General features: G+C 43.7%; 249 protein-coding genes and 4 pseudogenes (1 of these 253 cut by a window edge). 220 read left to right on the forward strand and 33 right to left on the reverse strand.

Translation table 11 applies throughout. The features are described from left to right. Positions 1–395: 395 nt before the first annotated feature. Both J2X75_RS00005 and J2X75_RS00010 read right to left on the reverse strand, forming a co-directional pair. Positions 396–920, reverse strand: coding sequence for a DUF5412 family protein (locus J2X75_RS00005; protein WP_310333508.1), 525 nt, complete (start codon positions 918–920; stop codon positions 396–398). A 24-nt stretch (positions 921–944) separates the two neighbouring features. Beyond that, positions 945–1838 carry an AraC family transcriptional regulator gene (locus J2X75_RS00010; RefSeq protein ID WP_310333511.1) on the reverse strand — a complete coding sequence of 298 codons (894 nt, stop codon included), beginning with the start codon at positions 1836–1838 and terminating at the stop codon, positions 945–947. A gap of 114 nt (positions 1839–1952) precedes the next feature. Between J2X75_RS00010 and J2X75_RS00015 the strand changes: the two genes are divergently transcribed. The 26 genes and pseudogenes from J2X75_RS00015 (at position 1953) to J2X75_RS00140 (ending at position 29193) form a co-directional block, all read left to right on the forward strand. Then, entirely contained in the window at positions 1953–3773 is a 1821-nt protein-coding gene (locus tag J2X75_RS00015; protein WP_310333513.1) for an ABC transporter ATP-binding protein, read from the forward strand. A 203-nt stretch (positions 3774–3976) separates the two neighbouring features. Further along, positions 3977–5728 (forward strand): ABC transporter ATP-binding protein, encoded by a 1752-nt coding sequence (locus J2X75_RS00020; RefSeq protein ID WP_440433474.1) that lies wholly within the window; start codon positions 3977–3979, stop codon positions 5726–5728. After that, positions 5725–6023: pseudogene (locus J2X75_RS00025) on the forward strand (Rpn family recombination-promoting nuclease/putative transposase); the annotation flags it as partial. The gene J2X75_RS00020 and the pseudogene J2X75_RS00025, both read left to right, overlap by 4 nt. Positions 6024–6370: 347 nt before the next feature. Next, the gene (recQ, locus tag J2X75_RS00030) at positions 6371–8251 is read left to right on the forward strand and encodes a DNA helicase RecQ (protein WP_310333516.1); all 1881 of its coding nucleotides are present in this window, start codon (positions 6371–6373) and stop codon (positions 8249–8251) included. Between the two features lie 385 nt (positions 8252–8636). Next, positions 8637–10679, forward strand: a complete 2043-nt coding sequence (locus J2X75_RS00035) for a DUF4080 domain-containing protein (protein ID WP_310333518.1) — start codon at positions 8637–8639, stop codon at positions 10677–10679. Positions 10680–10910: 231 nt separating this feature from the next. Beyond that, positions 10911–11063 (forward strand): annotated as a pseudogene (locus J2X75_RS30410) (IS3 family transposase); the annotation flags it as partial. A 142-nt stretch (positions 11064–11205) separates the two neighbouring features. Then, on the forward strand, positions 11206–12315 hold the full coding sequence (locus J2X75_RS00045) for a matrixin family metalloprotease (RefSeq protein WP_310333521.1): 1110 nt from the start codon (positions 11206–11208) through the stop codon (positions 12313–12315). Positions 12316–12375: 60 nt separating this feature from the next. Then, a complete protein-coding gene (locus tag J2X75_RS00050) occupies positions 12376–12732 on the forward strand; it encodes a hypothetical protein (RefSeq protein ID WP_307538739.1) in 357 nt (118 codons plus the stop codon). A gap of 616 nt (positions 12733–13348) precedes the next feature. Then, positions 13349–14464 carry a site-specific tyrosine recombinase/integron integrase gene (gene xerA / locus J2X75_RS00055; protein WP_310333524.1) on the forward strand — a complete coding sequence of 372 codons (1116 nt, stop codon included), beginning with the start codon at positions 13349–13351 and terminating at the stop codon, positions 14462–14464. Between the two features lie 172 nt (positions 14465–14636). Further along, positions 14637–15338 (forward strand): hypothetical protein, encoded by a 702-nt coding sequence (locus J2X75_RS00060; protein WP_310333526.1) that lies wholly within the window; start codon positions 14637–14639, stop codon positions 15336–15338. Between the two features lie 203 nt (positions 15339–15541). Beyond that, the gene (locus J2X75_RS00065) at positions 15542–16111 is read left to right on the forward strand and encodes a hypothetical protein (RefSeq protein ID WP_145320183.1); all 570 of its coding nucleotides are present in this window, start codon (positions 15542–15544) and stop codon (positions 16109–16111) included. Between the two features lie 175 nt (positions 16112–16286). Next, on the forward strand, positions 16287–16718 hold the full coding sequence (locus J2X75_RS00070) for an NUDIX domain-containing protein (RefSeq protein WP_091017157.1): 432 nt from the start codon (positions 16287–16289) through the stop codon (positions 16716–16718). A gap of 246 nt (positions 16719–16964) precedes the next feature. Further along, the gene (locus tag J2X75_RS00075) at positions 16965–17777 is read left to right on the forward strand and encodes a DUF6602 domain-containing protein (protein ID WP_310333530.1); all 813 of its coding nucleotides are present in this window, start codon (positions 16965–16967) and stop codon (positions 17775–17777) included. 159 nt (positions 17778–17936) lie between these two features. Then, on the forward strand, positions 17937–18941 hold the full coding sequence (locus J2X75_RS00080; protein WP_310333532.1) for a hypothetical protein: 1005 nt from the start codon (positions 17937–17939) through the stop codon (positions 18939–18941). Between the two features lie 260 nt (positions 18942–19201). Next, positions 19202–19690, forward strand: coding sequence for a hypothetical protein (locus J2X75_RS00085; RefSeq protein ID WP_310333533.1), 489 nt, complete (start codon positions 19202–19204; stop codon positions 19688–19690). A 197-nt stretch (positions 19691–19887) separates the two neighbouring features. Then, positions 19888–20637 (forward strand): metallophosphoesterase family protein, encoded by a 750-nt coding sequence (locus J2X75_RS00090; RefSeq protein WP_310333534.1) that lies wholly within the window; start codon positions 19888–19890, stop codon positions 20635–20637. A 153-nt stretch (positions 20638–20790) separates the two neighbouring features. Further along, entirely contained in the window at positions 20791–21189 is a 399-nt protein-coding gene (locus J2X75_RS00095; protein ID WP_310333535.1) for a hypothetical protein, read from the forward strand. A gap of 235 nt (positions 21190–21424) precedes the next feature. Then, positions 21425–21666: pseudogene (locus J2X75_RS00100) on the forward strand (hypothetical protein). Further along, positions 21667–22044: a retropepsin-like aspartic protease gene (locus tag J2X75_RS00105; protein ID WP_310333536.1), complete on the forward strand. Its 378-nt coding sequence runs from the start codon at positions 21667–21669 to the stop codon at positions 22042–22044. It begins immediately after the preceding pseudogene. A 259-nt stretch (positions 22045–22303) separates the two neighbouring features. Beyond that, complete coding sequence (locus J2X75_RS00110) at positions 22304–23428, forward strand: GntR family transcriptional regulator (RefSeq protein WP_310333537.1); 1125 nt, start codon at positions 22304–22306, stop codon at positions 23426–23428. 371 nt (positions 23429–23799) lie between these two features. Then, positions 23800–25101: an ABC transporter substrate-binding protein gene (locus tag J2X75_RS00115; RefSeq protein ID WP_307538723.1), complete on the forward strand. Its 1302-nt coding sequence runs from the start codon at positions 23800–23802 to the stop codon at positions 25099–25101. 70 nt (positions 25102–25171) lie between these two features. Then, a complete protein-coding gene (locus tag J2X75_RS00120) occupies positions 25172–26107 on the forward strand; it encodes a carbohydrate ABC transporter permease (protein ID WP_310333539.1) in 936 nt (311 codons plus the stop codon). 14 nt (positions 26108–26121) lie between these two features. After that, entirely contained in the window at positions 26122–26958 is an 837-nt protein-coding gene (locus J2X75_RS00125; protein ID WP_091015157.1) for a carbohydrate ABC transporter permease, read from the forward strand. An 862-nt stretch (positions 26959–27820) separates the two neighbouring features. After that, positions 27821–27982: a DUF3024 domain-containing protein gene (locus tag J2X75_RS00130; protein ID WP_261313685.1), complete on the forward strand. Its 162-nt coding sequence runs from the start codon at positions 27821–27823 to the stop codon at positions 27980–27982. A gap of 48 nt (positions 27983–28030) precedes the next feature. After that, a complete protein-coding gene (locus tag J2X75_RS00135; protein WP_310333541.1) occupies positions 28031–28675 on the forward strand; it encodes a DUF3885 domain-containing protein in 645 nt (214 codons plus the stop codon). A 38-nt stretch (positions 28676–28713) separates the two neighbouring features. Further along, positions 28714–29193, forward strand: coding sequence for a hypothetical protein (locus tag J2X75_RS00140; RefSeq protein WP_310333542.1), 480 nt, complete (start codon positions 28714–28716; stop codon positions 29191–29193). A gap of 53 nt (positions 29194–29246) precedes the next feature. On the opposite strand, the gene J2X75_RS00145 is transcribed toward J2X75_RS00140, so the two are convergent. Beyond that, complete coding sequence (locus J2X75_RS00145; protein ID WP_310333543.1) at positions 29247–29852, reverse strand: hypothetical protein; 606 nt, start codon at positions 29850–29852, stop codon at positions 29247–29249. 141 nt (positions 29853–29993) lie between these two features. Between J2X75_RS00145 and J2X75_RS00150 the strand changes: the two genes are divergently transcribed. From J2X75_RS00150 to J2X75_RS00165, 4 genes are all read left to right on the forward strand, one after another. Beyond that, positions 29994–30719, forward strand: a complete 726-nt coding sequence (locus tag J2X75_RS00150) for a hypothetical protein (RefSeq protein WP_223869002.1) — start codon at positions 29994–29996, stop codon at positions 30717–30719. Positions 30720–30774: 55 nt separating this feature from the next. After that, entirely contained in the window at positions 30775–31128 is a 354-nt protein-coding gene (locus tag J2X75_RS00155) for a hypothetical protein (RefSeq protein ID WP_310333545.1), read from the forward strand. Further along, positions 31125–31436, forward strand: a complete 312-nt coding sequence (locus tag J2X75_RS00160; RefSeq protein WP_310333546.1) for a HEAT repeat domain-containing protein — start codon at positions 31125–31127, stop codon at positions 31434–31436. Before J2X75_RS00155 ends, J2X75_RS00160 begins: the two co-directional genes overlap by 4 nt. Before the next feature lie 82 nt (positions 31437–31518). Further along, positions 31519–32103, forward strand: coding sequence for a chloramphenicol phosphotransferase CPT family protein (locus J2X75_RS00165; RefSeq protein ID WP_310333548.1), 585 nt, complete (start codon positions 31519–31521; stop codon positions 32101–32103). A gap of 42 nt (positions 32104–32145) precedes the next feature. Here the strand turns inward: J2X75_RS00165 and J2X75_RS00170 are convergent, their stop codons facing one another. Further along, positions 32146–32511, reverse strand: coding sequence for a hypothetical protein (locus J2X75_RS00170; RefSeq protein WP_310333549.1), 366 nt, complete (start codon positions 32509–32511; stop codon positions 32146–32148). 168 nt (positions 32512–32679) lie between these two features. Between J2X75_RS00170 and J2X75_RS00175 the strand changes: the two genes are divergently transcribed. From J2X75_RS00175 to J2X75_RS00285, 23 genes and pseudogenes are all read left to right on the forward strand, one after another. Next, positions 32680–32973: a hypothetical protein gene (locus J2X75_RS00175; protein ID WP_310333551.1), complete on the forward strand. Its 294-nt coding sequence runs from the start codon at positions 32680–32682 to the stop codon at positions 32971–32973. Positions 32974–33108: 135 nt separating this feature from the next. After that, a complete protein-coding gene (locus J2X75_RS00180; RefSeq protein ID WP_310333553.1) occupies positions 33109–34149 on the forward strand; it encodes an ABC transporter substrate-binding protein in 1041 nt (346 codons plus the stop codon). A 1-nt stretch (position 34150) separates the two neighbouring features. Then, positions 34151–34927, forward strand: a complete 777-nt coding sequence (locus J2X75_RS00185; protein ID WP_310333555.1) for an IucA/IucC family C-terminal-domain containing protein — start codon at positions 34151–34153, stop codon at positions 34925–34927. 44 nt (positions 34928–34971) lie between these two features. After that, positions 34972–36693, forward strand: a complete 1722-nt coding sequence (locus J2X75_RS00190) for a helix-turn-helix domain-containing protein (RefSeq protein WP_310333557.1) — start codon at positions 34972–34974, stop codon at positions 36691–36693. Positions 36694–36930: 237 nt separating this feature from the next. After that, entirely contained in the window at positions 36931–37185 is a 255-nt protein-coding gene (locus J2X75_RS00195; RefSeq protein WP_310333558.1) for a hypothetical protein, read from the forward strand. After that, positions 37175–37546 carry a retroviral-like aspartic protease family protein gene (locus J2X75_RS00200; protein ID WP_310333560.1) on the forward strand — a complete coding sequence of 124 codons (372 nt, stop codon included), beginning with the start codon at positions 37175–37177 and terminating at the stop codon, positions 37544–37546. Before J2X75_RS00195 ends, J2X75_RS00200 begins: the two co-directional genes overlap by 11 nt. 62 nt (positions 37547–37608) lie before the next feature. Then, positions 37609–37917: a hypothetical protein gene (locus J2X75_RS00205; protein WP_310333561.1), complete on the forward strand. Its 309-nt coding sequence runs from the start codon at positions 37609–37611 to the stop codon at positions 37915–37917. 17 nt (positions 37918–37934) lie between these two features. Next, positions 37935–38417, forward strand: coding sequence for an SRPBCC family protein (locus J2X75_RS00210; RefSeq protein WP_310333562.1), 483 nt, complete (start codon positions 37935–37937; stop codon positions 38415–38417). 148 nt (positions 38418–38565) lie between these two features. Next, positions 38566–38847 (forward strand): annotated as a pseudogene (locus tag J2X75_RS00215) (amidase); the annotation flags it as partial. A gap of 209 nt (positions 38848–39056) precedes the next feature. Beyond that, complete coding sequence (locus tag J2X75_RS00220; protein ID WP_310333563.1) at positions 39057–39605, forward strand: SMI1/KNR4 family protein; 549 nt, start codon at positions 39057–39059, stop codon at positions 39603–39605. A 424-nt stretch (positions 39606–40029) separates the two neighbouring features. Then, positions 40030–40491: a DUF4279 domain-containing protein gene (locus J2X75_RS00225; RefSeq protein WP_261313686.1), complete on the forward strand. Its 462-nt coding sequence runs from the start codon at positions 40030–40032 to the stop codon at positions 40489–40491. 175 nt (positions 40492–40666) lie between these two features. Next, positions 40667–40897: a hypothetical protein gene (locus J2X75_RS00230; RefSeq protein ID WP_310333564.1), complete on the forward strand. Its 231-nt coding sequence runs from the start codon at positions 40667–40669 to the stop codon at positions 40895–40897. Positions 40898–40985: 88 nt separating this feature from the next. Continuing rightward, positions 40986–41621: an AAA family ATPase gene (locus J2X75_RS00235; protein WP_310333565.1), complete on the forward strand. Its 636-nt coding sequence runs from the start codon at positions 40986–40988 to the stop codon at positions 41619–41621. 105 nt (positions 41622–41726) lie between these two features. Beyond that, positions 41727–42101: a hypothetical protein gene (locus tag J2X75_RS00240; RefSeq protein ID WP_310333566.1), complete on the forward strand. Its 375-nt coding sequence runs from the start codon at positions 41727–41729 to the stop codon at positions 42099–42101. 116 nt (positions 42102–42217) lie between these two features. Beyond that, positions 42218–44017: a serine hydrolase domain-containing protein gene (locus tag J2X75_RS00245; protein WP_310333568.1), complete on the forward strand. Its 1800-nt coding sequence runs from the start codon at positions 42218–42220 to the stop codon at positions 44015–44017. A 48-nt stretch (positions 44018–44065) separates the two neighbouring features. Further along, on the forward strand, positions 44066–44209 hold the full coding sequence (locus tag J2X75_RS00250; RefSeq protein ID WP_310333570.1) for a hypothetical protein: 144 nt from the start codon (positions 44066–44068) through the stop codon (positions 44207–44209). Between the two features lie 125 nt (positions 44210–44334). Next, positions 44335–46131, forward strand: a complete 1797-nt coding sequence (locus J2X75_RS00255; RefSeq protein ID WP_310333571.1) for a serine hydrolase domain-containing protein — start codon at positions 44335–44337, stop codon at positions 46129–46131. A gap of 878 nt (positions 46132–47009) precedes the next feature. Continuing rightward, on the forward strand, positions 47010–47345 hold the full coding sequence (locus tag J2X75_RS00260; RefSeq protein ID WP_310333573.1) for a tyrosine-type recombinase/integrase: 336 nt from the start codon (positions 47010–47012) through the stop codon (positions 47343–47345). Between the two features lie 71 nt (positions 47346–47416). After that, positions 47417–48214 (forward strand): TIGR02391 family protein, encoded by a 798-nt coding sequence (locus J2X75_RS00265; RefSeq protein WP_310333574.1) that lies wholly within the window; start codon positions 47417–47419, stop codon positions 48212–48214. Positions 48215–48531: 317 nt separating this feature from the next. Continuing rightward, positions 48532–49185: a YEATS-associated helix-containing protein gene (locus J2X75_RS00270; protein WP_310333575.1), complete on the forward strand. Its 654-nt coding sequence runs from the start codon at positions 48532–48534 to the stop codon at positions 49183–49185. A 173-nt stretch (positions 49186–49358) separates the two neighbouring features. Next, positions 49359–50258 (forward strand): GIY-YIG nuclease family protein, encoded by a 900-nt coding sequence (locus J2X75_RS00275; RefSeq protein WP_090998996.1) that lies wholly within the window; start codon positions 49359–49361, stop codon positions 50256–50258. A gap of 1757 nt (positions 50259–52015) precedes the next feature. Continuing rightward, positions 52016–52201 carry a hypothetical protein gene (locus J2X75_RS00280; protein ID WP_076330117.1) on the forward strand — a complete coding sequence of 62 codons (186 nt, stop codon included), beginning with the start codon at positions 52016–52018 and terminating at the stop codon, positions 52199–52201. A gap of 36 nt (positions 52202–52237) precedes the next feature. Continuing rightward, a complete protein-coding gene (locus J2X75_RS00285) occupies positions 52238–52561 on the forward strand; it encodes a hypothetical protein (protein WP_310333579.1) in 324 nt (107 codons plus the stop codon). A gap of 104 nt (positions 52562–52665) precedes the next feature. Here J2X75_RS00285 and J2X75_RS00290 read toward each other — a convergent pair whose 3' ends face one another. The 3 genes from J2X75_RS00290 to J2X75_RS00300 all read right to left on the reverse strand — a co-directional run bounded on the left by J2X75_RS00290 (position 52666) and on the right by J2X75_RS00300 (position 58123). Further along, the gene (locus tag J2X75_RS00290) at positions 52666–54345 is read right to left on the reverse strand and encodes a type 2 periplasmic-binding domain-containing protein (RefSeq protein ID WP_289391634.1); all 1680 of its coding nucleotides are present in this window, start codon (positions 54343–54345) and stop codon (positions 52666–52668) included. A 145-nt stretch (positions 54346–54490) separates the two neighbouring features. Beyond that, positions 54491–56101 carry a response regulator transcription factor gene (locus tag J2X75_RS00295; protein WP_310333581.1) on the reverse strand — a complete coding sequence of 537 codons (1611 nt, stop codon included), beginning with the start codon at positions 56099–56101 and terminating at the stop codon, positions 54491–54493. Positions 56102–56308: 207 nt separating this feature from the next. Further along, positions 56309–58123, reverse strand: a complete 1815-nt coding sequence (locus tag J2X75_RS00300) for a sensor histidine kinase (RefSeq protein WP_310333582.1) — start codon at positions 58121–58123, stop codon at positions 56309–56311. A 274-nt stretch (positions 58124–58397) separates the two neighbouring features. Here J2X75_RS00300 and J2X75_RS00305 point away from each other — a divergent pair, with 274 nt between their 5' ends. The 5 genes from J2X75_RS00305 to J2X75_RS00325 all read left to right on the forward strand — a co-directional run bounded on the left by J2X75_RS00305 (position 58398) and on the right by J2X75_RS00325 (position 62513). Continuing rightward, positions 58398–59255 carry an ABC transporter permease gene (locus tag J2X75_RS00305; RefSeq protein ID WP_179086446.1) on the forward strand — a complete coding sequence of 286 codons (858 nt, stop codon included), beginning with the start codon at positions 58398–58400 and terminating at the stop codon, positions 59253–59255. Positions 59256–59271: 16 nt separating this feature from the next. Further along, positions 59272–60144, forward strand: a complete 873-nt coding sequence (locus J2X75_RS00310) for a carbohydrate ABC transporter permease (RefSeq protein ID WP_264930476.1) — start codon at positions 59272–59274, stop codon at positions 60142–60144. Positions 60145–60322: 178 nt separating this feature from the next. Further along, positions 60323–60874, forward strand: coding sequence for a copper amine oxidase N-terminal domain-containing protein (locus J2X75_RS00315; RefSeq protein WP_310333584.1), 552 nt, complete (start codon positions 60323–60325; stop codon positions 60872–60874). Positions 60875–60967: 93 nt separating this feature from the next. After that, positions 60968–61588: a zinc dependent phospholipase C family protein gene (locus J2X75_RS00320; protein ID WP_310333586.1), complete on the forward strand. Its 621-nt coding sequence runs from the start codon at positions 60968–60970 to the stop codon at positions 61586–61588. A gap of 283 nt (positions 61589–61871) precedes the next feature. Continuing rightward, positions 61872–62513, forward strand: coding sequence for a FusB/FusC family EF-G-binding protein (locus J2X75_RS00325; RefSeq protein ID WP_310333587.1), 642 nt, complete (start codon positions 61872–61874; stop codon positions 62511–62513). A gap of 96 nt (positions 62514–62609) precedes the next feature. Here J2X75_RS00325 and J2X75_RS00330 read toward each other — a convergent pair whose 3' ends face one another. Further along, the gene (locus J2X75_RS00330; protein ID WP_310336610.1) at positions 62610–63197 is read right to left on the reverse strand and encodes an NAD(P)H oxidoreductase; all 588 of its coding nucleotides are present in this window, start codon (positions 63195–63197) and stop codon (positions 62610–62612) included. Between the two features lie 245 nt (positions 63198–63442). Between J2X75_RS00330 and J2X75_RS00335 the strand changes: the two genes are divergently transcribed. The 14 genes from J2X75_RS00335 to J2X75_RS00400 all read left to right on the forward strand — a co-directional run bounded on the left by J2X75_RS00335 (position 63443) and on the right by J2X75_RS00400 (position 72968). Further along, the gene (locus J2X75_RS00335) at positions 63443–63841 is read left to right on the forward strand and encodes a winged helix-turn-helix transcriptional regulator (RefSeq protein ID WP_310333588.1); all 399 of its coding nucleotides are present in this window, start codon (positions 63443–63445) and stop codon (positions 63839–63841) included. Then, the gene (locus J2X75_RS00340) at positions 63838–64332 is read left to right on the forward strand and encodes an NUDIX hydrolase (protein WP_310333589.1); all 495 of its coding nucleotides are present in this window, start codon (positions 63838–63840) and stop codon (positions 64330–64332) included. Before J2X75_RS00335 ends, J2X75_RS00340 begins: the two co-directional genes overlap by 4 nt. 60 nt (positions 64333–64392) lie before the next feature. Beyond that, complete coding sequence (locus J2X75_RS00345; protein ID WP_310333590.1) at positions 64393–64782, forward strand: hypothetical protein; 390 nt, start codon at positions 64393–64395, stop codon at positions 64780–64782. A gap of 145 nt (positions 64783–64927) precedes the next feature. Next, entirely contained in the window at positions 64928–65791 is an 864-nt protein-coding gene (locus tag J2X75_RS00350; protein ID WP_310333592.1) for a DUF4085 family protein, read from the forward strand. Positions 65792–66121: 330 nt separating this feature from the next. Continuing rightward, on the forward strand, positions 66122–66337 hold the full coding sequence (locus J2X75_RS00355; protein ID WP_310333594.1) for a hypothetical protein: 216 nt from the start codon (positions 66122–66124) through the stop codon (positions 66335–66337). A 67-nt stretch (positions 66338–66404) separates the two neighbouring features. Continuing rightward, on the forward strand, positions 66405–66953 hold the full coding sequence (locus tag J2X75_RS00360) for an HAD-IIIA family hydrolase (RefSeq protein WP_310333595.1): 549 nt from the start codon (positions 66405–66407) through the stop codon (positions 66951–66953). 20 nt (positions 66954–66973) lie between these two features. Next, positions 66974–67447 carry an NUDIX domain-containing protein gene (locus J2X75_RS00365; RefSeq protein WP_310333596.1) on the forward strand — a complete coding sequence of 158 codons (474 nt, stop codon included), beginning with the start codon at positions 66974–66976 and terminating at the stop codon, positions 67445–67447. 78 nt (positions 67448–67525) lie between these two features. Beyond that, the gene (locus tag J2X75_RS00370) at positions 67526–68389 is read left to right on the forward strand and encodes a phosphotransferase (protein ID WP_310333597.1); all 864 of its coding nucleotides are present in this window, start codon (positions 67526–67528) and stop codon (positions 68387–68389) included. A gap of 363 nt (positions 68390–68752) precedes the next feature. Further along, positions 68753–69169 (forward strand): MerR family transcriptional regulator, encoded by a 417-nt coding sequence (locus J2X75_RS00375; protein WP_310333598.1) that lies wholly within the window; start codon positions 68753–68755, stop codon positions 69167–69169. Positions 69170–69194: 25 nt separating this feature from the next. Next, positions 69195–70166, forward strand: coding sequence for an aldo/keto reductase (locus J2X75_RS00380; RefSeq protein WP_310333600.1), 972 nt, complete (start codon positions 69195–69197; stop codon positions 70164–70166). Between the two features lie 407 nt (positions 70167–70573). After that, positions 70574–70957 (forward strand): hypothetical protein, encoded by a 384-nt coding sequence (locus J2X75_RS00385; RefSeq protein ID WP_310333601.1) that lies wholly within the window; start codon positions 70574–70576, stop codon positions 70955–70957. A 142-nt stretch (positions 70958–71099) separates the two neighbouring features. Continuing rightward, entirely contained in the window at positions 71100–72140 is a 1041-nt protein-coding gene (locus J2X75_RS00390) for a glycine-rich domain-containing protein (RefSeq protein ID WP_310333602.1), read from the forward strand. 88 nt (positions 72141–72228) lie between these two features. Continuing rightward, a complete protein-coding gene (locus tag J2X75_RS00395) occupies positions 72229–72612 on the forward strand; it encodes a hypothetical protein (RefSeq protein ID WP_105597824.1) in 384 nt (127 codons plus the stop codon). Positions 72613–72671: 59 nt separating this feature from the next. Beyond that, positions 72672–72968 (forward strand): SHOCT domain-containing protein, encoded by a 297-nt coding sequence (locus tag J2X75_RS00400; RefSeq protein WP_310333605.1) that lies wholly within the window; start codon positions 72672–72674, stop codon positions 72966–72968. A gap of 146 nt (positions 72969–73114) precedes the next feature. Here J2X75_RS00400 and J2X75_RS00405 read toward each other — a convergent pair whose 3' ends face one another. Beyond that, positions 73115–74098 (reverse strand): cation diffusion facilitator family transporter, encoded by a 984-nt coding sequence (locus J2X75_RS00405; RefSeq protein ID WP_310333606.1) that lies wholly within the window; start codon positions 74096–74098, stop codon positions 73115–73117. A gap of 288 nt (positions 74099–74386) precedes the next feature. On the opposite strand from J2X75_RS00405, the gene J2X75_RS00410 reads away from it, so the two are divergent. The 9 genes from J2X75_RS00410 to J2X75_RS00450 all read left to right on the forward strand — a co-directional run bounded on the left by J2X75_RS00410 (position 74387) and on the right by J2X75_RS00450 (position 81556). Then, on the forward strand, positions 74387–75064 hold the full coding sequence (locus tag J2X75_RS00410) for a response regulator transcription factor (protein ID WP_310333608.1): 678 nt from the start codon (positions 74387–74389) through the stop codon (positions 75062–75064). After that, positions 75061–76437 carry a sensor histidine kinase gene (locus J2X75_RS00415; protein WP_310333610.1) on the forward strand — a complete coding sequence of 459 codons (1377 nt, stop codon included), beginning with the start codon at positions 75061–75063 and terminating at the stop codon, positions 76435–76437. Before J2X75_RS00410 ends, J2X75_RS00415 begins: the two co-directional genes overlap by 4 nt. 67 nt (positions 76438–76504) lie before the next feature. After that, positions 76505–77635, forward strand: coding sequence for an ABC transporter permease (locus J2X75_RS00420; RefSeq protein WP_310333612.1), 1131 nt, complete (start codon positions 76505–76507; stop codon positions 77633–77635). After that, positions 77632–78309: an ABC transporter ATP-binding protein gene (locus J2X75_RS00425; protein ID WP_124113568.1), complete on the forward strand. Its 678-nt coding sequence runs from the start codon at positions 77632–77634 to the stop codon at positions 78307–78309. The genes J2X75_RS00420 and J2X75_RS00425 overlap by 4 nt, the downstream gene beginning before the upstream one ends. Positions 78310–78437: 128 nt before the next feature. Continuing rightward, positions 78438–79037, forward strand: coding sequence for an NUDIX domain-containing protein (locus tag J2X75_RS00430; RefSeq protein ID WP_310333616.1), 600 nt, complete (start codon positions 78438–78440; stop codon positions 79035–79037). 21 nt (positions 79038–79058) lie between these two features. After that, entirely contained in the window at positions 79059–79571 is a 513-nt protein-coding gene (locus J2X75_RS00435; protein WP_310333618.1) for a DUF4275 family protein, read from the forward strand. A 27-nt stretch (positions 79572–79598) separates the two neighbouring features. Further along, positions 79599–80192, forward strand: coding sequence for a DUF4304 domain-containing protein (locus J2X75_RS00440; RefSeq protein ID WP_310333620.1), 594 nt, complete (start codon positions 79599–79601; stop codon positions 80190–80192). Between the two features lie 41 nt (positions 80193–80233). Next, a complete protein-coding gene (locus J2X75_RS00445; protein WP_310333621.1) occupies positions 80234–81241 on the forward strand; it encodes a phosphotransferase in 1008 nt (335 codons plus the stop codon). A 21-nt stretch (positions 81242–81262) separates the two neighbouring features. After that, the gene (locus J2X75_RS00450; RefSeq protein ID WP_310333622.1) at positions 81263–81556 is read left to right on the forward strand and encodes an RNA polymerase alpha subunit C-terminal domain-containing protein; all 294 of its coding nucleotides are present in this window, start codon (positions 81263–81265) and stop codon (positions 81554–81556) included. A gap of 19 nt (positions 81557–81575) precedes the next feature. Here J2X75_RS00450 and J2X75_RS00455 read toward each other — a convergent pair whose 3' ends face one another. Beyond that, a complete protein-coding gene (locus J2X75_RS00455; RefSeq protein WP_310333623.1) occupies positions 81576–82520 on the reverse strand; it encodes a hypothetical protein in 945 nt (314 codons plus the stop codon). 348 nt (positions 82521–82868) lie between these two features. Between J2X75_RS00455 and J2X75_RS00460 the strand changes: the two genes are divergently transcribed. The 7 genes from J2X75_RS00460 (at position 82869) to J2X75_RS00490 (ending at position 89146) form a co-directional block, all read left to right on the forward strand. After that, entirely contained in the window at positions 82869–83375 is a 507-nt protein-coding gene (locus tag J2X75_RS00460) for a DUF2569 domain-containing protein (RefSeq protein ID WP_167483513.1), read from the forward strand. A gap of 119 nt (positions 83376–83494) precedes the next feature. After that, positions 83495–84109: a histidine phosphatase family protein gene (locus J2X75_RS00465; protein WP_310333625.1), complete on the forward strand. Its 615-nt coding sequence runs from the start codon at positions 83495–83497 to the stop codon at positions 84107–84109. A gap of 24 nt (positions 84110–84133) precedes the next feature. Further along, on the forward strand, positions 84134–84790 hold the full coding sequence (locus J2X75_RS00470) for a pyridoxine/pyridoxamine 5'-phosphate oxidase (RefSeq protein ID WP_310333626.1): 657 nt from the start codon (positions 84134–84136) through the stop codon (positions 84788–84790). 81 nt (positions 84791–84871) lie between these two features. After that, a complete protein-coding gene (locus J2X75_RS00475; RefSeq protein WP_310333627.1) occupies positions 84872–85441 on the forward strand; it encodes a GNAT family N-acetyltransferase in 570 nt (189 codons plus the stop codon). Positions 85442–85780: 339 nt separating this feature from the next. Beyond that, positions 85781–86737, forward strand: coding sequence for a radical SAM protein (locus tag J2X75_RS00480; protein WP_310333629.1), 957 nt, complete (start codon positions 85781–85783; stop codon positions 86735–86737). Positions 86738–87128: 391 nt separating this feature from the next. Continuing rightward, on the forward strand, positions 87129–88136 hold the full coding sequence (locus J2X75_RS00485) for a phosphodiester glycosidase family protein (RefSeq protein ID WP_310333630.1): 1008 nt from the start codon (positions 87129–87131) through the stop codon (positions 88134–88136). Then, a complete protein-coding gene (locus J2X75_RS00490) occupies positions 88133–89146 on the forward strand; it encodes a bifunctional glycosyltransferase family 2/GtrA family protein (protein ID WP_310333631.1) in 1014 nt (337 codons plus the stop codon). The genes J2X75_RS00485 and J2X75_RS00490 overlap by 4 nt, the downstream gene beginning before the upstream one ends. A 152-nt stretch (positions 89147–89298) precedes the next feature. On the opposite strand, the gene J2X75_RS00495 is transcribed toward J2X75_RS00490, so the two are convergent. The 3 genes from J2X75_RS00495 to J2X75_RS00505 are packed head-to-tail and all read right to left on the reverse strand — an operon-like array spanning position 89299 to position 92174. Then, entirely contained in the window at positions 89299–90756 is a 1458-nt protein-coding gene (locus J2X75_RS00495) for a PTS transporter subunit EIIC (RefSeq protein WP_222215490.1), read from the reverse strand. A 30-nt stretch (positions 90757–90786) separates the two neighbouring features. Further along, complete coding sequence (locus J2X75_RS00500; protein WP_221822677.1) at positions 90787–91293, reverse strand: PTS sugar transporter subunit IIA; 507 nt, start codon at positions 91291–91293, stop codon at positions 90787–90789. Then, on the reverse strand, positions 91290–92174 hold the full coding sequence (locus J2X75_RS00505) for a PRD domain-containing protein (protein WP_310333633.1): 885 nt from the start codon (positions 92172–92174) through the stop codon (positions 91290–91292). Before J2X75_RS00505 ends, J2X75_RS00500 begins: the two co-directional genes overlap by 4 nt. Before the next feature lie 296 nt (positions 92175–92470). Between J2X75_RS00505 and J2X75_RS00510 the strand changes: the two genes are divergently transcribed. From J2X75_RS00510 to J2X75_RS00730, 45 genes are all read left to right on the forward strand, one after another. Continuing rightward, positions 92471–93181 carry an AAA family ATPase gene (locus J2X75_RS00510; protein WP_124113581.1) on the forward strand — a complete coding sequence of 237 codons (711 nt, stop codon included), beginning with the start codon at positions 92471–92473 and terminating at the stop codon, positions 93179–93181. Between the two features lie 49 nt (positions 93182–93230). Beyond that, positions 93231–93725: a cysteine hydrolase family protein gene (locus J2X75_RS00515; RefSeq protein WP_310333635.1), complete on the forward strand. Its 495-nt coding sequence runs from the start codon at positions 93231–93233 to the stop codon at positions 93723–93725. A gap of 449 nt (positions 93726–94174) precedes the next feature. Continuing rightward, the gene (locus J2X75_RS00520) at positions 94175–94699 is read left to right on the forward strand and encodes a GNAT family N-acetyltransferase (RefSeq protein WP_310333636.1); all 525 of its coding nucleotides are present in this window, start codon (positions 94175–94177) and stop codon (positions 94697–94699) included. 17 nt (positions 94700–94716) lie between these two features. Next, a complete protein-coding gene (locus J2X75_RS00525) occupies positions 94717–95127 on the forward strand; it encodes a hypothetical protein (RefSeq protein WP_310333638.1) in 411 nt (136 codons plus the stop codon). 155 nt (positions 95128–95282) lie between these two features. Further along, the gene (locus J2X75_RS00530) at positions 95283–95765 is read left to right on the forward strand and encodes a hypothetical protein (protein WP_310333640.1); all 483 of its coding nucleotides are present in this window, start codon (positions 95283–95285) and stop codon (positions 95763–95765) included. Positions 95766–95836: 71 nt separating this feature from the next. Continuing rightward, on the forward strand, positions 95837–96301 hold the full coding sequence (locus J2X75_RS00535; RefSeq protein WP_310333641.1) for an NUDIX domain-containing protein: 465 nt from the start codon (positions 95837–95839) through the stop codon (positions 96299–96301). 43 nt (positions 96302–96344) lie between these two features. Beyond that, on the forward strand, positions 96345–96989 hold the full coding sequence (locus J2X75_RS00540; RefSeq protein WP_310333642.1) for a hypothetical protein: 645 nt from the start codon (positions 96345–96347) through the stop codon (positions 96987–96989). A 171-nt stretch (positions 96990–97160) separates the two neighbouring features. Then, on the forward strand, positions 97161–97613 hold the full coding sequence (locus J2X75_RS00545; RefSeq protein ID WP_310333643.1) for a hypothetical protein: 453 nt from the start codon (positions 97161–97163) through the stop codon (positions 97611–97613). Between the two features lie 33 nt (positions 97614–97646). Next, entirely contained in the window at positions 97647–98150 is a 504-nt protein-coding gene (locus tag J2X75_RS00550; protein WP_261313416.1) for a DUF4188 domain-containing protein, read from the forward strand. Between the two features lie 25 nt (positions 98151–98175). Further along, positions 98176–98676 carry a hypothetical protein gene (locus J2X75_RS00555; RefSeq protein ID WP_310333645.1) on the forward strand — a complete coding sequence of 167 codons (501 nt, stop codon included), beginning with the start codon at positions 98176–98178 and terminating at the stop codon, positions 98674–98676. A 209-nt stretch (positions 98677–98885) separates the two neighbouring features. Continuing rightward, positions 98886–99332 (forward strand): LytTR family DNA-binding domain-containing protein, encoded by a 447-nt coding sequence (locus J2X75_RS00560; protein ID WP_310333646.1) that lies wholly within the window; start codon positions 98886–98888, stop codon positions 99330–99332. After that, complete coding sequence (locus tag J2X75_RS00565; RefSeq protein WP_310333648.1) at positions 99329–99739, forward strand: hypothetical protein; 411 nt, start codon at positions 99329–99331, stop codon at positions 99737–99739. The genes J2X75_RS00560 and J2X75_RS00565 overlap by 4 nt, the downstream gene beginning before the upstream one ends. Before the next feature lie 15 nt (positions 99740–99754). Further along, positions 99755–100153 (forward strand): hypothetical protein, encoded by a 399-nt coding sequence (locus tag J2X75_RS00570; RefSeq protein WP_310333649.1) that lies wholly within the window; start codon positions 99755–99757, stop codon positions 100151–100153. A 40-nt stretch (positions 100154–100193) separates the two neighbouring features. After that, positions 100194–100601: a hypothetical protein gene (locus J2X75_RS00575; protein ID WP_310333650.1), complete on the forward strand. Its 408-nt coding sequence runs from the start codon at positions 100194–100196 to the stop codon at positions 100599–100601. Beyond that, on the forward strand, positions 100591–100938 hold the full coding sequence (locus J2X75_RS00580) for a hypothetical protein (protein ID WP_310333651.1): 348 nt from the start codon (positions 100591–100593) through the stop codon (positions 100936–100938). Before J2X75_RS00575 ends, J2X75_RS00580 begins: the two co-directional genes overlap by 11 nt. 280 nt (positions 100939–101218) lie before the next feature. Continuing rightward, the gene (locus J2X75_RS00585) at positions 101219–101731 is read left to right on the forward strand and encodes a hypothetical protein (RefSeq protein WP_310333652.1); all 513 of its coding nucleotides are present in this window, start codon (positions 101219–101221) and stop codon (positions 101729–101731) included. Positions 101732–101790: 59 nt separating this feature from the next. Beyond that, positions 101791–102633: an adenylyl-sulfate kinase gene (locus J2X75_RS00590; RefSeq protein WP_310333653.1), complete on the forward strand. Its 843-nt coding sequence runs from the start codon at positions 101791–101793 to the stop codon at positions 102631–102633. A gap of 39 nt (positions 102634–102672) precedes the next feature. Next, positions 102673–102858, forward strand: coding sequence for a hypothetical protein (locus tag J2X75_RS00595; protein ID WP_036610391.1), 186 nt, complete (start codon positions 102673–102675; stop codon positions 102856–102858). Next, entirely contained in the window at positions 102855–103346 is a 492-nt protein-coding gene (locus tag J2X75_RS00600) for an NUDIX hydrolase (protein ID WP_310333657.1), read from the forward strand. Before J2X75_RS00595 ends, J2X75_RS00600 begins: the two co-directional genes overlap by 4 nt. A gap of 14 nt (positions 103347–103360) precedes the next feature. Continuing rightward, entirely contained in the window at positions 103361–103930 is a 570-nt protein-coding gene (locus J2X75_RS00605) for a phosphoglycerate mutase family protein (protein ID WP_310333658.1), read from the forward strand. Positions 103931–103950: 20 nt separating this feature from the next. Beyond that, complete coding sequence (locus J2X75_RS00610) at positions 103951–104457, forward strand: GNAT family N-acetyltransferase (protein ID WP_307538516.1); 507 nt, start codon at positions 103951–103953, stop codon at positions 104455–104457. A 31-nt stretch (positions 104458–104488) separates the two neighbouring features. After that, positions 104489–105004 (forward strand): nucleoside deaminase, encoded by a 516-nt coding sequence (locus J2X75_RS00615; RefSeq protein ID WP_307538514.1) that lies wholly within the window; start codon positions 104489–104491, stop codon positions 105002–105004. 26 nt (positions 105005–105030) lie between these two features. Then, positions 105031–105573, forward strand: a complete 543-nt coding sequence (locus J2X75_RS00620) for a GNAT family N-acetyltransferase (protein WP_307538512.1) — start codon at positions 105031–105033, stop codon at positions 105571–105573. Between the two features lie 20 nt (positions 105574–105593). Further along, on the forward strand, positions 105594–106259 hold the full coding sequence (locus tag J2X75_RS00625; RefSeq protein ID WP_310333660.1) for a Type 1 glutamine amidotransferase-like domain-containing protein: 666 nt from the start codon (positions 105594–105596) through the stop codon (positions 106257–106259). Next, on the forward strand, positions 106252–107145 hold the full coding sequence (locus J2X75_RS00630) for a PhzF family phenazine biosynthesis protein (RefSeq protein WP_310333662.1): 894 nt from the start codon (positions 106252–106254) through the stop codon (positions 107143–107145). Before J2X75_RS00625 ends, J2X75_RS00630 begins: the two co-directional genes overlap by 8 nt. Positions 107146–107185: 40 nt before the next feature. Further along, positions 107186–107638, forward strand: coding sequence for a GNAT family N-acetyltransferase (locus J2X75_RS00635; RefSeq protein ID WP_310333663.1), 453 nt, complete (start codon positions 107186–107188; stop codon positions 107636–107638). Then, positions 107601–108620 carry a phosphotransferase gene (locus J2X75_RS00640; RefSeq protein ID WP_310333664.1) on the forward strand — a complete coding sequence of 340 codons (1020 nt, stop codon included), beginning with the start codon at positions 107601–107603 and terminating at the stop codon, positions 108618–108620. The genes J2X75_RS00635 and J2X75_RS00640 overlap by 38 nt, the downstream gene beginning before the upstream one ends. A 52-nt stretch (positions 108621–108672) precedes the next feature. Beyond that, on the forward strand, positions 108673–109512 hold the full coding sequence (locus tag J2X75_RS00645) for a GNAT family N-acetyltransferase (RefSeq protein ID WP_310333665.1): 840 nt from the start codon (positions 108673–108675) through the stop codon (positions 109510–109512). Between the two features lie 23 nt (positions 109513–109535). Further along, the gene (locus J2X75_RS00650) at positions 109536–110126 is read left to right on the forward strand and encodes an HD domain-containing protein (protein ID WP_310333666.1); all 591 of its coding nucleotides are present in this window, start codon (positions 109536–109538) and stop codon (positions 110124–110126) included. A 42-nt stretch (positions 110127–110168) separates the two neighbouring features. Then, positions 110169–110498, forward strand: a complete 330-nt coding sequence (locus tag J2X75_RS00655; RefSeq protein ID WP_310333667.1) for an HIT domain-containing protein — start codon at positions 110169–110171, stop codon at positions 110496–110498. A gap of 147 nt (positions 110499–110645) precedes the next feature. Then, a complete protein-coding gene (locus J2X75_RS00660; RefSeq protein WP_310333668.1) occupies positions 110646–111425 on the forward strand; it encodes a hypothetical protein in 780 nt (259 codons plus the stop codon). A gap of 137 nt (positions 111426–111562) precedes the next feature. After that, on the forward strand, positions 111563–112243 hold the full coding sequence (locus J2X75_RS00665; RefSeq protein WP_310333669.1) for a zinc dependent phospholipase C family protein: 681 nt from the start codon (positions 111563–111565) through the stop codon (positions 112241–112243). A 102-nt stretch (positions 112244–112345) separates the two neighbouring features. Further along, positions 112346–112768, forward strand: coding sequence for a YhfM domain-containing protein (locus tag J2X75_RS00670; protein WP_310333670.1), 423 nt, complete (start codon positions 112346–112348; stop codon positions 112766–112768). A gap of 27 nt (positions 112769–112795) precedes the next feature. Continuing rightward, positions 112796–113356: a GNAT family N-acetyltransferase gene (locus tag J2X75_RS00675; RefSeq protein WP_310333671.1), complete on the forward strand. Its 561-nt coding sequence runs from the start codon at positions 112796–112798 to the stop codon at positions 113354–113356. Between the two features lie 132 nt (positions 113357–113488). Continuing rightward, positions 113489–113986, forward strand: a complete 498-nt coding sequence (locus J2X75_RS00680; RefSeq protein WP_310333672.1) for a PH domain-containing protein — start codon at positions 113489–113491, stop codon at positions 113984–113986. Next, the gene (locus J2X75_RS00685) at positions 113983–115545 is read left to right on the forward strand and encodes a PH domain-containing protein (RefSeq protein ID WP_310333673.1); all 1563 of its coding nucleotides are present in this window, start codon (positions 113983–113985) and stop codon (positions 115543–115545) included. The genes J2X75_RS00680 and J2X75_RS00685 overlap by 4 nt, the downstream gene beginning before the upstream one ends. Before the next feature lie 90 nt (positions 115546–115635). Then, positions 115636–115875, forward strand: coding sequence for a DUF3139 domain-containing protein (locus tag J2X75_RS00690; RefSeq protein ID WP_310333674.1), 240 nt, complete (start codon positions 115636–115638; stop codon positions 115873–115875). Positions 115876–116206: 331 nt separating this feature from the next. Continuing rightward, a complete protein-coding gene (locus J2X75_RS00695) occupies positions 116207–117394 on the forward strand; it encodes an SIR2 family NAD-dependent protein deacylase (protein WP_310333676.1) in 1188 nt (395 codons plus the stop codon). Beyond that, positions 117384–119180: an ATP-binding protein gene (locus J2X75_RS00700; protein ID WP_310333677.1), complete on the forward strand. Its 1797-nt coding sequence runs from the start codon at positions 117384–117386 to the stop codon at positions 119178–119180. The genes J2X75_RS00695 and J2X75_RS00700 overlap by 11 nt, the downstream gene beginning before the upstream one ends. 89 nt (positions 119181–119269) lie before the next feature. Next, positions 119270–119485: a KTSC domain-containing protein gene (locus J2X75_RS00705; protein ID WP_310333679.1), complete on the forward strand. Its 216-nt coding sequence runs from the start codon at positions 119270–119272 to the stop codon at positions 119483–119485. Positions 119486–119606: 121 nt separating this feature from the next. Then, the gene (locus J2X75_RS00710) at positions 119607–119762 is read left to right on the forward strand and encodes a YHYH domain-containing protein (protein ID WP_310336611.1); all 156 of its coding nucleotides are present in this window, start codon (positions 119607–119609) and stop codon (positions 119760–119762) included. Positions 119763–119856: 94 nt separating this feature from the next. Then, positions 119857–120318: a GNAT family N-acetyltransferase gene (locus J2X75_RS00715; protein ID WP_310333680.1), complete on the forward strand. Its 462-nt coding sequence runs from the start codon at positions 119857–119859 to the stop codon at positions 120316–120318. Then, entirely contained in the window at positions 120305–120967 is a 663-nt protein-coding gene (locus J2X75_RS00720; RefSeq protein WP_310333681.1) for an HAD family hydrolase, read from the forward strand. Before J2X75_RS00715 ends, J2X75_RS00720 begins: the two co-directional genes overlap by 14 nt. A gap of 77 nt (positions 120968–121044) precedes the next feature. Beyond that, positions 121045–121569: an NUDIX domain-containing protein gene (locus J2X75_RS00725; protein WP_310333682.1), complete on the forward strand. Its 525-nt coding sequence runs from the start codon at positions 121045–121047 to the stop codon at positions 121567–121569. 169 nt (positions 121570–121738) lie between these two features. Beyond that, on the forward strand, positions 121739–122227 hold the full coding sequence (locus J2X75_RS00730; RefSeq protein WP_310333684.1) for a DUF3298 and DUF4163 domain-containing protein: 489 nt from the start codon (positions 121739–121741) through the stop codon (positions 122225–122227). Between the two features lie 281 nt (positions 122228–122508). On the opposite strand, the gene J2X75_RS00735 is transcribed toward J2X75_RS00730, so the two are convergent. After that, the gene (locus J2X75_RS00735) at positions 122509–123669 is read right to left on the reverse strand and encodes a glycosyltransferase family 4 protein (RefSeq protein WP_310333685.1); all 1161 of its coding nucleotides are present in this window, start codon (positions 123667–123669) and stop codon (positions 122509–122511) included. 387 nt (positions 123670–124056) lie between these two features. On the opposite strand from J2X75_RS00735, the gene J2X75_RS00740 reads away from it, so the two are divergent. After that, positions 124057–124626, forward strand: coding sequence for a DMP19 family protein (locus J2X75_RS00740; protein ID WP_310333687.1), 570 nt, complete (start codon positions 124057–124059; stop codon positions 124624–124626). A gap of 64 nt (positions 124627–124690) precedes the next feature. Then, a complete protein-coding gene (locus J2X75_RS00745; protein WP_310333688.1) occupies positions 124691–124975 on the forward strand; it encodes a hypothetical protein in 285 nt (94 codons plus the stop codon). A gap of 98 nt (positions 124976–125073) precedes the next feature. Here the strand turns inward: J2X75_RS00745 and J2X75_RS00750 are convergent, their stop codons facing one another. Then, positions 125074–125847 carry a sporulation protein gene (locus J2X75_RS00750; protein WP_124113621.1) on the reverse strand — a complete coding sequence of 258 codons (774 nt, stop codon included), beginning with the start codon at positions 125845–125847 and terminating at the stop codon, positions 125074–125076. Between the two features lie 185 nt (positions 125848–126032). On the opposite strand from J2X75_RS00750, the gene J2X75_RS00755 reads away from it, so the two are divergent. The 21 genes from J2X75_RS00755 (at position 126033) to J2X75_RS00855 (ending at position 146357) form a co-directional block, all read left to right on the forward strand. Further along, positions 126033–126473 (forward strand): hypothetical protein, encoded by a 441-nt coding sequence (locus J2X75_RS00755; RefSeq protein ID WP_310333691.1) that lies wholly within the window; start codon positions 126033–126035, stop codon positions 126471–126473. Positions 126474–126494: 21 nt separating this feature from the next. Beyond that, positions 126495–127034: a hypothetical protein gene (locus tag J2X75_RS00760; RefSeq protein WP_310333692.1), complete on the forward strand. Its 540-nt coding sequence runs from the start codon at positions 126495–126497 to the stop codon at positions 127032–127034. Positions 127035–127039: 5 nt separating this feature from the next. Then, on the forward strand, positions 127040–127582 hold the full coding sequence (locus J2X75_RS00765) for a GNAT family N-acetyltransferase (protein WP_310333694.1): 543 nt from the start codon (positions 127040–127042) through the stop codon (positions 127580–127582). Between the two features lie 45 nt (positions 127583–127627). Beyond that, positions 127628–128152 (forward strand): YfiT family bacillithiol transferase, encoded by a 525-nt coding sequence (locus J2X75_RS00770; RefSeq protein WP_310333696.1) that lies wholly within the window; start codon positions 127628–127630, stop codon positions 128150–128152. A gap of 34 nt (positions 128153–128186) precedes the next feature. Beyond that, positions 128187–128702 (forward strand): GNAT family N-acetyltransferase, encoded by a 516-nt coding sequence (locus tag J2X75_RS00775; protein ID WP_310333697.1) that lies wholly within the window; start codon positions 128187–128189, stop codon positions 128700–128702. A 131-nt stretch (positions 128703–128833) separates the two neighbouring features. Continuing rightward, positions 128834–129217: a VOC family protein gene (locus tag J2X75_RS00780; protein WP_310333700.1), complete on the forward strand. Its 384-nt coding sequence runs from the start codon at positions 128834–128836 to the stop codon at positions 129215–129217. Positions 129218–129410: 193 nt separating this feature from the next. Next, complete coding sequence (locus J2X75_RS00785; RefSeq protein ID WP_310333701.1) at positions 129411–130157, forward strand: class I SAM-dependent methyltransferase; 747 nt, start codon at positions 129411–129413, stop codon at positions 130155–130157. 47 nt (positions 130158–130204) lie between these two features. After that, entirely contained in the window at positions 130205–130969 is a 765-nt protein-coding gene (locus J2X75_RS00790) for an SDR family NAD(P)-dependent oxidoreductase (RefSeq protein WP_310333704.1), read from the forward strand. Between the two features lie 186 nt (positions 130970–131155). Next, a complete protein-coding gene (locus J2X75_RS00795; protein ID WP_310333706.1) occupies positions 131156–131845 on the forward strand; it encodes a response regulator transcription factor in 690 nt (229 codons plus the stop codon). Then, positions 131842–132846 (forward strand): sensor histidine kinase, encoded by a 1005-nt coding sequence (locus J2X75_RS00800; protein WP_124113629.1) that lies wholly within the window; start codon positions 131842–131844, stop codon positions 132844–132846. The genes J2X75_RS00795 and J2X75_RS00800 overlap by 4 nt, the downstream gene beginning before the upstream one ends. A gap of 116 nt (positions 132847–132962) precedes the next feature. Beyond that, positions 132963–133718 carry an ABC transporter ATP-binding protein gene (locus tag J2X75_RS00805; protein WP_310333708.1) on the forward strand — a complete coding sequence of 252 codons (756 nt, stop codon included), beginning with the start codon at positions 132963–132965 and terminating at the stop codon, positions 133716–133718. Continuing rightward, positions 133715–135640: an FtsX-like permease family protein gene (locus tag J2X75_RS00810; RefSeq protein ID WP_310333710.1), complete on the forward strand. Its 1926-nt coding sequence runs from the start codon at positions 133715–133717 to the stop codon at positions 135638–135640. The genes J2X75_RS00805 and J2X75_RS00810 overlap by 4 nt, the downstream gene beginning before the upstream one ends. Before the next feature lie 199 nt (positions 135641–135839). Further along, positions 135840–136385 carry a ClbS/DfsB family four-helix bundle protein gene (locus J2X75_RS00815; protein WP_310333712.1) on the forward strand — a complete coding sequence of 182 codons (546 nt, stop codon included), beginning with the start codon at positions 135840–135842 and terminating at the stop codon, positions 136383–136385. After that, positions 136385–136924, forward strand: a complete 540-nt coding sequence (gene pgsA, locus J2X75_RS00820; RefSeq protein ID WP_310333713.1) for a CDP-diacylglycerol--glycerol-3-phosphate 3-phosphatidyltransferase — start codon at positions 136385–136387, stop codon at positions 136922–136924. The genes J2X75_RS00815 and pgsA overlap by 1 nt, the downstream gene beginning before the upstream one ends. 197 nt (positions 136925–137121) lie before the next feature. Next, on the forward strand, positions 137122–139791 hold the full coding sequence (locus tag J2X75_RS00825) for a winged helix-turn-helix domain-containing protein (RefSeq protein WP_310333715.1): 2670 nt from the start codon (positions 137122–137124) through the stop codon (positions 139789–139791). A 136-nt stretch (positions 139792–139927) separates the two neighbouring features. Continuing rightward, entirely contained in the window at positions 139928–141943 is a 2016-nt protein-coding gene (locus tag J2X75_RS00830) for an S-layer homology domain-containing protein (protein WP_310333717.1), read from the forward strand. A gap of 157 nt (positions 141944–142100) precedes the next feature. Then, positions 142101–142526 carry a GNAT family N-acetyltransferase gene (locus J2X75_RS00835; RefSeq protein ID WP_310333720.1) on the forward strand — a complete coding sequence of 142 codons (426 nt, stop codon included), beginning with the start codon at positions 142101–142103 and terminating at the stop codon, positions 142524–142526. 40 nt (positions 142527–142566) lie between these two features. Then, complete coding sequence (locus J2X75_RS00840) at positions 142567–143001, forward strand: GNAT family N-acetyltransferase (protein ID WP_310333722.1); 435 nt, start codon at positions 142567–142569, stop codon at positions 142999–143001. Between the two features lie 108 nt (positions 143002–143109). Next, entirely contained in the window at positions 143110–143532 is a 423-nt protein-coding gene (locus J2X75_RS00845) for a hypothetical protein (protein WP_076252533.1), read from the forward strand. Positions 143533–143709: 177 nt separating this feature from the next. Beyond that, on the forward strand, positions 143710–144930 hold the full coding sequence (locus tag J2X75_RS00850; RefSeq protein WP_310333728.1) for an RtcB family protein: 1221 nt from the start codon (positions 143710–143712) through the stop codon (positions 144928–144930). A 248-nt stretch (positions 144931–145178) separates the two neighbouring features. Further along, on the forward strand, positions 145179–146357 hold the full coding sequence (locus J2X75_RS00855; RefSeq protein ID WP_310333730.1) for a DUF4272 domain-containing protein: 1179 nt from the start codon (positions 145179–145181) through the stop codon (positions 146355–146357). A 148-nt stretch (positions 146358–146505) separates the two neighbouring features. Here J2X75_RS00855 and J2X75_RS00860 read toward each other — a convergent pair whose 3' ends face one another. Then, complete coding sequence (locus J2X75_RS00860; protein ID WP_310333732.1) at positions 146506–147546, reverse strand: LacI family DNA-binding transcriptional regulator; 1041 nt, start codon at positions 147544–147546, stop codon at positions 146506–146508. Between the two features lie 528 nt (positions 147547–148074). Here J2X75_RS00860 and J2X75_RS00865 point away from each other — a divergent pair. The 10 genes from J2X75_RS00865 to J2X75_RS00910 all read left to right on the forward strand — a co-directional run bounded on the left by J2X75_RS00865 (position 148075) and on the right by J2X75_RS00910 (position 162047). Beyond that, positions 148075–149454 carry an ABC transporter substrate-binding protein gene (locus J2X75_RS00865; protein ID WP_310336612.1) on the forward strand — a complete coding sequence of 460 codons (1380 nt, stop codon included), beginning with the start codon at positions 148075–148077 and terminating at the stop codon, positions 149452–149454. A gap of 122 nt (positions 149455–149576) precedes the next feature. Continuing rightward, complete coding sequence (locus J2X75_RS00870; RefSeq protein ID WP_310333734.1) at positions 149577–152504, forward strand: extracellular solute-binding protein; 2928 nt, start codon at positions 149577–149579, stop codon at positions 152502–152504. 75 nt (positions 152505–152579) lie between these two features. Beyond that, entirely contained in the window at positions 152580–153491 is a 912-nt protein-coding gene (locus J2X75_RS00875; RefSeq protein WP_047842211.1) for a carbohydrate ABC transporter permease, read from the forward strand. A gap of 2 nt (positions 153492–153493) precedes the next feature. Further along, a complete protein-coding gene (locus J2X75_RS00880) occupies positions 153494–154357 on the forward strand; it encodes a carbohydrate ABC transporter permease (RefSeq protein ID WP_310333736.1) in 864 nt (287 codons plus the stop codon). Positions 154358–154368: 11 nt separating this feature from the next. Continuing rightward, positions 154369–155835, forward strand: a complete 1467-nt coding sequence (locus tag J2X75_RS00885) for an NHL repeat-containing protein (protein WP_310333739.1) — start codon at positions 154369–154371, stop codon at positions 155833–155835. Continuing rightward, positions 155816–156436, forward strand: coding sequence for a YIP1 family protein (locus J2X75_RS00890; RefSeq protein WP_310333741.1), 621 nt, complete (start codon positions 155816–155818; stop codon positions 156434–156436). The genes J2X75_RS00885 and J2X75_RS00890 overlap by 20 nt, the downstream gene beginning before the upstream one ends. A 14-nt stretch (positions 156437–156450) precedes the next feature. After that, positions 156451–159036 carry a DUF5696 domain-containing protein gene (locus J2X75_RS00895; RefSeq protein ID WP_310333743.1) on the forward strand — a complete coding sequence of 862 codons (2586 nt, stop codon included), beginning with the start codon at positions 156451–156453 and terminating at the stop codon, positions 159034–159036. After that, a complete protein-coding gene (locus J2X75_RS00900; RefSeq protein WP_310333745.1) occupies positions 159033–159932 on the forward strand; it encodes a carbohydrate ABC transporter permease in 900 nt (299 codons plus the stop codon). The genes J2X75_RS00895 and J2X75_RS00900 overlap by 4 nt, the downstream gene beginning before the upstream one ends. A 28-nt stretch (positions 159933–159960) precedes the next feature. Then, positions 159961–160971: a carbohydrate ABC transporter permease gene (locus tag J2X75_RS00905; RefSeq protein ID WP_310333748.1), complete on the forward strand. Its 1011-nt coding sequence runs from the start codon at positions 159961–159963 to the stop codon at positions 160969–160971. Between the two features lie 113 nt (positions 160972–161084). Continuing rightward, positions 161085–162047 (forward strand): glycosyl hydrolase, encoded by a 963-nt coding sequence (locus J2X75_RS00910; RefSeq protein ID WP_310333749.1) that lies wholly within the window; start codon positions 161085–161087, stop codon positions 162045–162047. A 153-nt stretch (positions 162048–162200) separates the two neighbouring features. Here J2X75_RS00910 and J2X75_RS00915 read toward each other — a convergent pair whose 3' ends face one another. After that, complete coding sequence (locus J2X75_RS00915; RefSeq protein ID WP_310333752.1) at positions 162201–162467, reverse strand: SunI/YnzG family protein; 267 nt, start codon at positions 162465–162467, stop codon at positions 162201–162203. A 226-nt stretch (positions 162468–162693) separates the two neighbouring features. Here J2X75_RS00915 and J2X75_RS00920 point away from each other — a divergent pair, with 226 nt between their 5' ends. Further along, positions 162694–163302, forward strand: a complete 609-nt coding sequence (locus J2X75_RS00920) for a DUF1349 domain-containing protein (protein ID WP_310333755.1) — start codon at positions 162694–162696, stop codon at positions 163300–163302. A gap of 27 nt (positions 163303–163329) precedes the next feature. Here J2X75_RS00920 and J2X75_RS00925 read toward each other — a convergent pair whose 3' ends face one another. Together J2X75_RS00925 and J2X75_RS00930 are read right to left on the reverse strand one after the other, a co-directional pair. Next, positions 163330–164436 (reverse strand): MFS transporter, encoded by a 1107-nt coding sequence (locus J2X75_RS00925; RefSeq protein ID WP_310333757.1) that lies wholly within the window; start codon positions 164434–164436, stop codon positions 163330–163332. An 88-nt stretch (positions 164437–164524) separates the two neighbouring features. Next, positions 164525–165055: a TetR/AcrR family transcriptional regulator gene (locus J2X75_RS00930; protein ID WP_310333759.1), complete on the reverse strand. Its 531-nt coding sequence runs from the start codon at positions 165053–165055 to the stop codon at positions 164525–164527. Between the two features lie 235 nt (positions 165056–165290). Between J2X75_RS00930 and J2X75_RS00935 the strand changes: the two genes are divergently transcribed. The 3 genes from J2X75_RS00935 (at position 165291) to J2X75_RS00945 (ending at position 167687) form a co-directional block, all read left to right on the forward strand. Next, entirely contained in the window at positions 165291–166136 is an 846-nt protein-coding gene (locus J2X75_RS00935; protein ID WP_310333761.1) for an AraC family transcriptional regulator, read from the forward strand. A 214-nt stretch (positions 166137–166350) separates the two neighbouring features. Continuing rightward, positions 166351–166902, forward strand: coding sequence for a nucleotidyltransferase family protein (locus J2X75_RS00940; RefSeq protein ID WP_310333763.1), 552 nt, complete (start codon positions 166351–166353; stop codon positions 166900–166902). 53 nt (positions 166903–166955) lie between these two features. Next, positions 166956–167687, forward strand: coding sequence for a YdcF family protein (locus J2X75_RS00945; RefSeq protein ID WP_310336613.1), 732 nt, complete (start codon positions 166956–166958; stop codon positions 167685–167687). A gap of 93 nt (positions 167688–167780) precedes the next feature. Here the strand turns inward: J2X75_RS00945 and J2X75_RS00950 are convergent, their stop codons facing one another. Then, a complete protein-coding gene (locus J2X75_RS00950; protein WP_310333765.1) occupies positions 167781–169100 on the reverse strand; it encodes a M56 family metallopeptidase in 1320 nt (439 codons plus the stop codon). Positions 169101–169106: 6 nt separating this feature from the next. Further along, a complete protein-coding gene (locus J2X75_RS00955) occupies positions 169107–169481 on the reverse strand; it encodes a BlaI/MecI/CopY family transcriptional regulator (protein ID WP_017689706.1) in 375 nt (124 codons plus the stop codon). A gap of 167 nt (positions 169482–169648) precedes the next feature. Here J2X75_RS00955 and J2X75_RS00960 point away from each other — a divergent pair, with 167 nt between their 5' ends. From J2X75_RS00960 to J2X75_RS01040, 17 genes are all read left to right on the forward strand, one after another. Then, a complete protein-coding gene (locus J2X75_RS00960; protein ID WP_310333767.1) occupies positions 169649–170170 on the forward strand; it encodes a hypothetical protein in 522 nt (173 codons plus the stop codon). Positions 170171–170285: 115 nt separating this feature from the next. Next, positions 170286–171176, forward strand: a complete 891-nt coding sequence (locus J2X75_RS00965; protein ID WP_310333769.1) for a TIGR01777 family oxidoreductase — start codon at positions 170286–170288, stop codon at positions 171174–171176. 145 nt (positions 171177–171321) lie between these two features. Beyond that, positions 171322–172323 carry a beta-ketoacyl-ACP synthase III gene (locus J2X75_RS00970; protein ID WP_310333771.1) on the forward strand — a complete coding sequence of 334 codons (1002 nt, stop codon included), beginning with the start codon at positions 171322–171324 and terminating at the stop codon, positions 172321–172323. Then, positions 172313–173605 carry an ATP-grasp domain-containing protein gene (locus tag J2X75_RS00975; RefSeq protein WP_310333773.1) on the forward strand — a complete coding sequence of 431 codons (1293 nt, stop codon included), beginning with the start codon at positions 172313–172315 and terminating at the stop codon, positions 173603–173605. Before J2X75_RS00970 ends, J2X75_RS00975 begins: the two co-directional genes overlap by 11 nt. Continuing rightward, complete coding sequence (locus J2X75_RS00980) at positions 173602–174597, forward strand: NAD-dependent epimerase/dehydratase family protein (RefSeq protein WP_310333776.1); 996 nt, start codon at positions 173602–173604, stop codon at positions 174595–174597. Before J2X75_RS00975 ends, J2X75_RS00980 begins: the two co-directional genes overlap by 4 nt. Beyond that, positions 174591–175451 (forward strand): MBL fold metallo-hydrolase, encoded by an 861-nt coding sequence (locus tag J2X75_RS00985; protein ID WP_310333778.1) that lies wholly within the window; start codon positions 174591–174593, stop codon positions 175449–175451. Before J2X75_RS00980 ends, J2X75_RS00985 begins: the two co-directional genes overlap by 7 nt. Further along, complete coding sequence (locus J2X75_RS00990; RefSeq protein ID WP_310333780.1) at positions 175448–176764, forward strand: F390 synthetase-related protein; 1317 nt, start codon at positions 175448–175450, stop codon at positions 176762–176764. The genes J2X75_RS00985 and J2X75_RS00990 overlap by 4 nt, the downstream gene beginning before the upstream one ends. 79 nt (positions 176765–176843) lie before the next feature. Further along, positions 176844–177740: an SDR family oxidoreductase gene (locus tag J2X75_RS00995; RefSeq protein WP_397383470.1), complete on the forward strand. Its 897-nt coding sequence runs from the start codon at positions 176844–176846 to the stop codon at positions 177738–177740. Between the two features lie 214 nt (positions 177741–177954). Then, positions 177955–178536: a DJ-1/PfpI family protein gene (locus J2X75_RS01000; RefSeq protein ID WP_124113662.1), complete on the forward strand. Its 582-nt coding sequence runs from the start codon at positions 177955–177957 to the stop codon at positions 178534–178536. Then, entirely contained in the window at positions 178533–179111 is a 579-nt protein-coding gene (locus J2X75_RS01005) for a GNAT family N-acetyltransferase (RefSeq protein WP_310333785.1), read from the forward strand. The genes J2X75_RS01000 and J2X75_RS01005 overlap by 4 nt, the downstream gene beginning before the upstream one ends. Further along, positions 179108–179989, forward strand: a complete 882-nt coding sequence (locus tag J2X75_RS01010; RefSeq protein WP_310333787.1) for a serine/threonine-protein kinase — start codon at positions 179108–179110, stop codon at positions 179987–179989. The genes J2X75_RS01005 and J2X75_RS01010 overlap by 4 nt, the downstream gene beginning before the upstream one ends. Positions 179990–180084: 95 nt before the next feature. Beyond that, the gene (locus J2X75_RS01015; protein ID WP_310333789.1) at positions 180085–180453 is read left to right on the forward strand and encodes a hypothetical protein; all 369 of its coding nucleotides are present in this window, start codon (positions 180085–180087) and stop codon (positions 180451–180453) included. A 59-nt stretch (positions 180454–180512) separates the two neighbouring features. Further along, the gene (locus tag J2X75_RS01020; RefSeq protein ID WP_310333790.1) at positions 180513–181172 is read left to right on the forward strand and encodes a GNAT family N-acetyltransferase; all 660 of its coding nucleotides are present in this window, start codon (positions 180513–180515) and stop codon (positions 181170–181172) included. Then, positions 181172–181642, forward strand: coding sequence for a GNAT family N-acetyltransferase (locus J2X75_RS01025; protein WP_310333791.1), 471 nt, complete (start codon positions 181172–181174; stop codon positions 181640–181642). Before J2X75_RS01020 ends, J2X75_RS01025 begins: the two co-directional genes overlap by 1 nt. A gap of 67 nt (positions 181643–181709) precedes the next feature. Further along, positions 181710–182096, forward strand: coding sequence for a hypothetical protein (locus J2X75_RS01030; RefSeq protein ID WP_310333792.1), 387 nt, complete (start codon positions 181710–181712; stop codon positions 182094–182096). A gap of 295 nt (positions 182097–182391) precedes the next feature. Then, entirely contained in the window at positions 182392–183174 is a 783-nt protein-coding gene (gene murI, locus J2X75_RS01035; protein ID WP_310333793.1) for a glutamate racemase, read from the forward strand. Positions 183175–183198: 24 nt separating this feature from the next. Further along, entirely contained in the window at positions 183199–183750 is a 552-nt protein-coding gene (locus J2X75_RS01040; protein ID WP_310333794.1) for a histidine phosphatase family protein, read from the forward strand. A gap of 80 nt (positions 183751–183830) precedes the next feature. Here the strand turns inward: J2X75_RS01040 and J2X75_RS01045 are convergent, their stop codons facing one another. Together J2X75_RS01045 and coaA are read right to left on the reverse strand one after the other, a co-directional pair. Then, the gene (locus tag J2X75_RS01045) at positions 183831–184193 is read right to left on the reverse strand and encodes a DUF423 domain-containing protein (protein ID WP_047842233.1); all 363 of its coding nucleotides are present in this window, start codon (positions 184191–184193) and stop codon (positions 183831–183833) included. 64 nt (positions 184194–184257) lie between these two features. Continuing rightward, positions 184258–185187 (reverse strand): type I pantothenate kinase, encoded by a 930-nt coding sequence (coaA, locus tag J2X75_RS01050; RefSeq protein ID WP_062833405.1) that lies wholly within the window; start codon positions 185185–185187, stop codon positions 184258–184260. A gap of 194 nt (positions 185188–185381) precedes the next feature. On the opposite strand from coaA, the gene J2X75_RS01055 reads away from it, so the two are divergent. The 8 genes from J2X75_RS01055 (at position 185382) to odhB (ending at position 193308) form a co-directional block, all read left to right on the forward strand. Next, a complete protein-coding gene (locus tag J2X75_RS01055; RefSeq protein WP_253506943.1) occupies positions 185382–186170 on the forward strand; it encodes a DUF3891 family protein in 789 nt (262 codons plus the stop codon). A gap of 237 nt (positions 186171–186407) precedes the next feature. Next, complete coding sequence (locus J2X75_RS01060) at positions 186408–186917, forward strand: 8-oxo-dGTP diphosphatase (RefSeq protein ID WP_310333797.1); 510 nt, start codon at positions 186408–186410, stop codon at positions 186915–186917. 243 nt (positions 186918–187160) lie between these two features. Continuing rightward, positions 187161–187475 carry a GNAT family N-acetyltransferase gene (locus J2X75_RS01065; RefSeq protein WP_310333798.1) on the forward strand — a complete coding sequence of 105 codons (315 nt, stop codon included), beginning with the start codon at positions 187161–187163 and terminating at the stop codon, positions 187473–187475. Positions 187476–187592: 117 nt separating this feature from the next. After that, positions 187593–188090 carry a GNAT family N-acetyltransferase gene (locus J2X75_RS01070; RefSeq protein WP_091014876.1) on the forward strand — a complete coding sequence of 166 codons (498 nt, stop codon included), beginning with the start codon at positions 187593–187595 and terminating at the stop codon, positions 188088–188090. Then, positions 188091–188345, forward strand: coding sequence for an NUDIX domain-containing protein (locus tag J2X75_RS01075; RefSeq protein ID WP_310333800.1), 255 nt, complete (start codon positions 188091–188093; stop codon positions 188343–188345). 33 nt (positions 188346–188378) lie between these two features. Then, entirely contained in the window at positions 188379–188525 is a 147-nt protein-coding gene (locus J2X75_RS01080; protein WP_310333801.1) for a hypothetical protein, read from the forward strand. Positions 188526–189157: 632 nt separating this feature from the next. Continuing rightward, positions 189158–192031: a 2-oxoglutarate dehydrogenase E1 component gene (locus J2X75_RS01085; RefSeq protein WP_310333803.1), complete on the forward strand. Its 2874-nt coding sequence runs from the start codon at positions 189158–189160 to the stop codon at positions 192029–192031. A gap of 5 nt (positions 192032–192036) precedes the next feature. After that, complete coding sequence (gene odhB, locus J2X75_RS01090; protein ID WP_307538336.1) at positions 192037–193308, forward strand: 2-oxoglutarate dehydrogenase complex dihydrolipoyllysine-residue succinyltransferase; 1272 nt, start codon at positions 192037–192039, stop codon at positions 193306–193308. A gap of 134 nt (positions 193309–193442) precedes the next feature. On the opposite strand, the gene J2X75_RS01095 is transcribed toward odhB, so the two are convergent. From J2X75_RS01095 to mnmL, 4 genes are all read right to left on the reverse strand, one after another. Beyond that, the gene (locus J2X75_RS01095) at positions 193443–194423 is read right to left on the reverse strand and encodes an alpha/beta fold hydrolase (protein WP_310333805.1); all 981 of its coding nucleotides are present in this window, start codon (positions 194421–194423) and stop codon (positions 193443–193445) included. A gap of 41 nt (positions 194424–194464) precedes the next feature. Continuing rightward, a complete protein-coding gene (locus tag J2X75_RS01100; protein ID WP_307538333.1) occupies positions 194465–195442 on the reverse strand; it encodes a type I phosphomannose isomerase catalytic subunit in 978 nt (325 codons plus the stop codon). Positions 195443–195631: 189 nt separating this feature from the next. After that, positions 195632–196216, reverse strand: coding sequence for a tRNA 5-(aminomethyl)-2-thiouridylate-methyltransferase MnmM (gene mnmM, locus J2X75_RS01105; RefSeq protein ID WP_310333806.1), 585 nt, complete (start codon positions 196214–196216; stop codon positions 195632–195634). Continuing rightward, entirely contained in the window at positions 196217–197170 is a 954-nt protein-coding gene (mnmL, locus tag J2X75_RS01110; protein ID WP_310333809.1) for a tRNA modification radical SAM protein MnmL/YtqA, read from the reverse strand. It abuts the gene before it with no gap. Positions 197171–197608: 438 nt separating this feature from the next. On the opposite strand from mnmL, the gene J2X75_RS01115 reads away from it, so the two are divergent. After that, entirely contained in the window at positions 197609–197809 is a 201-nt protein-coding gene (locus J2X75_RS01115) for a hypothetical protein (protein ID WP_105597935.1), read from the forward strand. Between the two features lie 152 nt (positions 197810–197961). After that, positions 197962–198717: a tRNA (guanosine(46)-N7)-methyltransferase TrmB gene (gene trmB / locus J2X75_RS01120; RefSeq protein ID WP_310333811.1), complete on the forward strand. Its 756-nt coding sequence runs from the start codon at positions 197962–197964 to the stop codon at positions 198715–198717. 128 nt (positions 198718–198845) lie between these two features. Here trmB and J2X75_RS01125 read toward each other — a convergent pair whose 3' ends face one another. Next, positions 198846–201098, reverse strand: a complete 2253-nt coding sequence (locus J2X75_RS01125) for an AraC family transcriptional regulator (protein WP_310333812.1) — start codon at positions 201096–201098, stop codon at positions 198846–198848. Between the two features lie 408 nt (positions 201099–201506). Between J2X75_RS01125 and J2X75_RS01130 the strand changes: the two genes are divergently transcribed. The 3 genes from J2X75_RS01130 to J2X75_RS01140 all read left to right on the forward strand — a co-directional run bounded on the left by J2X75_RS01130 (position 201507) and on the right by J2X75_RS01140 (position 205026). Continuing rightward, on the forward strand, positions 201507–202412 hold the full coding sequence (locus tag J2X75_RS01130; protein WP_017689672.1) for an ABC transporter permease: 906 nt from the start codon (positions 201507–201509) through the stop codon (positions 202410–202412). Positions 202413–202508: 96 nt separating this feature from the next. After that, positions 202509–203372 (forward strand): carbohydrate ABC transporter permease, encoded by an 864-nt coding sequence (locus J2X75_RS01135; protein WP_370511436.1) that lies wholly within the window; start codon positions 202509–202511, stop codon positions 203370–203372. A gap of 100 nt (positions 203373–203472) precedes the next feature. Continuing rightward, positions 203473–205026, forward strand: a complete 1554-nt coding sequence (locus J2X75_RS01140; RefSeq protein ID WP_397382906.1) for an ABC transporter substrate-binding protein — start codon at positions 203473–203475, stop codon at positions 205024–205026. Positions 205027–205166: 140 nt separating this feature from the next. On the opposite strand, the gene J2X75_RS01145 is transcribed toward J2X75_RS01140, so the two are convergent. The 3 genes from J2X75_RS01145 to J2X75_RS01155 all read right to left on the reverse strand — a co-directional run bounded on the left by J2X75_RS01145 (position 205167) and on the right by J2X75_RS01155 (position 208107). Continuing rightward, positions 205167–206318, reverse strand: a complete 1152-nt coding sequence (locus J2X75_RS01145) for an MGDG synthase family glycosyltransferase (RefSeq protein WP_091032863.1) — start codon at positions 206316–206318, stop codon at positions 205167–205169. A gap of 50 nt (positions 206319–206368) precedes the next feature. Next, positions 206369–206896 carry a phosphatase PAP2 family protein gene (locus J2X75_RS01150; RefSeq protein WP_017689668.1) on the reverse strand — a complete coding sequence of 176 codons (528 nt, stop codon included), beginning with the start codon at positions 206894–206896 and terminating at the stop codon, positions 206369–206371. Positions 206897–207309: 413 nt separating this feature from the next. Continuing rightward, entirely contained in the window at positions 207310–208107 is a 798-nt protein-coding gene (locus tag J2X75_RS01155) for a LytR/AlgR family response regulator transcription factor (protein WP_310333820.1), read from the reverse strand. Between the two features lie 721 nt (positions 208108–208828). Here J2X75_RS01155 and J2X75_RS01160 point away from each other — a divergent pair. From J2X75_RS01160 to J2X75_RS01230, 15 genes are all read left to right on the forward strand, one after another. After that, positions 208829–209317, forward strand: a complete 489-nt coding sequence (locus J2X75_RS01160) for a hypothetical protein (protein ID WP_310333822.1) — start codon at positions 208829–208831, stop codon at positions 209315–209317. Beyond that, complete coding sequence (locus J2X75_RS01165; protein ID WP_310333825.1) at positions 209301–211094, forward strand: ATP-binding cassette domain-containing protein; 1794 nt, start codon at positions 209301–209303, stop codon at positions 211092–211094. The genes J2X75_RS01160 and J2X75_RS01165 overlap by 17 nt, the downstream gene beginning before the upstream one ends. Further along, positions 211088–211492, forward strand: coding sequence for a TlpA family protein disulfide reductase (locus tag J2X75_RS01170; protein ID WP_310333828.1), 405 nt, complete (start codon positions 211088–211090; stop codon positions 211490–211492). The genes J2X75_RS01165 and J2X75_RS01170 overlap by 7 nt, the downstream gene beginning before the upstream one ends. Then, positions 211489–212007, forward strand: a complete 519-nt coding sequence (locus J2X75_RS01175; protein ID WP_310333829.1) for a MauE/DoxX family redox-associated membrane protein — start codon at positions 211489–211491, stop codon at positions 212005–212007. Before J2X75_RS01170 ends, J2X75_RS01175 begins: the two co-directional genes overlap by 4 nt. A gap of 94 nt (positions 212008–212101) precedes the next feature. Beyond that, positions 212102–212419, forward strand: coding sequence for a hypothetical protein (locus tag J2X75_RS01180; RefSeq protein WP_310333831.1), 318 nt, complete (start codon positions 212102–212104; stop codon positions 212417–212419). Further along, complete coding sequence (locus J2X75_RS01185; RefSeq protein ID WP_310333832.1) at positions 212419–212853, forward strand: hypothetical protein; 435 nt, start codon at positions 212419–212421, stop codon at positions 212851–212853. Before J2X75_RS01180 ends, J2X75_RS01185 begins: the two co-directional genes overlap by 1 nt. Positions 212854–213204: 351 nt before the next feature. Then, positions 213205–214443 carry a glycosyltransferase family 2 protein gene (locus J2X75_RS01190; RefSeq protein ID WP_310333834.1) on the forward strand — a complete coding sequence of 413 codons (1239 nt, stop codon included), beginning with the start codon at positions 213205–213207 and terminating at the stop codon, positions 214441–214443. 299 nt (positions 214444–214742) lie between these two features. Then, positions 214743–215237 (forward strand): translation initiation factor IF-3, encoded by a 495-nt coding sequence (infC, locus tag J2X75_RS01195; RefSeq protein ID WP_017689666.1) that lies wholly within the window; start codon positions 214743–214745, stop codon positions 215235–215237. A gap of 24 nt (positions 215238–215261) precedes the next feature. Then, positions 215262–215465, forward strand: a complete 204-nt coding sequence (gene rpmI / locus J2X75_RS01200) for a 50S ribosomal protein L35 (RefSeq protein WP_017689665.1) — start codon at positions 215262–215264, stop codon at positions 215463–215465. An 88-nt stretch (positions 215466–215553) separates the two neighbouring features. Next, positions 215554–215913, forward strand: a complete 360-nt coding sequence (gene rplT, locus J2X75_RS01205; RefSeq protein ID WP_017689664.1) for a 50S ribosomal protein L20 — start codon at positions 215554–215556, stop codon at positions 215911–215913. Between the two features lie 580 nt (positions 215914–216493). Then, positions 216494–217534, forward strand: coding sequence for a BMP family lipoprotein (locus tag J2X75_RS01210; protein ID WP_091014850.1), 1041 nt, complete (start codon positions 216494–216496; stop codon positions 217532–217534). A 299-nt stretch (positions 217535–217833) separates the two neighbouring features. After that, positions 217834–219372, forward strand: coding sequence for an ABC transporter ATP-binding protein (locus tag J2X75_RS01215; RefSeq protein WP_036610171.1), 1539 nt, complete (start codon positions 217834–217836; stop codon positions 219370–219372). Continuing rightward, the gene (locus J2X75_RS01220; protein WP_074094292.1) at positions 219365–220444 is read left to right on the forward strand and encodes an ABC transporter permease; all 1080 of its coding nucleotides are present in this window, start codon (positions 219365–219367) and stop codon (positions 220442–220444) included. Before J2X75_RS01215 ends, J2X75_RS01220 begins: the two co-directional genes overlap by 8 nt. Then, complete coding sequence (locus J2X75_RS01225) at positions 220445–221407, forward strand: ABC transporter permease (protein ID WP_091014847.1); 963 nt, start codon at positions 220445–220447, stop codon at positions 221405–221407. Positions 221408–221620: 213 nt separating this feature from the next. Beyond that, positions 221621–222010 (forward strand): hypothetical protein, encoded by a 390-nt coding sequence (locus tag J2X75_RS01230; RefSeq protein ID WP_310333837.1) that lies wholly within the window; start codon positions 221621–221623, stop codon positions 222008–222010. 6 nt (positions 222011–222016) lie between these two features. Here the strand turns inward: J2X75_RS01230 and J2X75_RS01235 are convergent, their stop codons facing one another. Beyond that, positions 222017–222460, reverse strand: a complete 444-nt coding sequence (locus J2X75_RS01235; protein ID WP_237176231.1) for a GNAT family N-acetyltransferase — start codon at positions 222458–222460, stop codon at positions 222017–222019. A 603-nt stretch (positions 222461–223063) separates the two neighbouring features. On the opposite strand from J2X75_RS01235, the gene ilvB reads away from it, so the two are divergent. The 4 genes from ilvB to J2X75_RS01255 all read left to right on the forward strand — a co-directional run bounded on the left by ilvB (position 223064) and on the right by J2X75_RS01255 (position 228229). Next, positions 223064–224815: a biosynthetic-type acetolactate synthase large subunit gene (gene ilvB / locus J2X75_RS01240; protein WP_091032851.1), complete on the forward strand. Its 1752-nt coding sequence runs from the start codon at positions 223064–223066 to the stop codon at positions 224813–224815. Continuing rightward, complete coding sequence (gene ilvN, locus J2X75_RS01245; protein ID WP_024628317.1) at positions 224812–225294, forward strand: acetolactate synthase small subunit; 483 nt, start codon at positions 224812–224814, stop codon at positions 225292–225294. Before ilvB ends, ilvN begins: the two co-directional genes overlap by 4 nt. A 261-nt stretch (positions 225295–225555) precedes the next feature. Beyond that, complete coding sequence (gene ilvC, locus J2X75_RS01250) at positions 225556–226548, forward strand: ketol-acid reductoisomerase (protein WP_036669754.1); 993 nt, start codon at positions 225556–225558, stop codon at positions 226546–226548. Between the two features lie 139 nt (positions 226549–226687). After that, positions 226688–228229 carry a 2-isopropylmalate synthase gene (locus J2X75_RS01255; protein ID WP_062833430.1) on the forward strand — a complete coding sequence of 514 codons (1542 nt, stop codon included), beginning with the start codon at positions 226688–226690 and terminating at the stop codon, positions 228227–228229. 260 nt (positions 228230–228489) lie between these two features. Here J2X75_RS01255 and J2X75_RS01260 read toward each other — a convergent pair whose 3' ends face one another. Beyond that, the gene (locus tag J2X75_RS01260) at positions 228490–229470 is read right to left on the reverse strand and encodes an aldo/keto reductase (RefSeq protein WP_307538311.1); all 981 of its coding nucleotides are present in this window, start codon (positions 229468–229470) and stop codon (positions 228490–228492) included. 233 nt (positions 229471–229703) lie between these two features. On the opposite strand from J2X75_RS01260, the gene leuB reads away from it, so the two are divergent. Beyond that, positions 229704–230686, forward strand: partial view of a 3-isopropylmalate dehydrogenase gene (leuB, locus tag J2X75_RS01265; RefSeq protein WP_017689651.1) — the 5' portion only. It continues 103 nt past the right edge of the window; only the first 983 of its 1086 coding nucleotides appear in the window; it begins with the start codon at positions 229704–229706; the stop codon falls past the right edge of the window.

A 230686-nucleotide genomic window follows, 5' to 3' on the forward strand; every position in this document is an offset into this window, starting at 1 on the left:
CAGAAGCAGAAGCAGAAGCAGAAGCAGAAGCAGAAGCAGAAGCAGAAGCAGAAGCAGAAGCAGAAGCAGAAGCAGAAGCAGAAGCAGAAGCAGAAACAGAACTAGATTAGATATGATAGATAAATTATAATGCTGCCATATGTTTTAAGTCCGATAGATACGAAGTTGTTAGTGAACAAAAGAAGCCCCGCTTGACCGAAAGAGTCGGTGAGCGGGGCTTTTAATGCTTCTCGTGCTGCGTGTATCTCCTGCCATGGTGTAATGAAAGTAGCATTTGGTGAGATTTCTCACAAGGCATATGCATCGTGGAACTTCTGATGTGAGATGCAGTGAGTATTACGCGTCAAGATGAGACCTTCATTGCTTAGGGTCGTCATTTTAGCTGCTAACTTGTTTTACTTTTCGGGTGCTAGGCATCGCACAGACTGGTCTTTCATACGTAAGCTTTGGCACGCCCAGCCCCATCCATCATATATTTCGTCATCGATATTGAGGGTAATGGTCTCATCCGTGTATTCAGTCCAGTTTTCAATCCGGAGTGTGTTTTCATTTTCCCATTCAAGATGGTTATTTCCGTGGTGCTCGGCACGATAGATCGTTTGTACTGTGGCGTCCTCAGGGGCATTTGTCTTCTTCACATCGACCCAGATCGTAACGCCGCCTGCCGCACCACCGTAAGGTACGCCGTAAATCTCGGCGGTAAATTCACCGTTCCGTGAAGGCATGGAATAGCTCAAATCTCCTTTCTCAGAACGTTCAAATGTGGAGAAGTATGGGCGGAGCCAGAAATACAGGAATAAGACAACGAACAGTACAAGAATCAACAATGTAAATGTAGTAAGAATAGGGTGTCTACGTATCCAGGGTTTGCGAGAATCTGTATGGGATGAACTTGAATTAGCTTGAGTATTTTGATCCATAAACATTGGACCTCCATTTGCAGCTTACAGTGAAATTTGCTTTGCAGGAATATAAATGTCCAACTCTCCGTAGTGGTCCTGAGCCAGACTGCCGTCAATTCTTTCAAAATAGTATGGATCACTCTTCTCGTACCCCGAATGGCTCTGCCAATATTCATCTATAAATGTCCAGACACTGTCCAGATGATCAATGTTGATCAGACTTGGATGGAAATCACAGACGAATTTGAATACGGCATACTGGTTGGCCGGGACCTCAATTCCGTCGAGTTCTTCAGGAATATGATCCAGACTGGTTACTTCTACAGACGGCTGATATGTACTGTAATCCTCGTTAATTTCATTGGTAAATCCGATATATACGTTGGGTTGCAGCACGTTAGGAATCGAATGAAAGTGTTTTTCAAAAAAGTCGTTGCCTGCTGAATTGGCTTCATAATGCTCTTCGTTATCTGCATACCGAATATGGGAACGTTGTCCGATGAGTTTCATGGCCGGTTTTCGTACATACGTTGGTTTGAAAATATATCCATACGGAAGTATTGTGATCATGGATGAAGTCATACGAGCTGTGAATTCAAGGTCTCCAGCTCCCTGTTTGCGATACTGCAGGGGTGTAATGCCGAAGGCTTGTTTGAAAGCACGTATGTAGGATTGTTCATGTTCAAAAGCGTAATGTCCGCTGATATCGATAATCTTCCAGTTCAGATTCACCAATTGCTCCAGGCTGCGTGCCAATTTGCGTGAGCGAATGTATTCTCCAGGCAATTGTCCGCTTACATGTTTGAACATGCGATGCAGGTGGAATTTGGATATATGAGTCACAGATGCCAGATGATCCAGCGTTAATTTGTCTTGAATATGGTCTTCTATGTAGTCGAATAGCTTATCCAATGTGTCTAGCAAATCATGTTGCATATCAATCTCCCTACTTCGAATAGTACTTCCAGCAATAAATGTTCATTTTTCCCTTATCACCGATGATATCATAACCAAGTACATAATTTAATGAGAAGATTGGAGAAACCATCCATGTTAGCTGACAAAAGAACTTATTCAACGTTAGGCATGTTAACTCGATTATGGACATTAACGGGCAAGTACCGTATGTTCATCATTCTGTTGCTTTTCGCCGCATGTATGGTCTCCCTGATTGAGGTCGGTTATTTGGAATCGATCCGAAGACTGGTCAAAGGTGCTACCGAAGCACAGTTTTCGCTACTCTACTCAGGTTTAATCATAGGCGTTAGCATTGTAGTATTACGATTGGTTGTAACCGCATTCATGACGAGGGTCGAGACGTTATTCCAGCAAAAGACATTATTGTCTGTGCAGTCTCTACTGCTCTCATCCTTTGGCAACACAGAGACACGCGATCTGGCACATTATCATACGGGTGACCTGACGTCTAGGGTCTGGACTTCAGCCAAGGAAGCACAGAAGGGGATAAACCAACATGGCATTGAACTGACAAAAAATATCATTCAACTGATTCTTGCCTTTGCTTACTTCAGTTGGGTGAACTTGCCGCTGTCGTTGGCTATCATTGCATTTACGTTAATCTATCCTCTTGTAACAGTGGGACTTGGTAAACGTCTACAAAGACAGCATGATCAGTTGAATGCCAGCGCAGCTTCAAGAGATGAGATACTAACTGAGATCATCCAAGCCCCAGTTGAGATCCGAAGTTACGGACTCGCGGGTTATGTACACCATCATTTTAAAGATCGAATGGATCAAGTGTTCAGACATACGATGTCCGTATCTGTGTTACAACGTCTTTCGGAAGCAGCCGGACGGGTCTCGACGTATGGTGGCATGATTCTGATTCTCTATCTAGGCGGCATGCAGGTCCTGAATGGACATATGGATGTAGGAGGACTGGCAGCTTTTCTGGTAGCAAGCAGTCAATTAACTCGTCCGATTGAATCGTTATCTGGGTTGTGGAATGATTTTATTGGTTCGGCTTCCCATGCGTCCAGAATCTTTGAGGTGCTGGATTTGGAGAAAAAGAACACGGTTGCTAATACCAGTACAAATACATATGTACAGTCCGATACGCATTTGGGGCAGCTTGAAAAGCAATCTAAACTGGCTGGCATCAACGTACAGCATGTGTCTTATAAGTATGCAAAGCAAGAAGAAGTGTTAAGGGATATTACTTTTGAAGCCAAGAAAGGAAAGCTTACTGTAATTACAGGACCAAGTGGATGCGGGAAAACCACGTTATTGAAATTAATAGCCGGATTAGATACACCTGTTACTGGTTCGATTCAGGTCATTAATCAGAAGAATTCACTGAATGGTGTGAACGAAGTTCAGACAGCACATGTCAATCAGGTATATGTTCCGCAACAAGCCTTTATTTTCACAGGTACAGTGGAAGAGAATATTGTTTTTGGACAAGAGGAGATATCTGCCGAACAAGTAGAGGTTGTGGCCCACATGACTTATGCACATGACGCCATTATGCGTCAATCGCTCGGTTATGGGACAGAGCTTCAACCGCAAGGCGGGACAATGTCGGGTGGTGAGCTTCAGCGTATTAGTCTAGCAAGAGCGCTGCTGAGGAACCCGGATATTCTATTGTTGGATGAACCGACGTCATCTCAAGACCCGTGGCATGAGCAACGATTGAATGATCTCTTTGCCCGAATCACTGCTGACAAAGGCACAACGGTTATTGCAGTTACTCATCGATTATCGCTGATAGAACGGGCAGATCAGGTCATCTATATTCAGAAGGGACGCGTCGAAGATACGGGGACTCATCGAGAATTGCTGGATCGTCCAAACGGATATCGAAGTTATATTGCGGAGCAGGATACGGAAGTGGAGGAACAGCATGAGTAACAAGACCGAAGATGCAGCATATGCCGATGACGTTGAAATGAAAAGCAGTCATGAGAAAAGTGGAGCATATGAGATAAATGAAAATAATGAAATAGAAAATATCGAAAATGAAGCTCATCATCAGATGAACGAAAGTGATGTTCCAGATGACCCAAAACAAGCTGTATCATTGGCAGCGGTATGGCCCGTTTTTTTATCGCTGGATGAAGCCTTATGGATTAGCTGTAGCGATTTTGCTCATTTTTATTGCAGCAGATGCGGTCTTCGATTGGGGACTTGCCTTTGTACAGGGATTCTTTGTGGATGCCATTCATGATGGGGGACAGGAGCAGCTTAATGCTACGGCGTTGATCTTTATTGCCATTCTGGCAGGGTTTATCGTATTGCTCGCGATGCATCGTTATGTGTTGATATGGCTCAAGGAATCAATACAACGGGACATGTCCATGGATCTGTTGAAACTGTTAAACCGGATGCCCTATTCCTGGGTGCGCAGACAGAAGTCCGGGGATGTGATGCTTCGCATCAAGGAAGACACCAAGCATGGTGCAGAAGTTGTGGAGGCAATTGCAGAAGGGGTAACGGTTGTATTCATCATTGCTCTATCGCTGGGATACTTGTACAAAGCAGATGCATGGGTTGCGGTTATCGCCTTGGTAAGTGCAGGGGCAATCTGGTTCACGGCGAGGTTGTATGATCAGCGGATTGTACATCTGTCCGATGAGGTCGAATCCAGAGAAGGCGAGTCCCAAGAACAGATCCAACAGTATGTTGAAGGGATACCTGTGATTCAGATGTATAATGCTTCACCGTGGTTTCTCGCTCGTTTTCGAACACAACAGCAATCACTGAATCGTGTTCAGGCTAAGTTGCAGATGACCCTGAGCATGTCGGATAACGTGGCGATGGCGGTGTTTGGTCTGGCTCAATTGGCAGCGTTGTTCCTTATTGCTTTGTCAGCGGCTAGGGGAACTTTGTCTCCGGGCATGGTTGTTGCAAGTAGTCTGCTGTTTGAATTGGTGGTGTGGCCAGTACTCGGCTTGTCCAGCCAGTGGAGTCAGATGCAAGCCAGCGTGGGTGCATTTGGACGTATCTCTGCATGGTTGAAATTGGCGGAGAACAAGAAGACAGACGCATCTAATACTAAGCACGAGGAGCTTGCACAGGGAATTTGTAACCAAGATCAAGAGAGTACACAAAAAGGGGCACATGAAAAGAACGAAATGGCTATGCTACGTCTTCAACAGGTTACGGTAACCGATGAAGACAGTGGTCGAAAAATTCTGGATCAGATTTCGCTTAATCTGGTTCCTGGTGAATTGGTTGCGGTAGTTGGCGCCAGTGGTGCTGGCAAATCTACACTGTGCCAAGTGTGTGCAGGGCTGATCGAGCCAACAAACGGAAGCATATTACTAGGTAATAAACATGTTGCAGATTATATAGAGATGGATGACCAATCCAGACTGACGTATATGCCGCAGACACCAACCTTCTTTTCAGGAACGATTGAGGACAATATCCGTCTGAATATAGACGCTACGTTGGAAAAGATAAAGCTTGCGGCAGAGCATGCAGGTTTGCATGAATATATTGAGGCACAGGAAGGACAATACGCAGCAATGTTGCATGAGAAAGGGGCCAATCTATCTGGAGGCCAACAACAGCGACTGTCGCTGGCCAGGCTCTTTATGAGGTCATCCGATCTGTATATTCTGGACGAACCGACGTCATCCCTGGATATTCAGACAGAACAGAACGTGATGAATCACTTGCTGAACTTTATGAAAGGCAGGATAGGATTGCTTGTCACACATCGCATGGAGGTTGCTCGTCAGTGTTCTCGCATCCTTGTGATGGAACATGGCCGAATTGCCGAAGATGGAACGCATGAACAACTGATGCAGAGGAAAGGATTGTATTATCGTATGAATGCAAGAGGCGGTGATACAACATGAATGAATCTGGGGTTAAGAAAGTAATGGATACGCTGGAGTTCTTGAGTCAGGATCGTGAAGCACGTCGTTTGTATGAAGAGCGGCAGAAGTATTTGCATGATGAAGTTTCCATGATTGAATGGGCTACGGAAAAGGGAATAGCTCACGGAATAGCCAAGGGCATAGAAAAGGGATTAGTAGAAGGGAAAATACGATTGAAATAGCAAGAAACATGCTTTCTCTAGGCATTGAAGTTTCTGTTATTGCAAAGGCAAGTGGCTTGCCGGAGTCTGAGGTAGAGTCGTTAAAAGGTTAAAGTGAAGTTATAAGGTGCAGTAGGTTCACCAGATGAATGGCTACGGGTACACTAGCGTGATATGAGTGTGTCGGTTGTGAACAAAAGTATAAAGCAATCGTTTGTCCAAACATGGATGAACGGTTGTTTTTATTTTAATGAAGAAGCTTCAAACGATTTACAGTAAAACGCGGTTGCTCATTCGGGGCTGGGCCGTTAAACTAAAGGGAGCGGCGTTTGCTTGACGGACAAGTCATGAGAACGCCATTTTGTTGTCAAGGATGCGGCATATGAGCCGCTTTCGGATGTCAGAATCGGATCGGACCAAGCTGGTGGAAGAACACCGGTGATAAGTAAGGAGTCTTTACATGAGTGTGCAAACACCAACATTAGAAGAAGCGCAGGGTCTCCTGCAAAAATATTATGGCTACCCCGACTTCCGTGAGGGACAGAAAAAGATTGTAGCCAGCCTGCTCGAACGTGAAGATACGCTCGGAATTATGCCAACCGGGGGCGGTAAGTCGATCTGTTATCAGATCCCCGCCCTGTTATATTCGGGTCTGACACTTGTTGTCTCCCCGTTGATCTCATTGATGAAGGACCAGGTCGATGCGTTGACGACCGCCGGAATTGCTGCCGCGTATATTAATAGTACACTTAGCGGCAAAGAAGTGAATGATCGTATCCGCGCGGCGCAGCGCGGTGAGCTGAAATTGCTCTATGTCGCGCCTGAGCGACTGGAGCTGGATTGGTTCCGCGAGGAGATGGGCTATTTGCCGATCTCGTGCGTTGCTGTGGATGAGGCCCACTGTGTGTCACAGTGGGGGCATGATTTTCGGACAAGCTACCTTGCGGTAGCGCCGTTTGTGGACAGTTTGCCGGAGCGGCCGGTGGTTGCGGCCTTTACGGCTACAGCGACGCCCGAGGTCATGGGTGATATTCTGCGGCTGCTGCGTTTGCAGGACCCGCAGACGTATGTGACCGGACTTGGGCGGGATAATCTGGCGTTTAGCGTGCTGCGTGGCGAAAGCAAGAAGGACTTTGTCCTGAATTATGCGCGCGAGCATGCCAGCGAGCCAGGCATTGTGTATGCCGCGACCCGTAAGGACGTGGACGATCTGCATCAGCGTTTGTTGCAGGCGGGATTGCCCGCTGGGCGCTACCATGCCGGCATGACGGACGATGAACGGTCCCAGAGCCAGGAAGCTTTTTTGTACGATGATATCCGAGTGATGGTGGCGACCAATGCGTTCGGGATGGGGATTGATAAATCGAACGTGCGTTACGTTATTCATAACAGCATGCCGAAGAACATGGAGGCATATGTACAGGAAGCCGGACGTGCAGGCCGGGACGGCGAGCCCAGTCAGTGTATTCTGCTATTCGGGGCACAGGACATTATCACCCAGAAGTTTCTGATTGAACAGAATCCGATGGAGGGTGACCGCAAACAGAATGATTACCGGAAGTTGCAACAGATGGTGGATTACTGTTACACGACGCGTTGTCTGCGTAGTGCGCAGCTGGATTATTTCGGTGAGGTACATGACGACACGCCTTGCGGTATTTGCAGTTCCTGTACGGACGACCGTGAGCTGGTAGACATGACGATTGATGCTCAGAAAATATTCAGCTGCATTCACCGGATGCGTGAACGGTATGGTGTATCGCTGGTCGCTTCGGTGCTCAAAGGCTCCCGTGCCAAAAAAGTGCTCGATTACGGCTTCGATTCCCTGCCAACCTACGGCGTGATGGGAAATCGCACAGAGCGCGAGATATCGGAGATCATCAACGTGATGGTATCGGAAGGATATCTGATGCTGTCCGAGGGACAGTATCCGGTCGTGCGTTTACAGCCGCTCGCGGTGGAAGTGCTGAAGGGTCAACGTGAAGTGATGCAGCGTGTTGTCCGCAAGACAGTTGCGGCGGCTTCGGGTACAAACTATGGTGGACGTCGTGGACGCGATGCGATGCCATCTGCGGTTAACGAGACGGTATTTGAACAACTTCGTCTGATCCGGCGTGATCTGGCAGCGAAAGAGCATGTGCCATCGTACATTATTTTCAATGATGCGACCCTGCGTGAGATGAGTGTGGTATGTCCACAGACAGAACGTGACATGCTGGATATCAAAGGGGTCGGTGAGGTCAAGTACCGCAAGTACGGACTGCCGTTCCTGGAGTTTTTCCAGAAGCAATCGGGCGAAGAAGTCGATACAGATGATGATGCGTTTTACGAGTATGAGTAAGTGTGAAATGAGTATGAATTGTTAATTTTCACTTTCGAATCTTTGAAGTTGGTTGTTGTGTCTCTGTAGAGTGGACAAATGGTGGCGAATTGTCTTTCACAGGGTGGACATTGGCGTTAGGAATGACTGACCTTATCGTATACAACATGTAGTTTTATTATGTGTTTTTCATACTGTATGTTGTGGTTTGGGTTTGGCGATGTGTATATGTCTTTTTGAAAAGAGTGTCCACTCTTTGAAAGACAAACGTTGGATATGTCCATGAGAGATGGAATGGCTAGTTCAAAAGAGGTTTAGATGAACAGCGTCCGGGGCAGGATGGCTGTGGAGCTTTACTTTTCCCAAAAAATATATGGTCTGGGTGTCCAGGCAAAGGTTGTGAACCATGAAGGTTATTCTTTCTACATTAAATGCAAAGTACATCCATACCTCCTTGGCCTTGCGTTGTCTGAAGGCGTACAGTGAGAAGGATTTTGATATTGACCTGGCGGAGTATACGATCAAGGATCCGGTGATGAACATTGTGTCTGATCTGTACCAGCGCGGGGCGGACGTGATTGGTTTCTCGTGTTACATCTGGAACATTGAAGAGACGATCAAGGTCATTGATAATCTGAAAAAGGTTATGCCTGACGTGAAAATTTTGCTGGGCGGGCCGGAGGTGTCCTACGACACGGAATATTGGATGAACCGGATTCCCAATGTCGATTTTATCGTGATGGGTGAAGGGGAAGAGACGCTGCATCAGTTGTTGACGGAGCTGGAAGGAAGCAAGAAGTTCCACTTTGTCTATGGACTGGCGTATCGCAAAGGGGAAGAGGTCATTCTCATGCCAGGTCGGCCAAAAGCAGATCTGAACGATCTGCCGTCACCGCACCGTTTTGAAGAGGATATCCCGGAGCTTGGGAAACGGGTTGTTTATTTTGAGACCAGCCGTGGCTGTCCGTTCAGTTGTCAGTTCTGTTTGTCCAGTATTGAGGTCGGTGTGCGGTATTACGATATTGAGCGGACGAAGTCGGACATTCTGTACCTGATTGAGAAGGGCGCGAAGCTGATCAAGTTCGTGGACCGGACGTTTAACATCAAGCGGGATTATGCACTCGAAATGTTCAAATTCCTGATCGAGAACCATCAGGGGACGGTGTTCCAGTTTGAAATTACGGCGGACATTATGCGTCCCGAGGTACTGGATTATCTGGCAGAGAATGCGCCGCCGGGGACATTCCGCTTCGAGATCGGGGTTCAATCCACGAACGATCCGACAAATGAACTGGTGAAACGCCGCCAGAACTTTAGCAAGCTGAGCCGTACCGTCAACAAGGTGAAAGCCAGTGGCAAAATCGATCAGCATCTGGATCTCATCGCCGGACTGCCGGAGGAAGATTACAATACGTTCCGCAAAACGTTTAACGATGTATTTGCACTGGGACCAGAAGAGCTTCAACTCGGATTCCTCAAAATGCTGCGTGGTACGGGTCTGCGCCTGGATGCGGAAAAGTACAACTATACGTACATGGATCATGCACCGTATGAGATTCTGGGCAGTGATGTGCTGCCGTTCAGTGACATCGTACGCCTGAAGCGGCTGGAAGATGTGCTTGAAAAATACTGGAACGCACACCGGATGGACCATACGTTGAAGTATCTGATGGAGCAGGAGTTCAATTCGCCATTTGATTTCTTCCAGGCGTTCGGGGATTATTGGGAAGGTCAGGGGTGGCAGAAGATTGGTCACCAACTGGAGGATCTGTTCACTCGTCTGCACAGCTTCCTGGAATCACGGAACACGCCGCATATGGATATCGTGCTCGGTCTGATGAAGCTGGACTATTTCCTCGGTCACAAATACAAGCCGCGTAAAATCTGGTGGGAAGATCCGCTCCAGAAAGACCAGTGGGCGGGTTATATGAAGAAGCTGGCTGAACGTCCGGAAGACGTTCGTCTGCCACGCGTTGCCGGCGCCGCAGGCACGGCATGGCTCGAAAGCAGCGGCACGGGCCCGAGTGCCGCTGGGGGAAGTTCGGTTGCTGCCGGGGAGAACTCTGCCGCAGATGCGGCGAGTGTGATCGGCAGCGATGCCGGGGGTGAGGCGTCGCTCACTTCGGGCGACGCAACAGGGTCCGCCGCGGATGGAGCGGCGGACGGGGAAGACGGCAACGCTTCGCGTGCGTTGCCGATGACCTCGGCCATGACCGCTCAGACGGTCATGGGTGCCCGTGCTTTCGCCGACCTTGGTCTCGGCGAAAAGGAACTGCAGAAGCACACCGTACTGGATGTGCTTCCGTTCCGGCTTGAGCGTGTGCTAGCTGGCGCCAGCCCGCTTGCCGCGAAAGGCCGGACGCTGCTGGTCGTTGTGTACCAGCAGCATGAAGGGCAGCAGGCGCAGTATTACACGCTGCCGCTGGGAGAAGAAGCCGCTGCCATGTAGGTGCAGCGGCATTTGAAAGAGCACCGCGATCATTGACGCGGTGCAACCCAGGGAAGTGCTACACCCAATGGACGCAGCACCTCACACCCTTAACGCGGCTTGCCATTGTACAAGCCGCGTTAAGTTCCACCTTTTACAACGTCAGATATGTCCGAAAGCATCGGAAGGTCCTCTGATTCCCTATTTGGGATGAAGAAGGGCCTTCCATTTTTGTTTTTCAAAGTCACGCCAGAAGAACTGGAAGAAGTCAAACGAGAAATTAAGGCTCAGATGACCTACTACAACCACCAATGGAACTTAAAAAGGATGACCCCTGTAGAGTACAGGGCACTGAAAAAGTCCCCAGTTCAATTAAGCGATCCCTACCTCGATAAATTAAGGTAGGGATCGCTGTTTTTATTTTATGATAATTGTGGGGGGTTATATCAAAAAACATTCTTTTTTTACATAGAGCATTGACATTTCGATATGACTATCATTATATTTAATTTATGGTAATAAAATCCACTTTTTAAGAGGTGTTTACATGAAACATGTTAAGAAAGCATTATTACTATGCGGTCTAGCAGGAATGTTGTTTAGTAACTTACAAGCTTATGCGACTCCAGTAACGGGTTACTCTTGGGGAAGCAGAAACATAACTTATCAAAACAATGGAACCAATAATGTCTACACCAATATATGGACACATGCTAGAGATGAGTGGAATCTATCTACTGATGTCTTTCTAAAAGCTGGTACCAATTCTAAATTTACTGCAGGCAATAAATCTGACAGTAGTGTTACTTGGGACGGATTTGCACAGTGGACCACTAGTATTATAACCGGAAATTATTCCACCATGAAGACATGGGTTAATACATACTATACAGCACAAAGTCATTACACTACAGATCATGTAAAGGGCATCGCAACTCATGAATTTGGCCATGCTCTTGGGCTCGATCACGCTCCATTTGGTAACCCTACCGTTATGACTCCCAATACATTTGAACGTAATTCTTCTGGAACTTTAATTGACGGACGTCCAAACAAGTCGCCAACTTCATGGGACATTAATACCATTAATGCTATCTATAACTATAACTTTGCTAGCGTTCAGAGTGATGAACCTGTGTTAGATGTTCCCGATAATATTTTGGAAAAGGCTCAAACCACACAAAAAGACTTGAAAATAAATCATTATTCCTGGGCTATCGGCTATAGCACCCTTGAAGCTCGTGCACATGATGCCGATGTTATTGTGAGTGGAATTGTTAAAAACAAACTTAGTCCTCTCATCAAAAATGATGGTGAAACAGAAGAAGCATTTTACCAATCGGAGGTAGTTATAGAAAATGTCATCAAAGGAGAAGTTTTAGAGGGAGATCTAATTAATTTACGACAAATTGGCGGAGAAACGGATACGTCTATTATTTATCATGAGCATTCTACCGAACTCGAAGAAGGTACAGAAGTATTATTGTATCTAAAAAAGATTGATGATAATGTATTCATTCCTATTAACGAGGATGAAAGTATCTTTATTAAACAGGATGAAAAATCGTTTAGAGTGGATGAAAGCTCGTATAAAAACCTTTACGATAATCGTTTAGTTACTCTTGACGACGTTTCAACTTCAGCCTTAGGTAAATAAAAGTTCAAGGTCAAGGCCCTATTGGAACAGGGGCCTTAGTCTATCTTCTATGGAGGTAATATGAAAAGGAAATTGCTATTTATACCTGTCATTTCTTTGATTTTACTTTTGTTCGGGTGTTCATCGTCCTCTGGAAGTTTTGCTTCAGATAAAATGATAAAATTAAAGGAAGAAGTCTATATTACAAGCAATGACACTATTACAGAGGATGAATTAGATGAACAAATAGGTGAGATAGAAATATCCTCAACGAATGAGAGTGATCATGATGATGAGAACATTATAAGTTCCAACACATACAAAGTAGGTACAAAACTATTTAAAATTAAACACGAAAACAGTACTGATATGATTGCTGTAGAAGATTCTTCAACGAGATATCTCATCGCCTATAATAACAAGTATACAAAAAAATAGTATATTTGATGAACTGAAGGGCCCTGTAGTCTGAGATAAATAACACCTCCGAGAGAGTGCAACCCTATCGTAAGATGTGGAGCCCAATTTTGGAGGTGTTTTTACTTGTTAGAGGGTGAAGTAGGAAGAGTTTATCACAGGGGGAGCTATGGTTAATTTACGGATGATTTGTGCGGTATATGAGAACGGCGGAGTTAGTGAAGTAACTTCCGTCGCTTGAAATCACGATCAAAACATTTGCTATCGTCGCTTAGTTACACGATGCTTTATGGGGTTTATACTGAGCGCTCTTGTAATCGGAAATTAGCCCCTGTTCTTTCATAATTTTCCCAATGCGACGTCTGGAGCGGCGTCTCCTTGTTTGTGGATTGATCTTTACGTGGGCAATAGGCTTTACGATTATTGTAGAAAATTCGATAACCGCTAATACGGTTAGTTCATCCGATTTCGTTTGATTCTTACCCTCATAGGAGTAGGGTACTTTTTACAACAGCATATATGTTCCGAAAGCATCGGAAGGTCATCTGATTCCCTAGGGGATGAAGAAGGGCCTTCCTTTTTATTTTTCCGAATTTGGTTCAACAACATAATCTATCCAAACGAAGGAGAGTTTCCTATGAATAAATATGCTACTACTGAAAAGGCGATTACCATAACTAAAGGTTCCGCTGAGTTACTACACCTCCATATCCCATATAACCCAGCATATATTGAACGGATTCGTCGGATTAAGGGCAGAACGTGGGAAGCCAAACAAAAAGTGTGGATCATCCCTTACACCATAGCTGCTCTTCAGGAATTCATGAATCAATTTGATCCTGCTGACGTTCTGATTACCCCAGAGTTGTGGGTGGAAAATGAGCATTTACAGCAATGGAATGCTAGTAAGGGAAACCATCCATGGAGCAAAGAGCCGTTACAGAAGGCACTAAAGTTACGAGGATACAGCCGCAAAACGATTAAAGCGTATTGTAATCAGGTGGAACGTTTTCTGAGTAGCTTTCCCCTTAAAGATAATGAGGTGACTACTTCCAAAGTTCAGACGTATTGTTTGGGCTTACTTGAGCGGGGGATTTCCCATTCAAGCGTGAATCAGACCATTAGTGCTATCCGTTTCTATTGCAAACATGTACTCCATCACCCTACGGAAATCCAGTATATTCGTCCAAAGAAGCAAACTAAGCTGCCGCAAGTATTGTCCGAAAAGGAAGTCACTCAATTGCTCAAATCCGTAACCAACTCTAAACATAAGGCCATTTTGTTTCTAACCTATTCTTCTGGACTTCGTGTAAGTGAAGTTGTGCGTCTGCTGTGCAGCGATCTGGATATTGAAAGGCAAACACTCATCGTGAGACAGGGGAAGGGGCAAAAGGATCGGAGAACGATTCTATCGAGCCTAGCGTGGGATATGGTGCAAAAATACATCACTGAATATAGGCCAAGTCGTTGGCTCTTTCCAGGGCAATCCTCTGATCGGCATCTTACGGAGCGGAGTGTGCAGAAGGTTTTCGAAGAAGCTAGACAACGGGCAGGCATTGTGAAGAAGGTGAGTATTCATGTATTGAGACACTCTTTTGCTACTCATTTGTTGGAAAACGGAACAGACCTGCGCTATATTCAGGAGCTCCTTGGTCATACGAGTGCACGAACAACTCAGCGATATACGCATGTTAGTACGAAAAATATTCAGCGTATTCAGAGCCCGCTGGATCGTTTGGATCTTGGAGATTGAGTACTCCTATAAATCTACCTTTTTAACCAAATTCTTCTTCGCAAATACCACAGCATCGGTTATCATATACGTAGTTCACATATCAGAGAGGATCTGTGGTATTTACGAAGTACATAAATAAGATGTTAACTGAAATCCTATAAATGAAATAATGGCATGGAGTGGTATTTTAATGGATGATAAAAATAAAGAGATTATTACAAGTATAGTTAAAGCAAGTATATCTACGTTTCCATATATCGGCGGGGCTTTGAATGAAGTATTGTTTGATTATAGAAGTAGAATTGAACAGAAACGTATAAACAATTTTGTGGAACAATTTCTAAACTATTTGAGTACGTTAGAGATTGAGATTGATGAAAATATTATTAATTCTGAAGAGTTTAATGATATATTTTTTGCAGTAATCAAGCGTGTAATAGATACCAAGAGTGAGTATAAACTTAAGATATTCCGCAATATATTAGTTTCAGGAATGACCACAGAATATCAGTCTGATTTTAAAGAGACATTTTTAGACCTTGTAACTAGGCTAGATTATATAGAACTAGAAATATTGTCTTTATACGAAAATACGGGAAGAGAAGGAAGTATGGATATCGAAGAAGGTTCTGACGGTGCGGTAAGTACATTAAAGAGTGCATCATATAAAGATAAAATTTTAGAAATAATCAAGAGAGAAGCAGGGCACCTAACTACTATTGAAGTTCACGGTAGATATGAATTTTATATTTGTGATTTAATATCCAAATCACTACTTGTGGATACTAAAATAGTTGGTAATACGTATAGAGATGCTAGTCGAGAAGGGTTTAGTGTGCTTTATATAACTGATTTTGGGAAAGAGTTTATGAAGTTTATTCGATATAGTTAGAAAAGCGAGAAGGTGAGAATTGAAGTACCTCAAAAAGAACAGGACTTCAGTTAACATAATATTCAAGCAGCGGCTCCTTTGGAGCCTTGGCCTGCTGGATGGATTTCGAAGAAGTATTTCAGCAGACACATCCGACTTTGTCGGACGTCATGAATACAGAAACGTTAGCTGAAATAACCGAAACATTAAAAAGGTGAGATAAAATGAAGTTCACTTATACTTTAAATAATATTGGTTGGGCAGATGTTTATCTACAAATTGGAGATTCAGAAATATATATTTTTCCAAGCTATCTCTCAGAACCATTAGTTGACTTAGTAAGGTCAGTTGAATTATTACTACCTGAATGTACCCCTCAAGATGAAATTAAAAATATAGTTTACTTTGATTGGGATTCGGAGCCCGCTATTCATAACTGGAAAATTGAAATGAAATCACAAGAAAAGATACAAATTAATATTATGGTATATGATGGTGGGATAAAGACACTGCCAGGGAAATTAGAGTTCAGTGAGGAATGTAATCTAAATGAATTCATATCAGAAGTTGTACAATTTATGGAGGCATTACTGAGGGATCATGGGATATTGGGATATAGAAAACAATGGTATGCCCAAGACTTCCCGATTAGTAGTTATCTTCAATTGAAGTATTATCTTTTGAATAAAAGAAGCTTTCCAATACAGATTAGAAATCCAAATAATGAATGGATTGAAAAAATAGAAACAAGTCTAAAAGATGAACTAGATATTTTAAAGGAATTCATAATATAAGTAATTCAAGGAGTCAGTTACATCAGCTAACATAATATTCAAGCAGCATCTCCTTCGGAGCCTTGGTCTGCGGGAAGGATTTCGGAGGGGAATTTCAGCAGACAACCCCTTCGGGGTTCGTGAATACAGGAACGTTAGGCGAAACCCTTGCAAATACTTGTAAAAAGGAGTGCCAATGATGAAAGGTCAAGATGCTTCAGGAATCATTATAATAGATGGTCAAGAAAGAGTTTTATTAGTTCATCATACGTATGGAAAGAAGCAATGGTCTTTACCCGGCGGGATGGTCGAAGATGGTGAATCAGCATGGGATGCAGCAGAGAGAGAACTTAAGGAAGAGATAAATATAACAGCAAAAGACATTGAGGTCTCAGGAATGTATTTTCAACCCCACAAGAATAGATACATTTATACATTCCGATCACATGCTTACGAAGGTGAGTTGGAAGTAGATAATCAAGAGATTGATTCTTATGGTTTTTTTGGAATGGATGAATTACCAAGGCCAATTTCAAGTTTTACAGTCGAGAGACTTAAAGACGCTGTTAGTAATACAAAGACTGTATTTAGAGAAGAACAAGTAGCGAAGTATGAAATATTAGAATAGAACCCATGTAGTAATACAGGATGGCAAGGGCATCGCCTAACACAATATTCACGCTTCGGGACATTCGTCCCTCGGTCCGGCAGAAGAAATTCGATGTAGCTCTAAGTAGCCGGACACATCCATTCCCCTAAGATAAGAGCTATCTAAGGGGAATGGACGTCGTGAACACAACACGTTAGGCGAAATTCTTAAAATCAAATATGTTTAAATCATCAAAACACAAACTTGGAGGTGCAAGTAAGAAAAATGCCTAATTACTTAGAATATCAAAAGTCAATTGCCAAGGAATTTAAAGCGCACGAGTTACGTGTTCGGCACCTTATCGACGATGCTAATTGGGCAGAAGAAGGACGATATAAAGAAATCATATTAATGAATTATTTAAAAAGGATTCTTCCCAAAAACCTCTCCGTAGGAACTGGATTCGTAAGGAACAAAAATCGCATAACCAAGCAGATAGATCTCATAATTTATGAGAATAATATACCACCTATTTTTTCAGAGGGAGATTTTATTGTTACAACTCCAGAAAATGTGATAGGTATCATCGAGGTTAAGAGTTCAATAGAACCTTCCAAATTATTAGAAATAGTTGATAAAGCTAACGAGAACGGTCTTATTATTTCTAATGGACGTGACATTTCAATATTTAATGGGGTTTTTGCATATAGCGAAGTTAAAAGAAAAGACCAAGCTTATCAAAGTTACATGAAAAAGTTTTTTGATAATAAAATTGTACAACGTGATCACTTTAATGAAATTTTACCGAAAAATTTAAAAGTTTGTGTTAATAATATTTGCTTAGGAGATAGAAGGTTTATTAAATTGTGGCCGTTTAAAGAAGAATATGATGAGTTCTTTGCAGAATATAGTTTTTATAAATTACCAAGTGGATTAGGTATATCTTATTTTTTATCTAATTTACAAGAGTTTATTTTACGTAGACAACTCGGGAATTATAGTGATCCTTTAGAATCGCATTATAAAGATGTTTATTATCCTCTCCCAGAAGGCAAAGAAGTTCATAAGATGTATTTTGAAAAGTTTAAAGTATTATAAAAATAACTACGAAAATCGCCTAACAATATATTCACGCTGTGGGCATACGCCCTTGATCCGGCATTCGCCGGACACTCGACATGTGTCGAGTCGTGAATACGGGAACGTTATCCGAAACCCCTTGGAAATACAAATAAATTATTACGAGGTGTATTTTAGATGTCAATTTCTTTAAGTTCGGAAATAATTCAAACAGTAAGGGAATTTCTAGATATCGATTATGAGATTACTCCAAGTGATTTATATGAAAAATTATATCAATACAGATCTAAAACTCATCCTGATTTATTTATTGACAAAGATGAAAAATCAGATGCTGAGAATAGGTTTAAGGATTGTTATAAATACTTAGATGAACTATCAGATTATATAAACAAAGATAGGATGATTAACCCAAAGGAACTAACTGTATATGACAAAGAATTTGAAATGCTTCAGAGACGGCAAGAAATGATAAAAAATGAAAAAGAATTGGAAAGATATAAGAATGAGATTCTGTTTCTTCAATCATCAAGCAGTAATTTATCAAATAAAGTAAAATCACTGGAAAGCGAAATGAAAACTTTACGAACAAGTAAAATTTCGGAGAAATCTGATGAATTAATATCAACATATAGACCAACCTCAAAAAACTTTAAAGTATTAGGAATAACTATTATACTTTCGACGTTAATTGCAGTGTTGACACAAATTGAGCAAATTACGGGCAAAATTTTCAAATATTCTCCTTTAGACAAATCAATTTTAAATATTATTGTTTTTACTGTCTTTGTTTTCGTGATTGTATTCTATTTAAAGAAGTTCATAGAACATAAAAGAGTTGAGGGATTTATAAAGGTTATACAATCTCAAAGAAGTATAAATGGATTCTATGAATATTTAATGGAAACTGCGAAAGAAAAGGAGTTTAGTGATTATGATGTTTACCAGTATATTGAATTAAGACTCGAACCACAGAAGTTCATTTCGAAGCATATTCTTTCTAATATGAGTAAAGTAAATAAAGAAGAAACTTATGAAGTGTTAAAGGAGATTTTTATCTATAATCTCTTGATAAAAAGTTTAGTAGTGCATGTTGGGGCTGAAAATCTAAATCAAAAGTTTAAAATGAAAAAATCTAACTCATATAGTTTTGATGACATTAATTTAGACTTTGAATTCTAAAAAACTTGCAAATAAAAGTAGGGAAAAATAGAGGTAGTATATCCTAGAAGAAGGGGCATCGGATAACAATGCTTCTACGCTGCGGAGCTGATGCTCCTTGGTCTGCAAGATGAATTTCGAGGAAGCATATTCAGCAGACAACCCTCACAGCCTAACCGCATCGCGGCCAGTCGCTACGCTCCTTTAAGGCAGTGAGGGCTCGTAGATACCAGAACGTTATCGGAAATCGGAAAAACAAAAAAAATGATATAGGAGAACTGATGAAGAAATATTACATTTCAATATCTATTCTACTTGTAATGATTATTGTTGCAATTAGTATTCTGTATTATCAAGATGAAAAAATGAATGAAGTTAAATCCGATATGGGATCTAGAATGATAGCTAGTAATATCATTCAACTCGAAGGTGCAATTATGTTTCAAATTCAAAATAATTGGGATGAGCCTAATAATGTAAATGAGAAAGTAGAGGATGTAATTGAAGGATTATACATGACTAGAAGTGTAGCAGATCGGTTCAATAAATTATCAAGTGAAGATGATGAAATACTAATGAGACTAATTCGATATTTCGAGAAATTCCCCTCTTACTCAGGCTTTCCCAATTATTCAATTGATGAAAAAGAAATAAAAGCTTATGTAAAATTACGTGAGGATCTCAGAGACGTTGGTTGGGGAATGAATATAAGCTATTCGAGTAGTTGGCATGAATTAATAGAAAAAGCAAATAAATTAATGAGTATGTAATTCAAAGTAGTGCCGACATCCGATAACACCATTTCACGCATCGGGCATTCGCCCTCGGTCCGGCAGGAGATATTGGCAGGGGTGTTGAGTCAGCCGGACACATCCGACTTAGTCGGACGTCGCGAATATAAGAAACGTTATGAGAAATTATTGCAAGCAAAATCAAGATAAATAATAATTATTGAAGGAGAAGACAGATGAAGATTGCAATTATAACTGATATTCATGGTAATTACCCGGCATTGAGTGCGGTATTCTCTGATATTGATTTCCGTGGAGATATCGAATATACATATTGTTTGGGTGATATGATTGGCATTGGTCCTAACTCAAACGAAGTGCTTGAAGAGATAATGAATCGAAAGGATGTAACAGCGGTTTCAGGCAATCATGAAGAAGCGGTTTTAAAACTACTGCAAGGGAAGGATACCTTGCCGGGTCATGAAATGATTGCTGAACATCATAAGTGGGTAGGTAGGAATCTCAAAAAAGAAAATATCAAGTTTATAGAAAATCTCCCTCAAACATTAGATGTTGAAGTAGGAGGGCAAAAAATATTAATAACCCATTATCATATGAATAAAGAAGAAAGAGAAATAATAGATGAGAACCCTTCAGGATTAGCATTAGACGCAAAGTATAAAGGATCACCATACAATCTCGTTTGTTTTGGTCATCATCATCCAATCCATTACTTCAAGACAGATCAAAGAGTTTATTTGAATCCTGGAGCTTTAGGTTGTAATGATCATGCGATTGCAAGATACGCGATAGTAGAACTGCAAAAAAGAACAATGAGTATACAACTGATAGGAACCACATATGACAATAAAGCATTTTTGGAGTCCTTTGAGCAGTTAAACGTTCCAGACAGAGAGTTTATGATAAAAGCTTTTCATGGGAACCAACTTGAGAGAGATTTCAAAGATGGCAATAACATCTCATAACATAATATTCAAGCTGCGGCTCCTCTGGAGCCTGGGTCTGCGGGAAGGAATTTCGAAGAGGGATTTCAGCAGACAACTCCTTCGGAGTTCATGAATACAGGAACGTTAGTTGAAAGATAAGTAAAATCCATTCTTAAGAGAGAGGTTATTTATATGGGAGTGGCTTATACATTAAATTGCAAACATTGCTCTTACAATCAAAATGTTTCTTTAGGAATTGGTTTTAACTACATAGATTTGAAAAGTATTTTGGAATGGTATGAACAAGAAGAAGGGCGGCAACAAATCATAAAATATATGAATGAAGAAGATACAAGTTTTGAATGTTATAACGGGCTTTATGTTTGTCAACAATGTGGATACTTATTAAATCGTACATTCCTGCATATAACATCAAAAGATTATTCTTATACAAATAACTTTGAGTGTCCATGTTGTCACATGCAAATGCCTAAAAAGCCTTTGCTAGATGAAATAGAAGAGAATTTTCTAAAGTGTCCTGACTGTAAGGACGAAGAATTAGAAATACAAGCATATTTGGACTGGGATTAAATACTTTTGTGTCAATCATAAAAGAGCCTATTGAACATTTGGAGAGCAACTCAACGAAGACTTATCCATCATCTAGCATCATATTCACGTTGCGGGCATACGCCCTGGGTCCTGCATTCGCCGGATACCCAACATACGTTGGGTCGTGAATACAGTGAATGTTAGGTGAAATTCCAGTGAGAGTTATAGGCTATGAGATGGTATAATATAAGCATCAAACAGAGGAGGGACAATGATGAAATGGCAAGAAGTTCAACAAATTTTTCCGAATCAATTCGTCAAATTCGAAGTTCTTCATTCTGAAGAAACCGACAATCAAGAGATCATTGATGATGTGGCTGTATTGGCCCGATCAGTGATGAAGAAGCGACTCGTGAATTATTGAACAGTAGAGACAAGACTTTGGTTTATCATACTTCCAAAAATCAAATCGTTGTGAAAGTACGGAAAAATATAGGATTAAGGAGAAATCTTTAAATGAATATTGAATATAGAGACGGACTGTTATTTACGGAAATAACAGTCCATTTTAATAAGCAAAAGAAAGTGATATCGAACATTGTGATCGATACAGGAGCCAGTCACAGCTTGATTCCACAGGATGAAGTAGATGAGATTGGGATACAAGTGAGTAGGGACGATGAGATCATAACCAGCTACGGGATTGGAGGTAAAGAGCATTCCTTCAGTAAGCGAATCGAGGAAATACAGGTAGGGGATTTTATTTTAAAGGATGTATACATAGATTTTACTTCATTTAAATATCACAACATTAACGGACTTTTGGGACTCGATATACTGACGGAAGGAGAATTTGCTATTGATCTAAAGGAATTTAAATTACTTCGTTCATAAGAGATAAAAGACGTATTGAATCTATAAGAACGTTTACACTAGAAAGGAAGCCTGTACAATCATCAAGCCTCTAGGAGGCATTCGACCTTCTTCAAGGAAATTCACCACCATCATATCCACAAGATAAACGGGAATGAGCTGTAGACTAAGGGCCTTTTATTCCGTGCTACAGAAGTTCGTCGGTATTCTCAGTAACTTTGCGAATTACTTCTTGTGTAATATACTTAGTATATTAATATTATGATGTCAGGGTGGTTTTGTGGAATTGCATTTATACGAGCAGATATATAGCTATATTGTACAAGAGATTAAAGAAGGTCGTTTAAAAGAAGGTGACCGGGTCTCTTCTGAAAAAGAGTTGGCTGAAAAATTTGGCGTCAGTCGTATTACATCTAAAAAGGCTTTGGAGAAATTGGCAGATTCTGGGGTTATTAAACGAATACAAGGAAAAGGTTCATATGTAGCCGATGGTATCATTGGAGGACAAGAACCGAAGCATTATTCAGAAGTAAGAACAACTTTGGTTCCTGAGGACGATAAGCGGGTGATCGGGTTTATTATACCGAATTTTTCTGACGAGTTTGGCCTGGAACTTCTTAGATCGATGGAAAAGCGGAGTGCTGAGCATAATTATCAACTCATTATCAAGCGAACTTGCGGGGATCGGGATGAGGAAAAACGTGCGATCGACTTATTTATTGGTTTAGGCATCAAAGGATTAATCGTGACCCCCATTCATGGTCAACACTATAATTCTGAACTGCTTCGACTTGTATTAGATCGGTTTCCAATTGTTTTGGCCGATAGATATCTAAAAGGAATTCCGGTTTGTTCGGTATATACAGACAATAAGAAAGCAGCCATGGATCTTACGCGTCATCTGATTAGCAAAGGTCATAAAAAAATTGCCTTTTTATCTCCGCCGGAAGAGAACACTTCAACATTGGAGGAAAGGCTGCTCGGATATACGTTTGCCTTCACCCAGGAAGGAATGAATTTGAACAAAAACTATGTATTGACGAACTTGAAGGGCACCCTTCCCAAGAACATAAATGGAACAGCGATTGAAAGTGATAAAGAAACAGTAAAGCACTTTTTGAAACAACACCCTGATGTAAAGGCGTTTGTCGCATCGGAATTTCTAATAGCTACCATGCTGGCTCAAGTCATCCACTCGATGGGGAAATCTCTGGAGGAATTCGAAATCGTTTGTTTCGACTCCCTGAACGATTACCTGGGTCAACCCATCTTCACTCATATTAAGCAGGATGAGAAGCAGATGGGTGAATTGGCAGTGGATATGTTAATCTCTCAATTGCATGGAACAGCAGTTCCCGAGCTGAACATTATTAAACATCGTATGGTCGTGAAAAATAACGGGTAGGGTTTATACAAGTGCAGCTAAACAAAAGCAAGGATATTGTTCAAAGTGTCGAGAAGTCCCGAGGGGCTTATCGGCACTTTTTTTGATATCAGACATATGAAACGCGATTTCTATATCTAAATTATAGCCATAGATCATGAATAGGGATGTCGTAATATTGCAATTGACATGTTTTATGATGTCATATTAATATACTTAGTATAACTAGTGGGTTCTTATAACAAATTCACGGTGTTCATCATTTTCTGATTTTAATAGTTCATATCACCAGAGTTGTTAGCGCTTACATAAGTTGTGGATGATCAGAAAATGAAGTGGATCCTATAGGAATTCAAGTTAAACGAATTCATTTAACTTAAGGGGGACTTTGAATGAGGAGATCCAAAAGATTCGCATTTCCAATTCTTGTTTGCTTTCTGGTTATGTTACTACTTGTAACGGCTTGTTCAACGAAGGGAGGCTCTAGCGATCAGGCCGGAGAGGGGATTACAACGGTTACGATGTGGCATGGTCTTACCTCAATTGATTTAGATAATATGAATAAAGTCGTGAAGGCATTTGAAGAGAAAAATCCTACCATCAAAATGAATTTGGTTTATACAGAATCCAACGAGGGATCCGATCAGAAGCTGCTGACTGCAGTCGCAGGCGGCAATCCTCCTGACGTTGCACTTTTCGACCGTTTTAAGGTCGGTACTTGGGCTGCGCAAGGTTCTCTGACTGACTTATCCTCGATGGCAGCAGAATCCGGAATTCGTAAGGAAATGTATTATCCATTTGCATGGGAGGAGTCCAGTTATCAAGGAAAGCTTTATGCAATGCCGATGGATACGGACTCTCGCCTGCTATTTTACAATAAGGATCATTTCAAAGAAGTAGGGTTGGATCCCAACAAACCACCGCAAACGATCGCCGAGCTTGAAGCGGCCGCCGATAAGTTAACCATCAAGGAAGGTAAACGTTTCAAACGGATCGGGTTCATCCCATGGTATTCGCAAGGCTGGCTGTATACTTGGGGATGGGCATTTGGAGGAGAATTCCAGGATGCTGCCACCGGCAAAATTACCGCAAATGATCCTAAAGTCGTTGAAGCATTACAATGGATGACCGACTTCGGCCAAAAATACAATGTCGAGGATATTGCCGGATTCACAAGCGCAGCTGGCTCGGAGGAAATGGATCCGTTCATTTCTGGTCAAGTCAGCATGAAGATAAGTGGAAACTTCACGGTGAAGGGTATCGAAAAATTTAAGCCGGATTTAAACTACGGTGTTGCACCCATACCGACCCCAACAGGTACTAATTTTACGACATGGTCGGGAGGCGGGTCCGCTATTATCCCTAAAGGCGCCAAGAACGTCGCTGCTGCTTGGGAATTCCTCGAATTCTTAGGGAAAGAAGAGGGGCAAACGTTATTAAACGCTGACTCTCAAATTTCCGTTATCGATTCGGTTAACGACAAATACGGTTACAAGGACGATCCGATTATGAAGGAATTTATTAATATTTTGCCCAATTCACATAACCGCCCAGTTATTCCTGAAGGACAACTGCTGTGGAATGAGTTAGCTTCCGCTACGGAAAAGGCTACCCGCGGTAACGGTACTCCGAAAGAAAACCTGGATAGAGTAACAGAGACTGTTAATAAGGCTTTAGAAAAATACGACAAATAGGGTGCTCGGTAGGCAGGGAGCGAACTCTCTCCTTGCCTATTCATGAATGACAATTGGAAGGAGAATGTACATGGCGAAACTGGCCGATCCAGTTCAAGTAAAAGCAATTCCATCGGCAAGGAAACGAGCACTCCACAGAACTAACGTGATTGGGTGGCTGTTTGCTTCACCTTGGGCTATAGGGCTGCTATGCTTTTATGCAATTCCCATGCTAATGTCCATCTACTTCAGCTTCACTACTTACAGCATTCTGCAGCCTGGTGAATTTGTCGGAATGAATAATTATAGAGATCTGTTCCATGATCCTCTGTTTTGGAAATCCATATACAACACGCTTTATTTTACCGTATTTTTTGTTCCCTTAAGTATATTTTTCGGTGTGGCACTCGCTATGATGTTGAATATGAAGGTCAAGGGTATGGCTGTATTCAGAACGATCTTTTTCTTGCCTACTCTCGTGCCACAAGTAGCTCTGGCTGTTCTGTGGATGTGGCTGTTACATCCAAACTTCGGATTGGTGAACGGGATGTTAGCGAATATCGGTATCGATGGGCCCGCTTGGCTTGGTGGTGAGTCGTGGTCCAAGCCCTCTCTCATTCTGATGTCGCTTTGGGGTATTGGGCAAGCTGTCGTTATCTACCTTGCAGGATTAGGAGACATCCCTGAGGAGTACTATGAAGCGGCGCAAATCGATGGAGCTAACTGGTTTCAGAAAACGAGAAAGGTAACCCTGCCTTTGCTCACTCCCGTTATTTTCTACAACCTTGTCATGGGAATGATTGGTGCATTCCAACAGTTTACTCTTCCCTATACATTGACCAAAGGGCAAGGAACTCCTGCAAATTCCATGACTTTTTACGTCATGTATTTATATGAGAACGGCTTTAGGTATTTCAAAATGGGTTATGCCTCCGCAATGGCCTGGATCTTATTTATTATCGTTATGGCATTAACCGGAATTATTTTTATTACGTCTAAACGCTGGGTTCATTATCAAGGGAAATAAGGAGGAAGTAAGGGATGAATCCTACCGCTATCAAAAGAATCAATCGTGCATTAGCCTATGTATGTCTAATTGTTGCTTCTGCATTTTTCATGATTCCGTTCATTTGGCTGCTTTCGACTTCTCTTAAACCACTCACACAAATCTTTACATTCCCACCAGAGTGGATTCCGCGTCCAATTCTGTGGAGTAATTATTCTCGTGCTGTTGAGTACATCCCTTTCTGGACATATCTGAAAAACACGGCGATTATAACAATCGTTAGTACGCTTGGTGTAATCATATCCTGTCCCTTGGTTGCATATAGTTTTGCCAAGTTAGAGTACCGTGGGAGAGGTTTACTTTTCTTTGTTACCCTTGCTGTTATGATGATCCCCGGACAGGTGACCATGATTCCTCTATTCCTGTTGTTTACTAAATTAGGTTGGGTAGGAACACCTCTTCCACTGATTGTACCCCAATTTTTTGGAGTGCCCATTTACATTTTTCTGTTGCGGCAGTTTTTCATGGGACTGCCTGATGCCCTGCGCGAAGCGGCCCGCTTGGACGGCGCTAGTGAGTTCCGCATATATTTACAGATCATGTTTCCACTAGCCAAATCCGCCGTTTTAGCCGTGGCATTGTTTCAATTTATGGGGAGCTGGACTGATTTCATGGGCCCCTTGCTTTATTTAACCAATGAACCATCTTACACGGTTTCGCTCGGATTGCAGCAATTTCAGAGTCAAAAGGGATCCGAATGGGGCCTTTTAATGGCGGTATCCACCTTGATGACATTACCTATTATTGTTTTGTTCTTTTTTCTTCAAAAGACGTTTATTAGCGGCATTACATTTAGCGGTATAAAAGGTTGAACAATCATTTGTATCAGCTCCAGCGATACTGAATTTGATTAAACGCAAGGGTGGAAAAAAGTTAATATGCAAATAGGCAGAGATGTGTAAAACAGAAGCTGCCTTTTTGCGTATCAATGCATTTTGCATAATAATGAGGCTCGCGGGCAGATGGAACGATAGTTTGTGGATTTGATACAAATGTAAACTTAATTACGAAAAATAGGATTTTAATAATGTGACTCCAACTCAAGGAAAATTCCAATCTGACACTTGTGCATTACTAAGTATTATTTAATGAAGCCTGTGATTCCGTTGTATAACATAATATTCAATCAGCGACCTTGGGGGATGCACCTATGGGACGCAGTAGCGTAACACAAGCTGCATGACCGATTGGCTTATGCAGCAGGAGGAAGCGCCACGACGATGAAGTCGCGGCGCTTTTTTGCGGGCATCACGGCGTAGCTATCGTGATGCACCAAGTGTTGCCATCATGCAAGTGTGCTCGTGATGGCAGCATGAGCACACTTGCATGATGGCAACCCCATGAAGTACTGCCCCATTGGGAGCAGCACCTCATCCTGACGCGGCTTGCCATTGCATAAGCCGCGCTCCGTTTCACCTTTTACAACACTAAAAGCATCATTTAAATCGGAGAAAACAACATGATATAATCAAAGCAAAACGGATCAAGGCAGGAGAGTTAGAGAGCATGGATGATTTTACGAAGAAAGGCATTCAAAAGATTATGGACCATTACACCGAGAAGGCTGTACCCGAGCATGTGTAAAGTCAGATAAAGATTAGTTATAAAATCAGAGGACAACATGTGACGTTGATTGAAGAAAGACAAACCTTTCAAAGTGATCAATGGGTATAGATGCCGGTAGCACAGTTCAGATTGGATGAGAAGGCATGGAAAGTGTATTGGCAAGACAGTAAAGGCAAATGGCATTTCATCGATGATATCGAACCGAACGGAGATTTTGAAACACAACTCAGGATCGTTGACGAAGGTCATAACGGAAAGTTATGGGGTTAATTTTTCATATGTCAAATCGGCAACTATTGAAGAGACGGAGGCCACAGAATGGATCTGAAGACGTACCTGGCAGAGCATTTTCCAAACCTGACCTTAGAACCGCCTCATTTTTATAATTGGGATGTTGCAATACGATTCGAGCTTGGCAATCCTCTGATGTTTGGAATGGATACAGAGCATTACATGGAACAAGTTTATCATCGATCAATTGAATTATTTAAGGCTCTTCATGATCAAGAAGATGAAGTCCTATTAATAACTCAAGCTTATTTTGCAGATAAGCCTAAACACAAAGTGAAGAAATTGAACCTGTACAGGAAATATATCAAGAAGAAAGGGCCGATTAGAGCCTTGAGCCTTGAGATAATTCCAGGTTTGGATTGTGAATCGGATGACATCCTAGACCCAAGGAACAACATGTATAGGTACTGGACTAAATGTAGAGTTGAGGACTTGAAATATAATCAGTTAATCAAAGCTATATGTAATCATGATGTTGGAATTAAGCCAAAGATTTATCATAGGGTGTATTTCATTAATATAAGTAAGAAAACGATATTTCATATCTATGATGATAGAGGTTGCGATGTTATTTCAGCATCAAGGGAAGCGCTAGTGGATATCTATTCAGAATATAACGATTGGATTCTAGATTATGATCGAGACAGAATTAACAATGTATTTCTAGGATAATGCGGGAAAACCTGAAATTCAATCGATCATAATCCCGAATGGAATGGATGATTGATGATCCCAGACAATTTTCTGATGTTGATCGAGCAGGGGGGAATGTAGCTATATGGTACCTAAAAGTAGGCTATTTATTAAAGAAACCGGAGATGCCCGAAGCAAATATTGCAATTCAGACCCAAATGGTCAATGGTGGTGCGATCAGTTTACGAAATGCTGATTACACGGAAAATCAAATCAAGATTGGATATGAAGTGAAAGGATTCAGTTTGGAGGAATATAATATTGTTTATGAGCTTTATCATGACGGACATTTGATTTCAACTTCTGGCTCAACAGGTGGAGGTTTAATAGAACTGAATGAAAAGCATCATTACTTCATTGGTCATGAGAATATAACTGAAATGAATCTTCCTGAATCTATACATCTAAATGTGGAGATTAAAGTGATACCCAATGATTTTAGACAAAAATCGATAACTTCATCATTTGCCGTAAGTCTTGATAAAGAAGTGCAATAGATTGAAGGGAGCAGCTATGTCCGCAAAGGGATGATCGTTGCATCATGAAAACCTTAATCCGGATTATACTTCTCCATGACAGAGTTACGAAATGTTTCGTATTCTGATAACGCTTGTGCAGTGGAGGATTGAGGTACACTATATTGAGTTATCCCTTCAAGGCTGAATTTGCCCAAGTTATCATTGATTAATCCATAATCACCAAAGGTGTTTTTCATCAAGAAAAGCACACTTTTATCACCCTTCTGTAGTTCTACATAGTCATTAACTGTATATTTGACGTCTCCTTCGAGGCTAACGGGTTCAATGATTGTCAATTCGTTCTGATCCGAAGGGAAATCGTCGGGTTTCTTTAATATCTTTTCAATCTTGATGTTTGTATTGGTGTGAAAGGACTGCATGGTTCCATCATCAAATGCAGTAATAACATGCTCTCGATCTCTGAAATCTTCTGTTGCATAACCAATAACGATCAGTTCAACGAACGCATCCAGCTTATCTATTTCATGGAATGTTAGGGAGTTAGCTGAAAGGTTAACGACATTATGAATGGGGACATCCGGTTTCGATTGACCATTTACGTAAGCGATTGCACTAGCAGAGATAGCCAATATGAATAATATAGAGACTAGTACAACCTTCCTTTTGAAAAAAGACATGACCTCATCCTCTCTGTTAGATTTAGTATATTGAAAGTATTTTGCTTCATTTCTACTATACACATATTTGAAAATTATTGTGAATTGGTTGTACCAAACTAAAAGTGGTAAAGCGGTGGAACAAACGAGGAGATGGTACGAATGGATCAACAAGAATATGGCCGCTATTTATTATCGATGGGCGGAGAAGATATTGAGCGAGAAGATGATGAACAGGTTGAGGCAGACCATCTCTACGGATTTTTTCAATGGTTTATGCCATCGGGAGCAGGGATTGAACGTGTGTTTGAGCCGATTCCAGAGGGCCAGTGTTTTCTGGACAGAATACGTCTGATCTATGAGATGTTGAATCCAGAGGAATTCGCTGGCGAATATGTGCCGGGTTATTTCAATGGTGGAAATGAGGATGCTTCCGAGGAAACGCTCCGTGGTCTAGGGGAAGAACTAATTCAAAGATTGAAGAGTCTGTTCTCCATGGTGCCGGAGGATGATGAACTAGCAGACGTAGCTAAGAAAGCATACGGGGCTTTGGCGTGTGTAAAGGAAGTGGTTGCACTACCACCAGGGGAAATTAGCAAGTTAGAACAAGGACTGATTCAAGGCACGGATGAAGAGGATAGCGAGGTCGTTTACGAAGCACTTGGTGACCTACTTCGCTCACGCAAAGATTACAATGAAGCTATCGAAATATTGAGCGAAGCCTACTATTCCATCGCTTGCGATTATTGGGTAGCCTATTACTTGCAATGGCCCCGTTATCAAGGTTTGCAAGAGGCGGAAAACTGCTTATATCCATACTTTGAGCTATACTGCTATGGCTATAATCTTCATTGGACACAAACGAAGCTATACATTGGTAAACGTTAAAACGTTACGATTGTTTGTATGATTGATATGGTATGAATTGTGGAGGGGACAAAATATGTTTGCTGATCTATTTAACAGACGCGGTATTACTTTACCTGCTACAATCGTTGAGGAGTTAGAAGTTCATCTTCAGAAACAGAAGGATTACAAGTTTTTTCTCCGATTAATGCAGCGCGACGAGATCGTTGAATCATTGGATGATATGGCTGGAATAGAGGTGTACCACAATATGATTCCTTTATGGACAGATGATCATTCGAACTACATAGGCTTACATGTGGAAGGTGCATGCCAGTACAGGATAAGTTATATCAGCCATGAGGAGACGGATATAGCTCCAGCTTATAGAGTGCAGGCTCATTCATACGTGAATTGGAACGAAATCCTCATCAGGATTGGGATGAATTGAAGAAAGACTATCCCAGCGATATTGAACTTAGTAGAGATCAAATGAATGAAGACTTAAGTTGTATTCATGAATTGAACGATGTAATTGAGTCTGATCCACGATTAAATGAGGATGTTCGTTGTCAGTACATTTATTGCATTATGGCATTAACCCCGCAAAGCCATCTGGATTCTCTGATGAAATATATAGATGATGAAGATATGTATGTTCAAGAGAGAGCATGCCAGATTATGGGGTTCCATCGTTACACGCCGGCTAGAGAAAAATTAGTAGAGTCTCCAAAAAAGGAATGCATAATGGGAAACTAGCGGCCAAACGAGCATTAGCCAAAATGAGAGAACAACGAAAAGAAAATAAGATAAAATAAATCTAATGATAAGGGTGATCAATATGGAACGAGGACTCATTATATTTTTGAACGGTACGTCAAGTTCGGGGAAGACAAGCATTGCGATGGAAATGAAAAATCAGGGAGACATTCCGTTTCATCATCTATCTGTAGATCAATTTTTGCATAATTATGATCAATTTATCGACAATACATACCCAGATATGAATCCAACAAGAGAAGTGGAACACCATGTGATGACCGATATCCTGTTCGACCCCATCAATTCGTTGTACTGTGCAACCATTAAACTGTTTTCGGAGATGGGTCTGAATGTCATCGTGGATACGGTCATAAGCAATGACAAGTGGTTTAATGATTTTTATGAGTTACTATCGGATTATCCGATATTGTTTGTAGGCGTGCAGTGCTCAAAAGAAGAACTCACCAGAAGAGAGCAGAGCAGGGGAGATCGCGAGATTGGACTTGCCCATTCCCAGTTTGACTACATCTACTCCTATGATGAATATGATCTGGAAGTGAATACGGAAGAGCTTAGCTCAGCTGCATGTGCGGAAAAGATATTAAGCTATATGAAATCCGATCAGGAATACTCCGCATTTAAGAAATTAAGCAGAAGAGACTGAAGCTGATTGTGTCAGATCATATGATATCCATTCCAATGAAAGTTAGGGGTCCGGCCAAATCTTTTTCTTAGAGTTGCCAGGACCTAATAAGTAGATTTCATCAACATTCCCATAAGTATTAGAAAATGAAATTGTGAAGTCTTTACTACCACCGATAGGAAGTTTACTGCCTTTAATCTGAATGTAAAGTGAATTGTTATGATGTGAAAGGTAGTAGCCATGATATCTGCTAATACTGTCTGCAAATCCACCTTGTATAGTAATAAGCTCAGGAGAAACTTCAGTTCTCGTAACCATTGTCTCGTCAGGATCGATAACCTTGTTCAACATATAAAATCCAATGATAATAGGAACAACGACAATAATAACTGCGCTAACAATAATGCCATACTTCATGCTTGGTCGCATACTCGTTATTCACCTCCATAATTAGAGGATAGGAATCGATGTCTCAATACTCAATGGGCATCGATTCCTTGTGTTCGATAAGAACAGAATTCTACGTTTAGCAATAGGAGGCTCATTTGAATAATATACTAATTCATTTTTTTGTATAGAGATAGGGGGAGGTTACGGATGGAAACTAAAGCTATGAATCCAGAAGACCATATCCAACATATGTTGCAGGTGATCATCGGAAAAACACAATCCATCATTAAGGATAGCAATAAACAATCCTTCGGCTCACTGGAATATTTCCTGGGACATATTGTAGAGTATCGCGATGTAAAGCAATACCTGACAGATGAGTGGCATATCCGTACACCGCGTTGGTTAGGGGAGTATGGAAATACGCCGGAAGAAGAAGATCTTCTTTCAGACATTTACCGACTGCAAGCATACATCACCGAAACATTAAAGGGTGGATAAGCGCTCATGATGTCGCTTTAGTCCGGTTCAAATGTCGCAAAAGTACATGGTAACCCGATGCGGAGATCGTATATACTCTCTTTATGTTTCGATAATGAAAATCATTATCAGTATTATACATAAGGGGGATTCATCATGAATCAAGGAACAAAGGAGCAAGCGGCTGGTAATAAAGCCTATACTGCTCACAAATCACGATTACTTATGGGCTTGATGCTGGCCCTTATTCTTGTATTGACGGCTTGCGGTGCTGCAACAGGTACAGATAGCGGTAAGCAATCTGCAACAACACCAGGGAAGACACCTGCGAATGCGGAAACGCATACGGACGGAGCTTTTCCCGTAACGATCAAGGGCATGAAGGGTGACATCACTCTAAACGAAAAACCGAAGAGAATTGCAATTCTCGATGTTAAGTTTTTGGATCAGATGTTAGCGATTGGCGAGAAACCGGCAGGAAGTGTTATAGCAGGAGGGAATACCGATTTTCCAGAATATTTAGGAGACCAACCGAATGGCGTAGAAGTTCTGGGTACACGGGACGAGCCTAACCTGGAAGCCATTGTTGCACTCGACCCGGATCTGATCATCATGACCGACTTCCAGGAGAAACAGTATGAAAGTGTAAGCAAAATTGCACCTACCCTCGTACTCGATTTCTACGAAGATTGGCGGGAGACGTTAGCTACAGTAGCTCAGATTACAGACAAGCAGGACGAGGCAGAGAAAGTGCGTACAGCGTATGAAGACAAAATTGCCGGGCTGAAGACACAATTGTCAGAGAAGCTGGGTGATGAAACGGTGGCGATCATTCGTCCACGAAAAGAAGGAATTCGTGTTCACGGTATTGAGCACCGCATTGGCGGTATTATGTACAATGACTTGGGGCTGAAGATGCCTGCTTTGGTACAGGAGATTAATGAAGATGGTTCCGTAGAAATCTCGATGGAAAAAGTGCCTGAGATCGGGGCAGATCGTTATTTTGTGCTGTCGGATGAACTGTTTGCGGCAGAAGCTGAGGCGATGGTGAACAATCCGGTATGGCAGTCTCTTGATGCTGTGAAAAATAACCGCACGTATGACGTAAACTCCACACTGTGGATTGCATACTACGGACCGCTTGCGATTAATCTGATTGTAGATCAGGCAGCGGAAGCCCTGCTCGGATCGAACTAATATGAACCCATATCTCTCGACAGAGTTATGGAAAGAGACGGTAGAGGATTATTCGATTTTGCTCGGTGAACCGCCTGAACATAGTGTCCGTACCATTGCTTTGAGTGAGTTGCATGACGAAGAGGCGTGTCGAGAGTATATCCGCTGGTTTCAGAACTATATCGATGCGCCTGACATGAAAGTTGCAGCCTCCATGTTAGCCAAGAGGCTTGGCTTTCTATGGACGACTCCGCTCGTGACTGCGATGACTTTTCATCATCAGCATGTAACGTTTCAGCTGGAAAACAGTTATCTCTATCATCCGGTGCTCTCAGATCAGGAGGGCGGTACACGGTTTCCTTTTCTAGCGGTGAATGGAATTCAGGCTGAAGAACTGACTGGAGACAGGAGCGTATGGCGGGAAAAGGCAGTCCAGGAGATGTTTGCGGTACAGCTGACACCTCTGTTAAAGACACTTGCTGCGATTGCACCTCTTTCGATGAGTATTCTCTGGGAGAATATTATGGTACGGATAGGCCGACTATTCGCTCCTGATGAAGCCGAGACAGAGCAGGAAAGTAAGATCATTCAAGAGGACTTTTCATATCTGACGCAGGTTGCATCCGGGGAGGTGTTTGGTGAGAGGAAGAATCCGTTAACACGCTTCACCGATTGTGAGGACAATGTGCATGTTGCCAAAAGTGAGCGGATCACCTGCTGTTTCTATTACCAGATGTCAGGGGAATATTGTCTCAAATGTCCGAAAATTGACAATGAGAAAGAATCTCAATTAAAATGACAACAGCAACAATTTACCTATGCGATTGTCAGGAGATGAGAGAAATGCCGCTGCAAGAACAGACAAGTCTATGGAGTGATACGACGATCAAGATGATCGACGGGTATAGCGGTACTTTGCAGACTGGCAGTGTTCTTCACGAAACCGAATTAACTTCAAATGTGTTGCTGCTGGCGGTAGGCGGGGAAGGGGAGCTTGCAATGAATGGTGAAGTTTGCCACATTGGAGCTTCTTTTGCTTGTCATGTGGCGAGGGGAACATCCTTTACACTGATGGCCAGATCAGACGAACTTTATTATATCGTGATTATGTATAAGGCTTCTTCCCTGGGAGGAGCCTCCCATGCGTTACCCTCGTATCGCAAACACCCGCTGCAAACGTCGTTTATTCAGAACCCTGTGACGCAAGCAGAATGGATTCAGAATGCGGAAAAAATCGTTGCCAAATGGCGTCGCGGCGAAGGGTTGGAACGTTTTCATGCCAATGCATTGCTCCAGGGGATGATCTACGATCTGATCATGGAGTATGAACGTGGTCAAGGTGGAGCAGAGTCCGACATGGTGGATGTGGTCGTGTCCTATATATCATCGCATTATCGCCAGAATCTGGAGCTAAAAGAGTTGGCAGCCCTCGTTGGATGCAGCGTAAGGCAGTTGCAGCGACGATTCAAACAAGAGAAGCAGCTCGGGCCGATGGAATACGTCATCCAGTTGCGGATGGAGAATGCCTCGCGGATGTTACTTCATACGGATGCTTCCATTGGGGAAATTGCTGACAAAATGGGCTACCGCGACATGTATTATTTCAGCAGGGCGTTTAAGAAATATTATGGCGTTCCTCCGCTGCGTTATCGACTTGCTGCCGCTTCAGAATTAGATGAAAAGTATGCTCAAGCCTTACTGCGGAATCGCACAGCTTCTTCGTACGAGTCGGCCCAAGGTCCGGTGATCTGCCATATGCGAGGTGAATATCAAGTTACTGAATCACCACAGCGGATCGCCGTATTGGATGTTCAATATGCCGATCATTTGCTGGCGCTTGGGTTGTCTCCAGCAGGAAGTGTAGGATCTGGTAGTGCGGTGGTCAATTTCCCTCAATATATCCGAGCAGGACTTCAGGGTACCGAATTACTCGGAACGTATGAGTACCCTGATCTGCTTGCGGTAGAACGATTGTCGCCGGATCTGATTATCTGCACCGAGGTGCATGATCAGCATTATGAACGGTTAAGCCAGATCGCTCCAGTGATTATGTTCAAGCGTAATGAGAGCTGGCAGACCATCCTGAGTCTGTTCGGTGAACTGACAGGCAAGCGAGCAGAGGCTAAACGAATACTTGCCGATTATCATCGACGTACTGCTTTGCTGTCCGAAGAACTGGCTGCAGTACTGGCAGGTAAAAGTGTAGCATTGATTCGTCCGCTGGACTCTCTCGTTCGTGTACATTCTGCCGCTCATCGTACAGGCGCTGTGCTGTACCGTGATCTGGGTCTGCCTGTTCCACTATTTGTATCCGATACCGCTGACACAGCCTATCATATCTCTGTTGATAGATTACCAGCTGTCCAAGCCAGCCACTACTTTCTGCTTAGCAATGAACTCATGCAGGAGGGAATATCCACGACAGAGCAACGTATTCGGGGGATGCTTGATAAGGATGAGCGACAGCAAATACATTCGGTAGATGCCGCGACATGGATCGGCTGTTATGGGCCGACAGGTATTAATGGGATTGTGGATCAGATTGAACAGGCGTTGTTGGCTTGAGCAGGTAGCTTTTTCATGAGGAAAAACAAAAGAAACCGTTCCGTAGTAAATGGAAGTGAGAGCAACCATATACCAAAGGAGACGGTTTCTTTGTACATTTTACATACTAGAGTGAGGATTCATTGTCATTGGACTAGGTTGCCTGTTATGAATACAGGATGGAATGATATATGAAGTAAGGGTATATGTTAAAATGATAGAAAGTTGAACCATTACGAATAACAGGAGGTATAACACATGAAATGGCAAGAGGTTAGAGAACTGTTTCCTGACCAATTTGTTCTGGTTTCTATCATTCATTATCATGAGGAAGATAACAAAAAAATCGTAGATGAAGTTGCACCAATTCGCACCGTATCAGAACAAGATGCGAATAAAGAGTTTTTTCGAGTAGAGCCTGGTAACGTTGTATATCATACTTCGAATCAAGACTTTGTGATTCATCTCCGTAAAGATCCATTAATGAGAGTGAGACGTAATAATGAAAATTAACTATGATGGACAGCTAATTACAACGTCACTTACCGTTACATTTAGAGGAAAAACACTGGAAATAGACGATGTTATTATAGACACTGGATCTTCACATACGATCATTAGTCCTGATGTTTTAGAGGAAATTGGGGTGACTTACGAAACAGGGGATTCAATTTTTGAAGCATACGGGATTGGAGGGAGTATTCCTTTCTACACCAAAATCATGGATAGGATTTTAATAGGTGCAAACAGCATTGAGAATATAGAAATCGATGTAGGCATATTGCCTAAAGATCATAAAGGTCTTCTCGGCTTGGATATTCTGAAACAACAACAGTTTATTATTGACTTGAAGAGATTAGAATTACATAAGTGAAATTTGAAATAAGACTCTTTTGAACGGCTAAGGTGAAATTGACTTAGAAGGAGAGAATGTAAATGCACAACATAAACTCTCATAATTGCAATCTAAATATAAGATATGACCTGCCTGATGAGGTGTGGGATAAAGTTTCTAAAGTATATGAGTGTATGCCAGGGTGGATGGGTTATAAAAGTGGAATTCCATATTGGTTTGGAACTGAAGAGGATGATGTTTTCATTGAAGCATCCGTTGAGTCTAGTGGATTATCCTTTTATGCACAGATGAACAGCGAAGTATGGATGTCCTGGATAGAAACATTTAAGTTGGAAGCGTCAAAAGTGTTGGGTTTTGATGTTGGTGAACATGAAGATGGGTATATGTGATGTAAAAGGAGGAAGCAATGATGAATGAATATGGTACATTACAGGAGTCAAACGGTCGATATGCTTTGAGATTTGAACGATTTCTTCATCATAATACAGAAGATGTTTTCCATGTGATCACGGAGCCTAGTTCCTTCGCCCAATGGTATCCTTTCGCAACAGGAAAGATGGATCTCAGACTTGGTGGCAGGATTGCTTTCGATGATGGTGAAGGAACGACATATGAGGGGACCATTACAGAGTTAGAAAAGCCATATGTATTTGGTTTCCGTGAAGTTGATGATCTGATTAACATTTCATTGCAGGCAGAAGATAAAGGGTGTCGAATGATCTTTACCCATACGTTTAACGATGATTCATGGGCAGTGAATACCGCCGCTGGGTGGCATAGGTGTCTGGATGTCTTGTTTCAAATTATCAATGGTAAGCCCATTCAGTGGCATGATAACTCAACTGAGTTGCGTAAAATCTATAGTGAATTATTCAAGATAAAAGATTAACAGAATAAAAAAGTTATTTCAATATAACACGCTACCTCAACGTTGATCACCATAGTGGGGTGTTATCGTGACTAAGGATTCGTGTATACAGATTAGTTATCTGAAAACGACAAGATGGGGAGGAAATAAAGATGATACTAGGACTATACAGAATCAAGGGATTAATTACGCTATAGACCGTAATCAATTAGATGCGATAATATTTCCTGGTTATATTGGGGGATATATGCGCGATAGCAGGTTATCCATCTATTGCCATTCCAGTGTGGCATAGAGAAAACGGTGGACCATTTGGGATAACTTTTGCTGGGAAAGCATTCAGTAAACCAACTTTAATTCGTATAGCTTATTCTTTCGAACAACGAACGAAGCAGCGCAACAACCAGTATTCAGCTACCGTGATACGATAATTAATGATTACTATAGGTGAGGTATAACAAAGAAGACGATGACATCTGATAACACAGCATTCCTACTGTGGGCATACGCCCTTGATCGCTAAGAAGCATTTTCAAGCGGGTTATTCAGGCGATACATTCAACCAGCTAAGTCTAACGACCCGCTCCCTACGTTCACTTAAGCTGCTTGAGCGTCAGAAATGCCAAACATTATACGAATTTCCGAAAGGATTGATGGAAGTTGATTCAAGGAGAATTAATTTATAAAACAATAGAGTCTCTGAAGAAAAGATTAGAAAATAATAAATTACTAGAACTACAACTTCAAGAAGGTTATTTAACTCAAGCTACCTGTCAGTTTAATGAAGCAGCAGATGAAAGTGATTTATTGGAATTCCAAAGGAAGTTAGGATATAAACTTCCGAATGATTATATTAACTTTTTGAAAATAACCAATGGTTCATCATTATTTGACCATCCGCAATACGGTGGAGAAGCATATTTATATAAGTGGCAGGATATTGAAGAATCAACGTATGAGGAACCAAATGATGGGTACTTAAAGATAGCCTATATATACCAAGATAATATAATAATTGATCTGAAAGCATATAGCCAAGGCTCAAATAATTACTTAATGGTTAAGGGGCACATAGATCATTTTCATGAGTCGAGGCCCTTGAATATGAACTTCGAGTTGTGGTTCGAACGATTTATTATCAGTCAGGGAGATAAATTTTGGGAATGGTCAATATATACGGCAGAAAATTACTATAGATTAAGAGGGTAAAATATTGAAGGCGATTTCAGTGGTGGAGAGAAAATTCAAAAGTCATTTTTTTTATATTGTTCTACTGTCAGTTCCATTTGTAGTATTAGAGATTTTACTTTTATTAAAATATCCTAACACCGGATTAGGCAGGATTATAAGCTTGCCCATTACCTTTATGATGAATGGTGTGATTATTCTGATCTCATCCAGTTTAGTTTATTATTTGCTTAGATACACCAGATTTAGAGTTGTTGGACGAGTTATTCTAGGATTAATGATATGTTTAACTCTTATCGTAACAATATGGTTATACCCGCAGGATTCATCCATACATATTTCAAAAATTATAATAGAAGATATTAAAAATTTCTGGATTAAATGAGGATTTCACTCATCCTAAGATAAGAGCTATCTAAGGATGAAGCCAGTCGTGAATCTTTGATTGTTAGGTGAGATTCATACATCCATTCTTAAAGAGGTGAAACTACTGAAAGACAAAACTGAAGTAATGGCTTATTTTAGCTTGTTTGGAGATGAATTCAATCCGAATCATGTAACTTCAATACTTAGAATCGAACCTACCAATACGGCTTACAAAGGCGACATAATTAACAAAAAGCATCGAATAAAAGAAACATCATGGACATTAGGTACGGATTATGAAGAATCATTAGATGTAAATCACCAACTAACAAAAGTAGTCGATTTATTAAAAAATAAAGTGAAAGAAATCAATTCGATTCGGATTGAACATCGATTATTTACGAAATTTTTCATTGTAATAAGAATAGAAGAGGGCAAAAGCCCTGCTCTTTATTTCGATTCGGATTTTATTGAATTTGTTAATATGATTCATGCTGAAATTGATGTTGATTTGTATGCAAATCCATATAACGATGAATAAGAATAAGAAATAAAGTTTTTAAAACACGCTTCGAAGGAAGGGACATCAGATAACATTATGTAGGAATAGACGAATCTTAAGGCTCATCAATATCGGATAAAGTGTTTATGTTGTGGGACAGGCTTCCTTTTTGCTGTAAATAGTGGTGTTTCCCTTAAAGGAGGATCTTAAATAATTGAGAAAACGACATTCTATTGAAAAAGCGGAGTGGTCAGAAACTAGAGAGAACCACTATCACAAAGACTGCAAGGATATGGCATTTGCATTTGGCGATAGACTCATCGAAGTGGATGGCACGGTTTATTTGAAACGAAAAGAAGTCGAGATTAAGGTGATTAAACCTCTTAAACGAAAAACATTTTGGTATGAAACATGGCTGAAGATCAAAGAAATTTACAATGCATAGTCTAATATGAAATTTAACATGATCACTTAAGAGCCAGTGAAGGTTGATTAATCATTTTATGAGTCATATCAGGAGGTAATATATTTCAATGACGATAATTTGTCTCGAAGGTGCCAGTTCTGTAGGTAAAAGTACCACTTGTCAGCAGTTCGCTACACAATATGATGCATTTATAGTTCCAGAAACAGGGATTCTTTTTGAAACTCCTCATCTTGAAGGTAGGGAGCTTATGATGTGGTTACTGGAGAGACAAATCGATAGATGGCATATAGCATATGAGAAGAATCAACAACATGATTATGTGATTTTGGATGGCGATGTATTTAAGATTTGGTACAGCTGGATATATGGTTATGAGCACCTATCTTTAGATGAAACAGCGAACTTTTTTAGAGAGAAGTTATTGGAGAATGAAATATCATTACCGGATGCTTATGTACTATTCTGGGCAGAAGAAGATGAACTGCGCAAGCGAAAGGAGATGGATCAGACAAGATCCAGAAGAAATTTTGATAAACATCTGCGCATGATTGAACCTCAAATGAGATACTTCCATTACCTTAATGAACTGGTACCTGGATATGTGGGGATTCATAAAGCAGAGACTGTAGCAGATAATATACATCATATTGTAAAGCATTGCGAGACATTACCGGACATAAAAAAACGAGAGATCGAGATCTTTGATAGAGTAATTGATTTCTACAAGAGTACTACTCCTTAAACTCACTGTGGCTTTTGATATCAGTTTCCAAAACTACTGTAGCTGTGTCTTGGATAACTGACCAAATACTGCGATCAAAGGAAAAAGGAATATGTGAGGTAAGTTATGGGCGTAAGAAAAAAATATAAACGTAAAATCGTTCGCTCCAATCGACTATTCTATTGGTATGTTGAACCGGATATTGATGATGAAGGGATAATCAAATTACATATCGTTTCTGAAGATAAGAAGTTAAAAATCACTTATGAAGTGGGACAACACAGTATTAAGAACAAGCCCCCATATATAGTCATCATCGGAGAAGAATTCGAAGGCTGGACAACAGAATATATAGGATACAGAAGAGTACTAACACCGCAATGGAGCGATGAGATCATCACGCCAAAATTGATAGGTGAAATTATTGATTGGTGCCTCTTGATAGACAAAGAAATAAACATCGTTAATTGGAAAGGTGAAATTCTCCGACCTATCTCTTGAATGGAGTGTAATGTAATTGCATTTGAAAAAAATTTAGATTCGTGTGGACTCTTTTGATAACGTATACGGGAGAACAAGAGTATGTAACTAACATTGAAATAAAAGGAGAGAAGCTAATGCAGATGAATCGTGGATATCACACTGTAAAGAAAGTAATCGCTTGTGTTCTTTCATACATATTTATCATTATGGCAATAGCAGTACCTGCCCACGCTGATGAGAAACAGGTTGATACTACACCATCCCGGATTCCTTTATCCAATTTAGAGGAAACGATTGATGCTTATGTTGCCTCGTATGAGAAGTACACCGCTGCCGTTTCGGTTGTGGCTATTAAAGACGGTGAAACCATTGTGAATAAGGCATATGGTTACGCAGATATAGAGAATCAGCGAAAGGCGGATACCTCTACGGTTTTTGAATGGGCTTCCATCTCGAAACTGTTGGTCTATACGAGTGTGATGCAGCTTGTCGAACAAGGAAAGCTTGATTTGGAGACGGATATCCAGGAATATCTGCCAGAGGGATTTTTCAAAAAGCTGAAATATGATGATCCAATTACCCTTTTGAACCTGATGCATCACAATGCGGGTTGGGAAGATCAAACAGTGACTGAAGTGTATTATTACGCCGAGAATGAAAATGTTGATTTAGGAGATACGCTGCGTAAAAATGAGCCGAAACAAATCTATAAACCGAATAGCATCGTGGGTTATTCGAACTACGGCGTTGGTCTAGCTGGTTACATCGTGGAAGAGATAAGTGGACAACCTTTTTATGAATATGTTAATCAACATATCTTTGAACCTCTTCATATGAACGACACTACGGTTCATCCAACGGGGCGAGATCGTCCAGCCCTAGTACAGAGAAGGAATGAGATTGAAGGGTATACGAAAGATTTGAAACTGATACCTGAGAACAGAGTATACGTAACGTTTTATCCTACAGGGGCAGCCATAGGGACAGCAGAAGATTTAGGGAAATTCCTTGCTGCGTTGATGCCTGTGGGTGATAGCAATGTATTATTTAAGAATAGAGATACGTTAAACGAAATGTTATCAACAAGTCTCTATTATGACGGGACCTCTACTCCGCGATTTGCGCATGGGTTCGTTGAGATGGAATACTGGGTGCCTACACTGATGCATGAGGGGAATCTGAAAGGGTTTTCCAGCAAACTTGTCTTTGATCCCGCATCTAAATTCGGGATGGTCGTCATGACAAACCAGTCTTTTGAGGAAATTTATTATTATGGACTTATCAAAGAAATTTTTGGCGATAACGTAAATTCTAATATTATTACTTCAGAGGGGGGAGGATATTTTCAATCTGCACGACGGCCTGCCGCTAGATTTACCGATTTATTCAGGCAGCTTGATATAACCAAATTTTCAAAAGCTGAGTTAAGTAGTCTGTATAATGTGGTCGAGCATAATGGCGTGGTTGAAAAAATTTCCTTCACTCCTTACATGGATTACTTGCCTGTATCGAAATGGAAGGTGAACTTGATTGTAATATCTTTTATTCCTGTCATACTAGCCATCCTTTTCAGTGTGACTGCTTTGATCGTCTATGTAATCCGGATGCTACTTTACAAACGAAATAAACGAGGAAACCCTCGGATAGATTTTAATAAATATCATCTTGCAATTAATGTTGCAGGTGCGGTACTTCCTTTTAACCTGTTAATCATACACACGAGACTTCCAAATTATCCTGCTTATTCTTCGATACGGATCAATTTAATATTTAACCTACTTTATGTGGTTCTAGCAGTGGTGTATCTGGGCTTGCTTATTTACAAACTGTGGAAGAGCAGTTACAGCAAAAAGCAAAAGGTCATTTATATCATGTCTGGACTATCAGCTTTTATATTGGCTGCTTTTATTGTGGGTTGGCATTTGTATGTTTAGAGTGTTGTAGAAAATACAATGTCCTGTAGAATAGGAGTTCAATCTATATTGAATATCGGGTACATGGAAAGAATAATTCGCCTGAATGGATACTGGGATATTTCTGCAAATGACTGGGATGAGTGGTCTGGTTTTACTGAAGAACAAATCAAAAGCAAGACCGATAACTCGGAGAACGACAAATTATCTTAGTAAGCGCTACTTAACAAAGGAACGTTGTCTGAATTCTATAAAACTTATAGATTCATGAAATTAGTGATCTTATGAACATACATAATGAGATCGCAGTTATTTTTAATGTTAAAGGAGAGTAGCTAATGCAAATAGATCGAAGGTATCGTTATGTTAACAAAGTAGTCGCCTGTGTTCTGTCACTCGTGTTTTTCATTATGGCATGTGCGGTACCAGTATACGCTGAGATAGAGAATGTGGAGACTACGCCTTCCAGAATTCCGTTGTCTTCGCTAGAGGAGACGATCGATTCTTATGTGGCTACGCATGAGAAAAACACCGCTGCCGTTTCAATTGTGGCTATCAAGAACGGGGAAACGATTTTTAGTAAGGCCTATGGCTATGCAGATATTGAGCAACAGAGAAAGGCGGACAGCTCTACTGTTTTTGAATGGGGTTCCGTCACTAAGCTGTTGGTCTGGACGAGTGTAATGCAGCTTGTCGAGCAGGGAAAGCTTGATCTACATACTAATATTCAGGAATATCTACCGAAAGGGTTTCTAAAGAAGCTGGAGTATGATGCCCCCATTACGCTATTAGATCTTATGAATCATCAAGCGGGTTGGGAGGATAGGATGCTTGAGTTATGGTATCTATCCGAGAATCAAGTTATGGATCTGGGAGAAACATTGCAAAAATTTGAGCCAAGACAGATCTATGAACCGAGGAGTGTATTTGCTTATTCAAACTATGGTGTTGCTATGGCTGCCTACATCGTAGAAGTGCAGAGCGGACAACCTTTTTACGAATACGTGAATGAACATATATTTAAACCACTGGATATGAAAGAAACTACGATTCATCCGTCACATCAAGATCGTCCAGACCTCGTGCTGAGAAGGGATCAGATTCAAGGCTATACTGCTAATGCCGAACTCATCCCCAAAACCAAAGTATACATGAACATATATCCTGCAGGAGGTGCCATGGGCACCGCAGAAGATACAGCAAAATTTCTAGCAGCCCTGATGCCAATTAATAGTGGTAATTTATTATTCAAGAACAAAGAAACCTTAGACGAAATGCTGTCAACCAGTCTGTATTATGATGGAACTTCTATCCCTCGGATCGCACATGGATTCATTGAGGTAGAGTACTGGACACCTGCACTGGAACACGGTGGAAATACATTGGGGTTTTCGAATAAATTGGTCTTTGATCCCAAATCTAATTTTGGGTTAGTGGTGATGACAAACCAGTTCGAAGAAGATATATATTGTTTTGGTCTTGTCCAGAAATTGTTTGGGGATAATTACAGCACTAGCTCTGTAACCTCTGGAAATGGTGGATATTATCTCACTACACGACGTTCCGGTTCTGGATTTACTAAGCTCTATTCGATTCTTTTGCTGAAAAAGTATTCCACATTTGATCTTAGTAACTTCACCAATGTTGTTGAGAAAGATGGTGTCGTTGAGAAGGTATCCTTTACTTACAATGATTATGTACGTGTATCAAGCTCAAAGATGATCTTGATCATTGCCTCTTTAATAGCTCTTGCAATAGCCATCGTATTCAATTTGAGAGCTGTGATTGGCTATTTTATCCGATTATTTTTTTACAGATTGAAAAAATGGGAAAGACCCGGGACAGGGTTTGATAAATATCATGTTGCCATTAATATTGCAGGTCTGGCATTCCTACTGAATACTACAGTACTAGCCATGCGAGCATTGAGTTTAAACGCCTCCTATTCTTCATTACGAATTCATCTCATCTTTAACCTGATTTATGTGATTCTAGCTTCAGCATATCTTGTCTTGCTGATCTACAAACTGTGGAAGATAAATTACAGCAAAAAGCGAAAGGCCATATATATCATGACCGGAGTGTCGGCTTTCCTATTTGCTACTTTTATTGTGGGATGGGATTTGTACTTTTAGAAAGGCGCTTATGGAGATGCATTGGAGTTAAAGACAGCAGTTCCTCATCGGGGACTGCTGTCTTTGTGTTTATATGCTCTTTGGCTTTTGAAGAAACTGTAAATGACCATTAGAATATTCAATAATAATAGACCTATATATCCATCCGTTAACTTTGTTCGTTCAATCCACTTATTGACTAACTCTCCGGTGAGAGCTTGTTTTTCTAAATACTTATTTATATCACTCTGATGGATTTCATCCATATATATAAGTGGAAACTCCATGCTGTTGGAAGAAGCAGCTAGCGGCGGATAGAACTCTACCCATTTTTGACCTGCCCATCGATCATACTTATAGCGAAGATCTACGCTGGACTCAAGATTGTCCCACCTGAGAAAACCTAATATGATTAGAATACAAAGTGTGATGACGCAAATTATTAGTTTCTTGATAATCAAATAGACCCCATCCTATTTTGTACTACTAACAATACCGTTGCATGAAAACACTTCATCATCCGTATATTCTATCAGCATTTTCCGTTATCTGTAAGTAGATTGTTTCATTTCGAATGAAATGCTAGTAAGTAAACAACTAGTGAAGCAAATAAGCGTTGCAGAAGGAGCTAAAGTTACGAAGATTACACCGTAAAACGATCAAAACCTATTGTAATCAGGTCGATTGTCTCTGACCTATTCTTCCGGGCTTCGTGTAGGTGAAGTTGGTCGTCTGCGTTGCAGCGATCTGGATATTGAAAGGCAGACACTCATCGTGAAATAGGGGCAAAAGGATCGGAGGACGCATCTTTCAAATCTCCCTTGGGATATCGTACAGAAATACATAGCTGAATGTAAATCGATAGCTACTTCCTGTGCAATCTTCTGATCGACAGGAGCATGCAGAAGGTGTTTGAAGGAGAAAGACGACGTGCAGGAATTGTGAAAAAGGTAAGTATACATGCGCTGAGACACTCCTTCGCCACTCATTTACTGAAAAACGGTAAAGATCAACGATACATACAGGAGCTATTCGGTCATACGAGTGCACGAACAACTCAGCGATATACGCATGTTAGTACGAAAAATATTCAACATATTCAGAGTACATTGGATCGTATGGACAAGGGAGATTGTGTCTCCCAATATATTTCCCTTTTTCACCAAATTTTTCTTCGCAAATATCACCGCATAGGTTATCATATACGTAGTTCATATCTCAGGCAAGACGTGTGATGTTCACGAAGTACATAGATTAGATGTTAAACGAAATCAATCTGAAACATATAATGTTGGAGGCTCAGAATATGACAAGGAAAAATCCAGAAGAAATGACGGTACAAATAAAACAATTTACAATAAAAGAGATAGATCGTGCAATTACTAAAATAGAACGTAGAGTTCAAGATGTAGAAGAATTAAGAGAAATAACCCTTTATTCAGACCCAAAAGTTGAGAATGTTGAAGTAAGTATCAAAGAAACAATAAGAGAGGTTTACGGTCAGTTTTCGCCTGAATTTATTAAATATCAACACTATGCTATTTGGGAAGGAGCATACGTGATTGGTGATTCATTTTTAGGAAAACAAACAAAATTTCAATCAGGAATTGAACATGCAATTAGTATGTTAAACGGTTTGATAGAAAGATTGGCAGAGAAAAAATTTGATTTGGAACAAGATCCTGATACTGTCAAAATTCAAACATTCAATGGATTAAATTTGCATCCACGTATTTCTAATGTTTGTTTGAATTTATATAAAGATGGTCATTTTTCAAGTGCTGTATTTGAAGCATCTAAATCATTGATTAACTATGTTAAAGAAAAATCAAAAAGACATGACTTAGATGGAACAAACTTAGTTAGAACAGTTTTTTCGAGAAATAAACCCATTTTAAGCTTTAATAACTTGATAGATCAGACTGATTTAGATGAACAAGAAGGAATTATGCACTTATTTGAGGGAGTTGTAATGGGGATTCGAAATCCAAGGGGACATGGGAATATTACCGATGATCCTGATAGAGCTATGGACTATATCATTTTAATTAGCCTATTAGCTTATAGAGTAGACAATTCAAGTAGCATTTTGAGAGAAGACTAACTTCGTTTAACAATATATTCACGCTGCGAGCATTCGCTCTGGGTCCGGCATTCGCCGGACACCCAGCATAGGCTGGGTCGTGAATACAGGAACTTATAGGAAATAGATAAGACAGTAGAAAATGTATCAAGATTTAAAGCTTTTCATTTTCGAAGGGGTAAATGATGCGTGTAAATACACCTAGATTGAATGATAGAATTCTTACATTGCGGACTTTCGTCCTTGGTCCGGCAGGAGCCAGACACCTTAGCGTTCGCTAGGGGCGTGAATACAGGAACGTTATACGGAAGACTTTCAATAAAGGAGTAAATACTAAAATGAATCATAATTTAGAGCTATTTATTATTCTTGTGGCATCAGGGATTTTTGGGGGTATCGTAAGTTTTTTCTCTACCAAAGCTAAAGATGAACCAGTGAGTAAAAATATTGAGCTTATTAAGTCAATAATAATAGGAATTGCAGCATCGCTGCTTGTTCCCTTATTTCTAAATACAATTTCAAGTAATTTGATTATTGAAAGTGAAACAGATGATAATAAAATTTTTATAATAATTGGTTTTTGCTTAGTAGCTTCAATTTCTTCAAAAGCTTTTATACAAATAATGACTAGTAAAGTAATTAAAGAATTGAATGAAGTTAGGCAAAACTTAGAGCATGTGAAGAAAGATGTTAATGAAATTGTTTCAAACGAAACAGAGAGTGAGCATTCAGAGGGAGCTTCGGTGGAAATAGCATTTGATACAACAGATGATAGATATAAAATCCTTAAAGCTTTATCAGAAAGTAAGTATATATATAGATCTCTAGGAGGTTTGAATAAAGAAACAAAAATTAATAAAGATATCATTAATCAAAATATAAATAAATTAGTACAGCAAGGATTAGTGGAGCAAACAACAAAAGCCAATGGGGTTCGCTTTTTTATCACTACCATAGGCCGACAATTGCTAGCTAACAATGAATTGAATTAGACTGGGTTATTTCAATTGATGCAAATCCTTCGTATAACATAATATTCAAGCAGCGGCTCCTGTAGAGTCTTGGTCTGCGGGAAGGATTTCGAAGAGGGATTTCAGCAGATAACCCCTACGGGGGGCATGAATACAGTAACGTTATGAGAAAACAAATTAAAGGAGAAACAAAAGTGGGAAAGAAACTAACTATATTTCTTGTTGATGGCTCAGAAACAGGGCCCAGAACAATTGAGATTGGTAATTGGTCAGGAAAGGCTGTATATTCACAACGCTCTTCTCTGCCCCAAATTATAGAGCGCTCTGAGTTTAATAGACCTGGAGTGTATATTCTAAAATCCTTACCTAACAGTGACAACTATAATGAACGCATATACATAGGGGAATCGGAAAATCTTAAAAAGAGATTAAAGAAACATTTAGCTGATTCAGATAAGGACTTTATTGAAATTGTAGCTTTTATAAGCAAAGACGAAATGCTTACTAAGTCTCATATAAAGTATTTAGAATCTCGAATTATCTCTTTATCTAAAGATGCGAAAACAGCCGAAATTGATAATTCGAATCAGCCGGAACTAACGACTCTCCCTGAAGCTGATATTTCGGACATGGAGTACTTTTTAGAACAGATGAAGTTGATTTTTCCAGTAGTTAATTTTATGTTCTTGGTTCCCTCTATTCTCAAACAATCAAATGAGACTGTGGTTGCGCCGCTACCAGTTAATAGCGACATTGTATATACGCTGAAAAGCAAAAAAGCTTCTGCTAAATTAATTGAAACTGAAAAAGGATATGTAGTTCTGTCTGGATCTCAAAGCTGTAAACAAACATCAAGTTCAATCTCTGAAGGATGGATCAAGCAGCGAAATAAGTTGATAGAAACCGGAGTTCTAATAGATGGCGGAGAATTCTATATATTTAATGAGAATGCGATTTTTTCAAGTATTAGTGCAGCGACTGCTGTAGTACTGGGGCGTCAAGCAGCAGGGCCTGTGGAGTGGATAGATATTAATGGAAGGACATTTAAGCAGAATCAGGAAAAGAAATTCGAAAGTAATAGCAATGAAGATTAATTCGACATCTCTAACATTCAAGCAGAGGCTCCTTCTGAGCCTGGGTCTGCTAGGTGGATTTCGGAGAGGAATTTCAGCAGACGGCCCCGCCTGGAGTTCATAAATACAGGAGCGTTATCTGAAATAGCGATTGGAGAGAGAAATGGAAACTTTTAAATCAATACTATTGTTCTTATTTAGTATATTGAAGAGTTTTGTTGTAACAATTTACCTGTGGACGAAAGGAAAAATACTAAACAAAAACTATGAATCTGTCTACGCCTCTTACGGGATTGTACTAACCATACTCACTATTACTGCGTTTAGGTATACAAATGGATTAGTTAACTTTTTTTTATGGGCTTTTATAGTTGTTGTATTAACAATTAACATTATTGTTTTGTTTGAAATAAGAAAATTGGACAGAGGATCTAAGGAATACTTTAAACAAATTTCAAATTGGTCATTTTCAATGACATTTATATCTTTGTTTATTTCAATGGGATTAATTCATACTGTTCCGTTTCTACTTAATATAGTTATAGTATTCTTTTTTTCGTTCATTTACTTTAGCGCAAGATACTTATATTTGGATAAAGTAACAAACTGGTTTTATTTAATGTTACTTTTGCTTTTTACTCCGATAATTTCTGCTGTTTTATATAGTTTTATTGGGATGATGCTTTTTGAAATTTTTGACGAGAAACTTTTTATCGCGAATGGAACTTTAGGCTGGATGGTAATTATTCTAAGTATAGTACTTATAAATCTTGTGGTTTTTTGGACACCTGAAGAACGATTTAATGAAGCAAAGGTGGCTATTTATTTCCTTCTAGCCTTATTTTCTACAATATCATACTGTTTCTTCGTGTCCGATTTCTTGTCAGACTTGATAACGCCGAAGTTGAATTCAATGTCTAACACTAGGATAACTACAGAAGAAGTAAGGCAATTCATTGAAAATGCAGTTAGATGGTTTACACTTCCATATTTAATAGGATCAGTATTTTCGTGTTTCTCGTTAGAGTTAGTTTCTCGGAATAGAGAAATAGTTAGCAAATTGACGAAGTTCGATACCACAGATAACAACACATTCACGCATCGGGGCTAGTGCTGCTCGGTACCTGGAAATATTTTATATATGTTATTTCAGGTGACAACCCTGCACTGGCTAAGTCTGACGACCCGCGTTTCGCGCTTAAGCCAGTGAGGGTTCGTGAATGCAAAAGAAAGTTATCAGAAATCTACGAAATCATAGTAGGGCACCTTCATGAGGGAAGACATAATTTATATTACAGAAAGAATTACGTTTAAAGATCTAAAGAAAGAAAAGCTAAAAAAACAGAAATATAAATAAGAGAAAAGATGAAATGTCTGATGAACATTTTGATGAATCGAAACCTCACATTGTTTTTAGTAGCCATATGACTCAAACCACAAACTATGCTCTGTCAGCTATACTTTAATTAAGAAAGGTTTAGATATCCAAATCGAATGTTGATTGTAATCTGATTAGGAATTCTTTTTGTTAGATTGCTTTACTTTTGGATATTTACAACTCGTGAAAATATTATCATTTGACAACGTAGGGTTTATATCAGTGTTTTTTTTCTTTTAATCCGATTCCCGCATTAAAAGAATCATATTTCATCTTATAATTTCGAATAGACGAAACTATAAGTCTACAACACCTTGATTAATAATCGCATTAAAATGATTGCTCACATCTAGTCTTAACAAGACACGATGCAGTTTAGACCCATCAGAAAGGTGGATGTATGAGCCGGTTGCTTGACTTATTGGAAGAGGAACGGCGCAAGCTTAATCAGCTTGGTGAGGCATCCTTGAAGCAAGCGATTCCGTTGTGGGACAATCCCGAGGTACAGGAACAGAGCCGAAGGGTGGACGAGCTGGTGGCACGAGTGAGTGAAATGAAGGCGAGACATAACCGAGTTGTACGATGATGAGTGAGGTACATAATGCGTAGGGGAGGGGAAGCAATGGATTTTCCACGCTGGATGCAACGAGCGATTCAAGCAAGGCTGGAAGAGGTGTCTTCGCGGATCGAGCATGATCCTGAAATGAGTCGTGTACGTGGGGAAACCGACGATGCGTTCGAAGTTTTGTTTGCTGGCAAGGATATCGAACAAACACCTGAATATGCTGAGTGGGAGAATCGTTATATTGTCAGTAAAGGCATAGAGAATGAACGGTTGTACATGCAAGGACTGAGGGATGGGATTCAGCTGACAGTTTCCTTGCTGGATCAGTCGATGCCGGAGGAGAAGGATACGAAGGCTCAATCAAACAACGCGAACCCATAAGTCAGGGGAAGCGACCTTTATCTCTATCTAAATAAAACCAGCCGAAGCGTGGAACTTACCGCTTCGGCTGGTTTTTAATTCTCTACTTTTCCAAAACCCAAATCTTACTTCGCACTTACCGATTTAAACCAATCATTCACTTCTTGCGTGATCTGATCACCACCATTGGATTTCCAGTTGGCGACGAATTGGTCAAAGGCATCGATTGGCAGATTGCCGTAGATGATTTTGTTGAAGGTTTCCATCTCGGACTGACGGAGCAGGTTCCATTTGGATACCATGGTTGGTGTTGCTGCGCCAGTAAAGTAGTTTTGTTTACGGACGTCGATCTGGGACATAACGACTTTACCTGCGTACCAGTTTTCCGGTTTACGGAATTCAGCCATTTGTTTCTCGTAAGGTGTTTCAGGCTTCTCGCCGTTGGCCAGCTTCACGAGTGTTTTCATGTACAGATCCGGGATACGTGCTGGGCCGGTCAGGAACGGGAATTCGTTGGAGAAGTCTTTGATCTTCTCTTTGTCACTGGTCGGTTGTCCGTCAATGATATCCCAGTCGTAACCTTTGGCGAAGCCGTATTCATACTCACTGCCCGCTTTCGGGTTAGCAAGGTTATCTAACAGGTAGTTGTAATACAGGAAGATGGCTTCTGGATGCTTCGCATCCTTGTTGATCATGATACTTGCGTTGACACCAGAGTTCTGCCACTTCGTACCGATCTTGCCGTCTGGGCCAGCTGGAACAGGGTAAGCTTTATACTTTGAGCCAGGTACGTTCTTCAGCAGGTCAGGTGCAGGCCAGTCCGGTACCCAGTTTGCGCCAGGCAGAATGCCCGCTTTGCCAGCTGTCCAGCTTTCAGCGGATTTGCCTTCGTCCCACAGCGCGGAGTCAGCGTGGATATAACCTTTATCCATCCATTCAGCCAGCTTGGCAAGAGCTTGTTTGGCACCCGGGTTAACGGAGCCGTACTCGAGATTGCCGTTCGCGTCTTTGTTCCATTGCTCCTCGATTGTGCCGTATGCACCGAACAACCAGTCGAGCTGACCCATCCAGGTGTTGGTGTTATTTTTTAGCGAGATTGCCAGCGGGAATACTTTGTCTGGAGACAGACCGTCCGGGTTCTCGTTTTTGAATTTGTCCATGATGTTCTCAAGGTCTGCGATGGTTTTCGGCGCTTCCAGGTTCAGCTTCTCCATCCAGTCTTCGCGGAGCCAGAGCAGTGTATCGTCGTTATCGGTGTACTCCATGATCGGCATGTTGTATTTCTTGCCGTCCTTGGTGAACGGATACCACAGTTCAGGATGTGCTGCTGCGTGATCTTTCAGGGTCTGACTCGCGTACTTGTCGAACAACTCATCGATGGCGATGAATTGACCGGAGTCGATCAGTTGATTGGTCAATACCGCATTGGTCGGCACGGTGACAAAATCAGGCAGCTTCTCGCCAGAAGCGATAGCCAGTTGCAGCTTTTGTCTGTATTGATCGTCATTGGCCGGATACCAGGTATCTTTATGCTTCATACCCAGCGTTTCGAGCATCCAGCGATCGTGCACGTTATTTTCTTTGGTATCCCCTTGCACGTATTTCTTCGGCATTAATACCGAACTGAACTCGATGGGTGGGTCATATTTTCCTTTGGCAAAAGCAGCTTCTGCTTCCGCTGAGCCGACTGTTCCCGGCGTATTATCGCTACCATTGTCACTGGCTGTCTCGCCACTGCCGCACGCAGTGATCGTGATGAGCGCGATAACCATGAGCAGTGACCACCATGTTTTAAATTTGATCATTGTTCAGTCCCCCTACGGTGTATGATCTTTACAATATAACTGTACCAATTTGGGCGGGAGGGCATCTATATGAGTTTGTTAGTTTCCATAGGACTCTATTAGTGAATGTTCAAATGAAGTTCGAAAAATTCGGTTTTCAGTCATGTTATTTGTGCTGGTCTCTATATTCTTGCGGCGTAACGCCGAATTGACGCTTGAACACTTTGATAAAATAAGCCGGGTCCATATAGCCAATCTCCATACTGATTTCATATACTTTTTTGGTGGTTGTCACCAACTTGTGACAGGCCCGATCCATACGCAGGCGCGAGATGTAATCACTGATGCCTTCGCCCGTTTCGATCTTATAGATTTTGGAGAGATGGGTCGGGTGCAGATTGACATGGTCAGCCAATACACGCAAAGAGACATCCAGATGCAGGTTCTTATCTGTAAAATCCTGAATCTTCTTCACATAATCCGAACGAATATCCTTGATCTCATTGGATGTGCCTTCCTTGAGTTTACCGAGCACGCTGAGCGACCATTTCCGCAGTTTGCTGATGGTAGCGAAGACTTCGCCACTTTGTAAATCCTCGACATCATTTCCCATTAAAGTGGTCAGGGTCAGCTTGTTTCGGTGAGCAATATTAGTGAATGAAGCTGTAATAAGAAAACCTGCCTCCATGCAATGTTCCCAGGATTCCGACCATTTCTCATCCAACTCGGCGCAGACTGCGAGGATTTTCTCTTCGGCGGCATCCCACTGTCCACTTTCCAACAGGCTAATGAAGGTGGGCGGGGTGTACAACACGTCGAGTGGACCTTGCGCTGCAGGCGTCTCGACATCGCTCACACGCATGACAAATTCGCGTTCGTCGCCAACGATCTGCCGGAAATAGGCCGAAGCCTGACGGAAGCGATCGTAAATCTGTTCCGGGAAGGTGAACCACTCGGTGATGACGATGGAGAGGGAGCCTTTCAGAAACTGTTTTACTTTGGATTGAAGCTGAATCGATAGCTTCTCCAGCATGGTTTCTTTGCCAATATCGCCTTTCCGTTCTTTCAACTGAAGCAAAAACACCAGATATCCGTGTTCCTCCTTCACGCCCCACACTTCCATAAACTCACCCATAATCTCTTCCGCCATGTTGATGATCGCATATTCGATCAGGGTCTGATCATTGCTGTCATAGTGTCCGAATTCTTCTTCCAACCGAACCAGCATTAATGCGGCTTCCCCTGTGTGAAAAGGGAGATCGTAATTGGCGAGCTTCCGCTCCCATTCGGCAGCGGCGATTCGTTGTCCCTGTAAAGCCCCAAGGAGCAGTCTTCCTCGCAAATGGGGTAGATTCTCGCGCAATGTAAACTGCGTTCGTGTCAGTGAACTGACCAGTTCCCATTCATTGTTCAATTGATCGATGGCCTTCTGAACAGCACCCATTAGTTCATCGTCAGTGGGCGGCTTCAACAAGTAGTCTACAGCTTCGAACTGGATGGCTTTTTTGGCGTAATCAAATTCGGAATATCCGGATAACAGGATGCACTTTATCTTTTTGTCCCGGATGCGGATGCGTTCAATCAGTTCAATGCCTGTCATTTCGGGCATCTGAATGTCCGAGATCACGATATCGATGGGGTGGGTGTCGATCATTTGTAGTGCTTCGTGTGCCGAGTATGCTTTGTGCACATGTTCGATCCCGAGCGTATGCCAAGGCTTGGTCATTGACAGGTTATCGACCCAGTGTGCTTCATCGTCTACGATCATCATTTGCATTATAATGTCTCCCTTGGTGGTTGAACTAAGGCATATTTACACTTGCCACTTCGATGACAGAACAACCTTCCGATCGCTGTTCAAGCCCCATTTTCTGACTTAATTGATATAAGGTTAAAATGGTGCTTGAAAGGCGAACACTTTGCTTCTTCAGGTTTTTTCTGTCCTCTGCGTTCACGTGTAAATGGTTCGTTCAAAATCAAATAGTCAACGTATATTATCGGTATTACCTTTATCGGAATCTGTGTCCTCTTTTGATATCTCCCAGATAATTTCGGTTCGGAATCCGCCAAGTGGGGATGGGCCGAATAAGAGGTAGGAATGGCTTCCGAATGTGTGCATGATTCGTTGATTCGTATTCCAAAGGCCGCAGCCCATTTCTTCTTGTAAAGGTTCCTGCATCTTCAAGTTCAGTGCTTCGTACTGTTCCGGGCTTAGGCCGGGGCCATCGTCGTCGATGTATATTCTGCCAAAACCATTCTTGCGCTCCCCTGTAATTCGGATTTCCCCGGATGAATAGGACTTCGCTACACCGTGTATGACGGAATTCTCGACCATCGGTTGAAGCATTAATCGTGGCACCGATTGGGCAAGCATATCCTCAGGGATATCAATGTGATATTCAATTCGGCCATTGCGCAGCTTCTGAATGTCCAGATAGTTAATCAGCAGCTTGATCTCTTCCTGAAGCGAAGATGTCTCTTTTTCCATACGGGTGGTATAGCGGTAGTAGGCACTAAGGTTATGCGCCATGGAGACCACAGCTTGTTCGTCCTTCATCTGAGCCATGTTGATGATATAACCAAGACAATTATATAGGAAATGCGGATTGATCTGCGCCTGTAATTGCTTCAGCGTAGCTTCCCTGGCTCTAATCTTCTCATGGAACACATTCTCGATCAGATCCTGAATCTGATGGGACATATCGTTGAATCGGCGGAACAGGAATGAGAACTCATTCTGATTTTTGCTATGCAGTCGAACGGAATAATCGCCCTGCTCCACGCGGCGTAAGCCTTTGATCAGCTGTTTGATTGGATACTGCACATTCCGATACAGCAGGATTGAAGCCGAGATGCCCACAACGAGTAGCAAGATCATACAGGTGTAGAACAGATTCTGACTGAGCGAGATGGGTTTCAAAATCTGATACAGCGGGATGACGTCAACCAGATGCCAATCCAGATAGGTGGACTTCACGGAGCTAACCAGATATTTCTTTCCGTTCAGTTCGACCACGTCCTGTGTGGTATCCTCTGGCGAGTGCGTATCCAGATACTGAGTAAGTGCTGCGGATAACTGCTTGTCCGCGCTGCGATTCAGAATGGGTTCATTTCCTTTGTGATATAAGAAAGGATCACCTTGTCCGCCTGCTTTATACGTATCCAGCATATTCTGAATATTCTCATAGCTGAAGCTGGCTTCAATCACCAGATTGCTTCCCGTGAGCATTCCTGGTTGGGCAAGGGAGTCCGTATAGAACCAATAGAAGGATTTCATCTCATCCTGTGATTCTGCACTCTGGTCCCCATAGGTCCATTGTCCGCTCATATTTTTTTTCAAATACGCCTCATCATATCCTGTAGTTCGGTTGTAGTTGGCGATGACATCCTCATTCTGCTGTGAATACACCGCATATCGGGTAGGCCATATATCGGTAACGCTCGTCTGAAGCATCATCTTCTCCTGAATTACATAACGGGTCTGCATCCGGTCATATCGATCATCCCACATGTTCAGGCCGTTGAAGGCTCTGACATTCGGATCTCGGGAGAGAATCAGGCTGAAATCCATCATCTGATTGATACGGGAGTCGATCTGACTGGACAGAAACGTGAGCTGTTTTGTGTTGGAGATCTGCAGTTCTTTGCTGACGACATCATAGGTGACGTTATTCGAGTAGGTGTACATGATCAGAATGGGGATGAACAAGACCACAATTAACAGATTTATTTTGGCGAATAGACTGAATCGGGATCTGGTTTTATTTTGAAAAGGCATTAAGCGCTTCCATATATACATAAAAAGTCTCCTTCTAATTCGTGTGTAAACAACTTCTTCTAGGATGGCCCTAACAAAACACTATCAAGCCTAACAATGTTATATAGCAGACCTCAGTATGGCTTGATACTATTTATATCAGAGAACCCCATCACACACAAAAACTTTTTTTGGGAACAGGAGCAGTGCTATGGAGGCTAAATTGGAGGGTAAGCGGGTCCCGCAGGCAAACGTTGGGAACAAGCTGGAAAAAAAGAGAAAAAAACGCTACAAACAGCCATGGATTCTGCACTTCATGGTGTTGCCGGCGGCCATTATGGTCTTTATATTTTCATACATTCCGATGTCCGGGATTTTGATGGCATTTCAGGATTATAAACCTGCCTTGGGATTTTTCAATTCCGAATGGGTAGGACTCAAGCACTTCAGGTACATGTGGGAAAATGATTATTTCCTGCAAATTACGTGGAACACGCTATTTTTTGCCTGCACGAAGATTGTCATGAATCTGATCATTCCGTTTGTCTTCGCCTTATTGCTCAACGAGGTGCGGAAGATGGCGCTGAAAAGAACGATTCAAACACTCGTGTATCTACCACACTTTCTGTCATGGGTAACGTTATCCGGTATCCTGATCGACATTCTGGCCCAGACGGGTATTGTCAATCAGTTCCTGGTTTCGGTATTCGGCATCAAGCCGATCTTCTTCCTGGGGGATGGCAGCTGGTTCCGATTCACGATTATTGCGAGTGATGTCTGGAAAGAGTTTGGATTCAACACGATCATCTTCCTCGCGGCATTGTCCGGCATTAACCCGGCTCTGTATGAAGCGGCTGAAGTGGACGGCGCAGGACGCTGGAAGCAAACGATGTATATTACCATCCCGGCACTTATTCCGATTGGGATCGTCATTGCAACCTTGGCACTGGGGAATGTGCTTAACGCCAACTTTGACCAGATCTTTAACTTATATAGCCCGTTGATTTACCAACAAGGCGATATTATCGATACGTTTGTGTATAGAGAAGGTCTGCTTAGTGGGCAGTTCAGTTTCGCTACCGCTGTGAATCTGTTCAAATCGGTCATCAGCCTGATCCTGATTGTGATCTCGTACCGACTGGCTTACCGATTCGCCGGATACCGAATTTTCTAGAGAGGAGGACGAACGAATGTATCATAAAACGATGCCTTACCGCATATTCAGCATATTCAACAATGTGTTCCTGACCATTCTTTCACTGCTCTGCTTGCTGCCTTTGTATCACTTGCTCATGGTATCTCTTAGCGCATCTGCACCTGCGAATGCTGGTCTCGTCACGTTCTGGCCGATTGGATTTACACTGGAGGCATATGCCAAGACATTTGCCAATACCAACTTCCTCTCCTCCTTGTGGGTATCCGTGGAGCGGACCGTACTCGGTACAGGGCTTGCGTTAATCGTCAATACGATTGCAGCTTATGCGCTCTCCAAAGAGACACGGGTGTTCCGTGCACGTAACATCTATCTGTGGTATTTTGTCATCACGATGCTGTTCAGCGGTGGCCTCATTCCGGGGTATATCCTAATTCTGAAGCTGGGGCTGATGAACACATTGCTGGCCTTGATCCTGCCTGGATTGGTCGCGGTGTTCAACATCATTCTGTTGCTGAATTTCTTCCGTACCGTTCCGAAGGATCTGGAGGAAGCTGCATTTATCGATGGCGCAGGACATTTCCAGACGTTTATCAAAATCTATTTGCCGGTCTCCGTACCTGTTATTGCAACGGTTTCACTCTTCATGATGGTTGGGCATTGGAACGCATATTTCGACGGAATCATCTACATCCGTGATGCGGAAAAGCTGCCACTCGCGACATTCATGCAGACGATTATCGTACAGGCCGATATGTCGAAGCTTGATCCAGAAGCGGTTAAGAACCTGTCGCAACGGACCATTCGGGCTTCGCAGATCTTTATCAGCGCGCTGCCGATCCTGCTCGTGTACCCGTTCCTGCAACGTTACTTTGTTACTGGGATCGTGGTTGGTGCTGTTAAGGAGTAGTTAAATGTAAGGGTTAGAATAGGGCTGTGAAATAGGAGTCACTGAACTGGGGAAGGCCAGGGAGGTGGCTTCTTTTTTTGTTATGGAATAGAAGTATATTACCTTTAATTGAATAAAATGGTACTATGAGAGTTGATTAAGAGCATGAGTCATTTACCAATAGGAGGATGTGGACAAAGTGAAGAAGATTATGGTTGTTACCCTTGCTTTGACGTTATTGAGCGTATCCATGACTTTTACAGCCACAAGCGCACCGAAAAAGATCAATATATTACTTAATGAAAAAGAACTAAAGACTCAAGCAGGCGCTGAAGCTCCCAAGAAATCAATTGAAGTTATGGTTAACTTGGAAACATTTCAATTAGTAGAGGCTAATGATTATATCATCTCTGACGGCCACATACTCGTTTCGCCAGCCTATATTACGAAGGTACTAGATTTCGACGTACCTGGTAAAGGGATATGGTGGGATAACGAAGCCAAAAGTGTAATATTTGCATATGTCGACAAAGATGATTATCCAAAACCAAGGTTAACCTTTAAGGTGGGGGAAAGCTCTTTTACCGAGTTCGACAAGCAAATTGAACTAAAGAGTAAAGTATTAATGGTAGATGGAAGAGTTTATTTGCCGTTAAGAGCAATTAGTGAAGCATATGGTAAGGAGGTTCATTGGGAATCCAATAACAGCAAGAACATGGTTCGAATAACTGCGAAGATTAACTTGCCATGACTTTTATGCAGAACAACAGGTTTTGAAACGATTTCGTTAAACTGGAAACATCCAGGCTCGATCTCAAATATTCGTTGAAGGGTAGGAGGGTATATGGGTTCAAGAATAATGCATCTGATAATTGCAAATAGAATTGCTGATAGCCTATCAATCAAAGATAAGACGCCTTTTTTACTTGGAAGTATCGCTCCGGATGCTGTTTCATCAAAAGATTCGTCACATTTCTTTGCTGGTGAAGTACAAGACTTTTCAAGGAACGTTGACTACAAAGGCTTTATACATAAATATAGATCGCAAGCAGAAGACTTATATGTACTTGGTTATTTTACACATTTGATTGCTGATGATATTTGGTTGAAAGGTTTCAATCTGCCTTGGTTAAAAAACAGAATGGATGCAGACGCTGGATTATATAAACTGTATCATAATGATTTCAGAATATTGAATGTGAAGTTATTAAAGCATTATGGATACACAGATGAATTAAGAAGGTCGCTGAATTACATTTCTACATTGCCTGAATTAGATGAGGTTAAATCAAAAGATGTTGAAAAATTCGTTCCATATGTACTGGGTGATATGGAATATGATAACGCAATATTGGATGAAAATCTTAATGTTTTTACGTTTAACCAGATCGTTGGATACTTAGAGACATCAGTCGATATGGGATTATTGAATATGAGGTATGTAAAGACAAAGTATAATTTGTAGGCTATATTTCTGAAAAGAGAAAACTGGAACGAAGCCCGTTGCCTACGCTATGCTACCCTGTTATAATTCCGGTATATCTATCGTATTGGGGGTTATGACGTGGCAATATGGATGATGCCGGATTGCTCGTTCGCTAGAAAGCCTTACGCAAAGCCTGAATAGGGGCGGACTTTGTGTAGGGCGCGACAAAATGAGATCGTTTGCCCTGGAATCAACATCATGGTTCAACCCGCAGGCTTTGCACCTTACTTTATTTTCTAATAAAAATAAGGGGCTGAAAGCCATGCAAACACCATTTATTCATAATCATCAGTTCAATTATATTCAAAAACAAGCTGATTTCCTGCTCAAAACGCTGCGCTCAGTCGTGGACCCCAAAGTATTGGATACGGTCCGTTATACCGTCAGCACGAATGCCGTTGGCATCTTCAATGATCTGACGCCGGAACAAAAGCAACTGCTGGAGCAGTTATCCACGTATGAGAAGACACATGAGTTGCAGACCTATCTGAACCAGCTGGAAGCATATCTGATTCCATTTCCGCAAGTATCCGCGAAGCAGATTCAGAAGCTGTTTCCCAAGGTAAAGAAGCTCAAAGTGCCGGATCTGGAGTCCATCGATTACGCACGTACAACTTATCTGAGATGGACCGACATCGCTACCGATCGCTTGTTCATCGTGTACCCGTACGAAGGCAGATTCCTAGGTATTGAGGGACGGATTACACCCACGAACAAGAAAGGGTACTGCATGTTCTGTCATCGCCATCAGGAGCTCGGATTCTTCAACGTGAAAACCAAGAGTTATACGCCGGACAACATTTCTTCCGTGGCCCAGTACGTATGCATGGATAACACAGCTTGCAACCATAGCATCACTGATACTAGTATGTTGGAGAAGTTTCTTCTCTCGACCGTAAAATAATTACATTTAAACAAACAGGGTCGCTCTTTGGAGCGACCTTTTTGCTGTGTTCAAGCGGAATTGGTGCGTCATAACCATGCAGCGCTATTAATATCTTTATAGCGTCGAAGGGTCGTTGGCATAGTTCAGTCCCATGTGATGTGCATGGTTCAGCAGTGCCTTATAATGCTCAGGCTTGGATTCCAACGTTTCATATAAAAACTCAACCCTTGATTGGGACACGCCGCAATAATCGGCAATACCCACATTGAGCAGATTGGCGATCGATTGACCATAGTTGCGCTTCTGTACCTGTTCTTCCGTCACACCCGAAAGAGCGATCCACAATATCTGCTGATGAGGGAGCTTGTTCGCGCCGTAGGCAAATCCGTTGTTCATGACACGATCCACATAACCCTTCAACATGGCTGGCAGATGCCACCACCAGAGAGGAAACACAAAAGCTACAGCATCGTGTTTCTTCAATCGCTTCATCTCGGTTTCAACCTCAGGTGAGAACACTTGATTCTCTTGGGTATAGTCTGGTTCATCCATCTCTCGGAGAATTGGGTCAAATCCAATCCCATGCAAATCCAATACCTCATAACCGTGACCAGCCTCGGTAAGCCCTTCTGCAAAACGTTCAGCTACCTGGAAGGTCAAGGAATCTTTACGCGGGTGGGATACTACAACGAGTACGTTCATATTAACTTTCACTACCTTTCTGGATTGCAGTCTTGTAGCCATAATTCAATGGCTGATGCTATTATAAACAGGTATGAGAACATCTGGAAGTACGCACTTTGTTGTTCTATAGGAAGAATGAAGTGCCATAGGAACATCAAAGTACCCTAAATGGATGCCTCGAATTGAGCTTAATAATAGAAATATGAACAGCAAAAAAATTATATTTTCATCTGGGATACAACCGGATATGGAGGGGTTCAAGAATGACAGAACATGGAGAAACGGGTGCTCCAAAGAAATATAAAGTTGGCGTGGAAGCGGCCTTGGAAGTGATGGGTGGGAAGTGGAAGCCTTTAATCATTTATCACTTGATGACCGGACGTAAACGCACGTCAGAGCTTCGACGATTAATACCGGACATTACGCAGAAGATGCTGACAACACAGCTCAGAGGATTGGAAAAGGATGAGATTGTACAGCGCAAGGTATATTCGGAGGTACCTCCCAAAGTGGAATATGAGTTAACGGACTACGGCTGGGGACTCAAGCCTGCGCTGGACCATCTGTGTTATTGGGGAGAAGAGCATCTGGACAAAATCCACGGGGATAAATTTAAGGTTCTGGAAGACTTCGATTCTGAAGAGAAGGGGGCAAGAAATTGAATGGTGCAGAGCACGTGAAACAGGCAGTCCCCATCCGTTGTGAAGGCGTGGCTGTAGTTCTGTTGAAGAAGAGCCTCGATCAATACCGTGTACTGATGCTAAAGCGGGCTGGTCGTATGTTGCACAATGAATGGTGTTATGTTGGCGGCGGTATAGAGCAGGGCGAGAAGGCATGGGAAGCTGCACTCAGAGAAGTTCATGAGGAAACAGGTATTACGGAAGTACGGTTGTATTCTGCCAATCAATTCGAACAGTATTATTCACCCATGGAGGAGCATGTCTATATTGCTCCCGTATTCGTAGGGTATGTGGATGAAAGCCAGCCTGTCCGGTTAAATCATGAACATACCGAGTACCAATGGATGACGTTTGACGAAGCCAAGGAAAATGCGGCATTGCCCGGCATTGATGACATTTTGGATTTTGTTGAAAAGCATTTTGCCAGAAAAGCCCCTTCCAAGTGGCTTCGGATTCATGGAGAGAATGATTAGGAGGTGGAACTCATCACATACAAGACGATTTATCCAAGAGCATGGTTGAGCCTATTATGTATGTTGGTCATTGAAGCAATACTTCTCAGGGATGGTATTTACGATAAAAATGGTACTCTGAAGTACCTCCTGATCGTTATATTGACCTTTATTCTCGGTTATATCGTTTTCCTGATCTGGCGTTTATTTTTCACTAAACCGAGTATTACGCTGGAAAGCGATCATGTGATTTCTATGAAACATCAGAGATATGATGCATCTCAGATTGAGTGTATTTATATGAATTACAGACGGATTGGCATCAAACTCTATGGTAAACGGTTAGTGCCGATGGATCTATGTTTTTATTTTCAACGAGGTCAGGAATCCTCAGGCGTAGAGGCTGTGCATGAATGGGCGGCGCGAAACGACAAAGAGATCAAACATAAATTGTTTCAAACCTTGGGGTAAACCAGTACGTCTGTTGAGTATAAGGAATCGTTGAGGCTGAAGATTTTGGAGGAGTAGCGATGCAAACAATAGAGAAGTTTCTAACGAGATCAGGTCTATGCTTCAATAGCAAAATAGATTCTAAAAATCAGCAGGAGAGATGCATATGAAATATCGAACGAAAGAATGGTATGAGCTGTGTCAGCGAACAGGGCTTCATTTTGGGATGAGGGTACATAGAGGAGCTTACGAATTGGACGAAGCACTTTTCCTGCGACGTTATAAAAGAAAAGAAAAAGAGTATATAGAGCTTCAGCGTGAGATGTACAATACAGATCCTCGTTTTTTGCTGGAGCAAAATGTCCATGTTCTAGTACCTGCCGAAAAGTTTTTTAGTGGGAATGAAATATTGGAAGATGATAAAAAAGTATATCAGATGCCTGCTGAAGAAAGAGAGCGGATCGAGAAATTAATCGCAGATTATGATGTACGGCCTCCTTTTGATGAATTAAGCTACAAGCTAGAGTTTAAAAGCAACCTAGAATGGGATTACAAACACCAGAAAGAACGATTACCAAAGGAAATATATGAGCAAATTGCGGATATCCGTGTGTTTACGTTGGGCTACTGTACGAGAGAAGTTATGCTACAGCTAAAGAAACTGAGTGCAGAAAATAGGAGAGAGATGGAGCGCGTATCGAATGAATACCGGGAAGTCATTATAGCGCAGGGTATTCCCGATGAAATTCGTAACCGGGTTCAATTTCATGATTGTACAGTGACGGAACTACTGACAGGGGATGAAGTGCTCATTCGTTTTGACACCCGCGGGGGCTTCACCAATATAAATAAACTTACACTGGTTGCACCCGAAATCATCAAGCAAGACGGTGGGATTATAGGCACTTACTGGCTGTATCAAGAGCTGTATCGGATCGATAACGGATATGAGCTTCATGTTCTTTTTGATGGAGAGAATATGCCTGAGCTAATTGTTCGCTGTACCGACATTCTCGCAGAGGAAGAATGAGAGAGCGCCCAAAAGGAGGATGGAGGGAATAGAGATGGAATGGACCACCAGCACCTTTGGTTATTTATCTACTCCCGTATTTATCGTGGGCGTTGCGTGTTACTTTTTTCCTGACCTTTTATACAAAGTATTTGTTCTGATGAGATATCGAAAAATTAAACCCGAATTACGAGTTTGAAGATAGCCCACCTAATAGTGATATCCCTAAACATATCGAAATTATATTAAAACTACTAGGCACCATCATGGTGATCATGGGGTTGATATGGTTTTGGTTTTCAGAAGAGTTTTACAATTTAGTTTTTTGACAGCAAGGAGTTGAGCAAAAATATGGAGTTTTTCTGGGCTTTAATCATCTCAATGATAAGTATTATTGTGGTTCTTATCTTTGTGGCAATCATACGTTATGCCGTAGATTCATCTAAAACATCCCAAAAGCTGGATCTACTCATCAAAGAAGTACACTATCTTAAAACTGAAATCAAAAAACAGCAACACCATAAGCAGCAAGATGATAGCAAGCATATTATCGATGAGAAAGTATAGGGAAATAATTTTAGATCAGAGGCGAGAGATCCAATTAATATGTTCTCGGTAAGGAAAGGAACAGACCATGATGAAGCCAAATGGGAATGTACAAGCTGTTTTTATAGACAGAGATGGAACCATCGGTGGTACAGGACATTTTATTCATCCGAGAGATTTCAGATTATACCCCAATGCTCAAGAAGCAATTACGCTTTTGAAACGAGAAGGAATTATGGTACTGGCTTTTACGAATCAATATCGAATTTCACGTGGGGAAGCAAGTGTTCAGGATTTTGAAGAGCAATTTCACGAGTATGGATTCGATCACTCCTATATATGTCCACATGAGAAAGAATGCAGTTGCCGAAAGCCGAAACCCGGAATGCTACTACAAGCTTCAGAGGAACACGGTCTGGATTTATCCAAATGCATAGTTATTGGTGATGTGGGAGATACAGACATGCTTGCTGCCCATGCCGTAGGAGCGACCAAGATTATGGTGAGAACAGGCTGGGGGGAGTCTTCACTAACTCAATATAGAGACAAATGGACGGAAACCAAACCTGATTATATCGCAGAAGATATTTGGGATGCCGTACAATGGATCATTCGTGGAAGAGAATTCAGTAATTAAAAGACAGGAGGTAACTGTGTATGGGCATGTCAGACTATTACAAAAACCTGAGGGACAAGATCGGCAACGAGCTTGTTTTTATGCCGGGTGTAGCTGGGATTATCCGAAATGAACAAGGGGAGATCCTGTTCGGTCGTAAACATAACGAATCAACCTGGGGGTTGATTGCTGGAGCAATTGAGCTTGGTGAGACACCGGCTCAAGCGATGGTGAGAGAGGCACTGGAAGAGACAGGTCTGGTCGTTGAACCCGAGAAGATTATCGGAGTATACGGTGGTGAAGCAAGACGGTTTACATACAGTAACGGTCATCAGGTCGAATATTTGACTATCGTATTTGATTGCAGGATCAAGTCGGATCAACTCACGCCCGATAATGAAGAGATGAAGGATCTGCAGTTTTTCCCCGAGGATCAGCTTCCACCCATGGCAAACCAGTATCCGGATTATATTTTTAGCTCCAAGCAAGAAGAACGAGCTCATTTTGAAAGATAACCCCCTGTGCAATTGGAATCTAACCTTACTTTATGTTTACCAAATGAATCAAGATCCTAGTTATATGAGGAGAACTATATGTTAATCAATCCAACGATAAATGAGATCAATAACTTATTCAAGATACATCATATCAATGAAGAAATATCTGAAATTCAACGTTTGTCAGGTACCACCGCTGGATGTGTTTATCGGTTGAGTACAAGTCTGAATAAGCATTATATTCTGAAATCAGATGAACCCAAACAGATTCTCATGACCAAGCAGTTTTTGGACACGTATAAGAATTCTTCGTTATTGCCTGAAGTTTTGTTGACTGATCGGGACAACACTTATCTAATTTACTCCTATATCGAAGGCACAACCCATTTCAACCGGGGACTGAAGAGAGACTGGTTAACACGTCTGGTGAAAGAGATGTTCAATACCTATGTGCGTTCTACAGATACGGAATCATGGGGCAGAATAGAGTTCCCGCAGAAGACATGGAAAGAATTCAATCAGATTAGTATTCATGAAGCCAAGATAAATATCGGAAATATTTTAACGACAGATGATTATCATCTGGTTCAATCCAAAGTGGATCGTCTCTTTCATGAGGCAGAGGAAAAGTTTCTTTTACATGGCGATACGGGGGTTCATAATTTTGTATACGATCAAAATGAACTCATCGGCGTTATTGACCCTTCTCCAATGGTTGGACCTATCCTCTATGATTTCTTATATGCTTTTAGCTCCTCGCCGGATGATATCAACACCGAAACCTTATTTACTATGTTCGAACTGTTAGAACATGTGGAAATGGATAAATCCAGATTGATTGAGGAAGCTCTGGTTCATCTGTATTGCCGAATTGGGCTGAGTAACAAACATCATCCGGATGATCTGCCTGAATACTTGAAGGCATGGCAGGAATGGAAGCAATTATGTCAGGAAATTTGAACTAGCAAAACGCAGCAATGGCAGCTGGAATACTTCATGGAAGTACCTTTTACCGAACCGTTGAACTGTGATCAAATCCGGGCACTTTATGGCAACCAACGATTGAAGTAAGCGAAACAGTAGCCAGCATCTCCAGGTTTTTTTCTCCGAATTGCAGCTTTTACCAATCTTTTCTACATATCTCCTCTAATCGTTACTTCCCAGTACTGAAGCGTGTGTTATGTCCTCCATTTGTTTAAAATAGTGATCAGCTAAATTATTTTTTTGAAATTTGTGCTTGCCTTAATGTGAACATTAAGCCTTAGGATGTAAAAGAACCGGCCAAATGCTTCCCAAAATGAATATAAAGGAGGAGTCAGCATTATGGCTTTTTCGATAAAAGAAGCTTCCGAGCGACTGGGTTGTCCTGCACATAAAATTCGTTATTACGAGAAGGAGGGACTGCTCCCTTACATTAGGCGGGATCAACATGGCAATCGGATGTTCGAGGAAGAACATTTGGATTGGATGAGATTGATGTCTTGTTTCCGGGCAACGGGTATGAAGGTATCTACACTGAAACATATGGTTAGTCTGGCGCTGGATGGTGATTCAACGATTCCACAACGGAAAGCGATACTTCACGAATATAAAGAGGAATTACATCGCCGCCAACTTGAAATTGCCGAAGCACTTGCAGCGGTGAATAACAAATTGACGATCTATGAAGACATAGAGACAGGAAAGCTTCCTTCAGAAAGCAAGCTGCTAGACCAGATGGAAAGCATCGCTAAAGACTAATATGAACGGATGGAGAGATGGAGAAATGAAACAAAGAGTGCTGGGAAATAGCGATATCGTCGTGTCTTCGATAGGATTGGGAATTATGGGCATGTCTCCGGGGATGTACGGGGAAACCAATGATGAGGAGTCAATGAAGACCATCCATCACGCGCTGGAGATTGGCGTTACACTGCTAGATACAGCAGATGTGTATGGGAATGGTCATAATGAAGAACTACTGGGGAAAGCGCTGAAAGGACGTCGGGATCGGGCCATTATTGCTACCAAATTCGCGTATACCCCAAACTATGAGACGTTGAATGGTCATCCGGATTACGTGAAAAAGGCTGTAGAAGCAAGTCTTCGCCGGCTGGACACCGACTATATTGATCTGTATTACCAACACAGGGTAGATCCTCAGATTCCGATTGAGGAAACTGTTGGCGCGATGGCTGACTTGGTTAAAGAGGGAAAAGTCCGCTGCCTTGGCTTGTCGGAAGCATCGGCTTCCACTTTACGCCGTGCACACGCCGTTCATCCAATCTCTGCGTTGCAGAGCGAATATTCCCTGTGGAGCCGGGATATTGAGGACGAGATTCTACCAACTGCGAGAGAACTGAATATTACCCATATTGCATACAGTCCATTAAGCAGAGGGTTTATCTCAGGTGAGATACGGAAATTCGAAGATTTGGATGATAATGATCTGCGCAGATATATGCCGAGGTTCCAAGGAGACAATTTCGCCAAAAATATAGAAGTTGTGGATAAAATCAAAGAGATCGCCATGGAGAAGAGTTGTACGCCTGCACAATTGGCTTTAGCTTGGACAATGGCTAATAACGCATTGCCGATTCCGGGAACGAAACGAATCAAATATTTGGAGGAAAACGCGGACGCTGCAACGATTGAATTGACACCTGATGACTTAGCTCGTATTGAAAATGTAAGTCCCCAAAATGAGGTCCATGGAACACGTTATATGAAAGAAATGATGACTCAGCTTAACGGGTAAAAATGTCCTTATAACTTATTATTTGTTGTGAAGTAGTTGCTCAGTAAAATACAATTATTGAATACAAAAGAGACTCTCCTTTAGTGAAAGTCTCTATTTGTATGTATTAATTCTCAATCGAGAGATGCGAATGTTGAAAGAACGAGTGGATTCCATAGATCATATGAAGATGCTACAATGTTTGCGAGATGGTTAAAGAGTGTAGGACCATACGGACTGTTGTATAGCGGACAGGCAGGGGAGTCGAAAAGGCAAAAAAGGAAGTATGATTTAGTGCCATATCCTGTATAATTTAGAGAACAATCAGATCTGCATTTCTGTAGAGAATGAAGGATCTACGATTGGAAAATAAGGTATCCCTACTATGGGAGTGATTCTACTGTCACTTTGAATACTGGAGTGTGGTCATGATCGTAATAACGTCAGCAATCGTATTCACCGTCTTGATTCTGATCGTGATTCTCTTTCAGGTTGCGTTGGCTGTAGGTGTGCCCTGGGGAGAGTACGCCATGGGTGGGAAGTTTCCCGGGAAATACCCCGTATCCATGCGTTATGCCTGCATAGTTCAGATCGCAATATTGGCATTCATGGGGATCGTTGTTCTGAGTAAAGCAGGATGGCTTTGGCCTCAGTGGTCTGTTTTTGCAGAGACAGCGATCTGGTTTATCGTTGGGTATTTGGTGTTGGGGACCATATTAAATCTGATCACGAGAAGTGTATGGGAACGAAGAATTTGGGCGCCCGTAACGTTGTTGATGCTGATAACGAGTGTAATCATTGCCATTACATAACAATGAGCAACAAAGAAATATACAAAACTAGAGCCCTGGCATGTATGGCCAAAGGGCTCTATTAATCACTGCCGTTCCTCATTTATACTAATGATAGTTTAACCCTACATAGAGAAGATCAACGGAGAGGAGCGGTTTTATTATGCCGATCTATTACTACCTTGCAGCAGTTATATTAGTTGTAACAGCCTATTTGGTTAGACGTAAGCTCAAGATTTTCCGTCCGGCAGCAGGAAGACGCAGAAAACAGATGAAAGTTACGTACAGACGAAAAAAAGCACCATTGAATCTTGGACTTCGAGAAGAAGTCTCCTATCAGCAAACCATTCTTCAATTGGAGAAGAGTTACAATAAACATTTTGCAAACAAACTCAAGATCCGAATTCAACAGGAATATCCTCACATGAAAACGCTGGAGTATCGGTGGAAATTGATAGAGCTTAAGCGATATTTCATTATGGCTTCATTACTTAAGCAGGTGCCCATGTTCAGTGATGAAGTTGATGATTTGTGGCATGAGATGCTGATGTTTACGAAATCTTACGCTGATTTTTGTGCAGAATTCATGGGTTCCACGGTACACCATGAGCCGGCAATCACCCGCCGCGAAACGCCAGGAATACGTGCATGGTTTGACTGGGTGTACTGTCAAATATTCGAATTCACCCCCTACAGTGCTGCAATCTGGGGTGATTTTTTCGCTTACCCATTATCCAGTGATGTACAGAAGCTGATCGCACAGGGAGATCAATCTGAACTGGTGAATGAACTGTTTCATGCAAGACGCATGCAGGAGGACCCTGAAGCTGCTCAGGTGATTACCTACCTGATTGATCAACTACGAAGATCCGCAACTCTAAGTGAAGAAGAGCTATCTCCAGCATCTTCCGGAAGTAGCGATGTAGCTCTCGTCATGGCAAGCGCCATGGTGTATTACTCCATGCATAATGAGGCGACATATGGACTACACATGGGCCGACTGGAGCAGGAAATTCTTCCACAAGAAAAGGCAGTCTCTGGTTCCTCGTCAAGCAGTGGTTGCACAAGCGGTTCCAGCTGTTATACGGATCAATGTACTGATAGTGGTAGTTCCTCTGGAGGATCCGGATCATCCTCGGGATCATCTTCTGACTCTTCTTGCAGCTCATCCAGCTGTTCATCTTGTGGTGGTGGCGGAGATTAATGAAGTTGAGTATGTAGGCTGCATTAGAATCTGCAATCTTGAATGAAACAGTCACTAGACAAATGGAAATTCCGGAAAGGAAGAGCACATGCGAAGCTCCAGATTTACACCGTATTTAAGTTTTATAGGTTTTGGATTAGTCATTCTCACCTTGAGTGTGAATGTAAGCTTCAAACTAGGAATGGAGAAAGGTTTGGATGAAGGTTCCCTTATGCTGTTGTCAGTTGCTAATGCAGTGTTACTGATATATACATTGGTCTGGGGTGTATTTGGTGTAATCGAGTTTATGCTGTTATGGAAAGAAAAACAAAAGATAAAGTCCAAGCTGGAACGCGGAAAAATGAACAAAGAGGAATTCTTAGATCAGACTAAGAGAGTGAAGACCAGTCTGGGAATCAACATCAGTTATATTGTCATCCTGTTGTTTCAGCTTGGATACGTCATAACAAACTGGGACGAGGTTAATGTTTAGTCTTCTGACCGACCTTTGCTGAGGTTTGAAACATACATAACATTTAGGAGGAACATTCATTGAAAGCATTATCGATCGTCAGTCTTATTGGGTTCGTACTCAATTTTTTGTTAATGGTCGTTTTTTTAGATGGTTCGCAAGATGGTGCGGAAGTAGCGGCAGGTTTGGGACTTCTCGGTGTCCTATATGGTCTGCTTTTCTCAATTCTAGCTCTAGTCATATCTAGCAAGAGAAAAAAGACCCCTGTGAATGTTCATGAACAACTGCTTCAGCTAGGTGAATTAAAAGAAAAAAATATCATCTCGGAATATGAATTCGATCAAAAGAAAGAAAAGCTACTCGCCAGATACAAGTAGCCCAGAGTCTGCTGCGATAAGGTAAAGGCTATTCCATTTTCTACTCATACCAAAAAGCTGAACTTAGGAAAGTAAAAACAGGGCGTTCCCATTCCGGGGAATCTGCCCTGTTTTTATTTAGAAGCAATTATATATTTTTACCCATCTCAATGGTGATGATGTGCGTGGGCATCTGGTGCGTCGCCTTTGACAGTGCATAATACCGAGGTGTCATGCAGATGTTTCTCGGACTCGACTTGGAGCGTTACATGTTTGATTTCTTTATGCTCCAGCATATGTTCAATCTTCTGAACCAGGATCTCGGATGCATAGACATCCATCGTTCCATCTACGACGATATGAGCAGTCAGTGCGTTCAGGTTACTGGTAATGGACCAGACATGCACATCGTGTACGCCTTTGACGCCATCCACTTGTTTGATGGTCTGCACCAGCTCATTCACATCCACATTGGCAGGAGTACCTTCCATCAAGATGTGCAGGGATGATTTGGTGACATAGAACCCACTACGCAATACCAGTACCGCGACAATTACACTCGCCAGTGGATCGGCCCAACCCCAGCCGAAGAACATCATGAGCAGTGCTGCAGCAATAGCCCCAATCGATCCTAGCATGTCGCTAATGACATGGAGATAAGCACCGCGCATATTCAGGTTGTTCTCCGTATCGCTACCTCGCATCATGATCCAGGCAACAAGAATGTTCACGAGCAGTCCAATGACGCTGATAATTAACATGCCTACCGTTGCAACTTCCGGCGGGTGGATAAAACGCCCAATCGCTTCGTAGAAAATGTAGAGTGCAATGGCGATTAACGTAATTCCGTTTAACGTAGCGGCTAAAATTTCAAATCTTCTATAGCCGTACGTTTTGCCGGTATTCACTGCTTTTTCACCAAAGGTGAACGCCAGTAAAGCGATCCCGAGCGCAATAGAATCGGACAACATATGACCTGCATCCGAGATGAGCGCTAGACTGTTGGTGATGAATCCACCAATGGCTTCAACGATCATATAGATGGTAATAATAATGAAGGAAAATAACAGCACTTTCTTATTATTTGTTGTGTGTGCGTGGTTGTGTCCATGATCGTGCCCATGGTTCTGATCGTGATGATGTCCGGACATATTAATCCTCTCCTCTGGAGCGAGGCTCCGTTATGTAATATGAATTCTAGTGTGACTATAAATGATCCTTAACAAGGATAACCACCTACAAATGAATGTATGAGCGATTGTTCATATGTTATGGTTTTATTATAGTTGCGCCTCATAGTAGTGTCAACCAGATTTAAGGAAATGTAAACATACCAAGGTATCTCCGTGCACGTGCTGGCGAATGAGATTGTTTTTGTGCTACCATCTGTGCAGGATCATAGTGAGATGTTCTCGCTACATAGAAGGGCGGACAACGATATGAAACATCTGCTGCTGGCAGACGATGATGCGAATATTAGAGCACTCTTGCGGCATGTCATGACCAAGGAAGGCTATAGGGTACATGAAGCGCAGGATGGTGTAGAAGCGGTGAAACTGATGCAAGAAACGCCAATCGATCTGGCGATCCTCGATGTCATGATGCCAGGCATGGACGGTCTGGAGTTATGTGATTTCATTCGGCAGCATTACGACATTCCGATTATGTTGCTGACGGCACGAGATCAGCTATCTGACAAGAAAGAAGGTTATTTGAAAGGAACGGATGAGTATGTGACCAAGCCGTTTGAACCGGAAGAATTAGTCTATCGGGTAAAGGCGTTATTTCGTCGGTACCATCGCACATCCAGCGATATCATCCGCATGAATCGAATCGTCATTGACCGTAACAATGTGGAGGTCACGGACGGGCAATCCATTCTCTTTTTACCAATGAAGGAATTTGAATTACTCTCACAGCTTGCGCAGTTTCCAGGGCGTTTGTTCTCGCGGGATGAACTCATTCGGCTCGTATGGGGAGCAGATTACGAAGGAGATGACCGTACCGTTGATGTGCACATCAAGCGGCTGCGTGATCGTTTTGCCGATTATACGGACGATTTTGTGATCCAAACGGTGCGGGGCATTGGTTACAAGATGGAGGTGAAAACATCTTGAGGACCTTGTACGTTCGGGTATTCCTCATTACGATTGCGGTGATTATGGTCAGCGGCATGCTCGGCTTTCTTTTGTCGAATATCTACTATCATACAAAGCTCAAGGATTTTAATGATGAGAAGCTGGTGGGCATCGCGACGCAAATGAAGCAATTTGTGGAACAGCAACCCGGCACGATGGAGCAGTATTTGAACAATGCCGCCGATCTTGGATACGAAATCTATGTGACGGATGGAGTAGGCAACGACCAATTCTACGGCCGCGAATTCCGTGAGAAAGATCTGGACAAGCAAGCTGTGGTACGGGTATTGAATGGTGAGGTGTATCATGGCGTTGCCCAGTTTCCAAGCAAACCGTTCATTACCGGTTTCTTCGATAATCAATTAAGCAATACCGTGGGTGTTCATCTACAGCTAGGCAATGCGAATTACGCTCTCTTTATGCGTCCGGATGTAATTCTGCAGTTCGGTGAGCTGCGAATCTTTTTTGCATTGATTGGCGCATTTACCATAGGCATTAGTATCTTGATCTTTCTGATCAGTACCCGTTATCTGGTCAATCCAATTGAACGTCTGTCCGAGGCGACCAAGCGGATTGCACAAGGAAAATATAATCTGAAATTGCCTACCGCAAGGCGTGATGAGATTGGTCAATTGGCTAAGCATTTCATGACCATGAGTCGTGAATTGGAGAGGGTAGATCAGGCGCGGCAGCAGTTTGTATCCAACGTATCCCATGAGATTCAATCGCCGCTGACCTCCATTCAGGGGTTTGCCCAATTAGTGGCAGACCGGGATCTGCCTGAACAGGAACGGGAGCACTATGCGTCGATCATTGAGGAGGAGAGCCGCCATCTCTCCTTGCTGAGCAAGCAGCTGCTTCTCCTGTCCTCTCTTGAACAAGGCAACGAAGATCTGACTAAAGTGAAGTTCTCTTTGCGGGATCAATTCCGGCAAGCGGTTCAGGTGCTGCAATGGCAACTGGAAGAAAAAGAACTGCTACTTCGGATTTCGGTGCCCGAATCCATCCAGCTGATTGGCAATGAAGTGCTGCTCATGCAAGTCTGGATGAATCTTCTCGGTAATGCGGTGAATCACCTTCCACAAGGAAGAAGCATCGAGATTCATGCCGAGCAGATGGATAACCAGTGTGTGATTCAGATTAAGGATACAGGGGACGGGATTGCTGCGGAGCATCTGCCTTTCCTGTTCGATCGATTTTACCGGGTGGACCGTGCGCGTGAACGTTCTTCCGGACGAACCGGGCTTGGACTTGCCATTGTGCAGAAAATTATCCGAATTCATGACGGTACAATCGAGGTTTCCAGTTCACCTGAGGGTACAGTCTTTACCGTGACCCTTCCGCAGATGTAATCTGTTATTCATTTGCCGTTCATTTTCGTCTCCTATACTTGGGTTATCAAGAGGGAGGTCACAGAACATGTACTTGGCTATTCGGGAAATGAGGTATGCCAAAGGGCGGTATGCCTTAATTGCTACAATCATGGTACTGGTTTCATTTCTGGTACTGTTTGTTACAGGTCTTGCACAGGGGCTGGCTTATGATAACGCAGCTTCGGTCAAAAATATGGCAGCAACCCACTTTGTGCTGGAACAGGATTCGAATCATCGGTTTACCCGGTCACAAGTGGATCAGGATCAGCTTAATCAAGCTCGCTCCGTAGTGGGGCAAGAGAACGCTGAGCCGCTCGGTGTGAAAATGACAACGGTCAGTCCAATGGGCGACACGAAAAAGATCGATGTCACGTTGTTCATGGTGAATCCGGAAGGCTGGCTTGCTCCAGCGGTTACCGAAGGAACTCCGATTACGGATCAGACCAACGGGCAGGTTGTGGTGGATCATAAGTTAGCTGAATCCGGTGTGACGATTGGCACCGTTCTGGTCGATCAAGCTTCGGAAATGGAGTGGACCGTTGGCGGATTTGTACAAAATGAGTCTTTCAGTCACTCGCCGGTCGTGTTCCTGAATGAACAGGAATGGCTTACGCTTCAAGGAGATTCACGAACTACACAAGGTTCGGCCGACACCAATGCCAATTCTCCGATATACAATGCCATTGCGGTAAAGGACGCGGGTGAGCAGGTAGACGGACTAAGTGCTGCAATGCCTGATACGGAAGTCATCACGAAGTCGGATGCCGTATCGGCTATTCCTGGATATAAGGAAGAGCAGGGATCGTTGCTTATGATGATCGCTTTTCTATATGTCATCTCGGCTTTTGTGCTTGCGGTATTTTTCTATGTCATCACGATTCAGAAAACGAGTCAGTTCGGCATATTGAAAGCGATCGGAACGCGGAATGGATATCTGGCAGGTAGTGTTTCTTTACAAGTATTCATTCTATCGGTTGGTAGTTTGGTCATTAGCGTACTGTTGGTTCGACTGTTCGAGTCCATCTTGCCAGCATCGATGCCGTTTCAATTAGGTTTATCCACCCTCGCACTGACCTGTGTATTATTCATACTCATGTCTATGGCGGGTTCATTATTTTCAGTGTGGAAGGTTACCAAAATTGATGCGCTTGATGCGATTGGGAGGACAGCAGCATGAGAAACCGATTGGTGTTACAGGGAATTACCCAGACCTTTGAAGATGGTGGCAGCAAACGCACGATTCTGGATAAGCTCGACCTTGAGGTGGCCGAAGGGGAACTAGTGGCTGTGATGGGGCCTTCCGGCTCGGGTAAAAGTACATTCTTGTCGATTGCTGGGGCACTTCTTGAACCAACGGAAGGACAGGTTCTACTGGATGGAGCCTCTATTATGGGCAAAAGCAAACAGGACATATCCGATATGCGACTACAGCAGCTTGGTTTTATATTTCAAAGTGCCAATCTCATTCCTTATCTGAAAGTAGAAGAACAACTCATGGTCGTTGCAAAGCTCGCCGGAACGGATAAAAGCAAAGCTGAGAAACGAGTGGATGCGCTGCTGGATACGGTAGGTTTGACTCATCGGCGGAAGGCGTATACAGAGAAGCTGTCTGGCGGGGAACGTCAGCGGGTCGCCATTGCACGGGCCTTGATGAACGATCCGGCTGTCCTGCTTGCAGATGAACCAACAGCTAGCCTGGATGCGGAGCGTGGGCTGGATATTGTCGGCATGATTGCACGGCTCGTAAAGGAGCAGGGCAAGAGTGCAGTGATGGTTACGCATGATGAGCGGATCTTGCCGCTCTGTAGCCGGGTTCTTTTTTTGGAAAAGGGAAAGCTGGTACAGCATTAGAATATTAGGTGAGTTTGTCAGGAACTGAACGATCTGATGTGGTTAAGGACGAGAAGGTCATGTATTCCCTCAAGGGGAAGGTGGCCTTCTTTCTTCATTTTCATCTATAATTGGAAGAGAAGATATAGGTGAGAGATTTTATTTTACATAGAGAGGAACGGATGCGGTTGAGCAACTTGGATTCAGAACAATTCCCGGCGCTGAGTACGTCGATTCATTGGGGGATTATTGAGGCAGAGTTCAGATTAAACGACATCGTGGATGAAAAGCTGGTGAGTAATATTAGCATCATTCCATTTGTCGGGGATCAATGTGTCGTCTTTCAACTGGATAATGGAGACTGGGAGCTGCCTGGGGGGACGCTTGAAGCAGGTGAGCCGTATATGGACGGACTGAAGCGCGAACTGATGGAGGAACTTGGGGCGGAAATGCGTTCCTATCAGATTTTTGGCCAATTCCACTGTACATCCAGTGTGTTGGAACCGTATCGACCGCATATCCCGCACCCCCATTTTGTAAGAATCATCGGTTATGGAGACGTTGAACTTGTAGCTGATCCGCTGAATCCAGAGGATGGCGAGCAGGTGGTTGCGGTGGAGGTTGTTGAGATCGACGAAGCGATTCGGAGGTTCCGGGCACAGAACAGATATGACATCGCCGAGATGTACCAACTGGCTCATATGCTGCGAGAAGAAGCTAAACAGGCAGGCGAGGGCCAGGTATTTTAATTTCGATATCCTACGGAGGTAATGATGATTCGAGATAAAATCAACGAGCTGCTGGATACTTTACCCGAATTGGAACTGAACCGCGCATATTGGGGGATTGAGCGTATTCATCAGGAATATAGGTTTAAGAAGAATTTGCAGGATAAAGGGGGTGTTGTCTCCGAACTGTACGAGGAATCCGAAAGGATTGTCCAGCAATGGGACAGCGTATTTGCCCATAATATCGATGATGTGGTCAAAGAGTCTATCCATTATAGCCAGTACAAGTGGCATTTGTTCAGTTATGAACAACAGAAATGTCTGACACATGATGAAGCACGAGATGCTTTCAATGCCGAGCCGAAAGATGAAGTATATGTGATGTATGAAAGTGGTGGTTGGGTGCTTTTATACGAAAATGCGAATCGGATTATTGCAGCGGATTTTGATTCGGAGCAGGATATCTATATCTTCGACCGAGCGTTTACATGGACGTATGTGCATACGCACGAATCCATGTGTGGCCCTTATTTTTATAAAATAGAACAAGCATGATTCTGAACAAATGGGGAGTGATATCTAATGCAGGAACTTTTTAAGAAGATCATCAATACTGAAGTCAAACCCGTATTTGCCAAACACGGCTATTCCAAGAAAAATCTGAATTTCTACAAAGCGGATGGAAATCTCGCATACAAGTTCAACATTCAAAGAGCGAAGTATAATACCAGTAGTCAAGTTCAGTTTTATGTTAATTGTGGTGTTCATTCCACTGAACTTGCGGAGTTGCATTCCGTTGGATTAAATGGAGACATATTGGAGTTCGTATCTCATTTCACCTGTCGAATCAGAGAAATAGCCCCTGCCGCTCCGGTCCACTATACCTTAACGCCTGATATCGATCCAGACGCTTTATCGAAAGAACTGGTGTCACATTTGGAAGAGGGCATTTCATTCCTGCACTCGCTAACAGGGGCCAGAGATATAGTCCATTATTATATGGACAAGACAGCGCTACATTTAAGCGAAGTAACCTTCCGCTTCCTGCTAAAAGCCGGCGATACGGAAGAAGCCAAGCATTATTTACAGCAACTGCATGCGAAATACGGAGCCGAAAAGCGCTGGACGATATTAGAAAAGAAATATGCAGCCGTTTTTGCTGAGTACGGATTGTGAGTTTATTTCAGACAAATAGCAAAAATGAAAGGGGATAACATATGAACGATACTCAATATACTTTAAATTTTGAGAAACTGTGTAATGAATTACAGCTTGGTGAATTGATCAGTTCGCCCAAACCTATTTCAGGTGGACTTCTTCATCGAATGTACGCCATTGAAACCACGAAAGCTAATTATGCAGTTAAGGCATTGAATCCCCAGATAATGATAAGACCTACTGCTGTGCAAAATTATATTGATTCAGAAAAAATAGCAAACGTGGCAGCTGAACATATCCATGCTCAACCTGCAAAAAGGTTAAAGGGTGCTTCTATGCATAACATTGATAATCAATTCTATCTAATATTTGATTGGATTGAGGGTCAACGTTTGGAACAAGATGAAGTTACGATCAATAACAGTTCTCTGATGGGAACGATCCTTGCAGATATCCATAAAACGGATTTTAGACAACTAGAATTGGATAGTTCACAGGCGACTAATTCTAAAAAAATAGATTGGATGTTTTATCTGAACAAAGGAAGAAATGAGAATTCGGAATGGATTAAAATTTTGGACGCCAATATGGATAAGCTGTATGAGTGGAGCATGAAAGCTAAGAATTCATCTTCAATGCTAGCATCCAATAATGTTATTAGTCACAGAGATCTGGAGCCTAAGAATGTGATGTGGAGACAAGACATACCTATTATTATAGATTGGGAATCGGCAGGTTATATTAATCCGATGCATGATCTGGTAGAAACAGCTGTGTATTGGTCAGTAGATAGCTCTGGAAGTATAAACGAGGAAAAGTTCTTGGCTTTTATAGGTGGATATAAGAAGCGAGTGGGCAGTCTAACAGCTAATTGGGAAGTAGTTCTGGATCATGGTTTTGCTGGAAAGTTGGACTGGCTCGAGTATAGTCTTAAACGGTCACTGTGGATCGAATGTACGGATATGGAGGAACAGTTAGTAGGAACATCCCAAGTCATCTGGACTTTAGAGGCGTTAAAACGATACGAAAATATGATTCAAGATATTAAGAATTGGTTGGAAAATTAATGAAGTAGGGAGGGTGCCCACATGGCAAACGATAAAGGAGAACTCAGGACATGCGAACAAGGACATTCATATTATAAAAAAAGCGACTGCCCAACCTGTCCAACGTGCGAAGCTGAACGTAAACCGACAGAGGGATTTCTAGCCTTGATGTCTGCTCCCGCCAGACGTGCCTTGGAGAATGAAGGGATTACAACACTACAGCAACTTGCGGAGTACACGGAGAAAGAAATCCTGAAGCTGCACGGAATCGGGCCATCTGCCATACCTAAACTGCGAAGCGCTTTGGAAGAAGAGGGAATGTCTTTTAAGAAATAACCCTCTTCACGCTGTTCCACTAATCCAAACCAGAATCGGAAGTAATCTCCTCCATCGTTACCCGATACAACAAGTTACCTTCACTGAGTAGCAGACGATGTTGGCGAAAATCCTGCCTTGCCTGCTTGAAGGGCTGACCATTTTCATTTAATAAATCAATCTTCTGACCCTTGCTCAATCTTCCGGGCTTCTCCATTTTTTTTAGCACAAACGTCCCATGTTTACCGTACCCGGCATCAAACAAGAAATGATAACCATCCGTGCTGAAGCCGGAGGAACCGGAGATGTTTGGATTCATCAGAGTTACATTAGGTTCACTAGTGCCCCCTGAGATACAACCGAGTTCAAAATCGGTATAGAAGTAGAACCAGACCTGCTTCTCATTCACCACATTAAGTGCGTAACAATCCGAAATGTCAGCTGCGTGGTTTTCGTACAGTTTATTGCCGTGCTCATCCCAGGCCAGCAGACCACATGATCCAATCGGATCGTTCCATCCGTAGTTACCAAATACCCCTTCATCGAAGTAACTGGTCCAGATCGTTCCCTTTTCTGTGACCTGTACACTCTGAATACCGTCTCCCAACAAAAACTCGCGAATTGTATTTCCGTCTAAATCACACACTTTGGCGTTCAGATCAACCTGTCCATTCCCATAATTCGTACAGCGTGCTCCGATGAGCAGTAGATGTTCATGTAATGGTTGTACGTAATGATAATTGAACGTCTGTCCCCAGATGACAACTTCCTCGATATTTTGATCTGTCACAATGAGAACTTTGTACGTATAACTTTGATTCAATTTACTTTGGACGAACATACCTTGTTTTCTTTCGGGGATCTGATTCATCAACAGCACATAGACTCGGCCATCCCCGCCCCACTGGGTGGAAACGATATCGAAGCCTTCGACATAATTTGAAATATCGGCAAAAGGCAAAAGGTTTACTTTGGGATTGGACATATCCATATCCTCCTTTGTAGTCAAATGCTGAGTCACCATCTGCATCTGTATAAGAGGATTATGACGTACACGTACTAAACTGAACATGGCGGAAGTATAGCGAAGGTCTTCTTTGGCTTTCTTGACACACGTAGTACAATAAGGAAGTTGTGTAAAATTCTATATAAGAGGAGGATGGAGAGGTAGCTATAAGAAGAGTGTGAGAATACATACAACGCACGTGTAGTAAGGGGAAAGAAGTACCCGTAGATTTGATTTGTATGAGTACGATTACGTGGAAGACTCATCTCTGAAAAACTAAAAAACTAAAAAACTAAAAAACTAAAATGTATAAGGAAGTGTTACGAGGTGGAACCACATATTCAAGAGCAAAAGACAGACTACCGTCCACTAGGCGTATCGGGCTTGGGTGGTTGGCTGATTCTCGTCCAGATCGGATTATTTCTTACGTTGATTTTCCTGGCGCTCCAATTGGTTCTGTATTGTTTGCCCATGCTTACAACAGAGACTTGGGAGTTGCTAACTTCGGAGCAATCTGAATATTATCACCCGCTATGGGGACCGGTCGTTATTTTTGAAACGGTATATAACGCACTGTTTTTAGTGTTTAGCATATATACCATCATTGCTTTGTATAGTAAAAAATCGATCTTTCCTCGTCTTATGATCATGTTTTATAGTGTTAGTCTAGCCGTTAGTGTCATTGATTATTTATTGTTGCTTCAGATTCCGATGGCGAGAGAACTTGAGGATGGAAACTCGTTAAGAGATATTGGCAAGTCGGTACTTACTTGTGCGATCTGGATTCCTTACTTTATCAAATCAGAGCGAGTTCATAACACATTTGTAAGATAAATGGGTTGCAGGAAATGCCCGATCTCGGATAGAAGCTATCAGAGGTCGGGTTTATTTGTTACAAACGAAACCAGTCACATATATAGTTAACCTGTTCAAAGTGAAAAGGAGAAGAGATCTTGAAAATTTATCTGGTAAGGCATGGAATGGACGAGGAAGGGTATCGAGGCGGATGGAGTGAGCGTGGACTTACGGAACAGGGGATCAATCAATCCAGGAAACTGGGAGAGCATTTGCATCATCATGCTGACGAGTACAACATACATACGATCATTAGCAGTGATCTTCCTCGTGCAGTACAGACTACATGGGAAATTGAGAAGAGATTAAACATGCAGGCTAGCTTAATGAAAGATTGGCGGGAGATGAATAACGGAGATTTGGCAGGCATGCTCCATAAGGATGCTGAAGAACATTACCCAGGGGTTTATTTCAACACCCTTGAGATGGATTCCCCTTTTCCGGGAGGAGAAAGTCCAAGGGATTTTTATAAACGGATAAGCACAGCTTTCCAGAATCTTTTCAAAGGTATGGAGGAGGAAACAGTCAAGTCCAATGTTCTGTTAATTACTCACGGCGGAGTGATTAATATTCTGTATTATCTGCTTGAGAAGAGGGAATGGAGCAATAAATCCAGCTTTTATCCCATGGACAACACCAGTGTACATATCGTTGAAAAGGGAAGGTATGGTTGGAAACTTAGCAGCGCAAATGTGTTAAGTCATCTTGATTAAAAAATTGAAGACGGAGGCGATGATATGAGTAATCAATCCATAGAACTGCTACAACGTTTGAAGTCTTTATCCGGACCATTTCCAATCTGGGATACGGGGCAGTTGCCGGAGCAACCCGGGAAGCTATTTTTGGAGTGGTTGAGATTGGCGGTTGAGAACGAAGTGAAAGAACCTCATGCCATGACGATCTCCACCGTGGATCACGACGGTTATCCTGATGCGCGGGTGTTGATTTTGAAAAACGTAATGGACGAAACGTTCTATTTTGCCTCCAGTTCGGAGAGCCGAAAAGGGCAGCAGTTGAAGGAGAACCCCCATGTGGCTCTCACCTTCTACTGGCCTTCCCTGGGAAGACAGATTCGGATAAGGGGAATTGCCGAAGATTGTGGAGATGAAGCGGGCGCTGATGATTTCCGCAAACGTTCAGCTGGAGCGCGAGCAGTTGCCATGACAGGGCATCAGAGTGAGGTTTTGGATAGTGAGGAAATGCTGGATAGTGCCATTGAAGCTCAGAAGGAAAAGATAAGTCGTGATCCCAGTGTCGTTACACCTCATTGGAGATTATATGCAGTGAATGCACAAGAGGTGGAGTTCTGGCAGGGAGATTCGGAGCGTAAGCATGTACGAGTCCAATATGTGATGCAAGATGGACAATGGAAGACACTCAGATTGTGGCCTTGATTTTAGAAAAGATGAGTTAGGCAATAGTGACCAAACTGCTGTGTGTTTCTTTTTCCTAACAATCTGAGGGAGGATAAATCTATGAAAACGATTGAGAGCTTCTTCGAACCATTTCCCGTGTTGGAAACCGAACGGACGTTACTCCGACCTCTTACCTATGATGATCTGGAGGATATGTACAGTTACTGCGTTGTACCTGCTGTATCGGAGTTCACCACCTGGGATGCGCATCGGAGCAAAGAAGACACCAAAGCTTTTTTAGATTTTGTCATGAGTCGCTATGAAACGGATCTAATTGGCCCATGGGGGATTGAAGATAAACACACTCAGAGGCTGATTGGTAGTTGTAACTATCTAGGGTGTGACGGCGATAACAGAAGAGTTGAACTGGGATATGTGTTATCTGATCAATTTTGGAATCAAGGCTACATGACCGAGGTAGTGAAACGAATCATCCAATTTGGATTTGACGAAGTGGGACTCGAACGAATTCAGGCCAGATGTTTGGTGAAAAACACAGGTTCCGCCAAGGTCATGGAGAAGGCAGGCATGCAATTCGAAGGTGTGCTGAGGAAATACATGAAGGTGAAAAATGAACTTCAGGATCTGAAGATGTATGCCATTGTAAAAGAAGACTTCTACTCCTGTTAAATAAAGAACGTGTTATTGAAAAGTCATGTGTCATTTATCATGCTGGCAAGCCATAGATTTTCCTATACTCCTGAATTTATCAGTGGTACACAATAAAAGCAGAAGTAAGAAAGAGCTTGAATTTGCTGCATCAAAAGGTCAAGGTATCGTATTTTATATTGTCTAATTCAATAATTATATGCCAAGCTTTGGCCCATTCCTGATCGCTGAGGAACTGGGTTTTATTTTTGTTTCAGCAACCAACGTACATAATGTCATATCGTCAACCGTGTGCCATCCGCTATACTCTTCAAGTTATCCAAACGTGGATTGAATGAAGGAGCCAGGAGGTACAACGAATTGATAGCCAAAAACAAATATAAATCACTCGAACTGGAAACCCCCGGCGTATATGAGCTAGAAGGGCTAGAAGTGGGAGTGACATCGAACTGCAATTATAAATGTGACTACTGCTGCGCCTACAATCGGGATGATGGAGCATGCATTAATAGTCAGGAAGTCATCCGTATTATTAGTGAGCTTCCTCGTCTCAAGAGAGTGCGATTGTCCGGGGGAGAAGTTACTCTGAAATATCAGGATTGCCTGGAGATTGTGACGTACTGTGCGGCACATGGCATCGATACACAATTGAACAGTAATGCCAGTCTGCTGACAGAAGAACGGATTCTCGCATTGCGTGATGCAGGCTTGTCCAACATTCATATCTCGTTCAATTATACGGATGCGGAGGCCTATGCTGCGTACTACCGTGTGCATCCTCGCATGTATGAGAGACTGGAGCAAAATATCCGTTTGTGTACGGAAGCGGGTTTGGAGACGGTACTGGAAACGTTACTGTTTGAAGGTAACCAAGCGAACATGCAGGCCATTAGCGATAAGGTGTATGATCTGGGGGTGCGCATCCATGAGATCCAGAACAGCATTAAGATGCCGCATACCGATTGGAGTCAGATTGTCTCGAGAGAGTCCCTTGTTCGATCTGTAACGGAGCTGATTGAACATAAAAAGCCGGATACAACGCTCTATTTTACCTGTATGGATCGGTTCGCTGAACAGTTGAATTTGCGTGAACAACCGGGTGTGTATTTCTCTAATTGCGTGGATGGCACGAAACAACTTCACTTGCACGGCAACGGAGACATTCTAATTTGTGAGTTATGCCATCCTGTCGTGATTGGCAACATCTATAATGGAACGTCGTTGAAGGATATTTATGCCCAGCAGCCGGCTGCATTAAAAGAATTCCTGGAGAAGCGGCCTTGTCCCGCTTACGATGCTCTTTTTGCAGACGCATAACAGGAAGCTCCGACGAAGAAATTTTGATATTTATGTTGAGCGAGATACGTACACGATATCAGTGACATTTAAGGTTATATAGCTTGAAAATCAAGGTGATCTGTTTTCCTCATTGAGAAAAAAGATCACCTTATTTTATTGAACTATTCATTCACACAATAACGGAGAGGACAGAAAAAACCTGAAAAAGCGAAGCGTTCGCCTTTATCCCCGGATTTTCCCCTTTAGAAAAGGGAATCAGAAAAATCTGGGGGTAACAGCGATTGGAAGGTTGTTCTGTCATCGTAGTGTCAGTGTAATAATCTTTAGTCCAATTGATGTGGTTTCAGATTCATTTAAGCTACTCGGCCTAATATGGCCTTAAGAACTTAGATGAAGAGGTGAGCTTCACATGATTAAGATCTATGAGAAACCAACCCGGAAAGAACCACATAAACGACCGATCTCCTCAAGAAAGCGCAGATGGCTCATCATCACACTTGTCATCGTGCTTGCGGTAGGTGGAATCCTGTACAGCCTGGCTGACCGTTACCTGATCCGGCATGTGCAGGTGGTTGTGGCAGATGAGAACACGGCAACAACGAACAACGCGAATGATTCCACCAACACTTCAACCACCGCAACTGAAATGAATGCAACGTCAGATGATTGGAATTATTCGAGTGATGATATGAAGGTCAGTATTGAAAAGGTACAGACGGGTTCTGGCTCGGATCAGATTACGTATTATGTCGCCGATGTTCAGCTAACAGATGCAAGCAGTCTGCGAACCGCGCTGGCGGATAACAGCTTTGGAACAAACATTACCGAAAATACATCAGAGATTGCCGCAGCCAACAATGCGATCTTTGCCATTAACGGTGATTATTATGGATTCCGTGATGATGGTGTCATTATCCGAAATGGAACATTGTACCGGGACAGCCCCAAGCGGGATGCACTTGCCCTGTTCAACGACGGAACGATGAAAACATATAACGAGAACGAGATTTCTTCCTCGGAATTACTGGCCGAAGGGGCAACCAATACGTTATCCTTTGGACCAATTCTGATTCAGGATGGCGAGATTGTTAGTGATTTTAGCAGTGTGAAAATCGATAACAACTTCGGTAATCGTTCCATTCAAGACGCAAATCCAAGAACTGCGATCGGCATAATTGCTCCGAATCATTACATGTTTGTGGTGGTGGACGGACGGCAGGACGACAGCCGTGGCATGACCTTGGCAGAACTGGCCGATGTCATGAAAGGTCTCGGAGCAACTGAAGCCTACAACTTGGACGGCGGCGGTTCATCCACGATGTATTTTATGGGCAGAGTTGTCAATAATCCGCTGGGGCGTAACCAGGAACGTGGCGTAAGTGACATTTTATATCTGACGGAGGGACAAGGATCATGACAATATTAATTCCATCATATGAACCCGATGTGCGTTTACTGAATCTCGTTCTGCGGTTACAGACATTTAAACTTGGACCCATTGTGATTGTGGATGATGGCAGTGGCCCAGGGTACCGTGGGATTTTTGAAACGGCAGAAGCCTATGGCTGTACGGTCCTGACACATCCCGTCAATCTGGGTAAGGGCAGGGCGTTGAAGACAGGCTTTCAGCATATTAAGGAGTACGGACCTCAGGGCGGTGTAGTGTGCGCAGATAGTGACGGACAGCATCTGCCACATGATATTAAGCGTATCTTCGAAGGGCTGCTCACACAAACGAGACCCGGAATTGTACTCGGCAGCCGTCGCTTCAGCGGGAAAATCCCAGCACGCAGCCGTTTTGGCAACACAGTCACCCGGGCAGTTTTTTCGCTCACGACAGGTACCAAAGTATATGACACACAGACAGGTCTACGCGGTTTTCCTTACTCGATGCTGGATTGGCTGAACCAGATTCCCGGTGATCGGTTTGAATACGAGATGAACATGTTGCTAACGGCACACAAGGAAGGGTATGAAATTACGGAGGAGTTTATCGATACGGTGTATCTGGATCACAATGAGTCCTCCCATTTCCGCCCGTTGGTTGATTCGTTCCGGATCTATATGCCAATCCTGATGTTCAGCACATCTTCGGTGCTATCCGCTCTGATTGATTTTGGACTATTATTCGTCATCCAGTATTTCACGCATAATCTGTTTCTGTCGGTTGTCGCAGCAAGACTGTGCAGCTCCATCTTCAACTACACGATGAATCGGAAGTACGTATTCTCCGCAGGACGAACCTCTAAGGTTCGGCAGTCTTTGCCCAAATACTTTTCACTTGTCCTACTGGTGCTACTATTAAACTATGGTTTATTGTATTTTTATAATGAAAAATTAATTATCCCGCTGCTCGCAGCCAAGCTGTTGACCGAGGTATCCATCTTCCTGTTCAGCTATTGGGCGCAGCGCAGATTTGTCTATTAACACAGAGAGAGTGGGCATACAGTTTGCTCTCTTTTTTTCAATCAAAACCGTTTCAAAAGAATATCCTGCGCTTCTTGGTTAACAAAAAAGGTCGAGAACAGGGGTAAGCATACCCTTGTTCTCGGCCTTTTAAACTCACAGGAGGACGAGTGTTACATCAACTTCTTAATCTCATCCTTCAGGATTTCGGACTGGGTGCCGAAGATGACCTGCACAGCTCCACCACCGAGCCTCATGACGCCGGAAGCGCCAAGCTGTTTGAGCGCCTGATCGTTGACGGCTTTGTCGTCCCTGACAACTAGCCGGAGGCGAGTGATGCAGGCGTCAATGCTCTCGATATTATCTGTTCCCCCGATCTCGGCGAGCACTTTGCCAGCCTTGGTGTCGGCAGACGCCGCTGCCACGGCGGAAGCATTAGTGGGGGCATCGGCATCATAAGCGTCATCCTCGCGCCCCGGCGTTTTTAGGTTGAACTTGATAATCATGAACCGGAACAGGAAATAATAGACGACCGCAAATGCGAGTCCGACCGGGATCATGAGCAGCGGATTGGTCGACAGCTTCATGTTCACGAGGTAATCGATTAGACCTGCAGAGAAGGCGAAGCCCAGCTTAACATTCAGCAGGTACATGATTAGGGCCGCCGCACCGGTAAGAATAGCGTGCACCACATACAGTAGAGGCGCCGCGAACATGAAGGAGAACTCGAGCGGCTCGGTAATACCCGTTAAGAACGAAGCCACCGCTGCGCCGATAAAGATCGAAGCGACCATTTTGCGCTTTTCAGGCCGGGCTGTATGAATCAAGGCTAGCGCCGCCGCCGGAAGAGCGAACATCATAATCGGGAAGAAGCCAGACATGAACATGCCTGCCGTAGGGTCTCCGTTGAAGAAGCGGGTCAGGTCGCCGTGCACGACTTCCCCGGCTGCATTGGTATAATCTCCGATCTGGAACCAGGCAATGGAGTTGAGGACATGATGCAGACCGAGCGGGATGAGTAGGCGGTTGGCGATCATAAACACCATGGAGCCAACGCCGCCAAAACCTACAATCCAGGCGCCGAAAGCGCCGATGGCATCCTGAATCGGGCTCCAGACCATGCCGAACAGGATGGCCAACACCAGCATGGAGCCGGCGGTGGCCATCGGCACAAAGCGTTTGCCGGAGAAGAAGCCGAGCCAGTCAGGAAGCTTGATATTATGGTATTTTTTATACATATAGGCTGCAAGCAGTCCGGCAAATATCCCGCCCAATACGCCCATATCCAGCTTGACATCGTCAGGAATATAGCCGAATACACCTGGAACGGCTCCCAGAATCCGCGTCAGTACCATATAAGCGATCAGGGCGGAAAGCGCGGCGACCGCATCCCCCGCCAGTCCGATTGCCACCCCAATGGCGAAGATGAGCGCAAGGTTGCCGAAGATCGCCCCCGCTCCCTCATTCAGGAATGGAACTACATACTGATTAAGAAATCCTCCGATCACGGGACCGAGCGGAATGTCCTTTTCATAATTAAGAAGACCGAGGCCTTGAAGAATACCTGCCGCAGGCAGGGTTGCTACAGGAAGCATCAGGGATTTTCCCAGCTTTTGCAGTGATTTCAGCATATTGTTCTTCCTTTCTTTTTTTGATTTAGGTTATTTGGACAAGCTGACTTTCATGATAGTTCCCATGCCTGCTTCTACGCTGCCATACTCCGGGTGCGACTCCCACGGCTGTTCAGCCGCATTCGCAACGATGACAGGGGTGATGACCGGATAACCGGCGGAAGCGATCGCATTCAGGTCAAATTCAATCAGAGTCTGACCGATAGTGACTTGATCCCCGGTCTGCACTTGGGGTGTGAAACCCTGTCCTTTCAGGCTGACAGTATTCATACCGATATGCAGCAGTAGCTGCAGCCCGGAAGCATGCTCAATCATTACGGCATGGTGCGATTTGATCAGGTGCACCACAGTGCCGTCGATAGGGGCGACCAGCCTGCCTTCCTGGGGAATCATTGCGACTCCCGGTCCCATAAGTCCTTGCGCGAACGCTTCGTCAGGCACTTCTTCCAAACTGACGCAGGTTCCGGTGAGCGGGGAGGCGACGGATATTGTTTCAGATGTTTTGGCAGATTTATTGTTTTTCCATTTCCAGATCATTGTGTGTTGTCCTTTCTGCTGTTGGTTTTGGCATGGGTTTGAAAAAGCCGGTATAAATGCATGGCGAGAAAAGCCGTTTCTTCCTCGGGCACTTCTGTACCCAAATCCTCGGCCATTACAGCGCTCAGTTTTCTGGCCAGCTGGTATTCGGACGTATATTCATTTTTCACATATTGTGCGAAGGTGGGGGCCGTCATCGGCTGCTGATACAGGCGTTCCATGGAGAAGCGCAGGTGTATCATGAGTCTTGCCTGGCTAAGGCTGCCCTGATCAAAGCGAACACCACCCTCCTCTTCAATAATCGACTGAAGTTTGCTGATCACATTGGATACCTTAACCAACTGTCCGACAGGGACGTGATTTACGGAGGAGTACACATGGTATGTCAGGAACCCGGCCTCATCCTCCGGTACCTCTACGCCAAAGGCCTCTCCGATCATGGCCGCCGCTTCCGAGGCGATTTCGAATTCTTTCGGAAAACTGAGCTTTGTCTCCGTAAGAAAAGGATTCAGAATCTCCATCCCATTGCGGATACGATATAAGGTGAACTGAATATGACTCGGAAGAGCAAGGTAGATCTTGTCATTCAGCTTGCCGGGAAACTGATCAGCGATGAGACGGATAATTCGGTCAGAGATGTCGATGACATTGGGGTCCAAGTCCCTCATCAGCTCCTGCGCCTGCCCCCACTCCTCCCGGTCTTCCAGCCGGAACCTTTTCTCAATCCGCGGATCATCGGCCTGAACGGTGCTTTCCACCTTGAACGCAAATCCCAACCCTTTGCCAATCAGTACGTACTCCTTGGTATTCTGGTGCGACCGGGCCAGAACAATATTACTGCCGACGACCCGCTCCACCTGCAGAATCATTCCTTTACTCACGGTTCACCGCCTCCTCGTTTCTAAAGTTAACGCTTTCATGCCTCCGGAACGCAAAAAGAGCCAAGAAGCGAGTATAGTCTCATGTTCGCTTCTTGGCTCATGCCCTCTGGGGTGGTAACACGCCAATTCATTTTATGTTTTCATCAGAACGTTCTTCCTACATAATATATAGCTGATCTGCCACCGTCAACCATAATTTTGTCATCCAACTGTTCGTCGTTTAATATAGGGAATGTGTAAACGAAAAGGTACCTGCCGTAGTTGGAGCCAAATCTAACATGAATAGGAGTATGCCTATGTATCTTCGAAGTGTGGAACTCCTGTCGGCCAAGATCGAGAATCGGGACCAATATCCTTTTGACATCCCCGCGATCCGGTCCTTGGAACGATTGGAGATCACGAATAACGTTACTTTTTTTGTAGGTGAAAATGGTTCAGGGAAATCTACGCTGCTGGAAGGCATCGCACATCAATGTGGCTTCAATACCGCAGGGGGTGGCAGGAATAATACCTATGAGACACATGCTTCGGAATCCTCGCTCGGGAATTATCTCAGGCTGGCCTGGTTGCCCAAAATAACGAATGGTTTCTTCATGCGCTCTGAATCGTTCTATCAATTCGCATCACATGTCGACGAGATGCCGGCGTCGCTTCAATATTATGGCGGGCGTTCATTACATGAACAATCACATGGGGAGTCTTTTCTCAGTCTGTTCGTCAACCGCTTTAGTTCCAAAGGCATCTATCTGCTCGACGAGCCCGAAGCCGCATTGTCCCCAGCTAGGCAGCTCTCTTTATTGCGGATTCTTCATGATCTGTCAGGCACTTCGCAGTTCATTATTGCGACGCACTCACCTATTTTGCTCGGGTATCCGGGGGCGGAGATTTTAAGTTTTGACGATAACCATATCCAAGAGGTAGTCTATGAGGATACCGATCACTACCAGATTACCCGCAGCTTTCTGGAGAACCGCGACCGGATGCTGAATGAATTATTTAAAGACTAAGTTGAGATGTGATACAAGTTTAATACTACATTTTATGAGGAGAGATTGGATGAAAGTAGGATTCATAATCATTGATATGCAAGAGAGTATTGTGCGGAAAAAGATGGATCAGAGCTCGATAGACCATGCTTGCGAGTACATTAACCATGTAGCTAACGTGCTGCGCTCGAATGATCATGTGGTCGTTCACGTACAGGATGTGGAGGGCATGGAGGAGACACCACCGGAAGAATATCGTATTATTCCCGAGGTGGATGTGAATGAGAAGGATATCACAGTTACCAAAGAAGCTTCCAACTCTTTCTGGCAGACTAATCTGGAGCAGGTGTTGAAGAGTCACGGAATTGAATTGGTGATTATCGCAGGTTTTGCTGCAGAGGAATGTGTTCTATTCACCTACAACGGTGCGATGGAGCGAGGTTTCCGTCCGGTGATGTTGCAAAATGGAATTCTAAGCACCCATCACGAAGCGGTGATTTCAACGTACAGAGATCGCAATGTGATCTCATATCCTGTGGTTGATTATCTATATAGGTTCAACTAAAGAGGTTTACACTGAGCACTCCAATGACAGAACAACCTTCCGATCGCTGTTATCCCCAGATTTTTTTGATTCCCTTTTTAAAGGGGAAATCCGGTGATAAAGGCGAACGCTCCGCTTCTTCAGGTTATTTCTGTCCTCTCCGTTTTTATGTAAAAAGTTTAGTTGAACCCATATAATTCAATAATTATTAGCTAAGTGCTAATGGATACTTGGTGAAAAATAAAAATAAGACCAATAATCGGACTCTGTAAGGAGTCTTTTTTTGTTCAAATGTACATTTCCACTATAACAGTTAAGGTTACTCTATGGTTTAAACCAAACTTTGCCTATATCTGCTGTGGTTGAAAGGATATATTGAGAACAGGGCACAGCAAACGTGCTGTGGACATCGGAAAGGTTATGTATGGATCACTAACTAACTCATTAACTAAGGGAGATGTACAAAGAAAATGAATGTACACATTAAAAGTATTTTGGCAGAACAAAAGGAAATGTTCCTCAACCTGTACAACTTGTACTTATATGATCTGTCTGAATTTTCTGGCGAGGATCTACTTGAAGAGGGGAAATATGATCCAACGAACACCTATCTCTATCTGGAACGCGATGAATTACATCCGTTTTTGATTCAGTATGAAGGAAAGATTATTGGATTCGTCCTGGTGTGTTCACCTCCATATGTGCCAGAAGATGTGGATTATACCGTGCAGGAGCTGTTCCTGGTCAAAAAGTATCGTGGACAGGGACTGGCAGCACAAGTAATTGACTTGGTGTTTGCTCAATTTCGGGGTACATTCAAAGTAGAACAGCTTGCTAATAATGCGGCAGCAGTTTCATTCTGGGAAAAATATTATGAGCGACATCAGATTGAATATACGGAGTCTGAATATAACATTGAGATTGACAACATCGCTGGCAGCCACCGGATTTTGTCTCAGACTTTTGTGCGTGGAAAAGAGATAGACTCTATTTAAATTAGAAGGTGATTAGTTTGATTATTATCGTAGCAACCAAGGGGAATTTGAAGTGGATTTCAGGTGTATTTCAGGCAGAAGATGTAGCTAGACAATACATGGATCTCATACCTGATGAGCTTAAGGCGTACCAGGAATTCATTCAGATAGAGAACCTCACATATCCTTTTTATATTATAGAGCGTCAGGAATCTCCATTTAGGTTTCTTGGCAAAGATGGAGTGATTGCACTTTTCGATAAAACAGATGTGTCAGAGGATGAAGATGAGGTGCATTTCAATATCTACTCGATTGATTCAGATTATAGACCGAAGAAACCAGGTACAGATTATATGGGAATACTGAGGCATGATCATGTGACCAATGAATCTATAGAGATGTACCGAGAAGAAGGAACAGCGTTTCTGAGTAGACGAAGGATTTTATGAATGTAAGGAAGTTTTTATCACGGTCCTATTTTACTTCTCCTGATTTGGGAGGTAGATAGGACCTTTTTCAATTTCCATTTACCAATACATGGGTTATGATTTAAGAGGATTGAACAGATATTGAAGCATGGGTAAGTGTAACGGAGGTGCGGGTGTTGCCGAAGCACCATTTTGTTATCGAAAACAAATCGCAAGTAGACGGGAATATTCATACCTCCTATTCATGGGATTCACAGGGGAGAATACATCGAAGTGGATTAACCACAGAGAATCATGCGACCTTGGAAGACGAATTCATTGCGTACATCTATGATTCCCTTTGCTGGTTGGATACATGGAATCCATCTACCTGTATGAGATGTAGTGGACTGAACAACTATGGAATAACCGTTATTGAAGAGCAGGATGCTTTGTTGAAGTTTCATCAACTGATTCGAGCCTGGATGGATCTATTTAGCCATGCGACTGATCCGATTGTTCTTACAGGGAATTACAGTATTGATGGAGGCGAACAGAAGGGCTACTACGAGAAACTCGTGTACAATAAAGTCGGATTAATCAACGAATTAAACAAGCTTGCGAACATGGCAAAGTACGCTGAGGTAAATGGGAAATGCATTGTGCATTTTGGTATATGAATCAATAGAGAAGTTTCCTGATAAAAATTATGATCTGTTGAGAAGTAACCTAACAGAAAGGAGCAAGAGTAATGACTAGTCGTATTGTTGTTACGGGTGGAGCTATTATTCGCGATCATATGGGGAGGATTCTGCTGCAAAAGAGATCAGATTATGGGGACTGGGGATTACCTGGTGGTGGTATGGAGCCAGGTGAACGAATCGAAGAAACCATGATTAGAGAAGTGAAAGAGGAAACAGGGCTTGAAGTGAGCTCTTATGAATTGGCCTCCATCTACACGGGCGAGAGGATGCACTATACGTATCCGGATGGAAATGAAGTAGTATTTGTAATGTTTTTATTTGACGTTATTGCGAAGTTGGAAGGAAAACTCTGTGATGATCAAGTAACTCTTTTATTTGAAGATGAACAAAAGGAGTCATTACAGCTTATTTTTAAAAGTGTGGATGAGATTGATATTGCCACAATTAACAATGTGCAGAAGCCTATATTTGTAGACTTGAAGCAAGGAGAGTCTAAATTGCTACGCGAGTGATAGCGTTAATAGAATAGTTTAGATACAGAAAGGAGTTTTTACATTGCCTTGGCCTATGGTTCATTTTGCAATTGCATCCGAATTAATATCAGATCCATCCCCTGAGTTGTTACTGGGAAGCCTAGCACCTGATTCCATCCATGTAAGAACTAATCTTCGTACCGAAAAGGCAAAAACTCACCTCATGGCAGAGGCAGGAAGGTTCGCAACAGACGAAGAACTTAAAGGATTTTTTGAGTCCAACAAGAAGTTAGCTTATAGTGATCCCAAATTCATGCAATATCTGTGCGGATACATCGCCCATATCTATACGGATCGCGTGTGGACTTTCGATATTTATCCTGCATATGAAGTCCAGCCCAACGGAAGAAGCGTGTATACACAGGATGTCACGAAGCTAGAGTTTATGATTTTACGGAATTGGAACAGGGCCAGCGATTGGTTAAATGAGCTGAATGTGGGGAGAGCATTTGATCTAGGCGGATTGCTGGAATCTGAGGTGTATCAGTATAGGGAAGAGAAACTTGAGTTTTTAGCTAATCCTGACAACGAACCTTTGGGTGATTTAAATATTTTATCCATGGAAGTTATGGACAAGTTCATACATACAACAGGATTAGCGCTAAAACAATTGTATACAAAATGGAATGTGTATAATGATTTACGCAGCGATGAAGGCACTGTCTGAATTCGTTCGCGAGCTGCATCCGGAGATCAATGAGACTATTTTAACTGTAAATGAAGGAAATTGCGGCACGGCAGTTATATTGCGGGTTTTCTCGACATTGGCGTACGCAAGAAGGGCATCCATGGTCTCCGGTTATTCCTGCATCATAGAATCAAATAAAGGAGTATGGCTATGGACATCGTAATGACGCTTGAACCGCACGGATGGCTGGATATCCTGGTTCAACCTGATCAGGGAGAACAGATTGAGATTCCGGTTTCTTTTTTGTCGGATGTGGTGGATGAGATAGCACGTCAATTCGTTGCATTGCACAAAGGAGCCACGGAGGTAATCATGACCATGCAGACAGAACCTGGAGAATATCGCTTCTGGATCAAGAAACGTTCGCAGGTAATCGTTCAATTCATGGTGTATGAGATGAGTGATAACTTTAGCACGGAAGCCATTACAGAGGGGCGATTGCTTATGTCTGAGGAGTTATCCTTGGTCATGTTGACTAAGCTATTTTACAGAGAACTGAGCAAAATGAAGGAATTGGGACTGGAGGAATATCACAAACGGTGGAGTTTTGATTTCCCTCTGAATGCCTATGAACGGATAGGAAGGATCGTTCAGATCCGATGAAATTGAATGTTTTTGACGAGAAGGAGGGGTGACGTGCCGAACATACATAAAGGAAGATATTCAGCTCAGATTGAGGGGGAATTTATTGTTTTTATCATCGGAATGAGGATCAATCGTTTGTGGGCTATACACAAATGGCTGCCTGTCTTTAAGTCCATGGGCCCGATGATTAAAGAGTTGTATATGAATCCGGATACCGGATTTCTGAGTACAGAGTATTTTATAAGCTGGCGCGGGGTGACGTTACTACAATACTGGCGCTCTTACGATGAATTGGAGAAATACGCACGAGGTGGAATTCACATGGAAGCTTGGAAAAGATTCAACCGCTCCATTGGTACTGACGGAACAGTAGGGATCTATCATGAAACATACAAGGCTCAGTCGGGTTCCTTCGAGACCATATACGCCAACATGCCCAAATTCGGATTAGCTAAAGCTTCTGAACATGTACCAGCGACAGGCAAGATGGAGACATCCAGACGCAGAATGGGCGGAGAGAATGACCCGGCAGTGGAAGCGCCAGAGAATCCATAAAGTGGTGAATAGAGAGGAGAATGTTATGAAGGCTAGTGTGCGAGCAGAAGATATACATTCAAAGCAACTTAGCTGGTTATGTATTGAACCGATGCTAGTTTCCGTACGGGGCAGAGATATGGCAGCCAAAACAGAGATATACCGGCAGTTACACGAAGGGCAACAAGCTTTATTTCTGTTCTATTCCTATCACAATCACACGAAGAGTCTGGCAGAATTTTATTGGTTTTCGGCATATAATATCACCCAGATCAAAAGTTGGAATGGAATAAAAAATGGGATGCGCTTTTTTCATTTAGATGAGATGGTGAATGTACTGGATCAGATCGAATGCCTGATTACGGACCACAATAGAGTGGATGAAGCGTGGCGTGAGGTACTTCCAACAGATCTGGAGAAGGACCCGATCTTGCTTCAGAGAACAGAGGCATTATATGCTACTTATCAGACTGTGGCAGAAGAAGCTATTACACACATGAACGAAATGATCCTGCAAAATCAGGAGATGTATCTGGAGATTGATTAACGTTAACCTAGCACCAGTATGCGAAAAGAATAACTCATGCCCTGAATGCTCTGGATGAGTACATAGAAGAACTACTCCCATGGAGTGGTTCTTTTTCGTATCTATGCAGTGATGATGCAACAAACTTGCAAAATCCTGCAACAAAACGCAATACAGTGGGATTGTCGTAACTATGCTTGTAATATGAGTTGTGAGAGGAGGGCCAACACATGAAAGTCATTTTTGAAGAGGATCCAGCAATAGAGCAAAAAGTAGCCAAGGTCATAACACATCCGGCGGAGAAGTCGAAGTGGGACCGTATTCAGAAGGCAATCTGTGAATCGGAAACTCAATTAACGGTCATCCATGCCAAGAATAATCGCAATATACAGATCCAATTGAGTTCGGTGGTTGCCTTTGAATCAGAGGATCGGATGTGCGGTGTCCGGGTGATCTCAGGTGAGAAGTACTTGTTTAATAAACGTCTGAAATTTGTAGAAGAGGATCTGGATGACATTCATTTTGTGAAAATCAATAATCAAACGATCATCAACACACGGTATATCACCGCATTCTCTGCAACAGACCATGCTCGGATTAAGGTAGACCTGAGCGATAGCTCCAGTTACTTTGTCAGCCGATTTTATATTAAAAACTTTAGGGGGAAATTATCATGATAACTCAACTTAGACATTCTTTTTTTCAAGTATTCACCATAATGACGCTATGGGTCACGCTCTTGGCTACAATATTCTTTGATGATCTGCCCATTCAGATGTCCTATTTATGGAACATAGCGGGTATTGCTTTCATTGCAGCTGTGTTGTTTGGAATGATGTATAACATACTGTGGAACTATTTTACGTTAAAACCGGTATGGAATATCGTTATTTCTTCCACATTCAATATTGCGGGAGGTATGGCGATGGTATGGTTGTTCTCGGTAGATATGTTCCAGTTCATCGCTCCCTGGTTCCCCGGCATGTGGTTGCTATCTATCGTGCTGCACGTCATCGCTTTTTATTTTTATGCTAGAATGGATAGCAGGAAAAAAGCGGAAGAGTTAAACAACATTCTCAAGTAGGTAAGGGGAACAAATATGAACGAGGAAGAAATGTTGCAGTTGTACGGGGTGGAACCTGATGAGGTACACCGGGAGGCCATCCGACAGTTGCTTCAGCAAGAGATTGAGAACCGAAAGTCAGAGGATAACGAGGTTCTGAGACTGTTGTGCATCATGTTATTCTGTATTGGAAATGTGGAGGACACCACGCTGATCTGGCAAGCCAAACTAAAGAATCAGGATACGGGCAGTTATATTGATGTGCAGTTATTATGTGGTGCAGGGTATGAGGAGACATTGTTTTACCTGGAAAATATGGACGGGGAACAGGCGCACAAGGAGTTGCTTTACCTTAGACAGTGCGAACCTTATGATTTTGTTGATTTCTCCAAAGTGGAATGGGTCTTTGACTATAAACGATATTACGGTGTTTGAGGATAAACGAGTTAACTGACATATTGGAAGGAGGGGGAGTATGCCAAGTTTGCATGACAACACCATATTGAGCTACCAAGTGGATTTAGAGAACGACAGGATCTGGATACGTACTCGTTCAAATCATGATGTGCCGAAAAATATGGATGTCTTATTCTCTGGTGTTATGGCCCATTCGTTTGATACACCGCTGCATGGCAGCATTATTTTGGATTTGGATGAGTGGGATATAGAGCATTTTATCCCTTATAATCGCGAGTTGTTAGAGTCGGGAAAAGGCTATGGTTGGCCTGTCAGCTATGATTCCTATGACGAATTGCAAATCCGGCTGATCGAGGAGAAATACAAGTACATGGTGATCTCATCTTCGTATGGACTGAGTGGTTGGGTTTTGGCGAAGAACGTACAGATTTCAGTCCAAGAAACGGGTGAACAGGATGAAACATGAGCACACGCAGCATGGTAGCAAGAAGGGCGTAGGACTAAGAACGGGCATGGTTGTGTTGGTTGTTCTGTTCATTATCCTGGTCATGACCAATCCAAACGAAGAGAAATTTGTTGCATGGCTCGCAAGTGAACATGATATCCATTCTTCGTATAATGTGAATGAAGGCAGGATGTTTACGCAGACGATCGACGGTGCGGAAAAGACGTTTCAATATAAAGCTGGACATATACAGCATAGGGGGATCTTTTCAACATATAGTTACCTTTTCTTGGATCATGAAGAAAAAGAGATCCAGATTGAAGCGGTCGGCATAATGAATATGCTATTTAATAAATAGGTAGATTGATTGTGGACAGTTACAAGTTACAAAAGTTAAAAGAAAGTTCTGCTGATAACCACGCGCTTTGCATGATGTAACTCGTGCAGAGAAGTGTGGTTTTTTGCGCGAAATACGATAGAAACAGAGATGGTTAACTTCGTTTATTCGCAAATTCCACATTATGGGTTATGATGTACCTTGAGAGAAAATTTTACATACATAGGAAGTCTCTATTTTAAATAAAAGGCATTTAAGATCTTTACCAGGGGAGTGTTATACATGATTAAATGGAGGGTTGATGATGAAAAAGTTAACCGTACTTTCATTATTACTTCTACTTCTGGCGGCCTGTCAGAACAAGGGAAATACTCAAGATGCACAGCAATCAATAGATTCCCCATCTCAAAGCGTCACTGAAAAAGAGACACAACAGAATGAAGAAATATCGACACTTCAAGAGAAAGAAGACATCCCACCAGAGTATCTCGATGAAACAAACTATACAGGGGACCAATTGGAGATTGTCAAACTTATGAATGCACGTATGCGTTATTTATACGAAAGTGACGAAAAGGGGTATAAGAATCTGTTTGATCCACAGTCTCCTATATCGGGCATGGGAAGATACAAAATTCGAAAGATTACTTCCATAAGCGATATTATCATTCAAGAGCAAAAGAAACTCTTCCAGGTAGCTGTAACGATTACTGAACTAAGAGAGAACGATAAGGAATATATCAATACGATGGTGTTTTGGAAAAAGAAAGAAGATGGCGATTCTGCGCAATGGGTTATTGCAGATATTGATTAATAACATAGTGTCTGACACATGGAAGATCCATATCTTCACACAACATAAAGGGTGATGTAATGATGACAAGGCGATTAATACTGATTGAAGGATTACCGGGTTCAGGCAAGTCAACAATTGCCGAAATGGTATCCGAAATTTTGATAGAAAAGGGCAAGGAGGTACAACTATTTCAAGAAGGGAACCTAGATCACCCTGCTGATTACGAGGGCGTATCTTTTTATTATGCTGGAGACTTCGAGGCTTTATTGATAACACATGAAGAATACAGAGAGATTCTGAAAAGCCATGCAATTGCTCATGATCAAGGATACCTGATTCCTTATCGTAAGATGAGAGAACAATGGGGAATAGAGCTTCCCGATCACATTGTACAGGATATTTTCAACCGAGATATTTACGAAATTCCTTTTGCGCAAAATGTGAAGCTGATCACCGAGAAGTGGCAAGATTTCACCCAAAACGTGTTAAGCACGAATGATGACTGCATCACGATATTTGAGTGTTGTTTTATCCAGAATCCACTAACCATGGGTCTCGTAAAATGCAATCAATCCAAAGAGCAGAACGTGCAGTATGTATTGGAACTGGGGCGTATCATTCATGCTCTGAATCCGCTTCTCATTTATATCGACCAGAAGGATATATCCTATACCTTTGATAAGGCGGTTAGTGAAAGACCCAAAGAATGGTCAGAGGGATTTATTCATTATTATACGAACCAGGGTTTGGGGCAGGCACAGGGTTATCAGGGTGTTAAGGGTACGGTACAGGTTTTGCAGGAAAGAAAGAAGCTGGAGTCTGAAATCTATGAGTTACTTCAAATGGATAAGGTATGGCTGGATAATTCGGATTATGACCGCGAGGCTTGTAGGCACAAGTTAGAAAAGATTTTGCAGTAACCTTAATTAAAATACGAATACATACCGGAGGTTAGTTTTATGACATTTTATGGAGTAGCCTTAATTGCAACAACCGCAATCTTAATTATTATAGGTGTTCGAAGCAAACGGAAAGTAATTCTTAGATGGGGCATAGCCAGTTTAATTTTATTGCTCGTACTCATCATTCCCTCATTCATCATGGGATTCATGGATGGATTTGCTGATGGGTGGTCAGCGAGATGACCACTGCAGATAACAATAATATATCGTATGAACAAAATAACAACAAATTCAACTTCCGTGTGGCAGGTATTGTGATGAATGCGGGAAGAGTTCTTTTGCATACGACTGAACAGGATGCTTTCTGGAATCTGCCCGGAGGTCGGGTGAAATTAAACGAGACAACAGAAGCGGCTATTGTGCGAGAGATGATGGAGGAACTGGGTGTTCAGGTAGAAGCGCAAAGGCTCGCATATGTTAGTGAAGATTTCTTTGAGTATGATGGCCTGAAGTATCATGAAGTTGGCTTTTATTATCTCATCATATTGCCGGAAGCCCATAAGTTATATAGTGAAACTGAATTCAAAGGTTTAGAAGATAACGGTAAGTTAATTTTCCAATGGTTTTCCTTGGACGAACTAGAGCAGATGGAAGTATATCCTGTGTTTTTGAAAAAGGAACTGAGTAACCTTCTTGATGCAAAAGGCATCAGACACTTCATTCAGAAATAGAGGGATAGGTGCCTATGGACATTACATTTATTCGTCATGGTCATGGCGAACACTTGGTAGATTACCCAAATCAATTAAATTGTCAGCATCCGGGCCTCACTGAATTGGGGAAAAGTCAGGTTATAGCGTTGCGTAAACAAGTGTTTTTTTCGCCTGAAGACGTCATTTTAGTTAGTCCAACGAAACGTACTATTGAAACAGCACAACTCCTAACCACTAACAAAAATCTTGTGTTCTTCAGCCCACTGGTTGGCCCAAGAATGTTTCCTCAGAATCCAAAGTTTGTTCCTTTCGTCTGTGATCAGATCTATTCCAAGGAAGAGCTCAGCCATCAGTATAGTGACATAAGATTCGTTGAGCTGGGGCTGGATTGTTGGGAGGAAAGTATTAATCAGATGGATGCACAACGATTCGGGATATTAGCTGAACAGCTTCTTGAATGGTGCAGGAAACAGAGTGGCAATACGTTTATCATTTCACATGACGGTTCGATATCGAACTACAGGATTTTACTCGGAGAACAAGGGTTAACCAAAAGTGATTTTCTTGGTGAAGCAGGGCAGTACACAATCAGGAACTTTTAATGATTAAAGGAGATCCCGTCATGACTCATTTTCCTAATGTAGAGACTGAACGATTGTACCTCAGAGAGTTAACCCTAGCGGATCGTCAGGTTGTTTTTGAGCATTTCGCTGAACCAGATGTAACCCGGTTTATGGATATTGAGCCTTGTCGTGACGTAAAAGAAGCAGAAGAAATCATACAATTCCACATCGATGATTCTGGATGCAGATATGGTCTATTCCATAAAACAGATGGCGAATTCATAGGCACAGCGGGGTTTCACTGTTGGAATCAGGAGTCACCATCGAAGGCAGAGATTGGCTTTGATTTATCTTCGTCCTATTGGGGACAAGGGTTGATGCAAGAAGCTTTAAGCGCAATTATCGAAATCGGCTGGAACAAGATGAATCTTGATTTTATTGAAGCGACAGTGGAGCAGGCAAATATTCAATCGCAGAGCTTGTTAGAAAAGTTGAACTTTTCGAAGTCCACGGAGTTAGTAGACAATCTCTTTTACTACACATTACACAAGGAATCTGTTTTGTAAGGAACTATAACTGTACTCAGGGGGACTTTCAATGAAGTTATCGGATTATGAATATTTAACTTTGGCTCTGGAAGAAGCAGAACAATCACTTGTTGAAGGCACGTATCCGATTGGTGCGATAATTGTGGATGTGGATGGGAATGTCGTGAGTAAAGGCCGGAACCGAGTCTTCTCGGATTGCGACCCCACCGCACATGCTGAGGTGGATGCCATTCGTCAGGTAGGAAAACATTTGCTGGATGTAGACAATAAGAAGAGATTTACGAAGAAAGACCTGACGCTCTATACTACCTGTGAGCCTTGTCCCATGTGTTCTTGTACCATATTAATGTCGGGGATTAAAAAGATTGTATGGGCAGCGGATGATGAAGAATATGGCGGGCTTCGACGTTTCAAGGAAGGGCCTCATTTTATTCATATGTTTGACACGCTATCTTGTGTTGCAGCACCCTTTCTTGATCTGGAAAATAAACAGAGAGCTTTGCTCGCCAAATGGAATATTGGTAGAGGTTTGCTTAATACAGAATGGGAGATTCCCAAGCAATGATCCTAATCCAAAGGGGATGAATTCACATGGAATTCGTGGGACAGAAAATTAAAATAACAACAGTCACAGAGCAAGACCTCGACTTCATATGTCAACTTGAATGTGACACAAGCATATGGAGCTTTGAGGAAACTGTTGAGACGGATGAGGAGAAGGTTCGCGAGAAATATCGGAGTCATTTTGCTGTTGCAGATGAGAAAAAATATGCCTATGATTTCGTCATACGCCGCTTGAGCGATCCGGAAGATACGCCCATTGGTATCGTTCAAATGTGGAGTTATGTGGATCACCGAAAAAGCTGGGAACTTGGATTCGCTGTACTTTCGGAATACGCAGGTAGAGGATACGGGAGTGAAGCTACCCGACTTTTGCTACAATTTGCATTCCAAGAGTTACAAGCTCATAAGGTCGTCGGCATGTGTAATTCACAAAACGTTCCCTCAGCAGCACTGATGCAGCATGTGGGAATGACACGGGAGGCCGTCTTCCAAGAAGAACTATGGTGGAACAATCAGTGGACAGACCAGTATTTTTTCTCGATTTTGGATAAAGAGTATAAGCCAGTCTAATAGGTACGGGAGGAAATAAGATGATCACGTTGATTCTGCTAAGTGATTTGGTATTCAAATCTAACAATAAATTGGATCAGAGAATACGAAGCTTATTTAACAGTGAACAGCCTTCCATCGGATATATCCCTTCGAGCTCCGACCCGGAGCGGAAGTATTTTGAACACACTAGACGTTACTATAATCAAATTGGAATAGATAACATTCAATATTACGATCTTGATCTGGAGTATGAGGAGAGCACATTTGGCGCTATTTTCGAATGTGATGCGATTCATCTATCCGGCGGAAATACGTTTTATTTTCTAAGTTTATTACAGAAGAGAAATGCGCTTGGTCTGTTACATTCCTATGTGAAGAGTGGCGGCATTCTTATTGGGGTCAGTGCAGGCAGTATTCTGACGACACCTACGATAGAGATAGCAGGGTATGGGGAAGATGCTGATGAAAACAATGTAGATCTCAAAGATATGGAAGCACTGGGACTCGTTGCTTTAGAATTTGCACCGCATTGGGACGGTTCGGAAGACACTCTGAATTCATTAAGAGAGTATACACGCGTTAATCGTACGGCGGTTTATGCGTGCCAAGATGGTGGCGGGGTTGTAATTGATGGTGAAAGCGTAGAGTTATATGGAAATGTGCGTCGCTTAGATTACAGAGAGAGTGGGTCTAATCATGAGTGATGTTACGGTCTATCATTATGATGCTTTCTCTACAGTTCCCGGTCAAGGTAACCCTGCAGGAGTGGTTTTTGACGCTGATCATTTCAGTGAGACGGAGATGCAGCAGATCGCTTATAAGGTTGGTTTTAATGAGACGGTATTTGTGTTGAACTCTGAAGTAGCTAACGTCAGATTACGTTATTTTACACCGGGTCATGAGATTAATCTGTGTGGTCATGCGACAATGGCATCACTGTATGGTTTAAAGACGCGTGGTATGTTAAGTGAAAAAGAGTTAATCACGATTGAAACCAATGTAGGTACATTACCCATACGATTTGAGCGCAATGCCGACACCATTTACATGGAAATGAAACAGGATCAGCCGCAATTTATACCGTTCCAGGGGGATATCGAGAAGTTGGTAAGCGCCATAAACCTCACTTTGGATGATGTTGACCTTTCTACGCCAATCGTTTATGGAAGTACAGGAGCCTGGACATTATTAATCCCCATTCGTAATTTGAACTCTTTTATGAAAATGAAACCGGATTCTTCCCTGTTCCCGGGAATTTTAATTGAGAACCCCAAAGCTTCCCTACACCCTTTTTGTTTCGAAACCCGTGATTCCGATGCGATGATGCATGCCAGACATTTTTCATCACCTTACTCAGGTACGACGGAAGATCCAGTGACTGGAACAGCCTCCGGGGTGATGGGTGCTTATTATTTAACCTATGTGAAACCGGAGATTGATGAGGTACAGTTTGTGGTAGAGCAAGGGCATGAGATTGGAAGAGATGGAAAGGTTCAAGTGAGTGTGATTCGGGATGGTGAGGATATGGATGTCAGAATAAAGGGGACAGCTGTATTTGTGCGTGAACTGAATGTTGAATTGGACACCTGATCCTATACGAAAGTAAAAAGCGCGAAGGGAGATTAACATTTTGCAAATTTTTGATATTCGGCAGAAGCCGGACGTGCTGCAAGAAGCAGTGCAGTATTTCTGGAAACAATGGGGTTCGGAATCAAGCTTCCACTTCTATCGGGATTGTATAGAGCGTTCTGTGGAGACAGATAGTGATGTACCAAGGTTTTATGTGATGCTGGACGGAGAGCGAATTATCGGTGGGTACGCTTTGTTACGAAGTGATCTGAATAGCAGGCAGGATCTCTTTCCCTGGTTTGCGTGTCTTCATGTTGATCCAGAATATCGGGGCCGAAACCTGGGTGGACAACTCCAGACCCATGCATTGAATGAGGTGAAAACAAAAGGGTATGACAAGCTGTATTTATGTACTGATCTGACTGATTATTATGAAAAAAATAACTGGGCCTATATCGGTAAAGGATATCTGCTTGATGATGAAGAGACGAGAATCTATGAATATAAGATTTGACAAAATCATTTTTCATTATTTCGAAGATACCGAGTATACCTTGGAAGCCGTTCCATTTGGCTTGACGAATACGACCAAAATTCTTGAAATACATGGACAGAGGTTTATCGTTCGTATCTACAACAGACATCTCAAAACGATGGATGGTATTGAACTTGAATGTAAAGTGACAGCGTTCCTTGAAAGCACTCATTCCTCGTTTCAAGTCCCTCGCTTTCATAGGACAATAGATGGCCGAAACTATTTAATATTAGAAGATGGGACGCTTGCGGCTATTACTACCTTTCTAGAAGGTACTGTACCCCAATTGTCTAGCGTAGACAAATCTAAGAAGTTTGGGCAGCTGGTGGGTAAGTTTTCGACACGAATGCAAGGGTTCCCAATAGGCAAGCAAGTATACAGGGGAATTTCATTTACTAAAGTGTACGAAATTCATCCGTTAGCTAATCGTCAATCGATTAAGGCTTTTTATGAAAATCTTCCTTTTGAATTATCAGTCTCAAAGGTTACCTTTTACCAGAAAATGATCACAGAAATTGAGAATTCCAATCTGCAGTTAGAGGTGTTACCACAACAGTTGGTTCATCATGATTTGTTGATTTATAATTTGCTGGCTCAGAATGAGGAAATCACTGGTGTACTGGATTTTGATTTTATTGGTATGGATGCTGCGTTTATGGAATTCACAATTAGCTTTAACCATGTGGTTCAGGAATCCCAAGGATCAATGGAAATGATTGAGTCCTTTATTCAGGGGTATGGTCGTGAACGCAAGCATTCAGTGCTTGCGTTCGGTTATCTCCCTTTACTTACAAAAATCTATTATATAGCAGTACTTCATTTTTATATTGGTCAGCATTATGCAGGAGCAACGATTGAGCACAACTTCACGTTTATGATTGAACAGTTTGAGAGGAACATGAATTGGCTGGAAAAGCATAATCTTAGCATTCAAGAGTTGCTTAATAGATACTTGATCTGATTACACGTTAGATAAATAATTCCTGAGCTGTTGTTATAGGAGGAATGATCCTATGATCACCGAGATTAATAAACAGGAGTTTCACAAAGTAAAACATCTCACGGATTCGTGTCAGAATATTGAAGTCAAAGCGGTGGCGTCTGGCTTGAACCCGGGACGGATCTATGTAGATGATGCAGAGAATATAACAGCAGCATTAATTTGGATACATGGACAATCTGGTTTTCAGTTGATCGGAGACTCTCGAAGTGAACCCTTTCTAAATGAATTGAAAGAGTACATGCGGGAACGTATTGAACCTGAGTTATTGAACTTACATATGCATGCTGTTGAAATTGGTGTGGTGGATGAAACCTGGGAAGATGTTCTTCAACATATCTCCGGGAAAAGAGATATCTCCAGTGATATTCAGCATGTATTCAAGTTGAATCCAAATTCGATAAGTCAGCAAGTACCTATCGATATATATGCTTCTCAGGAAGAAGAAGTCAGAATTCTCAGAATAGATCAAGTACTATTAGGAGAGAAAAGATATAACAATTCCTCTTTTCTGACGGATAAAATCTCTCACTTCTGGACGACAAGAGATGATTTTTTACAACATGGATTTGGCTACGTTATAGTGCATAACGATGATATCGCGAGTGTTTGCCTGTCGGCATTTATTGCAAATCAGACACATGCGGTTGATATTGAAACGCTTGAAGACTATAGAAGAAAAAATTATGGTGCGATGGTGGCAAAAGCGTTTGTAGAAGAATGCAACCGTGTAGGCATACATCCATATTGGGATTGTTCCCCGGACAATGTGGGCTCCATTCGTCTTGCACAGGGTGTGGGGATGTCAATGGATTTTAACTATAGAGTTTACTGGTATGATCTATCCTCGTAGATGGATCTGAAGGAGGATGTGCTGTGAGCGAATCATTACAGGATCAGATTCAATTTCTCATTGAGATTGATAAACTGAAGACGATTGAACGAAAGACGAGAATTATTCATGGTGATAGACTTGAAAATGATGCAGAGCATTCCTGGCATCTGGCGATGATGGCCTTGGTTTTGCAGAGTCACGCCAACAAAGATGTGGATATGCTCAAAGTCATTAAGATGCTTCTCGTTCATGATCTGGTTGAGATCGATGCCGGAGATACCTTTGCCTACGATACGGTGGGACACACGGATAAATATGATCGTGAACTCAAAGCAGCTCATCGACTGTTTGGAATGTTGCCTAAGGCACAGGCTGAAGAACTACTCCAGTTATGGTTGGAGTTTGAAGCAAAACAGACGCCTGAAGCGCAATTTGCCTCCTCTCTCGATCGATTGCAGCCTATTATCCACAACCATCAGAATGAGGGAGATACATGGCAGAAATATAACATTACAAGTGATCAGGTGTTAAACAGAAACCGTGAGATTGCGAACGGTTCCGAAACATTGTGGGAGTATGGGCAGCAGCTTATTCAGAAATCTGTGGACCAGGGAATCTTGACCAAATCATAAGGATACGTTTTAACGTATGCATTTCGAAGATGGAGGAGTATAATGACGCAGGACTTTTATTGTGATGAGGTGTTAAGTGGTAAAACGCAAGTCAAAGTTGTGATGGAAACAGAGAACGTTATGGCTTATCATCACACTCGGCCATACTACAAGCATCACATTGTTGTAATTCCCAAGATACATATTCAGTCCTTCATTTCAGAAGAGGAAGAGAATAATGATGAGCTGCTTATTGAAATGATGCGGGTCATTAAAAAAGTAGCTGCTGACATGGTGAACCAGACAGGCTCGTCGAAGATTATAACTAACTTGGGCAGTTATCAAGACTCGAAGCATCAACATTGGCATATAGTCAGTGGTGAACGAACTTAGGAAACTGTATATCTGATTATAAATCTTCCACCTTTCTAACGTTCACCATCTCATACTCGAACAGAATTATCATTTTTCTCTCAGTGTTTTATCTTTTCTATTCTAGTATGATTAACGCATCATCCCAGTAAAGAGAGGGTTAATAACATGGAAGCTTTTTTAGAGCAAATTAACGAGTTAAACGAGCTTCAGAAGGACTTGGTTAGCATACATCCTTTGTTTGCAGAACATTATCCAGTGGTTGTAGCCTATGAAGCTTTATTATATATCTATGATTATTCGTCCAAGACACAGCAATATGAGTGGATAAAAACGGTGCCGGACGATTTATATATTCCAGATGAGTGCCTTGCCGCAATGCCGGTGCATCATATGAACGGACGAATGTGTGCGATTGTAACGGATGCAGCGTTCAAAGATCTGGAGCAGAAAGTCTATCTATTCCATGAATATGTTCATTGCTATGTATATGAGAAATATGATGAGCGGATCGTTAACCGTCTCCAGATTAAGCATAAAATGGACCAACTGAAGCGCGTAACATGGGAACTGGATTATGAGTTTCCGTATGAAGATGAAGTCGTTGTGGAACGGATTAACTCATTGTTATCTGCTTTGAAGAGTAAAGAACTGACACAAGTACACACAGCTAGAAAGGCGCTGTTTACTTCATTAAATGAAGAACAAGCCGAGTACTGGAGCTGGTTGGAGTGGAACGAGGGTTACGCGCGTTATATTGAGAATCTGATTCGGGCAAAATTTGGGCAGGAAAGCAATCATTTTGGAGATACAGCTCCGTTTAATCGTCTAGTATTCTATGAATGTGGGTCGGAATACATTAGTCTGCTTGTGAAGGAGCACCTGGAGTACCATACGGATCTGGAGCAGCTGTTTGACCGGATGCAATTGGAGAGAATTAAGGGATAGTCACATATTACACGGTGAAAAAGCTGGAACATAGCGGAGTCTCACTATTCGAGTGATCTGTACGTTGCACCAGTAGGGTATATCGTTTCTTTTCCTAAGTATAGTAGAATACTTCCCGATAAAAGGAGATCAACTCTATGCCGTTACCTATGGTTCATCTCAATATTGCTAATCGGATTGCAGACTCGCTGCAAATGCAGGCTGATCAAGGTTCATTCTATCTGGGGAATATCGCCCCGGATTCCATACATATGCGTAATGGTACAACCAGAGATGATAAGGAGTACACCCATTTCAATCCAAAGGATGAAGGAGATTACACTGGACGACTCAAGGAACTCTACTCATCTTATATAAAACAACGTACCGATGAAGGATGGAAGTGGTTTGTTCGTGGGTACTTTATGCATGTGCTAACCGATTATTACTGGTTCCGGAGCGTGCATCCTGAATTTGTAGAACGGGTCAATAAGGCAGACTTGTCCGTGGGCATTCGTAGATCCAAGGAAGAACTGGCGCGTTTATATTACCAGGAGACGGACCAGATCGATTTTAATCTCTATCAAGGTTCAAGTTGGAGCGAAGAGGTATGGCAGGTGCTCAACAGTTCACCGGGTTATGACATGACGGATCGTTTAACTGCTGATGAGATTGTACGCTGGCGGGACCGCACGTTTTCCTTTCTTAATGGGGAAGAACCGAGAATTACTCCTGAGTTCATCACGGGTGAGAGAGTTCAGGTATTTGTGGAAGAGACCGTAGAGCGACTGATCGCTATGTTGTCTTCATGGGACCCGGAGTTACGTAACTTGATATGAATATGGATAGTTAGTGAAGTTGAGTCATTTCATTATATACTGTATTTATTACTTCTCTACTCATTACTAGTTTATTAATACTAAGTCAGGGAGGCACGCAGTATGGTGAGATATGTAGGAGTGTTGCTCGTATTTGTCATTGCCACGTTCATTGCAGGGTGCAGTAAACCGAAGGAATCGAACGCGGAAGAGGGACTTCCTCTGTTGATCACCTTAACCTGTAATCCAGACCTCACTTTGGAACCATGCCAAGATGTTGAGTTTAATCGATCTGATGAGATACGGATCATGATGGAGGCCATACATAAGGCTGAGCGTTTGCCCGGCATTCTCGATTATGGTACACAGTACGACATGAGCATAACAAATACGGACAGCTCGATAACACGGTATGATTTTTCATTAGGAATGGACCCCAAGATGCAAGGCTTGTTAGTAAACCAGGAAGACACGCATATTGGATATAGCATTCCTCTTGAGGATGCGAATCAACTAAGAAGACTGATTCAGCGACGTACAGATTAAGAAGATATATGGAACGGAGAAGAACCTGTGGATGACAAAATTACCATTGAACCTTTAACGCAATCAGATGCAGATGGAGCGTATCAGGTGTTCGAGACAACCATTCCCGCAGCATTTGATCAGGAGGGAATAGGCTCGCTTCTGGATGATATTCAGGATGAAATAACACACAAAAAAGCGATGATTTACACCGCATTGCAAGCAAAGGATAACATAGAAGCAAGTGTATTTTTCCTCGTCGCCAAAATGGGAGATGTTATTGTAGGCACAATCTCGTATGGACCTTGCGGTGAGGAGATTCGTGAATGTACAGAAGGCAGGCTGAACGATATCGGAGAGCTGGGCAGCCTATACGTCACACCGGATTTTCAAGGTCAGGGGATTGCTTCGGAACTCATTGTTGCACTGGTTACTGAGCTTCAGCGGCGTGGAATCAAACAATTCTGCCTGGATAGCGGCTATCGAATTGCACAGAAGAAGTGGCAGCGCAAATTCGGTGAACCCTATGTCGTAGCGAACAACTATTGGGGCGAAGGAACAGATCATATGGTTTGGCTGTGTGAAGTACAGGATTTTATAGTAAAATGAAATGAACAAAAGAGATGACGACCTGTATTGTATAGGGGTCATCTCTTTATCTTTTTGCATCGATCGTGAACGATTGTTCGTACAGTGTATCATGTGTGTTTTTATGTACCCGAGGAAAAAAGGAGTGAACATATGTCAATACAGTGGAATATACCCGAGCAAAGGCTTTCCCCTCATGCGGTAAACTTGTGGAGAATTAGCGCCATCATATGGAATGTAATAGGTTTCTTGATCCTTGCCATACTGTTAATACTCGACTCAATCTATGGATGGAAAACGTGGATTGGTTGGATTTTGTGGGGCGTTACGGCCATATCTGTGTTCTATGCGGTGTGGGATATTTTCATCCAGCCTTCATGGTTATACAAGCATTGGTACTATGATGTGAATGAGGAGTTCCTTCAACTGAAGCGTGGGGCGCTAACCAAGGTACATCAGATCATCCCCATGGCGAAAGTGCAATCGGTTACCACAAATCAGGGACCTTTAATGCGAAAATATGGACTCTATTCCGTATCGGTTGGCACGATGGGGTCATCGCATGAAATCCCGGCATTGCCAGAGGAAGTCGCACTTGCACTCCGTCATCAGATTGCGTCCTATGCGCGGATTAATGAGGTGGATGAATGATCGATATGAAGCGACATCATCCATTAACCATGCTGTGGAGTCTGTGGAAACTGGTGAAGAATTCGTTTGCGATCATCTTGTTTTTGTTTGTCTTCCGCCAGGGCTCAGAGTCCCAATGGCTCTACTATGGAAGAATCGCTTTTTATGTAGGTGTCTCCATTAGCATCCTGTCCATTATCCTGAGGTGGTTCACCTCGCGTTATGCAGCAGACGATACAGCCTTTCATATCTATAGTGGTGTGTTTAACCGTACCCGAAGAACGATACCTTATACGAAGGTCCAGAATGTGAATCGTCATACAACGCTGTTTCATCGGTTGTTCAGCGTGACGTCGATCCGATTCGAGACCGGGATTAAGGGAGAAGATGCTACCTTTCAGTTACACGTTGTTTCACTTTCCGAAGCGGAACAGCTGGAGAAAATTGTAGCAGGTCATATGGCTGAAGAAGCAGAAACAGCAGGAGCAACAGAGGAACATGATACGTTGGATACAGTTCAGGCTATGGAAGAGGGAGAGGCGCAATCCGAACCTTTTATAACTGATGAAGCCATGTCTCTACCTGCAAAAGAAAAACAGGAACGGGTTGTTCATTATCATTCCACCCGCAAGGACATATTCAAAGCATCCTTTACCTCGCTTAGTTTTCTCGTACTGATTCCGGTCCTGGCTACGCTGTATTCCTGGGTGAAGGACTTCTTCCCTGATGAAGAAGTAACGGAAAGTTTGTTATTAACCTGGCTGGATTCCTGGTGGATTGCCAGTTTGATGATTTTGGTTTTATTGATCATATCCATCGCTCTGGGGATTGTCAGAACCTTTGTGAAGTATGGCAATTTCCAGATCACCTCGGATGCCAAGCGGATCTATATCTCGAAGGGAATGATGGAACAAACGTCATTCTCAATCTTGAAAGAACGAGTTCAGGCCGTAAAAATTATACAGTCTCCGATGAAAAGGCTGCTTGGATTAGCGGAAGTAGAACTGACCACTGCGGGTAGTCTGGGGGAATCCGAGCAGGAGGTGAACTCGCTCTATCCCTTCTTGCCGGTGAAGCAAGCCTATACCATGATTGAGGAGATTCTACCATCCTATCAGGTGACGCAGGAGATGGAAAAACTTCCGAGAATATCACTATGGCTGCGTCTGCTCAAACCAAGCTGGGGATGGATTATAATTACGGGTTTATTGTGGTATTTCAAACCATTTGTGTTAGGGCAGAAGCATGCCTGGTGGATGATTTCGGCTATTCTGCTTGTGTGGATTGCAACGAGCAGAGTGTTGGAATTTTTCCATACCAGATACATTTTACATCAGAATTTCATTCAACTTCGGACCGGTGCGCTCACTTCAACACTCTTCATCTCCAAACGTGAGAAAGTCATCGAAGTGCAGATCACCCGTAATGTGTTACAGCGTTGGTTCGGTGTGGCTTCCATTCATACCGTAAACCGTGCCAAACCAGTACTGCATCATCGGGCACATGACATTTCCCTGGATACGGCGAAATCATTTCAATCATGGTACATGGGTCGTACCCAAGATGTTCAGACCCGTTAATTGCAAGAGCAAGTGCAGGAAGACCACACAAGGTTATTCTGTACTTGCTCTTTTTGAATTGAAAACTTTTTATAACTAGGGAGGGGCAAGGTGAGTAAAAGGAAAAAAATCATATCTCTGACGATCTTGATCACTCTAGCGATCTTAGTTGTTACGCCCTTTGTATATGTAAAAGTGAATAAGATGATCTACGCTCATCGAGTGACCGAATATTTAATTGAGAAGAAGAAGTATTCTCCCGAGGAAATTGAATCTGTAGAAGGCGTATGGTCAATCAAGCTGCCGCCATTCCTTGCCATAGTCAAAAATTCAAAGATGAGCTTGATGTAGAATATATCTATTTTGCTCATAATGATGTCATCCAATTCAGAAGAAAGGCAAGACGAAGTCAGATCTGAAGCATTTTGTACCCATGAGCGACCAAGATTAGAGGAGTCAACAATTTGAATGTTGTAATGCTTGACAAAACTGATTATTAAGTCTACTAATACTTTCTTATGCAGTTTTGTTGTTTCGTCATATTGAGTTTTTCTCTAAAAGTTAATTGTAGGATTATTTTGAAGAAAAGCATATAATAGATGGGGAGAAATGAGATAAATGTATGAATCTAGTATCATAACCGAAAATACTACATAGCCATTAAGGCAAATAAGGAGTTAATATGAGCGCTATTAATGTAATTCAAGAAATGGACGAATTTAAAAAGTTATTATCATATTCTAAGAAGTTAGGTTTCTTTTTTGGAGCAGGAAGTTCATGTGCTTTTGGACTACCCAATATATACAGACTAACAGAAGATGTTGAAAATAATCTTAATGAGAGTCTTAAACCACATTTCTCACATCTAAAGGATAGTTTGTCTGTCTTGTATAATAGAGAAAATATTAGTGTAGAAGATATATTAAATTATGTTCGACAAATAAGAGAAATAACAGGGGAAAAAGAAGACAGAGAATATGATGGAGTTAATGGAACTGTAGCTCAACGATTAGATGAACAAATCTGCAAACAGATTTACGATGTTATACAGGCTGGAGAAAAAGAATCGGATATCACGGATTTGAAAAAATTTTTCGCTTGGTTAGACATTGCAAACAGAAGCAATGTTAAGGAGATATTTACGACAAATTACGATTTGTTATTAGAAAAAGCTATGGAAGATAATAGAATCCCATATTTTGATGGGTTTGTAGGTTCATATGAACCTTTTTTTTGGCCAGAGAGCATTGAGAAAGTTGTAAGCACTAATGACTTGACTTTCAATTGGATAAGATTATGGAAGATTCACGGTTCTTTGAACTGGGAATTTAGAAAAGATAATGGTACGGATAACTTTAAAATTGTCCGAAATGGAAAAGTAGAACAACCAGAAAATGAACTTGTTGTATACCCATCAAAAGAAAAATATAATTTATCTCGCAAACAACCTTTTATTGCATACTTTGATAGGTTAAAGAACTATTTATTACAGGGAGAGCGGCTATTTATATTCTCAGGATATTCTTTCTCAGACCAACATATTAATGAAATTATTTTTAACTGCTTAAGACAGAATCCACGGTTATATGCAATATGTATGTGCTTTTCAGATGAACAAGTTGATTCAATGGAGTACAACGCCTTAACCCTTTTAAATCTCTGTGTTATGGGGCCTACAAAAATGATCAGTAATGGAAAATTACACAATTGGATTTATGATGACAGTATTGGGAATGACAGTGAGAGTGATTTGTATTGGGATAAAAATGATAATAAATTCATTCTTGGAGATTTCAAAAAATTATCATCTTTTTTTATTGCTAATTCAGGGAAAAAAAGCAGTATAGAGGAGGCACTATATGGAAAATGACATTACTTTTTTAGGTAAGATTATTAGAGTTGATTCAAATGTTGTAGAAGTAGAAATTAGTGATAACATTCCGTCGGCTAGTCCAATTATTGAAGGGAAAGTATACAAAATTGGTCAGATAGGTACCTTTGTGAAAATACCGATTGGTAATGTAGTATCGTATGGAATCGTCTCAAGTGTAAGTAATACTCCAAGTAAAATTAATGATACTGAAATAAAGCAAGAAATTGGCTCGCGATTTCTATCTGTGAATCTTGTAGGTGAAAAAATAGGTAGTGGTAATTTTGAGAAAGGAATTGGCCTATACCCTACTATAAATGATGAAGTTCACATCGTAACAGAATCAGATTTAGAGGATATATACGGGAAAGGGAGTCAGGGCTCCACCTCTATTGGGAAGCATTCATCCTCAGATAATTTAGATGTATTTGTTGATTTGCATAAGCTAGTTCTCAGACATGCGGCAATACTTGGCTCAACAGGCAGTGGGAAATCAAATGCTACGGTAGGGATCATTAAGAGGATTATAAATGATTATACTAACTCAAGAATGGTCCTAATAGATCCACATGGGGAGTATGCTTCATCGTTTCCCGAAGCTAAAGTATTCAAAATAAACGATGAACAGAATCCCTTATATATTCCCTTCTGGCTTATGAATTTTGACGAGTTAGCTTTTTTTCTTGTAGGTGCAAAACCTACAGATGACCAGAGGCCCGAATATAGGTTGCTACGAGAATTGATTGTTCAATACAAAAAGGAAAGTTCCAAATTAAAAGCTGGAGATGTTGATGAAGACTATGTTACTGCTGACTCGCCAATACCATTTAGTGCCAGAAAACTATGGCACGAAATGAACTGGTGGCTGAATGCAAGTTTCTCTTCTACTAAAAAAGATGAGCAAACGAAAAAAAACTCTGAACAATTCATTAATAAACTTGACGATCAAACTATGGATTATGGAGACCCTGAAGAACTGAGGGGAGCAAAATTCCAATCTCATTTAGAAACCCCTAGTAATACTGCTCCATATAAGAGTCAACATAATGAATTTTATTCATATGAGAAAAAAATAATTAGTAGGCTGCGAGACAGCAGGTACAATTTTATGTTCCATCCAGGCGACTATAGAAGTGCTGATTCTCCGAAAGATTTACATGATTTATTAATTGACTGGATAGGAAATGAACAAAGGTTGACTATCCTTGATTTAAGTAATGTACCCTTTGAGGTGTTAGACATAACAGTTGGGCTTATAACACGTTTTGTATACGATAGTATGTTTTGGGGACGTAATGAATTAAGCACTGGAAAAAACAGACCATTATTTCTTGCATATGATGAGGCGCATTCATATTTAGGCAAGAACGAAGCTATTAGCTATGCTAGGGTTGCAGTAGAAAAAATTTTTAAAGAGGGCAGAAAATTTGGATTGGGAGCACTTGTAATTTCACAAAGACCTTCAGAAATTTCTGAAACTATACTCGCACAAGTAGGAACCTTTATTGCTCTTAGACTTACAAATTCAACAGACAAATCAATTGTAAAATCTTTAGCCCCAGATAACATGAATAGTCTGATAGATTTATTGCCTACATTAAGAATTGGGGAAGCAATCGTAGTTGGGGAAGCTATAAAAATACCTTCTAGAATCAGGGTACCATTGCAAAATCCAAGAGCAGAAAGTGATGATCCTAAGTTGATAGAAAAATGGGAAAATGAGTTTTCAGTAGATCTTCAATGTTACCAAAGAGTTGTAACTAAAATTAGGGAACAAAGATTATAGTTGAGGAAGTTTACTACAAGAGATTTTAGAACTATTTTCAAATCAAATAATCAAAAAAGAAGCCATTAAAAATAGCAGGAGGTCTTCTTATGAACAGGATATATACTGATTCAACAATGATAAATAGTATTGCTTATGATCCAACTCAAGCTATATTAGAAGTAGAATTTAAATCAAGTGGGCATATCTGGAATTACTACGATGTTCCAGAGTATGTTTGGTATGAAATGAATTCTGCCTCCTCAATTGGGGAATTTTTTCATGCCAATATTAAAGGAACCTATACCGAAAGCAGAGTGGGATAAAAAGTAGAATATTTCTTTTTAAGAAATTTCTCTGTTCTTGATATATTAAATATATTGTTACGTGAATTTCAAAATTGAGTTTTTATCCAAAGAAGGGTGACTCATTTGAATAAGGATTATTATCGTAACTCTATCTCTAGTCGTACTTGTCGGTGTATCGTCTTCAGCTTACGCTCATCCAGGCAGATTGGATAAAAAGGGTGGACATAATTGTTCAGCCAAATCCAAACAAAATGGTCTGTGCACGGGTTATCACTATCACAAAAAGAAAAAATGAGAATGAGCTTTACAAGATAAACCCGGCCATCATTCAATGTATGGTTGGGTTTGCATGTGTACCTTTGATTTAAAATGATGGAGGCGGTTACACCATGCAGATACAGGAGATATCGGTGTGGAATCATGAAGATTTAGTGGAGATGCTGGCCGAAAGCTCCAGTGAGGGGTTCAGACATATCGAGCGATTAATCCATGAATATGAGACAGGAATTAATACATTCGAGCAAGAAGATGAAGCGCTTTTTGAATGCAGAGTGCACGATAAGGTGGTTGGGATCTGCGGTTTGAACAGAGATCCTTATTCTGAGGTGACTGATACCGGAAGAATTCGCAGACTTTATGTGATGAGAGAATTTCGAAGACATGGGGTTGGGGGCAGGCTGATGGGTGCGGTTATTCAAAAAGCGGAAAATCATTACGCTCGACTGGTTCTGTACACGGATCAACCGGTTGCTGGATCTTTTTATCGCAACTTGGGATTTAGAGAAGTGACAAGTATGGAGAAGATAACGCATGTACTGGAATTGGGGGAGAAGGAAGATGGATCATATTAAAGCGGTTATTTTTGATTTGGACAATACAATTCTGAACAGAACGATGACCTTTGACGGCTTCACGCAGCGTTTAATCAAGACCTATTTTGGTCACCTTGAGTCAACCGAAGATATAAGTAAACGAATCATTGAACTCGACCAGGATGGTTATAAGGATAAACCCCTTCTGTTCAACGAGTTGCTGCATGAACTGCCTTGGGCAGAGCATCCGCCGCATGCAGAACTGATGGAGTTCTATGGCAGAGAGTATGTGCGAAGTTCAGTTCTGATGGAACAGGCGCGAGAAGTCGTTCAGCATCTGCGGGGGAAATACCAAACCGGGTTAATCACCAATGGGCAGACCGATATTCAGTATGGAAAAATCGATCAACTCGGTATCCGGGAGGATTACGACCATATTATTGTTTCAGAAGAGGCTGGAGTCAAAAAGCCCGATCCACGCATATTTCAGCTTGCGCTTGATCATTTCGGTCTAAGCCCAGAGCAATGCATTTACATTGGTGATCATCCGATTAACGATATTGAGGGGGCAGCAAGCGTAGGCATGAGCACCATCTGGATGAAGGTCAACCAGCCGTGGCAGGACAGGATTACGACTGGTCCTTTACATACGATTGAACATCTAAATGAGCTGAAGGAATTGCTGTAGAAGGCGGTTATATATACGAGTAGACTTCTATAATCACAGTCTGGAAAGCGAGGAACATACATATGGAGATTAGACAGATGGCTACAGCGTTTTTGAGCAATGGCTCAGACATGCTGATGATGAAGAAGGCGGGCAGCAGATTGTTTGATTTTGAATTTTGGGGTGGCATTGGCGGGCATCTGGAACAAGGGGAACTGAACACACCCATGAGCGCAAGCTATCGGGAGATTGAAGAAGAGACCGGGTTCAAGCAAGAGGATGTCGAACACTTTCGGCTTCGATATATTCTGTTGGAGGTTAACGGTGGTGAGATTTGGCAGCAGTTTATATATTTCGGAGAGACCACGCATCGACATTTTGTGGCCTCGGATGAAGGCGAGTTATTCTGGATACTGCTGGATGAGGTACTAGACTTACATTCGTCTATTCTGATCAAAGCAACGCTCAGGCACTATTTACAACATCCGGGAGCAGAGGACATCTGGATTGGCAACGTTCAGAGCGGAACAGACCTAAAGGGCACTCCACAGGTAATATGGAACAGAATGCAAGAAACGAAATCATTTGAGCCAAAGGGGGTTATCCATAATGTTGAAATCTAGAATGGAAAGAAAAAAATGGAGATGGGTGAATTACCTGTTGATCACTGTACTGATTGCTATAATTCTTCCGAGTAGTCATGTAGAGGCAGGCAGCACGATTACAGTGAAAACGAAGGTCCAATATTACAAAGGACAGCCATACATACATCTAACAGGTGGAAAGAAATCTGTGACGGATAAGCTGAACAAGACATTTAAACTTCACGCAGTGAAAGCAGCGCGCCTGGACAAAGAAGAAAAGAAATCAAACAAAAATTATTTCTACATTACCATGGCCAGTGTAAAATACAATGCAAAAGAAAAGTTATCTGTGGTATATGAAGATCATGTGTACACTGGCGGAGCACATGGAATGGATGCGACAAAATCATATAACTATGATTTAAGAACGGGGAAAGAACTGAAGCTAAGCGAGTATGTTAAAGATGATAATCAGATGGAGAAGGTAGAGAAATCAATCTCCAACAGTCTATTAGCCATGTTTAATGCAGGAGTTTCAATTTTTGAAGAAAATATTTATGATTTTCAGCTTGATCAAACTTCTCAATTCTTTTTATATGATGAAGGCATCGTCATCCGATTCCATCCTTATGAGGTTGCACCCTACGCTAAAGGATTTGTAGATATCAAAGTCCCGTTCAGTAAATTCACCCAGTAGATTTCTTGCAATAAAAGGCATGATTCAGTTCAATGAGATCATGCCTTTTTCTATCCGTCCAACGCGGACTTCCTATGGTGTGTGGAAAAGGGTTACCTTGCATTCAGAATAGAAATCTGATTTCTGGTATCACACCTTAACGCTCAACATATTCGCTATTCAGGCTGACCGTAGTAGCGTGCACATGCTGCTACGGTCGGTTTGAACGGGCGAACCGGTTTAATTTTGCATAGGACAGTGGCGGTAGTTATGGGTTGTTGGAAGAAACTGATTTCATCAGACTACGCTGTAATAATTCGATTTTTCGTTTGTCTGTTCCGTTGTTCTATAGCTTCCTCATAATCCCCGATCAGTGTATCAAAAATATGCTCCCACGACCGCTGCTCAGCCAGCTTTCTGCCTTCCAGTCCCATCATCCGCAATTGGTCCCCGTGATTTCCCCAGAGACATATCTCCCGAATCAGTGCATCAGCCTGACCTGGCTCGAACAATACACCATTGCGGTGGTGGGATACCAGATCCTTTACACCTCCGGCATTTGCCGCTACCACAGGAAGTCCTGAAGCCATCGCTTCCAGCACCACATTGCCAAATGTCTCCGTAGAGGAAGGAAACACAAACAGATCTGCCGAAGCATACATAACAGCAAGTTCTTCACCATGCATATACCCTGTATAGGTGACATTTGGTGGGGTTCGCGAACGCATTTTGGGAAGAGATGGGCCGTCGCCAACGATAATCCAGTGTACACGGCACTGCATTTCCTGGGGGAGCTGCTGCATGGTAGTCGTGAGTGTAGCGATATCTTTTTCCGGGGCAATGCGTCCAACGTAGAGTAGAATAAGGGGAGCGATGATGTGGTATCGTTCACGGATATCCGAGCTGCGTTTATCAGGGGAGTACAGGTTGCAATCAATCCCGCGAGACCAAAGTTTCAGACGCTGAATGCCTTGGGCTTGAAGGGTGTTTAACGTTTCCTGCGATGGAGTTAGGGTTGCATCACAGGCACGGTGGAACCATTGGATGTATTTCCAGTAGAGCGGAATCATGCTTTTCAACCGGTAGTATTCGAGATAACGATCGAAGTGGGTATGGTAGGAGACCACATGGGGAAGATGATTTTTGAGCGCATACCTCTGACCAAGCAGCCCCATATTAAAAGGCGTAGCGATATGCAGCAGATCGGGTTGAAAGGTTTGTAGCTGCTTGTGAGTGTCTGCTCTGTTGGGTAGAGCAATGCGGCATTCGGGATACAGAAAAAAGGGGATGTTGGCAACCGATCTGACTTGAGTCTCATGGCTTCCTTCAATGATGGAGTTCGGAGTAAACAGCAGATGTTCAATTCTTCTGCGGTTCAGATGGTTACTCAAGCGGTGGAGCGTGCCAGCAACACCATTGGTTTCCGGAAGATAGGTGTCTGTGAACAAGGCTAGGCGCATCATTACCCCTCCCAAGACTCGTGATGACAAGATCATAACAGCGGAACATTTTCCAGAGGTCAAGTGCACGTTAACTTGACGATATTCCCTGTAAAATGACTTCGGCACGAACATGTAAACTTCCATAAGTTCAACTTGTATAGCGTATTCTGCTATGATGTAATAACGTGTCGGCGTAGTTGAACTTGAAATTTACACGAAACGGAGAGGGCAGAAACAAACTGAAGAAGCGGAGCGTTCGCCTTTATCACCGGATTTTCCCCTTTAATAAAGGGATTGAAAAAATCTATCGATAACAGCGATCGGAAGTTTATTCTGACCGCGTAGTGGTCCAGTGTAAAAACATTCGTTCAAACTATTCAGACAGAGAGATACAGGAGGCAGAGAAAGATGAACAAGTTACAAGAAGAATTGCAGGAGTTGTTACCACTCGATCAGCTTGAAGAGATGTCAGGTGAAGAAGTGGTGGGCAGTGTTGCCATGGACCTTTATCGGGCTGACTTTGCGACGATTCGAGAAAGTGGGCAGGAACTTCCGCAAGTATTGCGAGATATCATTCTGATCATCGATCTGGATACCGAGCTGTCCATGAACGGGATTACCGGTTTCCTTGAGAATGCCAGCGGGCAGTATCTGGGTGAGACGATAACAGCTATGGAGCGGATCGGCAATGATGCAGATGCCGTGATCCTGAAGAAAATAGAGCAGATGTTGTCCGAAAGCGGCGTAACTCACGGTCAATTACGAGATAATGTGAATGGCCTGTCCGAAGATGACATCACGACAAGCCTGCAAACACACGGGGAACAGATTCATGAGGTATTACAGCAGATTGAACTGGAAGCCGCGAATCTGAGCATGCAATCGGATAACGAAGAAAGCTTTGACCTGCTGTATCAATATGTGGATGCAAATAAAGATCGTCTAAAACAGGAGATGAAGCACTTCTTGTCTAATTGATTGGGAAGAGACTTCGTATAGAGCAATCCTTCACAACCATAATTAAGGAGGCAAAATGAAAAGCATGAACAAACGATTAGCGATGGAATCCGTTCTGGTTACCTTGTTATTCATCATCGGTTTTGCAGCTTGGAATGTCGTCCAAGGCATGATTATGACCATGAATTACGTACCTGATCTGACAAACACCGCTTCTTCGGGTACCCCATTGCAATCCAAGATTGCTTTTGGAACCATTGTTCGGTGGGATACAACATCCATAATCATGGCTGTTGCCGGATTCGTTTTGCTCGCCGCAGTATATTACGGTCTTCGATTAGGAATGCAACGCTGGACACAGCGTTCTTGAAGTATTGTCTTGTGAAACTGAACCAACCAAAAAATTGTCCTCCATCAGACGACTCATCTGATAGAGGACGGTTTTTTTTCGTTTAAACAAACTATAGATTAAATATGTTTGGAAATGATTTCTTCCAGTCCTTGAGCGACAGAATGCGCCCCTCGCGCCAGATGTCTTTCATATAGATGCAGGCGGACAAAACTTTCATCCGTACCCATGGCTTCGGAGAATATTCCACTGAGCCCACGAGCGCGGCGGTCGATCTGTAATAGCAGTTCCAGCGAATCACCCATCGGATAGAACAGCACTTCCAACTCATCCAGATGCCCACGGAATTTGTTTGTTGGTACAAATTCAAATTCCTGTACAAATGGCAGATTGCCGCCCAGCTTTGGTGCATAGTCATTGGTGACTTCACGTAGTTTGAAACCAAGGATATCAATTGCATCGAGCACGGTGTTCATGTCTTTGCTAGGAACAACATGCAGTCTGTCCCGGTCTGAGGGGTCTACAGCACTTGAAATATCGAGGCCCGTCTCTACCCATACCTCTGCACGATGCAGTGTAATTGGCAGATTTTCTGGCAGGTCAAATGAGAAGTCTTTCTCCAATTTGGCTCCAGGCTGTAATGTGAAACCTTCGGTGAGCAGATATTTGGCTATAACGGCTGTTTCTTTTACTTTGCGATCATCGCGCTCCCGTATGTAATGGGTTTTGATTGAAAGATAGATTCGATCTACGTTCTGTTCCACATCTCCACCTTCAATGTACACAACCCCTGAGATGATTCCTCCAGGTGTGACCTCTGGTGTATGCAATTCCGTATTTACTTTGGCTGCTCCAACACCTACACTGGCTAACATTTTCTTGAAAAATGACATGCGCTCAACCTCCGGATTAGATGGTTTATTATATGGGGTTACATATGACTTCGACCTTAATACGGAAGCTGGAAGAGAAGCGTTTCATATTTTAGAAAAGATATATCGCATATCCAAACAGGAGAATCGACTTACCTATGTCGAATGTTTAAATAAAGGGATTTTTTGTCAGGAGATGAAGCCGAGTGAACACAGAATTTTCAGAACAGAAATATGGTGAAACGGGTGTCAAAACCAGCTTCGAGCAGATGGAGAACGGGGAACAGAAATATAAAATGATAGCAGAAGATGGTAGTTATTATTGTAGAACCGTTGCCTCTTCCCGGGGAGCATGGCAAAACAGTCATGTACATATCAATTTAACGGAGTTTTATGTGGTGCAAACCGGATGGATTGCGTATGCCAGTTATGGAGACGATCAGATGCTTTCAATTCGAGTGATGGATGCAGGAGAGCACAGCATTGTCCAACCTGGAATCCACCATAATATATACATGTCTGCACATAGCGCGATACATACAATCAAACATGGATTGAATACCTCCAGTGATTGGACGGCATCACCTGAGTTGGATAGGTTAACTCAATCTTTAACAGAGAAGGAGCTGCTCCAGAAGTATGATTAACCAGACGGGAGGATCAGACCGATGCGTAAAAGTACAATATTTTGGATTACGGGAATAACGATAATCCTCTTGGTGACTCTGCTCATATACAGCTATGTTATTCCAAGTGTGAGTGCCCAGGATGTTGTGATGGCAGGCACAATAAGGCAGATTGATACGGACGCAGTTGAGGTAGAGTTAGAGATAACAAGAAAAAGAGAAGACAAGGATCAACATATGGTGTATCCCGTTGTTCCTGGATGGGAAGAGGTGACATTCGCTGAAGAACAAGATGATGCGTGGTACATGCCTTCGTCTGTTGGCAGCTCCTATCTTGATCAAGTCATTCTGGAAAAGTATCTGAAGGCGCAGGGGAAAACCATGAAATCAGCTGATAATCTGATAGGATTTGCGATACCTAATGAGATAGGGAGCTACAAGTTGCGGTTAACGCTCAGATCTTTGGATGGAACGACTCAGCCGCTTGAGAATCCCATGGTGTATTATGTTCACAACGAGCATTTGTTAGGAAAGGATCTGAGTTGGGTTACGGGTGAGAATCTGGAGATTAATAAGGAGTAATCAGAATGAGAAATGTATATGAATCGAATGAAATCACCGTACGTTTCCTGGAGGTTGAAGATGAACACCATCTGGTGAAGTGGTTGACTGACCCGGCAGTTCTTCAATACTATGAAGGCCGTGATCGGCCGCATGATCTGGATAGGGTAAGAGAGCATTTTTACAATCAGAAAGATGATGCTACTCGTTGTATCGTTGAGTATGGAGGACATCCGATTGGATACATTCAGTTCTATAAGCTTGAGGAAGAAGAACGAACGGAGTATGGTTACGGATACACGGATGAGATCATCTATGGAACAGATCAGTTTATTGGAGAGGTAGATTACTGGAATAAAGGTATAGGCACACAGTTGGTGCAATCCATGCTGGCCTATCTGATTCATGAAAAACAAGCCTGTAAAGTGGTGATGGACCCTCAATCCTGGAACTTGCGAGCGATATCCTGTTATGAGAAATGTGGTTTTCAAAGGATTAAGCTGTTGGAGAAACATGAGCAGCATGAAGGACAGATGAGAGACTGCTGGCTCATGGAATATGCTCGTTAGAATATTAAAAGTTATTTTCATCATACAAACAAGGAGGAATAATGGATGGATGAACGATTTCCAATAGGACCATTTGTACACACAGGTGAAGTTACCTTGGCACAGCGGGAGAAGTGGATTCAGGACATTGCTGAGTTGCCTGAACGTGCACGAGAAGCGGTAAAGGGACTAAGTGAAGAGCAATTAAGTCTGCCGTATCGAGAAGGTGGATGGATGCTCAAACAGGTCATTCACCACATGGCAGACAGCCATATGAACAGTATGATTCGTTTCAAGTTGGCACTGACAGAGGATACACCAACGATTCGGCCTTATTATGAAGAGCGCTGGGCTGAATTGAGTGATTCAAGAGACCTGGATGTTGAATTCTCACTTCAGATTCTGGATGCCCTCCATCGTCGTTGGGTGTTTCTGTTAAACGCGTTGACAGATGCAGATTATGCCAAACAATTCTATCATCCCTCATCACAAGAAACGACGAGACTGGATTATAATCTGGGCATGTATGCTTGGCATGGCAAACACCATGTTGCTCAGATCACATCGCTTCGAGATCGACTGGGGATATAGCAAGGAGAGATATCTTATTAAGGAGAATTCATTAATGAATGTACATATCAGATTATTAAATGAGAGTGATCCTGTAATCATATCAAAGGCGTTTCAGGAGCAGGGGTGGGGGAGATTCGCTGAGCAGTATCTTCATTACTTGGCTGAACAACAGAATGGGGATCGCGTAACCTTGGTAGCCGAGTTGAATGGAGAATTTGCCGGATACGTGAATGTATTGTGGTATTCCAACTACCCGTCTTTCAGGGAACAAGGCATTCCCGAAATTAACGATTTCAATGTGCTGGTGAAGTTCCAGCGCCAAGGTATTGGTTCACGGTTGATGGACCGAGCAGAGGAAGTTATTTCGGAACGAACGGATGTAGCAGGCATTGGTGTAGGTGTGTTCTCCGATTATGGCAAAGCGCAAGTTCTATATGCCCATCGCGGGTACATACCAGACGGTCACGGTGTACACAAACATGATCATTACATTCAGCCGGGTGAAGAAACGATTATGGACGACGATGTTGTACTTTATCTTACGAAGAAGTTAAAAGGCACGCAATAAGTCTAATGTGTAGTTAGTACTTGCAAAGAAAGATGATAAAAAAAGCTGTTCTGCATGTTATACTCTATTGGAATTTGAGGAATGATAAGCAGAATATTGAGAGATTAGATGATCAGAGGAGTGAATGATCCATGTTTAGCAAAGTCGGCCAGATTATGTTGTATGTCAACAATCAAGATGAATCACTGGCATTTTGGACGGAAGTAGCGGGGTTCCACATTGTGGATGAAGTAAACCTTGAAGGAGGCATGAGATGGATTGAGATTGCGCCTACCCCAGATTCGCAGACGAGCATTATCCTCCATGACAAAGAGTTCGTCGAACGGATGTCGGCGGGTGTAAATCTGGGCACACCTTCGTTAATGTTCTTCACCGAAAATCTGGATCAGTTATATGCCGACTTGTCTGGTAAACATGTAACGGTGGGAGAGATTGTCGAGATGCCCACCGGACGTGTCTTCAACTTTGCTGATAACGAAGGAAATTACTTTGCAGTCTTGGAACGGGCGAAGTAAATTACAACTCAAAACTGCTACGATTGTAAGCGATCGACATCCATGTCGGTCGTTTTTTTTGTTGGAAAAAGCTTATGTTTTGGAGTAGAAAAACGCAAGAAAAATAGAGAACTGCTGGGTAAAAATGTTATAATAGAGTGTGGCTGATTTAACGAAAATGACGAGGAATGAATAGTCGAAAATGAAGGTTTGGATGGAGCATTTAAGGAGGAATGTGGTTGTGGAAAAGACGATTAAAAGTGTACAGGATCTATATGATATGCTCGATGCGGACTTCAGATCTGCCAAGCAGTTTTGGGAGCCTTTCTATGAGGATCGGAACAGACCCATCCCCTTTTTTCCAAACAAACCGGATGAGAATCTGGTAGCGCATGTAAACGCAGGTGTGCTGAGCGGCGGCAAGGCACTGGAACTGGGGTGTGGCCCGGGCAGAAATGCGTTGTATTTAACCCGCCAGGGATATCAGGTAGATGCTTATGATCTTTCCGAGACAGCGATTGCCTGGGCTAAAGAGAGGGCGGCAGAAGAGCAACTGGACGTGCACTTTGAATGTCGCTCCGTGTTCGAACTGGCTCCAGAGCAAGAATATGATCTTGTCTACGACTCGGGTTGTCTACATCATCTGTTACCACATCAGCGGATTCCCTACATAGAGATGATTCACCAAGCGCTCAAGCCCGGAGGATACTTTGGAATGACTTGTTTTGCTCCTGGTTTTGGCGATATTGGTGGGCCTGAGATCGTTATGAATGATTGGCAGGTGTATCAAGAGAAGTCGATGCGAGGTGGTCTTGCGTTCACGGAGGAGAAGCTTCGCTACATGCTGAAAGATGGCTTTGAATGTGTGGAGTTCCGTGCAATGAAGGCGATGGAGCAGCATGAACCATGTTTTGGTGTACCTTTTCTGTGGGCCACGTTGTGGAGAAAGAAAAACTCGTAAGAGTAGGGGAATTACATGCATTGAAAATAGAGGAGGATGGTATCAGAATGGGAACGCAAACAGGAAGAAGACACTTTATCATTACAGGCACTTCCAAAGGGATCGGTTTACAACTTGCAGAGTTATTATTGGCTAAGGGGGATTACGTTTACGGTATTTCACGCGGGCGTTCAGATCTCTTGGAATCAGGCGAGAAATGGATCGGGCGTTACCGCCATGTTCAGTACGACTTAGCCGATCTGACAGGGATTGATGATTTGGTTACACGTGTGTTGGACGAGATTCTGCCTCAGGATGCCGATTGCATTGGACTCATTAATAATGCAGCGATGCTGGAGCCTCTAAGACCTATAGACCAATGCAGTGCGGCAGAGATTAGTCAAAGTCTCAACATCAGTCTTGCAGCGCCAATGATATTGAGTTCATCTTTTATTCAACAAACCAATCACCTATCCGCCAGACGTAAAATTGTTAATCTCTCATCGGGTTCGGGAAGTTATCCCGCGCCTTCAATGGCAGTGTACTGTACATCCAAGGCAGGCATGAACATGTTCACCCAATGCGTATCTTTGGAGCAAACCGGTCAACAGAACCCTGTTGAGATTATTGCTTTTGATCCGGGGATGGTCGATACGGAATTGCAGGCTGTTGCACGAGGCAAAAGTGCAGAGGAGTTCGCCCTTGCAGGTATGTTCAATCAAGTATATGAAGCAGGACAATTAAGATCGCCACGAGACGTAGCGATGCAGTTGATCGAGAGGATCGACGAACACAGTGATGCAAGTCATGTTATACACACTATTGAGAATTAATAGGATATACGTATTTCGGGCTCGTTTTCTTTACGAAGTATGAATACCTTTTGATATAAGCCCAACTTCCCTGTACACTGGAATCAGCGATCGGAAATACGATTCATACCCGTAAAGGTAATCCTGCAACAACGGAGTCTAATGACTTATTCAACCTTAGAAGATCAGAAACGTAGGTGAAGTCTCTTGTTTAAAATTATGCTCATTGAAGACGACGATTCGTTATTCAATGAAATCAAGGAACGTTTGTCCCAGTGGTCGTATGACGTGTATGGTGTGCAGGATTTTGGCAAGGTATTGCAGGAGTACAGCGTAATTCAGCCGCAACTGGTCATTATTGATATTCAGTTACCTCAATATGACGGGTTTCATTGGTGCCGGATCATTCGTTCGCACTCCAATGTGCCGATTATTTTTTTGTCCTCACGGGATCATCCTGCGGATATGGTCATGTCCATGCATTTGGGTGCAGATGATTTTATCCAGAAGCCTTTTCACTTCGATGTATTGATTGCCAAGATCCAAGCGACTTTGCGGAGGGTGTACAACTATAATACAGAGCATACTGAACTCCGAACCTGGCGCGGTGCTGCTATTGAATATGTGAAAAATACGTTGACCTGCGGGGATGAATCTGTCCTGTTGACCAAAAATGAGATGTTCATCCTTAAAGTGCTGGTCGAGCACAAAAATCAGATTGTTACTCGTGAGGACCTCATCCGGAGTTTGTGGGATCATGAGCATTTTGTGAGTGACAATACGCTGACGGTTAACGTTAATCGGTTAAGGAAGAAACTTGAACCCATCGGTTTGGAGCGTTACATTGAAACCAAAGTAGGTCAGGGGTACATGGCAACGGAAGAGGCAGAAGCATGATCGGAAAGTACATACGAGAAAGGGCTAGTTGGTTATGGCTACTGGTAAGCATGCAACTTATTATTTTATTGGTGGCCTACCTTGACTCGTCCATTCCATTCCAATCTGTGGTGTATATCGTAGGATTGAATGTGGTGGTATGTCTTGTTTTTATCTGGGCGAGATACCTGAAAGAGACCCGTTTCTATAAAAAATTGAGCATCTGGGATCATACCTATGATCTAAGAGAACTCGATATCGCCGAAAGTCCATATGAGCAGATTGTACATGAGGCCGTCAGTTCCCAGACACAGCGGTATCGTAAGGAGTCGTCACATCATTTTATCGCTCTGGAACAGGAGAAGGACGAGATGTTGTCCTGGATTCATGAGGTGAAGACCCCACTGACAGCGTTGCAACTGATGATCGAGCGCTTGCCAGATGACAAGTTACAGAGCCAAATGACATATGAATGGTTACGAATTCATCAGTTACTGGATCAGCAGCTTCATCAGAAGCGTATTCCGTTTATGCATAATGATCTGTTCATCGAAGAGACGGAACTTGAACCGGTATTGAATAGCGAGATACGAGCACTGAAATCGTGGTGCATTTCCAAAGGCATTGGCTTTGATGTGTCTTTAATGGTATCGCGTGTGCTCACAGACAGCAAATGGTTAGGTTTCATCCTCCGGCAGTTGTTGAGCAATGCGGTGAAATATAGCGATTCATCGGACATCCTCATTGAAAGTCGGGAACAAGATGGACACATCATACTCATGATTCAGGATCACGGGCGAGGGATTGAGACTCAAGATCTGCCGCGTATATTTGATAAAGGATTTACATCCACCCGAGGCAGAATGGATGGAGCGGCTACCGGAATGGGGCTGTATCTGGTTCGTCAAGTGGTCCAGACGCTTCATATGAACATTCATGTAGAATCTTCTCTTGGCGAGGGCACAACCGTCACACTTACTTTTCCGCGAAAAAACGACATGGTGCATCTTGCAGGCGTGTGACAACAATGTCACATGCTTTTTGGTTTTGTTCGGTGAATCACACGATAACACTGCACATTCCGCCTATGATATAGACATGAGCATTTTGCAGAAGATCTAAGAGGAGTGAGTGGGATATGTGGATACTGGAAGCCAAAAAAATTCATAAAGTCTATGGTAATAAACTGAATAAACAGGAAGTGCTGAAGGGGATTGATCTTGGGGTAAGCAAGGGAGAGTTTGTAGGTATTATGGGGCCTTCGGGTTCAGGCAAAACGACACTGCTTAACGTACTTTCCTCCATTGATCGGGTGAGCCAGGGCACGATTGATATTGAGGGCAAGGAATTCACCGGAATGAAGGAGAAACAGCTGGCTGAGTTCCGCAAACATCATCTGGGCTTTATTTTTCAGGAATATAATCTTCTGGATACCCTTACGGTAAAGGAAAATGTATTATTGCCGCTCTCGATCACGAGCATTCCAAAACAGGAGGCACACCGGAAGTTTGAACAGATTGCCCGTGAACTGGGAATCTACGAGTTGAAAGACAAGTATCCATCTGAGATTTCAGGGGGTCAGAAACAGCGGACTTCGGCAGCACGAGCATTTGTCCACGAGCCGAGTATCATTTTTGCGGATGAGCCGACAGGAGCGCTGGATTCCAAGTCCGCTTCGGATCTGCTCGGCAAGTTAAGTGATATGAACAGCGCACGAAAAGCGACTATTATTATGGTTACCCATGATCCGGTTGCCGCAAGTTATTGCAGCAGAGTGATCTTTATTCGAGACGGTCAGATCTACACCCTGTTGAATAAAGGAGACGAGTCACGGCAATCGTTCTTCAACGATATTATCAAAACCCAGGGCGTATTGGGTGGTGTGCAGCAATGAGCTTGAATTATATTATCTTCCGTAATCTCAGGAAAAATCTGAAGAATTATTATCTCTATGTTTTTGCGCTTGTGTTCAGTGTGGCCTTATATTTTTCCTTTGTGACGTTACAGTATGATCCTTCCATGGATGAGGTAGCTGCTTCAACGAAAGGTGCGGCGGCTATAGGCGCATCTTCGGTACTGTTAATCGTCATTGTCGGTATCTTTTTGCTCTATGCCAATACGATCTTTATCAAGCGGCGTAGCAAAGAAATTGGATTATTTCAATTGATCGGACTGACGAAAGGCAGAATTTTTGGTATTTTGAGTGCGGAGAACAGTATCCTTTATTTTGGCTCCATGGCCATCGGTGTGTTGATTGGGTTCCTTGCGTCCAAGCTTGTATTGATGATATTGTTCAAAATTCTCAGTGTGGACGCGATTACGAGACTGTACTTCTCTCCGATGGCACTGATGCAAACGGTGATTGTCTTTACGATAATGTATTTGCTCATCATGCTGATGAACTACACTTTTATCAAGAGACAGAGCATTCTCTCACTCTTTCGCGTGTCGGCTACTTCGGAGCAGCAGGTGCAGAAGATGTCTGTCGGACAGATGATTGTTGGTGTCTTGGGCATTGCTCTGATTGTGTATGGATACTTCATGTCTGCACGGCTGTTCAGCGGTGAGGCAATGGATATGCAGCAGTTGATGTATACAATGATCCTGATTCTCTTCTCCGTCATACTGGGCACATACCTGTTCTATAAGGGTTCGGTAAGTTTTATTTTTAATCTGATTCGCAAAAGCAAAAACGGCTACCTTACCATTCATGAGGTGTTGTCTTTATCTTCAATCATGTTCCGCATGAAATCCAACGCATTGCTGCTTACGATTATTACAACCGTGTCGGCGCTTGCTATTGGCATGCTGTCGCTCAGTTACATTTCGTATTATTCGGCAGAGGCGCAGGCCAAGGAAAGTTTGCCGGAGGATTTCTCTTTTGCTCAGGTTGAGGTGAAAAATCGCTTTGTAACGGAGTTGGAACACAAACAGATTCCATATGAAGAGAAACACAGACAGCCCATTTACATTGAAATTGATGCTCATGAAGTGATGGATGAGTCCATGACGGAACAGTACCTGTTCAGTAGTGTGTTGAGTGACGACATGGTAGATAACATTGATCTGCAACCAGGCGAAGTGGTCTTCATGGGATATGGAAATGCCATTCAACAGTTAATTTCCATTCAGGAGAAAGGTCCAATCGTCTTGCACGGGTTGAAACATAGGCTGGCACAACAACTGATCGGAACAACCAAACATGGAGTCCTTCCCGCATACTATACTGGGGGCACGCCTGTAGCGGTCGTGGATGAGACGGTATATCAGCAACTGAAGCAGGACATCGATCCCGAGCTGCAGAAAGCCGAGTGGGCTGACTACTATGGTGTACGTATTGTGAACGAGGGGCAGGCTGAAGAGGCATATGCCGTATATAAGGAGCAGCAGTTGGAAGCACCGAGTTTCTCCCAGATAGAGTTCAGAAATAACCAACGTAACACGATGGGCCTAATTATGTTCATTGTTGGATTCCTTGGTTTGACGTTCTTGATCACATCGGGATGTATCCTGTACTTTAAACAAATGAATGAGAGTGAAGAGGAGAAGGGCAATTATACCATTCTGCGCAAACTTGGATTTACACAAAGCAATCTGTTGCGTGGCATTCAGATCAAGCAGTTGTTTAACTTTGGTATTCCGCTTGTGGTGGGGTTAAGTCATAGTTACTTTGCCGTGAAATCAGGTTGGTTTTTCTTTGGTACGGAGCTGGCGACACCAACGGTCATTGTCATGATACTCTATACATTGTTATATTCGATTTTTGGTCTGTTGTCTGTGTGGTACTATAAACGGGTGATTAAGGAAGCTTTGTAGAATTGGGATCAGGAGTATGCTGATATAGCAAAATAGGTTGAGTAAAGGGCAGCTGTAATGATTACAGATTGCCCTTTTTTCTTGCAGAAATGAATAGAGCAAATTGAAAAAAAGGATGATTATGGAATTGGGTCGAAATGATGATAGAGTCCTTGCTTCTGATTCATGTAAAACGGTGAAACGAGGGGAGTGGAGTAGCGTGCCTGGAATTTTATATGCCTCGAAGAAAGAATTAAGTGAGACGATTCGAAGCACCTATGAATTGTTTGAGGGTGAATTCAATGGCATCCATGACAGTGATAAAGATAAGTGGGTTGACGGTATGGATAAGACCCCATCCCAGATGATCGCCTACCAGTTAGGATGGATGAACCTGGTGATGGACTGGGAGCGCAATGAACAGTTGGGACTTGAAAGTCATATGCCGGCACCAGGATATAAATGGAACCAATTGGGGTCGTTAAATGAATCGTTTTACGAAAAATATTCAAGTTATACGCTGGAGGAGCTGCGCTCTTTGTTTCGGGAGACAGAACAACAGTGGCAGAATTGGATTGACTCACTGAGTGAAGAGGAATTATTTGTACAAGGGATGAGACAGTGGACGGGTACCAAGCCCGGATGGGCTATGGTGAAGTGGATCCAGATCAATTCGGTAGCTCCTTTTAAATCGTTTCGGACCCGAATTCGTAAATGGAAAAAAGGTCAGTTAGCCAACATGGATGAGGGGAGTGGAGATATCTAATGAACCTGGCAAATAAAATCACGTTGGCTAGAATCGCGTTGATTCCATTGTTTATGATCTGTTTTTTCAATCAGCATAGCTTGATGTTTGCACTAATTATTTTTGCGGTAGCGGCAGGTACGGATAAATTAGATGGATATGTGGCAAGAAAATATAATCAGATCACGAATCTGGGAAAGTTGCTTGATCCACTGGCGGATAAACTGTTGATTGCGGTAGCGCTGGTCATGATGGTTCAGGAGAATATGATCAGTTCATGGATTGCAGTAATCATTATAGGACGTGAGATTGTCATTACTGCATTACGAATGGTAGCCACAGAACAGGGTATTGCTCTTGCAGCCGATCGGTATGGAAAAATCAAAATGGTGCTTCAGGTGGCAGCGATCATTGCCATTTTGTTGAACAATGTTCGGTTTAGTTTGCTGACTGAGGTGCGAGTTGATGTAATTTTATTGTGGCTGGCAGCAGGAGTTACGCTGTTATCGGGATTGAATTATATTCTAGTAAACTATAAGTTGCTACAGACAGGAAGATAGAAAGCGTCGATTGGATCATGGCTTCACAGCGCAAATGGTACCCTGCAATCAATTCAACGTGCAGGGTTTGTTTGTCGTTTGTTTCTGTTCAAAAATATGTGGGGCATAGTCATGGTTCCTTGTATACTTAGAGTATCTGAATGTACATATAATGAATCGGAAAAAAGTGCACCATGGTGCTGATTCGGGAGGATCTCATGCAACAGGAACATACCGCTGGTCTCCACGGGGACTGGCTTCAATTTATGATTTTGACAACCAAACTGGAACTTCCACCCTTACCAGCAGATACAATGGACCGTCCACGGCTAAGTTTGCAACGCAAAGAATTGTTCCAATCCAAAGTCACTTTGTTGACTGCCCCGGCGGGTTCAGGAAAATCAACACTGTTGGGCAGCTGGGTGAGAAGTGAAGCTGTTCAAGCAGCCTGTGTCTGCCTGGATGATAAAGATCAGGACCCGCTTCAGTTTTGGCTCTACATTATTCATGCACTGAATCGAGTGATTAAGGAACTCTGCGGTGATGTACTGCCACATTTTTTGCAACGGTACCCGATAGACCCCAGGTCAGCATTGATAGTATTGTTGAACCGTGTTGCCCAGACCAATCAACATACGCTGCTTATTCTGGATGACTATCATGCAGTAACCCAGCCGGAGATTCATGAACAGATGCAATACTTTATTGAAAATCTCCCCCTATCCATTCATCTAGTCCTGTCTAGTCGAACATATCCTCCATTCAAGCTTGAAAAGCTGCGTCTGAGAGGTGAATTGAAGCAATTTACGCTTCTGGAACTGGCATTTACGCCAGAAGAGGGCATTGAATTTTGCCAACAGATTATGCAATTGGATATTGCCGGGGGAGATGCGCGTGGTTGGGTACAGCAGACGGAGGGGTGGGCTGCCGGATTGAAGCTGCTTGCTTTATCTCACGCATGGGGTGGAAACGCGTTGGTCAGCCCTATGAGTTCGGTATCGTCACCTCTCTCACGTGAAGATCATGGACCTACTGGCGAGAGGACGATTTCAGATTACATGCTTGAGGAGGTATTCCAGCGTCAGTCACCGGAAATGCAGCAATTTCTGCTCAGGACAGCGATCACGAGAAGAATGAACAGCAGTTTATGTCAGGTATTAAGTGATATGCAGGAAGCTCCACAATTGTTAAGGCAACTGGAGAAGGAACATCTTTTTCTTGTTCCACTTGATCGGGAAGCGCACTGGTATCGTTATCATCATTTGTTCTCTGCATTTCTAAAGCGTGAACTGGATCGTTGTGGTACTGAACAAGTAAATGAATTACATGCTCTTGCTGCACTTTGGTATGAACAACGGGGATACCCGGCAGAAGCGTTGGATCATTATATTCTCGGTCAGCACATGCAGGATGCAGCGAGACTGCTGGAAGAGTTGTTTGCCCATTTTATTATGGGAGAGTGGTGGACGCTCCGGCGATACTTTGATGTTGTGCCACTGGAGATCGTGAAATCACGTCCCAAATTATATATGTCTTACCTGTTCCTTGTTGCGCGTGAAATGCCTTATGGACAGATGGTGAAGCAGCTTGATGAACTGGAACAAGTGATCCGGGTGCATCTTCAAGGGCAGTTGGAACCTGAGATCATCGGTTATTTGTTGCAAGTTATATGTGTGATGCGAGCATACATGGCCTATTTGAATAGAGATTTAGATGGGCTGGCTCATTATTTGGTGTCCTACATTGATCAGGGCTATCCTGATGATATTGCCTTTCAGTATATGGACTATGATCGGAGAGAGAGTATGCGCCTGCGCAGCTTCCATGGCGTTAATGGCTACTTGAGGCGTGGGGAAGCTTGCTTCGGAGCGATTACGGAACGTTGGTATGCTGAACATGCCTACGTAACGTCCTACTATGGTGTTGGATATGGTGAGATTTTAATGGAGCAAAATCAAATCGCAGAAGCGATCAAATATGTGGACCGAGCGCTTGAAGTGGCTTTGCAGATCAAGGTGGCTGCGTTGCTCGTTCCAGCTTATGTACTCAAAGCCAGACTTGAACTTACACTGGGTCGACCTGAGGAAGGCTTGAAACTGCTTCAGCAGGTCTCAGGTTTATTATCTGGGAAGGATATGGACTACTGGCTGCCATCACTGAAAGCACATCAATACCGAATTTTAATTGAAATGAGTCCGGTGGAATCGGCCCACACTATTCTGGCTAAGCCTTCAAACGAAGGAGATGTGGCTGCTGAGATCAGCTGTGATCAGATCTTCCGTTCCATGGTTCGCATACGTGCGATGATCATCCTTGAGCAGTATGATTATGCACGAGAGGAACTGAGACGACTCCGTAAACAGGCTGAAGAACGGGACTTGCTTGCTGAACAGGTAGAGTGTGCTCTGTTAGAGTCAATCATGCTGCAAAAGCAGGGATTCACAGATGCCAGTGTTGTGGCGTTATCCCGTGCTCTGGTGCTGGGAGGACCCGAAGGGTATATTCGTTCATTTGTTGCTGAAGGTGAACAGATGAAGCAGTTGCTAGAGGAATATCTCTATCTGCGTCGTACGAAGGCGATACACGATGATGGTGTGAAAATGGTTTATGTGAAGCAGTTATTATCTGCTTTTGCAAGAGACAAACGATTGAGAGGCCTCTCATCTGCAGGAGAGGCCAAGCTGGATACAAAGGAAGTGGGCCTCAGCCCGATGGAACAAAAAATATTTGGTCACATCGCTGAGGGCCTGACCAGCAAACAGATTGCTGCCGAGTTTGGCATCTCACCCGGAACTGTTAATACCCACATTCGCCGAGTGTTTGCAAAGCTGGGTGCGAGTAGTCGTACCCATGCTGTACAAATCGCGGAGCAGCGGGGATTATTATAATTTTGTGAAACTGTGTCTACTCTTTTGTAGACTGTTTTCAAGCTAAGGTCTCTCCTACAATGAAGATAATTAAATAACGCTGACGAGTCTTTGCTGACACCAGGGTTTATGTTCATGTGGGAGGTAACGTTAAAAGATGTCAACACGAATATCCAAACGAAAAGTTCATACGAAAAATAAGATCCGTAAAGTCTCGCCTTGTTTGGCAGCCCTTCTGTCTTTATCCGTCATTTCTGTTCCCGGGACCGTGCATGCAGCATCCGATGCAGTAAACATTCGTGACTTGCAGCAAGCAGCACCTTGGGCCAAGCAAGCCATTGAAAGGGCTGCCGAACAACAGATGATTCTGGCAGACAAAGCAGGGAATTTCAACCCGAGCGCAACGTTAACAAGAGGGGATCTTGCTTACACGCTGGCTCAACTATTGGAATTGAACGTGCTGTCGTCCGTCCAGCTTCCAGATCAGTTATTCAGGGATCTGGATCGTAATGCTGAGAATGGTTCCTATATTCGTGCACTTCAATTAGCTGGAATTATGAATGGTTATCCGGATGGTACGTTTCGTCCTGCCGGTCTGGTAACAAGGGAAGAGCTGGCAACGACAATTATCCGTGCTCTGAAGGCTAAAGGATATGATGAAACAATAAATTTGACCAAAGAGTTGTCATTTAAGGATACTTCCGACATTAGTGCCTGGGCTTTGCCAAGTGTACAACAGGCTGTTGAGTTGGGAATCTTGAAAGGGGACAATGGAAACTTTGCGCCGAAACGTTCTACTTCCAGACAGGAAATGGCCGTGATCGCATTACGCGCAACTGAAGTCATTCAAGCTCTTGGTGAAGCTGCGAGTCAAGGGGGCACCAATTCGGAATCCAATCCTGATGAGCCAGGAAAGGTAACTGAGGTGCAGGGTACAACTTCAGGCGGCAATAACGCAGGGAACGGTATAGGAAACGCAAACGGTAATTCCGGGGCGACACCAGGGAATGAAAATGGAAATGGAAGCACGGGTGGAGGAGGTGGATCTACGCCAACTACTCCGACGAATCCTTCCACTCCGTCCAATCCAGGTACGGGGAACAGGGCGCCACTGGTTATTAGTGGCGGTTTGCCTGATCAGGAAGTTACACTTGATCATGCCGCATTGGACTTGAACGTCTCGACGTATTTTAGTGATCCAGATGGTGATGAATTGCAATTCAGTATCATAACCGGAGATGCAACCATTGTTTCCTCTACTGTCGTAGAAAAAGTGATTCGACTTGTTCCACAGGCTGCTGGAGAAACAACGCTGACGATCAAAGCTGTTGATGTTCGGGGCGCAAGTGTCACGGCACAACTCAAGGTTAAGGTACAGGCCAATACGATAAGTCGCCAATTCCCTGATCCACATTTGGCTGGAGCTATTGCTTATTGGTTGCAAAAGGATGTGGATGATCCACTGACCAAAGATGAATTGGTGGAAGCACTCATTCAGACCAATGGAGGGTTGTATGCGAGAAATGCGGGTATTTCCGATCTGACAGGAGTCGAGATATTCAAAGGATTGAATGTAACCGAAATTGATCTGTCAGGAAACGCCATAAGCAAAGCGGATGCCTCTGGGTTCGATAGACTGAATTGGCTTGATTTATCCGGTAACGAACTGACGCAAATTAATGTGACAGGGCTGGACTCCCTGCAAAAACTAGATCTGAACAGTAATGAGCTTGTTCATTTACCCGTTGGAATTGCTGAATTGTCTGATCTGCAATACTTGGATGTGAGTAACAATTCCATAACCCTGAGAGAAGAGCCTGACTTCACACTGCATCACACGTTGCTGCAACGTTTGGATATGTATGTTTTTGATGATGCTCCCCCTGTACTGGTGGAGGCACCTGCGGGTAATATCGCTTATGTTCATGGAGATGAGATTGAGATCGACCTGTCCTTTATGTTTGAAGATGAAGATGACGTTAGATCAACTCTCACACTACAGGCTGACTCTCCTGATCCACAATTGGCAGATGTCAGAATGGATGGACAGAAACTATACGTTACTGCACTGGGGACGAGTAGTGAGCCTATTCGGATTGAGGTGAAGGTTACGGACCCTCTGGGCAAAGTTTGTGTAGGTCACGTGTACGTTGATCTGAGGGAAATAGAGTAGCGCATTTTAAAACAGCATATGTGGACAAATGCAAGTTACATCAACGTGCCTTCCACTATGGAAGGTGCGTTGTTTTTATTTTGTATGGGAAAATTTTATGTTAAAATATGCAAGAAATGAATGAGGCTGTGAGTAATGACGATAGGGGGAGAAGAGGATGTCCCGAATAAATATCAATCCAAGTACTTCAGAGGATTCAGAGTATGTTCGCGAGCAACTTATCGCATTTAATGCTGCACATGTGAGCGAGGAATTAAGGCATCGTTACGAAGAATTGAATTTCAATATCAAAAATGAGACCGGCGAGATTGTTGCAGGTGTGCTTAGTACACTTTGCTGGAACTGGCTGGAGGTTGATATTCTTTGGGTGGATTCTGAACAACGGCATCGGGGATATGGTTCACAGTTGTTGCTTGAAGTTGAGCGAATGGCGCGAGAGAAATCTTGTGATTTTGTCATGTTGAATACTTTCTCCTATCAAGCACCGGAATTTTACAAGAAACATGGCTACCAATTAATCACAACGATCGAGAATGCACCGACTGGACACAGTCATTATTATTTTAAGAAGGACCTCACTTAAGACAAAGCGTGCGAAATAGGACAAAATCAGGAGGGTTATCATGGTTACCATTAAAGGAATCGAACTTGAAGATTTACAGGCACTAAGCCAACTATACAATGAGTTGATGGGAATGCCTACCAATGAACAGCAGATGAAAAAGATGTTTCATTACATACAGCAGAATGGCCATTATCATGTGCTTGGGGCATTCTACAATGGCAAACTGGTTGGGTCCGTTATGGGGATTGAGTGTATGGATCTGGTAGGGCCATGCAAACCGTTCATGGTTGTGGAAAATGTGATTGTATCGGATCAGGTACGCAGGCAGGGCATTGGGCAGAGATTAATGCTCCAGATTGAGCGGATTGCAAAAGATATGGGTTGTGATTACATGATTCTGGTGTCTGGCGATCAGCGTAAGGAAGCACATATATTTTATGAGAAGCTGGGTTTCAAGGATGAGAAGGTTCAGGGTTACCGTAAGCATCTTTAACAGACAGTTCAAGAGAGAATTTCTTACACAAGTGGAAGGATTACTTAAGGAACATGGCGAATAAGGCATAGTCTTAACAAAAGAAACGAATAAGAGGGAGGCACTCTCGTGTTCAAAAAATGGGCTAATGTTTTCATGGTTCTGAGCCTGGTATTCGCCGTATGTTCCCCAACCTCCTATGCTGCTGCCAAAACGGTTAAGGTAACCGTTACGCTGGTGAGCGCAGAACTTGTCGAGAATAACTCTGTCGGTAATGAGTGGGCCATCGGAGCAAGTGTGAACGGCAAAGATCTGGAGGAGGGTTCGTCAGTCACTTTAAACCTGAAATCCACGGGTACATTGAAACTGGAGGCCATCGCCGAAGAACAGGACAAAATTCCCGATTACGGGGATAAAAGCGCCAACGTCAAACTATCTTCGTTCTCCAAATCAACCAACAAGACACTTTCCGTGGTGGTGACCGAGAACAGAGGCCGATATTCTGGTAACACAGCGACTTGGGCGTTCAAGTTTAAGATTAGCAAGAAGTGAATAGGAACCAACCGTGAGAAAAGGGAGCTGAGCTCTCTTTTTTTATGCGTAAATAATTGGTGATCTAAAGTAAGGCGACGTTTCGAGCCACGCTAATCTTTGTTAAACTAATGAGAACAACAGTATAGAAATAAAAGATGTATTTTCAAAAAAAGTACATAGGAGGTTAACACAATCATGCGGATCGTAGATAACATTAAAGTCTGGGGGGAGCCGCTGGAGAACGCCGTAAGTCAGGCGGTGACTTGCTCGCAATATGGAGATGTACTGGGTGTGGCTCTGATGGCCGACCATCACAAAGGTTACTCGCAACCCATCGGTGGTGTTGTTGCTTATCGGAATATGATCAGTCCGTCAGGTGTCGGATATGATATCGCCTGTGGCAACAAAGCTGTGCGCACAAATCTGATGTGGGATGATATTCGGGATCAGATTGTAGCTGTTATGGATGACATCAATTCGACCATATCTTTCGGCGTGGGTCGCAACAATCCAACACCCGTGGATCATGAACTGTTCGACGACGCGAGCTGGAAGCTGTTTGATACCATTGAGCCGGGATTACAACATAAGCTGAAGACACTCGCACGCAACCAACTCGGAACCGTAGGCAGTGGAAATCATTTCGTGGATATTTTTGTAGAAGAGGCAACGGGAAAAGTGTGGATCGCAAATCATTTTGGCAGCCGCGGGTTTGGTCACAAAGTGGCCAGTGGGTTCCTTAACCTTGCCGCAGGGCGTCAGTTCAGTGGCAAAGCGCCGGGCGAATCGATGGATCAACCGCCTACGTTGTTTGACCTGAACAGCGAAATGGGTGATATGTATTGGGATGGAATGACTTTGGCGGGCCGATACGCCTATGCAGGACGTGATTATGTCATTGAACAGGTGCTTGGAATTCTTGGGGCAAGTGCTGAATACGCCGTTCATAATCATCACAACTTTGCCTGGAAAGAACAACACATGGGTGAAGAGGTAGTTGTGGTCCGCAAAGGTGCAACGCCATTGGCACCCGGGCAACTCGGTTTTGTCGGAGGCAGTATGGGGGATATCTCGGTAATCGTGGAAGGGATCCACAGCGAGGAGAATACCGAGTCATTCCGTAGCACCGTACATGGGGCAGGGCGCACGATGAGCCGGACCCAGGCGGCTGGCAAAATGAATTACAAGCTGCGCACACGCATGGGCGGCGAGATTAGTGAAGCACAGATGCATGAGGCGATTCGTGCCTATGGTGTCGAGCTGCGGGGAGCGGGCACAGACGAAAGTCCGTTTGTGTACAAGAAACTGCAAGACGTACTGAACGCACATGCGAATACGCTGAAAATCAACCATGTGCTGCGTCCTGTTGGTGTCGCCATGGCCGGAGGTAATGAATTCGATCCGTATAAGGATTAGTCATATATGTTCAACTGAACATTTACACGATAACGGAGAGGGCAGAAATGACTTGAAGAAGCGGAGCGTTCGCCTAAAAGCTTTCTAAAGAAAGCTACATCGGAAGCATACGCTATCACTGGATTTCCCCTTTCAAAAAAAGTAATAAAAAAATCTGGGGATAACAGCGATCGGAAAGTTATTCTGCCATCGGAGTGCCAGTGTAAATATTCATTAGTTGAACTATATATAGAGAGAGGGTGAACTTCATGAGAAATTGTGCGATATATAGCTCTCAGTTTGACCTGGATCAGCTGTTTGAAGTGATTCAATCCATTTATCCTGAGGGTACGATTAAACGCCGGGAAGACAAGACCCATATTCAAGTGACTCAGAAGAAGTGGCTCAGTAAGAAAACCAAAGGCTTTAATATCATGACCAGCCAGACACATCCTGAGGAATTTACGACAATGATTCAGGGGATGCTTGGATTTTTGAGTCAGATTAAAGGGCGCAATGCTTCGCTCCAGGAAAAGGTATTGATCAAATGTTCCACACTCAATATGGTGATTGGTATTGAGACGGAAGAGGATATTTCGGAAGAATTCTTCGGCGAGTTATTACGATTGGCTGATGCTCTGGATGCTATTATCTTCTGGGGAGGTGGATCTCTGCTGAATGCACAAGGCCAGCTATTGCTGGATGTGAATGGAGAATCTGAGGTAGAGGATTACACGGTGACAGCGCACACCAGTTTCCTTGACGGTAACAGACCCCAGGCGGAGTCTGGCATTCAACGTAAAGCGCGTTCAGAGCAACGGTTGACTGAACAAGGCATTCCGTATAATGCGAACTTGCCCGCAAGGGCCGGAGACGAGCACACCACGATTCGGAGTAAAGAGGAAGTTGCGCGCCGTGCGGTTGCCCTATGTCTTGCCGCGCTTAAGGGTGAGTGTCTGGGAGCAGGCGAAAGTGCGGATGATACCTCAGCACTGGTTCAGGAAGTGATTGACAAGTATGAGGCTGAATCCTTTTTCTCACCCGTAGAGAAGAGGTTTATCGACCAGCACGGAGCAGAGCAGCAGGAGATCATCTCCTTCTCTTGGGGATATGAAGCGTACCACGTAATGTTGTGGGCGCTTGGTTATGTGAAGGAATTGGGTGCACCAGTGGAGTTATGTAACGTAGGGAAGGATGTCGGTTATTTGCAACAGAAGGATAGCTTTACCGACTTTCTCTCCGATGCATCTCTGCGTAACAAGAGCGAGATTCTGGATGAAGCAGATCTAATATACCGTTATAACTGGGTGTGTGTCGATAGTCGTGTGAATGATAAAACACCTCCCGCTGGACTGAATGGTGGAGTGGCTTATGAACGTCACCGTGCATTGAACTGGTTGATCTGTTATCTGGATCAGGCGTGGGATGATGTGCGTACAGACACGTAGAACTGGATGATGTTACGGCCTAATGTAATAAACAATAAACATTACACAACATACAACAATCAAAATACCCCTATAGCCGCACGAATACGGTTAAAGGGGTGTTTGGCGTGCTGTTCTGTGTGGACATAATCTTTATCCATATATGCTTTTATCCACTATGCCTGCCGAACTGTTCACGAATAACGACGTCAGCAAGAATTAACTTTTTCTCGACGTTACTCTCTGGATTCGCAATGCGCCATAACATCTGATCCACTGCACGTGCACCGAGCAATTCCTTGTTCACATTGACTGTAGCCAGTAATGGGATATTGTCGTATAGATTATCAAATCCCGTGACAACACACTGATCGGGTACACGAATACCCATACTCTCAAGGGCTTCTATGGTGTATAGCCCATAGAAATCATTCGCACATACAAACACTTCAGGCAGGTTATCCTCATTGATCACCGAAGTGAACGTCTGGCGGAACTCATCCAATGCCTGATTACTTAGCTCAGGAATCTGATGTATTTCCATCCCATGGCCCATAAGCACAGAAGTGTATGCAATCCAGCGTTCATAGAAGCTATGAGCATCCCCGATATTGCCAACAAACTGGAATGTTTTGAAGCCCTTGCGGAGCAAATAGAGCATGATCTCCCGCATGGATGCAAAGTTATCGGTGAATATGCTGTCACTGTGAAAAACAGGGTCCAGGTGATCCACCATCACAACCGGAATACTGAGACGTTTGATTTCAAGCAGAATCGGGGTCGAAATAGAGCCAACGGTAATGATTCCACGAATGGCATCCGGGTTGAGCAGGGTAAATAGCTGGTCTGCTGAGGGTTCCGTCAAGGTCAGAATATTAATCCCTTTTTGGTTCAGCTTGGAAGAGATCCCGTTAAAGACGGGTCCCCAGTATACGGAGTCTTGATTTTGGTACCGAACATTGGGAAACAAAATCAAGATCGTTCCGCTTGAACGTGTGTTCTTTGGTTCCTGAGATTCATTGTTGTTATACAGTTCACCAGACAACATGCTGTTATCTTTGAAATATCCAAGCTTGCCAGCGGCCTTGAGAATGACATCCCTCGTTTGATCGCTAACTCCCGATTTTCCAGACAAAGCTCGTGACACCGCGAATTTCGACAAACCCGTAAAATGTGCAATCTCCTGAATTGTTACCTTTGTCTTCATCATACCATCCTTACACTCGTAGTTCTGCCGTATTCCTTATTTGGAGCGATATCCAACTGTTCCTAGTATAACATGATGTATTTCTCTTAATCTAATAACGGACAGAGAATTCAAAATGTTAGTGATGCACAGTATTTTAGGATGAACGTTCAACGTGACGGTAAGCATATTTTCAGATAGAATGACGAATTTTGTCTGTTAAATTATTATTTTGTTATTTTATAAAAATAACAAAATAAACAAAGTTATAATCATGTTTTAATAAGTTTGTACTTAGAATCCAGGAGATTGAATAAGCTGTGATACAGATAAATTACAGCTTTATCAGCATTTTATCAGAATAATTAGAAAATGTTAACAACAAAAATGTTGACGCTTACATTTTGCTGTGTTAAATTTTGTTTGTCAAAAACAAACAAGAAAATAACAAATGGTGGTGGTTGTTTATTTTCGATTGGTTGGTGAATGGGGTTAACGATTTAGGGTGAACCATGATTGGTATACACATTCGGGGAGGTTGTTAAAATCATGATGAGAAGATGGAATGTTCTACCTCTGATGTTATTGGCCGTGATGCTTTTTGTATCCGCTTGCAGTGGTGGGGGGACAGCGCAGACGGGGACCGAAGCAGAGGGAACAACGAACTCAGGTAACAGCACCGAAGTCGCTGAGACAGAGAAAGAGGGCGGAGCGGAAGAAGCTGTGGTTAATGTGCCTGATATGGGTGGGCGTGTCATTAAGGTTGCGGCCTGGTGGGACTTGAAACCAGCGGGAGAGACGGCCTCCGATAAGGCCAGACTCGATAAAATTGCAGAGGTCGAGAAGAAATACAACGTGAAACTGGAGTTTGTTAACGTACCTTTCGAAGAATACATGAACAAATTCACAACGTCTGCACTGGCTGGCGAACCGTTCGCCGACATCGTTCAGATGGAGTACAAATCCGCACTACCTGCCATCCTCAAAGGGCAACTATTGCCCATCTCCGAATTCACTACACCTGAGAATAACATCAACCAAGAGGCTAACCTGATTGCAAAATTCCCTGCCATTGCAGGCAACGAATACGCCTTCGAATCTCCAACCAGCATTGGTCTGGGACTTCACTATAACCGTGACTTGTTCAAAAAATTATCTTTGCCTGATCCTCAAGAATTGTATAACCAAGGTAAATGGGATTGGGACAAATTCATGGAACTTGCCAAACAGGCAACCAAAGATACCAATAACGACGGCAAAACTGACGTATACGGATTTTCTGGCTGGGCCCTTGATGTCGTTCGCCATTTTACCGCAGCCAATGGTGGAACGATCGTGGATGATACCAATAGCAAAGAAGGATTGTCCGATCCGAAAACGATTGAAGCTGCCGAATTCGTCAAACGCCTGTATAACGTGGAAAATGTCGTGAAGGTCAAAACCGGCGACAAAACCAATTGGGAGGAAAGCAATACGTTCAAGGATGGAGACGTAGCTCTGTTCACCGCTGCTGAATGGCAATTGGGCGATCTCACCTTTGCTGTTGGCGTTGTACCGATTCCGAATGGGCCACAGGGTAGCAAAGAGGTAACGTATGCAAACAACGCGGCATCGGCGAAGTTCATTCCAAAAGGTGTGGAGGATCCAAAGATCGTCTACCAAATCTATGAAGAGACCTTCGACATCCCGCAGATTGAAGAGTATCCAGGTCAGGATTATCTGGAAAGTCGTTATACCGACGAGAAGGATATCGCCATCATTCGCGAGCACATCGCCGGAACGGGCCGTATCTTGCTGGATGATGCCTACACAGGATACCCTTTTGGGGATTATGTGAACGATATCATCAAAAACAATGCTTCCGTGACGGCAACAGCCGAGAAATACAAAGCACAGGCACAAGCTGCCATTGATAAACTCGGTAAACAATAAGAACTTAACACCAGCAAGCGATTCAGGCAGGGGCTCGTGTCGGCAATGTTGCACGGAGCCCCTTTTCCTGAACCACCAAATCGGCATTGCTGGCATCAGCCTTGATGAGGAGGACTCGTAGGATGGCTGGAATTCTACAACGTAAGACATGGGTATTGTCCACAGTAATCATCGTGGCGGCAGCCTGCATCATTCTATATGTAACTTCCGGCGCTGATGGGAAGAGTGCAGACATTCCACCTGGCAGTCTGCCTGCCATTGAAGTGGATGCAATCTTGCAGCAGACGCGGCAGAAAAAGGGATACGAACAGTATCGATCCGGAACGGATCAGGCTACACAGCCGAATGTGGACATCACCATTGAAGCAGGAGATTACATAAAAGCCGAAGGTGAAGACGTCCGTAAACTGACTAATTATGAGGGAATGGACGGAGTATCTCTCCATACCGGAGAGACCGGGCAAGTCGATTGGACCATTAATGTGCCGGAGACTGGGCTGTATAACCTGTCCACGATCTATTTTCCCGTTGAAGGCAAGAGTTCGGCCATTGAGCGTGCATTGTACATTGATGGTGAACTTCCTTTTGCAGAAGCCGCCTATTTGCAGTTTGACCGGGTGTGGGCCAATGAGAAAGATGTTGTGGAGCAGGACAATCAAGGCAATGACCTACGCCCGAGACAAGTGGAGAAACCTCGCTGGATGGAAGAAACGTTTCAGGACTCAGACGGATACGAACAGGTTCCATTCAAGTTTTATTTGGAAAAAGGGGAACACACGCTAACGCTAAAATCATCGCGTGAACCCATGGTGATTCGGTCCATTCGTCTTTTCAATGAGAAGACAGCCGTTCCTTACGCAGAGACTGCGGGTGCACAACAATCGGATTCCTCCGGACAGCCGAAGGATGTACTTATTCGCATTGAAGGAGAAGCCGCTGTTGCCAAATCTTCACCTACGTTATATCCGACGAGCGAAAGGTCAAGTTCTGCTGTGTCTCCTTATAGCACTTCCCAGGTACGCATTAATACGATTGGCGGCTTTAACTGGCGTCTGCCGGGACAATGGATTGAATGGGAAGTGGATGTACCGGAGAGCGGACTGTATCATATCGGATTTACCGCACAGCAGAATTTTGTTAAAGGCATCTATTCTACGCGCAAATTGACCATTGACGGTGAAGTTCCGTTTGCAGAGATGGCCAAAGCCCCTTTCCGTTATCAGAGTGACTACCGCATTGACGTTATGGGTGGCAAGGAAGCATACAAATTTCATTTGGAAAAAGGAAAACATGTGCTACGGCTGGAGAACAGCCTCGGTGACTTTGCACCCCTTATCCGCAATGTGGAGGACAGTCTGTACAACTTGAACTCCATGTACCGACGCATTCTGATGATTACAGGTACCAAGCCTGATGAATTCCGGGATTACCGGGTGGAAAAGCAGATCCCGAACCTGCTGGAAGTGTTCAGCGGGGAAAGTAAACGACTCAAAGACGTGGCCGTACAGCTTCGTCTTCTATCCGGGCAGTCCAGCGATCAGGAAGCCTTGATTAAGACGATGGCGCTTCAACTGGACGAGATGATTGACAAGCCAGATACCATTCCAAGACGGCTTGCGGCTTATAAAACCAACACAGGCGGTCTAGGCACATGGGTGCAACAGGCACGAGAACAGCCCCTGGAGATCGACGCACTGTACGTCACTTCGATTGACCAAGATATTCCCGGAACAGGTATGGGGCCACTTGCCAAGCTTGGTCATGAAGCGAAGATATTCTATCATTCGTTCTTCATTGATTATAACCAGATTGGCAATGTAGCCACATCGGAAGATCAGCGGACGGTAACCGTCTGGATTGGTAGTGGACGTGACCAGGCAAATACGATGAAAGCGATGATTGACAAGACCTTCACACCAGACAGTGGCATTAACGTGAATCTGAAGCTGGTGAATATGGGAACCTTGCTGCCAGCGACGTTGTCCGGTGAAGGACCCGATGTTGCCATGCAGATCGGCAATGATCTGCCGGTGAACTTTGCGATGCGGAACTCGGCTGTAGATCTTACGCAATTCAGTGATTATAGCACCGTGGAACAGGAGTTCAGGGAAAGCGCGATCGTGCCGTATGCCTATGATTCAGGTGTATATGCCCTGCCGGAAACACAGACCTTTAACATGCTGTTTTATCGTAAAGACGTGCTCGAAGAACTCGGGCTTGAAGTGCCTCAGAACTGGGAGGATGTCGAGGCTCTACTCGCGATTCTAAGCAAAAATCATATGGAATTCGGTATGCCGATTGTGACCCAGGCGAATATGCAGGGTGTCAATATTCCGCCGAACTCACAGTATGCCACGATGCTGCTTCAGAACGGAGGCGCTTTCTATCGAAACGATGACAAGGAGTCGGATCTGGATTCCCGAATCGGGATCGAGACGTTCAAGCAGTGGACGGAGTTTTATACCGATTACAAGCTGGAGCGGGAATATGATTTTGCCAACCGTTTCCGGACAGGACAGATGCCTATTGGACTAACGGATTACACCATGTACAACCAGTTGTCCGTATTTGCACCGGAGATTCGGGGACTATGGGGATTCGTTCCTGTCCCGGGAACCGTTCAGGCGGATGGAACCTTGAATCGGGACGTACCGGGTGGAGGCAGCGCAGTCATGATGCTGGAGGGTGCCAAGGATCAGGATGCGGCGTGGGAGTTCATGAAGTGGTGGACCAGTACACCGATTCAAGCTGAATTCGGGCGGGAGATGGAAGGACTGATGGGTGCAGCTGCCCGTTATCCAACGGCCAACATTAAGGCACTGGATTCCCTGCCGTGGCCTGCGGAGGATTACGCCAATCTCAAGGCACAATTCGAAACGGTGAAGGGCATTCCTGAAGTACCCGGTGGTTATTTTACAGGCCGCCATCTGTTCAATGCATTTTACAAAACCGTTGTTGGCCAAGTGGAAGCCAGGGAATCCATTATGGATTATACCCAATATATTCAGGACGAGATTCGCGTCAAACGTAATGAATTTGGTCTTCCGTAAGCAGAGGGAGGGTTAATCGTGCCACAAATATCACTCCGAGACGGACAAAACAGTCCTCCTGAGAAAGCGTCAAGGATGGGCATGAAATCGTGGTGGAGCTGGAAGCTCCAGGAAATGAAGGCCAGCAAACATTCCTATGTTCTGCTTGCACCTTATATGCTCCTGTTCCTCATGTTTACCGTGATTCCGGTTGTCATCTCGATCATACTCAGCTTCACCTACTTTAACATGCTGGAATTTCCACGTTTTATTGGCTGGCAGAACTATACTCGTCTGTTTCTGGAGGACGATGTATTCCTGATTGCAATCAAGAATACGCTGCTGTTTGCCATTATTACCGGACCGATCAGTTATATTGCCTGTTTTGTCTTCGCGTGGATCATTAATGAGTTAACACCGAAATGGAGAGCGTTCATGACGCTGATCTTCTACGCGCCCTCCATCTCGGGCAATGTGTATTTTATCTGGCTGATGATTTTTTCGGGAGATCGTTATGGTATTGCCAATGGGCTGTTGATCAAATGGGGTTTTCTGCTGGAGCCGATCCAATGGCTGAAGACAGAAGCTTATATTATGCCTATTCTCATTCTCGTGCAGCTATGGCTGAGTCTCGGAACTGGATTTCTGGCGTTTATCGCCGGTTTGCAGACGGTGGACCGGACATTGTACGAAGCGGGAGCGGTGGATGGCATTAAAAATCGCTGGCAGGAGTTATGGTACATTACCTTGCCTTCGATGCGTCCGCAGCTCATGTTCGGTGCAGTCATTCAGCTCACAACCTCGTTTGCCGTGGCCGATGTGTCGATCGCACTGGCCGGGTTCCCAAGCGTGAACTATGCGGCAGAGACGGTGGTCACCCACTTGATCGACTTTGGTACAACGCGATTTGAGATGGGATACGCATCGGCGATTGCCACCGTGCTGTTCATGATTATGGTGGGGACCAACTTGCTGGTACAGAAACTGCTTCGAAGGGTGGGAGAATAGCTATGGCTGCAATTGCGACAGGCAAAAAGCGGGTGAATCGCTCGCTATCGGGAAGCCTCTCCCTGTTTGCCCTTCTGCTCGTATTTGGTGCCTTCATGGTGCTGCCGCTGATCTATGCGATCAACAATGCATTCAAACCATTGGATGAGATTTTCACCTTTCCACCAACGCTGTTTGTCAAAAATCCGACGTTCAGCAACTTTACAGATCTGCTGAATCTGCTGAGTGACTCGTGGGTGCCGTTCTCACGTTATATATTCAACACGGCATTTATTACAGGCATCGGTATCGTAGGCCATGTACTGCTGGCTTCCGCAGCGGCGTACCCGCTTGCCAAGCATAAGTTCCCGGGCAAAGTATTCATGTTCCAAGTGGTTGTACTGTCACTGATGTTCACACCTGCGGTGACGGCCATTCCGAACTATATGATCATGTCTTGGCTCGGATGGATTGACACGTACTGGGCTGTTATCATTCCGGCATTTGCCTATTCACTCGGGTTGTATCTGATGAAACAGTTCATGGAGCAGATCCCGGATGCACTGCTGGAAGCAGCCAAGATTGATGGTGCCAGTGAATACCGGATCTTCTGGTCCATTGTTATGCCTAATGTGAAGCCCGCGTGGCTTACATTAATCATCCTGCTGTTCCAGATGTTATGGGGCAGTGATGGCAACGGATACATCTACAGCGAACAGCTCAAGACCCTGCATTATGCAGCAGGTCAGATTATTCAGGGCGGAATATCCCGGGCAGGAGCGGGTGCTGCGGTAGCACTGATTTTGATGAGTGTGCCGATCACGCTATTTATTTTCTCTCAGAGCCGAATCATTGAGACGATGGCGAGCTCGGGCATGAAGGATTAAGGGGGAACGATATGGCACGCACAGTGAAAAGATGGCTTGTTCTCCTGGCGGCAGTATCTCTGCTGCTGGTGAATGCCGTGCCTGCGGCGGCCTCCCCGGCGCCGTATGAGAGTTATAACTACAACTACTGGAAAGAGGCTGTACCTTCACCAGATGCCTATCTGCCCGAGCGTACGATATCAGGCCGTGATCTCGGCATTAGTGAGTTCATAGACCCCGGTGATGTGAACGTTTCTCCCTCCGGGTTGATCTACATTTTGGATAGCGGCAACGGCCGAATTGTTGTATTGGACCCAGGCTTTAAGCTGCTGCGCGTCATCGATGGATTCATGATGGATGGTAGCAAGGAGACCTTTAACCTTCCAGGTGGATTGTTTGTAGATGAAGAAGAACGCATATATGTCGCCGATACAGGAAACAGTCGTGTGGTTGTCCTTGATGGAGAGGGGACGCTGATACAAACCATCACGAAGCCTGAGTCGGATATCCTGTCGACCCAATTCCAGTTCCAGCCCTTGAAACTGACGGTGGACCATGTAGGCCGAGTTTACGTTGTGGCACAGGGGGTCTACGAAGGGATTATGCAGTTTGACGAGAGTGGGAAATTTATCGGATATGTCGGTACGAACAAAGTGGAGCGGGACTACGGCGAATATATCTGGCGCATGTTATCAACCAAAGCTCAGCGCGCACAGATGGTCCTGTTTGTCCCGACGGAGTTCTCCAATGCGGATATTGACCACAAAGGATTCGTGTATGCAACGAATATTGATCCTGGCTCAAATGAACCGATCAAACGCCTTAACCCGTCTGGCGAAGATGTACTGAAGCGGTTTGGTTATTACGACGTCAAAGGCGATATCCGGTTCCGCAACAATCCGGGTCCCTCCAAACTGATTGATGTGAAAGTGCTGGGCGACGGCATGTACAGTGTATTGGATGCGACACAGAACAGGGTGTTCACGTATGACGATGAAGGTCATCTGCTCTACATATACGGTGGCAAAGGAAATCAGGTGGGCACGCTCAAAACACCTGTCGCGATTGAACAATCGGGTGAGCATCACTTGGTTCTGGATCGGGGCAAGAACAACCTTGTCGTCTATGAGCCAACCCGTTTTGGTGCCCGTGTGAATGAAGCAGTGGCACTCCACTATCGGGGCGAGGACACGGAGGCTGTAAATATATGGAGAGAAGTGCTGAAGCTGAATGCCAACTATGACATCGCTTATATCGGTATCGGCAAGTCTTTATTAATGGAGAAGAAAAACGAGGAAGCGCTAAGCTACTTCGAACTTGGGATGGATCGCAAGAGTTATTCTGTGGCGTTCAAGAGGCATCGGCGGGAGATGATGAAGGAACATTTTGGTACATTCCTGACCGCTGCAATCGCGCTGATTGTCATTCTGATCCTGACCCGGGTGGCGGTTAAATGGAGACGGAGGAGGCAGGTTGATCGTGAAGCAGGATTTCATTAAGTTTCCGCTGCATCTCATTTTCCACCCCATTGATGCATTCTGGGATCTCAAGTCGGATAACCGGGGACGGCTGCTTGTTGCTTTTGCAGCATTGGCGCTCACCATTGTCATGATGATTTTGCAAAAGCAGTACGCAGGATTTCTCGTTAATTACATCGACCCTCGCACAATTAACAGCATCATTGAGATTGCCACGGTTGCGGTACCTTTCTTTCTATGGTGCACGGCCAACTGGGCAGTAACGACCTTGATGGAAGGGGAAGGCAAGTTCAGGGAAATCGTTCTGGCGACAGGTTACTCGCTCATTCCGGTTATTCTGATCTATGCCCCAATGATCGTGATCAGCCGGTTCATGGTGCAGGAGGAGACTGCTTTTTATTATCTGTTCAATAGCATCGCGTTTTTCTGGTTTATACTGCTTCTGTTCATTGGCATGATGACGGTACACCAATACACGGTGATTAGAACGATCATTACGATGGTGCTGACACTCATTGTGATCGGCATTATTGTATTCCTTGGCGCACTGGTCTTTAGCATGCTGCAACAGCTGTACGAATTCGGTTATAACATTTACCGCGAGTTGATTTTTCGGACCTAAAGGAGGCGGCATCCGTGAACAAAAGGCAACGATTATATACGGTGCTGGCTGGTGGTACAGCTGTGATCATGATTGCAGCCGGGCTGCTGTATATAAACAACAGGGGGGTTCCTGCCGTAGAAGCCGCGGCTTATCTGGATACGACAACCAGAGCCATGCCCGTCACGGAGGACCCGTTGCAGTTCCTTAGCGACTCTTCGCAGGGTGTACCTGGTATGCAGTTGGTCGCCGAGGATCAGGGGTTGGCCCTGTACTATAACGAGGAGACAACGGAAATTGCAGTACGGGACGGGAAAAGTGGAGAGATTTGGTACAGCAATCCGAAAGAACGGGCTGAGGATGGTCTTGCTTCTGCATATGAAAAAGATGTGCTGTCCTCCCAGTTGAACGTGTCTTTCCGGGATTCGATGGGCACACTGGAGAACTTTCCGAATTTCAGTTCGAGTATAAGCAACAAACAATTCACAGTGGGTCAGATCGATCAGGGGATTCGGGTGAACTATACGCTTGGTGATACATCACTTGGGATTGATGCGCTGCCTAAACTGATTAGCAAACAGCGCCTGGAGGAGAAAGTACTTTCCAAACTGGACGCTACTGTCGCTAGATACACGTCTGCCCGTTACTATCCAACCGAGAGCAATCCGGATATTCTGGAGCGGCTGGATGGACAGATTTCGAAGCAGCTTGTGCTGAACAAGATGTTGAGTGCATTTGAGACGGCAGGTTACACGGCGGACGATCTCGCTTTTGACAATCAGGAGAATGGAGTCGAAGGCGGAGGCGTGTCTGATAAGCCAAGCTTCGTTATTTCTGTGGAATACCGACTGGAGCAGGGAGCGCTTGTTGTGAGCGTGCCCCTAAGTCAGATTCAGGAAAGTGGGCAATACCGCATTCGAAATATTGATTTGCTCGCTTATTTTGGTGCTGCGGATACGAAGGGTGAAGGCTACATGCTCGTACCTGACGGTTCGGGTAGCCTGATCCACCTGAACAACGGGAAAACCCAGGAAGAACAGTATGTACAGCGTGTATATGGGGCAGACCCGAATGATAATTCACTCAGTCGTCCTCAGGTTAGTGAATCCGCGCATATGCCTGTGTTTGGTCTGAAAAACGGAGAGAATGCCTGGTTTGCAGTCATTGAAAAAGGGGACGGCATAGCCAGTATCTCCGCGGATATTGGAGGCAGGCAGAACAGTTACAATCACGTGCATGCGACCTTCTCCCTGCGGGGGGAAGATGAACTGGAGATGTACACCTCGCAGAAAATGCAGGAGATTCAGCTGCTTGGCGAAGAGCCCTACCGTGGAGATATTCAGGTCCGTTATCATTTCCTTCATGGAGAAGATGCCAGTTACTCGGGAATGGCTCGCCTGTATCAACAGCAGTTAATAGAGCAGGATGTACTGAAACCTCTCGCGGAACAGACAGAGTTGCCGTTTTATGTAGATGTGCTTGGTGCAGTGGACAAAAAGGCTTCGTTCCTGAGCGTACCCTATCGGACCACTTTAGCCATGACGACGTACGAACAGGCCGCCGAAATGGCGGCGAAATTACAGCAGGGAGGTGTGAACCGCGTACAAATGCGGTATCAGGGATGGTTCGGCGGTGGTATCAGCCATCATACGCCAACCCGGGTGAAGTTAGACAGTGAAGTAGGCAGTCGTTCCGAGCTACAAGCGTTGTCCGCCAAGCTGGAGCAGTCGGGTGGAGCTCTGTTCCCGGATGTGGCTTTCCAGCACATGTATCACGATGATATGCGTTTTGCTCCTTCCTCGGATGCGGCGCGGTTTGTCACAAAGGAGACAGCAGAACTGTATCCATACAATCCTGCCCTTAATCGCATGGATCAGAGTAGGGACAGCTATTATTTGCTCTCCGCGGCCAAGCTTCCTTATGTGGTGAGTGAGTTTGCAGACAAATTCAATCAACTGGACCTCGGCGGATTATCCCTTCGTGATCTCGGGCAGGTCCTGACTTCCGATTACCGGGATAGTCGGGTTATTCATCGGGAGACGGCGAAGAACATTGTGAAGGAGCAACTTGGCAAGTTGGAACAGTCCTATCCGAACCTGATGATATCTGCCGCAAATAGCTACGCTTGGGGTAGTGCACAACATGTTGTGAATGTACCCGCAGGGTCGAGTCGGTTCAATATTACCGATGAAGAAGTTCCTTTTTATGCGATGGTCATTCATGGATACATGAACTATGCAGCATCTCCGATGAACACGTCGGGGGATCAGGATCTCCGCAAACAATTGCTGCAAAGTCTGGAGCTAGGGGCCGCTCCGTATTTTCAATGGACCTATGAACCATCATCCCGGCTGAAGCTGACGAATTATGATTCGGCCTACGCAACGGAATACAGCTATTGGGTGGATGACGCTATTGCCTTGTATAGGCAGGCCGATGAAGTACTGGGAGATTTAGCGAATGAGAAGATCCTCAGACATGAACGCATTCAGGAAGGTGTGGTCCGAGTCACCTATACTGGCGGTACATCCATCCTTGTGAATTACAATGCGGACGCAGTAACCGTGGATGGAACAACAGTTGACGGGATGGACTATGTGGTGGGAGGAGGGAACCGATGAGAACCATTCGATTATCGCTGAAGTCACGGAGAGCGCTGCTTGGACTTGCATTTATTTCCCCGTGGCTGCTCGGTTTCATCTTCCTCTTTGCCACACCGCTCCTGCAATCGATTCGGTTCAGTCTGAGTAATCTGTCCGTTGCTCCGGGCGGGTACATTCTGGACTTCGTTGGATTTAAAAATTTCAAGGATGCGCTTCTGGTTGATGCTACATACAACCGGATTCTGGTGGATTCCGTAGGAGCAATGTTGCTGAATGTGCCGATGATCCTGTTCTTCAGTCTGTTTACGGCAACACTCCTTAACCAGAAGTTCAGGGGTAGGACGATGGCACGTGCGATCTTCTTCTTGCCGGTTATTCTGGCTTCCAGTGCAGTCGCAGCAGCAGAGTCCGCGGGATTAATCAATCTGATGGGGGATGCAAGTGCTGTCGATGCGGCCGCTGATGGCGGTGCCTCGTTCAATGTGGTATCCATTGTGCGGATGCTGGCGGATGTGGGATTGCCAATGGCCTATGTGGATTATATCGTTGAAGCCATCATGCGGATCTACGAAATTATTAGCAGTTCTGGTGTGCAGATTCTGATTTTTCTGGCCGCGCTGCAATCGGTACCGGGATCAATGTATGAGGTTGCGAAGATCGAAGGGGCGACAGCCTACGAATCGTTCTGGAAAATTACATTTCCGATGGTTAGTCCGCTGATTCTGACAAATGTCATCTATACAATCATTGATTCATTTGCCGGAAGTCCGGTCACACAGGCCATCTATCAGACCGCATTCAAAACCCAGAACTTTGGCTTAAGCTCGGCGATGTCCTGGCTGTATACGCTGGTGATTGGCCTTGTACTGATCGTAGTGGGCTGGGTACTATCACGGCGTGTTCATTATAACTGACAGTTCACATTGAGGGAGGCTTCAGATTATGGCTGCATCAGGGACAGATCGCATGGTGGTAGTTCCGAAGCAGAATTACCACATGCAGCGGGTGCGAAACAAGACATCGGACCTTCTCTATTCCATATTCAGATATGCTTTGGTTATTGGTATTTCATTTATTATTTTATATCCGTTATTTCTCAAAGTGTCAGTGGCGTTCAAGGATAAGCAGGATATCTACAATCCAACGATCTATATGATTCCTCAGCACGTTACATTGGATAATATCCGTCTTGCGGCACAAGTGATGGATTATCTGCCTTTGCTGGCGAACACCTTATTGTTCGTTACCATTACAACGCTTCTGACAGCGATATCCTGTGCACTTGCCGGCTACGGCTTCGCCCGGTTTTCTTTTCCAGGTAGCAATGTGCTCTTTATCCTGGTGATTCTCACGATTCTTGTACCAACAAGCACACTCATGGTGCCGATGTATCTGCATTTCCGCAGCTTTGACTTTATGGGCATCATCCAGTTGTTTACCGGAAAGAATGGCATTAATCTGCTGAATACGTATTGGCCTTCCGTGATTACGGCGGCCACAGCGGGAGGGCTGAAGGCGGGGTTGTTCATCTACATCTTCCGACAGTTCTTCAAGGGCATGCCGAAGGAGATCGAGGAGGCCGCCCTGATTGACGGCGCTGGTGGATTCAAGACGTTTGCTCGAATCATGCTGCCCAATGCCATCTCACCACTGATTACGGTCATTCTGTTCTCCTTTGTGTGGCAGTACAACGATACGTTCTATTCGGCATTATTCATGAGTGAAAGTCCACTGATCTCACTGAAGGTGGCTTCCTTGCCTGCTCAGGCGAACCAGTTGATTCCGCAACTGATGGGCTTTGGTTCGAACTCGGGCATTAAGGCTGATCCGAACTATGTGGCCATGATTGTGGACACAGGCATTTTGCTGGCGATTGCACCGCTGATTATTTTGTATCTATTTGTGCAGAGGTATTTCGTTGAAAGTATTGAACGCTCCGGGGTTGTAGGTTAGGCAGTTTGTTATCAGGGGTGCAGTCATTTGTGATCTAATGAGATGTTGTTGTTGTTGTTGTTGTTGTTGTTTCGAGGAATGGACATGGTAAACCCAAATTGGAGGTGTTAGCGATGACGGTTCATGCGATCAACAATGCTCCGGTGAATGAAGCAGCGACACCCGAAGTGAGAGAACTAATGGCATTCCTGGTCGAGCGTTATCGAAAAGGAATGTTGTCAGGTCAGCAGGACTACAGCAATCTGAACTGGATTAATGAAAATACAGGCCGGAAACCAGCTGTGATTGGCTTTGATCTCATGGAATATTCGCCATCAAGAACAGAGCGCGGTGCGGTCTCCCAGGAGATTCGGGATGCGATAGATTGGCACAAACAAGGCGGGATCGTGACGTTATGCTGGCACTGGAACGCACCTACGGATCTGATCGATGAACCAGGTAAAGAGTGGTGGCGGGGGTTCTATACGGACGCGACAACCTATGATCTTGCCTCCGCGCTGGCAAATCCTGAGTCAGAAGAGTACAGACTTTTGATCCGGGATATCGATGTTATTGCTACACATTTAAAGGAGCTGAAGGATGCTGGTGTGCCTGTATTATTCCGACCACTTCATGAAGCAGAAGGTGGGTGGTTCTGGTGGGGAGCGAAAGGCCCCGAACCTGCCAAGCAGTTATATCGTTTGTTGTATGATCGATTGGTTCAAGAACATCAGCTGCATAACCTGATCTGGGTCTGGAACTCGGAAAAACCGGAATGGTATCCGGGTGATGATGTCGTGGATATTGTCAGTGTAGATGTGTACCCGGAAGCAGGAGACCACAGCCCGCTGGCTGCACGTTACGCCAACCTGCGTGAGCTTGTGAAGGACCGCAAAATTATTGCACTGGCCGAGAACGGCTCCATCCCTGACCCCAAGCAAATGAAAGAACAGGATGTACACTGGAGTTGGTTCTGTACCTGGACTGGGGGATTTCTGAGGGACGGGACGCATAATGAACTGGCGTTTTTGAAGGAAGTGTATAACAGCGAAGAGATTATTACGTTGGATCAGCTACCGAAATGGAGTTGGTTGTAAGAACGTTACTTCGAACAACTGGTATTGGCATCAAAGAAGTGTGAGTATTCGCTGGAAGATTTAATGCGAATACTCACGCTTCTTTCTGGTGGCGTACATATGTAAATGGAGCTATTCCTTGGAGAAACATAAAAATCCGTTTCGAACCACTATCTAGTTTGATGGTTGTAACATATCTCGGATATTGGGATATAAATTCACACTGTTCGTGAATAAGATATATGATTGATTAACCGTACGGATCAGAATCCTCTCGCTTGTGCCATTAACCGGACCGATTCGAATGGCGGATGGTTCGCTGCCACCGTATGTATCATCAAGGGTGACCGATGTGATATGTACGATAGGAATTTCGATTTTGGAAAACTGCCAGCGGATGACCAGTTGATCTTCCACTTTTTTCACGTTAACACCAAACATAGGTTGATCTCCTCCTGTTGTAATTCATATGATTGAAGTAATCTCGTATGTCCAGTTTATCATATTTTGGATAAAATTACCTTATTAATAGTAAGGGGTGGCGATTTCTATCAACTGATATCAGGGATGGGACTTTGATGAACAACCTACAGGATTAACCATGGAATATACCGAATACAAATAGAGAAATGAGTCAACTTAAACTCCAACACAAAGGGTGTGCCACATGACGAATCTATTCGAACATTGTTCAGGTCAAACATTATCTGCAAACCTGGGATGGCTGAACGAGCCAGCAGATTGGTCCATTGAAGACGGCAAAGTAACGATAACCGTTTCGCCAATCAGTGACTTTTTCATTGATCCGGGAGGTGAGCCGGTGAAAGCTTCAGCTCCATTTTTACATACGATCATCAAGGGAGATTTCAGCATCGTCACTCGAGTACAGGTGGACATGAAAGAACAGTATGATTCGGGCTGCCTGATGGTGAGGGTGGACGATACGAATTGGGCTAAAGTTTGCTTTGAATTTTTTGAAGAACAGCCGTCCATTCTCAGTGTTGTGACCCGTGGTAACTCGGATGATTGTGTATCAGCACCTGTAGAGGTTAACAAGCCTTATTTACGTGTAGCCCGGGCAGGGAACAGCTTTGCTTTCCATTATTCTCAGGATGGAGAGAAGTGGAAGCTGGTTCGTTATTTCGGCCTGGACTGCCCGGAAGAGATCAAAGTTGGCATTGTGGCCCAATCCCCCATCGGGCAAGGGACCACGGTTACTTTTACAGATGTACAGCTTCAACATGGAGTGACCGGAAGTGTACGGCGAGTAGAATAAAAAACGATCAGAACGTTGTTCTGTCATTTATTTCACTCGAATTAACAATCCGAACAGGCCGAGTACAGCAAAGGCCAGAAATGCCGTTGTATTGGAGAATACTTCAATCGTGTAACCTGCCATGGATGAGCCAAGGAATTGCCCAGCACCCAGCGCGAGAAAGGCAAGACTAATTCCGATGGATACATTCGGACTGAAGAGTCGCGTTGCCCAAACGATAAATACACTGGTCAGGAAAATATATGTGCTGCCAAATATGATCGCAGAGATCAGGCTTGCCGCCATGGATGGAAGAAGGATTACCCCCAGCGAGATAGCCAATAAAAGTATGCCTATCCGGTAGGACCACCCAATCTCAATACGTTCAATAATGCGTCCAGCGCATCCGCCGAGTATCCCCATAACCCCCATCACAATCCAGAACAACACGGCTTCCGAATCGGAGGCCCCTTTCTCGTCCGTGAGGAAGTTTCGGGCAAAGGTCCAGTAGATTGCCGAACTAACGCCTGTTAACAGACAAGCCATCAGAAGAGCACACCCGGGTCTGGTTGGTTTCATACATGTCCAGAGTGACTTGGTACAAGGCAGTGTCTTGGTTGTCGGAATGACACGTCTGTTCCACAACAGAACCACAACACCGATCACAGCAAACAGGATGTAGGTTAGACGCCAGTAATCCGTGAACAACCAGTAGAGTGGACCGGATATAACAATTCCGAAGCTGGTCCCTGTGTTAATCCAACTGTTGCCTCTGGCTTGCAGATCCGGTGCAAGCTCGGCATTAACCGTGTTACCGAGTGCCGGAGAGGCCCAGCCTGTACTTAAACCAGCTAGAAATACACTAAATGCAAGAACCCATGCATTCTGAGACAGGGCGATGCCGGTTAATCCGAGCACTGCACTGATCCCTGCCAATTGAATGACATAATGATGCCCCTTGCGATTAATCAACAGGGGTGCCGTTAGAAGGGACAGACAATAGGCAATATACGTTCCTGAGTTAATCGCCCCAGAGGCTGCATCATTCAAGTGTAAGGCTTCCGAAATTTCCGGCATAAACAATCCATAACTGAATCTCCCGAATGCATAACATACAGCGATAAGTGCAATGCCTGGAAAGATAATTTTTTTCATTAAATCCACCGCCTTTTAGATAGAACGATCACTATATTTTCATTTAAATAAAAAAGTGAGTTGAACTACTAACTCACCCGGAATTGCGTTACTTGAAACTGGTTCGCGTCATATGGATCAGTTCACGGCAGACGTCATTTACATTTTCTGTCTCAGCAAGTGCCGTGGAACCCTCCAGCAGCAGGGAGAATCGCAATAGATCTCGATCACTTGCGGCAGGCGCCAATGTTTGGATTAATGTTCTCATATGTCTTTTATGCGCATTCACTGTCTGAACAATGATATGGTCTGTATGACCTCCGAATTCTTCCTTGGCGCGTAAGAACAAGCACCCTCTTGACTCGTGTTCTTTTAGCCAAGTTGCATGTCCTTGAGCCAGATTGAGGAACATGGGCTGTTCTTTATTGTTTGCATATTGCCGGAGCTGTTCCAAATAACGCTGTTCGCGCCGCAGGAGCACTTGGACGATAAGGTCATCCTTGGATTCAAAGTGGTTATATAACGTCATGATGGCAATCCCGGCATCCGAGATAATACGCTTCAAGCCGATGGAATGGAAACCGTGGAGGTAGAATAATTCTTCAGCTACGTTCAAGAGCATTTCCTTTTTGCTGCTCATATTCAATAATACTCTCCCTTCAAAATAAGATAGAACGATCATTATACTCGTAGGCTATAATAAATCGTTTACATTGTCAAATTTTGTGACTTCCCTTGTCTTTGGTTAGTTCAAAGCCTGAGCAGAGCGATATATGAACAACGTCTTTTCACATTAACCGGACATATGAGAGCACAACATAACAGGTTTTTGGGTGGTTTATCCGTTATATTAGACATCAAGGAGTGATTATTACATGAACTGGATCAACGCATTACAGGTCGCTATTCAATATATGGAAGACCACTTGCTCGAAAATATGACGATGGAGCAGATTGCAGCGCAGGCCCATATCTCTCCTTTTCATTTTCAGCGTACCTTTGCCTTATTAACGGATGTTACTGTAGCCGAGTACATAAAACGCAGACGATTGACACTGGCGGCACATGAAATTCTGCAAAGTGATCACAAAATCATTGATCTGGCGTACAAGTATGGTTACGACACACCCGAATCTTTCTCCAAAGCATTCCGGAGACAACACGGCATCGCACCAAGCGAGGCACGCAAAAATAGTAGCTCTGTCAAATCGTATAATCGTCTGGTTATTCAAGTAAGTCTAAAAGGAGCAGAACCGATGAAATATAAAATTGTTGAACATCCCGAATTTACATTAGTGGGGGTGAAGCAGGCTTTCTCATATGTGGATGGAGAACATTTGCAAGGGATCGGGAAGATGTGGCAGGAAGCGTGGAAGAGCGGTACAGAGGAGCGTTTATTTGAACTGAACAACGGGGATATTCCAGGGTTACTCGGTGTCGTTGTGGATCAGAGCGAAATCAAGGAAAAGCAGATGGAATACTGGATTGCTACAACTTACGATGGTGAAGTACCGGAAGGATTATCAAGCTTCACCATGCCTGCTTCCAAATGGAGTATATTTGAAGTAGAAGGCCCGATGCCGGAGAGCATGCAGCTTCTGTGGAAACAGATTATTTCGGAATGGTTTCCATCCAATCCTTATGAGCACGCGTATATGCCAGAGCTGGAAGTATACCCTGGGCCGAACCAACCACCGCAAATCTGGATACCGATTAAATAAATTTTAACTGTTTCAAACTCGATCATTGTAGCCCGTAAACACTCGGATAACCGAAGCTGTTTACGGGTTATTTGGTTGTGATTAATCAGAGATTCGAAGTTGTACAGAAGATGTTCAAGCGTTGTTCATTTTATAGCAGCCAGGTAAACATGATATATTGGAATGAAGGTTTACAGCTATAAGAGGACAATGAGGTAAACCGCAGGAGGCAGATATGTTATACGAGGACCCATTCATTCAGACGATCATCAAACACGAGGAATTAATGCATGACCTGCGGAGAGTTCGTAGTCTCCATTTGCCTCAAAGTTACATAGGTGCAGGATATATTCGCAATTATATCTGGGATGTTCTTCATGGATATGATCTTCGTGAACTTCATAGCGATATTGATGTTGTCTATTATGATGCGCAAGACCTGCGTGAGGAACGAGACATACAGTTGGAGCGTCAGCTTCGTGAGTTGACAGGCAATGCCAAGTGGTCTGTCAAAAATCAGGCGAGAATGCATCTGCGCAATGGCACAGTTCCTTATCGTTCTACTGAAGATGCTCTTCGCTATTGGCCAGAAGTTGTGACTGCCATAGGCGTACAGTTGGATGAAGAGGATCGGTTGAACATCTGTGCTCCGCATGGTTTGCATGATCTGTATGCGTTATTGGTTCGTCGAAGTCCGTTCTTCACGGATGCTGATTATTATAATCAACGCGTACAGAAGAAGTGCTGGCAGGAACAATGGCCGAAACTAACGATAATAACAGCTTGAATAACAAGTGATTTGCGGAATTGCGAGTACAAGAAGGAGTGTCTACGGATTTGATGAAAAAGTTCTTACAAAAAAATGGACTGATCATTGATCTTGTCCTGTTGGCATGTTTTGTGGCATTTCTGATCTTCTGGGGCCAAAGATTCCCAGTCATGTTATTCGGAATGATCACGGTGGCTTTTATCGTACTAAGACGGATTGACTATCAGAAGCATGTTATTCTGAAACGGATTATCCTTACCGGATTTGGCGTGGTTGCCGTCTCTTTTGTCATTATTGAAGCACTTGTATTCACACAGCTTGGTGCGAATGATCCGGAAGAAGCGGACTATGTCATTATTTTGGGTTCAGGCATCCGTGGAACGGAATTGTCATTGACCCTCAAGCAAAGGTTGGATGCCAGTCTCGACTACATTCGAAGTCACCCACAGACGCCGGTCATTGTATCAGGTGGACAGGGACCTGGGGAATCAATTCCCGAAGCGCTCGCCATGAAAAACTATCTGATTGAACAGGGGGTTAACCCTGCCCAAGTCATTATGGAAGATCGCTCCACAAGTACACAGGAGAATTTGGCCTTCTCCAAAAAAATCATTAATGAATCCGGGTTGGAGCACCCCGAGATCATGATTGTCACCAGTGACTATCATATGTTTCGCTCCAAATATATCGCTTCCAAGAACGGTTATGCGGCAGAATACGGCATATCCGCCCCGTCACCGGGATATTTGAAACCGGTCAACATGATCCGTGAATATTTTGCTACAATTAAAACGTTTATTTAATTCACATGACAGAAAAACGGAAACAGGACGAAGCTGGAGATCTACGCTTCGTCCTGTTTGCATATAAGGATGCTATTGCTCCTTAACGATAAATTATTTTTCTGAAGGAGCAGGTACAGTTTCGGTGACCTGGGCCTCGGAAGGGATGGCTACGATTTCAGGAGATCCGCCCGTAGAAGGAACAGTGGCTACTTCTACAACTTTAACCTCAGAAGATTCAGTAGTAGAAGGTACAGTAGCAGACGGAACTGGCACAGCTTCGGAAACTTCATCCTCAGGTAGAGCCACGATTTCAGGAGTTTCGGAAGTAGAAGGAGCAGTTACAGCTTCGGAAATTCCGACCTTGTTGGGAGAAGCTACGATTTCAGAAGATCCATCAGTAGATGGAACAGGCACAGTTTCAGAAGCCTCAGCCTCTACTTTAACCGTATGGTTTGATGCCCATACTGCGGTGGACGTACTTACTCCTGTAATAAGCAGGAGGGCTCCCATACTTATCATCCAATGTTTCTTTTTCAGTTTCTTTACATTAAACATCATCATCAATCTCCTTTTTAATTGTTTGCCTTCACCCGACAGGGACGAACAAAATTGAGCAGGTACTTTCTTGGTTCCCGCCATCACATTTAAAATCGTCTCACCATATCGTCTTCGCTCTTCATGGGACATGTCTTTCACGACATCTTCATCACAGGCCAACTCGCTCCAGGTATGAATGTCCCTGCGAATCATATGAATCAGGGGGTTGAACCAGTGCAGGGCACTAACGCCCAATGTCACAGCCTTGACCCACAGATCTTTATGTTTCAGATGTACCAACTCATGATGAATTACCATGCTGATGTCCATCTTCACCGTATTTTCGGGTGGCAGATATATCGTTGGTTTAAACAAGCCAACCAGTATAGGGCTTCGTACTAGAGTGCTGTGAGCAAGCGTGATATTGCGTTGGAGACCCAAAGCCTCTTTGATTAATGGTAGCTGTATAGCGGCTTCACTATCATAGAGAACTGGTGTACGTGTACGAGATAGTTCATTCAAAAATCTCCGATAACAGTACACCTGCCATGCAGAAAAACCGATGACGCCAATACCCCATATGCATAACAGGAACCAGGCTGTGCTTACAGAGATGGTTTGTGCCGGGACAAATGTTCCTGCAAGTAAGCCCGAAGATGTTGCATGCTCCGTACTCGGTACAGTTGATGTAGGAGGGAATGCAAAACCCAAAAGCCATGAAAGGCCAAGAGATACCGGGAACAGATAAAACAAGAGAGCCATTTTACCGAGTCTGTAGAGCCACTTGGTCGGAAAAACAGATACGGGTATAAGTCGTAGTGCCAAAATACAAACAGAAACGATACTTCCCGCCACGGTCAGGCTGCACAGAATTTCAAAAAAGATGTTCATCATCTGCACCTACTTTTCCGAAAGCCATTTTTTCAGTTCTGAAATGTCATCGTCTGAAAGCTTGTCGCCGTCATACATGGCCGAAACCAAATTCTTGACTGAACCTTGATACAGTCCATCAAGAACGTGCTGCGTTTCCTGTAGTTTGTAATCTTCGGGCTTTAGAAGAGGCTCATAATCATTGGTTCGTCCACGTCTCGTGACGGTAAGTGCGCCTTTATCCACCAATCTTGACAGAAAGGTAGACATGGTCTGCGCTTTCCACGCTTTCCCCTTCTCAGCAAATATGTCTAATAGTTCTGTCGAGGTGACCGGTGGGGCGCATGACCATATAACGACCATTAACTCCATTTCTGTTTCGGATAATTTTTGGATCTGGTTCACAGTGAACACTCCTTAACATCGTTATGCGTCCATAACAATCGTATTACTACACTACGTAGTACGTATAAACTACTACAACTCGTAGTGGATAGTCAAGTTATCCTGATAGATGATTGCCAAACCATGTTATAATATAGGTCATTAATAGAAGAACGATGTAGGAGTGAATGATCATTACAGCATATCAATTACCTGCTCTCTATGAGCAGAAGCGAGTTTCAATGCACGAGATGGAAGAGATTGTACGCCTGTTGGCCCAGGCACCGCTATTATACGATGATGGACAGAGCATTCAGGTTCAGGATTACATGGGAGGCTTGGAGGTCGAACTTGAGCATGAGGTACGCCGTGCAGTGACCGAATTGTATGAACTGGCTGTTCAGGCCTGCCGCGTCTTCGCTGATCCATTGGCGTACGAACAACTTCAGGATGCGCTTGGGTTACAGGCTGAGTTATGGCAGGAGGAAGTGCTTACTCTTGCCAAGTGGATGGACTGGCTGAAGCAGATCAGCGAAGGAAAGAGAACACTGCCCGAGTACAACTTTACAGCGATGCTTGGCAATCTTCCAGACGGATTCATGATCCATGATTTTTATGATGAACTCCGATATCAGCTGGAACAAAACCCTGCAAACGCATGGGCTATCGATGAGCGGAATCGCTTGTACGTAGCCCTGGGTGCGAATTAAATCAAACCAACGGGTCACCGGCGGTGTTAATCTAATATCTGCATTTTGATGTATAGAAACATTTTGATCTATTTCTTGCGAAATCTTTACCCAGTATGGGAAATGAGGGGATACCGTGAAGAAGGTTGTATTAGCTGGTGGAACGGGATTTGTCGGACAGGATTTTGCCCAAAGATTCAGGAAACTGGGTTATGAGGTATTGATTATTTCGCGTCAGCCCGGACATATCGCTTGGGAGGATCGTGCAGGAATTATAGGGGCACTGGAAGAAGCAGAAATGTTGATTAACCTGGCAGGTAAATCGGTGAACTGCCGTTATACGGATGAGAATCGCAAAGTCATTCTGGAATCCAGAACTCGCACAACGCGTATTCTCGGCGAAGCCGTCCTGGCTTGTAATCATCCTCCCGAACTATGGATTAATTCGAGTACAGCAACCATATACAGACATGCTGAAGATCGTCCCATGACGGAAAAAGAGGGCGAGATTGGCTCCGGATTCTCGGTCGACGTTGCCAAAGCTTGGGAACAGGCTTTCTTTGAATTCAGTCTGCAGTCTACGCGTCAGATTGCACTACGGATTGCGATTGTGTTGGGCGAGGGCGGCGTGATGGTGCCCATGACGAATCTCGTCCGTTTTGGACTGGGAGGACCTCAAGGCGCAGGAACACAGCAGTTCAGCTGGATTCATATCGAGGATCTGTTCCGCATGGTGATCTATCTGCAAGAGCACCCACATCTGAATGGTGTGTTCAATGCGTCCTCTCCGCATCCGGTTACGAATCGGGAGCTAATGGCGCGTCTGAGAGAACAGATGGGTGTTCGGATCGGACTGCCTTCTCCTCGCTGGATGCTTGAACTGGGCGCACGTTTTATTCAGACCGAGACGGAACTCGTTCTCAAGAGTCGTTGGGTGATTCCCGAACGACTGGAGAGGGAAGGATTCACTTTCACATACGGTACACTAGATGCCGCTCTTGCCGAGATTTTGAATAAGAAGAAATGACACTTTATACAAAAGAAAACACAACAGGAAGGGCAGAGGCATCTGCCCTTTATTATATATTTTAAGGTTTACTTCATGGCGTTTCGCTATTGATGTAGAGGATTCATTTCATAATCAGTCAGATGAACAGAAAGAGGTTGGGGAAATGCAACTTAGAAGAGTAAGGATCGCAGGAACAGGGAAGTACCTGCCTGAACAGAAAGTCACCGATGAGGAACTGGATCGCCGCTTGGACGTGCCTGCAGGCTGGGTTAGCAAAGCCACAGGCGTAGGTGTGCGACATTATGCTTCGGGTGAAGAAACCTCCTCTTTCATGGGTGCCAAGGCTGCCGAAGCTGCACTGGCGGATGCAGGATTACAATTCAGTGATATCGACTGTCTGGTGTGTACCAGTGGCACGAAGGAACAACCGTTGCCAAGTACGGCGGTATTTATCCAGCAGGCCATGGGGCAGCAAGATTCGGGCGTACCCGCCTTTGATATGGATGCAACCTGCCTGAGTTTCCTGAACGGACTGGATGTGATCTCCTATATGGTAGATGCCGGACGTTACCAGCGAGTACTGCTCGTAGCCACCGAGATTGCCTCAGCGGGACTAAATTGGTCGGATAAAGAGAGTGCGGCCCTGTTCGGAGATGGAGCGGCCGCCGTTATTATTGAGCGTTCGCCTGAAGGGTCATCCTCACAGATTGTGCATGCTTCTCTTCGAACCTACAGCCGAGGTGCTCGCTTCTCGGAGATAGCAGGTGGAGGTACACGGCTGCATGCTTCAAATTATAATGCAGATCAGCCTGAACCTTACCTATTTCATATGGATGGACAGGCCATCTTCCGGATGGCTTCCAGACTTTTGCCCGACTTCATTAGTGATATGTTGCAGGCGACCGGGAACCGAATGGAGGATTTCCAATTGGTGATTCCCCATCAGGGAAGTGCCATGGCGATGAGACTGATTCGCAAGAAGCTTGGCATTGCTGAAGATCGGTTTATGGACATCACACGAAATCACGGCAATACGATTGCGGCATCGATCCCGATGGGTCTGCATGAAGCGATTAGACAACAGCGTATTCAGCGTGGAGATCGGGTGTTGATGATTGGCACGGCTGCCGGATTATCATTGGGAGGACTCATTTTTGACTACTAGATCTGGGGAAACCGGACATCGTACAGCTGCTTCTCTTCGTGTGCTGCTTACAGGCGGAAGGGCTCCCGTTACGCTCGATCTGGCACGCATGCTTCATCGGGCAGGCCATCGGGTCTATGTTGCGGAGAGTGCCGTACGGCATCTGACCAGATCATCCAGTGCAGTGGAACAATGCGCTGTGGTCCCATCGCCGCGTCATAATACACGTGCTTATCTGGAAGAGCTGGAACGGTTGGTACAGGATTGGCAGATCGACCTGCTGATCCCCATGTGTGAAGAAGTCTTCTATGTTGCTCAAGGGGCAGACAGACTGCGTGCATATTGTCGTGTTCTGGTTACAACTATGGAGCAATTACATGAGCTGCACCATAAATACGATTTTATCCAGCTTGCAGGGTCACTCGGTCTTTCGGTTCCGGATACACGCCTGATCAACAGTCGGCAGGAATGGATGGAAGCTCAGTCTGTTCTGGGAGAAACAGGCGATTGGGTGTGGAAACCGGTGTATTCCCGCTTCGCAGCCAAAGTTCGCATGCCCACACGTTTGATCGATGACGCTGGGGTAGGGACGGATCAGGAAGGAAACGTAAGCGAAAAGAAACGTCGACATTTCCGTAACGACCCTCCGGAAGAAGGGGGATTATCATCTATTTCACCTTGGGTTGCACAGGCCTACATTCCTGGTCAGATGTTATGTACATACAGCATAGCGCATGAAGGGAAACTGGTTGCACATGCCACTTACGACAGCCGCTATCGTACAGGTAGCGTGGGAGCCAGTGTTTTTTTTGAACAGATGGAACATGGAGATGCCCTTGCGTGGGTGAGACAATTTGTTGAGGCAACGGGTTTTAGTGGACAGATTGGGTTTGATTTTATAGAAGGTCAGGATAGACGAGTATACGCGATTGAGTGTAATCCGAGGGCCACGAGTGGGATTCATCTGTTTCACCCCGGAGATGACTTGGTGCGTGCACTAACTGAACCGGAGACGTTGGTCAAGGAAGGAAAAATGATCACGCCCGCACGGGGCAGCAAAGCCATGCTCATGCTTCCCATGTTAGGAAGCGGAGTACAGCAGACCTTTGGCAAAGGGAAGCTCCGTGCATGGATATCTGCGTGGCGTGGAACCAGGGATGTCGTCTATGTAGGGCAGGATATCCAGCCTGTATTTGAACAATTCGGAGTGGTGCTGGCCGCATGGCGTCTGGCAAGATCGCAGAAGTGCTCGCTGACGGAAGCTTTGACTCATGACATAGAATGGAACGGTGAACAACAATGAATAGAGCATTGGTTACAGGAGCTACGGGATGTCTGGGCAGGCACCTGGCGATACGACTTGCAAAAGAGGGATGGGAAGTAACTGGCATGGGCCGACAGCCAAAGGTTGGTGCAGAACTTGAGGTGGCAGGAATCCGATTCTTGAGTGGAGATATACGGGATCAGGCAGCAGTAAACGAAGTGTGTGCGGGGCAGGATATGGTCTTTCACTGTGCGGCACTATCCTCGCCATGGGGCCGATATCGTGACTTTTATAGCAGTAATGTAGAAGGTACACAAAACCTCATTGATGGCTGCCTGCATAATGAGGTGCAGCGATTCATACATGTCTCAACTCCGAGTATATATTTTAACTACAACCCGCGATATAACGTACATGAGAATGATCCGTTGCCATCCAAACCAGCCAATCATTATGCAGCCACGAAGCTTCTCACTGAGCAGGTTGTGATGGTGGGGCATGCGAAGGGACTTCCGTCGATCATGATTCGACCGCGAGCGATCTTTGGTCCGTATGATCAGACGTTATTTCCCAGAATTGTCGCAGCAAACGCGAAATCAGGCGTGCCGATGATCGGTGGTGGACAGGCATTAATCGATCTGACATGTGTGGATAATGTGGTGGACGCCTTGTTGTTGTGCCGAGATGCCTCTGATGAAGCGTTCGGCAGAGCTTACAATATCTCCAATGGTGATCCACGGGCGTTCAGTGAGTTGGTAAGCAGCTTGTTTGGCATGTTGGATATGCCCTTGCGTCGTCGAGACATTCCTTATCGGATGGCATATGGTGTGGCAGCATTGCTTGAGCGTGTTCATGGCTTTATTCCTGCGTTGGGTGAACCTGTGTTGACACGGTATACAGTCGGCTCCTTATCCATTCCACAGACATTGGATATTACGGATGCAAGGGAGCAATTAGGGTACGTCCCTCGGGTGTCCATTGAAGAGGGATTACAACAATTTGCAGACTGGTGGAGGGCTGAATCATGCTGACGACAACTCCAGTAGAACTATATTTGGGTGCGGCGGGGTACTGTACACATCCAGAGTTTCTGACGCTGCGTGGTGGTCGATTAAGCCCAGTACCTTTCCCCGCAGGATTTGCTTGCATCATTCATCCCGTACATGGACCGATCCTGCTGGATACGGGATATAGTTCCCGCTTTTTCGAGGAAACGGCTCATTTGCCTAATGCAATGTATCGTCATATTACACCAGTGGTTTATCGTGAAGAGGATAGTGCCGTTCATTTTTTGGCTGGAATTGGACTGAAAGTTTCGGATATTCGCTATATCATCCTCTCGCATTTTCACGGCGATCACATCGCAGGTGTACGTGATTTCCCGGAGGCACAATTCATCTATCTGCCAAGAGCCTATGATGCTGTGCGCTCACTCGGTCCAATTGCGGCTGTAAAGGCAGGTTTTCTTGCCGGGTTGTTGCCCGAGGATTTTAAGGCCAGATCATTGCCTGTTATGTGTCAGCCTGAGCGATGGACGAGAGCGGGGAAAGAGTTTCCTTTTGATGAAGTCTACGATATCTTCGGTGATGGCAGTCTGCTGGGGGTGGATGTATCCGGTCATGCGGAAGGTATGATGGGACTCCTGCTGCGTACAGAAGAACATGACTATTTTCTGTGCGCGGACGCGGTGTGGTCGAGTCGGGCTTTTCGTGAACAGCGCAGACCGAATATTCTTGCTGGGATAATTATGTCGAATCGACAGGAATACCACCGTAACTTTGACAAGCTGGTTCAGCTGCATCAGCAGTTTCCCCACATTCGGATTGTGCCGAGTCATTGTCGAGATGTGCTGGACGTTTGGGGGACAGGGGGGCCGAAACGATGAGTAATACCTTTCGTATAGTGGTTCATTATGCTCTCGCACGTGGGCTGAGAAAGTGGAAAACGCGAGAACAACTGGAGCGCTGGCAAGAACGCCGGATTATTCGGCATGTTCATCAGATTCGTGCCCGATCTTCATTTTACCGGAAGTGGTGGGGTAGCTTGAACGCATCCGACTGGAGAAGATTTCCGTTGATCGACAAATCAATCATGATGCAGCATTTCGATACACTGAACACGGTGGGCATTACCAAGGACGAAGCGCTGGCTCTTGCAGGTGAAAGTGAAGAAACACGTGACTTCAAACCTTCCATTCAAGGCGTGACGGTTGGACTGTCTTCGGGCACGTCAGGGAACCGGGGGATATTTCTGGTGAGTGATCGGGAGCAGGATGCGTGGACGGGTACGGTGCTGGCCAAGTTGCTGCCTGGTGGACTGTGGAAACCTGCCAAGATTGCGTTTTTCCTGCGGGCCAACAGTAATCTGTATGAATCGGTGCAGCGTGGTAAGTTACAGTTTCAGTACTTTGATCTGCTGGAGCGTGTGGAGACCTTGGTGAGACGGTTGGAAGAATACCAACCTACCGTCTGGGTGGCTCCCCCATCCATGCTGCGTCTGTTGGCGGATGCCTATGTGGCAGGTCACCTGACCGCTGTACCCGATAAAATCATCTCTGTTGCCGAGGTGTTGGACCCTCTGGATCGCAAGGTACTGGAACAGGTCTTCGGACAGAACGTTCATCAAGTCTATCAGTGTACAGAAGGGTTCCTGGGAGCGACCTGTCGCTACGGCACACTGCATTTGAATGAGGATATAGTCCATATTGAAAAAGAGTTCATTGATCCCGCTACCCGGCGGTTCGTGCCCATTATCACAGACTTCTCCAGAACATCACAGCCGATCATCCGGTATCGACTGAATGATATTCTGACCGAGGCGGCGCTGCCATGTGCCTGTGGTTCCCCATTTACCGCCATTGAGCGGATTGAAGGCCGCTGTGATGACACGCTATATTTTTCACAACTACATACGGGTGAGGCGGTACCGGTCTTTCCGGACTTCGTCACTCGTTCGGTCATAGCGGGATCGCCAGAGATTGAACATTATCGTGTGGTGCAGCAAGAGGACGGGACGATGGAAGTGTCGCTAGTACTTGGTGGAAATGCAGCACTGGGGCAAGTAAAGGCTGATGTGTTGCAGGAATTGAACAAGTTGGCAGACAGGATGGATTGTACTTTGCCAGAGGTGAGGTTCGTTCCGTATGCGTTCAAACCAGGGGTCACCAAGCTACGCAGGGTGGAGAGACAACTTGATTGAGCTGGTGAGAAAATATTGCGGGAGAGCAGGTGGCTGCATGACAGTGGTGACATACAAGATAGGAGATGGACAGCAACGGATGCAGACAGAGAATCATAGAAATGAAGAAACGAAGGAAAAAAGAATTTCAACATCCGGTGCATATGATCCCGTGGCTCTCATTACAGGCACATCCAGTGGCTTCGGTATGTTAACGGCCATTACTCTTGCCAAGCAGGGATACCTTGTTGTTGCAACCATGCGTGACCTGAATCGAAGAGAAGAGTTGGTCAGACTTGCAGGAGAGGCAGGCATAACAGAACGTTTGGTGTATGAGCAGTTGGACGTTACGGATTCTGAATCGGTGCAAGCAGCTATAACCAAAGTCGTTCAGGATTATGGGCGCATCGACATACTGGTGAACAATGCAGGATTTGCGGTTGGCGGGTTCATTGAGGAAGTATCGATGGAGGATTGGCGACGCCAGATGGAAACGAATCTATTTGGATTAATCGCCGTGACACGTGCGGTCCTGCCTGTAATGCGTGAACAGAAGCAGGGGTTGATTATTAACTTGTCCAGCGTAAGTGGGTTGTCCGGTTTTCCGGGGTATGCGCCCTATGCAGCCTCCAAATTCGCTGTGGAGGGATTCACCGAAAGTCTGCGGCATGAGATGTCTTCGTTTGGCGTTCGGGTGGTATTGGTTGAACCAGGCGCTTATCGTACGCCAATCTGGAATAAAGGTTTGGGTGAGATTCACCGGAGCGAAAACTCTCCATATAAGCATAAGCTGGATGCGGTTCTTCGTTATTCCAAATATGCGAGCGAGACGGCACCCGATCCACAGGAGGTAGCTGATCTGATTGGCCGAATTGCCCGGATGCGTGCACCAAGACTTCGATATGCTCTCGGAAAAGGTTCGCGTGTGCTCATCATAGGTAAAGCACTGCTACCGTGGAAGTGGCTGGAGCGGATTATCGCCCGTGGTTTAAAATAGAGATTAGGCAGGAGCCAAAATTGTACAGTTTGCGAATGGGAGGGGTTAGCCATATTCGAATTCATCGTCATTATTTTACTTCTTGCGATTGTGGGTCTGCTCTTTCATATCAATAGCAAGCTGCCAGCGCGTGACCGGGTGAAGGAAGCGATGGAACATGATCGGAATCAGAAACATAATCAGGATGCTCCAAATTAAAACGCGGAGGTTACCAATGAAAATTGCATTCGTTTTGTTTGATGGACTGACTTTCCTTGATTTTGCAGGGTTTTATGATGTGATCAATCGGTTGAATTTCTTTGAACCTACCAAAGGAACGACGTGGGAAACCTGTGCCATGACAGATCAGGTCACGGATGAGTCTGGTCTAACGTTGAAGGTGGATCGAGTGAAGCCTGACCTGTCGGAATATGATCTCGTGTTTATCCCTGGAGGCATGGGAACGCGCAAGCTTCGATATGACGAGGCCTTTGTAGGTTGGCTGAAACAGGCTGAGTCTGTGCCTTTGAAGGTTTCCGTGTGCACAGGCTCTCTGCTGCTGGGTGCAGCTGGTTTTTTATCCGGCAAAAAAGCAACAACACATCCACATGCATATAATTTGCTTGAGCCGTATGTCACCGCGGTGATTCAGAAGCGGATTGTAAAAGATGGAAATGTAATTACAGCTGGTGGAGTAGCCACGTCCATTGATCTGGGGATTTATGTTGTTGGGTTGCTTGCAGGACAGGAAGCGGCAGCGAATGTAAAACTTCAGATCGATTATCCTTATGAGATGCAGGGAGTGGTCGAAGAATGAATGAAGGCCGAAAGCAAGAGACCTATACCATTCGCAATATTCAGCGGGATGAAGCAGACATTTACTGGTCTTTGCGGCTGGAAGCACTGAAAACACATCCTGAAGCCTTCGGGGCTTCGTTTGAGTTGTCCATTCAACTCCCCATGAGTGAAGTGCAGGACCGCATACATAATGAACCGGATGATTATATTCTGGGAGCATACACAGAAGAAGGAACCTTGGCGGGAATGATGGGTTTCAAAAGAGAGTACGGCCTAAAGCTCAGGCACAAAGGCATGATCTGGGGCGTCTATGTAGCTCCGCCATATCGGGGAAGTGGGCTGGCTTCGCGTTTGCTCCGCGAGGTGCTGGATCGGGGAAGACATCTGGAAGGTATCAAGCAGATTAATCTGAGTGTAGTGACAACAAATAAATCAGCCCGACGTCTATACGAGCGGTATGGATTTGAAGTTTACGGCATCGAGCGTAACGCACTGGAAGTCCATGGTCAGGGATATGATGAGGCGCATATGAATTACTTTTATACGGAGCATTCAACATTGAATGAAAATATCACAGCAGGAGGGGTTCTATGACAGATCATATTGAACTTGAGATCGACGGTGTTTCCTTTGTCTTAAAAGAGTCTCATTCTTTCGATTGGTTACAGCCCTTGGGTAAAGTTTTTCGCGTATTCGATCAGCAGGATTCAGGGAATCTCTCTTTTGGTATTGTGCAAAGGGATGGAAAGCGATTGTTCGTTAAATATGCGGGAGCACATACGATTCATGCGAATCATACGGGAAGTCCCCCGGAAGCCATTCGTAATCTGAAATCATCTGTTTCCGTATACGAAGATTTGGCGCATGACACGTTGATTCGACTAACGGATCATTTTGCAACGGATGAGGGTTATGCCTGTGTCTTCGACTGGGTGGATGGGGAGTGTCTGCACTCCCATTGGTATTTCCCACCTCCGGCCAAGTATGAAGATCCGCGTTCGCCCTATTATCGGTTCAGACAGCTTCCAGTGGAGACACGCATTCGAGCGATGGAGGACATTCTGGATTTTCATATCGAGGTGGAACGAAGAGGTTATGTGGCTGTAGATCTGTATGATGGCAGTCTGATTTATGATTTTGACAGAAACTTTATGAAAATTTGTGATATCGACTTGTATCGGAAGGGCTCTTTTACCAATACCATGGGGCGTATGTGGGGATCTTCCCGCTTTATGTCTCCCGAAGAGTTTGAGCTAGGCGCGCCCATAGATGTGGTTACCAATGTATTCAACATGGGGGCAACGGCTTTTGCGTTGCTCGGCGGGGAGAAAGATCGTTCCTATGAGAGATGGGATGCCGGAGAAGCATTGTATCAGGTTGTGATACGTGCAGTCAGTGCTGATCGGTCCCAGCGGTACGCAACGATTGCGGAACTTGGTGAGGCCTGGGAACAAGCTGCCGTGCAAGGGTAATGAGTGGAGCGGTGTAATTTTCGCAAATATGCAAAATCCATTCGTATGTGTGTTCGAAATCCCGTATAATGGAAATTATTAAGGGGGTGCAGACGATGTGCAGATATGCCATGTCAGGACCATATAAAGACATCTATGTTTGTTTCAATTGTCGCAAATCATTTAAACAAGTTTCCAGACATGACCTGAGCCCTGAGGTGGTGGCACAACTTGAATATAAATGCCCGCAATGTGCCACGTCTATGGTTAGCTTGGGACAGGATTTCCAGGCGCCCAAGCAAAATGATACCAAACAATGGACCAAAGTGATGATACTGTATCGTCATGGTTATACCTATCATAATTGCGGGTGCGGGGCTGGATATCGCCCGGCTGATTTACGTGAATTATCCGATTTTCTGGAGCAGCAAGAAGCTGGTAAAGGCAGTGAAGGCAAACGATTATTGCAAAGGTTAACTTCATAGTTATGGTTCCAAAATCCAACCTGTCGTCTATGGAAATGTTGAAAATACAGGCGAGCACGTTGTATACAATCAATGAGCAGCAGCGTCTATTAAGCATTAACGAGCCGGGGGGAGGGCAGGCTCCAGCCATTTTTATTGGCATGACTTCTGCTGGTTCACTGATCTATTATCATGAGCAGTTACCGCCGGATCTAATGGATGAGTTGGGTAAGGATTGCGAGCTTCCGTTGGATATTCCGAAACTGATTCGCAAGGTGGAAACCTTTGAGCCAGTTAACCATGTATGGATGGGACCCGCCTATGCTTTTCCTGAGTCATCTGACGAGTGGAATCATAAGGTTCAGTTGATTGGTCAGGAGCAGCATTATTTGCTGGCAGAGCATTTCCCTGAATTAACAGACCACTTGCATGAAAAAAGCCCTGTTGCCGCTTATATTATTGGGGATTCTGCTGTGGCAGTGTGCTGCTCCGCAAGACTCTCCGATCATGGGGCGGAAGCGAGTCTATATACGGCACCCGGTTATAGAGGACATGGATATGCAGCGGAGACGGTAAAGTGCTGGCAGTATTATGTCAAGGAGCGTGGACGCATGCCAATCTACAGTACATCTTGGGATAATCTCGCTTCACAGCAAGTTGCCCGTAAACTGGGATTAATTCAGTTCGGTGTGGATTTCAGTATCACAACTGTAGATTTGAGGAAGGACTGTGATGTCTGATGATCCGCACTTTCGTACAAAAGGATCTGCAGTATGTCATTGAAGCGCATATTCGAATTTATCGAAATGAGTATAATTATGATCATAGCTTTGCTGAATTTATCACCCATGCGGTGGATTCGTTTGGACTTAAAGGCAATCATTCGAGGGAGATGTTATGGATTGTAGAGTTAGATCAGACAGCTTCCGGCTCCATAGGACTTACTCAGGTGAATGAAAATACGGCTCAACTTCGCTGGTTTCTGATCGAACCGGAAGCACGTGGTGCAGGATGGGGCGGGAAGCTTATCGAACAGGCAATTCTTTTTGCAAAAGAAAAGGACTACACATCCGTGATCCTGTGGACCAATGAGTCTTTGATCGGCGCGCGTAGATTATATCAATCTGTGGGCTTTGAAGTGAAGGAAGTCCGCAAGCAGATGTTGTCAGGTCAGGAGCTTACCGAAGAACAATGGGAACTTGTTCTGTAGTTGGCCGGGGGCTTGAGCATGAAAGCCGAATCTGTTGTCTTAACTCATTGTTGAAAGGAGTGGCACAGTGAATCGCAGAGGACTGATTCTGGGTTTGTTATCCGTATGCACAGCCTTGACGGTAGTAGCATGTTCGACTCGGACAGAAGACCAAGCATTATCAGCAACCATTGAAAGCAAGTTGCAGCAGATGGTTAGCGACCCTGTCCTCGTGACCAGCAGTAATCCCAATGATTATATTGCTGGTAACCGTGAGGCTTACGAGGACATTTTGAATACGGGGGAGGCCGGACTGCTTTTCCTGCTGCAGCAGCTCGAATCCAGTCCGGATAATGGTCTTAAAGAATGGATCATGGCTCAGGCCAGTACTGAACTGCTCGGAGAGCTTAACCCCGTAGAGGATTGGCATAGTGGCAAGGACTGGCTCAGGCAGTATAAAATGAACGTAGAATAAAGGGTCATCTTCTCTATAGTACCTGACTTAGCGGAAGTAATGGAGGGGGCGGAATCGATTCTGAAGAAGCGATAGCGTTCGCCTTTGTCTCCGAATTTATACATCTATAAGGTTATTCAAGAAAATTTGGAGACAACAGCGATCAGAAGAACGATCCGTAACCGGAATGGTTCCCGCAAGCCGTCAAGCACTGTAGTGTGTGATGAGCCGGAAGTACAAACCTCACCTCCAGTCAGCATGAGCAGCATTGAGAGGTTCTTGGAACCCGAAAGAATACATTATAGAGGTGAAATCCTTGACTAAGAAAATTGCTTTTTTTGATTCAGGCATCGGCGGTTTAACCGTTTTGCATCAGGCATTACAACAGTTTCCGGAAGAAAAATTTCTGTACTACGCGGATACCCTGCATGTCCCGTATGGAACCAAGTCTGCGGATGAGGTTAGAGGACATATTTTTGATTGTGTGGAAGCCATCGTTCAGGAGGATGTTCAAGCAATCGTGATTGCTTGTAATACAGCAACAAGTCTGGCTGTGAAGGATCTGCGCGCCAAGTACGATATCCCGATCATTGGCATGGAGCCTGCGGTGAAACCAGCCGTGGAGATGAATCGTGATAGTGGGAAGAGAGTGCTTGTATTTGCCACGGCCCTCACCTTGAGCCAAACCAAGTATAACGAACTGGTATCGCGTGTTGATGATCACCACAGTGTGGATTCCATTGCGCTGCCGGAACTTGTGGAATGGTGTGAAAAGCTGGATTTTGATCCGGGCAAAATCGCTGATTATTTCCGCTTCAAGCTGGCAGATCTCGATCTTCATGGGTATGGCACAGTGGTGCTAGGTTGCACGCATTATCCATTCTATACGTCCATTCTGCGCACGGTTCTGCCCGATCATATACAGATTATTGATGGCAGTACAGGTACGGTGAACCATCTCAAGCAGCGGCTTGGACTGGTGGCTCAACAGGGAGACAGAACAGGGAAACAAGTCACTTTCCTCAGTTCATCAGGCCGACCGGAAGAGCAGGAGAAGATGTACAGTGCACTCCAATATCTTGAGAAGAACTCCATGTAGGTTACACCATAGGAGGTGATCGCTATGCAGTCCATTTACCTTATCCGTCACGCCAAGGCCACAGGGCAGGAACCCCATGCAGAACTTACAGATGAAGGGATCAGGCAGTCCGAAAAACTTGCAGATATCTTGGCTCATCATTCCATAACGTATATTGTCTCCAGTCCATGGAAAAGGGCCGTTCAGACGGCTATGCCACTGGGCATAGCAACGCTGCAACGTATACATACGGATGAACGTCTCCAAGAGAGGATACTTAGCTCTCTTGATCTGCCTAACTGGATGGACGTACTGAAACGTACATATGATGATGTGGATTGGGTGGAAGAAGGCGGGGAATCTTCGAGAAACGCGGCTGCAAGGGGGCTGGCACTACTGGAAGAGTTGTGGAGCAGACCGGAACAGCACGGAGCCGTATTTACACATGGGAACTTGTTATCACTGCTTATTCGTGAGTATGAACCATCCTTTGGTTATGAAGAGTGGGCCAAACTGTCTAACCCGGATGTGTATGTGCTGGAGAGACAACGACCGGATGCAGGGATGTCCACCATTCGGAGAATTTGGACAGATTAAACAGATTAAACAGTAAAAGAGTGCTCCAGCGATATTATATCAGCCAGAACACTCTTTTACTGTTTATCCATGGGACATATTTACAATGCGGCAATCATGATCATAACCCATCCAGCCAAAAATGCGACTCCGCCAAGTGGGGTTATGGCTCCCAATCTGCGAACACCCGTTACACTTAAAACGTACAGGCTGCCAGAGAACAGGATGATTCCGGCGAACATCAGCCACCCGGCAAGCATGACGAGTGAAGAGGATTCAAGACGGTCTGCCAGCAGTCCGATCAGGATGATGCCAAGTCCGTGGATGAGGTGATATTGAACACCGGTTTCATAGATTTTGATCATGTCAGCGGATAGTTTGCGCTTGAGCGCGTGTGCGCCAAAAGCACCCAAAGCAACAGCCAGGAACATCATAATACTGCCGAGTATAATCAGGGTTTGCAATGTGTTTTTCTCTCCTTTTAAGGGTAATTAGTTATAACATCAAAGTGTACTGCACGAGTGTTGTCTACAGTTTACGCAATTGAATCTGCCCAATGGAGTGATCGGCTTCCTTTTTCAGAATCAGTCTGGCACGCCCTTTGGTTGGCAAAATGTTTTCATGCAGATTTTTGGCATTGATATCCTGCCAGATCTGGTTGGCCGTACGCACGGTTTCTTCTTCATCGATATTGGCGAATCGTTGATGGAAAAAGGAATCCGTGTTCTGGAAAGCTGTATTGCGGAGCAGCTTGAAACGCTCAACGTACCAGTGTCGTATATGCTCTTCTTCTGCATCAATGTAGATGGAAAAATCGAAGAAATCACTAACCAGCAAAGGCGTTTCCTTTTTGATCTGAAGTACATTGATGCCTTCAATAATGAGAATATCCGGTTGACAGATCTGCTTCTCTTCCCCTTGAATCACATCGTAGGCGAGGTGAGAGTAGACGGGTGCTTTCACTTCGGGTTTGCCTGACTTCACATCACCCATGAACTGAATCAGGGATTTGATATCATAGCTTTCCGGGAATCCCTTGCGGTTCATGATGCCCTTCTCTTGCAGCACCGCATTGGGATATAAGAAACCGTCGGTTGTGACAAGGTCAACCTTCGGGCTATTCTTACCTCTGGCGAGCAGTGCCTGTAGTAAGCGGGCCGCTGTACTTTTGCCCACGGCAACACTTCCCCCGATTCCAATGATGTAGGGGGTGGGGAGAGCTTCTTTTTTCATAAAGGAGGCCGTCAGTCGATTCAGCTCTCGTGAAACTCTTGCATATAGGTCAATAAAGTGGGTAAGAGGCAAATATATATCTTCGACTTCTTGAATCGATACCTCTTCATTCAATCCCTTTAACTGTTCTAATTCGGCTTCCGTCAGTGGAAGAGTGGTCTGATGTTCTTTAAGTTCAGCCCATTCCTTGCGGTTAAACTCGATGTAAGGAGAGTATAAATTCATGAGATCCCGCTTTCTGTATGTAATATAATTGTGGACACAATCTTTAGTGTATCAAATTTCAGGAAACTGACAACACCTTTACATTGTGCATTTCATAATGCCTTTCGTCAAAATGGAGCGAAAAACAACTTATAGGAAAGTTTAACCCAATTTATGTTAAAGTCAACGTATACCATGCGGAAGGGTGACAGCACATGATCGTATATGAGAGAGAGCATGATTTTGTTTTGACCGCACAGCATGAGCATGGATTAGTAGCCGGAGAGATGGCTTCCCACTGGAAAAATGAATTATTAGCCGATGCTGCGCATCGGGATGAATTGATTCTAGCGGCCAAGGAACATGACCGTGGCTGGATTGAATTGGATTCATCTCCGTTCTGGAATGATTACAGTCAATCGCCGTATTCATTTCGTGACTTTCCATTGCGTCCGCGTTTTGTATTCTACCATAAAGGGATTGAAGAAGTTCGTCAGAAAAACCTCTACGCCGGATTATTGTGTAGCTTGATGTACACGGAGCTGTTTCAGAAAAATCTGGGGGCCAATGCTCAGGATGATGATGACATCCGAGATTATCTGCAGCAAGAACACGAACGTCAGCTGGATTGGGAGAAACAGCTTGGTGGTGATGCTGAAGCACTGAAACAGAGGTTGCAAAGTGATGTGGAGATCATGCTTTTCTGTGATCAGCTCAGTCTGTTTCTCTGTATGGAGGAACCTGGAACACCTGCTGCGCGTTATGATTTTTTTGCAGAAGGGCTCAGTTGTACGTTTGATGCCTGTTCCAGACAACCGATTCAGGCAGAGTGGTTATCCAATGAAAAAGTAGGCCTGTCTTTTTTCCCGTTTGATGAGGACTTTACGATCGTTTTGCCTTATAAATCGGTGCCAAAGGCAAGTATCCGCAAATTTGGTATGCAACAGGCTTATCGCCGGGCAGAATGGAAGGAACGCCGGGTGTTGATTACGGAATTGAACTGAGAACTGGAAACTCCAGGCTGAGGAAAGAGCAGCATAGAATATCACAAAACAGGCGGGCTTCTGATGTACAGGTGTACAGGGCGTCCGCCTTTCGTATGCATATATATCATCATAGACTATAGTATGAGACAGGTGAAAATACCAATGAATCAGAGTGGGAATAAAGAAGGAAAACACAGGTTATTCCCAGAAATGTTAGAGTACAGCAGAGAAGCGCACGTTAGCAGGAGGACGAATATGGATACTAGAATAGAGATATTAACGATGTGTATGGTATGGGACAAAATGAATGATCAGGTGTTGCTAATGAATCGGCCGGATCGCAAAGGATTTCCGGGATACATCGCTCCTGGGGGGAAGGTAGACTTTCCGGAGAGTATCGTGGATGGTGCCGTGCGGGAGGTTCTGGAGGAGACGGGGCTAGCGGTCAATGAGATTACGTATAAAGGGCTTGATGAGTTCTGTGATCCCGAACAAGGATTGCGGTACATGGTATTTAACTATTTGGCGACTTCATTCGAGGGTCAATTATTGCAAGATCCGCCAGAAGGCGAACTGTTATGGGTGCCTATGAAGCGGGTTTTTGAGCTGCCTATGCAGGATTGGTTTGCTGAACGTTTCCCGCGTTTTTTCCAAAAAGGTACTTTTGAGCGGAGTGTGATCTGGGAGAAGTCGTCCGGCCGTACACTGCAAGAGACATTTATGGTGTATAGCGATTCTGTTCTTGAACAGCGCGAAGTCCGGTAAGGGGATTGAAGGTTGGATACAGCATGTAAAATTCTCAATTAATGATCGGTCATAATGTATCATCCATATCTATATATTTATATCCAGATATTATGATATAATGAAGTTTACTATTTTTATGGGAGATGAGTAGTCTGTGGGGATCGTATTTCGTGATAAGTTGGAAGATATAGATCTTGAACAGCTAGATGGGAGTTTTTTTATGGTTGGCCAAACCCGCCGTCTACGCCAACTTTTCTAAAGTTGCTGGAAAAGTCCTATGCCATTGAACTGGCTGTTGATGAAGATACCGGAAAGGTGGTCGGATTCATACAAGCCATCTCTGATGGTGTTCTCAGCGCGTATATCCCCTTACTGGAAGTAGTCCCAGAGTATAAGGGTCGGGGAATCGGGACGGCTCTTGTTCAACGCATGTTTGAACGTCTTCGTGATCTTTATATGATTGATCTCTTATGTGATCCGGAGCTGCAGACGTTCTATGAGAAACAAGGGATGTCCAAAGCATCAGGAATGGTTATTCGTCATTATCAAAATCAATCGGGTACAGTAGTTGGTTAATAGATTGGGTGATAGGTTTGTTAGACTCAAGCAAGATATATTTGTAGATCTGCCATACATAGGCTTCTGCAAACAGAACGAGAATGAATATTGTACGATGAAAAGGTGGAGATTGGCATGAAATTGTCGTTCCGGATTTTGGACTGGGAAGAAGAGCGACCGTACGAACTTTTATTGATGGCTGATCCTTCAAAAGCAATTGTGGATGAGTACCTGAGTCGGGGTGTTTGTTTTATTGCCGAGTATGAAGGAGAGATGGTTGGGGAGTTCGTATTGTTGAAGACTCGCCCAGAGACTGCGGAGATTGTTAATATTGCCGTACAGGAAGAACTGCAGGGACAAGGTGTAGGCAAACACATGATTAAGGAAGCGATGGAAGCTGCACGCCGATTGGGCTGCCGGATTCTCGAGATTGGGACGGGCAACTCCAGCTTTCATCAATTGAAGTTATACCAACGTTGCGGTTTCCGCATTATCGGGGTTGATCGTGATTTCTTTGTGAGGCATTATGAGGAAGAAATTATAGAGGATGGTATTCGCTGTGTGGACATGATCCGTATGGCCATAGATCTGGATGCTGTTATAGAGGATGAAGATGAAAGGAAGGGTACTTAAGTGAATCGGCATACACATATTGGCGTATATGGTTTGGTCACTTGGGAGCACAAATTCCTGTTGATTCATAAGGCACGCGGGGCATATCAGGGGCAATGGGATTTACCAGGCGGAAGGCTGGAGTTTGGTGAGCAGCCAGAGACTGCTCTTCATCGTGAGATTGAAGAAGAGACGGGCCTGACCCATCTACAAGTGATGATTCGTTCTGCGGAGTCTACGGTACTGGAATGGGTGTATCAAGGTGAGCCGGAATAGCTGCACCATATCGGGATGTTGTATGATGTTGTTTTGACCACAGCCAGTCAGCCGGATCATATCAAAAAAGAACCCGATGGTGAAGATTCGCTGGGCGCGGGCTGGTTTACACTGGAGCAGGTTAGAGATCTTTCCTTAACGCCGTTTGCGGAGTATATGATTAGTCAAAGTACGGCTTGATGCGCATCCTCAACTTTATTGTTAACTTAAATTTGCTGAATCCAAAGAAGCTGCTCGGATAATTTATGTCTGGGCCAGCTTTTTCAGTTGGTCTCCTGAAGAAAACCCCAATTATTTGTTGAATGTGACGTCAAATGGTTAATGTTTAACTTGACGGTTTGTTTTTGAACATAATGGACCACAATTCAATTAAGGAGGTAAATGGGAGATCGTATGCCTATTTTGTTGTAATTAAGCGTTCGTTGTTCTGCTCAAATTGATCGATTTATTCGATTCATCTAATTTATGCATCAATTGAACTAAAAATAGGAAATGCTCCTGAGCGTAAAAGTTTATAGAATAGATATTAGAACATGGACTTCACTTGAAGAAGAGGAGAAAGTGTAACCTTCGAACGGATCAGGACAGTATTCGACATCTGTGCGACGGTATATACAATCATTGTTTTACTTTGATTTTGAAAACGCAGACAAACCTTGACGGGAGCGTCGGACTAACGTTACTACCACCAACAGCACGATTATTGGACTTCATGAAAAATTTCGCTTAAAATGTTGAACGAACGCAAATTACGGCTTAGTCAATGATTTCCGTCAAAAACTTATGACTAAATCAAGACGGAGGGAACGTCGATGACGATCGTGGAAGGCAACAAGAAGCCCTGGGAAAGTTACTATGGCCCCAATATGGGATACGTACAGGAACAATATGAATTATTCACTCAAGACCCTGGTTCGGTTACACCGGCTTATCGTGAACTATTTGAACAATGGGGTGCACCGCCGATGTCTGGCAGGGATGCACGCACAACCTTGAATTCCGGCAACGCCCAATCTGCTTCCGGAAGCGTAGACATTCAATTATTACAGAAAGCGGTTACAGCGGGTAAACTGGTATGGAACATCCGTACCTATGGTCATCTTGCTGCAGATATAGATCCGCTTGGAATCAGTGAAGATACAGACACATCTTTGCTGGAACCTCAGCATTTTGAATTAAACGAAGAAGATCTGAAAGCTTTGCCTGCTTCCCTGATCTGGGAAGGTGCAGATGGACAGACAGCAACCGGATGGGATGCAATCCAACGTTTGCGTCAGATATACACTGGGCCCATGGCCTACGAATTCAGTCATGTGCACGAAGTTCAAGAGCGTGAGTGGCTGAATCGTCGCGCGGAATCTCGGACATCACCGGCTCCGCTTACGTCGAAAGAACGTAAGGCTTTGCTGGAACGTTTGGTTGAAGTCGAGCAATTTGAAGATTATCTTCACAAAACATTTGTTGGGCAGAAGCGTTTCTCCATCGAAGGTAACGATGTGCTTGTGCCGATGCTGGATGAAGCTGTTCGCATCATGGCAGAAGCCGGATCAAGCCACATTCTGATGGGGATGGCTCACCGTGGACGGTTAAATGTACTGGCTCATGTTTTGGGCAAACCGTACAGCAAAATTTTCTCTGAATTTCATCATGCTCCGAACAAAGATTTGGTTCCATCGGAAGGTTCGACTGGAATCAACTACGGTTGGACGGGGGATGTCAAATATCATATGGGTGCCAACCGTTTTGTAAAAGACGGGGAAACTGTGCAGGCTCGCCTTACTCTGGCGAATAACCCGAGCCATCTGGAATACGTTAATCCGGTTGTACAAGGGTTTGCACGTGCGGCTCAGGATGACCGTCGTGACCCTGGATATCCGAAGCAGGACGTAACGAAGGCAGCTACCATTTTGATGCATGGTGATGCAGCATTCCCTGGAGAAGGGATTGTTGCAGAGACGCTTAACTTCAAAGCTCTGCCAGGATATCAGAATGGCGGAACCATCCATATTATCGTCAACAATCGTCTGGGTTTCACTACAGATAGCGGTGATTCCCGTTCAACGTATTACGCAAGTGACCTTGCTAAAGGGTACGAAATTCCGATTGTACACGTGAATGCGGACAATCCGGAAGCTTGTATTGCAGCCATTCGTATGGCAGCAGAGTATCGCAATCGTTTCAAAAAGGATTTCCTGATCGACTTGATTGGTTACCGTCGTTACGGCCATAATGAAACCGATGATCCAGAAACGACTCAACCTATCGTTTATGACAAGGTGAAAAACCATCCAACGGTAAGCCACTTGTATCAGGATCAGTTGAAAGAGGAATCGATTATCGATGATGCGTCCATTACGAGCATTCGCGATGGAGTAACGAACAAATTAAAAGAAGCTTATGACCAGATGAAGAAAAATGAAGTACATGAATATTACCAACGGAAAATCAGTGAGCCGGAAGCTGTTACGATTACGCCTACTGCCGTACCATTGGAGAATCTGCGCAGCATTAATGCGGACCTGCTGAAATGGCCTGAGAACTTCAATGTGTATCCAAAGTTACAGCGGATTTTGCAACGCCGGAGCACTTCCCTGAACGAAGGGGAAAAAGTGGATTGGAGCCTTGCGGAGACACTGGCATTTGCAACCATTCTGGCAGATGGCAAGCCAATTCGGATTAGTGGACAGGATGCCGAGCGTGCTACATTCGCTCATCGGAATCTGGTACTGCATGATTCGGAGAATGGAGCCAAGTTCTGCCCATTGCATCACTTGCCACAAGCAAGAGCATCCTTTGCAATCTATAACAGTCCGTTGTCTGAAGAATCCGTTGTTGGATTTGAATACGGATATAACGTATATTCACCCGATACACTGGTTATCTGGGAAGCTCAATTCGGAGATTTTGCCAACTGTGCACAGGTTATTTTTGACCAGTTTGTATCAGCGGGTCGTGCCAAGTGGTCTCAAAAATCCAGTTTGGTCATGTTGCTTCCACATGCGAATGAAGGTCAGGGACCTGAGCATACAAGTGCTCGTCTTGAACGCTTCCTGCAGCTTTGTGCAGAAGACAACATGACGGTTGCCAACTTGTCGAGTGCATCTCAGTACTTCCACTTGTTGCGTCGTCAAGCTTCGTTGACTGAAACGGAAGATGCTCGTCCACTTGTGATGATGTCACCAAAAAGTCTCATTCGGAATCCGCGTGTTGCTTCACCGGCAGTCGAATTTAGTGAAGGCAAGTTTGAGCTTGTGCTGGAGCAAGCTGGACTGGGGACACAGCCGGATCGCGTAGAGCGCATTATTTTGTGCAGTGGCAAGATTGCCATCGACCTGGAAGATGCTTTTGAAAAAGATAAAGCAGATTGGTCATGGCTTCACATCATTCGAGTGGAACAACTATATCCGTTCCCGGCAGAAGAGATCAAACGTATACTTGCACGTTTCAGCAATGTAAAAGAACTGGTATGGGTGCAGGAAGAAAACAAAAACATGGGTGCCTGGACATACATGGAGCCTCGTCTTCGTGAAGTTGCCCCGGAAGGCACAACCGTTAGATACGAAGGTCGCCCGGAACACGCAAGTCCTTCCAGCGGTTATCAGCTTGTGCATAGTATGGAACAGCAACAGATTATTACATCTGCGTTGAAACAAACGACGAAGAATAATATTCCACTGGGGAGGTAACAGCTGTGAGTGAAATTAAAGTACCTGCAATGGGTGAGTCAATAACTGAGGGAACTGTATCCAGATGGATGGTTAAAGAAGGGGATACCGTTAATCAGGGTGATGTGCTTCTTGAACTGGAAACGGATAAAGTAAATATTGAGATCAGCGCAGAAGAAAGTGGCGTGCTGGAGAAGATCATACGTCAGGAAGGAGAGACGGTCGAGATCGGTGAAACGATCGGTACACTCTCAGCTGGTTCTGGAGGAGGAAGCGGTGCACCCGCTTCCGAACCAGCAGCTGAAGAGAAAAAGGCCGTTGCTCCTGCACCTGAAGCTCCAACACCACCACCAGCACCTGTTGCGGCAGCACCGGAGTCATCCGATAGTGCCAAGACGGCTTCACCGTCTGCTCGTAAGCTTGCACGTGAACGTGGTATCGAGTTAGATCAGGTTCAGAGCAAAGATCCGATTGGACGGGTATACCAGGATGATGTGAAGAGCCATAACAATCAGGCGCCTGCTCCTGCTGCTCCACCTGCGAGTAAAGCTCCAGCAGCACCAAGTGCTCCGGCAGCTGGAAGTTCTACCTATACCAAACCAGTGGAGCGTCAGCGGATGTCTCGCCGCCGTGCGACCATTGCCAAACGTCTGGTAGAGGCTCAGCAGACAGCAGCCATGTTGACTACGTTTAATGAAGTTGATATGACTGCGATCATGGATGTACGTAAACGCCGTAAGGACAAGTTCAAAGAGAAACATGAGATTAACCTGGGCTTCATGTCCTTCTTCACCAAAGCGGTTGTGGGGGCTCTGAAAAAATTCCCCACAATTAACGCAGAGATTGATGGCGAAGATGTTGTGCTCAAAAAGTATTATGATATCGGCATCGCCGTATCTGCGAAGGAAGGACTGGTTGTACCGGTTGTACGTGATGCCGATCGTCTGGGCTTTGCCGAGATCGAGAAGAGCATTGCGGACCTGGCATCCAAAGCTCGTTCCAACACGCTGGCGTTATCTGATCTGCAAGGTGGAACGTTCACCATCACCAATGGTGGAACATTTGGTTCCTTGTTGTCTACGCCAATTCTGAATACACCTCAAGTGGGTATTCTGGGGATGCATAAGATCCAGCTTCGTCCAGTGGCGATTGATGCAGAGCGGATGGAGAACCGTCCAATGATGTACATCGCGCTGTCCTACGATCACCGGATTATCGACGGTAGTGAGGCTGTTCGTTTCCTCGTGACCGTGAAAGAACTGCTTGAAGACCCGGAATCTCTGTTAATTGAAGGTTAATCCATAAAGCTTGTTTATAGCTATTATTCATATCGTTCAACAAGAAAACCCCTGAACTGGAGCGCAGCGTGAGCTGCACATCCGATCCAGGGGTTTCTTTTGCTGTTGCTCATGGTTTGTTGCCTCCGACTCTATTAGATAGAGTCAGCCGTCTCAGTAGGGTTCACCGGGCTAGGGTGTGTATTCGATCCAGGGGTATTCCGCTCTAGCCAGTTCACAACATGCTGAGCCACTTCTGTTCGGTTGATCTCATGCAGCATTTCATGGCGTCCATCCGGATACAGGCGATACTCAATATTCTCCAGCTGAAGCTTCTTATACTGCGAGACCAGATTAAGAACGCCTTTGCCATGAAGTCCGACAGGGTCCTTCTCACCTGAGAACAGGTATACGGGTTTGTGTTTGGGTATGCGCTCCATATTGTGTGGAAGATGGACTTCAAGCAACAATTTGAAGAAGTCGCGGAAAAAGCCTGCTGTACAGACTGCTCCGCACAGGGGATCATCAATGAATCGCTGAACCTCTTGTGAGTCCCGGGACAACCAATCAAACGGTGTCGCGGCAGGGCGGAAAGAGCGGTTAAATCCACCAAACACAATCGCGTTGAGCAGCATGCTGGGATGAGTAGCCCCCTGAATGCCACATTGCAAGAAGGCCAGCTTCTCTCCAAACCGGAGCAGACCGCGTCTGCCGTTTGTACCGGATAAAATAAAGGCGTGGTACTGCTCATGACCAGCGTACATGAGATGTTGTACCAAAAATGAGCCCATGCTATGTCCCATGAGAAACAGGGGCACCCCAGGATTCTCCTTGGCGGCTACTTCGCCCAGATTGATCATATCACTCGCCATCCAGCGGAAGGCATCGATACCAGCATTACCAAGTAGCTTGGCATTCTCCACGGTTTTGCCATGACCCCGATGGTCATTGGCATAAACCGCATAGCCATTTTGGGTAAGAATGTCGGCGAATTCGGCGTATCGGGCTGCCGTCTCGCCCATGCCATGTGCAATTTGCACTACACCTTTAACGTTGCATTCCGGATCGGGAAGCCAGCGGTACACATGAATACGGGTACCTTCACTAGCGACCAAGGCAAAGGTAGATTCCTGCATCTCGTGTAATTCCTCCTTCACAGGTTACATATAAGCTTGATTTATGGCAGATAAGAGCGAAGAACAGTGGTATTTCCATCTAATGTATAAGAACCCAGATTGGCTGGCAAGAGATAACATTGTCCAGCTTTCAATTCAATGCTGTCTGATTCAGCATGTGCCCACTCCAAAGTTCCTTCTCCTTCACAGACAACGAGAATCGTGAAGCTGTCAGGATTGGTGGAGAGTTCCCAACGTTTATTCACAACACCTTTTTCAACTACAAAATAAGGGCATTCCGCAAGCTTGAGCCATTCACCAGGAGTAGCGTTATTTGTTTTCATCGTTGAGGCACCTGCGCCCTCATAGGCGGTGACATTTAATGAGTCTTCAACATGCAACTCACGTGGTTTGCCATCCAGTCCTGGACGATTGTAATCGTATATCCGGTACGTCGTATCCGAGTTTTGCTGAATCTCAGCGACAACGACACCTGCACAGAGCGCATGCACTGTTCCAGCAGGGATAAAGAACGTATCACCAGCTTCTACAGGCACCTGACGAAGGGTGTCCATCACCGTGCCGTTTTCCAATGCTTCTTTTAATGTTGCCCGATCAACGCCTTCATTCAACCCGTAGATGATGTGTGCGCCCGGTTTTGCGTCGAGTACATACCACATTTCTGTTTTGCCAAGCTCGCCAGGAGGCAGTGCCTCATACTCGTCTGTTGGATGAACCTGAACGGACAGGTCATCGTTGCAGTCAAGCAGCTTAATCAGAAGGGGGAAACGGCCGCCTTTTTCGGAAACGCCTTTGGTTCCAAGCCATTCGGTGCCCAGTTGTTCACGAACTTCATCCAGACCCTTGCCAGCAAGTGCTCCATTTAATACCTTGGTTGTACCGTTTGGATGATCCGCAATCATCCATCCTTCTCCGATATGTCCTTCAGGGGGCGTAAGGCCGAATTGCTCCAGCGCACGACCGCCCCACACACGTTCTTTGAATTCAGGTTGGAATTGTAATGGGTATGGCGTAGACATCAGTAATCTCTCCTCTAGTATATGAAGTGGTGGATCGCTTTAATCAGTCATGGGCATGTAGTCGCCATGAGCAAACAAGTGAATACGTTTGCATATGTAGATGTAGAACACAGATCGCAGTAAGAAAAAGCCGTTAATAGCTCGCCTTGCGATTGTGTCTAGTTTATTGTATTTGGTGAACAAAGGAAATTATTTTTTCTCGATTCCGATCAGAAAAGGAGAAGTTTCTCGCTGCAATTGGCGATACATCACAACCTGTGCCTGTTCCACCGGCAGGGCAGAGGACCATTCCAATACGGCTGATGCTTCCTGTGCGCCTCCGTCATGACCGGGGTAAAGCACAACCGTAATAATTCCGCGAGGACGTAATAAAGTGAGTGCAGCCTCGAGTGCAGCGATTGTGCTGTCAGTCTCGGTGATGATGGAGGAATCTGCACTTTCTGAAGGCAGGTAGCCCAGATTGAACATGACTGCACCAACCGCACCAAGCCATGACTCTGGCACCGCTTCTGTCATTCGATCATGGCTTAGTTGAAGCAAGGAGATGGAGCCAAGCTTGGCTTCGTCGGTTTGTTTTCGAATCCGGGCCTGTGCCAGTGTGAGGGCTTCACTTTGAATATCGAATCCAATGACTTGACCACGCCTGCCAACTTGTTGTGCCAAAAATAGTGTGTCTGCTCCTGTACCCACCGTTGCATCTATGGCCAGATCACCTGGCTGCAGACGGGAAGCGATCCACTGATGCGCACAGCTGAGAACTGAAAGAAAGCCCATCTATGCTCGCCTCCAATACTTACCTTGCCAGGAATCCCGCTCTCGCAGCTCACGATCAATGGAGTTCAACACTTCCCATTTGTTCATGGACCACATTGGTCCAATCAGCAGATCACGCGGTGCGTCGCCTGTAAGACGGTGTACGACCATTTCCGGTGGAAGCATCTCCAGTGTATCTACGATCAGTTTGATGTACTCATCCTGTTCCAGAAAACGTAAAAGTCCGGCTTCGTATTGCTTCACCATCGGTGTTTTGCGCATGAGATGTAACAGGTGAATCTTGATTCCCTGTACATCCATATTGGCAACTGCCCGTCCAGTGTCCAGCATCATCTCATGTGTCTCTTGAGGCAGACCATATATGATATGTGTACACACTCGTATATTCCGTTTGCGCAGTTTCTCAACCGCTTCTTCGTAACACTTCGTGTCGTGCGCCCGATTAATCAATGTTGATGTGGAATCATGGATCGTTTGAAGTCCCATCTCAACCCACAGATAGGTGCGTTTGTTCAGTTCAGCCAAATAATCAACAACGTCATCTGGCAAACAATCCGGGCGAGTGGCGATGGACAAACCAACAACACCGGGTTGCTCAAGAATTTCTTCAAAATATTCGCGCAGCTCCTCAACCGGAGCATACGTGTTCGTATAGGCTTGGAAGTAGCCAATATAATGGGCTGTAGGCCACTTGAGGTGCTGTTTATCTCGAATTGTATTAAACTGGGTGACCAGATCTTCACGTCTGCTGCCAGCAAAATCGCCTGATCCACGCGCACTGCAGAAGGTGCAACCACCTTTGGCGATGGAACCGTCGCGGTTGGGACAGGTGAATCCAGCATCCAGCATCACTTTGAAAACCTTATTGTTAAATTGATCACGCATCTCATAATTCCAGGTATGGAATCGTTTATCTCCCCACAACAGAGGGGGTTGTAATGCAGGTGCATTCATCTTCAGGGTACTCCTTTGCTGTCGAATTACAGTAATCATACGTGAACAAAAGAAGAAGCGCTATGCGATTTCCGTCATAGACGATGGATAGCGATTATAGGGGTCTTCATGAACTTTAGCATTTTGCATTATTCGATTTGAATCGCTCACGGGTACAAGATATGGACAGGAAAAATCATCCTGATCCATATCTTGCTGATTGGAAGACGCTTATGGTATTTATGCAAAATGCTCACTTTATCATTGTATCAAAAAACTAAAAAAAAAGGGAATCGAAACGCAAAAATAGGCCGTAAAATCAAGGTTTTCTCCTTGCTATAGTTTACACATTGTGTTATATTTAAATCAGCGTCAGACACCATCTAGTGGGTATTATTCATCATAGCATTTGAATCAAGATTGACGTCATGGACCATACTATACCGTGAGGTGATATGAATGAATTCCCAAGTTAAAAACAATGAATTGAATCGTGTGTCTGTTGAATTGACGGCAGAAGAAGCACTGGCTTTAACAGGTGTTCGTTTTAATGGAAATCCGAAAGTGAAAGCGGCTGCAAGACAAAAAGTTCGCGATGCTTTCGAAAAGACATTTGATTTTTCACACCAAGATAAGGTAGACTATGAACTACTAAAGTAGTTGGACCCCAATTCCAAATAAATCGAAGAGGGAATCTTTGAGATTTGCCCAAAGTGGCAGATCCGAAGATTCCCTTTTCATTGCTCTTTACAATTTGCCAGTTCTTCGGCAAAATAAGTCTGAGACAAGTATGGGACAAACGGAGGAATAAAATGCGTTTACGTGGCAGAAAAGGGATAAGAGAAAATCTGGAGCAACAAGTTGATCTTGTTGTACTGGACCCCAAGCAACATAAAGGAAAATGGTCTGAACTGTTTGGCAATGACCATCCGATCTTCGTGGAATTTGGTATGGGTAAAGGTCAATTTATCAGCCAAATGAGTTATAAATATCCGGAATTTAATTTTATCGGTATTGATATGTATGATGAACTGGTGCGTCGTGCCAGTGAGAAAGCTCGTAATGCGTGGAGTCAGGCTGATGTGGAGACACCTCCGAACCTGAAGCTTGCGCTGGCGAATATTGAACAGATCGAGGAAGTTTTTGAACCGGAAGAACTGGAACGTATCTATTTGAACTTCAGCGATCCGTGGCCAAAAGCAAAGCATGCACGTCGTCGGTTGACGCACCCGCGCTTCCTGAAGAAATACACGGAATTGCTTAATCCCAAAGGTCAGATTCATTTCAAAACCGATTCGGAGACGCTGTTTGATTTCTCACTCAATGCCATTGCCGACTTCGGCCTGCAAATGACCAATATTTCTTTGAATCTGCATCGTGATGGTTTGAATGAAGAACATGTGATGACGGAGTACGAGCAGAAATTCATGGGTAAAGGTATGAACATTCACCGGGTTGAAGTGATTGTTGGTGAAGAGGCCCTGCGTGAGTATCAGCAGACGCGCCTGGACAAGTATAAAGTTCGTGAAGCTTCGGATGAGTCCGGCGAAGATCAGAAACAGGAATAAATCGAAATCTAACTTAAACTTATCAAAGAAGAGCGACACATGAGGTGAATGATTCATTCTCATAGGTCGCTCTTTTTTTGCATTAACATCAATGTGCAATGCTCCATAAACTCAAGTCTGGTATGATTTCAAAAGTTCTCTGAATGAAACTCTTTGCGACGATAATCGTTTGGTGTAACACCATTGAACTTTTTGAACATGCGATAGAAGTATGAACTGTTGGTGAATCCAGTTCTCTCGGCAATGTCGGCAACGGAGTTCTCCGTTTCCACCAGCAGATGCTGGGCCTTGGCTATGCGGGTTTCGTTAATCACGTCCGTGAGCCCTTTCAGGGTGAGTTGTTTGTAGAGCCTGCTTACATAGATGGGCGACATGCTAAGCTCATCTGCAATGGAAGTTAGACATAGATTGGGGTCCGCATAGTCCCGCTCAATAATGCCATTGATTTTACGAATCAACTCTTCGTGCTTCAGTGTACGTTTCTCCTCGACTTTGGAACCAAGCTCATCAAACATCCGATAGAAGTGTTCATGTACTTCACTGATGTCTTCCGCTTCTTTCACAGGCAGCATTAGTCCATCCGAGACTGAATCAAGCGTGAGTTGATTATTCTTCTTGAGGGTATTTCGTACATGGTTCAGTGTCATCGTCAGATGGGATAAGGCCAGCTGGAAGACGGTAAACGGGTAAGCGGCTGTTTCGCCGACGATATCTGCATAGACTTGTTTGGCTTCTCGCGTCTTGCCTGTCATTAGATGGTCGACAAGCTGTCTTTCCTTACCTGCTGGGAAGGCGTACTCCTTGGCGTGATAAGCCATGATGTCAGAGGTATAGATCAGACAGCCCGGTCCCATGAACAAACGATGCAGTGAGGCTTCGGCTGATCTGGTGTAGGATGCAATACTGTCTTCCAATGAATCTTCTTCCGTGCCGATCGTACAGGAGATAGAGCATTTCAAATGGGTCATTACAGCAGCCTGCATCATGCGCAGCAGCTCCTCGATCGGATGATGAGCAGGTTGCCCAAGTTCATGGTTTTCCGCTTTTTCATTGAAGATGAGTGTGATCAGATCACCGCCCATGTCCACAGCTTCCGCATTGTAGTGGAGATCGGCTGTCTCAGTGCATATGTTCATCATGGCGTATTTTACAAGCTGGGTCTCATCACGGTACGTTTCGCAGAATTCGGTAAAATGGTCAATACGGAGCAATACCAGCCTGGATGTACGCTGAACGTCAATAGAGGAACCGTAGAACTTCATCCGTTCTTCCAGCATACCACCAGTTACTGTTTCGCGGCCCTGTAGGGCCCCTCGTAGAAAATCCTGCCGTAACAAATGAAGACTGCCACGTCGCTCTGCTTCCATCACACGTAAACGAACAAGCACCTTGTCAATAGGGTGATATAGTTTTCGGGAAACAAGGTAAGAGAGCAGTAAGCCTGCGAAGAGAAGTCCAACACAAAACAGAACGGTATGTGTGCGCATACTCCGTATATCTGAGGTAATCAGATCATAAGGTGTTATTCTCACATAACGCCAACCCAGGTCATCGGGAGCGGTATAGGTGATGAGAGATTTTTCTCCGTCGACCTTCTCGGTAAAGTAAGCTGACTGCTCCGTATCCTGCATAATTGGCTTCATAAAAGCTTCGCTGGAAAGATTTTTCATCAATGCACGGTCGCCAAAGTCAGATAAAAGGTCTCCATTCTCATTTACAATAAAGGTTTTGCCTGGTTGATCCACAGCATTCATATTCGGACTGAGCCAATCATCCTTGATATTAACGATGACAGCATAGTTTAGCTTTGCGTTATCATTAATCGTGTCATAACAGAGATAGGTGTAGCTGTTAACCTCTGTTGCTTCGGTAGAGCCGACCTGATATGTACGCGGGATGGGCACAAAAGGTTTATAGTCATGGAAGCGTTGGAGGATGCTTGTAATCCCCTGATCATCGATCTCCGAGATGGACTGCTGCCCATTGCGCACGTTGGAACTGATATAGAATTCATTACTTTTGGAGTTATATACATAGATGGATTCGATAAAGGGAAGGGACATACGGTAGTTGTCTAGCTGCTCCATCGCCGATGTGATCTCATAGATATTTGGTTTGGAATAAAGCAGTAATGAAGAGATGGTGTAGTCCTGATAGATCTGATATGACAATGATTTTGCAGTCTCGGTCATTTTCGCCACTTCACGGCTGGTTTGAGTAAGACTGTTCATATCTGTACGATACACCTGACGAAGAGCAATCCGATTATAGTTGACGTACAAAATAGTAGAAGCCACAAGTAAGGTAGCGACGGTACTGATAATAATGCCGATCAGAATCCGTGTGAAGACCTTCTGACTGTCCTCTGAACGTTTACGCATTCATCTTCCCCCTCGAACCTCCTGTTTTGGGTGAACAACATAGAATTTCATATACATAAGTGGGGCTTCATACATGGATGAGCAGAAGAGCAAGAGTAACTTGAATTATATATTATGTATGCGTTTACATCAATGCTGGACAAGCCATTTTGCCTGTTTTCTCTACATAAAGTTCAACTTTCGCTGGATTGTTCACTAGGTGTAGCCTATGCACGATATCAACATTTGTGAACGGATGTGTGTGGATGTCTGTTCATTTCATGGTTCGTTCATTTTGTTCATAGTTCATTTCGCAGAATCGTTCATTTTCTGAAGGGAAGCTTCAGTATCCGTGAGTGAAGAGAGCATCTACAATAAAAAGAGAGCTCCACCACGCAGCACCGCAAGAAATTCGGGAGGGATCGAGCCATGCTCAAAGAATTGAACAAAAACAAAATCATGTTTCTGATGCTGTTGCCCACGCTGATCTTTTTTCTGATTAACTCGTATTTTCCGATGGTCGGCATCTATTATGCGTTCACCCGGTATGATTTTGAAGGCGGATTATTTGGTAGTCCATTTGTCGGTCTGGAGAACTTTAAGTTCCTGTGGCAATCCGGAATGCTGCTGAAGCTCACAACCAACACTGTGGGTTACAATCTCGCCTTCATTATATTAGGAAACGGTCTGGCGATCTTCTGTGCGATCATGCTTAGCGAAATCCGGGGCAGGTTATTCAAAAAAATCACGCAATCCGTCATGTTCTTGCCGTATTTCATCTCATTTGTATTATTGAGTGTAATCGCTTACAACATGTTCAACTACGAGTCGGGTTTTGTGAACACGGTGCTCAAACGTTTTGAGGCCGGTCCAGTCGACATTTATAACACACCCTGGATCTGGGTGTTCCTGATCATCATCTTTTATCTGTGGAAAAATCTTGGATACAGCATGGTCATCTATCTGGCCGCCATAACGGGGATCAGTGACGAGTACTATGAGGCTGCCCGAATCGACGGGGCCAATATATTTCAGCGGATCTGGTACATTACGGTACCGATGCTGAAGCCAACCTTTGTCATCCTGTTGTTGTTCTCGCTCGGCAGCATTATGAAGGGGCAGTTTGACCTGTTCTATCAACTGATTGGCAACAACGGGGTGTTGTACAACGCTACAGATATTATTGATACGTACGTGTATCGTTCACTCAAAGTCACATTTGATATCGGGATGGCAACGGCTGCTGGTTTGTATCAATCGTTGTTTGGATTCATTTTGATCATGACCGTCAACTATATTATCCGCAAAGTAAATGAGGACTACGCCTTGTTCTAGAACGCCCGCAGGGCAGGAGGGAGAACGATCATGAACACGCCAATGAATACTCACACTCGTACGAATACTCGTCTCAGAGATTCGGAATTCACTTTCATGTTTCAACTGATTTCCTACAGCTTCATCATCATTTTATCAATCATGTGCTTGCTACCGTTTCTGCTGATCCTATCCGGTTCATTCAGCAGCAACGAGTCCATTGTGAGGGATGGTTATCACCTCTTTCCAACGGACTTTTCCCTGGAAGGTTACAAAATGGTGTTCAAATTCCCGACTCAGGTACTCAAAGCTTATGGGGTAACGGTCTTTACAACGGTGGTGGGGACTACGCTAGGGCTGTTCCTCATCACGATGGCCGGATTTGTGCTCCAGCGTAAGGACTTTAAATATCGGAACACGTTCTCGTTTTTTATCTACTTCACAACCCTGTTCGGTGGGGGACTTGTGCCTTGGTACATTATGCTGGCGAACTACTTCAATCTCACAGATACGTACACCGTACTTATTTTCCCGGGGTTGATGACGCCATTCCTCATTATCCTGATGAAAAACTTCATTCGCTCAGCAGTGCCGGATGAATTGATTGAGTCCGCCAAAATTGATGGAGCGAATGACTTCCGCATCTATTTCAGCATTGTGTTAAAACTGGCGATGCCTGGTATCGCCACCGTAGGTCTGTTTCTGGCACTGGGTTACTGGAATGACTGGTTTACCTCATCCCTCTTCATTAACAACCCGGATATGTACCAACTGCAATTTTATCTCTACAACACGATGAACACGATTACATTCATTGACCAGATGGCGATTGGCACAGGGATCACACTCAGTCAGGATGTGCCTACGGAATCAACCAAGATGGCAATGGCTATCGTTGTAACGGGACCGATTTTGTTCCTGTATCCGTTTGTACAACGTTATTTTGTCAAAGGACTCACCATTGGTGCAGTGAAAGGTTAGAACGTGAACACGCTGTGAGTGTCAGGCCATTGACATCATTTCCGGTCTGAAACATGGCGAGTCTGCGCTAACATATAAAGGTTCACCACAAAAAGGGAGGATGCGTATGCGTAACAAAACAATTCGGCACCTGTCTCTGGTACTTGCTCTGATGTTGTTCGCCGGGGTACTTGCCGCATGTAATAACGGTTCGGGGGGATCGACGCAAGGAAGCGAGCAGGGAGGGACATCCGGGAACAAAGGCGAGAAAGTCACGCTCCAATTTTACATGCTTGGGGATGCTCCTAAAGATCTGCCTGTCATTGAATCCGAGATCAATAAGCTGGCGGAGGCTGATCTGAACGTCAATGTGAAATTTAACTACACCTCATGGACCGACTGGGATCAAAAATATAAACTTCTGCTGTCTTCCGGACAGCCGATCGATCTGATCTTCACAGCGGATTGGACATTCTACCAGTCCTATGCCAAGAAGGGTGCGTTCCTGCCACTGGACGAAATGTTGCCTACAGCAGCGCCAGCACTGAAAGCTCATGTACCTGATGACATGTGGAATGCTGTCAAAATCAATGACAAAATCTATACTGTTCCATCAACTTGGATTGAGTATGTAACCGAGGGAATTGCGTACCGTGAGGACTTGCGCGAGAAGTACAATCTTCCGAAACCGGTATCATTGGAGACGCTCGAAGCGTATCTGGAGGGCATCAAAGCCAACGAACCCAATATGATTCCGATTGCGGATAGCAATGCCAACCATACCCATGGTATTCGTCAATTGACATCCAAGCTGGTTAATACAGCAGGTCAGCTTCCATATGGACTGGATATTATGTATGACACACCATCAACCGTGACGTCCTACTGGGGATCTGCGCAACACCTGGAAGACCTGAAAACATACAAACGTTGGATGGATAAAGGATTTTTCCCGAAAAACGTACTGAATGTAAAAGATACATCCAACTCGTTGTTGCAAAATGGAAAAGCGGCTGTTGTTCTGTCTGGGGAAAACCCTAACAAATTTAATGCAGATGTAATCAAGGTGCAGTCTACGCATCCAGATTGGAAACTGGCTTATTTCCCTTACCCGAATGCAAAAGGGTTTGCACAACCGGTTCACCCGATCCACAATGGTTTTGCGATTCCGCGTAGCAGTAAAAACCCGGAAAAAGCATTGGCATTTTATGAGAAACTGGTGACAGACAAACGATATAACTGGTTGACTGAATACGGCGTTGAAGGCAAAAACTTCGAGGTAGATAATGGATACTACAAAATGGTCGGAGATGCACAAACCAACGGCTTCCCGCGTGAAGGCATGAATGGCTGGGCTTGGCGTAATCCGGAATTCATGCTCTATGATAAAACCTTTGATGATGTCCTGACCATGTTTGAAGATCTCGACAAAATCAAAAAGCCGGATATCTTTACAGGATTTGCTGAAGACTGGACCCCGTACCAGGCCGAGAAGGCTGCATTGGAACAAGTGGAAAAACAATATTTGTATCCGCTTAATGTAGGTTTGGTGGCAGACGTAGAGGCTGGATTGAACACATTTATGGAGAAGGCGAAGCAAGCAGGTTTGGAAAAAATTCAGGCGGAATACACCAAGCAGTGGCAGGAGTACTTGAAGTCAACAGGCATTCAATAATTTGTACTTTCCTTCATAAAGAAAAGGTGCCTTCAAATTCGAAGGCACCTTTTCAATGTGGTTGCAGGCTTGTTTGAAGCCGTTGGTTAGAGGCATGATTGGATAAAGATTACGGGAAGCAGCACTTTATTTGGATAAATTCATAAACGGGCCTCTTCTGCGGATGAAGGACGAACGTCCTCCAGCAGATCGATAATACTTTGAGCGCTCTGCATCGGATGAACCTTGGCGATTTCCGCCAGATGACGTTTGCGTTTACGTACAACATCCGGGTAGTGATGCAACAGCTTGTTCATCCATTTGACCACTACGTCAAGCGAAGTTATGGGTTCCCCCAACCCTCTTGCCGTAAAATAATGGACGTTTTCTTCTTCCTGACCAGGTATAGGGTTGTGGAACAACATTGGAATTCCTTTGGCCAAGCCTTCACTGCATGTCATTCCCCCAGGTTTGGTGATCAGCAGGTCGGATACTTCCATCAATTTGTCCACTTCGTTGGTGTACCCCATAATATGAATGTTTTCTTTGCGATACATGGGGTTCTGTTCCATGCTGATCCGTGCTTTATCATTGCGACCCAGACAAAAAATGATCTGAATATCTTCATGCCAGCGTGTCAGCAGCGGATGGACCAGCTTGTCACTGAGCATTCCCCAGCCGCCACCCATCACCAGTACAGTAGGCATGTTCTTGAGGTTGAATCTGCTTCGAATCTCTTCTCGCCCGGGATGCTCCCAGAAATTTGGATGCACCGGAATGCCCGTGACTCGAATGTTGTCTGTAGGTACGCCGCGTAGCATTAGTTTGGACTTAACCTCATCTGAAGAAACCAGATAAAGGTCTACTTCACGGTTAATCCACGTCCCATGTGCATCATAGTCGGTAATGACTGTGCATAGGGGAACCTGTACACCCAGACGCTTCAGTCTGGATATGACAGCACTTGGAATCGGATGTGTACAGACGATTGCATCGGGACGTAACTGGCGCACAACGCTGCGTGTATGTGTATAGAACAGTTTATGCAGCGCCAGTGTTGTCAGCCTGTTTAATGATTTTTTATATTGGTGTCTGTATACGTATCCGACAAGTTTGGGTTGGTTGGTAACCGTTTTTTTGTATGCTGTTATAATCAGAGGTGCAACCTTGGGATTTAAGAAACTTCCCAGTTCAAGCACTTTTGTCTGCACGTCTGGCGAGAGCTTTCGCAAATTGCTGGACAGTGCATAGGCGGCTTGAGTATGACCCGTACCAAAGCCTTCAGATAATAGTAATACTCTTTTTTTCTCCACGCTTGCTTCACCTGTTCCTGCTAGGTTTTTCTGAGTCTAACATATCGGCTTTAAGACCAGAATGCAACTGTTGCAAGTGCGACTAAAGTACCTATTGTGGCACCTGCCAGAACATCGGAAGGATAGTGTAATCCCAGATAAATTCGAGAGAATCCGACAATAAGGGCCACAGGCAACAATATTAGCAATAAGATCGGATCAGTGGTCATAAAGGGAACTGTGACCGAAAAAATGGCAGTTGTGTGCCCTGAAGGAAACGAGTGATCCGTCAGGGGATTACGGAACGTAATTGTATCCGGCAAAGCCAGATAAGGTCGAATGCGGGGATACAATTTTTTCGCGATGGCTACAGGAATGTGGCTGACCGCAAGAGCGATACAAGCCTGGAGTCCTGTTGTGCTCCATGGAGCTGGAGCAAGCAGCCAGATTAACAAGGATATTGCAATAGAAGATGTTGCTCCACCCAGATGGGTGAAATAATACAGCCAAAAATTCATAAAACGATTATGAAGTCGGCCGTTGATCCACATAAAAACATTTCGATCATAATCTTGAAACTTTAAGAATAAACGGCTCATATTGGCCTCCTGCCAGTCAGGCCGCCCGTAATGGCGGCATTATTTCCGGTGATTTTCTGCATCCGGTTTCGTCCTGATTAGTATATAACCGTTTTTCATGAACTTGAGGTTATTTCAGGTATATGTTTATCATATTTTTAAATGTTGTCCTTTTCAAGAAGAACCCATGTAAAGAACGTAAAATTCATGTAAAGTTGGTGAATAGCTTTACTATGTTAGCAAAGAATTAAAGGAAATAACGAACAAGACACATCTTAGCACATTTGCAATGCGAAGAGCGAGATTACCCTAAACAAATAGCAGAATGAATTCCTCAGATATCTGATGAAATTCATTCTGCTATTTGTTAGTTGCCATGAATATCTGTATACAAGGGTCATTTGTCCAGCCAGAGCGTTTTTAAATTTGCAAAATTACCTTATGGCATCACGAAAAGGAATTTGAAACCTAGTTAGGGAGGCCTTAAGTAAGTTGCTAGCTAATTTAAACTGCTGATAAAAACTTTTTGAAAGGGGAAGATGGGTATCATCTTCAAGTATTATTTCGTAACCCTCCCATTGATCGGGGGATATCATTTTAATGAATTTAATATTAACTAGATAGCTCTTATGACACTGGAATAAGAAGGGAGAGCTCAGAGTTACAATATCCTTAAGGCAGGATGAACTTTTCAATATAGTACCATCCGTTAAATGTATATTAGCTAGAGTTTTTCCGCTTTTTGTAATATATTTAATAGAATTTTCAAGAAGGATCATTTTTCTTCCTTCATTTTTAATAGTTATGAAATTCACGAAATCTTTGTCATGTTGCATAACTTGTGCAAGTTCATTCTGATATAACTGCTCAGACTCAATCTCTATAGATTTTACTAAGGTGTTAAGATTTGAAAAATGGAGTGAAACTGGAGAATCTATTAAACAAGATCCAAGTTGTTTGTAGAACTCCGATTCGTTATATTCTCCCAGTACTATTAATTTTATTATCTTTTTTTCTTGAATATTAATGATTTTAATAATTTCAGGAAGAAGATCTATGGACTCTTTTGTGATTTCATAAATGATAATGCATGAATTGTGATCTTCAAGATAATATTCAAAATTACTGATGGATTTTAGTAGGCAAATGTTATTGTTTACTCTGTTAGACAAGTTTAATTTTAAAGAATATTTTTTTGAAATGATAGCAATTTCTGGGCAGTATTTAAGCATTGTGTTTGATCTCCTTTTTAGGATAAATCTAAAAATTGTCATAAAAGCATTTTTGTGTTTTGAGCAAGCCACTTAGCATCGAACGACAAGATAAAAGTTCTTTTTGAATATGTATCAGAATAAGTGACTGGAAAAAAGTTGTGTTAGATTACAAATTTATGATCTTCACAATTATAAGTATGATAAATGAAAAAGTCAAAATTTATGATTTGATAATATAATTTGATATAAGTGTATATAAATTCATATTAAATAAGACATTTTTCTACATTATCCTACAATTTTTATATGTGAAACCTGAGAGTAAGAGTCTCTTACTCTCAGGATATTCTTTTAATTACTATTTTGATTTACTATTTAGTCATAGCTATTTCATATTTTGCTTGGCCAGCAAAAAAACAAAATACTTATTATACTTAGGAGGCTTTTATTATGGTATGTGCTAATGATTGTCCATCTCCATGGAAACCGTCCGGTAATCCTCAAATTGGCGACGATAGTTACTGTGCTTCTAACACGGTCTGTGTGGGTTTGCGTCGTTTCAACCATTATTACATTGGTTGTAAAAATAGCGCTGGACAAATTCAAGTATGGAAATATTGTAACTCCGAATGGGGAAATTGTTGTTAAACAATTTTCACATGAAAATAGGTGCCCAATTCTTGGGCACCTATTTAATATCATTTCAATTCACTACATCTCATATTAAGGAAGTGAATCTGTGTTAGTAGAGAAAAAAGATTATAAAGATATTTTAAAGAAAAGATCCATTGCTCCTTTTCCAGTCGGGAAAGTATTGAAAACTAATTTTCGCTATTCGAAAGATTTCCAAGAGGTCACAATAAGATGGGGAGAAACGGGGACTCTTATTTTTTTTATGAGTAAAACTTGTGAAAAGTGCGATTTTTCTATTTTAGAGTCTTACTCAAAATTGTTTCATTTCAAGACTTATATTTTTGTTGAAGCAAATGAAGAATTTGTTGAAAATTTAAAGAATCAATTTCCTAAATATAACATTTACAAAAGTAATTTCGCCGTGTTATTTAAAGAATTGAATATTGAAGTCGTGCCTTTAGTATATGCTCTTAATAAAGTAGGTCAGCTTGTAGCTGCTGGAGGATTTGGCTCCTACGAAGGTTTAGTTCGGAGAATCGTTCCATTAGTGGAGGTTTTTGGTACGGGGAGAGTAGTTGATGGAAGTACTAATTAAAAAATTCATGGTCTTCATGATCTCATTTCGTGAAGTGTGGAAGATAGATAAAAATTATGTCTTATTAAATTTGTTGCTTACATTATTAACTCCTGTTCAATTAAATGCTTCTATATATTTGGGTGCTCAATTGATCAACAATATATCAAAAGAAACGTTTGTGTTCTCAACTGTTGTTATGATTTTAATTGTAATTATTGCATTAGAGCTTCTGGTTCACTTATTCACTCAATTAAAGTCGAAATACAGCATTTCATTTATAGAAAAATTTAACATTTATCAGAAGACAAAACTAGCAGACCATCATTATTATGCAACGAGTTTGGTGGAAAAAGAAAATCCACAGTTTCATGGAAAAGCTAACTTTAATGAGTTTGCTCTCACTAAGATGGAAAGTAATTATCAAAGTTTCCTTACTTTAATTTCGCTCATTATAGGGATATCCTTATCTACAGTTCTTATTCAAAAGTTAGATTTTATTGTATTTTTGTCGTTAATAGGTGTTTGTATAGTCCGTGCATTTCTAGAATTAAAAACGTTAAAAAGTAGAGTGGGGATTACCAATATACTACAAACCTCACATCGATCTTATGGGTATCTCAACCAGATTATAAATGATTTTTCTGTTCATAAAGAGTTAATGGTTAATCGAGCTTATGAATTTATTAAAGGATTATGGCTGAAAAGGAGAAAAGTCGCATTTGATCTTCAATTTCGTCTTGAGATGAAGACAATAAACTACGTGACTATAAGCAAGATTTTGTCTATTGCATTCAAACTTGTCTTAACTGTTGTACTAGTATACAGAATTTCTAAAGGTGATTTGAAGATCGGTGATTATATGGCTATTACGATGGCTATTCCTTTAATTGAAGCTAACATTTTGAGCTTTGTAAATATCGTTGGTGGATTTTATGAGAATACTTCGTATTTAATCACAGCGGATAATAGAATTATTGAAGATCATAGGAAGAACTTAAGTTCCAAAATAAAAATAAATAGTATTGATTCTATTACTGTTAAAAACCTATCATTCAAATATCCAAATAGAGAAAAAAATGCTTTAAATAATATAAATCTAGATATAAAAAAAGGAGAGAAAATAGCTATAGTCGGGGATAATGCTTCAGGGAAAACAACACTTACGAAGTTGATTTTAGGTTTGTATGACTCACCTGAAGGCAGCGTTTGTATAAATGATAGAAATATCTCAGAAATTGATTTAGACACATTATGGCTAGAAGTGAGTGCTATTTTTCAGGATTTCACAAGATTCCAACTTGATGTCCGACATAATGTTGCTATATCCGAAGTCAGCAAATTAAATGATGACAAGGCTATTTTAGAGGTGCTGAACCAATTTGGGATTGAAAATATATTGGAATCAAAAAAAGGGCTAGAAACAGAGCTAGGATATCTCTCTGAAGATTCAATCAATCTGTCCGGAGGACAATGGCAGCGGATCGCTTTAGCTAGAGCCATGTTTAAGAAAGCCTCTCTTGTAGTCCTTGATGAACCAACATCGGCTATCGATCCTAACAGCGAACTGCGGTTGCTTACAGAACTTATTAATTCATCAACGGATAGAACCTTGCTTGTTATTACACACAGGATCGGCATTGCGGCTAATGTGGACAGAATAGTAGTTATGAAAGAAGGGGAAATAGAGGAAACAGGGACACATTTCGAATTGCTTCAAAAAAGAGGTTACTACTACGAGATGTGGATGCTTCAAAAAGAATTATACACTAATAAGCAAGAGGAGGTTTTATGTTGAATAATCAAATTGTTAGTTTCAGCAGCGTGATTGATTATAAAGGAAAAGAGATCCCGTTTTCCAAAGAAAAGAGTCAGCTATATTTATTTGTTTCTTTATATTGTAATCATTGTGTAGATTTTTTACCTGAGATCACAGATTTACGAAATAAGATACCGCATATAGAATTCGTTTTATTTTGTAACGGAGATGAGGAAGAACACGATGGATTAATCGAGTATTTCAAATGGGATTTTCCAGTTGTTCATATTGATAGTGAGGACGCCACGTTGATGTATGACATTAATACGTTCCCTCATTTTATCTATATTAAAGAACATCAAAGAGTGTTAGGTGATTCTTTAACCAAATGGGAAAAGTATGAACACATTATTCTAGCGGGGTCCATTGAAAAATGATTGCATATTTAGGTCAATTGTTCCTAGCAGGACTATTTTTGATTTCCTCTATCTCTAAGTTCCTTGATATGAATGAATTTCGTATGAGCATCAAAGAATTTGGGGTAGTTCAAAATAAACAATTAATTAGTGTAGGCTCTTACGTTTTTGTCCTAATAGAAATTATGTCTGCTTATCTCTTAATCAATAATTTCAACGAAGTAATATCACTCATAATACCTGTCGGAATGATGAGTTTATTTGTTATGGTTTTTATTAAGGTTATTTTTGAAAAGAAAGAACTTAAGTGTAATTGTTTCGGGAAAAGTGACAAAGGAACGAATAATACTTATGCTGTCATAAGAAATCTAACAATAATTGGATTGATCGTTTTCTGCTGGATTTTTCAAGCCGAAGATCTCTTCACTGCTTCAGATAATTTTTTGATTTTCACGATCGTTCTTAGCGTCTCATTTATAATTTGTTGTTTGAAAGATTATTTTTTTGAGAAAAGAAAGGAATTGAAGGATGCATGATATTTTAACGTATTTGTTATGTTTTTCATTGTTTATTTTGGTTATTATATCAACGCTATTATTGAGAAAAGTTAACGACTTTAGGAAATTAATAATGATCGTTAAAACAATAAATACGAATAGAGTTTCTTTGAATGAACTTGGCAATAAATTTCATCTCATTTTTATTGATCCAGCTACAGAACAAGATGTCTTAAAAGATCTATCTAAAAATCAAAATTCAATCATATTTTACCATGCCCCTCCTTATAGAATGGCGTTATTTGAGAAAAAAGTCCCAACAAATATGACGGTTTGCAATAGCGTGGACAAAAAAATATTGACCTCATTAGAGATCAGAAGTTTTCCTTGTTTAGTAGATGTGAATTTAAATAACTTAAAAATTAAAAAAATATATGGAGGACACAAATAATGGAAGCTAAAGCTTTTATCGTGAATGAATGCAAATTTGAGCAAATGGATGAGAAAAAACAAATTAATCATTCAACTCCTTTGGAAACAATCACTTTGCCAACATTACCTTATGTAAACGATATTTATGCTGTATTAGAGCTTACTAATCTTGAAAAAAATCAAGATATTGCATTATTTCTGACGATCTCTGATAGGAATAACAAAATCATTGCTTTTACGGATGAAAACAATACCATCGCAATTGGTGAACAAATGAAAACTTTTTGTAAAATTCAAGTAGTCCATAGTATTAAAGGAACTCATCAGTTGACACTATATTGTAACGGCGAACCATTACATATCCATGAGTATGACATTATATGTGAGGACACGGCGTTAATGTATTGTGACGAAACTGAATTAGCAGATTTGAGAGCTAAAATTGAAATTTGATATAATTTCTTCAACCAAATAAATTAGCTATAAAAAGAGGGTTGTACAATCCTCTTTTTAGTATTTTTTCATTTAAGCTCTATACTGGTGTATAATGTGCAAAGACATCCTATCCTTAACTTGATGGAAGAAATTATTTTGATTTGAAAATAAATAAAAAGGTTAAGGTTAGTGTATAATTAGTGGTATGTAATTAAATTTTTAAGGGGGGGCGCACCATTTCAAACAAAAAAATTGACAAATGAATCAAATTCGATTAAAACTATATGACGTTAAAATATATCGCCAACACACAAATATAAATGGCATTTAATCGTTTGATGAAATTAAGAAAAAACGGGGGTCAGTAAAGTGATTAATAATTTAATGATAGTCCTTCAAGTTTTTTTTGGTCTTGTGGGATTGTACCAATTATTTCTATCCTTTTTTGGTTGGTACAGAAAGAAAGAGGAAATTACACATGCACCAAAAAAGACATTTGCATTGCTAGTTGCAGCGCATAATGAAGAACAAGTTGTAGGGGCTCTGTTAGAGAATCTTCAACAAATGAAATACCCGCGAGAAATGTACGACATTTTCGTGATTTGTGACAATTGTACTGACGATACAGAAGCTATATCCAAAAGTTATGATGGTGTAACTGCTTGTGTAAGAACGGATCTTGAAAAAAGAGGTAAAGGATTTGCTATCGAGTGGATGCTTAATAAGCTTTGGGAAATGCCGAAGTCTTATGACGCAGTTGTTGTATTTGATGCAGATAACCTTGTGAACACAAATTTCCTTCAATACATGAATAATGACTTGTGTAACGGACGACAAGTTATTCAAGGATATCTTGATACCAAAAACCCTAGCGATTCCTGGATTAGTGCTTCCAACGCTATCAATTATTGGTTCTGCAATCGCTTATGGCAGCTTCCGAGATATAATTTGGGATTAGCAAATTTCTTAGGAGGCACAGGAATGTGCTTTGACAGCAAGTTATTAAAAGAGATGGGTTGGGGAGCTACAAGCCTCGTTGAAGATTTGGAGTTCACAGTACGTTGTATTCAAAGAAACATTTATCCTAAGTTTAACTTTGATGCTAAAGTTTACGATGAAAAGCCATTAACTTTTAAAGCTTCTGCTAGGCAACGTCTAAGATGGATGCAGGGACATTTTGAAGTCACCAGAAAACATTTAATCCCTTTGCTGTTTCAAGGAATTAAAGAAAGAAGTATGACTAAAATCGACGCAGCATTGTATGTATTCAATTCATATAATTTTCTCTTTGGTTTCTTTATTACCATTGTTTTTTACCTTAATTATCTTCTACCTGTAGATTCACAACTTGTTTCAATTTATGGTTATTTGCCTATTTGGCTATCTATTCCTTTCATGATATATGGGCTTTTGCAATTACCGTTAGCAATGTATCTTGAAAAAGTAAGTTCAAAAATGTATTTAAGAATTATTACTTATCCGATATTTTTGCTTTCTTGGTGGCCAATCACCGTTCATGCATTCTTCACCCAAAATAACAAACAGTGGAGCCATACACAGCATACTAGAGGGGTTCGATTGGAGGAAGTACAAAGTAAACAGGGATAATTTTTGTTTTATCAGCATATAAAAAATGTATTGTATATGTTGACAATGATGTTAGGTAGATGGTATAGTATTCAAGTGCTTTAAAACGAATAGCAATGGAATCACAAGTAGAAGTCCGACTTCTCACCTGATCAACATGATGTTGGCTGGTCAACGATCCCAATAATTTATGAAGTGTATACTCATGAAGAATTGTGTTGATTACAGGGATGTCGGTAGCTTGACCGGCATCCCTTTTATTTTTGTTTAACTGGATATTCAAAATGACCTGGAGGTGGACGATTATTAGTAAAGATCACATGATTAATGATGAGATTCGGGCGAAGGAAGTACGCCTTGTCGGAGCTGAAGGAGAACAAATTGGGATTACGCCCATTCGCGAAGCACTGCAAATGGCGATTGACCTGAATTTGGATCTGGTCAATGTGGCACCACAGGCTAAACCGCCGGTGTGTCGTATTATGGACTATGGCAAATTCCGCTATGAGCAACAAAAGAAAGATAAAGAAGCCCGTAAGAACCAGAAAATTGTTGATATTAAAGAAGTATGGTTCCGTTCCAATATTGAGGAGCACGATTATCAAACGAAGCTTCGTAATGTAGTTAAGTTTTTGAACGAAGGCGACAAAGTGAAATGTTCTGTTCGTTATCGCGGACGTGAAATTGCACATGCCGCGATTGGTCAACGGATTTTGGAGCGCGTTAAGGTAGAAGTTGCAGAACTTTGTACTGTTGAACGTCAACCAAAATTGGAAGGCCGCAGTATGATCATGATCTTGGCTCCTAAAGCCTGATAACATTGGAGGAGGAAACACAAAATGCCTAAAATGAAAACACACAGCAGTTTGAAAGGACGCTTCAAAATTACCGGTTCCGGTAAGGTCCTTCGTTACAAAGCTCACAAAAACCACTTGCTTTCCCACAAATCCAAACGTGCTAAGCGCGTTCTGAACGGTAACCCAGTTATGGCTGCCGGGGATGTTAGACGTTTGAAACAAGGTTTGGCTAACTTGAAAGGCTAATTCTAATTAGTACATTCCGTATGGGGGATCGGCTACGGCCGTACACATACCACGGATACATTTATATTTATTTGGGAGGTTCTTTAATATGGCAAGAGTAAAAGGCGGTTTTGTAGTACGTCGTCGTCATAAAAAGGTTTTGAAACTGGCAAGAGGTTATTTCGGTTCCAAACACCGTATTTTTAAAACAGCTAACGAGCAAGTAATGAAATCCCTGGTATACGCATACCGTGACCGTCGCAACACGAAACGTAACTTCCGCAGACTGTGGATCGTTCGTATCAATGCAGCAGCACGTATGAATGGTTTGTCTTACAACAAACTGATCCATGGTTTGAAACTTGCTGGTGTAGACATGAACCGCAAAATGTTGGCTGATCTGGCCGTTAACGACATCAATGCGTTCAACTCTTTGGCTACTGTAGCTAAAGGCAAAATCAACGCTTAAATTGTATGATCCAAGCCGCCGTACCTATATGGCGGCTTTTTTTACGGCTTGGAAGAAATTCGAAGATGAATCTCTGAATGAGTAGAGCGAATAGGCTGTAGTCTGGAGGGGAACAATGAAACCAGGTAACTGGTTGAATAACCGTCCATGAGAATACATAAAATACGAACGGTGAAATAATACAAATGAATACAGGCGAATCCCACTCATCACTAAAGTTCGCGATATGTTTTTGTGACATAACATCACATCGTTGTAACGTTAGTGTGTTAAAACGCTAAATTATTAAGCGTTTTCAATAAAAAAAGAACAAAAATATGTGATATTTGGTGATGAAACATCTGGATTTTAACACTGGTTGATTGTATAATCACCTCTAGTAGGCTAGTCCTAGATTTTTCTCTCCATGTCATAATGTTCGGTTTTTCGACAGATGATAGGATTCCACAAGGGTGAAAATGCGCTTTTAATGTCGAAGAAACCATACATTCTGCATAAAAGTCATTCCTGCTATCTGTTAACCGTTCAATTGTAGGCTGGATTGGAATGAGGGATATATCATTAAGGGGGAAAAAGAGAAATGAAAAAGATGCTCAGCTTGTCTTTGGTAATGTTGCTGGCGGTATCGGTTATGCTCGCAGGTTGCGGTAGCAAACCGAAAGAAGAAACAAATGCCGGAGGAGATACAGGTGGAACTCCCACTGAAGCGAAATCCGATCTCAAAATCGGTATGGTTACTGACGTAGGTGGAGTTAATGACAAATCCTTTAACCAATCCGCTTGGGAAGCTCTGCAAGCGACTGAAACAGAAACAGGTGTAGCAGTTAAATACCTGCAAAGTAAATCCGATGAAGAGTACATTCCTAACTTGAACGAATTCGTCAAAGGTGGATATGATCTGACTTGGGGTATCGGTTTCCAATTGGCTGATGCAATCAAGACTGTAGCTGAGCAAAACCCTGATTCCAAACTCGCGATCATCGACAGTGTTGTTGATGCTCCTAACGTTAAATCCGTAACATTTGCTGAAGAAGAAGGATCTTACCTGGTTGGTGTTGTGGCTGGTCTGACAACAAAATCCAACAAAATTGGTTTTGTAGGCGGTATGGAAAGCCCACTGATCAAAAAGTTTGAAGTAGGATTCAGAGAAGGCGTTAAAGCAGTTAACCCTGATGCTCAATTCATTTCTAACTACACAGGTGCATTTGATAAACCTGACTTGGGTAAAGCAGCAGCAGCAACACTCTACAATGAAGGCGTAGATATTATCTTCCACGCTTCTGGCGCAACAGGTAACGGTGTGTTTAACGAAGCAAGTGCTCGTAAGAAGCAAGGTCAAGATGTATGGGTTATCGGTGTTGACAAAGACCAATCTCTTGAGTTTGGTGATGAGATCACATTGACTTCCATGATCAAAAAAGTTGACGAAGCAGTTAAGCGCGTTAACAAAGAAGTAGTTGATGGTACATTCGCTGGCGGTTCCGAGAACCTGACTTTGAAAGAAAACGGCGTAGGTATTGCTGATACCTCTACTGCCAATGTATCTGCTGATACACTTGCAAAAGTGGAAGAGTACAAAGAAAAAATCATCAGCGGCGAAATCAAAGTTCCTACAGAGTAAATTTGATCTTAGTCGCAAATGAATAATCATTGGGGCCGGTCTTGACCGGCCTTATGATTGCAAGAACAGGAACATTTGATCAAGTCATCATAACAATTGTACAAGGTCACTGTGCACCAACGCTCCGGTAGGAGCTTTTCTTAAGATAATGGAATTGATATGTTCTTAATGAGCTGAACCATTCGATTATCGCAAGAAAAACTTCAGCTAAGCGCGGTCTGTCTTCTTTGAAAGTACGTCGATAGACGTTTTTTTTTACGTTTGCGGAACCACACTATATCAGTTATAAGGGTGATTACATGGGTGCAGCAACCCCCGTCGTTGAGTTAAAACAAATTACGAAGCGTTTCCCAGGCATTGTTGCCAACGACGCCATCAGCCTTCAGCTTCGTAAAGGCGAGATCCATGCGCTACTGGGCGAAAACGGCGCTGGTAAGTCAACGTTGATGAATATTGTATTTGGTCTCTATCAGCCAGATGAAGGTTCCATTGAAGTGAATGGCAAGCCTGTCATCATCGACAGCCCTAATCGAGCGATCGATCTTGGCATAGGCATGGTGCATCAGCACTTTAAACTTGTACAGCCGTTCACGGTAACAGAGAACATTATTTTGGGATCTGAACCAACGAAGGGTCTCAATATTAACTATAAAAAAGCAGCCGCTGAAGTTCAGCGTCTTTCCGAACAGTATGGACTTAAGGTGAATCCTCATGCCAAAATTCATGATATTTCTGTCGGAATGCAGCAACGTGTAGAGATTGTTAAAACGTTGTATCGCGGTGCAGACATTCTGATTTTTGACGAGCCTACAGCTGTATTGACTCCTCAAGAGATCAAAGAGCTGATGATCATCATGAAGAAGCTTGTAGCTGAAGGAAAGTCCATTATTTTGATCACGCACAAACTGAAAGAAATCATGGAAATCTCCGATACGGTAACGATTATTCGTCGGGGTAAAGTGATTGATTCGGTCAAAACTTCGGAAACAAATCCGAATGAGCTGGCAGAGAAAATGGTGGGGCGGAATGTCACATTCAAAGTGGACAAAAAACCGGCTACACCTGGAGCCAATGTGCTCGAAGTCAGTAAATTAACGGCTAAGAATAAAGAAGGTATTTCGGTTCTGAACCAACTTAACCTGAACGTACGTGCAGGAGAGATTGTTGGAATCGCAGGCGTGGATGGTAACGGCCAAAGTGAACTGATTGAAGCTCTTACCGGACTTCGTAAAGTAGAGAGCGGTTCGATTCTTTTGGAGGGCAAGGAGCTGTCCAATCATTCTCCGCGCCATATCTCGGAGTCGGGTGTAGCCCACATTCCGGAAGATCGACATAAACACGGACTTGTACTTGATTTTTCAGTGAGTGAAAATATCGTTCTGGAATCGTATTATAAAGCACCATACACCCGTAAAGGGTTCCTTAACTTCGATGCCATCAAACAGCAGGCGAAGCGGCTTGTTGAGGCATTTGACGTGCGTACACCAAGCATTGAGACCAAAGCTCGGTCCTTGTCCGGAGGAAACCAGCAAAAGGCCATTATCGCCCGTGAGGTAGATAAAAACCCTGAACTGCTTATTGCTGCGCAACCAACGCGTGGTTTGGATGTAGGGGCTATTGAGTTCGTGCAAAAGCAACTGATTGCACAGCGCGATCAAGGGAAGGCTGTTCTGCTGATTTCATTTGAGCTTGATGAGATTATCAATGTATCTGACCGAATTGCTGTTATTTATGAAGGCCAGATCGTTGGCGAGGTGCTGCCGGAAGAAACCAATGACAGGGAGCTCGGCTTGATGATGGCGGGCAGCACCCAAAAGAGAGGTACTGCGCATGAATAACGTATTGAAATGGTTTACGCGAGATTCATTTATTTTGCCTGTAGTAGCTATTATTATGGGTCTTATTCTCGGTGGAGTTGTCATGCTGATTGGTGGCTACAATCCAATTGAAGCCTATGGTGCATTGTTCACCAAGGTATTTGGTGACATGTACAACTTTGGTGAAGCAGTACGGGAAATGACACCATTAATTATGACTGGACTTGCATTTGCATTTGCATCACGTGCAGGGTTGTTTAATATCGGGGGAGAAGGTCAATTTCTCGTCGGTATGACCGCTGCAACATTTGTTGGTGTTAAATTTGCAGGTTTGCCGATCTATCTTCATGCTCCACTGGCATTGATTGCAGGTGCATTGTTTGGTGGTCTGTGGGCTGCTATTGCTGGTTATCTGAAAGCGGCACGTGGGGTCAATGAAGTTATCAGTAGTATCATGTTGAACTGGATTGGTCTGTATCTGGCCAACCTTATCGTTCGCCAATTCTTGCTGTTGAAGGGCGAGAATCGTTCCGTGGATATCAGCGAATCGGCCTCGATTAGTTTGACATGGCTCTCTGAACTGATGGGTAACTCCCGTGTACACATGGGGACGTTGATTGCCCTTGTGATGGCTGTGCTATTTTATATCTATATGTGGAAAACAAAACAAGGTTATGAAATCCGCGCGGTAGGTTACAACCCTAATGCGGCTGAATATGCAGGTATGCATGTTAACCGGAATATCGTAAAAGCGATGTTTATCAGTGGTATGCTTGCCGGTCTTGGTGGTGCCTTCCAGGTTCTTGGTGTGTTCCATTACCAGACCGTAATGTCGGGTTCGCCCGGTACAGGCTTTGACGGAATAGCGGTTGCCCTGATTGGTTTGAATCATCCGTTTGGGGTGTTATTGGGTGCAGTGTTATTCGGTACCCTCACGTATGGATCTGCAGGCATGAGTTTTGCTGCAGATGTTCCGCCTGAGATTATTCGGATTGTGATCGGTTCGATTATCTTCTTCATTGCGGCACAAGGCATCGTGCGCTGGATACTTAAACCGTTCTATTCGAAGCGTAAGAAAGAGAAGGTGTTGTAGATGGACTTGTTGACAATTGGGCAAATTATCAATACGACGCTTGTCTTTGCTACGGCATTGATTTTTGCATCACTCGGCGGAATTTTTTCGGAGAAATCAGGTGTAACCAACCTTGGACTTGAAGGTTTTATGGTTTTCGGTGCCTTTGCAGCTGGAATCGGGGCGCATTATGCTCAAGAAGCGGGCATGGGTGGAACGACATCGGCCTGGATGGGGGTATTGCTCGCGATTGTATTGGGCGTACTGGTATCTCTGATTCACGCCGTTGCGTCTATCACATTTAAGGCAGACCAGATTATCAGCGGTATCGTCATTAACTTTTTGGCAGCAGGAAGTACGTTGTACTTGGTTAAACTGTTGTTTGAAGGTTCTGGTGATTCACCGTTGGTTCAAGGCTTCAGCAAGTTTGATGTGCCATTGTTGAAAGACATTCCTTTGCTTGGAGAAGCCTTCTTCAAGAACGTATATCCAACGACATATCTGGCCATTCTGTTCGTATTCCTGACGTATTACATCATGTTCAAAACGCCATTTGGTCTGCGCCTTCGTTCTGTAGGTGAGCATCCAAGTGCGGCTGATACGGTTGGTGTTAAAGTGCTTCGTTATCGCTATATTGGCGTTATGATCAGTGGTGCGCTTGCGGCCATTGGTGGAGCTGCGATTACGTTGACGACTACGGGTACATTCTCACACAATACGGTTTCCGGCCAAGGTTATATTGCCATTGCAGCTATGATCTTTGGTAAGTGGAATCCGATTGGTGCCTTTGGTGCGGCTGTCTTCTTTGGATTCTCACAAGCGATCCGAAACTATGTACAGTTGTTTGAATGGTCACAAAGTATTCCCCAGGAAATTATTTTTATGTTGCCTTACCTGCTTACCATCATCGTTCTCGTTGCAGCGGTTGGACGTTCTTCGGCTCCGTCTGCACTCGGTGAAGCGTATGATCCGGGTAAGAGGTAAACTTGCAATATGTCAATTTACTATCCAAAAGCTTGATAAAAGGGTCCGCCTTGTGCGGGCCTTTTTTGTTTTCTTGAGCGTTGCCAAGCTACTTTTTCACGTTTACTTTGGTCTCATGCAGATACCCATATTTTCAGGTAGGGACAAAGAAACAGGCGAATTCAGTGATGGACGAATACACTGTTTTGAACGATCCGAGGAGGAGGGGAAAGTATGAAACAACAAGTTACGCGTGATGAAGCGATGAAATTAATAGGCAAAAATATTGTTGCAATCAAAAAAGACGGCACTCGGGTTACGGGAAAACTGTTGAAAGTATCGGGCAACAAACTGGTACTGAAGCGTTTGAATGGCAAAAAAGTACGTACAAAAGCGATTCTGCCACTGGTATTGTTTGATCTGCTCGCTATTGCCACACTGCCTTATGCTTATGGAGGTAGTCCCGGCTTCGGTCCCGGATATGGACCTGGACCAAAACCAGGCCCTGGATATGGTCCAGGCTACGGACCGGGATATGGACCTGGAGGACCTGGTGGCGGATATGGACCTGGTCCTGGATTCGGCCCTTATGGTCCAGGTCCACGTCCGCCAGGATTTTTCTAGGACATTCTATAATGTCTTTTCCAATTCGTAGCAGCGGCTTATCATGATGTATCGAATCGCGCTGTATCCATTTTTTTGATAAAATTGAAGCCCTTTGGTATTGCCCTCATCCACCATCACTTTAGATCTTCGACAACCCCGGGATGCCGCAAAGCTCTCTGCTTTGAGCAACAAAGTTTGCCCGTAACGTTTGCGTTGTTCTTTCGGACTAACGGCCATCATATCGACATAGAGCAATTCCCCATGCATGAGAAAATGGATGAATGCCACAGCAGCTTTGTCTGGCTCCGGCGAGACAACAAAGGTCATGCCCCTGTTCATTCGCAGGGGTATTTCTTTGCGGATTTTATTAATTTCCTTTTCGCTCATATGGGATAAAGGAACAAGTTGAGTGTCAATCAGCTTCATGATGGCGCCATCATCCAGCTTGGATGTGCGTTGCCGAATCACCATGCGGAGCCTCCTTTCAGGACCAGTCGTGCTGCTCGTATATCCTATGCCCGAAGCAAGATAAAAGGTGACTGAATGAAGCGCTGGGATTAGGGCAACCTTATAGGCTGAAGAGGGAAGAAGGAAGGTTCTCTGAATTTTTATGCAAAACAGGTATTGACTTATCGGTTGGAGGAATCATATAATGTTCCTAACATTTAACGAGAATATTTCATCGGCTATGAAGAGGACGAAGTTTTAAGGGCTCTTTTGCTCAGAGAGTGGCTGGAATTGCTGAAACCACCACCATTATCCCTTATATACGAGCTCACCTCGGAGCTGTTTTCCTGAAAAGCACTGGATGTCACTCCTTTCGCGTATTAGGGAAAATCGTATGTCTGCGTTACAGACAACAGGTATGGGAAACGACTATGTTCGTTTGAGCTATTCGTTTTGTTGTACCTGGTAAGGTCCGTTATTGCGAAATTTCGGGCAAAGTTGGGTGGTACCACGGAAGCGATAACCTTTCGTCCCTCGCAAGCATGAACTTGTTTGCAGGGATGGAAGGTTTTTTTTGTAACTTTAAATGTCAGAATGGTGTAAATTTCGAGAGGAGGATGACTGATGGGAGCTCAAATTCCAGAAGTACGGTCAACAGATGAATTACGTGAAAAATGGATGAAGCCGGAGGTCATTAGCGGATCCGAAATTCTGCTGAGAAGTTTGTTACTTGAAGGTGTCGAGTGCGTATTTGGTTACCCGGGCGGCGCAGTGTTGTACATTTACGATGCGATGTATGGTTTCGAGGATTTCAAACACGTTCTCACTCGTCACGAACAAGGTGCAATACATGCAGCTGACGGATATGCACGTGCCAGCGGCAAAGTTGGTGTCTGCATCGCTACTTCCGGACCAGGGGCAACGAATCTGGTTACGGGTATTGCAACCGCGTATATGGATTCAGTACCACTCGTAGTCATTACGGGGAACGTTATTTCGAGCCTGATCGGTTCAGATGCTTTCCAGGAAGCGGATATTACCGGGATTACAATGCCAATCACTAAACACAGTTACCTGGTGAAAGATGTAAAAGATCTGTCCAGCGTAATTCATGAGGCATTCCATATTGCCAATACCGGTCGTAAAGGTCCTGTACTGATCGACATCCCGAAAGATGTATCAGCGAACAAAACATTGTTTGAACCAACAACTGAACCTGTTATATTGAGAGGGTACAATCCACGGACAGTACCAAACAAACTGCAGGTTGACCGTTTGGCCCAAGCCATTCAGGAAGCAGAACGTCCTATGATTCTCGCTGGTGGCGGTGTGGTATACTCGGGAGGACATGAAGAACTGTTCGAGTTTGTTGAGAAGACAGGCATTCCAATTACGACTACTCTCCTTGGTCTAGGCGCTTTCCCAAGCGGTCATGAATTATGGACGGGTATGCCAGGTATGCACGGAACGTACACTTCCAATCAGGCTATTCAAAAAGCGGACCTGCTGATTAATATCGGCGCTCGATTCGATGATCGGGTAACAGGCAAGCTGGATGGATTCGCTCCACATGCCAAAATCGTTCATATCGATATTGATCCGGCTGAGATTGGTAAAAACATTGCAACCGATATTCCAATCGTTGGTGATGTGAAGACCGTACTGGAAATAGCCAACAAAGAAGTTGGACGTGCAGAGCGTGCAGATGCATGGAGAGACCAGATCAAACAGTGGAAACAAGAGAAACCTTACAGCTATACGGATTCAGACGAAGTGCTGAAACCCCAGTGGGTTGTTGAAATGCTGAATGATACAACCAAAGGTGAAGCAATTGTAACTACGGATGTGGGACAACATCAGATGTGGGCAGCACAATATTATAAATTTAATCAACCGCGTTCATGGGTAACTTCGGGTGGTCTTGGAACGATGGGCTTTGGATTCCCTTCTGCCATAGGTGCTCAGATGGCCAATCCGGACAGACTCGTTATCTCCATTAACGGTGACGGCGGAATGCAGATGTGTTCCCAAGAACTCGCGATCTGTGCCATTAACAATATACCGGTAAAAATTGTGATCATTAACAATCAGGTACTCGGAATGGTTCGCCAATGGCAAGAGATCATCTATGAGAACCGTTACAGCCATATTGATTTGGCAGGAAGTCCGGATTTTGTAAAACTGGCTGAAGCTTATGGCGTAAAAGGTTTGCGTGCAACCAACAAGGAAGAAGCCCAGCGTGCTTGGCAGGAAGCCTTGGATACACCAGGACCGGTCGTTGTTGAATTCGTAGTACGCAAGGAAGAAAATGTATATCCAATGGTTCCGCAAGGAGCGACAATTGATCAAATGCTGATGGGGGATGCTGACGAATGATAAGACATACGATCTCGATACTGGTAAACGATCAGCCTGGCGTCCTTCAGCGGGTATCAGGGTTGTTCGGTCGACGCGGATTTAACATTGAGAGTATTACAGTAGGTCAATCGGAAGAACCTGGGCTCTCCCGGATGGTTATTGTCACCATTGGCGACGATAAAACGCTGGAGCAGATTGAGAAACAATTATACAAAATCATCGATGTCATTAAAGTGGTTGATTTCAGCCTGAAACCGATGGTAGCCCGTGAACTCGCCCTGATTAAAGTGAAAGCAGAGCCTTCCGAGCGTCCTGAAATTCTGGGTGTGGTAGAAACATTCCGCGCATCTGTTGTAGATGTTGGTCCAGGCAGCCTGATTGTGCAGGTAGTCGGAGATACGGACAAAATTGATGCTATGATTGAATTGCTCAAGCCATATGGCATTCGCGAATTGTCCCGTACAGGCATAACTGCATTGGTACGCGGCAACGTATAAAGCTATAATGAATGAAGAGGGACGACGGTTAGCTAACATATACAGTTGATCTTATGTGAGTGTCAGTCCCTTAACAGTTGTAATTTAACATTTTAGTGATGTAACGCTTGAAAATATAGCTACATTCCCGCATTAATGGGCGGGTGTCTGAACGGATCGGATCAGACCAGAGAGGCTTTTGACACTCCAAGCGAGTCGGTCCCTTGAGACACCCGCTCATTAATGAAGGGTTCTTTACAATACAAAGGAGGACTTATAAACATGCCAGTAACTACTTATTATGAACAAGATGCAGAGCTTAACGTATTGAAAGGAAAAACGATCGCGGTAATCGGTTATGGTAGCCAGGGCCACGCCCAAGCTCAAAACCTTCGTGATAGCGGATTGAACGTAGTCATCGGACTTCGTGAAGGTAAATCCTTCGACACTGCAAAAAATGACGGATTTGAAGTTCTGTCCCCGGCAGAAGCAACAAGCCGCGCAGATGTAGTTCAAATCTTGTTGCCAGACGAAACTCAAGCTTCTGTATACAAAAATGAAATCGAACCAAACCTGAAAGAAGGCGCTGCATTGCTCTTCTCACACGGTTTCAACGTTCATTTCGGTCAAATCGTTGCTCCAAAAAACAGCGATGTATTGCTGGTAGCTCCTAAGTCCCCTGGTCACATGGTACGTCGTACTTATGTGGAAGGTTTTGGTGTACCGGGTCTGATCGCGATTGAGCAAGATGCAACGGGTAAAGCTAAAGAAATCGGTTTGGCTTATGCTAAAGGTATCGGTTGTACACGCGCAGGGGTTATCGAAACTTCCTTCCGTGAAGAAACAGAAACAGATCTGTTCGGTGAGCAAGCTGTTCTGTGTGGTGGCGTAAGTGCTTTGGTAAAAGCTGGATTCGAAACATTGACAGAAGCGGGTTACGCTCCTGAAATGGCATACTTCGAATGTCTGCACGAACTGAAGCTGATCGTTGACATGATGTATGAAGGCGGACTTTCAAGCATGCGTGATTCCATCAGTAACACAGCTGAGTACGGTGACTATGTAACTGGACCTCGCGTTGTAACTGAAGATACGAAGAAAGCAATGAAAGAAGTCCTGACAGATATCCAACAAGGTAAATTCGCACGCGACTTCATTCTGGAAAACCAATCCGGACGTGCATTCTTGACAGCAACTCGTCGTAACGAAGCTGAACACCCAATCGAAGTGGTTGGCGGACAATTGCGTGAGATGATGCACTGGATCAAGAAGTAAGCATTAACTTCTAGAACATGCACTTTAAGGTATTCAAGTAAACTTAGAGCTTTAACTGGGAATAGCGGCCGTGCTTATGCGTGAGCCGCTATTGCTGGTTCAGAGAAACATATAATAACAAGTACAGGAGGTGCGAAGCGTGCGTAAAATCTATGTATTTGACACAACGCTGCGTGATGGAGAGCAATCCCCGGGAGTCAATCTGAACACTCGTGAAAAGGTGGAAATTGCCCATCAGCTCGAGCGGCTTGGCATTGACCGGATGGAAGCGGGTTTCCCGGCGGCATCTCCAGGAGATCTGGCAGCTGTCAATGCAGTAGCAAATGCGGTCAAAAATGTGACTGTAATTGGCTTGTCCCGTTCCAGAGAGCAAGACATTGATGCGGTAAAAGAAGCACTTAAAGGTGCACAGGACCCGTGTATTCACGTTTTCCTGGCAACTTCGCCTATTCACCGCCAACATAAATTGCGCATGGACAAAGCACAGGTACTGGATACAGCTCGTTCCGCGATTCGTTATGCCAAGAAAACATTCTCGAAGATTGAATTCTCACTTGAGGATGCAGGTCGTACCGAGTATGATTTCCTCGTGGAAATGGTGAATATGGCTGTTGAAGAAGGTGCAGCCGTCGTGAATATTCCGGATACGGTTGGTTACCTGAGCCCATATGAATACGGAAACATTTTCAAACATCTCAAGGAGAATGTGCACGGCATTGAAAAGGTACAGCTGAGTGCCCACTGTCATAATGACTTGGGTATGGCGACGGCCAATACACTTGCTGCCATTCTCAACGGAGCCGATCAGATCGAAGGTACGATTAATGGCATCGGTGAACGTGCGGGGAACACGGCGATCGAGGAAATTGCTATGGCACTGGAGACACGTCAGGAATTTTTCCAGGCGAAAACATCGCTGCAGTTGTCTGAGATTGCACGGACCAGTCGTTTGGTTAGCCGTTTGACAGGTATGGTTGTGCCTGGAAACAAAGCCATTGTTGGGGCAAATGCCTTCGCACATGAATCCGGCATTCACCAGGACGGCATGCTGAAGGAAAAAACAACGTATGAGATTATGACTCCAGAGTCCATCGGTCTGAAGGAAAGCAAGCTTGTACTGGGTAAACATTCTGGTCGTCATGCCTTCCGTGAGCGGTTGATTGATCTGGGATATGAGCTGGAAGAAGAAGCATTGAATCGGGCTTTCGCCCAGTTCAAAGATCTGGCTGATAAGAAAAAAGAAGTTACTGACGAAGATCTGCTTGCCGTAATTGAAGAGAAATTGCAGGATGCACCTGAGGTGTATAAACTGGAATCCATCTTCGTAACGTACGGAGATGAATCGGTACCAACGGCCAAAGTTCGCATTGCAACGCTTGACGGGGATACGGTTGAGAAGCAAGCAGAGGGTAACGGATCGGTAGATGCAATCTACAATGCAATTGACCAAGTGAGTGGGGAAGACGTAACGTTGTCTGACTACTCCATCAAATCGGTAACGCATGGTAAGGATGCATTGGGTGAAGTACATGTTGTGCTGACTCAGAATCAGGTTTCGGTACAAGGACGTGGCGTAAGCACAGATATATTGGGTGCAAGTGCACGTGCCTATGTAGACGGCCTGAATCAATTGATTGAGAAGCGTAAAACATATACGAACCGTGTAAACGTTAACCTGTAGGCTCCGGTGCAGCAAGCACGAACCCTTCATTCAACTGAACTATAAGCTGGAACACATGTACGCTGCCAGGAAGATCTATCTTGATTTGAATTGATATCGTAGATCGTTAGGCTTGCTTTGTTACGTTTAGTGAGGTACGTAAAGAGTCTGACTCTCCTGTGGAGGGCCAGACTCTTTTGCTTGTATTTATATAATTATGGCAGTAAAACATATCACATTTTCTACGCTTACCTATTGTATCGGCTTACGCTATCAAGCTATTACCACGCGTATGCATTAGGGGCATGTCCACCTGGACCCGGGAAAATCTCATCCAGACGTTTGAGCACGGCTTCATCCAAAGTCAAGTCCAGACATTTGAGTGCGGTCTCAAACTGCTCCAGCGTACGCGGTCCGATAATCGGGGCGGTCACTGCCGGATTGGCTGCAACCCATGCCAAAGCCACCGTATCCTGTGGTTCACCGAGATCACGACACAGTGCGGCAAAGTCTTCAAGCTGAGTTTGCTGCTGCTCGATCCGTCCAGCGATGCCCCCGCTGCGTGTTCCTTCCAGCTTCTGCAGAGCGTTACGTCCCAATAAACCACCATCCAGTGGACTCCATGGAATGACGCCGAGGCCCAGCTCTTTGGCAGCGGGCAGTACTTCCAACTCGGGCAAACGACAGTTGAGACTATATTTATGTTGTTCGGAAACCAAGCCGAGGAAATGACGATTCTTGGCTTCGCTTTGAGCGATTGCAATCTGCCATGCAGCAAAGTTACTTGATCCTACATAACCGATTTTACCCTGATGAACGGCATTCTCGAACGAACCCCACAGCTCGTCCCACGATATGGCAGGGTCTACATGATGCATCTGGTATAGCTCGATATGATCGGTCTGTAAGCGGCGGAGGGAACCCTCGAGATGCCGTCTGATTTTGTAGGCGGAGAGGCCAGCTTCGTTGTTGGGGCCATCTGTATCATCATGCATGGAGCCATAGACTTTGGTGGCCAGAACTACTTTTTCACGTCTGCCCCCACCCTGGTTGAACCAGCGTCCGATAATTTCTTCGGTAAGACCGGAATTCTCACCCCAACCGTAGATGTTAGCGGTATCAAAAAAGTTCACTCCTGCATCGAGTGCTGCGTCCATAATGCGAAAAGCTTCTTTTTCATCTGTAGCAGGCCCGAAATTCATGGTACCGAGACAGATTCGGCTGACCTTGAGGCCTGATTTACCCAAATACGAATATTGCATGTTGCTTATCCCTCCTGCGTACCTAATTTGAATTCAGCTATATTTTAACCCAGCCGGGAGGTCAGAACAACTTGGAAAGGCTAATCTCTATTGGCTTATAGGTAAAATCTATTAAAGTCATAGATTGTATATCTTGGTCAAATGACCTTGGAATATGATACAAAAGAGAGAGTTAATATGAGACGTTACTTTATGAATAATTAATGAATGAAATATAAGGAGTGGACAACCCAATGGCAGACGTGAAAAAAATTGCAGTTATTGCAGGTGACGGAATCGGCCCTGAAGTCGTAGCTGAGGCTGAGAAAGTTCTTAAACGTACGGAGGAAGTATTCGGTTATCGTTTTGAGACAGAGCATGCGTTGTTTGGCGGAATCGCAATTGATGAGAAGGGAACACCTCTTCCTGAAGAAACACTGAGCGTATGTAAAAGTGCTGATGCAGTCCTACTTGGAGCGGTTGGCGGTCCAAAATGGGATAATAACAGCAAGGAGCTTCGTCCGGAAACGGGTTTGCTGGGTATTCGCAAAGCACTTGGATTGTTCTCCAACCTGCGTCCGGCTGTCGTATTTGATTGCCTGAAGGATGCTTCAACTCTGAAGCCGGAAGTACTTGAAGGTACAGATCTGATGGTGGTACGTGAGTTGACAGGCGGTATCTACTTTGGAGAGAAGTTCAGACGTGAAAGTGCACAGGGTGAAGAGGCAGTAGATACTTGTGCATATAATGTAACAGAAGTGGAGCGGATCGTTCGTCAGGCATTCGAAATTGCGCAAGGTCGTCGCAAAAAGCTGGCTTCTGTAGACAAAGCCAACGTATTGGAAACTTCCCGTCTCTGGCGTGAAGTTGTGAACCGGGTAGCACCAGATTATCCGGATGTTGAACTGGAGCATGTACTGGTAGACAACTGCGCGATGCAATTGCTGCGTCGTCCGTCCAGCTTCGATGTCATCGTAACGGAAAACATGTTTGGAGATATCTTGAGTGATGAAGCAGCGATGTTGACAGGTTCCATCGGTATGCTCGCATCTGCATCGCTGGGAGAGGGCAGCTTCGGACTCTATGAGCCGGTACACGGTTCTGCACCGGATATCGCAGGTCAAGGCCTCGCTAATCCGATTGCAACCATTCTCTCTTTGGCGTTGATGTTCCGCACAACCTTTGGTTATGCAGAAGGTGCGGATGCCATTGAAGCAGCTGTGTCGGATGTATTGAA

Source organism: Paenibacillus sp. 2003 (assembly GCF_031455635.1).
In the GTDB taxonomy this organism is placed as follows: domain Bacteria; phylum Bacillota; class Bacilli; order Paenibacillales; family Paenibacillaceae; genus Paenibacillus; species Paenibacillus amylolyticus_B.

What these genes read in the sequence shown, in the direction of transcription:
- J2X75_RS00360 (WP_310333595.1), top strand. Translation starts at nt 66,405, where the DNA reads ATGATGAAGCCAAATGGGAATGTACAAGCTGTTTTTATAGACAGAGAT.
- J2X75_RS00370 (WP_310333597.1), top strand. Translation starts at nt 67,526, where the DNA reads ATGTTAATCAATCCAACGATAAATGAGATCAATAACTTATTCAAGATA.
- J2X75_RS00450 (WP_310333622.1), top strand. Translation starts at nt 81,263, where the DNA reads ATGGCAAACGATAAAGGAGAACTCAGGACATGCGAACAAGGACATTCA.
- J2X75_RS00355 (WP_310333594.1), top strand. Translation starts at nt 66,122, where the DNA reads ATGGAGTTTTTCTGGGCTTTAATCATCTCAATGATAAGTATTATTGTG.
- J2X75_RS00060 (WP_310333526.1), top strand. Translation starts at nt 14,637, where the DNA reads ATGGATGATAAAAATAAAGAGATTATTACAAGTATAGTTAAAGCAAGT.
- J2X75_RS00385 (WP_310333601.1), top strand. Translation starts at nt 70,574, where the DNA reads ATGATCGTAATAACGTCAGCAATCGTATTCACCGTCTTGATTCTGATC.
- J2X75_RS00605 (WP_310333658.1), top strand. Translation starts at nt 103,361, where the DNA reads ATGGACATTACATTTATTCGTCATGGTCATGGCGAACACTTGGTAGAT.
- J2X75_RS00990 (WP_310333780.1), top strand. Translation starts at nt 175,448, where the DNA reads ATGAGTAATACCTTTCGTATAGTGGTTCATTATGCTCTCGCACGTGGG.
- J2X75_RS01005 (WP_310333785.1), top strand. Translation starts at nt 178,533, where the DNA reads ATGAATGAAGGCCGAAAGCAAGAGACCTATACCATTCGCAATATTCAG.
- J2X75_RS00180 (WP_310333553.1), top strand. Translation starts at nt 33,109, where the DNA reads ATGAATCAAGGAACAAAGGAGCAAGCGGCTGGTAATAAAGCCTATACT.
- J2X75_RS00365 (WP_310333596.1), top strand. Translation starts at nt 66,974, where the DNA reads ATGGGCATGTCAGACTATTACAAAAACCTGAGGGACAAGATCGGCAAC.
- J2X75_RS00475 (WP_310333627.1), top strand. Translation starts at nt 84,872, where the DNA reads ATGAAAACGATTGAGAGCTTCTTCGAACCATTTCCCGTGTTGGAAACC.
- J2X75_RS00660 (WP_310333668.1), top strand. Translation starts at nt 110,646, where the DNA reads ATGGAAGCTTTTTTAGAGCAAATTAACGAGTTAAACGAGCTTCAGAAG.
- J2X75_RS00435 (WP_310333618.1), top strand. Translation starts at nt 79,059, where the DNA reads ATGATGATTCGAGATAAAATCAACGAGCTGCTGGATACTTTACCCGAA.
- J2X75_RS00500 (WP_221822677.1), bottom strand. Translation starts at nt 91,293, where the DNA reads ATGATCTGGAAATGGAAAAACAATAAATCTGCCAAAACATCTGAAACA.
- J2X75_RS00840 (WP_310333722.1), top strand. Translation starts at nt 142,567, where the DNA reads ATGGTTACCATTAAAGGAATCGAACTTGAAGATTTACAGGCACTAAGC.
- J2X75_RS00665 (WP_310333669.1), top strand. Translation starts at nt 111,563, where the DNA reads ATGCCGTTACCTATGGTTCATCTCAATATTGCTAATCGGATTGCAGAC.
- J2X75_RS00065 (WP_145320183.1), top strand. Translation starts at nt 15,542, where the DNA reads ATGAAGTTCACTTATACTTTAAATAATATTGGTTGGGCAGATGTTTAT.
- J2X75_RS00985 (WP_310333778.1), top strand. Translation starts at nt 174,591, where the DNA reads ATGCTGACGACAACTCCAGTAGAACTATATTTGGGTGCGGCGGGGTAC.
- J2X75_RS00865 (WP_310336612.1), top strand. Translation starts at nt 148,075, where the DNA reads ATGAGAAGATGGAATGTTCTACCTCTGATGTTATTGGCCGTGATGCTT.
- J2X75_RS00090 (WP_310333534.1), top strand. Translation starts at nt 19,888, where the DNA reads ATGAAGATTGCAATTATAACTGATATTCATGGTAATTACCCGGCATTG.
- J2X75_RS00850 (WP_310333728.1), top strand. Translation starts at nt 143,710, where the DNA reads ATGCGGATCGTAGATAACATTAAAGTCTGGGGGGAGCCGCTGGAGAAC.
- J2X75_RS00510 (WP_124113581.1), top strand. Translation starts at nt 92,471, where the DNA reads ATGTATCTTCGAAGTGTGGAACTCCTGTCGGCCAAGATCGAGAATCGG.
- J2X75_RS00020 (WP_440433474.1), top strand. Translation starts at nt 3,977, where the DNA reads ATGAAGCCTTATGGATTAGCTGTAGCGATTTTGCTCATTTTTATTGCA.
- J2X75_RS00300 (WP_310333582.1), bottom strand. Translation starts at nt 58,123, where the DNA reads ATGTATATATGGAAGCGCTTAATGCCTTTTCAAAATAAAACCAGATCC.
- J2X75_RS00305 (WP_179086446.1), top strand. Translation starts at nt 58,398, where the DNA reads ATGGTGTTGCCGGCGGCCATTATGGTCTTTATATTTTCATACATTCCG.
- J2X75_RS01095 (WP_310333805.1), bottom strand. Translation starts at nt 194,423, where the DNA reads ATGCAGGAATCTACCTTTGCCTTGGTCGCTAGTGAAGGTACCCGTATT.
- J2X75_RS00175 (WP_310333551.1), top strand. Translation starts at nt 32,680, where the DNA reads ATGGAAACTAAAGCTATGAATCCAGAAGACCATATCCAACATATGTTG.
- J2X75_RS01175 (WP_310333829.1), top strand. Translation starts at nt 211,489, where the DNA reads ATGATTGCATATTTAGGTCAATTGTTCCTAGCAGGACTATTTTTGATT.
- J2X75_RS00295 (WP_310333581.1), bottom strand. Translation starts at nt 56,101, where the DNA reads ATGCAAATGATGATCGTAGACGATGAAGCACACTGGGTCGATAACCTG.
- J2X75_RS00590 (WP_310333653.1), top strand. Translation starts at nt 101,791, where the DNA reads ATGATGACAAGGCGATTAATACTGATTGAAGGATTACCGGGTTCAGGC.
- J2X75_RS00470 (WP_310333626.1), top strand. Translation starts at nt 84,134, where the DNA reads ATGAGTAATCAATCCATAGAACTGCTACAACGTTTGAAGTCTTTATCC.
- J2X75_RS01230 (WP_310333837.1), top strand. Translation starts at nt 221,621, where the DNA reads ATGAAACAACAAGTTACGCGTGATGAAGCGATGAAATTAATAGGCAAA.
- J2X75_RS01130 (WP_017689672.1), top strand. Translation starts at nt 201,507, where the DNA reads ATGCTCAAAGAATTGAACAAAAACAAAATCATGTTTCTGATGCTGTTG.
- J2X75_RS00495 (WP_222215490.1), bottom strand. Translation starts at nt 90,756, where the DNA reads ATGCTGAAATCACTGCAAAAGCTGGGAAAATCCCTGATGCTTCCTGTA.
- J2X75_RS00125 (WP_091015157.1), top strand. Translation starts at nt 26,122, where the DNA reads ATGAATCCTACCGCTATCAAAAGAATCAATCGTGCATTAGCCTATGTA.
- J2X75_RS00875 (WP_047842211.1), top strand. Translation starts at nt 152,580, where the DNA reads ATGGGCATGAAATCGTGGTGGAGCTGGAAGCTCCAGGAAATGAAGGCC.
- J2X75_RS00005 (WP_310333508.1), bottom strand. Translation starts at nt 920, where the DNA reads ATGGATCAAAATACTCAAGCTAATTCAAGTTCATCCCATACAGATTCT.
- J2X75_RS00705 (WP_310333679.1), top strand. Translation starts at nt 119,270, where the DNA reads ATGAACAGGATATATACTGATTCAACAATGATAAATAGTATTGCTTAT.
- J2X75_RS01100 (WP_307538333.1), bottom strand. Translation starts at nt 195,442, where the DNA reads ATGTCTACGCCATACCCATTACAATTCCAACCTGAATTCAAAGAACGT.
- J2X75_RS00210 (WP_310333562.1), top strand. Translation starts at nt 37,935, where the DNA reads ATGATGAATGAATATGGTACATTACAGGAGTCAAACGGTCGATATGCT.
- J2X75_RS00150 (WP_223869002.1), top strand. Translation starts at nt 29,994, where the DNA reads ATGGATCAACAAGAATATGGCCGCTATTTATTATCGATGGGCGGAGAA.
- J2X75_RS01040 (WP_310333794.1), top strand. Translation starts at nt 183,199, where the DNA reads ATGCAGTCCATTTACCTTATCCGTCACGCCAAGGCCACAGGGCAGGAA.
- J2X75_RS00910 (WP_310333749.1), top strand. Translation starts at nt 161,085, where the DNA reads ATGACGGTTCATGCGATCAACAATGCTCCGGTGAATGAAGCAGCGACA.
- J2X75_RS00860 (WP_310333732.1), bottom strand. Translation starts at nt 147,546, where the DNA reads ATGATGAAGACAAAGGTAACAATTCAGGAGATTGCACATTTTACGGGT.
- J2X75_RS01025 (WP_310333791.1), top strand. Translation starts at nt 181,172, where the DNA reads ATGATCCGCACTTTCGTACAAAAGGATCTGCAGTATGTCATTGAAGCG.
- J2X75_RS00915 (WP_310333752.1), bottom strand. Translation starts at nt 162,467, where the DNA reads ATGTTTGGTGTTAACGTGAAAAAAGTGGAAGATCAACTGGTCATCCGC.
- ilvB (WP_091032851.1), top strand. Translation starts at nt 223,064, where the DNA reads ATGGGAGCTCAAATTCCAGAAGTACGGTCAACAGATGAATTACGTGAA.
- J2X75_RS00745 (WP_310333688.1), top strand. Translation starts at nt 124,691, where the DNA reads ATGAACAAACGATTAGCGATGGAATCCGTTCTGGTTACCTTGTTATTC.
- J2X75_RS00515 (WP_310333635.1), top strand. Translation starts at nt 93,231, where the DNA reads ATGAAAGTAGGATTCATAATCATTGATATGCAAGAGAGTATTGTGCGG.
- J2X75_RS00345 (WP_310333590.1), top strand. Translation starts at nt 64,393, where the DNA reads ATGTTGGTCATTGAAGCAATACTTCTCAGGGATGGTATTTACGATAAA.
- J2X75_RS00235 (WP_310333565.1), top strand. Translation starts at nt 40,986, where the DNA reads ATGACGATAATTTGTCTCGAAGGTGCCAGTTCTGTAGGTAAAAGTACC.
- J2X75_RS00565 (WP_310333648.1), top strand. Translation starts at nt 99,329, where the DNA reads ATGATAACTCAACTTAGACATTCTTTTTTTCAAGTATTCACCATAATG.
- J2X75_RS01085 (WP_310333803.1), top strand. Translation starts at nt 189,158, where the DNA reads ATGACGATCGTGGAAGGCAACAAGAAGCCCTGGGAAAGTTACTATGGC.
- J2X75_RS01170 (WP_310333828.1), top strand. Translation starts at nt 211,088, where the DNA reads ATGTTGAATAATCAAATTGTTAGTTTCAGCAGCGTGATTGATTATAAA.
- J2X75_RS00600 (WP_310333657.1), top strand. Translation starts at nt 102,855, where the DNA reads ATGACCACTGCAGATAACAATAATATATCGTATGAACAAAATAACAAC.
- J2X75_RS00830 (WP_310333717.1), top strand. Translation starts at nt 139,928, where the DNA reads ATGTCAACACGAATATCCAAACGAAAAGTTCATACGAAAAATAAGATC.
- J2X75_RS00380 (WP_310333600.1), top strand. Translation starts at nt 69,195, where the DNA reads ATGAAACAAAGAGTGCTGGGAAATAGCGATATCGTCGTGTCTTCGATA.
- J2X75_RS00080 (WP_310333532.1), top strand. Translation starts at nt 17,937, where the DNA reads ATGTCAATTTCTTTAAGTTCGGAAATAATTCAAACAGTAAGGGAATTT.
- J2X75_RS01150 (WP_017689668.1), bottom strand. Translation starts at nt 206,896, where the DNA reads ATGAGCCGTTTATTCTTAAAGTTTCAAGATTATGATCGAAATGTTTTT.
- J2X75_RS00720 (WP_310333681.1), top strand. Translation starts at nt 120,305, where the DNA reads ATGGATCATATTAAAGCGGTTATTTTTGATTTGGACAATACAATTCTG.
- J2X75_RS00630 (WP_310333662.1), top strand. Translation starts at nt 106,252, where the DNA reads ATGAGTGATGTTACGGTCTATCATTATGATGCTTTCTCTACAGTTCCC.
- J2X75_RS00130 (WP_261313685.1), top strand. Translation starts at nt 27,821, where the DNA reads ATGCCGGTAGCACAGTTCAGATTGGATGAGAAGGCATGGAAAGTGTAT.
- J2X75_RS00335 (WP_310333588.1), top strand. Translation starts at nt 63,443, where the DNA reads ATGACAGAACATGGAGAAACGGGTGCTCCAAAGAAATATAAAGTTGGC.
- J2X75_RS00805 (WP_310333708.1), top strand. Translation starts at nt 132,963, where the DNA reads ATGTGGATACTGGAAGCCAAAAAAATTCATAAAGTCTATGGTAATAAA.
- J2X75_RS00670 (WP_310333670.1), top strand. Translation starts at nt 112,346, where the DNA reads ATGGTGAGATATGTAGGAGTGTTGCTCGTATTTGTCATTGCCACGTTC.
- J2X75_RS01135 (WP_370511436.1), top strand. Translation starts at nt 202,509, where the DNA reads ATGTTTCAACTGATTTCCTACAGCTTCATCATCATTTTATCAATCATG.
- J2X75_RS00395 (WP_105597824.1), top strand. Translation starts at nt 72,229, where the DNA reads ATGCGAAGCTCCAGATTTACACCGTATTTAAGTTTTATAGGTTTTGGA.
- J2X75_RS00790 (WP_310333704.1), top strand. Translation starts at nt 130,205, where the DNA reads ATGGGAACGCAAACAGGAAGAAGACACTTTATCATTACAGGCACTTCC.
- recQ (WP_310333516.1), top strand. Translation starts at nt 6,371, where the DNA reads ATGAGTGTGCAAACACCAACATTAGAAGAAGCGCAGGGTCTCCTGCAA.
- J2X75_RS00095 (WP_310333535.1), top strand. Translation starts at nt 20,791, where the DNA reads ATGGGAGTGGCTTATACATTAAATTGCAAACATTGCTCTTACAATCAA.
- J2X75_RS00930 (WP_310333759.1), bottom strand. Translation starts at nt 165,055, where the DNA reads ATGAGCAGCAAAAAGGAAATGCTCTTGAACGTAGCTGAAGAATTATTC.
- J2X75_RS00825 (WP_310333715.1), top strand. Translation starts at nt 137,122, where the DNA reads ATGCAACAGGAACATACCGCTGGTCTCCACGGGGACTGGCTTCAATTT.
- J2X75_RS00325 (WP_310333587.1), top strand. Translation starts at nt 61,872, where the DNA reads ATGCAAACACCATTTATTCATAATCATCAGTTCAATTATATTCAAAAA.
- J2X75_RS00205 (WP_310333561.1), top strand. Translation starts at nt 37,609, where the DNA reads ATGCACAACATAAACTCTCATAATTGCAATCTAAATATAAGATATGAC.
- J2X75_RS00410 (WP_310333608.1), top strand. Translation starts at nt 74,387, where the DNA reads ATGAAACATCTGCTGCTGGCAGACGATGATGCGAATATTAGAGCACTC.
- J2X75_RS00810 (WP_310333710.1), top strand. Translation starts at nt 133,715, where the DNA reads ATGAGCTTGAATTATATTATCTTCCGTAATCTCAGGAAAAATCTGAAG.
- J2X75_RS00610 (WP_307538516.1), top strand. Translation starts at nt 103,951, where the DNA reads ATGACTCATTTTCCTAATGTAGAGACTGAACGATTGTACCTCAGAGAG.
- J2X75_RS01070 (WP_091014876.1), top strand. Translation starts at nt 187,593, where the DNA reads ATGAAATTGTCGTTCCGGATTTTGGACTGGGAAGAAGAGCGACCGTAC.
- J2X75_RS00740 (WP_310333687.1), top strand. Translation starts at nt 124,057, where the DNA reads ATGAACAAGTTACAAGAAGAATTGCAGGAGTTGTTACCACTCGATCAG.
- J2X75_RS01225 (WP_091014847.1), top strand. Translation starts at nt 220,445, where the DNA reads ATGGACTTGTTGACAATTGGGCAAATTATCAATACGACGCTTGTCTTT.
- J2X75_RS00240 (WP_310333566.1), top strand. Translation starts at nt 41,727, where the DNA reads ATGGGCGTAAGAAAAAAATATAAACGTAAAATCGTTCGCTCCAATCGA.
- J2X75_RS01215 (WP_036610171.1), top strand. Translation starts at nt 217,834, where the DNA reads ATGGGTGCAGCAACCCCCGTCGTTGAGTTAAAACAAATTACGAAGCGT.
- ilvC (WP_036669754.1), top strand. Translation starts at nt 225,556, where the DNA reads ATGCCAGTAACTACTTATTATGAACAAGATGCAGAGCTTAACGTATTG.
- J2X75_RS01185 (WP_310333832.1), top strand. Translation starts at nt 212,419, where the DNA reads ATGGAAGCTAAAGCTTTTATCGTGAATGAATGCAAATTTGAGCAAATG.
- J2X75_RS00785 (WP_310333701.1), top strand. Translation starts at nt 129,411, where the DNA reads ATGGAGCATTTAAGGAGGAATGTGGTTGTGGAAAAGACGATTAAAAGT.
- J2X75_RS00310 (WP_264930476.1), top strand. Translation starts at nt 59,272, where the DNA reads ATGTATCATAAAACGATGCCTTACCGCATATTCAGCATATTCAACAAT.
- J2X75_RS00105 (WP_310333536.1), top strand. Translation starts at nt 21,667, where the DNA reads ATGAATATTGAATATAGAGACGGACTGTTATTTACGGAAATAACAGTC.
- J2X75_RS00585 (WP_310333652.1), top strand. Translation starts at nt 101,219, where the DNA reads ATGATGAAAAAGTTAACCGTACTTTCATTATTACTTCTACTTCTGGCG.
- J2X75_RS00885 (WP_310333739.1), top strand. Translation starts at nt 154,369, where the DNA reads ATGGCACGCACAGTGAAAAGATGGCTTGTTCTCCTGGCGGCAGTATCT.
- trmB (WP_310333811.1), top strand. Translation starts at nt 197,962, where the DNA reads ATGCGTTTACGTGGCAGAAAAGGGATAAGAGAAAATCTGGAGCAACAA.
- J2X75_RS00555 (WP_310333645.1), top strand. Translation starts at nt 98,176, where the DNA reads ATGAAGGCTAGTGTGCGAGCAGAAGATATACATTCAAAGCAACTTAGC.
- J2X75_RS00170 (WP_310333549.1), bottom strand. Translation starts at nt 32,511, where the DNA reads ATGCGACCAAGCATGAAGTATGGCATTATTGTTAGCGCAGTTATTATT.
- J2X75_RS00245 (WP_310333568.1), top strand. Translation starts at nt 42,218, where the DNA reads ATGCAGATGAATCGTGGATATCACACTGTAAAGAAAGTAATCGCTTGT.
- J2X75_RS00920 (WP_310333755.1), top strand. Translation starts at nt 162,694, where the DNA reads ATGACGAATCTATTCGAACATTGTTCAGGTCAAACATTATCTGCAAAC.
- J2X75_RS01260 (WP_307538311.1), bottom strand. Translation starts at nt 229,470, where the DNA reads ATGCAATATTCGTATTTGGGTAAATCAGGCCTCAAGGTCAGCCGAATC.
- J2X75_RS00070 (WP_091017157.1), top strand. Translation starts at nt 16,287, where the DNA reads ATGATGAAAGGTCAAGATGCTTCAGGAATCATTATAATAGATGGTCAA.
- J2X75_RS00695 (WP_310333676.1), top strand. Translation starts at nt 116,207, where the DNA reads ATGAGCGCTATTAATGTAATTCAAGAAATGGACGAATTTAAAAAGTTA.
- J2X75_RS00195 (WP_310333558.1), top strand. Translation starts at nt 36,931, where the DNA reads ATGAAATGGCAAGAGGTTAGAGAACTGTTTCCTGACCAATTTGTTCTG.
- J2X75_RS00715 (WP_310333680.1), top strand. Translation starts at nt 119,857, where the DNA reads ATGCAGATACAGGAGATATCGGTGTGGAATCATGAAGATTTAGTGGAG.
- J2X75_RS00570 (WP_310333649.1), top strand. Translation starts at nt 99,755, where the DNA reads ATGAACGAGGAAGAAATGTTGCAGTTGTACGGGGTGGAACCTGATGAG.
- J2X75_RS00770 (WP_310333696.1), top strand. Translation starts at nt 127,628, where the DNA reads ATGGATGAACGATTTCCAATAGGACCATTTGTACACACAGGTGAAGTT.
- J2X75_RS00485 (WP_310333630.1), top strand. Translation starts at nt 87,129, where the DNA reads ATGATTAAGATCTATGAGAAACCAACCCGGAAAGAACCACATAAACGA.
- J2X75_RS00350 (WP_310333592.1), top strand. Translation starts at nt 64,928, where the DNA reads ATGAAATATCGAACGAAAGAATGGTATGAGCTGTGTCAGCGAACAGGG.
- J2X75_RS00545 (WP_310333643.1), top strand. Translation starts at nt 97,161, where the DNA reads ATGGACATCGTAATGACGCTTGAACCGCACGGATGGCTGGATATCCTG.
- J2X75_RS00015 (WP_310333513.1), top strand. Translation starts at nt 1,953, where the DNA reads ATGTTAGCTGACAAAAGAACTTATTCAACGTTAGGCATGTTAACTCGA.
- J2X75_RS00925 (WP_310333757.1), bottom strand. Translation starts at nt 164,436, where the DNA reads ATGAAAAAAATTATCTTTCCAGGCATTGCACTTATCGCTGTATGTTAT.
- J2X75_RS00900 (WP_310333745.1), top strand. Translation starts at nt 159,033, where the DNA reads ATGAGAACCATTCGATTATCGCTGAAGTCACGGAGAGCGCTGCTTGGA.
- J2X75_RS00285 (WP_310333579.1), top strand. Translation starts at nt 52,238, where the DNA reads ATGGATTTTCCACGCTGGATGCAACGAGCGATTCAAGCAAGGCTGGAA.
- J2X75_RS00880 (WP_310333736.1), top strand. Translation starts at nt 153,494, where the DNA reads ATGGCTGCAATTGCGACAGGCAAAAAGCGGGTGAATCGCTCGCTATCG.
- J2X75_RS00190 (WP_310333557.1), top strand. Translation starts at nt 34,972, where the DNA reads ATGCCGCTGCAAGAACAGACAAGTCTATGGAGTGATACGACGATCAAG.
- J2X75_RS00535 (WP_310333641.1), top strand. Translation starts at nt 95,837, where the DNA reads ATGACTAGTCGTATTGTTGTTACGGGTGGAGCTATTATTCGCGATCAT.
- J2X75_RS00560 (WP_310333646.1), top strand. Translation starts at nt 98,886, where the DNA reads ATGAAAGTCATTTTTGAAGAGGATCCAGCAATAGAGCAAAAAGTAGCC.
- J2X75_RS00725 (WP_310333682.1), top strand. Translation starts at nt 121,045, where the DNA reads ATGGCTACAGCGTTTTTGAGCAATGGCTCAGACATGCTGATGATGAAG.
- J2X75_RS01015 (WP_310333789.1), top strand. Translation starts at nt 180,085, where the DNA reads ATGTGCAGATATGCCATGTCAGGACCATATAAAGACATCTATGTTTGT.
- J2X75_RS00155 (WP_310333545.1), top strand. Translation starts at nt 30,775, where the DNA reads ATGTTTGCTGATCTATTTAACAGACGCGGTATTACTTTACCTGCTACA.
- J2X75_RS00935 (WP_310333761.1), top strand. Translation starts at nt 165,291, where the DNA reads ATGAACTGGATCAACGCATTACAGGTCGCTATTCAATATATGGAAGAC.
- J2X75_RS00760 (WP_310333692.1), top strand. Translation starts at nt 126,495, where the DNA reads ATGCGTAAAAGTACAATATTTTGGATTACGGGAATAACGATAATCCTC.
- J2X75_RS00260 (WP_310333573.1), top strand. Translation starts at nt 47,010, where the DNA reads ATGCAGAAGGTGTTTGAAGGAGAAAGACGACGTGCAGGAATTGTGAAA.
- J2X75_RS00120 (WP_310333539.1), top strand. Translation starts at nt 25,172, where the DNA reads ATGGCGAAACTGGCCGATCCAGTTCAAGTAAAAGCAATTCCATCGGCA.
- J2X75_RS00625 (WP_310333660.1), top strand. Translation starts at nt 105,594, where the DNA reads ATGATCACGTTGATTCTGCTAAGTGATTTGGTATTCAAATCTAACAAT.
- J2X75_RS01125 (WP_310333812.1), bottom strand. Translation starts at nt 201,098, where the DNA reads ATGCGTAAACGTTCAGAGGACAGTCAGAAGGTCTTCACACGGATTCTG.
- J2X75_RS00440 (WP_310333620.1), top strand. Translation starts at nt 79,599, where the DNA reads ATGCAGGAACTTTTTAAGAAGATCATCAATACTGAAGTCAAACCCGTA.
- xerA (WP_310333524.1), top strand. Translation starts at nt 13,349, where the DNA reads ATGAATAAATATGCTACTACTGAAAAGGCGATTACCATAACTAAAGGT.
- J2X75_RS00320 (WP_310333586.1), top strand. Translation starts at nt 60,968, where the DNA reads ATGGGTTCAAGAATAATGCATCTGATAATTGCAAATAGAATTGCTGAT.
- J2X75_RS00940 (WP_310333763.1), top strand. Translation starts at nt 166,351, where the DNA reads ATGTTATACGAGGACCCATTCATTCAGACGATCATCAAACACGAGGAA.
- J2X75_RS00970 (WP_310333771.1), top strand. Translation starts at nt 171,322, where the DNA reads ATGCAACTTAGAAGAGTAAGGATCGCAGGAACAGGGAAGTACCTGCCT.
- J2X75_RS01115 (WP_105597935.1), top strand. Translation starts at nt 197,609, where the DNA reads ATGAATTCCCAAGTTAAAAACAATGAATTGAATCGTGTGTCTGTTGAA.
- J2X75_RS00135 (WP_310333541.1), top strand. Translation starts at nt 28,031, where the DNA reads ATGGATCTGAAGACGTACCTGGCAGAGCATTTTCCAAACCTGACCTTA.
- J2X75_RS00980 (WP_310333776.1), top strand. Translation starts at nt 173,602, where the DNA reads ATGAATAGAGCATTGGTTACAGGAGCTACGGGATGTCTGGGCAGGCAC.
- mnmM (WP_310333806.1), bottom strand. Translation starts at nt 196,216, where the DNA reads ATGGGCTTTCTTTCAGTTCTCAGCTGTGCGCATCAGTGGATCGCTTCC.
- J2X75_RS00835 (WP_310333720.1), top strand. Translation starts at nt 142,101, where the DNA reads ATGTCCCGAATAAATATCAATCCAAGTACTTCAGAGGATTCAGAGTAT.
- J2X75_RS01000 (WP_124113662.1), top strand. Translation starts at nt 177,955, where the DNA reads ATGAAAATTGCATTCGTTTTGTTTGATGGACTGACTTTCCTTGATTTT.
- J2X75_RS00455 (WP_310333623.1), bottom strand. Translation starts at nt 82,520, where the DNA reads ATGTCCAATCCCAAAGTAAACCTTTTGCCTTTTGCCGATATTTCAAAT.
- J2X75_RS00750 (WP_124113621.1), bottom strand. Translation starts at nt 125,847, where the DNA reads ATGTCATTTTTCAAGAAAATGTTAGCCAGTGTAGGTGTTGGAGCAGCC.
- J2X75_RS00050 (WP_307538739.1), top strand. Translation starts at nt 12,376, where the DNA reads ATGAAAAGGAAATTGCTATTTATACCTGTCATTTCTTTGATTTTACTT.
- J2X75_RS00655 (WP_310333667.1), top strand. Translation starts at nt 110,169, where the DNA reads ATGACGCAGGACTTTTATTGTGATGAGGTGTTAAGTGGTAAAACGCAA.
- J2X75_RS00855 (WP_310333730.1), top strand. Translation starts at nt 145,179, where the DNA reads ATGAGAAATTGTGCGATATATAGCTCTCAGTTTGACCTGGATCAGCTG.
- pgsA (WP_310333713.1), top strand. Translation starts at nt 136,385, where the DNA reads ATGAACCTGGCAAATAAAATCACGTTGGCTAGAATCGCGTTGATTCCA.
- J2X75_RS00575 (WP_310333650.1), top strand. Translation starts at nt 100,194, where the DNA reads ATGCCAAGTTTGCATGACAACACCATATTGAGCTACCAAGTGGATTTA.
- J2X75_RS00085 (WP_310333533.1), top strand. Translation starts at nt 19,202, where the DNA reads ATGAAGAAATATTACATTTCAATATCTATTCTACTTGTAATGATTATT.
- J2X75_RS00870 (WP_310333734.1), top strand. Translation starts at nt 149,577, where the DNA reads ATGGCTGGAATTCTACAACGTAAGACATGGGTATTGTCCACAGTAATC.
- J2X75_RS00270 (WP_310333575.1), top strand. Translation starts at nt 48,532, where the DNA reads ATGAATCATAATTTAGAGCTATTTATTATTCTTGTGGCATCAGGGATT.
- J2X75_RS01010 (WP_310333787.1), top strand. Translation starts at nt 179,108, where the DNA reads ATGACAGATCATATTGAACTTGAGATCGACGGTGTTTCCTTTGTCTTA.
- J2X75_RS00405 (WP_310333606.1), bottom strand. Translation starts at nt 74,098, where the DNA reads ATGTCCGGACATCATCACGATCAGAACCATGGGCACGATCATGGACAC.
- J2X75_RS00685 (WP_310333673.1), top strand. Translation starts at nt 113,983, where the DNA reads ATGATCGATATGAAGCGACATCATCCATTAACCATGCTGTGGAGTCTG.
- J2X75_RS00375 (WP_310333598.1), top strand. Translation starts at nt 68,753, where the DNA reads ATGGCTTTTTCGATAAAAGAAGCTTCCGAGCGACTGGGTTGTCCTGCA.
- J2X75_RS01055 (WP_253506943.1), top strand. Translation starts at nt 185,382, where the DNA reads ATGATCGTATATGAGAGAGAGCATGATTTTGTTTTGACCGCACAGCAT.
- J2X75_RS00200 (WP_310333560.1), top strand. Translation starts at nt 37,175, where the DNA reads ATGAAAATTAACTATGATGGACAGCTAATTACAACGTCACTTACCGTT.
- J2X75_RS00445 (WP_310333621.1), top strand. Translation starts at nt 80,234, where the DNA reads ATGAACGATACTCAATATACTTTAAATTTTGAGAAACTGTGTAATGAA.
- J2X75_RS00640 (WP_310333664.1), top strand. Translation starts at nt 107,601, where the DNA reads ATGATGAAGAGACGAGAATCTATGAATATAAGATTTGACAAAATCATT.
- J2X75_RS00775 (WP_310333697.1), top strand. Translation starts at nt 128,187, where the DNA reads ATGAATGTACATATCAGATTATTAAATGAGAGTGATCCTGTAATCATA.
- J2X75_RS00115 (WP_307538723.1), top strand. Translation starts at nt 23,800, where the DNA reads ATGAGGAGATCCAAAAGATTCGCATTTCCAATTCTTGTTTGCTTTCTG.
- mnmL (WP_310333809.1), bottom strand. Translation starts at nt 197,170, where the DNA reads ATGAATGCACCTGCATTACAACCCCCTCTGTTGTGGGGAGATAAACGA.
- J2X75_RS00780 (WP_310333700.1), top strand. Translation starts at nt 128,834, where the DNA reads ATGTTTAGCAAAGTCGGCCAGATTATGTTGTATGTCAACAATCAAGAT.
- J2X75_RS00615 (WP_307538514.1), top strand. Translation starts at nt 104,489, where the DNA reads ATGAAGTTATCGGATTATGAATATTTAACTTTGGCTCTGGAAGAAGCA.
- J2X75_RS00490 (WP_310333631.1), top strand. Translation starts at nt 88,133, where the DNA reads ATGACAATATTAATTCCATCATATGAACCCGATGTGCGTTTACTGAAT.
- J2X75_RS00075 (WP_310333530.1), top strand. Translation starts at nt 16,965, where the DNA reads ATGCCTAATTACTTAGAATATCAAAAGTCAATTGCCAAGGAATTTAAA.
- J2X75_RS00520 (WP_310333636.1), top strand. Translation starts at nt 94,175, where the DNA reads ATGAATGTACACATTAAAAGTATTTTGGCAGAACAAAAGGAAATGTTC.
- rpmI (WP_017689665.1), top strand. Translation starts at nt 215,262, where the DNA reads ATGCCTAAAATGAAAACACACAGCAGTTTGAAAGGACGCTTCAAAATT.
- J2X75_RS00765 (WP_310333694.1), top strand. Translation starts at nt 127,040, where the DNA reads ATGAGAAATGTATATGAATCGAATGAAATCACCGTACGTTTCCTGGAG.
- J2X75_RS01140 (WP_397382906.1), top strand. Translation starts at nt 203,473, where the DNA reads ATGCGTATGCGTAACAAAACAATTCGGCACCTGTCTCTGGTACTTGCT.
- J2X75_RS00800 (WP_124113629.1), top strand. Translation starts at nt 131,842, where the DNA reads ATGATCGGAAAGTACATACGAGAAAGGGCTAGTTGGTTATGGCTACTG.
- J2X75_RS01210 (WP_091014850.1), top strand. Translation starts at nt 216,494, where the DNA reads ATGAAAAAGATGCTCAGCTTGTCTTTGGTAATGTTGCTGGCGGTATCG.
- J2X75_RS00620 (WP_307538512.1), top strand. Translation starts at nt 105,031, where the DNA reads ATGGAATTCGTGGGACAGAAAATTAAAATAACAACAGTCACAGAGCAA.
- J2X75_RS01180 (WP_310333831.1), top strand. Translation starts at nt 212,102, where the DNA reads ATGATCGTTAAAACAATAAATACGAATAGAGTTTCTTTGAATGAACTT.
- infC (WP_017689666.1), top strand. Translation starts at nt 214,743, where the DNA reads ATGATTAATGATGAGATTCGGGCGAAGGAAGTACGCCTTGTCGGAGCT.
- J2X75_RS00905 (WP_310333748.1), top strand. Translation starts at nt 159,961, where the DNA reads ATGGCTGCATCAGGGACAGATCGCATGGTGGTAGTTCCGAAGCAGAAT.
- J2X75_RS01165 (WP_310333825.1), top strand. Translation starts at nt 209,301, where the DNA reads ATGGAAGTACTAATTAAAAAATTCATGGTCTTCATGATCTCATTTCGT.
- J2X75_RS00945 (WP_310336613.1), top strand. Translation starts at nt 166,956, where the DNA reads ATGAAAAAGTTCTTACAAAAAAATGGACTGATCATTGATCTTGTCCTG.
- J2X75_RS00700 (WP_310333677.1), top strand. Translation starts at nt 117,384, where the DNA reads ATGGAAAATGACATTACTTTTTTAGGTAAGATTATTAGAGTTGATTCA.
- ilvN (WP_024628317.1), top strand. Translation starts at nt 224,812, where the DNA reads ATGATAAGACATACGATCTCGATACTGGTAAACGATCAGCCTGGCGTC.
- J2X75_RS00265 (WP_310333574.1), top strand. Translation starts at nt 47,417, where the DNA reads ATGACAAGGAAAAATCCAGAAGAAATGACGGTACAAATAAAACAATTT.
- J2X75_RS00045 (WP_310333521.1), top strand. Translation starts at nt 11,206, where the DNA reads ATGAAACATGTTAAGAAAGCATTATTACTATGCGGTCTAGCAGGAATG.
- J2X75_RS00995 (WP_397383470.1), top strand. Translation starts at nt 176,844, where the DNA reads ATGCAGACAGAGAATCATAGAAATGAAGAAACGAAGGAAAAAAGAATT.
- J2X75_RS00140 (WP_310333542.1), top strand. Translation starts at nt 28,714, where the DNA reads ATGGAATGGATGATTGATGATCCCAGACAATTTTCTGATGTTGATCGA.
- coaA (WP_062833405.1), bottom strand. Translation starts at nt 185,187, where the DNA reads ATGAATTTATACTCTCCTTACATCGAGTTTAACCGCAAGGAATGGGCT.
- J2X75_RS00645 (WP_310333665.1), top strand. Translation starts at nt 108,673, where the DNA reads ATGATCACCGAGATTAATAAACAGGAGTTTCACAAAGTAAAACATCTC.
- J2X75_RS00255 (WP_310333571.1), top strand. Translation starts at nt 44,335, where the DNA reads ATGCAAATAGATCGAAGGTATCGTTATGTTAACAAAGTAGTCGCCTGT.
- J2X75_RS00580 (WP_310333651.1), top strand. Translation starts at nt 100,591, where the DNA reads ATGAAACATGAGCACACGCAGCATGGTAGCAAGAAGGGCGTAGGACTA.
- J2X75_RS01220 (WP_074094292.1), top strand. Translation starts at nt 219,365, where the DNA reads ATGAATAACGTATTGAAATGGTTTACGCGAGATTCATTTATTTTGCCT.
- J2X75_RS01060 (WP_310333797.1), top strand. Translation starts at nt 186,408, where the DNA reads ATGGATACTAGAATAGAGATATTAACGATGTGTATGGTATGGGACAAA.
- J2X75_RS00595 (WP_036610391.1), top strand. Translation starts at nt 102,673, where the DNA reads ATGACATTTTATGGAGTAGCCTTAATTGCAACAACCGCAATCTTAATT.
- J2X75_RS00390 (WP_310333602.1), top strand. Translation starts at nt 71,100, where the DNA reads ATGCCGATCTATTACTACCTTGCAGCAGTTATATTAGTTGTAACAGCC.
- J2X75_RS00735 (WP_310333685.1), bottom strand. Translation starts at nt 123,669, where the DNA reads ATGATGCGCCTAGCCTTGTTCACAGACACCTATCTTCCGGAAACCAAT.
- J2X75_RS00425 (WP_124113568.1), top strand. Translation starts at nt 77,632, where the DNA reads ATGAGAAACCGATTGGTGTTACAGGGAATTACCCAGACCTTTGAAGAT.
- J2X75_RS00165 (WP_310333548.1), top strand. Translation starts at nt 31,519, where the DNA reads ATGGAACGAGGACTCATTATATTTTTGAACGGTACGTCAAGTTCGGGG.
- J2X75_RS00680 (WP_310333672.1), top strand. Translation starts at nt 113,489, where the DNA reads ATGTCAATACAGTGGAATATACCCGAGCAAAGGCTTTCCCCTCATGCG.
- J2X75_RS00010 (WP_310333511.1), bottom strand. Translation starts at nt 1,838, where the DNA reads ATGCAACATGATTTGCTAGACACATTGGATAAGCTATTCGACTACATA.
- J2X75_RS00420 (WP_310333612.1), top strand. Translation starts at nt 76,505, where the DNA reads ATGTACTTGGCTATTCGGGAAATGAGGTATGCCAAAGGGCGGTATGCC.
- J2X75_RS00280 (WP_076330117.1), top strand. Translation starts at nt 52,016, where the DNA reads ATGAGCCGGTTGCTTGACTTATTGGAAGAGGAACGGCGCAAGCTTAAT.
- J2X75_RS00290 (WP_289391634.1), bottom strand. Translation starts at nt 54,345, where the DNA reads ATGATCAAATTTAAAACATGGTGGTCACTGCTCATGGTTATCGCGCTC.
- rplT (WP_017689664.1), top strand. Translation starts at nt 215,554, where the DNA reads ATGGCAAGAGTAAAAGGCGGTTTTGTAGTACGTCGTCGTCATAAAAAG.
- J2X75_RS01155 (WP_310333820.1), bottom strand. Translation starts at nt 208,107, where the DNA reads ATGCTTAAATACTGCCCAGAAATTGCTATCATTTCAAAAAAATATTCT.
- J2X75_RS00035 (WP_310333518.1), top strand. Translation starts at nt 8,637, where the DNA reads ATGAAGGTTATTCTTTCTACATTAAATGCAAAGTACATCCATACCTCC.
- J2X75_RS00330 (WP_310336610.1), bottom strand. Translation starts at nt 63,197, where the DNA reads ATGAACGTACTCGTTGTAGTATCCCACCCGCGTAAAGATTCCTTGACC.
- J2X75_RS00185 (WP_310333555.1), top strand. Translation starts at nt 34,151, where the DNA reads ATGAACCCATATCTCTCGACAGAGTTATGGAAAGAGACGGTAGAGGAT.
- J2X75_RS00950 (WP_310333765.1), bottom strand. Translation starts at nt 169,100, where the DNA reads ATGATGAACATCTTTTTTGAAATTCTGTGCAGCCTGACCGTGGCGGGA.
- J2X75_RS00960 (WP_310333767.1), top strand. Translation starts at nt 169,649, where the DNA reads ATGATCATTACAGCATATCAATTACCTGCTCTCTATGAGCAGAAGCGA.
- J2X75_RS00145 (WP_310333543.1), bottom strand. Translation starts at nt 29,852, where the DNA reads ATGTCTTTTTTCAAAAGGAAGGTTGTACTAGTCTCTATATTATTCATA.